Origin of the sequence: Sphingomonas floccifaciens (assembly GCF_042681125.1) — a bacterium.
GTDB classification, from domain to species: domain Bacteria; phylum Pseudomonadota; class Alphaproteobacteria; order Sphingomonadales; family Sphingomonadaceae; genus Sphingomonas; species Sphingomonas floccifaciens.
In genome coordinates, this window is sequence record NZ_JBHUFC010000002.1 from 439,131 (window position 1) to 669,816 (window position 230,686).

At 65.9% G+C, this 230,686-nt stretch carries 208 protein-coding genes, 8 tRNA genes and 1 pseudogene (2 of these 217 only partly in view); 110 read left to right on the forward strand and 107 right to left on the reverse strand.

Annotated features, from left to right (window positions below):
- The 7 genes from ACFSC3_RS04930 to purL all read right to left on the reverse strand — a co-directional run.
- Positions 1-1,060: the 5' portion of a hypothetical protein gene (locus tag ACFSC3_RS04930; protein ID WP_380939287.1), read on the reverse strand. 335 nt of this gene lie to the left of the window's left edge; the window shows 1,060 of its 1,395 coding nt (coding positions 1-1,060); the start codon lies at positions 1,058-1,060; its stop codon lies off the left edge, out of view.
- A 90-nt stretch (positions 1,061-1,150) separates the two neighbouring features.
- A complete protein-coding gene (locus ACFSC3_RS04935; protein ID WP_380939288.1) occupies positions 1,151-2,134 on the reverse strand; it encodes a helix-turn-helix domain-containing protein in 984 nt (327 codons plus the stop codon).
- 126 nt (positions 2,135-2,260) lie between these two features.
- A complete protein-coding gene (locus ACFSC3_RS04940) occupies positions 2,261-2,500 on the reverse strand; it encodes a KTSC domain-containing protein (RefSeq protein ID WP_380939289.1) in 240 nt (79 codons plus the stop codon).
- 240 nt (positions 2,501-2,740) lie between these two features.
- Positions 2,741-3,238, reverse strand: a complete 498-nt coding sequence (gene bfr / locus ACFSC3_RS04945; RefSeq protein ID WP_380939290.1) for a bacterioferritin — start codon at positions 3,236-3,238, stop codon at positions 2,741-2,743.
- 111 nt (positions 3,239-3,349) lie between these two features.
- Positions 3,350-3,520, reverse strand: coding sequence for a (2Fe-2S)-binding protein (locus tag ACFSC3_RS04950; protein WP_294293294.1), 171 nt, complete (start codon positions 3,518-3,520; stop codon positions 3,350-3,352).
- 73 nt (positions 3,521-3,593) lie between these two features.
- Positions 3,594-4,844 (reverse strand): DUF418 domain-containing protein, encoded by a 1,251-nt coding sequence (locus ACFSC3_RS04955; protein WP_380939291.1) that lies wholly within the window; start codon positions 4,842-4,844, stop codon positions 3,594-3,596.
- 200 nt (positions 4,845-5,044) lie between these two features.
- Entirely contained in the window at positions 5,045-7,264 is a 2,220-nt protein-coding gene (purL, locus tag ACFSC3_RS04960; protein ID WP_380939292.1) for a phosphoribosylformylglycinamidine synthase subunit PurL, read from the reverse strand.
- 85 nt (positions 7,265-7,349) lie between these two features.
- On the opposite strand from purL, the gene ACFSC3_RS04965 reads away from it, so the two are divergent.
- Entirely contained in the window at positions 7,350-7,760 is a 411-nt protein-coding gene (locus ACFSC3_RS04965) for a PAS domain-containing protein (protein WP_380939293.1), read from the forward strand.
- 23 nt (positions 7,761-7,783) lie between these two features.
- Here ACFSC3_RS04965 and ACFSC3_RS04970 read toward each other — a convergent pair whose 3' ends face one another.
- The 6 genes from ACFSC3_RS04970 to aroQ form a co-directional block, all read right to left on the reverse strand.
- Complete coding sequence (locus ACFSC3_RS04970; protein WP_380939294.1) at positions 7,784-9,271, reverse strand: phospholipase D-like domain-containing protein; 1,488 nt, start codon at positions 9,269-9,271, stop codon at positions 7,784-7,786.
- Positions 9,235-9,579, reverse strand: a complete 345-nt coding sequence (gene arsC / locus ACFSC3_RS04975) for an arsenate reductase (glutaredoxin) (protein WP_380939295.1) — start codon at positions 9,577-9,579, stop codon at positions 9,235-9,237. The genes ACFSC3_RS04970 and arsC overlap by 37 nt, the downstream gene beginning before the upstream one ends.
- Entirely contained in the window at positions 9,576-11,507 is a 1,932-nt protein-coding gene (locus tag ACFSC3_RS04980) for a S9 family peptidase (protein WP_380939296.1), read from the reverse strand. Before ACFSC3_RS04980 ends, arsC begins: the two co-directional genes overlap by 4 nt.
- 42 nt (positions 11,508-11,549) lie before the next feature.
- Positions 11,550-12,902 carry an acetyl-CoA carboxylase biotin carboxylase subunit gene (accC, locus tag ACFSC3_RS04985; protein WP_380939297.1) on the reverse strand — a complete coding sequence of 451 codons (1,353 nt, stop codon included), beginning with the start codon at positions 12,900-12,902 and terminating at the stop codon, positions 11,550-11,552.
- 148 nt (positions 12,903-13,050) lie between these two features.
- Complete coding sequence (accB, locus tag ACFSC3_RS04990) at positions 13,051-13,542, reverse strand: acetyl-CoA carboxylase biotin carboxyl carrier protein (RefSeq protein ID WP_380939298.1); 492 nt, start codon at positions 13,540-13,542, stop codon at positions 13,051-13,053.
- A 50-nt stretch (positions 13,543-13,592) separates the two neighbouring features.
- Complete coding sequence (gene aroQ / locus ACFSC3_RS04995; RefSeq protein ID WP_380939299.1) at positions 13,593-14,027, reverse strand: type II 3-dehydroquinate dehydratase; 435 nt, start codon at positions 14,025-14,027, stop codon at positions 13,593-13,595.
- Between the two features lie 173 nt (positions 14,028-14,200).
- Between aroQ and thiS the strand changes: the two genes are divergently transcribed.
- The 11 genes from thiS (at position 14,201) to ACFSC3_RS05050 (ending at position 24,021) form a co-directional block, all read left to right on the forward strand.
- Positions 14,201-15,208, forward strand: coding sequence for a sulfur carrier protein ThiS (gene thiS, locus ACFSC3_RS05000; RefSeq protein ID WP_380939300.1), 1,008 nt, complete (start codon positions 14,201-14,203; stop codon positions 15,206-15,208).
- A gap of 75 nt (positions 15,209-15,283) precedes the next feature.
- On the forward strand, positions 15,284-15,472 hold the full coding sequence (locus ACFSC3_RS05005) for a CsbD family protein (protein WP_380939301.1): 189 nt from the start codon (positions 15,284-15,286) through the stop codon (positions 15,470-15,472).
- 208 nt (positions 15,473-15,680) lie between these two features.
- Positions 15,681-16,388, forward strand: coding sequence for a CoA transferase subunit A (locus ACFSC3_RS05010; RefSeq protein ID WP_380939302.1), 708 nt, complete (start codon positions 15,681-15,683; stop codon positions 16,386-16,388).
- Positions 16,385-16,975 (forward strand): Cif family virulence factor, encoded by a 591-nt coding sequence (locus tag ACFSC3_RS05015; RefSeq protein WP_380939303.1) that lies wholly within the window; start codon positions 16,385-16,387, stop codon positions 16,973-16,975. Before ACFSC3_RS05010 ends, ACFSC3_RS05015 begins: the two co-directional genes overlap by 4 nt.
- Positions 16,976-16,989: 14 nt before the next feature.
- A complete protein-coding gene (locus tag ACFSC3_RS05020; protein WP_380939304.1) occupies positions 16,990-18,123 on the forward strand; it encodes an HAD family acid phosphatase in 1,134 nt (377 codons plus the stop codon).
- The gene (locus ACFSC3_RS05025; RefSeq protein WP_380939305.1) at positions 18,123-18,758 is read left to right on the forward strand and encodes a 3-oxoacid CoA-transferase subunit B; all 636 of its coding nucleotides are present in this window, start codon (positions 18,123-18,125) and stop codon (positions 18,756-18,758) included. The genes ACFSC3_RS05020 and ACFSC3_RS05025 overlap by 1 nt, the downstream gene beginning before the upstream one ends.
- Entirely contained in the window at positions 18,755-20,236 is a 1,482-nt protein-coding gene (locus ACFSC3_RS05030; protein WP_380939306.1) for a S41 family peptidase, read from the forward strand. The genes ACFSC3_RS05025 and ACFSC3_RS05030 overlap by 4 nt, the downstream gene beginning before the upstream one ends.
- Positions 20,221-20,913, forward strand: a complete 693-nt coding sequence (locus tag ACFSC3_RS05035) for a glutathione S-transferase family protein (RefSeq protein ID WP_380939307.1) — start codon at positions 20,221-20,223, stop codon at positions 20,911-20,913. Before ACFSC3_RS05030 ends, ACFSC3_RS05035 begins: the two co-directional genes overlap by 16 nt.
- 76 nt (positions 20,914-20,989) lie before the next feature.
- Complete coding sequence (gene leuC, locus ACFSC3_RS05040; RefSeq protein WP_380939308.1) at positions 20,990-22,432, forward strand: 3-isopropylmalate dehydratase large subunit; 1,443 nt, start codon at positions 20,990-20,992, stop codon at positions 22,430-22,432.
- Positions 22,425-23,039: a 3-isopropylmalate dehydratase small subunit gene (gene leuD, locus ACFSC3_RS05045; RefSeq protein WP_380939309.1), complete on the forward strand. Its 615-nt coding sequence runs from the start codon at positions 22,425-22,427 to the stop codon at positions 23,037-23,039. The genes leuC and leuD overlap by 8 nt, the downstream gene beginning before the upstream one ends.
- Complete coding sequence (locus tag ACFSC3_RS05050; RefSeq protein ID WP_380939310.1) at positions 23,020-24,021, forward strand: NADPH:quinone oxidoreductase family protein; 1,002 nt, start codon at positions 23,020-23,022, stop codon at positions 24,019-24,021. Before leuD ends, ACFSC3_RS05050 begins: the two co-directional genes overlap by 20 nt.
- A 161-nt stretch (positions 24,022-24,182) precedes the next feature.
- On the opposite strand, the gene ACFSC3_RS05055 is transcribed toward ACFSC3_RS05050, so the two are convergent.
- On the reverse strand, positions 24,183-24,566 hold the full coding sequence (locus ACFSC3_RS05055) for a hypothetical protein (RefSeq protein ID WP_380939311.1): 384 nt from the start codon (positions 24,564-24,566) through the stop codon (positions 24,183-24,185).
- Positions 24,567-24,687: 121 nt separating this feature from the next.
- Here ACFSC3_RS05055 and ACFSC3_RS05060 point away from each other — a divergent pair, with 121 nt between their 5' ends.
- From ACFSC3_RS05060 to ACFSC3_RS05110, 11 genes are all read left to right on the forward strand, one after another.
- Positions 24,688-25,014: a DUF1476 domain-containing protein gene (locus tag ACFSC3_RS05060; protein ID WP_380939312.1), complete on the forward strand. Its 327-nt coding sequence runs from the start codon at positions 24,688-24,690 to the stop codon at positions 25,012-25,014.
- A 4-nt stretch (positions 25,015-25,018) separates the two neighbouring features.
- Positions 25,019-25,255 (forward strand): BolA/IbaG family iron-sulfur metabolism protein, encoded by a 237-nt coding sequence (locus ACFSC3_RS05065; protein WP_380939313.1) that lies wholly within the window; start codon positions 25,019-25,021, stop codon positions 25,253-25,255.
- 5 nt (positions 25,256-25,260) lie between these two features.
- Complete coding sequence (gene grxD / locus ACFSC3_RS05070) at positions 25,261-25,593, forward strand: Grx4 family monothiol glutaredoxin (protein ID WP_380939314.1); 333 nt, start codon at positions 25,261-25,263, stop codon at positions 25,591-25,593.
- Positions 25,594-26,374: 781 nt separating this feature from the next.
- Positions 26,375-26,743: a BlaI/MecI/CopY family transcriptional regulator gene (locus ACFSC3_RS05075; protein ID WP_380939315.1), complete on the forward strand. Its 369-nt coding sequence runs from the start codon at positions 26,375-26,377 to the stop codon at positions 26,741-26,743.
- On the forward strand, positions 26,740-28,428 hold the full coding sequence (locus ACFSC3_RS05080) for a M56 family metallopeptidase (protein WP_380939316.1): 1,689 nt from the start codon (positions 26,740-26,742) through the stop codon (positions 28,426-28,428). The genes ACFSC3_RS05075 and ACFSC3_RS05080 overlap by 4 nt, the downstream gene beginning before the upstream one ends.
- Positions 28,429-28,817: 389 nt before the next feature.
- Positions 28,818-29,669 (forward strand): MBL fold metallo-hydrolase, encoded by an 852-nt coding sequence (locus ACFSC3_RS05085; protein ID WP_380939317.1) that lies wholly within the window; start codon positions 28,818-28,820, stop codon positions 29,667-29,669.
- Positions 29,654-30,367: a DUF4230 domain-containing protein gene (locus tag ACFSC3_RS05090; RefSeq protein WP_380939318.1), complete on the forward strand. Its 714-nt coding sequence runs from the start codon at positions 29,654-29,656 to the stop codon at positions 30,365-30,367. Before ACFSC3_RS05085 ends, ACFSC3_RS05090 begins: the two co-directional genes overlap by 16 nt.
- A gap of 66 nt (positions 30,368-30,433) precedes the next feature.
- Complete coding sequence (gene nadA, locus ACFSC3_RS05095) at positions 30,434-31,441, forward strand: quinolinate synthase NadA (protein WP_380939319.1); 1,008 nt, start codon at positions 30,434-30,436, stop codon at positions 31,439-31,441.
- Positions 31,442-31,576: 135 nt separating this feature from the next.
- On the forward strand, positions 31,577-32,419 hold the full coding sequence (gene nadC / locus ACFSC3_RS05100) for a carboxylating nicotinate-nucleotide diphosphorylase (RefSeq protein ID WP_380939320.1): 843 nt from the start codon (positions 31,577-31,579) through the stop codon (positions 32,417-32,419).
- Between the two features lie 65 nt (positions 32,420-32,484).
- On the forward strand, positions 32,485-32,913 hold the full coding sequence (locus tag ACFSC3_RS05105; RefSeq protein ID WP_380939321.1) for a hypothetical protein: 429 nt from the start codon (positions 32,485-32,487) through the stop codon (positions 32,911-32,913).
- The gene (locus ACFSC3_RS05110) at positions 32,913-33,626 is read left to right on the forward strand and encodes a ribonuclease T2 family protein (RefSeq protein ID WP_380939322.1); all 714 of its coding nucleotides are present in this window, start codon (positions 32,913-32,915) and stop codon (positions 33,624-33,626) included. The genes ACFSC3_RS05105 and ACFSC3_RS05110 overlap by 1 nt, the downstream gene beginning before the upstream one ends.
- On the opposite strand, the gene ACFSC3_RS05115 is transcribed toward ACFSC3_RS05110, so the two are convergent.
- The 7 genes from ACFSC3_RS05115 to aroA all read right to left on the reverse strand — a co-directional run bounded on the left by ACFSC3_RS05115 (position 33,623) and on the right by aroA (position 40,309).
- Positions 33,623-34,036: a DUF4112 domain-containing protein gene (locus ACFSC3_RS05115; protein ID WP_380939323.1), complete on the reverse strand. Its 414-nt coding sequence runs from the start codon at positions 34,034-34,036 to the stop codon at positions 33,623-33,625. The two genes, ACFSC3_RS05110 and ACFSC3_RS05115, sit on opposite strands and share 4 nt — an antisense overlap.
- Before the next feature lie 6 nt (positions 34,037-34,042).
- On the reverse strand, positions 34,043-35,350 hold the full coding sequence (locus ACFSC3_RS05120; RefSeq protein ID WP_380939324.1) for an ABC transporter substrate-binding protein: 1,308 nt from the start codon (positions 35,348-35,350) through the stop codon (positions 34,043-34,045).
- 143 nt (positions 35,351-35,493) lie between these two features.
- Positions 35,494-35,580, reverse strand: a tRNA-Leu gene (locus ACFSC3_RS05125).
- A gap of 362 nt (positions 35,581-35,942) precedes the next feature.
- Positions 35,943-36,221, reverse strand: a complete 279-nt coding sequence (locus tag ACFSC3_RS05130; protein WP_380939325.1) for an integration host factor subunit beta — start codon at positions 36,219-36,221, stop codon at positions 35,943-35,945.
- A 153-nt stretch (positions 36,222-36,374) separates the two neighbouring features.
- Positions 36,375-38,081, reverse strand: a complete 1,707-nt coding sequence (rpsA, locus tag ACFSC3_RS05135; protein ID WP_380939326.1) for a 30S ribosomal protein S1 — start codon at positions 38,079-38,081, stop codon at positions 36,375-36,377.
- Between the two features lie 258 nt (positions 38,082-38,339).
- Positions 38,340-38,972: a (d)CMP kinase gene (gene cmk, locus ACFSC3_RS05140; RefSeq protein WP_380939327.1), complete on the reverse strand. Its 633-nt coding sequence runs from the start codon at positions 38,970-38,972 to the stop codon at positions 38,340-38,342.
- Positions 38,969-40,309, reverse strand: coding sequence for a 3-phosphoshikimate 1-carboxyvinyltransferase (gene aroA / locus ACFSC3_RS05145; RefSeq protein WP_380939328.1), 1,341 nt, complete (start codon positions 40,307-40,309; stop codon positions 38,969-38,971). Before aroA ends, cmk begins: the two co-directional genes overlap by 4 nt.
- A gap of 105 nt (positions 40,310-40,414) precedes the next feature.
- On the opposite strand from aroA, the gene ACFSC3_RS05150 reads away from it, so the two are divergent.
- Both ACFSC3_RS05150 and ACFSC3_RS05155 read left to right on the forward strand, forming a co-directional pair.
- On the forward strand, positions 40,415-40,735 hold the full coding sequence (locus ACFSC3_RS05150; protein WP_380939329.1) for a TIGR02300 family protein: 321 nt from the start codon (positions 40,415-40,417) through the stop codon (positions 40,733-40,735).
- Between the two features lie 98 nt (positions 40,736-40,833).
- A tRNA-Ala gene (locus tag ACFSC3_RS05155) sits at positions 40,834-40,909 on the forward strand.
- 29 nt (positions 40,910-40,938) lie between these two features.
- Here ACFSC3_RS05155 and ACFSC3_RS05160 read toward each other — a convergent pair.
- Positions 40,939-41,847: a tyrosine-type recombinase/integrase gene (locus ACFSC3_RS05160; protein ID WP_380939330.1), complete on the reverse strand. Its 909-nt coding sequence runs from the start codon at positions 41,845-41,847 to the stop codon at positions 40,939-40,941.
- Here ACFSC3_RS05160 and ACFSC3_RS05165 point away from each other — a divergent pair.
- The 3 genes from ACFSC3_RS05165 to ACFSC3_RS05175 all read left to right on the forward strand — a co-directional run bounded on the left by ACFSC3_RS05165 (position 41,840) and on the right by ACFSC3_RS05175 (position 45,520).
- Positions 41,840-42,031: a hypothetical protein gene (locus tag ACFSC3_RS05165; protein WP_380939331.1), complete on the forward strand. Its 192-nt coding sequence runs from the start codon at positions 41,840-41,842 to the stop codon at positions 42,029-42,031. The two genes, ACFSC3_RS05160 and ACFSC3_RS05165, sit on opposite strands and share 8 nt — an antisense overlap.
- Positions 42,032-42,170: 139 nt before the next feature.
- Positions 42,171-43,628 carry a hypothetical protein gene (locus ACFSC3_RS05170; protein WP_380939332.1) on the forward strand — a complete coding sequence of 486 codons (1,458 nt, stop codon included), beginning with the start codon at positions 42,171-42,173 and terminating at the stop codon, positions 43,626-43,628.
- The gene (locus ACFSC3_RS05175) at positions 43,625-45,520 is read left to right on the forward strand and encodes a DUF1996 domain-containing protein (protein WP_380939333.1); all 1,896 of its coding nucleotides are present in this window, start codon (positions 43,625-43,627) and stop codon (positions 45,518-45,520) included. The genes ACFSC3_RS05170 and ACFSC3_RS05175 overlap by 4 nt, the downstream gene beginning before the upstream one ends.
- Before the next feature lie 65 nt (positions 45,521-45,585).
- Here ACFSC3_RS05175 and ACFSC3_RS05180 read toward each other — a convergent pair whose 3' ends face one another.
- The 5 genes from ACFSC3_RS05180 to ACFSC3_RS05200 all read right to left on the reverse strand — a co-directional run bounded on the left by ACFSC3_RS05180 (position 45,586) and on the right by ACFSC3_RS05200 (position 48,289).
- On the reverse strand, positions 45,586-46,092 hold the full coding sequence (locus ACFSC3_RS05180; protein WP_380939334.1) for an FxDxF family PEP-CTERM protein: 507 nt from the start codon (positions 46,090-46,092) through the stop codon (positions 45,586-45,588).
- 856 nt (positions 46,093-46,948) lie between these two features.
- On the reverse strand, positions 46,949-47,359 hold the full coding sequence (locus ACFSC3_RS05185) for a hypothetical protein (RefSeq protein WP_380939335.1): 411 nt from the start codon (positions 47,357-47,359) through the stop codon (positions 46,949-46,951).
- The gene (locus ACFSC3_RS05190) at positions 47,343-47,792 is read right to left on the reverse strand and encodes a Panacea domain-containing protein (RefSeq protein WP_380939336.1); all 450 of its coding nucleotides are present in this window, start codon (positions 47,790-47,792) and stop codon (positions 47,343-47,345) included. The genes ACFSC3_RS05185 and ACFSC3_RS05190 overlap by 17 nt, the downstream gene beginning before the upstream one ends.
- A gap of 81 nt (positions 47,793-47,873) precedes the next feature.
- Positions 47,874-48,086: a hypothetical protein gene (locus ACFSC3_RS05195; protein WP_380939337.1), complete on the reverse strand. Its 213-nt coding sequence runs from the start codon at positions 48,084-48,086 to the stop codon at positions 47,874-47,876.
- A 5-nt stretch (positions 48,087-48,091) separates the two neighbouring features.
- On the reverse strand, positions 48,092-48,289 hold the full coding sequence (locus ACFSC3_RS05200) for a hypothetical protein (RefSeq protein WP_380939338.1): 198 nt from the start codon (positions 48,287-48,289) through the stop codon (positions 48,092-48,094).
- Positions 48,290-48,674: 385 nt separating this feature from the next.
- On the opposite strand from ACFSC3_RS05200, the gene ACFSC3_RS05205 reads away from it, so the two are divergent.
- A complete protein-coding gene (locus ACFSC3_RS05205) occupies positions 48,675-50,879 on the forward strand; it encodes a TonB-dependent receptor (protein WP_380939339.1) in 2,205 nt (734 codons plus the stop codon).
- A gap of 9 nt (positions 50,880-50,888) precedes the next feature.
- Here the strand turns inward: ACFSC3_RS05205 and ACFSC3_RS05210 are convergent.
- The 4 genes from ACFSC3_RS05210 to ACFSC3_RS05225 form a co-directional block, all read right to left on the reverse strand.
- Positions 50,889-50,964, reverse strand: a tRNA-Thr gene (locus tag ACFSC3_RS05210).
- 18 nt (positions 50,965-50,982) lie between these two features.
- Positions 50,983-51,858 (reverse strand): hypothetical protein, encoded by an 876-nt coding sequence (locus tag ACFSC3_RS05215; RefSeq protein ID WP_380939340.1) that lies wholly within the window; start codon positions 51,856-51,858, stop codon positions 50,983-50,985.
- Positions 51,859-51,956: 98 nt separating this feature from the next.
- Entirely contained in the window at positions 51,957-52,301 is a 345-nt protein-coding gene (locus tag ACFSC3_RS05220) for an MmcQ/YjbR family DNA-binding protein (protein WP_380939341.1), read from the reverse strand.
- Positions 52,298-53,608, reverse strand: coding sequence for a replication-associated recombination protein A (locus ACFSC3_RS05225; protein WP_380939342.1), 1,311 nt, complete (start codon positions 53,606-53,608; stop codon positions 52,298-52,300). Before ACFSC3_RS05225 ends, ACFSC3_RS05220 begins: the two co-directional genes overlap by 4 nt.
- Before the next feature lie 111 nt (positions 53,609-53,719).
- Here ACFSC3_RS05225 and ACFSC3_RS05230 point away from each other — a divergent pair, with 111 nt between their 5' ends.
- Together ACFSC3_RS05230 and ACFSC3_RS05235 are read left to right on the forward strand one after the other, a co-directional pair.
- A complete protein-coding gene (locus ACFSC3_RS05230) occupies positions 53,720-54,400 on the forward strand; it encodes a PadR family transcriptional regulator (RefSeq protein ID WP_380939343.1) in 681 nt (226 codons plus the stop codon).
- Entirely contained in the window at positions 54,397-54,711 is a 315-nt protein-coding gene (locus ACFSC3_RS05235; RefSeq protein WP_380939344.1) for a DUF2218 domain-containing protein, read from the forward strand. The genes ACFSC3_RS05230 and ACFSC3_RS05235 overlap by 4 nt, the downstream gene beginning before the upstream one ends.
- Positions 54,712-54,825: 114 nt before the next feature.
- On the opposite strand, the gene ACFSC3_RS05240 is transcribed toward ACFSC3_RS05235, so the two are convergent.
- Complete coding sequence (locus ACFSC3_RS05240) at positions 54,826-55,980, reverse strand: glycosyltransferase family 4 protein (RefSeq protein WP_380939345.1); 1,155 nt, start codon at positions 55,978-55,980, stop codon at positions 54,826-54,828.
- 925 nt (positions 55,981-56,905) lie between these two features.
- Between ACFSC3_RS05240 and radA the strand changes: the two genes are divergently transcribed.
- From radA to ACFSC3_RS05270, 6 genes are all read left to right on the forward strand, one after another.
- Positions 56,906-58,279, forward strand: a complete 1,374-nt coding sequence (radA, locus tag ACFSC3_RS05245) for a DNA repair protein RadA (protein ID WP_380939346.1) — start codon at positions 56,906-56,908, stop codon at positions 58,277-58,279.
- A gap of 151 nt (positions 58,280-58,430) precedes the next feature.
- Positions 58,431-58,994: a CvpA family protein gene (locus tag ACFSC3_RS05250; RefSeq protein WP_380939347.1), complete on the forward strand. Its 564-nt coding sequence runs from the start codon at positions 58,431-58,433 to the stop codon at positions 58,992-58,994.
- Positions 58,995-59,246: 252 nt separating this feature from the next.
- Complete coding sequence (locus tag ACFSC3_RS05255) at positions 59,247-59,684, forward strand: iron-sulfur cluster assembly scaffold protein (RefSeq protein ID WP_380939348.1); 438 nt, start codon at positions 59,247-59,249, stop codon at positions 59,682-59,684.
- Positions 59,681-61,507 (forward strand): cation:proton antiporter domain-containing protein, encoded by a 1,827-nt coding sequence (locus ACFSC3_RS05260; protein WP_380939349.1) that lies wholly within the window; start codon positions 59,681-59,683, stop codon positions 61,505-61,507. The genes ACFSC3_RS05255 and ACFSC3_RS05260 overlap by 4 nt, the downstream gene beginning before the upstream one ends.
- Complete coding sequence (locus ACFSC3_RS05265) at positions 61,504-61,881, forward strand: diacylglycerol kinase (protein ID WP_380939350.1); 378 nt, start codon at positions 61,504-61,506, stop codon at positions 61,879-61,881. Before ACFSC3_RS05260 ends, ACFSC3_RS05265 begins: the two co-directional genes overlap by 4 nt.
- The gene (locus ACFSC3_RS05270; RefSeq protein ID WP_380939351.1) at positions 61,878-62,207 is read left to right on the forward strand and encodes a DUF423 domain-containing protein; all 330 of its coding nucleotides are present in this window, start codon (positions 61,878-61,880) and stop codon (positions 62,205-62,207) included. The genes ACFSC3_RS05265 and ACFSC3_RS05270 overlap by 4 nt, the downstream gene beginning before the upstream one ends.
- Positions 62,208-62,210: 3 nt before the next feature.
- Here the strand turns inward: ACFSC3_RS05270 and ACFSC3_RS05275 are convergent, their stop codons facing one another.
- Both ACFSC3_RS05275 and ACFSC3_RS05280 read right to left on the reverse strand, forming a co-directional pair.
- Positions 62,211-63,788, reverse strand: coding sequence for a sensor histidine kinase (locus ACFSC3_RS05275; RefSeq protein ID WP_380939352.1), 1,578 nt, complete (start codon positions 63,786-63,788; stop codon positions 62,211-62,213).
- A gap of 10 nt (positions 63,789-63,798) precedes the next feature.
- Complete coding sequence (locus tag ACFSC3_RS05280) at positions 63,799-63,963, reverse strand: NepR family anti-sigma factor (RefSeq protein ID WP_380939353.1); 165 nt, start codon at positions 63,961-63,963, stop codon at positions 63,799-63,801.
- A 256-nt stretch (positions 63,964-64,219) separates the two neighbouring features.
- Between ACFSC3_RS05280 and ACFSC3_RS05285 the strand changes: the two genes are divergently transcribed.
- From ACFSC3_RS05285 to ACFSC3_RS05330, 10 genes are all read left to right on the forward strand, one after another.
- Positions 64,220-65,023, forward strand: coding sequence for a response regulator (locus ACFSC3_RS05285; protein WP_380939354.1), 804 nt, complete (start codon positions 64,220-64,222; stop codon positions 65,021-65,023).
- Between the two features lie 63 nt (positions 65,024-65,086).
- Complete coding sequence (locus ACFSC3_RS05290; protein ID WP_380939355.1) at positions 65,087-65,236, forward strand: hypothetical protein; 150 nt, start codon at positions 65,087-65,089, stop codon at positions 65,234-65,236.
- A 79-nt stretch (positions 65,237-65,315) separates the two neighbouring features.
- Positions 65,316-65,972, forward strand: coding sequence for a sigma-70 family RNA polymerase sigma factor (locus tag ACFSC3_RS05295; protein WP_380939356.1), 657 nt, complete (start codon positions 65,316-65,318; stop codon positions 65,970-65,972).
- Positions 65,973-66,567: 595 nt separating this feature from the next.
- Complete coding sequence (gene glnE, locus ACFSC3_RS05300; protein WP_380939357.1) at positions 66,568-69,243, forward strand: bifunctional [glutamate--ammonia ligase]-adenylyl-L-tyrosine phosphorylase/[glutamate--ammonia-ligase] adenylyltransferase; 2,676 nt, start codon at positions 66,568-66,570, stop codon at positions 69,241-69,243.
- On the forward strand, positions 69,240-69,698 hold the full coding sequence (locus tag ACFSC3_RS05305; protein ID WP_380939358.1) for a peroxiredoxin: 459 nt from the start codon (positions 69,240-69,242) through the stop codon (positions 69,696-69,698). Before glnE ends, ACFSC3_RS05305 begins: the two co-directional genes overlap by 4 nt.
- Entirely contained in the window at positions 69,695-70,489 is a 795-nt protein-coding gene (locus ACFSC3_RS05310) for a ferritin-like domain-containing protein (protein WP_380939359.1), read from the forward strand. Before ACFSC3_RS05305 ends, ACFSC3_RS05310 begins: the two co-directional genes overlap by 4 nt.
- Positions 70,490-70,602: 113 nt before the next feature.
- The gene (locus ACFSC3_RS05315; protein WP_380939360.1) at positions 70,603-71,304 is read left to right on the forward strand and encodes a M23 family metallopeptidase; all 702 of its coding nucleotides are present in this window, start codon (positions 70,603-70,605) and stop codon (positions 71,302-71,304) included.
- A 38-nt stretch (positions 71,305-71,342) separates the two neighbouring features.
- Positions 71,343-71,681 (forward strand): iron-sulfur cluster insertion protein ErpA, encoded by a 339-nt coding sequence (gene erpA / locus ACFSC3_RS05320; protein WP_380939361.1) that lies wholly within the window; start codon positions 71,343-71,345, stop codon positions 71,679-71,681.
- Entirely contained in the window at positions 71,681-72,451 is a 771-nt protein-coding gene (gene xth / locus ACFSC3_RS05325; RefSeq protein ID WP_380939362.1) for an exodeoxyribonuclease III, read from the forward strand. The genes erpA and xth overlap by 1 nt, the downstream gene beginning before the upstream one ends.
- A 448-nt stretch (positions 72,452-72,899) precedes the next feature.
- Positions 72,900-73,154 (forward strand): hypothetical protein, encoded by a 255-nt coding sequence (locus tag ACFSC3_RS05330; RefSeq protein WP_380939363.1) that lies wholly within the window; start codon positions 72,900-72,902, stop codon positions 73,152-73,154.
- Positions 73,155-73,202: 48 nt separating this feature from the next.
- On the opposite strand, the gene ACFSC3_RS05335 is transcribed toward ACFSC3_RS05330, so the two are convergent.
- Entirely contained in the window at positions 73,203-74,354 is a 1,152-nt protein-coding gene (locus tag ACFSC3_RS05335) for an N-acetyltransferase (protein ID WP_380939668.1), read from the reverse strand.
- Between the two features lie 134 nt (positions 74,355-74,488).
- On the opposite strand from ACFSC3_RS05335, the gene ACFSC3_RS05340 reads away from it, so the two are divergent.
- Positions 74,489-75,589 carry a fatty acid desaturase family protein gene (locus tag ACFSC3_RS05340; RefSeq protein WP_380939364.1) on the forward strand — a complete coding sequence of 367 codons (1,101 nt, stop codon included), beginning with the start codon at positions 74,489-74,491 and terminating at the stop codon, positions 75,587-75,589.
- Positions 75,590-75,596: 7 nt separating this feature from the next.
- Here the strand turns inward: ACFSC3_RS05340 and lptG are convergent, their stop codons facing one another.
- The 10 genes from lptG to ACFSC3_RS05390 form a co-directional block, all read right to left on the reverse strand.
- Positions 75,597-76,697, reverse strand: coding sequence for an LPS export ABC transporter permease LptG (gene lptG / locus ACFSC3_RS05345; protein ID WP_380939365.1), 1,101 nt, complete (start codon positions 76,695-76,697; stop codon positions 75,597-75,599).
- Positions 76,694-77,896: an LPS export ABC transporter permease LptF gene (lptF, locus tag ACFSC3_RS05350; RefSeq protein WP_380939366.1), complete on the reverse strand. Its 1,203-nt coding sequence runs from the start codon at positions 77,894-77,896 to the stop codon at positions 76,694-76,696. Before lptF ends, lptG begins: the two co-directional genes overlap by 4 nt.
- A 74-nt stretch (positions 77,897-77,970) precedes the next feature.
- Positions 77,971-79,941: an ATP-binding protein gene (locus ACFSC3_RS05355; protein ID WP_380939367.1), complete on the reverse strand. Its 1,971-nt coding sequence runs from the start codon at positions 79,939-79,941 to the stop codon at positions 77,971-77,973.
- Between the two features lie 318 nt (positions 79,942-80,259).
- Positions 80,260-81,522 carry a serine palmitoyltransferase gene (gene spt / locus ACFSC3_RS05360; RefSeq protein WP_380939368.1) on the reverse strand — a complete coding sequence of 421 codons (1,263 nt, stop codon included), beginning with the start codon at positions 81,520-81,522 and terminating at the stop codon, positions 80,260-80,262.
- A 123-nt stretch (positions 81,523-81,645) separates the two neighbouring features.
- Entirely contained in the window at positions 81,646-81,891 is a 246-nt protein-coding gene (locus tag ACFSC3_RS05365; RefSeq protein WP_380939369.1) for an acyl carrier protein, read from the reverse strand.
- Positions 81,892-81,933: 42 nt separating this feature from the next.
- Entirely contained in the window at positions 81,934-82,836 is a 903-nt protein-coding gene (locus ACFSC3_RS05370; RefSeq protein ID WP_380939370.1) for an NAD-dependent epimerase/dehydratase family protein, read from the reverse strand.
- Positions 82,833-83,936, reverse strand: coding sequence for a glutamate 5-kinase (gene proB, locus ACFSC3_RS05375; RefSeq protein WP_380939371.1), 1,104 nt, complete (start codon positions 83,934-83,936; stop codon positions 82,833-82,835). Before proB ends, ACFSC3_RS05370 begins: the two co-directional genes overlap by 4 nt.
- A 43-nt stretch (positions 83,937-83,979) precedes the next feature.
- Positions 83,980-84,537, reverse strand: a complete 558-nt coding sequence (locus ACFSC3_RS05380) for a Uma2 family endonuclease (protein ID WP_380939372.1) — start codon at positions 84,535-84,537, stop codon at positions 83,980-83,982.
- 30 nt (positions 84,538-84,567) lie between these two features.
- A complete protein-coding gene (obgE, locus tag ACFSC3_RS05385; RefSeq protein WP_380939373.1) occupies positions 84,568-85,614 on the reverse strand; it encodes a GTPase ObgE in 1,047 nt (348 codons plus the stop codon).
- Between the two features lie 147 nt (positions 85,615-85,761).
- Positions 85,762-86,349, reverse strand: coding sequence for a TetR/AcrR family transcriptional regulator (locus tag ACFSC3_RS05390; RefSeq protein WP_380939374.1), 588 nt, complete (start codon positions 86,347-86,349; stop codon positions 85,762-85,764).
- A gap of 93 nt (positions 86,350-86,442) precedes the next feature.
- Here ACFSC3_RS05390 and ACFSC3_RS05395 point away from each other — a divergent pair, with 93 nt between their 5' ends.
- Positions 86,443-87,243 (forward strand): metal-dependent hydrolase, encoded by an 801-nt coding sequence (locus ACFSC3_RS05395; RefSeq protein ID WP_380939669.1) that lies wholly within the window; start codon positions 86,443-86,445, stop codon positions 87,241-87,243.
- 176 nt (positions 87,244-87,419) lie between these two features.
- Here the strand turns inward: ACFSC3_RS05395 and ACFSC3_RS05400 are convergent, their stop codons facing one another.
- From ACFSC3_RS05400 to rplU, 3 genes are all read right to left on the reverse strand, one after another.
- Entirely contained in the window at positions 87,420-87,968 is a 549-nt protein-coding gene (locus ACFSC3_RS05400) for a GNAT family N-acetyltransferase (RefSeq protein ID WP_380939375.1), read from the reverse strand.
- A 178-nt stretch (positions 87,969-88,146) separates the two neighbouring features.
- The gene (rpmA, locus tag ACFSC3_RS05405; protein ID WP_380939376.1) at positions 88,147-88,416 is read right to left on the reverse strand and encodes a 50S ribosomal protein L27; all 270 of its coding nucleotides are present in this window, start codon (positions 88,414-88,416) and stop codon (positions 88,147-88,149) included.
- A 38-nt stretch (positions 88,417-88,454) separates the two neighbouring features.
- Complete coding sequence (gene rplU / locus ACFSC3_RS05410; protein ID WP_380939377.1) at positions 88,455-88,826, reverse strand: 50S ribosomal protein L21; 372 nt, start codon at positions 88,824-88,826, stop codon at positions 88,455-88,457.
- Between the two features lie 282 nt (positions 88,827-89,108).
- Between rplU and ACFSC3_RS05415 the strand changes: the two genes are divergently transcribed.
- From ACFSC3_RS05415 to ACFSC3_RS05425, 3 genes are all read left to right on the forward strand, one after another.
- Complete coding sequence (locus ACFSC3_RS05415) at positions 89,109-91,703, forward strand: TonB-dependent receptor plug domain-containing protein (protein WP_380939378.1); 2,595 nt, start codon at positions 89,109-89,111, stop codon at positions 91,701-91,703.
- A 193-nt stretch (positions 91,704-91,896) separates the two neighbouring features.
- On the forward strand, positions 91,897-92,730 hold the full coding sequence (locus ACFSC3_RS05420; RefSeq protein WP_380939379.1) for a hypothetical protein: 834 nt from the start codon (positions 91,897-91,899) through the stop codon (positions 92,728-92,730).
- Entirely contained in the window at positions 92,727-93,500 is a 774-nt protein-coding gene (locus tag ACFSC3_RS05425; protein ID WP_380939380.1) for a metallophosphoesterase, read from the forward strand. Before ACFSC3_RS05420 ends, ACFSC3_RS05425 begins: the two co-directional genes overlap by 4 nt.
- 9 nt (positions 93,501-93,509) lie before the next feature.
- Here ACFSC3_RS05425 and ACFSC3_RS05430 read toward each other — a convergent pair whose 3' ends face one another.
- Entirely contained in the window at positions 93,510-93,992 is a 483-nt protein-coding gene (locus ACFSC3_RS05430; RefSeq protein WP_380939381.1) for a GDSL-type esterase/lipase family protein, read from the reverse strand.
- A gap of 34 nt (positions 93,993-94,026) precedes the next feature.
- On the opposite strand from ACFSC3_RS05430, the gene ACFSC3_RS05435 reads away from it, so the two are divergent.
- Positions 94,027-94,224 (forward strand): hypothetical protein, encoded by a 198-nt coding sequence (locus ACFSC3_RS05435; protein WP_380939382.1) that lies wholly within the window; start codon positions 94,027-94,029, stop codon positions 94,222-94,224.
- 350 nt (positions 94,225-94,574) lie between these two features.
- Here ACFSC3_RS05435 and ACFSC3_RS05440 read toward each other — a convergent pair whose 3' ends face one another.
- From ACFSC3_RS05440 to ACFSC3_RS05450, 3 genes are all read right to left on the reverse strand, one after another.
- On the reverse strand, positions 94,575-95,348 hold the full coding sequence (locus ACFSC3_RS05440; RefSeq protein ID WP_380939383.1) for a GDSL-type esterase/lipase family protein: 774 nt from the start codon (positions 95,346-95,348) through the stop codon (positions 94,575-94,577).
- Positions 95,349-95,509: 161 nt separating this feature from the next.
- Complete coding sequence (locus tag ACFSC3_RS05445) at positions 95,510-96,577, reverse strand: acyltransferase family protein (protein WP_380939384.1); 1,068 nt, start codon at positions 96,575-96,577, stop codon at positions 95,510-95,512.
- 194 nt (positions 96,578-96,771) lie between these two features.
- Positions 96,772-96,861 (reverse strand) — tRNA-Ser (locus tag ACFSC3_RS05450).
- Between the two features lie 134 nt (positions 96,862-96,995).
- On the opposite strand from ACFSC3_RS05450, the gene hspQ reads away from it, so the two are divergent.
- From hspQ to ACFSC3_RS05470, 4 genes are all read left to right on the forward strand, one after another.
- Positions 96,996-97,376 carry a heat shock protein HspQ gene (hspQ, locus tag ACFSC3_RS05455; protein WP_380939385.1) on the forward strand — a complete coding sequence of 127 codons (381 nt, stop codon included), beginning with the start codon at positions 96,996-96,998 and terminating at the stop codon, positions 97,374-97,376.
- A 709-nt stretch (positions 97,377-98,085) separates the two neighbouring features.
- On the forward strand, positions 98,086-100,026 hold the full coding sequence (locus ACFSC3_RS05460) for a M66 family metalloprotease (RefSeq protein WP_380939386.1): 1,941 nt from the start codon (positions 98,086-98,088) through the stop codon (positions 100,024-100,026).
- 258 nt (positions 100,027-100,284) lie between these two features.
- Positions 100,285-100,923, forward strand: coding sequence for a PilZ domain-containing protein (locus tag ACFSC3_RS05465; RefSeq protein WP_380939387.1), 639 nt, complete (start codon positions 100,285-100,287; stop codon positions 100,921-100,923).
- Complete coding sequence (locus tag ACFSC3_RS05470; protein ID WP_380939388.1) at positions 100,917-101,600, forward strand: PilZ domain-containing protein; 684 nt, start codon at positions 100,917-100,919, stop codon at positions 101,598-101,600. The genes ACFSC3_RS05465 and ACFSC3_RS05470 overlap by 7 nt, the downstream gene beginning before the upstream one ends.
- Before the next feature lie 27 nt (positions 101,601-101,627).
- Here the strand turns inward: ACFSC3_RS05470 and ACFSC3_RS05475 are convergent, their stop codons facing one another.
- Positions 101,628-102,224, reverse strand: a complete 597-nt coding sequence (locus ACFSC3_RS05475; RefSeq protein ID WP_380939389.1) for a response regulator transcription factor — start codon at positions 102,222-102,224, stop codon at positions 101,628-101,630.
- Between the two features lie 343 nt (positions 102,225-102,567).
- On the opposite strand from ACFSC3_RS05475, the gene ACFSC3_RS05480 reads away from it, so the two are divergent.
- Entirely contained in the window at positions 102,568-105,660 is a 3,093-nt protein-coding gene (locus ACFSC3_RS05480) for a PAS domain S-box protein (protein ID WP_380939390.1), read from the forward strand.
- A gap of 135 nt (positions 105,661-105,795) precedes the next feature.
- Here the strand turns inward: ACFSC3_RS05480 and ACFSC3_RS05485 are convergent, their stop codons facing one another.
- On the reverse strand, positions 105,796-108,213 hold the full coding sequence (locus ACFSC3_RS05485; RefSeq protein ID WP_380939391.1) for a TonB-dependent receptor: 2,418 nt from the start codon (positions 108,211-108,213) through the stop codon (positions 105,796-105,798).
- A 2-nt stretch (positions 108,214-108,215) separates the two neighbouring features.
- Positions 108,216-108,587, reverse strand: a complete 372-nt coding sequence (locus tag ACFSC3_RS05490; protein ID WP_380939392.1) for a hypothetical protein — start codon at positions 108,585-108,587, stop codon at positions 108,216-108,218.
- Positions 108,588-108,704: 117 nt separating this feature from the next.
- Between ACFSC3_RS05490 and ACFSC3_RS05495 the strand changes: the two genes are divergently transcribed.
- Both ACFSC3_RS05495 and ACFSC3_RS05500 read left to right on the forward strand, forming a co-directional pair.
- On the forward strand, positions 108,705-109,421 hold the full coding sequence (locus tag ACFSC3_RS05495; protein WP_380939393.1) for a response regulator: 717 nt from the start codon (positions 108,705-108,707) through the stop codon (positions 109,419-109,421).
- Positions 109,418-110,812 (forward strand): sensor histidine kinase, encoded by a 1,395-nt coding sequence (locus ACFSC3_RS05500; RefSeq protein ID WP_380939394.1) that lies wholly within the window; start codon positions 109,418-109,420, stop codon positions 110,810-110,812. The genes ACFSC3_RS05495 and ACFSC3_RS05500 overlap by 4 nt, the downstream gene beginning before the upstream one ends.
- A 119-nt stretch (positions 110,813-110,931) precedes the next feature.
- Here ACFSC3_RS05500 and ACFSC3_RS05505 read toward each other — a convergent pair whose 3' ends face one another.
- Entirely contained in the window at positions 110,932-112,557 is a 1,626-nt protein-coding gene (locus ACFSC3_RS05505; RefSeq protein ID WP_380939395.1) for a M28 family peptidase, read from the reverse strand.
- Positions 112,558-112,966: 409 nt separating this feature from the next.
- Between ACFSC3_RS05505 and ACFSC3_RS05510 the strand changes: the two genes are divergently transcribed.
- A complete protein-coding gene (locus ACFSC3_RS05510; protein WP_380939396.1) occupies positions 112,967-114,244 on the forward strand; it encodes a serine hydrolase domain-containing protein in 1,278 nt (425 codons plus the stop codon).
- 18 nt (positions 114,245-114,262) lie between these two features.
- Here ACFSC3_RS05510 and ACFSC3_RS05515 read toward each other — a convergent pair whose 3' ends face one another.
- The 4 genes from ACFSC3_RS05515 to ACFSC3_RS05530 are packed head-to-tail and all read right to left on the reverse strand — an operon-like array spanning position 114,263 to position 119,023.
- Positions 114,263-116,779 carry an FtsX-like permease family protein gene (locus tag ACFSC3_RS05515; RefSeq protein WP_380939397.1) on the reverse strand — a complete coding sequence of 839 codons (2,517 nt, stop codon included), beginning with the start codon at positions 116,777-116,779 and terminating at the stop codon, positions 114,263-114,265.
- A gap of 32 nt (positions 116,780-116,811) precedes the next feature.
- Positions 116,812-117,492 (reverse strand): ABC transporter ATP-binding protein, encoded by a 681-nt coding sequence (locus ACFSC3_RS05520; protein WP_380939670.1) that lies wholly within the window; start codon positions 117,490-117,492, stop codon positions 116,812-116,814.
- A gap of 2 nt (positions 117,493-117,494) precedes the next feature.
- On the reverse strand, positions 117,495-118,817 hold the full coding sequence (locus ACFSC3_RS05525; protein WP_380939398.1) for an efflux RND transporter periplasmic adaptor subunit: 1,323 nt from the start codon (positions 118,815-118,817) through the stop codon (positions 117,495-117,497).
- Complete coding sequence (locus ACFSC3_RS05530) at positions 118,814-119,023, reverse strand: hypothetical protein (RefSeq protein ID WP_380939399.1); 210 nt, start codon at positions 119,021-119,023, stop codon at positions 118,814-118,816. Before ACFSC3_RS05530 ends, ACFSC3_RS05525 begins: the two co-directional genes overlap by 4 nt.
- 171 nt (positions 119,024-119,194) lie before the next feature.
- Here ACFSC3_RS05530 and ACFSC3_RS05535 point away from each other — a divergent pair, with 171 nt between their 5' ends.
- Both ACFSC3_RS05535 and ACFSC3_RS05540 read left to right on the forward strand, forming a co-directional pair.
- Positions 119,195-120,580 (forward strand): sigma-54-dependent transcriptional regulator, encoded by a 1,386-nt coding sequence (locus tag ACFSC3_RS05535; RefSeq protein WP_380939400.1) that lies wholly within the window; start codon positions 119,195-119,197, stop codon positions 120,578-120,580.
- The gene (locus ACFSC3_RS05540; protein WP_380939401.1) at positions 120,570-121,904 is read left to right on the forward strand and encodes a sensor histidine kinase; all 1,335 of its coding nucleotides are present in this window, start codon (positions 120,570-120,572) and stop codon (positions 121,902-121,904) included. Before ACFSC3_RS05535 ends, ACFSC3_RS05540 begins: the two co-directional genes overlap by 11 nt.
- A gap of 73 nt (positions 121,905-121,977) precedes the next feature.
- Here the strand turns inward: ACFSC3_RS05540 and ACFSC3_RS05545 are convergent, their stop codons facing one another.
- Entirely contained in the window at positions 121,978-122,364 is a 387-nt protein-coding gene (locus ACFSC3_RS05545) for a tetratricopeptide repeat protein (RefSeq protein ID WP_380939402.1), read from the reverse strand.
- 92 nt (positions 122,365-122,456) lie between these two features.
- Between ACFSC3_RS05545 and ACFSC3_RS05550 the strand changes: the two genes are divergently transcribed.
- On the forward strand, positions 122,457-122,690 hold the full coding sequence (locus ACFSC3_RS05550) for a hypothetical protein (protein ID WP_380939403.1): 234 nt from the start codon (positions 122,457-122,459) through the stop codon (positions 122,688-122,690).
- 483 nt (positions 122,691-123,173) lie between these two features.
- On the opposite strand, the gene ACFSC3_RS05555 is transcribed toward ACFSC3_RS05550, so the two are convergent.
- Both ACFSC3_RS05555 and ACFSC3_RS05560 read right to left on the reverse strand, forming a co-directional pair.
- Positions 123,174-124,883, reverse strand: coding sequence for a vWA domain-containing protein (locus tag ACFSC3_RS05555; RefSeq protein ID WP_380939404.1), 1,710 nt, complete (start codon positions 124,881-124,883; stop codon positions 123,174-123,176).
- Positions 124,884-124,983: 100 nt separating this feature from the next.
- Positions 124,984-125,520: an RNA polymerase sigma factor gene (locus ACFSC3_RS05560; protein ID WP_380939405.1), complete on the reverse strand. Its 537-nt coding sequence runs from the start codon at positions 125,518-125,520 to the stop codon at positions 124,984-124,986.
- Positions 125,521-125,971: 451 nt separating this feature from the next.
- On the opposite strand from ACFSC3_RS05560, the gene ACFSC3_RS05565 reads away from it, so the two are divergent.
- From ACFSC3_RS05565 to ACFSC3_RS05605, 9 genes are all read left to right on the forward strand, one after another.
- Positions 125,972-127,099, forward strand: a complete 1,128-nt coding sequence (locus ACFSC3_RS05565) for a helix-turn-helix transcriptional regulator (protein WP_380939406.1) — start codon at positions 125,972-125,974, stop codon at positions 127,097-127,099.
- Positions 127,100-127,275: 176 nt separating this feature from the next.
- Positions 127,276-128,760 (forward strand): hypothetical protein, encoded by a 1,485-nt coding sequence (locus ACFSC3_RS05570; RefSeq protein ID WP_380939407.1) that lies wholly within the window; start codon positions 127,276-127,278, stop codon positions 128,758-128,760.
- An 84-nt stretch (positions 128,761-128,844) separates the two neighbouring features.
- On the forward strand, positions 128,845-129,216 hold the full coding sequence (locus ACFSC3_RS05575; protein WP_380939408.1) for a hypothetical protein: 372 nt from the start codon (positions 128,845-128,847) through the stop codon (positions 129,214-129,216).
- The gene (locus ACFSC3_RS05580; protein WP_380939409.1) at positions 129,213-129,914 is read left to right on the forward strand and encodes a C39 family peptidase; all 702 of its coding nucleotides are present in this window, start codon (positions 129,213-129,215) and stop codon (positions 129,912-129,914) included. The genes ACFSC3_RS05575 and ACFSC3_RS05580 overlap by 4 nt, the downstream gene beginning before the upstream one ends.
- On the forward strand, positions 129,914-130,582 hold the full coding sequence (locus ACFSC3_RS05585) for a hypothetical protein (protein ID WP_380939410.1): 669 nt from the start codon (positions 129,914-129,916) through the stop codon (positions 130,580-130,582). The genes ACFSC3_RS05580 and ACFSC3_RS05585 overlap by 1 nt, the downstream gene beginning before the upstream one ends.
- On the forward strand, positions 130,582-131,922 hold the full coding sequence (locus ACFSC3_RS05590) for a transporter (protein ID WP_380939411.1): 1,341 nt from the start codon (positions 130,582-130,584) through the stop codon (positions 131,920-131,922). Before ACFSC3_RS05585 ends, ACFSC3_RS05590 begins: the two co-directional genes overlap by 1 nt.
- Positions 131,923-131,990: 68 nt before the next feature.
- A complete protein-coding gene (locus tag ACFSC3_RS05595; RefSeq protein ID WP_380939412.1) occupies positions 131,991-133,202 on the forward strand; it encodes a hypothetical protein in 1,212 nt (403 codons plus the stop codon).
- Positions 133,203-133,227: 25 nt separating this feature from the next.
- Positions 133,228-133,794 (forward strand): fasciclin domain-containing protein, encoded by a 567-nt coding sequence (locus tag ACFSC3_RS05600; RefSeq protein ID WP_380939413.1) that lies wholly within the window; start codon positions 133,228-133,230, stop codon positions 133,792-133,794.
- A 252-nt stretch (positions 133,795-134,046) separates the two neighbouring features.
- Positions 134,047-136,257 carry a DUF305 domain-containing protein gene (locus ACFSC3_RS05605; RefSeq protein ID WP_380939414.1) on the forward strand — a complete coding sequence of 737 codons (2,211 nt, stop codon included), beginning with the start codon at positions 134,047-134,049 and terminating at the stop codon, positions 136,255-136,257.
- A 26-nt stretch (positions 136,258-136,283) separates the two neighbouring features.
- Here ACFSC3_RS05605 and ACFSC3_RS05610 read toward each other — a convergent pair whose 3' ends face one another.
- Both ACFSC3_RS05610 and ACFSC3_RS05615 read right to left on the reverse strand, forming a co-directional pair.
- Entirely contained in the window at positions 136,284-137,609 is a 1,326-nt protein-coding gene (locus ACFSC3_RS05610) for a sensor histidine kinase (protein WP_380939415.1), read from the reverse strand.
- A complete protein-coding gene (locus ACFSC3_RS05615) occupies positions 137,606-138,274 on the reverse strand; it encodes a response regulator (protein WP_380939416.1) in 669 nt (222 codons plus the stop codon). The genes ACFSC3_RS05610 and ACFSC3_RS05615 overlap by 4 nt, the downstream gene beginning before the upstream one ends.
- A 109-nt stretch (positions 138,275-138,383) precedes the next feature.
- On the opposite strand from ACFSC3_RS05615, the gene ACFSC3_RS05620 reads away from it, so the two are divergent.
- Positions 138,384-139,025 (forward strand): hypothetical protein, encoded by a 642-nt coding sequence (locus tag ACFSC3_RS05620; protein ID WP_380939417.1) that lies wholly within the window; start codon positions 138,384-138,386, stop codon positions 139,023-139,025.
- A gap of 71 nt (positions 139,026-139,096) precedes the next feature.
- On the opposite strand, the gene ACFSC3_RS05625 is transcribed toward ACFSC3_RS05620, so the two are convergent.
- Positions 139,097-140,026: a DUF1996 domain-containing protein gene (locus ACFSC3_RS05625; RefSeq protein WP_380939418.1), complete on the reverse strand. Its 930-nt coding sequence runs from the start codon at positions 140,024-140,026 to the stop codon at positions 139,097-139,099.
- 43 nt (positions 140,027-140,069) lie between these two features.
- Between ACFSC3_RS05625 and ACFSC3_RS05630 the strand changes: the two genes are divergently transcribed.
- The 13 genes from ACFSC3_RS05630 to ACFSC3_RS05690 all read left to right on the forward strand — a co-directional run bounded on the left by ACFSC3_RS05630 (position 140,070) and on the right by ACFSC3_RS05690 (position 156,757).
- Entirely contained in the window at positions 140,070-140,525 is a 456-nt protein-coding gene (locus ACFSC3_RS05630; RefSeq protein ID WP_380939419.1) for a hypothetical protein, read from the forward strand.
- Between the two features lie 122 nt (positions 140,526-140,647).
- A complete protein-coding gene (locus ACFSC3_RS05635; RefSeq protein WP_380939420.1) occupies positions 140,648-142,960 on the forward strand; it encodes a TonB-dependent receptor in 2,313 nt (770 codons plus the stop codon).
- Between the two features lie 4 nt (positions 142,961-142,964).
- The gene (locus ACFSC3_RS05640; protein WP_380939421.1) at positions 142,965-144,233 is read left to right on the forward strand and encodes a spinster family MFS transporter; all 1,269 of its coding nucleotides are present in this window, start codon (positions 142,965-142,967) and stop codon (positions 144,231-144,233) included.
- Positions 144,230-145,834, forward strand: coding sequence for a carboxylesterase/lipase family protein (locus ACFSC3_RS05645; RefSeq protein ID WP_380939422.1), 1,605 nt, complete (start codon positions 144,230-144,232; stop codon positions 145,832-145,834). The genes ACFSC3_RS05640 and ACFSC3_RS05645 overlap by 4 nt, the downstream gene beginning before the upstream one ends.
- Entirely contained in the window at positions 145,831-147,387 is a 1,557-nt protein-coding gene (locus tag ACFSC3_RS05650) for an AMP-binding protein (RefSeq protein WP_380939423.1), read from the forward strand. The genes ACFSC3_RS05645 and ACFSC3_RS05650 overlap by 4 nt, the downstream gene beginning before the upstream one ends.
- A gap of 32 nt (positions 147,388-147,419) precedes the next feature.
- Positions 147,420-148,100, forward strand: a complete 681-nt coding sequence (locus tag ACFSC3_RS05655) for a TetR/AcrR family transcriptional regulator (protein ID WP_380939424.1) — start codon at positions 147,420-147,422, stop codon at positions 148,098-148,100.
- A gap of 87 nt (positions 148,101-148,187) precedes the next feature.
- Positions 148,188-149,078, forward strand: coding sequence for an SDR family NAD(P)-dependent oxidoreductase (locus ACFSC3_RS05660; protein ID WP_380939425.1), 891 nt, complete (start codon positions 148,188-148,190; stop codon positions 149,076-149,078).
- A 126-nt stretch (positions 149,079-149,204) separates the two neighbouring features.
- Positions 149,205-151,271 carry a TonB-dependent siderophore receptor gene (locus ACFSC3_RS05665; RefSeq protein ID WP_380939426.1) on the forward strand — a complete coding sequence of 689 codons (2,067 nt, stop codon included), beginning with the start codon at positions 149,205-149,207 and terminating at the stop codon, positions 151,269-151,271.
- Positions 151,271-151,816 (forward strand): hypothetical protein, encoded by a 546-nt coding sequence (locus ACFSC3_RS05670; protein ID WP_380939427.1) that lies wholly within the window; start codon positions 151,271-151,273, stop codon positions 151,814-151,816. Before ACFSC3_RS05665 ends, ACFSC3_RS05670 begins: the two co-directional genes overlap by 1 nt.
- Complete coding sequence (locus ACFSC3_RS05675) at positions 151,813-153,273, forward strand: PepSY-associated TM helix domain-containing protein (RefSeq protein WP_380939428.1); 1,461 nt, start codon at positions 151,813-151,815, stop codon at positions 153,271-153,273. The genes ACFSC3_RS05670 and ACFSC3_RS05675 overlap by 4 nt, the downstream gene beginning before the upstream one ends.
- Before the next feature lie 57 nt (positions 153,274-153,330).
- Complete coding sequence (locus tag ACFSC3_RS05680) at positions 153,331-154,077, forward strand: ABC transporter ATP-binding protein (protein WP_380939429.1); 747 nt, start codon at positions 153,331-153,333, stop codon at positions 154,075-154,077.
- Entirely contained in the window at positions 154,074-155,510 is a 1,437-nt protein-coding gene (locus ACFSC3_RS05685) for an ABC transporter permease (RefSeq protein ID WP_380939430.1), read from the forward strand. Before ACFSC3_RS05680 ends, ACFSC3_RS05685 begins: the two co-directional genes overlap by 4 nt.
- Entirely contained in the window at positions 155,510-156,757 is a 1,248-nt protein-coding gene (locus tag ACFSC3_RS05690) for a DUF3526 domain-containing protein (RefSeq protein WP_380939431.1), read from the forward strand. Before ACFSC3_RS05685 ends, ACFSC3_RS05690 begins: the two co-directional genes overlap by 1 nt.
- On the opposite strand, the gene ACFSC3_RS05695 is transcribed toward ACFSC3_RS05690, so the two are convergent.
- Genes ACFSC3_RS05695 through ACFSC3_RS05705 form a run of 3 tightly spaced genes read right to left on the reverse strand, consistent with a single transcriptional unit; the run spans position 156,745 to position 161,357 of the window.
- On the reverse strand, positions 156,745-158,085 hold the full coding sequence (locus ACFSC3_RS05695; protein ID WP_380939432.1) for an ABC1 kinase family protein: 1,341 nt from the start codon (positions 158,083-158,085) through the stop codon (positions 156,745-156,747). The two genes, ACFSC3_RS05690 and ACFSC3_RS05695, sit on opposite strands and share 13 nt — an antisense overlap.
- 57 nt (positions 158,086-158,142) lie before the next feature.
- On the reverse strand, positions 158,143-160,665 hold the full coding sequence (locus ACFSC3_RS05700; RefSeq protein ID WP_380939433.1) for an ABC transporter permease: 2,523 nt from the start codon (positions 160,663-160,665) through the stop codon (positions 158,143-158,145).
- On the reverse strand, positions 160,662-161,357 hold the full coding sequence (locus ACFSC3_RS05705; RefSeq protein WP_380939434.1) for an ABC transporter ATP-binding protein: 696 nt from the start codon (positions 161,355-161,357) through the stop codon (positions 160,662-160,664). Before ACFSC3_RS05705 ends, ACFSC3_RS05700 begins: the two co-directional genes overlap by 4 nt.
- Before the next feature lie 18 nt (positions 161,358-161,375).
- Here ACFSC3_RS05705 and ACFSC3_RS05710 point away from each other — a divergent pair, with 18 nt between their 5' ends.
- The 5 genes from ACFSC3_RS05710 to ACFSC3_RS05730 all read left to right on the forward strand — a co-directional run bounded on the left by ACFSC3_RS05710 (position 161,376) and on the right by ACFSC3_RS05730 (position 166,067).
- Positions 161,376-162,083, forward strand: a complete 708-nt coding sequence (locus tag ACFSC3_RS05710; RefSeq protein WP_380939435.1) for an arylesterase — start codon at positions 161,376-161,378, stop codon at positions 162,081-162,083.
- A 123-nt stretch (positions 162,084-162,206) separates the two neighbouring features.
- Positions 162,207-163,520: an Hsp70 family protein gene (locus tag ACFSC3_RS05715; RefSeq protein ID WP_380939436.1), complete on the forward strand. Its 1,314-nt coding sequence runs from the start codon at positions 162,207-162,209 to the stop codon at positions 163,518-163,520.
- 43 nt (positions 163,521-163,563) lie between these two features.
- On the forward strand, positions 163,564-165,177 hold the full coding sequence (locus ACFSC3_RS05720; protein ID WP_380939437.1) for an NAD(P)/FAD-dependent oxidoreductase: 1,614 nt from the start codon (positions 163,564-163,566) through the stop codon (positions 165,175-165,177).
- Positions 165,174-165,551, forward strand: coding sequence for a hypothetical protein (locus ACFSC3_RS05725; RefSeq protein ID WP_380939438.1), 378 nt, complete (start codon positions 165,174-165,176; stop codon positions 165,549-165,551). Before ACFSC3_RS05720 ends, ACFSC3_RS05725 begins: the two co-directional genes overlap by 4 nt.
- A 105-nt stretch (positions 165,552-165,656) precedes the next feature.
- A complete protein-coding gene (locus tag ACFSC3_RS05730) occupies positions 165,657-166,067 on the forward strand; it encodes a DUF2147 domain-containing protein (RefSeq protein ID WP_380939439.1) in 411 nt (136 codons plus the stop codon).
- A gap of 56 nt (positions 166,068-166,123) precedes the next feature.
- Here the strand turns inward: ACFSC3_RS05730 and ACFSC3_RS05735 are convergent, their stop codons facing one another.
- The 9 genes from ACFSC3_RS05735 to ACFSC3_RS05775 form a co-directional block, all read right to left on the reverse strand.
- Positions 166,124-166,870, reverse strand: a complete 747-nt coding sequence (locus tag ACFSC3_RS05735) for a MauE/DoxX family redox-associated membrane protein (RefSeq protein WP_380939440.1) — start codon at positions 166,868-166,870, stop codon at positions 166,124-166,126.
- A gap of 119 nt (positions 166,871-166,989) precedes the next feature.
- On the reverse strand, positions 166,990-167,607 hold the full coding sequence (locus ACFSC3_RS05740) for a carbonic anhydrase (RefSeq protein ID WP_380939441.1): 618 nt from the start codon (positions 167,605-167,607) through the stop codon (positions 166,990-166,992).
- Complete coding sequence (locus ACFSC3_RS05745) at positions 167,604-169,178, reverse strand: SulP family inorganic anion transporter (RefSeq protein WP_380939442.1); 1,575 nt, start codon at positions 169,176-169,178, stop codon at positions 167,604-167,606. The genes ACFSC3_RS05740 and ACFSC3_RS05745 overlap by 4 nt, the downstream gene beginning before the upstream one ends.
- Before the next feature lie 90 nt (positions 169,179-169,268).
- A complete protein-coding gene (locus ACFSC3_RS05750) occupies positions 169,269-169,961 on the reverse strand; it encodes a carbonic anhydrase (RefSeq protein WP_380939671.1) in 693 nt (230 codons plus the stop codon).
- Between the two features lie 103 nt (positions 169,962-170,064).
- A complete protein-coding gene (locus ACFSC3_RS05755) occupies positions 170,065-171,408 on the reverse strand; it encodes an ATP-binding protein (protein WP_380939443.1) in 1,344 nt (447 codons plus the stop codon).
- Positions 171,405-172,100: a response regulator transcription factor gene (locus ACFSC3_RS05760; RefSeq protein WP_380939444.1), complete on the reverse strand. Its 696-nt coding sequence runs from the start codon at positions 172,098-172,100 to the stop codon at positions 171,405-171,407. The genes ACFSC3_RS05755 and ACFSC3_RS05760 overlap by 4 nt, the downstream gene beginning before the upstream one ends.
- 220 nt (positions 172,101-172,320) lie before the next feature.
- Complete coding sequence (locus ACFSC3_RS05765; RefSeq protein WP_380939445.1) at positions 172,321-173,802, reverse strand: hypothetical protein; 1,482 nt, start codon at positions 173,800-173,802, stop codon at positions 172,321-172,323.
- Positions 173,803-173,911: 109 nt separating this feature from the next.
- Positions 173,912-175,783, reverse strand: coding sequence for a hypothetical protein (locus ACFSC3_RS05770; protein WP_380939446.1), 1,872 nt, complete (start codon positions 175,781-175,783; stop codon positions 173,912-173,914).
- Positions 175,725-176,453 (reverse strand): hypothetical protein, encoded by a 729-nt coding sequence (locus ACFSC3_RS05775; RefSeq protein WP_380939447.1) that lies wholly within the window; start codon positions 176,451-176,453, stop codon positions 175,725-175,727. Before ACFSC3_RS05775 ends, ACFSC3_RS05770 begins: the two co-directional genes overlap by 59 nt.
- Here ACFSC3_RS05775 and ACFSC3_RS05780 point away from each other — a divergent pair.
- The 3 genes from ACFSC3_RS05780 (at position 176,434) to ACFSC3_RS05790 (ending at position 178,410) form a co-directional block, all read left to right on the forward strand.
- On the forward strand, positions 176,434-176,640 hold the full coding sequence (locus ACFSC3_RS05780; protein WP_380939448.1) for a hypothetical protein: 207 nt from the start codon (positions 176,434-176,436) through the stop codon (positions 176,638-176,640). The two genes, ACFSC3_RS05775 and ACFSC3_RS05780, sit on opposite strands and share 20 nt — an antisense overlap.
- Before the next feature lie 181 nt (positions 176,641-176,821).
- A complete protein-coding gene (locus tag ACFSC3_RS05785) occupies positions 176,822-177,634 on the forward strand; it encodes a hypothetical protein (RefSeq protein WP_380939449.1) in 813 nt (270 codons plus the stop codon).
- A complete protein-coding gene (locus ACFSC3_RS05790) occupies positions 177,631-178,410 on the forward strand; it encodes a hypothetical protein (RefSeq protein WP_380939450.1) in 780 nt (259 codons plus the stop codon). Before ACFSC3_RS05785 ends, ACFSC3_RS05790 begins: the two co-directional genes overlap by 4 nt.
- 100 nt (positions 178,411-178,510) lie before the next feature.
- Here ACFSC3_RS05790 and ACFSC3_RS05795 read toward each other — a convergent pair whose 3' ends face one another.
- On the reverse strand, positions 178,511-178,816 hold the full coding sequence (locus ACFSC3_RS05795; RefSeq protein ID WP_380939451.1) for a CHC2 zinc finger domain-containing protein: 306 nt from the start codon (positions 178,814-178,816) through the stop codon (positions 178,511-178,513).
- Positions 178,817-179,027: 211 nt separating this feature from the next.
- Positions 179,028-179,104: transfer RNA gene (locus ACFSC3_RS05800), tRNA-Arg, on the reverse strand.
- A gap of 58 nt (positions 179,105-179,162) precedes the next feature.
- Between ACFSC3_RS05800 and ACFSC3_RS05805 the strand changes: the two genes are divergently transcribed.
- Positions 179,163-179,909 (forward strand): queuosine precursor transporter, encoded by a 747-nt coding sequence (locus ACFSC3_RS05805; protein ID WP_380939452.1) that lies wholly within the window; start codon positions 179,163-179,165, stop codon positions 179,907-179,909.
- Between the two features lie 44 nt (positions 179,910-179,953).
- Here the strand turns inward: ACFSC3_RS05805 and purQ are convergent, their stop codons facing one another.
- Complete coding sequence (gene purQ / locus ACFSC3_RS05810; RefSeq protein ID WP_380939453.1) at positions 179,954-180,619, reverse strand: phosphoribosylformylglycinamidine synthase subunit PurQ; 666 nt, start codon at positions 180,617-180,619, stop codon at positions 179,954-179,956.
- Complete coding sequence (purS, locus tag ACFSC3_RS05815; protein ID WP_380939454.1) at positions 180,616-180,849, reverse strand: phosphoribosylformylglycinamidine synthase subunit PurS; 234 nt, start codon at positions 180,847-180,849, stop codon at positions 180,616-180,618. Before purS ends, purQ begins: the two co-directional genes overlap by 4 nt.
- Positions 180,850-181,008: 159 nt before the next feature.
- Between purS and ACFSC3_RS05820 the strand changes: the two genes are divergently transcribed.
- The gene (locus tag ACFSC3_RS05820; protein WP_380939455.1) at positions 181,009-181,152 is read left to right on the forward strand and encodes a hypothetical protein; all 144 of its coding nucleotides are present in this window, start codon (positions 181,009-181,011) and stop codon (positions 181,150-181,152) included.
- Positions 181,153-181,265: 113 nt separating this feature from the next.
- On the opposite strand, the gene purC is transcribed toward ACFSC3_RS05820, so the two are convergent.
- Positions 181,266-182,048 (reverse strand): phosphoribosylaminoimidazolesuccinocarboxamide synthase, encoded by a 783-nt coding sequence (gene purC, locus ACFSC3_RS05825; RefSeq protein ID WP_056425279.1) that lies wholly within the window; start codon positions 182,046-182,048, stop codon positions 181,266-181,268.
- A gap of 234 nt (positions 182,049-182,282) precedes the next feature.
- Here purC and ACFSC3_RS05830 point away from each other — a divergent pair, with 234 nt between their 5' ends.
- Positions 182,283-183,281 carry an SDR family oxidoreductase gene (locus ACFSC3_RS05830; RefSeq protein ID WP_380939456.1) on the forward strand — a complete coding sequence of 333 codons (999 nt, stop codon included), beginning with the start codon at positions 182,283-182,285 and terminating at the stop codon, positions 183,279-183,281.
- Here the strand turns inward: ACFSC3_RS05830 and ACFSC3_RS05835 are convergent.
- The 8 genes from ACFSC3_RS05835 to ACFSC3_RS05870 form a co-directional block, all read right to left on the reverse strand.
- On the reverse strand, positions 183,241-183,828 hold the full coding sequence (locus ACFSC3_RS05835; RefSeq protein WP_380939457.1) for an alpha-ketoglutarate-dependent dioxygenase AlkB: 588 nt from the start codon (positions 183,826-183,828) through the stop codon (positions 183,241-183,243). The two genes, ACFSC3_RS05830 and ACFSC3_RS05835, sit on opposite strands and share 41 nt — an antisense overlap.
- Before the next feature lie 130 nt (positions 183,829-183,958).
- On the reverse strand, positions 183,959-184,723 hold the full coding sequence (locus ACFSC3_RS05840; RefSeq protein WP_380939458.1) for a phosphoadenylyl-sulfate reductase: 765 nt from the start codon (positions 184,721-184,723) through the stop codon (positions 183,959-183,961).
- On the reverse strand, positions 184,716-185,141 hold the full coding sequence (locus ACFSC3_RS05845; RefSeq protein ID WP_380939459.1) for a DUF934 domain-containing protein: 426 nt from the start codon (positions 185,139-185,141) through the stop codon (positions 184,716-184,718). The genes ACFSC3_RS05840 and ACFSC3_RS05845 overlap by 8 nt, the downstream gene beginning before the upstream one ends.
- Entirely contained in the window at positions 185,134-186,765 is a 1,632-nt protein-coding gene (locus ACFSC3_RS05850) for a nitrite/sulfite reductase (protein WP_380939672.1), read from the reverse strand. Before ACFSC3_RS05850 ends, ACFSC3_RS05845 begins: the two co-directional genes overlap by 8 nt.
- 115 nt (positions 186,766-186,880) lie before the next feature.
- Complete coding sequence (locus ACFSC3_RS05855; protein WP_380939460.1) at positions 186,881-187,177, reverse strand: DUF2849 domain-containing protein; 297 nt, start codon at positions 187,175-187,177, stop codon at positions 186,881-186,883.
- Positions 187,174-187,962, reverse strand: a complete 789-nt coding sequence (gene cobA, locus ACFSC3_RS05860) for a uroporphyrinogen-III C-methyltransferase (protein WP_380939461.1) — start codon at positions 187,960-187,962, stop codon at positions 187,174-187,176. Before cobA ends, ACFSC3_RS05855 begins: the two co-directional genes overlap by 4 nt.
- 289 nt (positions 187,963-188,251) lie before the next feature.
- Positions 188,252-189,679 carry a succinylglutamate-semialdehyde dehydrogenase gene (gene astD, locus ACFSC3_RS05865; RefSeq protein ID WP_380939462.1) on the reverse strand — a complete coding sequence of 476 codons (1,428 nt, stop codon included), beginning with the start codon at positions 189,677-189,679 and terminating at the stop codon, positions 188,252-188,254.
- A gap of 40 nt (positions 189,680-189,719) precedes the next feature.
- The gene (locus ACFSC3_RS05870; RefSeq protein ID WP_380939463.1) at positions 189,720-191,069 is read right to left on the reverse strand and encodes a protein adenylyltransferase SelO; all 1,350 of its coding nucleotides are present in this window, start codon (positions 191,067-191,069) and stop codon (positions 189,720-189,722) included.
- Positions 191,070-191,087: 18 nt separating this feature from the next.
- On the opposite strand from ACFSC3_RS05870, the gene ACFSC3_RS05875 reads away from it, so the two are divergent.
- The 6 genes and pseudogenes from ACFSC3_RS05875 (at position 191,088) to ACFSC3_RS05905 (ending at position 194,857) form a co-directional block, all read left to right on the forward strand.
- Complete coding sequence (locus ACFSC3_RS05875; RefSeq protein ID WP_380939464.1) at positions 191,088-191,981, forward strand: alpha/beta fold hydrolase; 894 nt, start codon at positions 191,088-191,090, stop codon at positions 191,979-191,981.
- Positions 191,982-192,015: 34 nt separating this feature from the next.
- Positions 192,016-192,767: pseudogene (locus ACFSC3_RS05880) on the forward strand (SDR family oxidoreductase).
- Complete coding sequence (locus ACFSC3_RS05890; RefSeq protein WP_465270252.1) at positions 192,764-193,879, forward strand: glycoside hydrolase family 130 protein; 1,116 nt, start codon at positions 192,764-192,766, stop codon at positions 193,877-193,879. The pseudogene ACFSC3_RS05880 and the gene ACFSC3_RS05890 overlap by 4 nt, the downstream one beginning before the upstream one ends.
- A gap of 130 nt (positions 193,880-194,009) precedes the next feature.
- Entirely contained in the window at positions 194,010-194,513 is a 504-nt protein-coding gene (locus tag ACFSC3_RS05895) for a 2'-5' RNA ligase family protein (protein ID WP_380939465.1), read from the forward strand.
- Between the two features lie 43 nt (positions 194,514-194,556).
- Positions 194,557-194,633 (forward strand) — tRNA-Met (locus ACFSC3_RS05900).
- Between the two features lie 8 nt (positions 194,634-194,641).
- Positions 194,642-194,857, forward strand: a complete 216-nt coding sequence (locus tag ACFSC3_RS05905; protein WP_380939466.1) for a hypothetical protein — start codon at positions 194,642-194,644, stop codon at positions 194,855-194,857.
- Positions 194,858-194,884: 27 nt separating this feature from the next.
- Here the strand turns inward: ACFSC3_RS05905 and ACFSC3_RS05910 are convergent, their stop codons facing one another.
- Positions 194,885-197,722, reverse strand: a complete 2,838-nt coding sequence (locus ACFSC3_RS05910; RefSeq protein WP_380939467.1) for a M16 family metallopeptidase — start codon at positions 197,720-197,722, stop codon at positions 194,885-194,887.
- 203 nt (positions 197,723-197,925) lie between these two features.
- Positions 197,926-198,387 (reverse strand): Lrp/AsnC family transcriptional regulator, encoded by a 462-nt coding sequence (locus ACFSC3_RS05915; protein ID WP_380939468.1) that lies wholly within the window; start codon positions 198,385-198,387, stop codon positions 197,926-197,928.
- A gap of 162 nt (positions 198,388-198,549) precedes the next feature.
- Here ACFSC3_RS05915 and ACFSC3_RS05920 point away from each other — a divergent pair, with 162 nt between their 5' ends.
- Positions 198,550-200,286 carry a sensor histidine kinase gene (locus tag ACFSC3_RS05920; protein WP_417774577.1) on the forward strand — a complete coding sequence of 579 codons (1,737 nt, stop codon included), beginning with the start codon at positions 198,550-198,552 and terminating at the stop codon, positions 200,284-200,286.
- Between the two features lie 311 nt (positions 200,287-200,597).
- Here the strand turns inward: ACFSC3_RS05920 and ACFSC3_RS05925 are convergent.
- Both ACFSC3_RS05925 and ACFSC3_RS05930 read right to left on the reverse strand, forming a co-directional pair.
- Positions 200,598-200,673, reverse strand: a tRNA-Ile gene (locus ACFSC3_RS05925).
- Between the two features lie 241 nt (positions 200,674-200,914).
- Positions 200,915-201,484, reverse strand: coding sequence for a glutathione S-transferase family protein (locus ACFSC3_RS05930; protein WP_380939470.1), 570 nt, complete (start codon positions 201,482-201,484; stop codon positions 200,915-200,917).
- 70 nt (positions 201,485-201,554) lie between these two features.
- Between ACFSC3_RS05930 and ACFSC3_RS05935 the strand changes: the two genes are divergently transcribed.
- The gene (locus ACFSC3_RS05935) at positions 201,555-202,277 is read left to right on the forward strand and encodes a helix-turn-helix transcriptional regulator (RefSeq protein WP_380939471.1); all 723 of its coding nucleotides are present in this window, start codon (positions 201,555-201,557) and stop codon (positions 202,275-202,277) included.
- Between the two features lie 372 nt (positions 202,278-202,649).
- Here the strand turns inward: ACFSC3_RS05935 and ACFSC3_RS05940 are convergent, their stop codons facing one another.
- On the reverse strand, positions 202,650-202,817 hold the full coding sequence (locus ACFSC3_RS05940; protein ID WP_380939472.1) for a hypothetical protein: 168 nt from the start codon (positions 202,815-202,817) through the stop codon (positions 202,650-202,652).
- A 983-nt stretch (positions 202,818-203,800) separates the two neighbouring features.
- Here ACFSC3_RS05940 and ACFSC3_RS05945 point away from each other — a divergent pair.
- The 4 genes from ACFSC3_RS05945 to ACFSC3_RS05960 all read left to right on the forward strand — a co-directional run bounded on the left by ACFSC3_RS05945 (position 203,801) and on the right by ACFSC3_RS05960 (position 211,259).
- Positions 203,801-205,495 carry a ShlB/FhaC/HecB family hemolysin secretion/activation protein gene (locus tag ACFSC3_RS05945; RefSeq protein ID WP_380939473.1) on the forward strand — a complete coding sequence of 565 codons (1,695 nt, stop codon included), beginning with the start codon at positions 203,801-203,803 and terminating at the stop codon, positions 205,493-205,495.
- Between the two features lie 63 nt (positions 205,496-205,558).
- Positions 205,559-209,974: a beta strand repeat-containing protein gene (locus ACFSC3_RS05950; RefSeq protein WP_380939474.1), complete on the forward strand. Its 4,416-nt coding sequence runs from the start codon at positions 205,559-205,561 to the stop codon at positions 209,972-209,974.
- Between the two features lie 97 nt (positions 209,975-210,071).
- The gene (locus tag ACFSC3_RS05955; RefSeq protein WP_380939475.1) at positions 210,072-210,692 is read left to right on the forward strand and encodes a hypothetical protein; all 621 of its coding nucleotides are present in this window, start codon (positions 210,072-210,074) and stop codon (positions 210,690-210,692) included.
- A gap of 246 nt (positions 210,693-210,938) precedes the next feature.
- Entirely contained in the window at positions 210,939-211,259 is a 321-nt protein-coding gene (locus ACFSC3_RS05960; RefSeq protein ID WP_380939476.1) for a hypothetical protein, read from the forward strand.
- Positions 211,260-211,517: 258 nt separating this feature from the next.
- On the opposite strand, the gene ACFSC3_RS05965 is transcribed toward ACFSC3_RS05960, so the two are convergent.
- From ACFSC3_RS05965 to ACFSC3_RS06015, 11 genes are all read right to left on the reverse strand, one after another.
- Positions 211,518-213,494, reverse strand: coding sequence for a UvrD-helicase domain-containing protein (locus ACFSC3_RS05965; protein ID WP_380939477.1), 1,977 nt, complete (start codon positions 213,492-213,494; stop codon positions 211,518-211,520).
- Positions 213,495-213,589: 95 nt separating this feature from the next.
- Positions 213,590-214,834, reverse strand: a complete 1,245-nt coding sequence (locus tag ACFSC3_RS05970; RefSeq protein ID WP_380939478.1) for a PDDEXK-like family protein — start codon at positions 214,832-214,834, stop codon at positions 213,590-213,592.
- Entirely contained in the window at positions 214,835-217,030 is a 2,196-nt protein-coding gene (locus ACFSC3_RS05975; protein WP_380939479.1) for a site-specific DNA-methyltransferase, read from the reverse strand.
- 3 nt (positions 217,031-217,033) lie between these two features.
- Positions 217,034-217,747 (reverse strand): hypothetical protein, encoded by a 714-nt coding sequence (locus ACFSC3_RS05980; protein ID WP_380939480.1) that lies wholly within the window; start codon positions 217,745-217,747, stop codon positions 217,034-217,036.
- Positions 217,747-219,624: a GmrSD restriction endonuclease domain-containing protein gene (locus tag ACFSC3_RS05985; RefSeq protein WP_380939481.1), complete on the reverse strand. Its 1,878-nt coding sequence runs from the start codon at positions 219,622-219,624 to the stop codon at positions 217,747-217,749. The genes ACFSC3_RS05980 and ACFSC3_RS05985 overlap by 1 nt, the downstream gene beginning before the upstream one ends.
- On the reverse strand, positions 219,621-222,674 hold the full coding sequence (locus ACFSC3_RS05990; RefSeq protein WP_380939482.1) for a BPTD_3080 family restriction endonuclease: 3,054 nt from the start codon (positions 222,672-222,674) through the stop codon (positions 219,621-219,623). The genes ACFSC3_RS05985 and ACFSC3_RS05990 overlap by 4 nt, the downstream gene beginning before the upstream one ends.
- Before the next feature lie 200 nt (positions 222,675-222,874).
- Positions 222,875-222,951 (reverse strand) — tRNA-Pro (locus ACFSC3_RS05995).
- Positions 222,952-222,998: 47 nt separating this feature from the next.
- Positions 222,999-226,583: an ABC transporter permease/M1 family aminopeptidase gene (locus ACFSC3_RS06000; protein ID WP_380939483.1), complete on the reverse strand. Its 3,585-nt coding sequence runs from the start codon at positions 226,581-226,583 to the stop codon at positions 222,999-223,001.
- Between the two features lie 11 nt (positions 226,584-226,594).
- Positions 226,595-227,488, reverse strand: a complete 894-nt coding sequence (locus ACFSC3_RS06005; protein WP_380939484.1) for an ABC transporter ATP-binding protein — start codon at positions 227,486-227,488, stop codon at positions 226,595-226,597.
- 166 nt (positions 227,489-227,654) lie between these two features.
- The gene (locus tag ACFSC3_RS06010; RefSeq protein ID WP_380939485.1) at positions 227,655-230,072 is read right to left on the reverse strand and encodes a zinc-dependent metalloprotease; all 2,418 of its coding nucleotides are present in this window, start codon (positions 230,070-230,072) and stop codon (positions 227,655-227,657) included.
- A gap of 299 nt (positions 230,073-230,371) precedes the next feature.
- Positions 230,372-230,686: the final stretch of a LacI family DNA-binding transcriptional regulator gene (locus ACFSC3_RS06015; protein WP_380939486.1), read on the reverse strand. It continues 708 nt past the right edge of the window; only the last 315 of its 1,023 coding nucleotides appear in the window; the start codon falls outside the window, past its right edge; its stop codon occupies positions 230,372-230,374.

Genomic DNA, 230,686 nt, shown 5'->3' on the forward strand with positions numbered 1-230,686 from the left:
CGCGCATTTGGCTCGAAGCGCCCCAGTCATCGTCATATATGTGATTGTAATTGCCTGTTTCTACGCCGACGTCCGCGAGGAATTGCATCGCCAGATAGGGTGACCAACCCTCTTTCGGCGGCACCGTAGGAGGACTCGCTTCCCGTTCCTTGAGTGCCAGCAGCGCCGTCAGAGTGTGCTTCAATTCGGCTCTCTTCGCCGGGCGTGCCGACTGGATCGACTTCCGCCAGCGTTCCAGCAGATCGAGGTCGGTTCGAATGCGAGTGATCGACAGCCACCGTGCGTAGGGAATCAGCGCCTTGTCGACTCCGAAGGTCGATATGGTCGTAAATACCCCGTCGTAAGCGACGTAGATTCGCCACGCGTACAGGAACGGCAGAAAGGCGACTGACAAAATGACTGGGATGACTAGTTCGAGCCAGTTCTCCCATGTGAATGTGTCGCGCCATAGTTCGATAGACTTGATTAAACTGAAGCCAAGATAGAAAAATCCGATGACGCCGGAGAGGTAACTCAAAAGTTTCGCGACGGACGCGTGCTCTGGCCTGTGCTTCGCGTATTCTGCTGTCACGAAGACGATGGTGACAAATGGTAGGGCGATCAGCTCCACGATCAGCGGGAAGCTGTAGAGTTCCGCAATGAAGGTGACAAATACCGCCACGCTGAGGATTTCCCTCGTAATCTTTCCGAGTCCCGCCTTGCGATTCTTGGCCGTCGCCACCTCAAACATAGTGACGAACGCGAATGTCACGAGCCAAAGAATGGTGGTTTTCAGGTTTGCGACTGACCACCAACCCACATAGCTGAGCAAAAAAATCTCGCCGTATGCGTAAAGTGCGGCGATCCCAAGTGGTATATAAATCGCAGGCTGGAACAGCGTTCTTATCACCGCGCCCAAGCTGTCGCGCGTATATTTATTAACGAATAAAAAGGCCGCAAAGAAGGCCAACCAAATTGCCGATGCTAGCTCGCGGTCGCTTACGGAATTTATGATGGCGATCATCACAGCACAGGACACAATTTCGACGATGTATGCAATGGTGCGGCGCAGCTTCGACACATTACGGCGGAAGTACCTCGCGGCGCAAAATTTTCACTGCTCGTCCTCCTTCTACCGGTAGCTGGTGAAAGCAGTGACGCACCTAATGCCCTAGCAGCCGTCGTCCATCTCCTCACCCCCACACCACTTCGCCCACTTCTCCTCCGTCGCCGTCGCCTCCCACAACGCCTGCGCCTCCGCCATCATCTGCGTCGCGCGCTGTTGCGCCAACGCCCGGTCGCTCTTGCCGTAGAGTTCGGTGTGAGGCCCCGGGTCCTTGCGCGGCAGCCACACCGGCGGGCGGGGTGGGTCGCCGATCTTGTCCCACACTTTCTGCCGGATTTCGGCCAAGAGATCGCTCATCGGGTCGGAATAGGGGCGGTCGGGCAGGGGCATCCCGCGTTTGTCGACGCCGGTGCAACGGTCGATCAGTGCGGCGCTTTCGCCGCCGACGACCATTACCAGTTCGAGGAAGGCCAGAGTGCGCAGCGCTTGATCGGCGGCGACGAACTTGCCCTCCAGACGGTAGCGGCGTTCCTGAATGACCTTCGCCTCATATTGCTTCAGCAGTTCGCCGAGCAGGCGCTTGTTCTCCGCCTCGTCATTCTGGCGGGCGAGGCGTTCGGCCTTTTCGGCCTCCTTCTTCTCGCGCGCGATGGTGTCGGGGTGTTTGGTGCCGGTCGGCAGAGCGGCAAGCGCTCCATATTTGCCGGGCATGTGGTGGCGCAGGATGAACATCAGCAGCCGGTCGTTGTAGCGCCGCTTCTCGCCGATCTGCTCGCCCTTCCAGAACACCGGCACGGGGGTGCCTTCGCGAGCGCGGTCGATGGCGATGTCGGCCAGGGACTGGACGCCGTGGTCGAGCGCGTCGGCCCAGGCGGCGGCGAATTCCTCGGCGCCGGGCTGGCGGCGGAGGTAGTAGGCACCCTCAGTACTCATGTTGATGCGGCGGGCGGCCGCCGTGACCGATCCGGTCTCCGCCAGTGCGGCAACGAAGGCGCGTTGGCGGTCCGCGGTCCAGCCGTCGTAGCGGTATTTGCGGGGGACGGGCGTGAAGTCACGCACCGGGCGTTGCGATGGGACCATGTTTTGCATGGCGCGATCATATAACCAAATAGGTTCGTGTAGGAAAATGGTTTTAGCGTCATCTTGCCACGAAGGGTGACACCCCTCCGTCAGGCCTGCGGCCTGCCACCTCCCCTTGCAGGGGAGGAAGGATGATCAGTCGGGGCGGTGGCGCCGGCGGGCCGGGTCGGGCTCGCATGGATAGCGGCCCTTGATCTGGTCGTTGAACAGCTTGCCGGCGGATTCCGCGGTCTTCAGCGCGTCGTACAGGGCGCGGGGGACGGCGTGGTAGAGGTATTTGCCGCGACCCTTGAACCAGACGGTCAGCGTGTCGCTGGCGTCGTCATGCGCGATGCGGTCGATGAGCGACGAGTGCAGGCGGCGGGCGCGGAGCATGGCGAAAGGAAAGCGCGGGCGAGGCGGGCTTTCCGTCGCGTGCGATGGGGCGAATCGGATTTGCGGTGAGGGGAGTCTTGGGCCGGGAGCCCACCCCGCACCATTCGTGCCGAGCGTGTCTAAGCACCGCGCTCTATGCCGCGAGCGAGATGCGAGCGTATCGAAGTACGGTGCTTCGACAGGCTCAGCACGAAAGGCAGGGGGGGCGTCGCCGCGCGGGGCCGCGACGCCCGTTCCCGCTTACTTCTTCTCGCCGTGGGTGTCGTATTCCGACGCCGAGTTCAGCTGGATATAGTTCTGCAGGCCCATGCGCTCGATCATCTCGAACTGGCGCTCCAGCGTGTCGACATGCTCTTCCTCGCTGTCGAGGATGCGGCGGAACAGGTCGCGGCTGACGTAGTCGCGGACCTTTTCGCAATGTTCGATCGCGTTGCGCAGCTGGGCGCAGGCCTCGATCTCCATGTCGAGATCGGCCTTCAGCACCTCTTCCACCGTCTCGCCGATCTTCAGGCGGCCGAGCAGCTGGAAATTGGGCAAGCCATCGAGAAACAGGATGCGCTCCGCCAGCCAGTCGGCGTGCTTCATCTCGTCGATCGATTCGTCGCGCTCGAACTTGGCGAGCTTGTGGACGCCCCAGTGGTCGAGCAGGCGATAGTGCAACCAGTACTGGTTGATCGCGGTCAGCTCGTTCTTGAGTGATTCGTTCAGGAATTCGATGACTTGCGCGTCGCCCTTCATGGCGTGACCCCCGGAATTTCGTAAAGAAGACCGGGCGGCATTAGCCGTAAATCACGCGGGCGAACAGCCAAAAAATGGCGGATTTCTGCGGTTTCTTCGCGAATGCGAATGCTATGCAGCCGCACGCTCGGCATCGATAATCGCTCGCGCGAACGGGACACATTGTCCGCATTTCGCCTGCTTGCCGCACAGCGCATAGGCCTGGCAGGCGCTGGCGGCGCCGTTGCGCGCAGCCTCACGTACCTCGCGTTCCCGGATGGCATTGCAAACGCATACAACCATGACGAACCCTCTCGCTCGCACATCCTGTAGCGCGCATGAGAATGATTCGCAAGTTAGTTGCGCATGCGTCGCATTAAGAGGTCAGCGCGCCGCCCCGCATCGGCTGAAAGGAGAGGCGCGAGAGACTGCGCCAGAGCCATTCGAACGGCCCATAAGCGAAATGTTTGAGCCAAGGCTTCGACCAGAGCAACATGCCGGCCCATACGGCGAGGACGATCAGATAGAGTTCGGCACGGGGCAGGCGACCGTAGAGGCCAAGCCCGTAGCCGTAGAAGATCGTCGTGCAGATGAGGCTGGTGAGCAGGTAGTTGGTGAACGCCATCCGCCCCGCCGCAGAGATGCGGGTAGTCAACGCACCGCCGGGCCGCATCAGCAGGACTATCAGGCTGGCCCAGCCGATGATCATCGCCGGACGGATGATGGTGGCTGCGGCCATCGCTGCGGTGACGACCGCGACGAGCGAGAAGTCGCGCGCCACCGTCCAGGCGGCGAGCGCTGCATAGCCTGGGATGCCGATGCCGAAGCCGATCGCGAGCCATTTGACGTAGCGCCGTCGCTCCCACACGCCGGTCAGCATGCCCGACCGCAGGCCCGCCATGCCGAAGAGCATATAGGCGAGCGTTTCGAAGCCGTAGATGGGCAAGAAGGTGATCGGCCACCACGCCGTTTCGGCGAAGCGGGCGCGGACGATCTCGGGGTAGCTGCCGCTATAGGCCGCCATGTCCCGCGCCACCTGCGCCGGAGCGGGCACGCCGAAGCCGTTGGTGAACTCGGTCAGCGACTTGGCATGGTCGGCGGCGGACTGGCCAGGGAGGGGCCCGGCGGCAATCATTGCAACAGACGTCGCCAAGCCGGCCATCATGACGAGTTGCACCACCAGCAGCACGATACCGATCGCGACGAGCCCGGATGTCGGACGGTTGCGGAAGGCGAAGGCGATCATGCCGACCATCGCGTAATGCGCGAGGATATCGCCGCGCCAGACGAGCCAGAGATGGGCGAGGCCGAAGGCCAGCAGCCAGATCATGCGGCTGTAGTGGACCTTCGCCGGGTTCTCGCCCTTGGCGGTCGCGCGGTCGATGACGAGCAGGGTCGAAGCGCCGAACAGGAAGCTGAACAGCCCGCGCATCTTGCCGTCGAACAGGACGAAATTGACCAGCCAGGCGGCAAGGTCGAGCCCGGTCGCGCCTCCCTGCGCGCGCGGGTTCATATACGCCGCTTCGATCAGGCCGAAGTTGACGATGTTCATGAGCAGGATGCCCATGACCGCGACCCCGCGAATGGTATCGAGCGTCAGGTAACGGTCGGTCGCTGTCGTCGCCATGATGTCCCCCCGGACGTGCGTTTCGCGGGGTGTGTATCGACTTCTGCCAGCGAGCACTAACTAATCCGTTCGCCCTGAGCCTGTCGAAGGGCCGTACTTCGATACGCCGGCATGTCGCTCGCGGGGGGAAGTACGGTGCTTCGGGAAGCTCAGCACGAACGGTTTTGGGGCGGCGAGTTTTGCTACGCTCCGGCCGAGGATCAGGCCGTCACGACCGCCTCGCCCATCAGCGCCGGAAAGAACGCCTCGTGTCGCGCATGCAGGTCGTCGAGCTTTACGCAGAAATCCTCGTCGCGAGTCTCGAAGACCAGGCGGCCGGCGATGGTGCGGCCGATGCGTTCGACCGCAACGCCCGCCGCGGTCGACGCGTGGAGGAAGTCGTTGAGGTGCGCGTCGTCGACGGTCGCCAGGTACAGGCCCTGATCCTCGGCGAAGAAGGTCGCCGCGACACCGCGCGGGGTGGGCATGGAGATCATCGCACCGATGCCGCTCGCCAGCGCCATTTCGGCGACCGCGACGGCGATGCCCCCATCGGACACGTCGTGGACCGCGGTCAGCGCGCCGCGGGTGATCTGGTTGCGGACGAAGTCGCCGGTGCGGCGTTCGGCGGCCAGGTCGACGCGCGGCGGCGGGCCGTCCTCGCGGCCCTTCACTTCGCGCAGCCACAGCGACTGGCCGAGATCACCCTTGGGCTCGCCGATCAGGACGAGGACGTCGCCGGTGCCCTTGAACGCGATCGTCGCGGACTTCGACCAGTCGGCCAGCAGACCGACGCCGCCGATCGCGGGGGTGGGGAGGATCGCCGAGCCGCCACCCGTCGCCTTGGATTCGTTGTAGAGCGACACGTTGCCGCTGACGATCGGATAGTCGAGCGCGCGGCACGCCTCCGCCATGCCCTCGATGCACCCGACGAACTGCCCCATGATCTCGGGCCGCTGGGGGTTGGCGAAGTTCATGCAGTCGGTCGCGGCGAGCGGCGTCGCGCCGACCGCGGTCAGGTTGCGCCACGTCTCCGCGATCGCCTGCTTGCCGCCCTCGACCGGGTCGGCGAAGCAATAGCGCGGCGTGCAGTCGGTGGTGATCGCCAGACCCTTCTGCGTGCCGTGCACACGCACGACCGCGGCGTCGCCGCCGGGGCGCTGGACGGTGTCGGCGCCGACCATGTGGTCGTACTGCTCCCAGATCCAGCGGCGGCTGGCGAGGTCCGGGCAGCCGACGAGCGTCAGCAGGTCGGCGGCGAGGTCGTCGGTTTCCGGCGCGTCGGTGATGGCTGCGCGCGGCGGCGTCGGGACATGCGGGCGATCGTAAGCCGGCGCCTCGTCGGCCAGCGGCCCGAGCGGGATATCGGCAACGACGTCCCCCTTCCAGCGCAGCACCATGCGCCCCGTATCGGTCACGCGGCCGATGACGGCGAAGTCGAGTTCCCACTTGCGGAAGATCGCCTCGGCGAAATCTTCGCGGCCCGGCTTCAGCACCATGAGCATCCGCTCCTGGCTCTCCGACAGCATCATCTCGTACGGCGTCATGCCGGTTTCGCGCTGGGGGACGTCGTCCATCACCAGCTCGATGCCGACGCCGCCCTTCGACGCCATCTCGACCGACGAGGAGGTGAGGCCGGCGGCGCCCATGTCCTGGATCGCGACGATGGCGTCGGACGCCATCAGCTCCAGGCACGCCTCGATCAGCAGCTTTTCGGTGAAGGGATCCCCGACCTGCACGGTCGGGCGCTTGGCGTCGGCATCCTCGCCGAAGTCCGCGCTCGCCATCGTCGCGCCGTGGATGCCGTCGCGGCCGGTCTTCGAGCCGACATAGACGATCGGGTTGCCGATGCCGCTGGCGGCCGAATAGAACACCTTGTCGGTCTGGGCGACGCCGACCGTCATCGCGTTGACCAGTATGTTGCCGTCATAGGCCGAATGGAAATTCGTCTCGCCGCCGACGGTCGGCACGCCGACGCAATTGCCATAGCCGCCGATGCCGTGGACGACGCCGGAGATGAGGTGCTTCATCTTCGGATGGTCGGGCCGGCCGAAGCGAAGGGCGTTCATGTTCGCGACCGGCCGCGCGCCCATCGTGAACACATCGCGCAGGATGCCGCCGACTCCGGTCGCCGCGCCCTGATAGGGTTCGATGTACGACGGGTGGTTGTGCGACTCCATCTTGAACACCGCGCACTGGCCGTCGCCGATGTCGACGATGCCGGCGTTCTCGCCGGGGCCGCAGATGACCTGGGGGCCGGTGGTCGGCAGCTTCTTCAGGTGGATGCGGCTGGATTTGTAGCTGCAATGTTCCGACCACATGACGGAAAAGATGCCGAGTTCGGTCAGGTTCGGCTCTCGCCCCATCGCGTGCAGGACGCGTGCATATTCGTCTTCGGACAGGCCGTGGTCGGCGACGATCTGGGGCGTGATCTCGGTCATGGGCGGAGCCCTTAGCGACGGCAGGTAGATTCGTCACGTCTTCGGGCATCGCAATTTAACACAGTGGTGTTACGATAACGGAACAATGCGCGGGAAGGTCTTCTCTACGCCGGCTATTTTGAGGCCTGAGCCGATCGTGACCGCGACGGGCACGGGCGTCGTGCCGATGTTGCCGGCGAGTTGGGCTTGCCGCCTGTCGGATAACGAGCTGCGATGGGATGCCGGCGTGTTCGAGCTGTTCGGTCTGTCCCCAGGCGCGCTGTTGGACCGCCGCGCTATCGTCGAAATGTATACCGAAGAGTCGCGCGAGACGCTCGAACGGCTGCGGAGCGCTGCGCTGAGGATGCGCGGCAGCTTCACGTTCGAAGCGCAGATTCGGCGTGCCGACGGCGCGTTGCGGTGGATGCGGGTGGTGGCGGATACGGCCGTCATCAACGGCAAGATCACCCACCTCTACGGAACGAAACGCGATATCACGGATGAGATGCAAGGCTGATATTTCCTCGGTGAGAGGAGATTTCAGCCTTTGATCTTGCGCATCAGCGACGCGACCATCCCGCCGGTCAGGTTCTCGAAGATGTCTTCGGGATCGACCGGATCGAGCACTTCGTTCTCGGCGATCCATTCCTCGACTTCGTTCAGGTCGGGAATGACATAATCGCGCAGCGTCCGGCCGGGGCCGCGTAGGCCCTCGATCGTGGCGATCAGCGAGCCCGACTCGTCGAGCCGACCTGCGACATCCTCGGGCGTGACGCCCAGATGCTCGGCGATCAGGCCGTCGCGGATGCGGGCGATCGACGCCGCGGTCTGGGGATGCACGGCGGCGATCGCCACGTCGCATTCGGTATCCAGCCGCATCGATCGGTTGTTGAAATTCGACGATCCGACGCGCAGCAGCACCCCGTCGACCACCAGCACCTTGGCATGGACATAGATCGCCTCGCCGCCCGCGGTAAAGGGGTGGTAGAGGCGGAAGCGATGATGGCGATCACGGCGCCGGATCGCCTCGACGAGGCGGGCGCGAGCGGTATCCATCGCCAGCGGCTCCAGCCATCCTTCGGCATTTTCGGGATTGATGACGACGACCTCTGGCCCATCGTCCTCCGCCAGTCGCTTGGCGATCGCCGACGCGACCTTGCGGGAGGCGAAATACTGGCTTTCGGCATAGATGTGGCGCTTCGCCGACGCGATGGCGGCGAGGTAGAGCGACTCGATCTCGTGCACCAGCGGCTCGTCGTCGCCCATCTCGGGTTCGGTCCGGGCGATGGCGACGGGGATGTCGGTGAAGTCGGTCGCAAGCCCATCGGGCCAGCAGCCTTCGCGTGGCGGCGGGGGATCGAGCGGTTCGCCGCCGGCGCGGCTCCAGCGTTCGCGGGCGAGTTCCCCCAATGCGCGGGCAGCCGGCCCTTGGAGCGCGGTCGTCGCGTCGTGCCACGGGCCATAGGGTTCGCCACCGGGAAGCAGACGGAGCGCGTCGCCATCGGCATGCGCCCGCGTGTCCCAGCGGCCGGCGGTCATGTCGATCCCGCCGCAGAATGCCAGGCAATCGTCGATCACGACGATCTTCTGGTGATGCGACGCGCCGGTCGGGTGGTGGCCATCGAGCTTGGTATGGATCTGCTTGTGGCGCATCCAGTCGACGACGGTCAGCAAAGTCGATCCGCGCGTCAGCGTCTTCAGCGCGCCGACGTCCCAGCGCAGGATGTGCACGTTGAGGCTGGGGCGACGCTCGACCAGCCAGGTGATGAAGTCGCCGACCGTCTCCGGCCCGCCGTCCTCGGGCGGTTCGTCACCGCCCAGGCGAATGCGCGCGTCGAAGTCCCAGCCGACCAGCAGGATCTGATGCTGGGCGGCGACCATCGCCTTGCGGGCGTTGCGGAAATAATCGTCGGCGTCGACGATCACGGTCGCGCGCGTCGCCTGCTCGATCCGCCAGCACGTCTCGCCGGGGGTCAGCAGATCGGTGGCTGTCAGAGGATGTCCCTGACCAGATCCTGAGGTCGACATAGGCGAACACCTTTCTCGGTTTCGACCAGCGGCCGGTTGATGAGGATCGGATGCGCCATCATCGCATCGAGGATGGTCGCATCGTCGGCGTCGCACAAACCCAGTTCCGCCGCCAGCGGTTCCTTAGCGCGCAAACCATCGCGTGGCGTCATGCCCGCGCGCGCATAGAGCGCCGCGAGCCGGTCCCGGGCGGGTGGGGCCTTCAGATACTCGACCACCTCGACCTCGACGCCGGGCGTCTCCTCCAGAATGGCGAGCGTCTTGCGCGACGTGCCGCAGCGCGGGTTGTGCCAGATGGTGGCCTTCATTGTGCGGGCTTCAGATAGCGGTCGAACCATTCGACCGTGCGCTTCAGCGAATCGATCTGGTTCTCGCGGCGCTGGAAGCCATGACCTTCGGCCGGGTAATAGACGGTTTCGACGATATTGCCCTTGGCCTTCAGGATGTCCGCGACCTCCTGCGCCTGGCCGCGGGGCACGCGGATGTCGTTCTCGCCTTGCAGGGTCAGCAATGGCGCCTTCGCCTGACGGATGTAGGTCAGGGGGGAGGCGGCGTCATACACCGCCGCGTCGGCATCGGGCGTGCCGATCAGCGAGCGCTGATATGCCTTTAACTGCTCATCCTGGTCGCGATACATCGTGCGCCAGTTGATGATGCCGAACATCTGGACGCCGGCGGCAAATGCGTCGGGGGTGCGGCCGAGCGCCATCAGCGTCATGAACCCGCCATAGCTGCCGCCGGTGATGCCGACCCGCCGGGGATCGACATAGCCGGTCGCGACCATGAAATCCTTTGCCGCCACAGTGTCCTTCAGATCGCCGCCACCCAGATCCTTGTGATTGGCGGCCTGGAAGGCGGCGCCATAGCCGGTCGAGCCGCGGAAATTGGGCTGGATCACGACATAGCCGCGGCTGGCGAGCGCGGTCGCGGTGCGGTTGAAGCCGTCCAGCGCCTGCGACGTCGGCCCGCCGTGGGGCAGGACGATGCCCGGCGCGCGGCTGTCGCGCTTCAGATTGAACGGCATCGTCACGATCGCGCTGACCGGCGTGCCGTCGAAGCTGCGATAGGTGACGACCTGCGACTTGGGCAGGCCGGCGCTGGCAAGCGCAGGGCCAGCGAAGCGAGTCAGCGCCGTCACGCGATTGGCGGGCAGGTCGACCTGCATCAGTTCGGTCACCGAATCGGCGCCCGAATGCGTCGCTATCAGGCGGGTGCCATCGCTCGAGAACGGCTGCTGGCCGGTCGCCGCATTGACGCCGGGATCGAGTGCGATTGGCGTTTCCGCAAGGGTTGCGGTGTCGACGGTCGCGAGGCCCGCGCGCGCGTCGAGACTGGTGCGCACGATCATCCGCCGGCCATCGGGCGAGATCGCGTTCGCATTCTGCTCCCACGGGGTCGGCTTCAGCCACGACCAGCGCCCGCTGGCGACGTCGTAGAGACCGGCGTGGCGCTGGCCGGTGCCCTCGGTGGTGGTGACCGACAGGCGCTTTCCATCGGCGGTGGCGCCGCCGGCTTCGTAGATCGTGTCCGCCTTGCCGAGCAACTTCGTCGCGGCGCCGTCGGCAACCGCGATCCGCCAGACCTCGATAACGCGCGAATCGGTGCGCCGGCGGTTGGCGATCAGCGCGCGGTCGCCGTCGACCCAGGCGACCGGCGACCAGCCGAACTGCGGGTCGGTTTCCTTCGTCAGCACGCGCACGGTGCCGTCCGGCGCGAGCACGGCGACATTGGACTGCCCCTCGCTCTTCGCCTTGTGGACGAGCGCGATCGGGCCGCTGCGCGAGGCAAGCAGATTGCCTTCGCGGATGTCGGGCGTGCGCGTGATCTGCTCGACCGCGCCGCCGGCCACCGGCACGCGATAGACGTCGGGATACTCGTTGCCGCCGACATCCTGCTGGAAATAGATCCAATTGCCGTCGCCCGCCGCCACCGGCAGCGACTGCGCCTCGTCCGACTGGGTCAGGCGAACGGGCGCGGCGCCGGGCGAGTCGATCCGCCACAGATTGGCGCGGCCCGAGATGTTGGCGGCGATCACCACCGCGCGGCCATCGGCGGTCCAGGTCGCACCGCTGATCGACGGCGTGGTCGCCAGTGCCTCGATCGGGATCGGCTTAGCGGCGGGATTGGCGGGGGAGACGAGCGACTTGGGATTAGTCGCCGGACGATCCGGGGTCTTCACCTGGGCGTGCAGCGGAACGCTCATGATGAGCGCGGCGGTCGTCAGCAGGTAACGCATCGTCCTGGTCTCCCCCTTCGGTCTAAGACATCTCCCGACCGGTCAGGCGTCCTGCCTGGCCAGCCATTCCTCGAGCCATTTGATCGTATAGTCGCCTTCCTGGAACTGCGGATCGTCCAGCAGTGCCTGGTGGAGCGGGATCGTCGTCGTCACGCCGTCGATCACGAATTCCTCCAGCGCGCGACGCAGGCGGCGCAATGCACCGGCGCGGGTCGTGCCGTAGACGATCAGCTTGGCGATCATCGAGTCGTAATAGGGCGGGATCTTGTAGCCGGCATACAGACCACTATCGACGCGGACGTGCATGCCGCCCGGCGCGTGATAGCCCTTCACCAGCCCCGGCGAGGGCGCGAAGGTGCGCGGGTTCTCGGCATTGATGCGGCATTCGATCGCATGACCGCGAAAGACGATCTCGTCCTGCTTGAACGTCAGCGGCTCGCCCTCGGCGATGCGGATCTGTTCGCGCACGAGATCGAGACCGGTGATCGCCTCCGTCACCGGATGCTCGACCTGAAGCCGGGTGTTCATCTCGATGAAGTAGAATTCGCCGTTTTCCCACAGGAATTCGATCGTGCCCGCGCCGCGATAGCCCATGTCGGCCATCGCCTTGGCGCAGACGGCGCCGATGCGCATCCGGTCCTCGGTCGACAGGACGGGGGAGGGGGCCTCCTCCAGCACCTTCTGGTGGCGGCGCTGGAGCGAACAGTCGCGCTCGCCCAGATGGATCGCGTTGCCGAGACCGTCGCCGAACACCTGGATCTCGATGTGGCGCGGATTGCCGAGATATTTCTCGATATAGACGGTGGCGTCGCCGAACGCGGCCTTCGCTTCGCTGCCCGCCTGCTGCATCAAGGTTTCGAGCTGGTCGGGCGAGGTGCAGACCTTCATGCCGCGTCCGCCGCCGCCCGAAGCGGCCTTGATGATGACGGGGTAGCCGACGGCTTCCGCGATCCGCGCCGCTTCGTCGACGTCGCTAATCGCGCCGTCGGAGCCGGGAACGAGCGGCAGGCCAAGCGCGCCGGCGGTGCGCTTCGCCTCCACCTTGTCGCCCATCGTGCGGATATGCTCGGGCTTGGGGCCGACGAAGATCAGGCCGTGGCTCTCGACGATCTCGGCGAAGCGCGCGTTCTCGGACAGGAAGCCGTAGCCCGGGTGGATCGCATCGGCGCCAGAAATTTCGGCCGCGGAAATGATGTTGGGGATGTTGAGGTAGCTGTCGGTCGCCGCCGGCGGCCCGATGCAGATCGCCTCGTCCGCCAGGCGCACGTGCATCGCTTCGGCGTCGGCGGTGGAGTGTACCGCGACCGTCTTGATGCCCATTTCATGGCACGCACGGTGGATGCGGAGCGCGATCTCGCCGCGGTTCGCGATCAGGAGTTTCTGGATTTTTGGCATGCGGGATTAGCGCCTGTCTCTCCCCGTTCGCCCTGAGCCTGTCGAAGGGCTGCCCTTCTCTTCGTGCCGCAAGCTGCGCGTCGAAGAAGAAGGGCAGGGCTTCGACAAGCTCAGCCCGAACGGGTGGTGGGGGTGCATCGTTACGCGATCACTCGACGACGACGAGCGGCTGGTCGAATTCGACCGGCTGGCCGCTTTCGACCAGGATCGCCTTGACGGTGCCGGCGCTGGGCGCGGTGATCGGGTTCATGACCTTCATCGCCTCCACGATCAGCAGCGTGTCGCCGGCGGCGACCGACTGGCCGACCGAAACGAAGGGCTTCGCCTCGGGGTTGGGTGCGAGATAGGCGGTGCCGACCATCGGCGACTTGACCGCATTGGCGGTGCTGGCCGGCGCGGAGGCGCCGACTTCAGCCGCAGCCGGGGCGGGGGGTGCGAAGACGGGAGCAGCGGGCGGCGGAGGCGCATAGGCCATCGGCGCGGCGGCAGCGGCCGTCACGGTGCGCGCGACGCGGACCTTGCGGTCGCCGTCCTCGACCTCGATCTCGGTCAGTTGGGTGTCGTCCAGCACCTGCGCCAACTGGCGGACCAGCTCGATATCGACGTGCATGCCGCCGTTGCTATTGGGTGTTTCGCTCATGGTCCCCTGAACTTTCCTGGCGAATTTCGTGATTAAAGCGCGGCGCTTTGTCAGAAGCGTGCCGCGGCGTCCAGCGCGAGCATATAGGAGGTCGCGCCGAAACCTGCGACCGTTCCTTTCGCGGCGCGGCCGACGAAGCTGACGTGGCGGAAGTCCTCGCGGGTGTGCGGGTTCGACAGATGCACCTCGATCACCGGCGTGCGGATCGCCTTGATCGCGTCGTGCAACGCGATGGAGGTGTGGGTGAAGGCGCCCGCGTTCAGCAGCACCGCCTTCGCCCCGCGCGCCTGCGCCTCGTGCAGCCAGTCGACCAGATGCCCCTCGTGGTTCGACTGACGCAGGTCGATCTCCAGATCGAGATCGCGGGCGCGGTCCTCCAGCATGCCCGCGATGTCGTCGAGCGTGTCCGCGCCATAGATTGCCGGCTCTCGCGTGCCGAGCAGGTTCAGATTGGGGCCGTTGAGGACGTAGATGAGGTCGGCCAAGCTTTGACCCTTTCGGTGGCGTTGTGTGTGTCAGTCACTATATGCCGCGTCGTCTAGGCTCAAATTGTGCGCTTGCCTAATACCGTTCGCCCTGAGCTTGTCGAAGGGCCGCTCTTCCGAGCGAAGAAGGACGGTGCTTCGACAAGCTCAGCACGAACGGAAGTGGAGTTCCCTTGGCTCATACCGACGGCACCGTCTCGATCACCCTGAACGGCGAGCACAAGCGCGTCGCTGCGGGGCTTACCATCGCCGAACTGGCCGAGAGCCTGGGGCTCGTGCCCGCCAAGCTGGCGGTGGAGCGCAATCTGGAAGTCGTGCCGCGCTCGACGCTGGGCGAGGTCATGGTCGAGGATGGCGACGAGCTGGAGATCGTGCATTTCGTCGGCGGTGGCGATCACGGCGCACCGATCACCGGCGATAGCTGGTCGGTCGCCGGGCGCAGCTTTCGCTCGCGGCTGATCGTCGGGACGGGCAAGTACAAGGATTTCGAGCAGAACGCCGCCGCGGTCGAGGCGTCGGGGGCAGAGATCGTCACTGTCGCCGTGCGGCGGGTCAACGTCAGCGACCCGAATGCGCCGATGCTGACCGACTATATCGACCCCAAGAAGATCACCTACCTGCCCAACACCGCAGGCTGTTTCGACGCGGAGAGCGCGATCCGCACGCTCAGGCTGGCGCGTGAGGCGGGTGGCTGGGACCTGGTAAAGCTGGAGGTGCTGGGCGAGGCGCGGACGCTGTATCCGGACATGGTCGAGACGCTGCGCGCGACCGAAGTTCTCGCCAAGGAAGGCTTCCTGCCGATGGTCTACTGCGCCGACGATCCGATCGCGGCGAAGCGTCTGGAGGATGTCGGCGCGGTCGCGATCATGCCGCTGGGCGCGCCGATCGGATCGGGGTTGGGCATCCAGAACCAGGTGACGATCCGCCTCATCGTCGAGGGGGCCAAGGTGCCGGTCCTGGTCGATGCCGGCGTCGGCACCGCCTCCGACGCGGCGGCGGCCATGGAGCTTGGCTGTGACGGCGTGCTGATGAACACCGCGATCGCCGAGGCGAAGGACCCGATTCTGATGGCCGCGGCGATGAAGTCGGCGGTCGAGAGCGGGCGGCTAGCCTATCGCGCCGGACGCATGGCGAAGCGCCGCTATGCCGACCCGTCGAGCCCGCTCGCCGGATTGATTTAGATCGAAAGTTTCGGAACGCCCACGATACCAGTGCGTTGAGCGGGATAACTACCAACGCTTACAGGAGTGACCGACATGGGCGAGATGATGGACAAGGTAAAGGGTACCGTCAACGAGGCCATCGGCAACGCGAAGCAGGCCGTCGCCGGCGACGGTGCGGACCGCAACGAGCGGCTGCACGCCGAAGGCGCGGCGCAGGAAGCCAAGGGTGAAGCGCAAAAGGGCATGGGCTCGGTCAAGGGTGCGCTCGGCGACAAAATCTGAGCCTTCCGGCTTGTGGAAGCCGACTGGGCCGTCCGGGAAACCGGGCGGCCCTTTCGTTTTCCGGGTAATGGTGAGCGGTTTCAGTTTCGAGCCTCGATCCGCTGCACATCGGGTCTCCAGGTCGTGAAGTTGAACCGCCATTCAACTCGGCTTGACCGAATCCCTCGCTTCCCCCTAACGCTCCGACGAAACGTCAGGAGGGATGTCGATGAACAAGCTCTATCCGGATGCGGCGACCGCACTCGACGGGCTGCTCCACGACGGGATGGTGATCTGCGCCGGTGGCTTCGGCTTGTGCGGGATTCCCGAACGGTTGATCGACGCGATCCAGGCATCGGGGGTCAAGGACCTGACGATCGCCAGCAACAATGCCGGCATCGATAACGAAGGGCTCGGCAAGCTGCTGCGCAGCCGGCAGGTCCGGAAGATGATCTCGTCCTACGTTGGCGAGAACAAGGAGTTCGAGCGCCAGTATCTGTCCGGCGAGCTGGAGGTCGAGTTCTGCCCGCAAGGGACGCTCGCCGAACGCTGCCGCGCGGGCGGGGCGGGCATTCCGGGCTTCTACACGAAGACCGGCGTCGGCACGCTGGTGGCCGAGGGCAAGGAAGTGAAGACGTTCGACGGCGAGGATTACATCCTCGAGCGCGGCATCCGCGCCGATCTGTCGATCATCAAGGGTTGGAAGGCGGACGAGGCCGGCAACCTGATCTTCCGCAAGACCGCGCGCAACTTCAACCAGCCGATGGCCACCGCCGGGCGCATGTGCGTGGCGGAGGTCGAGGAAGTGGTGCCGGTCGGCAGCATCGACCCCGACCACATCCATTTGCCGGGCATCTATGTGAAGCGCATGATCATCGGCGCACCGTATGACAAGAAGATTGAGTTCGTGACGACCCGCGCGCGGGAGGCTGCGTGATCTGGCTGGTCGCGGTTGCGGTGCTGTTCGCGCCGGCGGCTGACGGGGCTGCGGCGCAATCGCGCTCGACACTGGTGTACGGTGCGAACGGCAAGCCGCATGCGCACCCAAATCTGGATCGGCCTCCGCTACCGCCGCTTCGGACCGAAGCGACCGACCAGGCGGCGATCGATGCGCTGATCGGCAAGGTGTATGCCGCCATCTCGGGCCCCGCCGGCCCGCGCGACTGGGACGCGTTCCGCAAGCTGTTCGTGCCGGAGGCGCGGCTGGTCCCGGTCGGCGCCAAGGGGCCGCTGGTGCTCGACATCCAGGGCTATATCGACCGCGCCGGGCCGGCGATGGCGAAGGAAGGCTTCTACGAGAGCGAAATCGCGCGCCGGATGGAGCGCTATGGCAACATCGCGCATGTCTTCTCGACCTACGAAAGCCGCCACGCGCCGAATGAAAAGCCGTTTGCGCGCGGGATCAATTCGATCCAGCTGGTTTTCACCACCAGCGGCTGGCGCGTGCTGCACATCGTCTGGCAGGGCGAGACACCGACGCTGCCGATCCCGGCCGGCTATCTGACCGCGCCCGGCAAGCGATGACGGCGGGACACGTCTTGCGCGCCGCCACTTTCCTGTCGCTGCCCATCGTGCTGAGCGGATGCCTGGCCGCGGCGATCGTGCCGGTGGCCGCGTCATCGTCGATGATCGTCAAGAGCCGGATGGATGGCCAGCGCGCGACGCGCAAGGCCAAGCAGGCCGAGGAGGCCCCGCCGCCGCCGCTCAAGACCGAAGCCGCCAGGCGCTGGCAGGCGGAGCTGGAGGGCGCGAAGATCGTCCCCGGCGCGACCGCCCTGCCGCCCCCCGACGGATCGCAGCCTTCCCCCGCCGCCGCCGCGGTCGTTGCACAGCGCACCGGCGTGCCGGAGGGGATGCAGTATCTCTACGGATCGGGCGAGGCGGCGGCGGGGTCGATCCAGGCCTATCGCGCGCTGCAACGCTATCTGACCGACTGGAAGGCCTACGCCAAGCCGGGCAAGGCGCGTCAGGTCGTGCTGGCCGACAGCGCGTCGCTCAACGCGCCGCAGTTCGAGCCGTGCGGGCCGAAGCCGCCGGCGGTGGTGCTGGACATCGATGAAACCGCGCTGCTGAACCTTGGCTACGAGGCCGATGCCGCGCGCAGGGGCGAAAGCTATGATGCGGCGCGTTGGACGCGGTGGGAGGAAAGCGGCGCGGACAAGGTCGTGGCCGTGCCCGGCGCGAAGATGGTGCTCGACGCCGCCCGTGCGGCCGGAATCACCGTGATCTTCAATTCCAATCGCGGGCGCGAAACCGCCGCGCAAACCGAGGCCGCGCTGGCGCATGCCGGGCTGGGCCCCGCCAAACATGGTACGACGCTGTGGTTGAAGGGCGATGACGGCGGCGGATCGGGCAAGGACGACCGGCGCTGGGCGATCGCCAGCGGCTATTGCGTCATCGCGCTGGTCGGCGACCAGCTGGGCGACTTCAGCGACCTGTTCAACGATCCCAAGCTGACGCCCTCCACCCGCCGCGCGCTGACCGCCTCGCCCGAGCTGGCGCAGCTGTGGGGCAATGGCTGGTTCGTGCTCCCAAACCCTGTCTACGGCACCGCGCTGAAGGGCGGGTTCGACGAGATCTTCCCCTACGACACCCGATGGATCGATCCGGGGGCTGCCCCGGGACCTGCCACGCCTCCCGCCCCAACCCCCACCGAAGGAAAGCCGAACTGATGCCTTGGGATCGCAACCAGATGGCCGCACGCGCGGCGAAGGAACTGCGCGACGGCTTTTACGTCAACCTCGGCATCGGCATTCCGACGCTGGTCGCGAACAATATCCCGGAAGGCATGACCGTCACGCTGCAGAGCGAGAACGGGATGCTGGGCATCGGGCCGTTTCCCTATGAGGGGGAAGAGGACGCCGACCTGATCAACGCCGGCAAGCAGACGATCAGCGAGCTGCCCTCGTCGGTCTATTTCTCGAGCGCGGACAGCTTCGCGATGATTCGCGGCGGTCACATCGACCTGACCGTGCTGGGCGCGATGGAAGTCGCGGAGAATGGCGACATCGCCAACTGGATGATCCCGGGCAAGATGATCAAGGGCATGGGCGGCGCGATGGACCTGGTCGCCGGCGTCAAGAAAATCATCGTGGTGATGGAGCACACCTCCAAGAACGGCGACCCCAAATTCATCCCGTCCTGTACCCTGCCGCTGACCGGCAAGAATGTCGTCGACATGATCGTGACCGATCTGGCGGTGTTCCAGCGGCCCGATCATGACAGCCCGTTCAAGCTGATCGAGCTGGCGCCGGGCGTGACGGCGGATGAAGTCGCGGCGAAGACGACCGCCACCTATACCGCATGATCCTGCTCCTGGCGCTCGCGGCGCAGGCGGTCGCACCGCCGGACGTAGCCAGACCGCGCGACTGGGCGGCGACGACGCGCGCCGACGCGGAGGCGTTCCATGCACGCATCCTTGCCGATCATCCGGGACCGGTGAACCGGGCCGATCCGGGCTTTCGCGCACGCGAGGCAAAGGCCTATGCGACATTGCTCGCTCGCGCGGCAAAGGTGCGGGACTTCGCGGGCTATCACTGGGCGATGCGCGGCTATGTCGCCAGCTTCGACGATGGGCATGTCCAGTTCGGCACGCTGAAGGGCTCTCCGCTGCTGACCGCGCGGTGGCCGGGGTTTCTTACCGGGCTCGATCCGCGCGGGAAGCAAGTGGTGATGACCCGCGCAGACGACGCGCCCGTGCCGCTCGGAGCGGAGCTGGTCGCTTGCGATGGCCTCGCGGCCGATCCGCTGCTGGCGCGCAACGTCGGGGCGTTTGCGGGGCGCTGGACCATGCTGGCGACGCGTCGATCGCGCGCGGGGCGGCTGTTCGTCGATACGGGCAATCCGTTCATCACGCGCCCCGCGACCTGCCGTTTCACGGTTCAGGGCAAGCCACAAACCGTTACGCTGACATGGGGGCCGCTCGCCGATCCCGAATGGACCCAGCGGCTGGCAGACACGACGCGTGCCGCGCCGATCCAGACCGGGGCGCGGGTGCTGGCGGACGGGACGCGCTGGTTTTCGATTGCCTCGTTTGACAGCAATCCCGAAGGGCCGGTGGCCAAGGCGCTGAACCCGATGATCGCCGGCATGCGCGCGGATCGCGCCGCGCTGCTGGCCGCCCCTCGGATCGTGTTCGACCTGCGCGGCAACGGTGGCGGGTCGTCGCAATGGTCGCATGACATGGCGACGATCCTGTGGGGCGAGGCGGCGGTCGCGAAGGTCGATGCCGTGCCGACCTATGTCGAATGGCGCGCGTCGGCGAACAACGTCGCGACGATGCGCGGCTATGTTACTCAGTGGGAAGCGTCGAAGGACGTCTCGCCCGACGCGCTCGCCTGGGCACGGCGCAATGCCGACGGGCTTGCGGCGGCGCAGGCGAAGGGGCAGGCGCTGTGGCGCGGTGACGACGGGTCGGACGACGCGCCCAAGACCGCGCCCGCGCCGGTCACCGGGCCGACGCGGCCGGTCTATGTGCTGACCGATGGCTCTTGCGCTTCGGCCTGTCTCGACGCGGTCGACCTGTGGACGGCGCTCGGTGCCATTCCGATCGGGCAGGAGACGAGCGGCGACACGCTGTACATGGAGGTCGGCGGCGGTCCGCTACCGAGCGGCCTTGCCAGCGTCGGCGTGCCGATGAAGGTCTATCGCGGCCGGGCGCGAGGCAGCAACCAGCCGGTTCGGCCGCGCCACCCCTACACCGGGGACATGCGCGACACTGCGGCGCTGGAGCGCTGGGTAGCGGCGCTGCCGGAGGGGGAGGCGCGACGGTGGCCTATCGACTGATCACCGCAAACCGCAATTATTCGAGCTGGTCGCTCCGGCCGTGGCTGCTGATGACGGCGCTCGGTCTTCCGTTCGACGACCGGATCGAAACGTTCGTCACGCTGAACAATTACGACGCCTTCCGCGCGTTCTCGCCGACAGGGCAGGTGCCGGTGCTGATCGACGGCGACCGGACGGTGTGGGATTCGCTCGGCATCGTCATGTACCTGGCCGATCGGCACGACGGCGTCTGGCCGACCGACCCCGATGCGCGCGCTTGGGCGATGTGCGCGGTGGCGGAAATGCACGGCGGCTTTTCTGCGTTGCGGAACGAACGGACGATGACCGTCGGCCAGCGGGTGGCGCCACATGGCGTGTCGCCCGCGCTGACGAAGGACGTGGCGCGCCTGACGGAGCTTTGGGCCGAGGGGCTGGAGCGGTTCGGCGGGCCTTGGCTCGCTGGCCGGGAATTTACGGCAGTCGATGCCTTCTACGCCCCCGTGGCGTTCCGCGTCCGCACCTATGGTATCGACGTCGGGCGGGCAGGCGGTCGCTGGGTGGAGGCGATGCTTGCGCATCCCGCGATGCAGGCGTGGGAACAGGCTGCGCTCGCCGAAACGTTTCGCGAAGAGGGGCACGAGGCTGAGGTTGCCGCTACCGGCATAGTCACCGCGGATCATCGCGCGGCGCCGGTGTGAGCTGAAGTCAGGCTATCCGACACAAAATTGCGCGCGGACTTGCATCCGCACATCTTTCGGCTAACCCGCGCGCATCATGGCCAGCCGACCCCTCACGCTTTACGAAAAGATCTGGGCCGACCACGTCGTCGAACGTCGCGACGATGGGACGTGCCTCATCTACATCGACCGCCACCTCGTCCATGAAGTGACGAGCCCTCAGGCATTTGCCGGGCTGAAGGCGGCGGGGCGTCCCGTCCGCCGGCCCGATCTGACGCTGGCGGTGCCCGACCATAATTTGCCGACCAGCCCGCGCGTCGATGCCGCCGGTCGCGCGCTGCCGATCGCCGACCCGGAGAGCGCGAAGCAACTTGCCGCGCTGCGTGCCAACGTCGCCGAGTTCGGCGTGCCCTATATCGACGCGCTCGCGGCCGAACAGGGCATCGTCCATGTCGTCGGGCCGGAGCAGGGCTTCACGCTGCCGGGCACGACTTTGGTCTGCGGTGACAGCCACACCTCCGCGCATGGGGCGCTGGGTGCGCTGGCGTTTGGGATCGGCACCAGCGAGGTCGAGCATGTGCTCGCCACTCAGACGCTGCTGCTGAAGCAGTCGAAGACGATGGAAATCCGCGTCGACGGGTCGCTTGGCTTCGGGGTCAGTCCGAAGGACGTGGTGCTGGCGATCATCGGTAAGATCGGCGCAGCGGGCGGGACAGGCTATGTCGTCGAATATACCGGCGAAGTCATCCGCGCGATGTCGGTCGAGGGGCGGCTGACCGTCAGCAACATGTCGATCGAGGGCGGCGCACGGGCCGGGCTGATCGCCCCCGACGACACGACCTTCGCGTACCTGAAGGGCCGGCCGATGGCCCCGACCGGCGAGACGTGGGACAAGGCGGTCGCCTATTGGCGCACACTGCCGAGCGATCCGGCCGCGGTGTACGATGCCGTCGTAAAGCTCGACGCGACCGATGTCGCGCCGTCGCTGACCTGGGGGACGAGCCCCGAAGACGTGGTGCCGATCACCGGCATCGTCCCCGATCCCGACAGCTTCGCCGACCCGTCGAAGCGCGTCGCCGCGCGCAAGTCGCTCGATTACATGGGGCTGGAGCCGGGCACGCGGATGCAGGACGTTGCCGTGCAGAACGTCTTCATCGGCAGCTGCACGAACAGCCGGATCGAGGACCTGCGCGCCGCCGCTGCGGTCGCCAACGGTCGCCACGTGGCCGACGGCGTGCGGGCGATGGTCGTGCCCGGATCGGGGCTGGTCAAGCGTCAAGCCGAGCGTGAGGGACTGGACCGCATCTTCACCGAAGCCGGCTTCGAATGGCGCGAGCCCGGCTGCTCGATGTGCCTGGCGATGAACCCGGACAAGGTGCCGCCGGGCGAGCGCTGCGCCTCGACCAGCAACCGCAACTTCGTCGGTCGCCAGGGACCGGGCGCGCGGACGCATCTGCTGAGCCCCGCGATGGCGGCGGCGGCGGCGGTGACCGGGCGTCTGGCCGACGTCCGCGACCTGATGGGGGCGCACAATGGCTGATCCGATCACCCGGGTTTCGGGCCGCGCCTATCCGTGGGGCGCGAAGAACATCGACACCGACATCATCATCCCGGCGCACTGGCTGAAGACGACGACGCGCGAGGGGCTGGGCAAGGGCGCGTTCGAAACGGTGCGCGCGGTCGAGGGCAATGTGTTCGACGACCCGCGCTATACCGGCGCGCCGATACTGATCGCGGGCGACAATTTCGGCTGCGGATCGAGCCGCGAGCATGCCGCCTGGGCGATCGCCGATCTGGGCATCAAGGCGGTGATCGCACCGAGCTTCTCCGACATTTTCTCCGGCAACGCGTTTAAAAACGGCATCGTGCCGGTGGTGCTGCCCCAAGCGGCGGTGGACCGGTTGGTCGAGGCCGCGCAGGACGGCGACGTCACCGTCGATCTGGAAACGATGACCGTCACCACCAGCTATCAGGACCGCTTCGAATTCCAGCTCGACGCCTTCCGCCGCGATTGCCTGATGCAAGGGCTGGACGAGATCGGCCTGACGCTGGCACAAGATACCGCGATTTCGAAATTCGAATCCGCGGACGCAATGCATCGCCCGTGGATCAGCGGGAGAGGCTTAGATGCGAGCGTTGCTGTCTGAAGTCGTCGGCGGACCCGAAACACTGAAATTGTCGGACCTGCCCGACCCGCAGGCCGGGGCGGGGCAGGTCGTGGTCGCCGTGCGGGCGTGCGCGATCAACTATCCCGACGTCCTCATCATCGAGGACAAATATCAGTTCAAGCCGCAGCGGCCGTTTGCGCCGGGCGGTGAGATCGCCGGCGTGATCGAAAGCGTCGGCGACAGCGTGACCGGCTGGGCGGTCGGGGACCGGGTGGTTGCGGTGATCGGCCACGGCGGGCTCGCCGAGAAGGTCGCGGTGCCGGCGGGTGCGCTCTATCGCCTGCCCGAGGGGCGAGATTTCGCTGAGGGCGCGGCGCTGCTGTTGACCTATGCGACGACGATCCACGCGCTGCTCGACCGCGGGCGGTTGCAGGCCGGCCAGTCGCTGCTCGTGCTGGGCGCGGCGGGTGGCGTCGGCCTCGCCGCGATCGAGCTCGGCAAGGCTTACGGTGCGCGCGTCGTCGCGGCGGTGTCGTCGGAGGAGAAGGCCGAAGCCGCGCGTGCGGCGGGCGCGGACGAGACGATCGTCTATGGTCACGCGCCGTTCGACAAGGACCAGTCGAAGGCATTGGCGGAGCAGTTCAAGGCCGCTGGCGGAAAGCCCGGCTTCGACGTGATCTACGACCCGGTCGGTGGCGACTATGCCGAGCCGGCGCTGCGGTCGATCGCGTGGGAGGGGCGGTATCTGGTCGTCGGCTTCCCGGCCGGTATCCCGAAGCTTCCGCTCAATCTGACATTGCTGAAAAGTTGCGATGTCTGCGGCGTGTTCTGGGGCGCTTTCGCCGCGCGCGATCCGCAGGCGAATGCGGCGCATGTCGACACGCTGTTCGGTCTGTGGGCGGAGGGAAAGATCGCCCCGCGGGTGACCGAGCGGTTCGCCTTTGCCGATGGCGGGAAGGCGATCACCAAGATGGCGGCGCGTGGTGCGATCGGGAAACTGGTCGTCAAGGTGGCGGGCTGACGGCAACCGCCTGTGCTCCTGTCTGCGCCGGAGCAAAGGCCCCTCATTCCGTTCGCCCTGAGCTTGTCGATTGGCCGTTCTATGATCCGCGCACGTGTCGATCGCGGCACGAAGAACGGTGCTTCGACAGGCTCAGCACGAACGGAATGGGGGTGCCGGTCTTACTTAGCCGGAGCAGACGGAGTCGCGGGAGCCGCACGCTTCTGGCGGATCGAGTCGGCGATCTGCGTCCGCGCCTGCGCCATGCCCTGGTCGACCTGGGTGCGCGCCATCGCCTGCTGTTCGGCGGGGGCGGCGGCGATCACCGTCTCGACGGCCGCGCGCAGCGCGTCCTGCTGGGTCTTGCAGCCGGCGAGCGCGCTGTCGGCGCCCTGTTCCGGCGTCATCGATGCCGGCACCGCCGCGACCTTCGGGCCAAGGCAGGCGGAGAAGGCCATCGCCGCGCTCTGGATCGGATTCTGGGCAGCCGGGGCGGGCGGGGTCGCCGGGGCGGCGGGGGCGGTCGCCTGCGCGAGGACGAGGGCGAGAATCGATGCAACGGCCATGATGGTGTCTCCAATGGAAATGCCCACCTATCAGCCGGCGCATGCGCTGTCATCGGCGGAACCGTTGCGTAGCTTGGCGCGCCGCCCTATCTCGGCGGCAAGAGACAGCTAGGGGCCTCGCATGACGACTTTCGACGACCGTGAACGCGCATTCGAGACCAAGTTCGCCCGTGACGAGGAAATGGCGTTCCGCGTCACCGCGCGCCGCAACCGCCTGGTCGGTCAGTGGGCGGCGGAGAAGATGGGCCTGACCCCGGAAGAAACCGACGCCTATGCCAAGGCGGTGGTCCAGGCCGATTTCGAGGAAGCCGGCGACGAGGACGTCGTCCGCAAGATCGTCGGCGACCTCACCGCCGCCGCCGTCGAGGATGCCGATGAAGCTGCCGTGCGCCGCGCGCTCGACGAGGCGATGATCGAGGCGCGCCGCCAGCTATTGGGATCGATCTGATCCCATGCCGATGGCTGCAGACGATATCGAGGCGCTGATCCGCGCCGGCATCCCAGACGCGACGGTCGAGATCACCGACCTGGCCGGCGACGGCGATCACTATGCCGCGCGCGTGACGGCGGAGAGTTTCCGGGGCAAGTCCCGGCTTCAGCAACAGCGCGCCGTGTATGCCGCGCTCGGCGAGCGGATGGGGGGCGTGCTCCACGCGCTTCAGCTCACCACCGCCGTCCCTCAGGAGTAATGACGATGACCGACCAGACCCAGGCCCGTATCGGCGATCTCGTTAACGGATCGGACGTGCTGCTGTTCATGAAGGGCACGCCGATGTTCCCGCAATGCGGCTTTTCCAGCCGGGCGATCGCGATCCTCCAGCATCTGGGCGTCGAGTTCGATTCGGTCGACGTGCTGCAGGATCAGGAGGTCCGTCAGGGCATCAAGCAGTTCAGCGACTGGCCGACCATCCCGCAGCTCTATGTGAAGGGCGAATTCGTCGGCGGTTCGGACATCATGATGGAGATGTACGAATCGGGCGAGCTGAAGGGGCTACTGGAAGAAAAGGGGATCGCGCACGCCGCGTAAGGCCGGCGATCTTTGATAAGACCTTGGCGGGCTCGGTATCTTGGACGGTACCGAGCCCGTCGTCGTTTCGAGGTGCCGATCACCCGAAGCCGATCGTGCTGCGCTTGCCGAAGCACCGTGATTCGTGCCGGCGGACGTATTGAAGAGCGGCCTTTCGACACGCTCAAGGCGAACGAAAGCGTAGGCTCGTCATCCGTCGAGCGGGCACCTGTTCGATCTAAAAAAAGCCGGGTGCGGGCGGGTCGTCGTGGTGGACACTCTCGGGGAAGAGCTGACGACCCGCCCTGCTGAAGCGTCAAACGCTCTGCTGCGTATCAGGATGCAGTGCGCGTGCCAGATCATGCCAGTGCCGGATTTGCGCGGGTTTCGGTGGTGGGCGAGTATTAACTATGGTGGGCGGTTGTAAAAACTTCCGACGGTTTGCTCACCAGCTCTGAACGCCGTCCCGACTTCGCGCCCATCTGGGCATCAGATAAAACAGGCGTAGGCCGGGTTGTTAATTAGCGTCGATCCTCCCCTGCAAGGGGAGGTGGCAGCGCACAGCGCTGACGGAGGGGTGTCGCGCTCTCGATAGCGAGACACCCCTCCACCACCGCTTCGCGGCGGTCCCCCTCCCCTTGCAGGGGAGGACAGATAATTTCGATCCACCACGGCGCGCATGGAGCAGTGCCGACCTGCTCACTCGTTTCGCATCGACAACCATTCATCCGTCATTCAGGCTATTGACTACAGACGTAATCGAGTTGATTACATACGTAGTCGGTTGAGGGAGCGACAGGCCATGACAGAACGTATCAGCGATGCCGAACATGCCGTGATGGAGGTGCTGTGGGACGAAGCGCCCCTCAGTGCGCAGGACGTTGCCGAACGCGTCGCGCCCGATCGCGGCTGGAGTGCGAACACGGTCAAGACCCTGCTGGGTCGCCTGCTCGCCAAGAACGTCGTCAGCCATGAGGAGGACGGTCGCCGCTACCTCTATCGTCCCGCCGTCGCGCGCGACGATTATGTCGAGGGCGAGTCGCGCCGGCTGATGGACCGGCTGTTCGGCGGCCGGCTGACGCCGCTGGTGGCGCATATGGCGGAGCGCGACGCACTGACCGCGCAGGACATCGCCGAGATCGAGGCTCTGTTGAAGGAGCTGAAGGCATGATTGTCTGGGCTGTAGAAACGCTGGTCGCGACGACGCTCCTGATGCTGCTCGTCCTCGCGATCCGTACGCCCGTCCGCCGCAGCTTCGGCCCCGGCGTCGCCTATGCGCTGTGGGCGATTCCCGTCCTGCGCATGATCCTGCCGCCACTGCCCGCCGCGTGGCGCGGCGGGGCGCTGCCGACGATGCCGGTGCCGGAGGATATCACCATCTACCTCGGCGATCCGGTCGCGACGCTGCCGGCGGAGCCGGCGAGCGGTATCGGCTGGCCGACGGTGTTGCTGGGCTTGTGGATCGCGGGTGCGCTGGGCTTTGCGCTCTATCATCTTGTCGCGCACAGCCGCTTCTGCGCGCGGGTCCAGCGGACCGCTCGTCGTAGCGAGATCGTCGCTAGCGGGAATGTCCGGGTGATCGAGACCGATGCAGCGGCCGGCCCGCTCGCGTTCGGGGTGCTGCGCAAGTTCGTGGCTTTCCCGCGCGACTTCGCCGAGCGGTACGACCCGCTGGAGCGCGATCTGGCGCTGGCGCATGAGCTTGGCCACCACGCGCGCGGCGACCTGATCGCCAACTGGGTCGCACTGGCGATGCTGGCGATCCACTGGTTCAATCCGGTCGCCTGGCGAGCGTTCCGCGCCTTTCGTGCGGACCAGGAAATGGCCTGCGACGCCCTTGTCCTGGCGGGCCGCGCCCGCGAACTGCGCGCCGCCTATGGTCGCGCCATCGTTAAGTCCGCCCATGGCGGCGCGGTGTCCGCTGCCTGCCACCTCCACACGATCAACGAACTCAAAGGGAGATTGAAGATGTTGACCAAGCACGAGAAGATCACCCGTCGCAAGCGATTGGCCGGGGGCAGCGCGATCGGCGCGATCCTGTTGACCGGCATGGCGATGACCGCATCGGGCACGCACGCCAGCGAGACGGTGCGCACCCGCGTCGAGACGGTGACCGGCGTCGACCTGGCCAGCATCGAATTGCCCGAATTGCCAGCGATGCCCGCAGGCCAGGCCGCTCCCGCCGCGCCGCCCGCCGTCGACGCACCGCCCGCGCCGCCGCTGCCGCCGGCCAAGCTCGCGGGAGACAAGAAGCGCGTACACATCGTCATGCGCGACAAGGACGGCAAGACGCAGGAATATACCGGCGACGGCGACGATTCGATCGTCTTTGCCGAGCGCGGCGAGCCCAGGGGCAGCTTCACCTTCCGCGACAAGGACGGCAAGGTCACGACCTTCAAGGGCGACGGAATGCCGATGTCGCCCGAGATGATGGAACGGCTGTCGAAGATGCGCCTCGAACTGAAGAACATGCCGCAAGTCCAGTCGCGCAAGTGTGAGGATAGCGAAGGCCCGGGTTCGACCGTCATCAACCGCAAGGACGGCGACCGGAAGGTCACGATCATCTGCACCAACCGCATCGAGCGGCTGACGATGGATGCCCAGCGGGACGCGATGAAGGCGCAACGCACAGCCATGCTCAAGCACAGCGAGGCGATGCGGGCGCAGGGGCTGGCGATGCGTGAGCATGGCAACGCGCTGTTCATCCAGCGCAAGGCTGAAGCCTCGGCACTCGATGGCCTGCGCTCGGCGCGACGCAGCATCGTCGGCAACACGTCGATGTCGGCAGAAGCCAAGGCCGGCGCGCTTCAGGGGATCGATGACGCGATCCGTGAGCTCGAGGCCAAGAAGGACTGACCGCGGGCATCGCCGCCGCCGGGCCGGATCAGGCCCCTGATCGGGACACGCAGCTTGGGAGGGCTGTTTCCCGGCGGCAGCGACGCGGACAGGGCGGGGCCGGCGTACCGCATCGCCGGCCCCGTTTTTTGTCAGATCACGCAAAGGCGCAAAGGCGCGAAGATGCTTCCCCTTCTGGACGGCGTCGCCCGCATCATCGATCCTTTTGGACAGCTATTCAGCTCCGGCGCACGCCGGAGCACAGCAAAACCGGACGGGCCGGGAAACCTGTGGGTTGAATTGCAGACGCTTCGCGCAATCGCCTTTCTTCTCTTCGCGCCTTCGCGCCTTTGCGTGAACGCATTTTCTTCCTCCTTGCCCCGCCCCCGTGGACACGCCATCTGCAAATCATGATCGCAGTGCCAGACGAGCTCGAACCCGGCATCCTGCGCCTGACCGCCAACAATCCGTCCGCTTTCACCAAGGATGGCACGCAGAGTTATGTCGTCGGGACGACCGACGTAGCGGTGATCGATCCCGGCCCGGCGGGCGATGGAGACCACCTGTCCGCGCTGCTGGCGGCGATCGGCGATAGGCTGCTCCGGGCAATCCTGATCACCCACACTCACCGCGATCACAGTCCGCTCGCCCGCGATCTCAAGGCGGCGACCGGGGCGCCGATCGTCGGCTGCGCTCCGTTGGTGCTCGCCGACGACGGTACGCCGCGCGCCGATGCGTCGTTCGACCATGACTATGTCGCCGACCGCGTACTGTCCGATGGCGATACCGTTTCGGGTGACGGCTGGTCGCTGCAGGCGATCGCGACGCCGGGGCACACGTCCAATCACCTCTGCTTCGCCATGCCGGAGACGAAGGCGCTGTTCAGCGGCGACCATGTCATGGGCTGGTCGACCAGCATCGTCTCACCGCCTGATGGCGATATGGGCGACTACATGGCGAGCCTCGACAAGCTGCTGGGGCGCGACGACCGGATCTATTACCCGGGTCACGGCGATCCCGTGACCAACCCGCAGCGATTGGTCCGGGGCATGATGGGGCATCGCAAGAGCCGTGAAGGCGCAATCCTGCGCCTGCTCGGTCGTGGGGCGAGCGATACGCGGGCGATGGTGCTGGCGATGTATTCCGGCGTCGACCCGCGGCTCCACCCGGCCGCCGAGCGCTCGGTGCTGGCGCATCTGTTCGACCTGCGCCGCCGCGGTCTGGTGACGGGAGAGGAGGGGGGCGTATGGGTGACCGCCTGAACCCGAAACAGCTGATCGGGGCCGCGGTCGCTCTGTCGCTGCTGATCGTCGCAGCCTTCGTCGGCAAGGCGCTCTACGACCGCGTGTCCGACAGCTATGTCGTTGAACGCAAGGACGACGGCAGCGCGGTGACGAAGGTCGTTCGCGCGACCTTCACGCGCGCGGCGAGCCTGAAGGTCGGCTCGCTCAGCGGGAATGTCCAGGCAACCGCCTCCGACACGCGGCTGGCGGGGATGCTGACCAGCGACCGCGTGATCAAGGCACCGTTCTCGGTCGACTATTTCGTGGACGTCTCGCGGTTGCGGGAGGGCGATTATCGCTACGATCCCGACACGCGGACGTTGATAATCGATGCGCCCGACGTGACGATCGGCGCGGTCAACGTCGATGAAGCGCGGCGCACGCTTGCCGAAACCCGCGGCCTGTTCGTGACGCGCGATGCGATGGACAAGCTTACCCAGCGCGTCTCGGCAGCGGCACAGGCGTCGGCGGATGCGGAGGCGAAGAAGCCCGAGCGCATCGCCCAGGCCCGCGACAATGCGCGGCGGGCGCTGGCTCAGCTTTTGACGGGGCCGCTGGAGGCGGCGGGTGTGGCCGATCCGCGGGTCCTCGTGACCTTCCCCTACGAGCGTCGCGAGAGCGAACAGGATTGGGACCGCACGAAGACCGTCGAACAGGTGCTGGGCAATCGCCGATAGCTCTCGGCACGCGCCGGGAGGGAAAGCCCCTTGATCCCCGCCCGCCACGCGTCCATCTGCTCCCGCATGGACGCACGTAACGGCATCGGCGGCTCGCTCACGGGCCTGGACCTCCGCGCAGAGATCGATCGGCTGCGCAAGGAGCGCAACGCGGTCATCCTGGCGCATTATTACCAGAAGCCCGAAATCCAGGACATCGCGGACTTCGTCGGCGACAGCCTGGACCTCAGTCGCAAGGCCGCGGCGACCGATGCCGACGTCATCGCCTTTTGCGGCGTAAAGTTCATGGCCGACACCGCCAAGATCCTGTCGCCGGACAAGATCGTCGTGCTGCCCGACCTGGCCGCCGGGTGCAGCCTGGAGGACAGCTGTCCGCCCGACCGCTTCGCCGCCTTCCGCGCCGAACATCCCGACCATATCGCGCTGACGTACATCAACTGCTCGACCGAAGTGAAGGCGCTCTCCGACGTCATCGTCACCTCGTCGTCGGCGGAAAAGATTCTCGCGCAGATCCCGGCGGACCAGAAGATCATCTTCGGCCCCGACAAGCATCTGGGCGGATATTTGAAGCGCAAGACCGGCCGCGACATGCTGCTGTGGCCGGGCGTGTGCATCGTGCACGAGGCGTTCAGCGAGACCGAGCTGCTGAAGCTGAAGGCGCAGCATCCGGACGCCCCCGTCGCCGCGCATCCGGAATGCCCGCCGCATGTGCTCGACCATGCCGATTACGTCGGTTCGACCAGCGGCATCCTGGAATTCGCCAAGACCTTCCCCGGGACCACGCTGATCGTCGCCACCGAACCGCATATCATCCACCAGATGGAAAAGGCGGTGCCCGAGAAGACCTTCATCGGTGCGCCCGGTGCGGACGGGAACTGCAACTGCAATATCTGCCCGTATATGGCGCTGAACACGATGGAAAAGCTCTACGGCGCGCTGCGCGATCTGGAACCGCGGATCGAGATCGAGGAGGGGCTTCGCCTGCGTGCGAAGAAGAGCCTCGATGCGATGCTGGAAATGGCCGGCGCGACGGTCGGGCAGGGGGATTTGGGCCCGGCGGTAAAGGGGGACTGAACCTGAGCTTCGTGACGTATCGCCCTCACCCTTCCGCGGTTTCGCAGCTCCCTCCCTCTCCCGATGGGAGAGGGAAGGGGCCCGCGCCGCGAAGCGGCGTGGGAAGGGTGAGGGTGAACTGACGTGACGAGACAAATGATGATCCCTGACTTCGACCTCGACGCCTTCGTTGCCGCCACTCTCGCCGAGGACCTGGGCACCGTCGGCGACATCACCTCCACCGCGGTGATCCCCGAAGGCGCGCGGTTCGAAGGCGTGATGGACAGCCGCGACGCGATCACCGTCGCCGGACTGGAGATCGCCGAAGCTTTCTTCCGCACGCTCGACCCTGACGTGCAGATCGAACGATTGGTCGAGGATGGCACGAAGGTCCCCGCCGGTTCCGACCTGATGCGCCTGTCGGGAACCGCCCGCGCGATGCTGACGGCCGAGCGATCGGCGCTCAATACCGTCCAGCACTTGTCCGGCATCGCCACGCTGACCCGCGCCTACATCGACGCGATCGCGGGCACCGGGGCGACCTTGCTCGACACGCGCAAGACGATCCCCGGCCTGCGCGTCCTGGAGAAATACGCGACCCGCATGGGCGGCGCGACCAACCACCGCATGGGGTTGTGGGACGCGGCGATGATCAAGGACAATCATGTCGCCGTCGCCGGGTCGATCGAGGCGGCAGTCGGTCGCGCGGTCGCAGCCGGCATCGCGCGCATCATCGTCGAGGTCGACCGCGTCGATCAGATCGAGCCCGCCATTGGCGCCGGGGCGACGCATCTGCTGCTCGACAATATGGATGTGCCGACGCTGCGCGGCGCGGTCACGCTGGTCGGCGGGCGCGTACCGACAGAGGCGTCGGGCGGTGTCCGTCTCGACACGATCCGCGCGATCGCCGAAACCGGGGTGACCTATGTCAGCGTCGGCCGGCTGACCCAGTCCGCCCCGGCCGCCGATATCGGACTCGACTTCACCGCTGTCGCCTGAGGCGCGGTATTGCGGCGGCCGGGCTATTCGCTAGTCTGGGCGGCGAAGTGGGGAAGGGAACCGACATGCTGCGGCCGAAATCGATCGATCTGTTCGAACGCTGTTACCTGGGCGGCTGGGCCGTCGGGCTGATCAACACGCTGATCAGTTGGACAAACGTCCGCCAGGACCCGCGGATCATCGCCGCCGCCGAGCAGGTCGGCAGCTGGTATCTGTCGACGATCACCGCGATCGGCCTGGCGATCCCGCTGATCCTATGGTTCTTCATCGCGCGCAAGGGCAGTGTCGTCGCCAAGTGGATCATGGTCGGCCTGACTGCGCTCGGCGTAGCCGGGCTCGCGCTGTCGTTCGCGCGCGGCCAATATCCGGCCGGGATCGCCGGTATTCTCGGTCTCGCCGGCGTCGTGCTGAACATCGCCGCTGCCGCGATGCTGTTCCGTCCCGATGCGAAGCCGTGGTTCGGCGAAGACAGCCCGCGCGAGCCGGTCGCATAATGCTGCGCGCCGTCCTGACTTTCGCCGCCATCGCTACCCCGGCCGTGGCGTCCGCGCAGGCCTATGTCTGCCGCGTTCCCGACAGCATCGCCGCGCCGCGCGCCGACCTGCCAACGTTGCAGCAGCCCAGGCGCGTGCTGCCGATCGGCGGCTACACGCTCGCTCTCACTTGGGCGCCGCAATATTGCCGCGACAGCGGGGATCGCGACTCATCCGCCTTCCAGTGCGGCAGCGGTAACCGCTTCGGCTTCACGCTGCATGGCCTATGGCCGGACGGCGAGGGCAAGGACTGGCCGCAATATTGCACCTCGTCGCCCATCCTCGATGCCGCCGAAATCCGCCGCAACCTGTGCGCTACGCCATCAGCGCAACTGCTCCAGCACGAATATGCCAAGCATGGGACCTGCATGGGTGTGTCCCCGCGCGAGTATTTCCGCCGCTCGACGGCGCTCTACGGCCGGCTTCGCTATCCCGACATGATGGCCTTGTCGCGCCGTCCGCGACTGACCGCGGGCCAGGTGGCCACCGCGATCGCGCGCGCGAACCGCGGTCTTACGGCGAACATGATGCGGATCACCGCTACGCGTCAGGGCTGGCTGGACGAGGTGTGGATCTGCCTCGACAAGCGCTTCGCCTATGCGGCGTGCCCAGCGCACCAGGGCGGGTTGAAGCCATCGCAGCCCGTGAAGATCTGGCGGGGCGGACGCGCCTAACCCTGGAGCGTCGCCCCGGCCGGGTGGTGCTTGTCGAGGTGCTTACGAATGATCCGCAGGTTGCGGGTGTTCGAGCGGAAGAAAAAGTCGGCCGCGTCGCCGATCACCGGCACCGCGCCGATGACGGTGTCGAACCCGACGTTTGCCGCCATCCGGGCCAGCTGCCATTTCGACAGGCCGAGGTTGCGCGCTTCCCAGACGATCCATACGCCCATCGCGGTCGCGATCAGGTCGCCTGCGACGGGCATCAGCCCCAGGATCGCGTCCAGACCAACCGGGCGATTGATGCCCGGCACGACGAAGCTGCGCTCCAGCAGCCGCTCCATCGTTTCGATGCGTGTCCGAACGGCGGCGATGTCGGTGCCGAGCGACAGGCGGGGGGCGGCGGCCATCGGGATAGGGCGGGTCATGCCCGGTTATTTGGGATCGGGGCGCAACCGGTTCAACGGGTGGAAGGCGCGGGTGTTCGGCGTCCATTGGCTGAGCCGTTGCGCGACAAGCGACCAGCGCAATGGCCGGGCAAGCGGAATATAGGCGACATCCGCGGTCAGCGCCGAGTCGGCCTGCGCAAGCATGCTTGCCCGCGTTGCGACGTCGGGCGCCACGCGGATGCCGGCGATCAGCTGGGCGATCGGCAGCGCACAGGGCTGGCACGCCGCGCGCAGATACCAGCGCGCACTGTCATAGGGCGCGACTCGATCGATCAGGCGCAGGTGCGCCGTCGGATCGTCGATCGCGACCCGCTCCGCTCCGATGCCGAGCCGCGCGATGCCGGCTGCGATCTGGCCGTAGAGCAATGTCGCGCCCGGCCCTGAGGGCAGAGCGATGCGCAGGACCAGCGGCTCGGGCGCGGTGCGGCGATAGGTGACCACCCGCGCCTGCGCCATCGCCAGCCGCTCGCTGTCGGGCACGCTCGACCAGTCGGGCTGCGCCGGGGGCGACGCCGAATCGAGCGTTTCCGGCAGGATCGTATCGGTCGGCGCCCATCCGTCGGAAAAGGCTGAGGTGACCAGCGCCCGGTCGATCGCCAGCGCGATGGCGGAGCGGTTGTCGCGGGTCGACAGGAAACCGTCACGGCGCGACACGAGCAGGCCGAACAGCCCGGCGGCGGGGTCGAGGCGGATATTGGCAGGCGGAACCTCGCTCACGCCGATCAGCGGCCAGTCGAGGAACGTGCCGCCTTCGACGAGATCCGACCGCCTCTGGGCAAAGCGGAGGATGGCGACGCTCGCGCGTTCGGCGCGCAGCCGGACCAGTTCCTGCGGCTTGGGGCCTTCCGGGCGGGCGTCATCCTCGTCTGCGGGATCGGCCACCGGGCGCAGCAACACGCTCGACGCCGTCGCTTCGTCGATGCGGAACGGCCCGCTGCCTTCGCCGCTGCCCGGCGCGGTGATGCCGAGTTCGGGCTGAGCGAACAATTTCAACAGGTCGGGACGCGGGCGCGACAGTCGCACCTCGATGACCTGCGGCGTCATCGCGACGATTTCGTCGATCGCGGTGAGATAGGGGAGGAGGGCGTTGCGCGAGTCGCTGCCGACTGCGCGCTTGAGTTGGCGGACGACGTCGGCGGCGACGACCGGGCGTCCGTCGCTCCACACCGTGTCCCGCAGGCGAAAGATCAGGCTGCGGCCATCGTCGATGACGATCCAGCGTTCGGCCAGCCCCGGCTCGATCCCGCCCGATGCATCGAAGCGGACCAGACCCTGCGCAACCGAATCACGCAAGACGCGCGCGCCCGCGGGCATCGGCCCGCGACGCGGATCGGCGGCCAGGGGGGCAGGCCCGATGATGCTGACATCGACAGGAATATCGTCGGGCCGCTTTTCGCAGCCGGTAAGCGCCAGCGTGGCCGACAGCGCTGCAATGATGGTGCGGACGGCGGGACTCGAACCCGCACACCCAAACGGGCGAGGGATTTTAAGTCCCGTGCGTCTACCAATTTCGCCACGTCCGCGCGCTGACGGAGCGAGAAGCAAGCGGAGCTTGGTTCCGACACCGTCGAGCCGGCCGGCAGGCGAAAGCCTGTCCGACGTCATGCGATTTAGCGCTGACAGAGCCAGACACAAGCGTAGCTTGTTTCGGACTCCGTCGAGCCGGCCGGCGGGCTTTAGCCCGACCGACGTCATGCGATTTACTCGCATGACGGCTCTGCGCGCTTTGGTCTTCATAGGGGAAAGCTTTGGCTGAAAAACCCGCCGCGGCAAAGCCGCGTCGTGACGTCAGTCCTTGCCTTCAGCAAGGCTGGCCGCAGTTCGGCGAGTCAGTAGGTAACGGTCGCTCGCTGCGCTCTACTCTCGTTACCCACTGCCGCCTCACTCACACATTCAACCGCGCGCGCATTTCCTTGCCTGGCTTGAAATACGGCACCCGCTTCGCGTCGACGTCGACCGATTCGCCGGTTCGTGGGTTGCGCCCCGTCCGCGCATTGCGCGCCCGCGTCGAAAATGCCCCGAAGCCGCGCAGTTCGACGCGACCGTCCTTGATAAGTTGCGACACGATGCGTTCGAAAAAGACGTCGACGATCTTCTCGATATCGCGCGTCGTCAGATCGGCGTGATCATGCGCCAGCAGTTGCACTAATTCAGACCGGATCATTCCGCCCCCCAAGAGCGTCCCCGTTTGGATGGCCGTCGTTGGCCGTCCTTGCGTAGGCCCTCTTACGCCGACGATATGATCTTCATCAATCCCGGAAACGAAAAAAGGGCGGTGAATTTCTTCACCGCCCCGTTTTTAACCAATAACTTGGCGTTACTTGGTCTCGGCGTTCCGAGCCTTCAGCGCTTCGCCCAGGATGTCGCCCAGCGACGCACCCGAATCGGACGAACCATACTGCTGAACGGCCTGCTTCTCTTCGGCGATCTGCATCGCCTTGATCGAGAAGGTCGGCTTCTTCGAACGATCGAAGCCGGTGACCATCGCGTCGAACTTCTGGCCAACCTGGAAACGCTCCGGACGCTGCTCGTCGCGGTCGCGACCGAGATCGGTGCGCTTGATGAAGCCGGTCGCGCCATCGTCGCCCTGCTGCACTTCGAGGCCCGCATCGCGAACTTCGAGGACGGTCACGGTGACGATCGCATTCTTGTTCAGCTTGTCGCCAGCGCCGGCCGCAACCGGGCCACCACGCTCGAGCTGCTTCATGCCGAGCGAGATACGCTCCTTGTCCGGCTCAATCGCGAGCACGACGGCCTGAACCGTCTCGCCCTTGCGGTGCAGATTGAGCGCGTCTTCACCCGAGATGCCCCAGGCGATGTCGGACATGTGGACCATGCCGTCGACATCGTTGTCCAGGCCGATGAACAGACCGAATTCGGTCGCGTTCTTGACTTCGCCCTCGACGGTCGAACCGACCGGGTGCGCAGCCTCGAAGGCTTCCCACGGGTTGTTCTGCGCCTGCTTCAGGCCGAGCGAGATGCGACGCTTCTCGGCATCGACTTCCAGGACGACGACTTCGACTTCCTGGCTGGTCGAGACGATCTTGCCCGGGTGAACGTTCTTCTTGGTCCAGGACATTTCGGACACGTGGACCAGGCCCTCGATGCCGGCTTCCAGCTCGACGAACGCACCATATTCGGTGATGTTCGTGACGCGGCCCGACAGCTTGGCGCCGACCGGATACTTGCTCGACGCGCCATCCCACGGATCGCTCTCGAGCTGCTTCATGCCCAGCGAGATGCGCTGCGTGTCCTTGTTGATGCGGATGATCTGCACCTTCACGGTGTCGCCGATGTTCAGCACCTCGTTCGGGTGGCCGACGCGCTTGTACGACAGGTCGGTGACGTGCAGCAGGCCGTCGATGCCGCCCAGGTCGACGAACGCACCGTAATCGGTGATGTTCTTGACGACGCCGTCGATGATCTGGCCTTCATGCAGCGACTGGATCAGGCCCGAACGCTGCTCGGCGCGGGTCTCTTCCAGGACCGCGCGGCGGCTGACGACGATGTTGCCGCGCTTGCGGTCCATCTTCAGGATCTGGAACGGCTGCGGGATGTCCATCAGCGGAGTCACGTCGCGGACCGGACGGATGTCGACCTGCGAGCCCGGCAGGAAGGCCACGGCGCCGGCGAGGTCGACGGTGAAGCCGCCCTTCACGCGGCCGAAGATCACGCCTTCGACGCGGTTGTTCTGGGCGAATTCGCCTTCTAGCTTGTCCCAGGCGGCTTCGCGGCGGGCGCGGTCGCGCGACAGCATCGCTTCGCCGTTCGCGTTCTCGACGCGGTCGACATAGACATGGACTTCGTCACCGACCTTCAGTTCGGCCTTCTGGCCCGGAGCGGCGAATTCGCGCAGCGGCACGCGGCCTTCGCTCTTGAGGCCGACGTCGATGACGGCCAGGTCGTTCTCGATCGCGGTGACGGTACCGACGACGACACGGCCTTCGAAGCTGTCGGCGGCGCCGAACGTCTCGTCGAGCAGCGCGGCGAAATCGTCGCGGGTAGGATTGGCGGCAGTTGCCATAAGTGGGTTAGTCCTCAGTCATTTTTCCGGCCGGCCGGTTGTATCCGGCGGTCTTCTAGCCGATCCGCCGCGGCGACCGTGTGTCGGACGCGGCATCCGGGCGGGCGGCAGGCACGCGGGGGACAGCTTGACGCGGATATGCGAAAAGGGCGCTCAGCCGTGGCCGGCGCCGTCCTCCGCGAACGCATGACGCTCGTCGGACCGCGCGCCGTTAGTAGAAAAGAGGCCGGATGGCAAGGTCCTTGCCGTTACGGCGGCTTACAACCGATGCCGCGCCACCGCTGCGTCGACGATTCCCACGGCGCGCTGGATCGACGCTTCGATCGAGAGGAAGCTTGTATCGAGCACCACGGCATCCTCGGCGGCCTTGAGCGGGGCCTGGCTGCGGGTGCTGTCGCGTTCGTCGCGGGCGCGGATGTCGGCCAGCACGCGGTCGAAGCTCGCGTTCGACCCGCGCCCACGCAGTTCGGCGTGGCGGCGCTGGGCGCGGATCATCGGGGTCGCCTTGACGAACAGCTTGGCCACCGCATTCGGAGCGATGACGGTGCCGATGTCGCGGCCGTCGAGCACCGCGCCGCCGGGCTGGGCCGCGAAGCGCTTCTGGCGTTGGAGGAGCGCGGCGCGGACCAGCGGGTGGGCGCTGACGATCGACGCAGTCTTGCCGATCAGGTCGTCTTTCAGCCGGTCGTCGGCCAGCAGCGCCTCGTCGAAGTCGCAACTGGCGACGGCATCAGCCTCTGCCTCGGGGTCGAGTGCCTGGTCGAGCACGGTCGCGGCGACCGCCCGGTAGAGCAGGCCCGTGTCGAGATGCGGCAGCTTGTAGTGGCGTGCCAGCGCCTTGGCGATCGTGCCCTTGCCGGATGCGGCGGGACCATCGACGGCGATGATCATGCGGCTTGCTCGATCGGGGCCAGCGCATCGAGCGTGGCGAAGAAGGTCGGATAGCTGGTCGCGACCGGGCCGGCGTCGTCGAGCGTGATCGGTGCCCGCGCATTAAGGGCGGCCACAGCCATGCTCATCGCGATGCGGTGATCGAGATGGGTCTCGACCCGCCCGCCGCCGGGGATCGGGTCGCCGCCGGTACCGGTGACGGCCAGCCCGTCCTCATATTCGCTGCACGTCACGCCGCATGCCGTCAGAGCGGTCGCCATGGCGGTGATGCGGTCGGATTCCTTGACGCGCAGTTCCTCCGCACCGCGGGCGATCGTCGTTCCCTGTGCGTACGCCGCGGCGACGAACAGCGCGGGATATTCGTCGATCATGCTCGGGGCGAGTTCGGCCGGCACTTCGATCGCCGACAGGGCGGCGTGGCGGACGCGCAGGTCGGCGACCGGTTCGCCGCCGACGGTGCGGGCGTCCTGTTCGGTGATGTCGGCGCCCATCAGGCGCAACGCGGTGACGAGACCGGCGCGGGTCGGGTTCAGGCCGACATTCTCGATCACGATGTCGGACCCCGGAACGATCGACGCGGCGACCATCCAGAAGGCCGCCGAGGACGGGTCGCCGGGAACGGTGATCGCCTGGGGCTTCAGTTCCGCCTCGCCGTGGATCGAGATGACGCGACCTTCGGCCGACTCCTCGACGGTCAGTTGCGCGCCGAAGCCCGCCAGCATCCGCTCGCTATGGTCGCGGGTGGGGACGGGCTCGATCACGCGGGTGATGCCCGGCGTGTTGAGGCCGGCGAGCAGGATCGCCGACTTCACCTGCGCCGAGGCGACCGGCAGCGTATAGGTGATCGGCACCGCCGGCACGATTCCGCGCAGCATCAGCGGCAGGCGACCACCGGGGCTCGCCGTGATGTCCGCCCCCATCGTCGACAGCGGATCGATGACGCGTCCCATCGGCCGCTTGCTGAGCGACGCGTCACCGATGAAGGTCGCGGTGATCGCGTGGCTGGTGACTAGGCCCATCAGCAGCCGCGTCGAGGTGCCGGAATTGCCCATGTCGAGCGCCGTCGCGGGCTGGAGCAGTCCGCCGACGCCGACGCCGTGGATGCGCCACACGCCATCGGAACCGCGTTCGATCTGTGCACCCATCGCCCGCATTGCGGCGGCGGTGGCGAGCACGTCCTCGCCCTCCAGCAGCCCCTCGACCATGCTTTCGCCGACGGCGAGCGCGGACAGCATCAGCGAGCGGTGGCTGATCGACTTGTCACCGGGGACGCGGACGTGCCCGGTGAGGGGACCGCGTGCGGCCATCGTGAGCGGGGAGGGGGTGGCATGGCTCATCGCGGCGGGTCTTTGACAGTGCGCTTGCGCTATGGCAAGGCGCGCCCCACTTTGCGGCTCCACGGTCGCCGAGACCCCTTTCCTATACAGGATGCGAGAGCAGCCATGATCAAGCCCGAATGGGGCACGAAGCGTACGTGCCCGAAGTGCGGTACGCGTTTCTATGACCTCGGTAACGAAGAGCCCGTCACCTGCATCGCATGCGGCGTGAACTGGGAACCGGAACCGATCCTGAAGTCGAAGCAGCCGCTGCCGTTCGAACAGGTCAAGACCGAGAAGAAGGAAGACGCCGACAGCGATCTGGGCGGCGACGATCTGGAACTGGACGTCGACGAGGAGGAAGAACCCTCGGCCGACGACGACGTCGATCTGGGTGGCGACGACGATCTGGGCGTCAAGACCGCGGACGAAGACGAAGAGAATTGATCAAATTCGCGACCGGGTTTCGGGCTTTCGATAAAATCGCCAGAAACCCGGTTGCAATCGGCGCGCCACCCCTTTAGAGGCGCGCTTCCCAACGGTTCGGGGCCGTAGCTCAGCTGGGAGAGCGCTGCAATGGCATTGCAGAGGTCAGGGGTTCGATCCCCCTCGGCTCCACCACCGAAAAGGCCGCAGAAATGCGGCCTTTTTCATTTTCGGCCAGCGCGCTTCGCGGCCAAATCTATGACGTTGGTATCGCGCTGGTATCGCAGATGCGCGGTCGTGAACTGCCCGATCTCCAGCCAGTAGTCCTCCACGCCCTCGATGAACTCGCCGAGGTAGTCAGGGCGCAGGTGGCGGTAGTTCTTCTTGTTCGTGCCGACGCCGGCGTGACCGGCCGCTGCGTCGATCTGCGCTTCCGGCACGCCGCGCTTGTGAAGCTCGGTCGACACCGTGTGACGCAGCGTGTTCGGGCTGCCGATGCCACGTAGCTTCGGCCGGCGATGCGACTCGCCCAGGCGGCGACGCGGCTCGTGCCACACGGCGTTGCCGTCAGCGTCGACCTCCTGCTCGCAAATGCCAGCTTCGATCAGGCAGGCCTCGAACGCCGTCTTGATGCTCGCTGTCGGTTTGACGATCGTGTTGCCGTCCCGGTCGGTGGTCCGATACTGGATAACCTTGCCGGTCACATCGGCCAGCCAAGGCGCCAGCGTCGGCGCGATCGGCACGATCGAGCGCCGCTTCTTCGTTTGCGCGCGGCCTGCCGCATTAAAGTAGATCAGCCCGCCTCGAACCTGCGACTCGGCATCCAGTTCGAGGATCGCTTCGCCGCGACCGTGGGTCGACAGCATAATCATCACGAATAGGTGGACGTGCCACCGCTCCGGGATGCGGATCGCTGCTTCGAGGATGCGCGCGATCTGCTCCGGCGTGTAGACCAGATCCTTCGGGCCGGGCTTATCCTTCTCTGAAATGTCGGGGATGAACGGCGCCGACGGGATAACCTCGTTCTCCCAAGCATGACGAAGCGACACGGGCGGCTCGCTGCCCGTCATCACCTCCGTTCCCACGCTGGCGAAGACCGCAACCACCACCAGCACCTCGGCGCCCGTGGCCATCGTCGCGGCGAAGGCTGACGGGCTGGTCTGGAGCATCACAGCGACCGGCAACGTCTGGGCGAAGTTCGGAACCGGCACGCCGGTCGCAGTCGAAGGGGAGGGGCATCTGATCCTCGCCGGGCAGACTCGTGACTTCACCGTCACCGATGCCGGCGAAACCATCGCATTGAAGGACGCCGTCTGATGCTCGGCCTCCGCCTTGGCCTCGGGCTGACCGCGCCAGCGCTGCCGCCCAGCGCGCCCGCCCCGGCACCTTCGCCCTTCTTCGGATCATCCACCGCCACCTGGGGCTCGAATAGCCCGCAACTCGGAGCGACATCGTAATGCGCACTATCATCGACACGACCGCTGGCGCTGGGGACACCGGCAAGGCCGGCGGCGACAAGATCAACGGCATGACGGCGGAGCTTTATCCCGGCCGCGCGCTGGCGATGGGAGCGGCCGGGATGTTTGCGGGCGCCATGACGGTCTGTTCCTTCGGCACCAGCCACATGACGGGTAGTCAGGGCTTCGGTCAGACGCTCGCCTACACACTCCAGCGTCATCACGACGCCTATCTGACGTTCGATCATCGTGACGTCTTGACCAACGTAAGCAACTCGACTGTAGTTGCGAACCGAGGCGCTTCCTACGCGACCGGTCAGGCTAGCTCTGCCCACATGGTCGGCCCCCAGTTGACGCAGTTCAACGCAGACGTCGCTGCCGGCTACCGCTACGACCTGATGTTCACCGACGGCGGGCTGTACAACGACACCCCCGGAGACCAAGCCGCTCTCGATCTGGCAATGACGCGGACGTTGCAGGTGATCACCGCGTTCTTCAACCCGGACGCGAACGCAGGCACTGCCGCTGTAGTGTGGGGATTGTTCGGCATGAACCCGACGCTCTGCCAAAGCTGGGCCGCGATGTGGCGCCGACAGGAGAAGCTCAGCGGTGGCCGCATCCGGTTCGTCGATACAACGCGTGTTTTGATCGATCCGCAAAGCAGCACACCGACCACCTGGGCTTGGCGTGGCGGGTCGGCCAACGTCCTTGGCTCTGTGACTTCTGACGGCACGCACCTGTCGCATACCGGTTGCCGTGCGGTAGCGGCGATCCTTGCGCCGGTCCTTCTCGACCTGTGCCCTCGTCGTTTCCCGCGTGGCGGCTCGTACGTGAACTCGCTCTACAACCCCGCCACGCTGCCCTACGCGGACGTGTTGGGTTCGGGTGCGGCGATGCTCGGCACTCAGGGCCTCGACTACGTGACCGGAGGCGGTGCGTTCCCCGGTACGATTGTCGGTGCCGGCGGACAGAGCAGCAACAACAACACTTGGGGGCTAAGCTGGAATGGCGGTCTGAATGTCACGCCCAGCATCACCACCACGGCGGACGGGCGGCGACAGCAGACGCTAACTGTCTCGGGCAGCCCCACCGATGGCGCCTCGATCACGTTCTCCTACAAGCCTGTCGTCTCCGATGTCAGTAACGGGGACGCTACCCGTCGCTTCATGGCGGGGATGGACCTCGACATCGTTGGGCTGACTGGCCTGTCCATGCCGTCGCTGTATTTCGGCAGCCCCTCGTTCCAATCCATGCCGGGGCCTGGGACCAGCGCGCAGAACGAGGGGTTCCCTGACAACACGACGGAAACGCTGCGCCTGCGGCTGATGCGACCGATCCCGTTGTCGGGCGCCAATCCGCTCATGGGTGTCTACATCCCATTCCGCGCGGCCTCCAATATCTCCGGCGTCATCAACATCCACGATCCGTTCTGGCAGCTGATGGAGCGCGCAGCATGATCCGCTATATCCTCGCCGCCCTGGCGTTGCTGGGCGCGGCTCCGGCGGCGGCGCAGACGATCAGCGGCTGTTCTTCGGTCGCCTCGAACCGCATTGCCGCGTCGAAGGACATTCCAAAGCTGACGGCCGATGCTGACTGTGCCGACCGCGCGCGGGATATGGCGGTCGCGATGGCGAAGGTCCGGCGCGACCGTATTGCCGTGCTGACGCCTCCGGTGATGGCGCCGCCTGTGGTGAAGGTCGATCCGAACACGCTGCTCCAGGTCGGTGACAGCATCACGGCGTGGGGCGGCAGCTATGCCGACCTCTATGCCGCTGCCCGCCCGAAGCTGACCCGCTACAAGTCGGCGGTCGGTGGCGACGGCATCGCGCAGATGGTCGTTCGCCAGGCGGTAGACCGCGCGCGCCATGCGGGAACGGTCACGATCTTCGGCGGGGCGAACGATCTGTCGAACGTCAGCCTGTATCCGAAGGTGTCGGACTGGTTCGCCGCGCTGATGGCCTATGCAGCACCGTTCCGCGCGGATGGGGCGAAGGTCGTCGTCGCGACGATCCTGCCGCAGGCGAACAACGCGATCCACACCGCGCGCAGGGGCGAGGCGAACGCGCTGATCCGGGCTGAAGTCGGCAAGCGGATCGATGGCGTGGCGGACTTCGCCGCGACGGCGATGGGCACGGACGCAGCGCCGGTCGACAAGACGATGTATGTCGACGGCCTTCACCCCACCGACGGGACGGTCAATCCGGCATGGTACGGGCACAAGGCTTATCTGCTGCCCGCCTATGCCGCCGCGGTGGACAAGGCTCTGGGGCTGGCCCCGCCGGTCGTAACGACGCCGGTCCCGGCATCTTCGTCTGTCGAACTGCCGAAGATCGCGACCAACGTCGACACGAAGGGCTTGCAGGTCCCGTCGTGGGGCGACGGCTCGATCCCGCCGTCCGGTAAGCCGGATGTGGTCGGAGCGTTCCGCTTCATCTGCGAAGCGGGACAGGTCAGCGCCGACGACCCGGTCGTTTATCCAGGCCAGCCCGGCAAGTCGCATCTGCATCAGTTCTTCGGCAACACCGGTGCGAACGCCTACTCGACCTATGAGAGCCTCCGCACCACCGGCGACAGCACCTGCGGCAACATCCTAAACCGGTCGGCCTACTGGATGCCGGCGATGATCAACGGCGATGGGATGGTGGTCCGCCCGGACTACGTCAGCATCTATTACAAGCGCCGGCCCGCGACCGACCCCTATTGCAAGGTGCAAGGCATCGCCTGCGTGCCGATCCCGCGCGGCCTGCGGTACGTCTTCGGCCACAATGTCTACGGCCCAAACAGTACGCCGGGCTATCTGCTGTGGTTCAACTGCGACGGTCCGACCGCGAAGTCGGGGCACTATCCGGACATCGTGGCCGCCGCGGCGAACTGTCCCGCCGGCAACCGTTTGGGCGCGTCGATCAACGCCCCCGACTGCTGGAACGGCAAAGACCTCGATAGCGCCGACCATCGCAGCCACATGGCCTATGCGATGTACGACCCGAACGACGGCCAGCTGAAGTGCCCGTCGACCCACCGGTACGTCATCCCCACCTTCACGATGGGGGTCTGGTATTCGGTCGACGACACGCTCGACCGATCGGGAACGTGGACGCCCCAGACGCGCACTTGGTATCTGTCGTCGGACAAGATGCCGGGCATGGCACCGATGCGGCCGGGCTCGACGTTCCATTCCGACTGGTTCGGCGCGTGGGATGACGACACGATGGCCGCGTGGACGGCGAACTGCATCGACAAGCTGTTGAACTGTTCGGGCGGCGACCTGGGCAACGGCAAGCAGATCGCGGACGCATGGCTGCGCAGCGATCGAGCCAACCCTCGGTTGGTGCCGGTGCCGGCACGCTGAAAAGGAAAAGCCGCCAGCCTCTCGGCTGGCGGCTCTCCACCGTAATCCGGGAGTTGCAGACCCGATTAGGCGAAGTTGACCCTCGCAGCCTGCTTGCGGCGACGCATGGACGCGCCGACACCGCCGAAGCCGATCAGCATCATGGCCCAGGTGGCCGGTTCCGGCACGGCCGAGGTGCCGGCGAAGCTGAGCGTGCCGGCGAAGGCCGCGTTGCCGCCCGACGTGCCACTGACGAACAGTGTGTTGGTGCCGCCGGCAGTCAAAGCCTGGTTCAGAAGGTTCCGGAACTCCTGCTGACCGGTCGCGAGCGTGGTAAAGTTCACGCCGTTCAGCGTCACGCGCGTGAAATCGATGTTCGCCGCCAGATTGTTACCGGTGTAGTTCGAGCCGATATCAGCACTGGCGAGCGTGAAGCCCGACGGGGTGGTGAAGGTGAAGGTGCGCTCGAAGGTGCACGACGTCACGCCAGATGCGCAGGTGACTTCGTCGTCACCGAACGTGCCGCTCGGGCCGCTGATGGCGATCGTCTGAGCTGCGTTTGCGGACGAAGCGGCACCGACAGCCGCGGCCACGGCGACAAGCGCTATCGAAACTTTCTTCATGGAGATCTCCCTGCAACGCGCCAAAGCCACTCGGGCGCGAAGTCGCTCAGACGCGCGTTGGGCCCGTAAGTTTCATGGTTACAAAAAATTAACCATATAGTTACGCGATAACCGGCTGCCCGAAAAAATTAGCAGCCAGGCGAGAAACAGCTTCAGTAAAGACCCGCCGCCGACCGGTATGGCCGGCGGCGTAATCTAATCCAGCAGGGAGGATCGGACCGCGTAACGCGACCAGCGGTGAATGGTTGCATCTTCAGACCCTACCCATACGGTATGCGCAGTGTACCGCAGGGCGGGGCCCGTCGGCCGAGCGTTTCGCTACCCCGACCCGCCCCGGGTCCTGCCAATCTCTCATTAACTTGATCATCCGCGTGAAACTGGTTCGCGAGTTAGGTACCGAGCCGGCTTGAGCGACTTTAGCGCAGGATTTCTGCGCCGCTGTTACTGGGCATTGTGCCGGCATACACGTTCAAACCCAGAGCATCCTTCGCTTCCAGTCACGCCTTCCATTTGGACATGTGCGCGGACGACGAGGCGGCTTTCAGTCTTGCCACAGCTCTGCTCACGATTTGGAAGAACGCCGATAGCGTACTGGTCAAGCAAGGCACTCGAGAGTTCGAGGTGCGGCGGTCCTAAGAAAGACGCAGAGCGGCTGGCCGACCAGTTGGCCTAGATCAGCGGGCAGTTCATCCTATCGATCAATGCGACGGCTGGCGCGCGCGAGGTCTTCGGACGCTTCGATGTCGAGGAAGTCGAGACGACCTACACGATCGGCACGAACGCGGGTGGCGGGAAGCGGGTCGGCGAACTGATCGTGCGAGGCTGATCAGGCCTCGTCGCCATCGTCGCTGTTCAAGGCGAGGTACTTTTTTGCCAAGCCCGAAGCCCCTGCGCCTACGGCACCGCTGAAGAGCAACTGCTTCAAATCTGCTAGCTGCGCCTCAGTTAACACCCGCCACGGCGTGATGAGGTGCCATATCAGCATCAAAAACATCAGGGCGGCGGACCCAGCAAGTAGATAGAGCCCAGCAACAACAATCCGATGCAGATGCGACTGCACCTGATCTTCGCGCAAAATCCGGTTCAGCTTGCGTCGGGTGCGGCGTTCGCGAAGGTTCATCCCTTTCGCAAACGCTAACTCCTCCGCCATGCCGTCCCGGCTTTCGACGCGATCTGCATCATCCGGCGGCGGAACGGCAGTTGGCGCGGCGATTGCCGCGTCAGATCGGGTCGCCATTCCGTTCTGCGTGAATGCGCCGATAATGTTCCGCGATCATTTCATCGGTGATCTGCGAGTTCCGTCCCCGCTTCCAGGCGATGTCCCACGGGGTCCCATCCCTATGGGTCATCGTCGAAAGCTGGCCGCCAGAAAAGCCGCCATACACCTTGTAAACTTCTTCGACGTGCGCAGCCTCAAAGGGACCAAGCTCGTCAGAGTGGTGAATAGGTATCGTCACGGCGTCCGAGCGGAACGCTTTCAGCTTATGATACAGATCCGGGAAGACGGGGCCGTACTGCCACGCCTCCACTCGGTCCCGCACCAAACCGTCGCCGCGCAGTGGAAAGCTCCATCCGTGCGCGATGTACGTCAATTTAATCAATTGGAGCGGTGTCAGTGTATTGCCGGAAATCATCCGGAACCGATCTGCAACCGCCGCTGCGCTAGCCATTTGACCCTCGCTGAAACGCGGAATTGCGTTGTCTCATATAGTCTCAATCAGACCCAACGTCCACCACAAGGCTTAGTGCCTTCATCCGCCAAGTTCCCGAGCCTGCACGCCGAAGAACCCCGCCAGCCGGTCGATCTCGTCGATCGGCAGGTCGAGCAGGTAGGTGTCCGCCTTCAGCCGCCGCCGCAGGTACGTCTCGCTCCGGCCGATGATCTTCGCGGTCGTCTTGGTGGTTGCGCCCTGCTCGCGCATCAGCTGGAGCAGGCGGGGTAGGGGGCGGATCGGGGCGGACATTAGGTCTATGCCATTGGCATCGGACCGGTCACCTCTTCGATGTGCCGCACCAAATGCGCGACGTGCTCGTAGTTGATCACGAACGGCTCGCCATTCGTCATCGTCACTTCGACTCCGATAGCGGCTTTACGGGCAGAGACGATGTGGTCGGTGTTGACCAGAATTTTTCCGCCCGCGCGGAGGTCGAGAACAATCAGGGCCACAAGCTTCTCCTTCAGTGTGGGGGTGAGACTAGCCCAGGCCGCCGAGTCGCACCTAAATGAAATCGTGGGTTATAGGCTGCGCCTTGGTATCGCGCTGGTATCACGGATTGCTGCTTGTTCACGCCGCGTTCCGCTGCTTTCGATGTTGACCGAGGGGGCTTTCTCTCCGAAACCTAAGCAATCCTCGCAATGGCATTGCAGAGGTCAGGGGTTCGATCCCCCTCGGCTCCACCATTCCGAAAAGCCCGCAGCGATGCGGGCTTTTTCTTTTGGCGGCCGGTGCGCCGCCGTTGTCGCCAACGACTTGACCCGATTTTGTCCGGCCTCTAGCGCCGCGCCGATTTTTTAGCGGCGTTGTTGCGCCCGGGTGACGAAGGGGCGGGACATGCGGGGGATGATGATCGCGGGGGTCGCGGTGGCGATGCCGCTGGCCGCGCACGCGCAAGACGCGGCTGCGATCGACGACGTCGTCGTTACCGCCCAGCGCCGCGAAGAGCGTGCTCAGACCGTCGCGGTCGCCATCACGGCGATTTCGGGCGAGCGACTGATGGAAGAGGGCGTCGCCAACCTCGACAGGATCGGGCCGGACGTTCCCAACCTCTATCTGGCGCGCAATTTCGGAACCTCGTCCGGCGCACTCGTCTTTCTGCGTGGCGTGGGGGAAGGTGATTCGATCTTCACCAACGATCCGCCGGTCGGCATCTACATCGACGACGTAATCCTGCCGCGCTCGACCGGGGCGCTGGTCGACCTGATCGATATCGAGCGGATCGAGGTTCTGCGCGGACCGCAGGGGACCTTGTACGGCCGCAATACCAGCGGCGGCGCGATCAAGCTGGTGACGCAGCGGCCGACGTTCGACCGGATCGGCGGGGCGGCAGACGTGAGCGTCGGCAGCTATCGGCGGGTTGATGCGCGCGGGACGCTGAACCTGCCGCTGGCGTCGACGCTGGCGCTGCGGGTGTCGGGGCTGTCGCGCAACCAGCGGGGGTGGGGGCGCAACCTGACCGACGGCGCGTACGTCAACGGGCAGGATGTCCAGGCCGGGCGGGGCGCGCTGCTATGGGCGCCCGATGCGCAGCTCAGCGTCTTTGCGACCGGCGACCTGACGCTCGACCGGTCGGGTCCGCGTTTTCCACAGCGGTTCGTCGCCGACCCCGATCGCGCGGGGCGGTATCTCAACCGCTTCGTTGCGCCGACGGGGAGCATCGATCGGTTCGAATCGGCCGATACCGATCCGCTCGGGACGACCGATACCGGCGGCGCATCGCTGCGTATCGACTATCGCACGGGCGGTGCGACCCTGTCGTCGATCACCGGCTGGCGCATGCTGCGATCGCGGATCGGGTTCGATCAGACCGCCAACCCGCCGGGCGTCGGGGCGAACGTCATCCTGTTGCAGGACCAGCGTCAGCGGAGTGTCAGCCAGGAATTTCAGGCGACCGGCGCAGCGTTCGGTGGCGCCGTGGAGTGGCTCGCGGGGCTCTACGCTTTTCACGAGCATAATGATCAGTTGACCGCCGTGAGCTTCGCCTCACCGGCCGGGAGCGGCGCGCGGTTCCGGACGGGGGATTTCTTCAATGCCCCGTCGCGCGTGGCAACGGTGGGCGGCAACTGGTCGCCCTATGAGCCAAGTCTCGACACGACGAGCTGGTCGACGTTCGGCTCGACGACCCTGTCGCTCGGCGATCGGACACGCGTTACGGCGGGCCTGCGCTACACCGATGAGCGCAAGCGCTACGACGTCCGCTTCCTTACCGCGCCGGACAGCGTCCTGGTCCTGCCTGACGGTCGTGTCGCGCAGCGGCGTATCCGCGGGCGCTGGACAGACGTGTCTCCGCGGGCGGCGATCGAGTATCGGGCCACGGACGACGTGTTGCTCTATGCCTCCGCTGCCAAAGGCTTCCGCAGCGGCAGCTTCGATGGTCGAGCGCGAAACATCGGCTTCGTCCTCGACCGGCAGGGTGCGATCGCACCGGAGACGGTGTGGAGTTACGAGGCGGGAATCAAGTCGGACTGGTTTTCTCGACGCTTGCGGGTGAACGCCGACGTGTTCGTCAACCGCTACACCGACATCGCCTTCTCCGCCGCGCGCGCCAATTCGACGCCGCCGGAGATTTTCCGCCAGAACGTCGGCGACGCGCGCATCCAGGGGGTGGAGGTCGAATGGACCGCGCGTCCCGTCGCGGGCGTGGAGCTCGGCGGCTGGCTGGCGACGCTTGACGATCGCTTTACCAGGCTCGCGTCCAGTCCGGGCTGCACGATCGTGCCGGAGGATCAGCTCGACCTGCGGTTCACGCCCTCACTGCGATATCAGCTTCGCGGCAGCTACACGCGGGGCGGTATCCGGATCGGTGCCGATTATTCGGCGGCGTCGCCGTACAATATCGCGCTGTGCAACGAACCGCAGCAGGGCGTGACGAACAATGCCGCGATCAACGCACAGATCGGTTGGGAGCGGGGCGATTGGGGCGTGCTGCTGTCGGCGACCAATCTGGCCGATCGCCGCTATAACAGCGGCAGCGTCGGGACCATCGGCTATCCCGTCGCGCCACGCGAAGTGACGGTGCGGTTGCGTCGGACGTTCTGACTGGGGGGATGGTGCCGGTTGCAGGAATCGAACCCGCGACCTTCGGTTTACAAAACCGCTGCTCTACCAGCTGAGCTAAACCGGCGTCTGCGGTCCCCATGCGTCAGACGACGCCGAAGGTCCAGCCTTCGGTGCGAGCAATTTCATCGGTCAGACCGCCCGGTTGCCAGAAATCTTGCCTGCTCGCCTCTTTCCGCATCCAGGCGGCGGTCAGGATCGCGTCGCTGGCGTGGTCGCTGATGGAGCCGTCGCCACCGCCGGGCGCGCTGCCAAGTGCGAGTAGAGCGGCGTCCAACTCGGCGTGGGTGCGCATCTTGCTGCGCGACCGGGCGCGACCCGCGGCAATCGCGGCCAAGGTCGTGTAGAGTTCGACGACCACCGGCCCCGCCTCCGGAACCGGATCGAACGGCCAGATCGCGACGCGGCCGCTCAGCCGGTGTAGCAGGCGCATGCCCGTCAGGCTGGACTTGCCGACCTGCGCCGCGCCGACAAGGTTGAGATTACTGTAGGGGCTAAGACCCATGCGCTGCTGTGCGCGCTCGGTGGCGCGAAGGCGGCCGCGGCCGGGCTCGAACAGGTCACCGGTGCGGCCGCCGTGACGGCGGAAGTGGCGGGCCGCTTCCGGGTGATCGACGAAGCTGGAGGCCGCGAAATGCGGATCGTCTAAGCAGATGCGCTCGACCAGCGCCCAGAGGCCACGGGCATCGGCCGGGCTTTCGTCCCAGCCGGGAAAATAGGCGCCGCGGTCGACGAAGGGCAGCGAGGGGCCGAGGTCGAGGCCGATCAGCGTGTCGGTTTCGGTGGCGAGGATGAGGTCAAGGACTTCGGCGCGCGACCAGATGTGGCCGGGGCGGATGAGCGTCGGGGCGCCGCCGCCGGGGCGGCATTCAGCTACGGCGATGCCCTTCTGACGTGGCCCGACTGCGCCCGACCAGTCGATCGCGATGAATTGCGTGAAGCGGGCTTTGCGCTTGGTCAAATCCTGTCATCCCCGCGAAGGCGGCTCCATCTCCAGTGCTCGCCAAGTCGATGGTCCGGGAGATGGGTTGCAGCCTGCGCGGGAACGAGGGAAGGTGCTCACGGGCGCTCTCCGTAAGCCATACGCTGTGCCTTCGATGCGCGGTCCCACCACGCTCTTTCGATCAGCAGAACGATTCGCCCTACCGCATCGGAGCCATAGCGGACCAGCACGACCGGCCACCCGTCGTAGTGCGTGGTTTGCCAGAAGGTGGCGGGATCGGTTTCCAGCAGCACCGTCTTTTCATCTGCCGTCGTATGAAGGACGAAACTGCCGGGATCGGGCGACGTCGTGCCCGCGATCGTCTTGCCGCGGACCTTGAGCGCAGGCCTGCCATAGGCGGTGCCGACCTCGACGCCGGGCAGCGTCAGCGCGTGGGCGACGACCGCATCCCAATCCTTCACTCGCGCCCCTTCCGCCGTTCGTCCCACCACGCCAGCCGCTCGGCGAGGCGCTTTTCGAACCCGCGGTCGGTCGGCTGGTAGAACGCCTGCGGCTCCATCGCGTCCGGCCAATAGTTCGCGCCGGAGAAGCCGTCTGCTGCATCATGGTCGTAGGCATAGTCCGCGCCATAGCCGATCTGCTTCATCAGCTTCGTCGGCGCGTTGAGGATGTTGGCGGGCGGCATCAGGCTACCCGTCTCCTTGGCTGAGCGCCACGCCGCTTTCTGCGCCTTGTACACCGCGTTCGATTTGGGCGCGGTCGCGAGATACAGGCAGGCCTGGACGATCGCCAATTCGCCCTCGGGCGAGCCGAGGAAGTCGTAGGTGTCCTTGGCTGCCACGCACTGGACGACCGCGTTGGGATCGGCGAGGCCGATGTCCTCCACCGCCGCGCGGATCAGGCGACGGAGCACGAACAGCGGGTCTTCGCCCGCGGTCAGCATCCGCGCGAGATAGTAGAGCGCCGCCTGCGGGTCGCTGCCGCGGATCGATTTATGCAGCGCGCTGATGAGGTTGTAATGCCCCTCGCGGTCCTTGTCGTACACGGCGACGCGGCGCTGGAGGAAGGCGCCGAGGCCTGCCGGATCGAGCGGTTCAGCGATGTCGACCGACCAGAGCGTCTCCGCCTGGTTGAGCAGGAAGCGGCCGTCGCCGTCGGCACTGGCGACCAGCGCGTCGCGCGCGGCCGGGGTGACGGGCAGCGCGCGTTCCATCAACGCTTCGGCGCGGTCGAGCAGCTTGCCCAGCGCCGTCGCGTCGAGGCGGTGGAGGATCAGCACCTGCGCGCGGCTGAGCAGTGCGGCATTAAGCTCGAACGAGGGATTCTCGGTCGTCGCGCCCACCAGCGTGACGGTGCCGTCCTCGACATATGGCAGGAAACCGTCCTGCTGCGCGCGGTTGAAGCGATGGATCTCGTCCACGAACAGGAGCGTGCGCTGACCGGCGCGCATCGCGACCTTGGCTTCGGCGAAGACCTTCTTCAGGTCGGCGACGCCGGAGAAGACGGCACTGATCGGCGCAAACCGAAGCCCTACCGCGTCGGCGAGCAGCCGCGCGATCGTCGTCTTGCCGGTGCCCGGCGGCCCCCACAGGATCAGCGACGACAGCCGCCCCGCGGCGACCATCCGCCCGATCGCGCCATCGGAGCCGGTGACATGCTCCTGCCCGACGACGTCCTCCAGCGCGCGCGGGCGCAAGCGGTCGGCGAGCGGCGCGGTGTCGGGGAGGGGGTCGGCGAGCGGTTCGAGCCCGGCGAGGAGGTCGGCCATCGGTACAATATAGGGAGCGGAATGGAGATGGCGAATGGCGCTAAAGATATATCTTGACAGTTTTTAGCTAAGATATATCTTGAGTGCATCACGACACAGTAAGAGTGACATATGTACGGACATCATCATCACCCGAACCGCCACGGCCGCGGTTCGGCACCGCGCGGCGGTTGGGATCAGCGGAGCCGGCGGCTGGAACAGCGCTTCGCCGAAATCTTCGGTGACGGCAGTCGCTGTGCGCCGCAGGGCGGATGGGAGCGCTGGGGCGAGCGGATTGATCACCGCTTCGCCGAGAAATTCGGGAACGGACGCGGTGGCGGCGGCGGCGGACGGCGGCGGATGTTTTCCGGTGACGAGCTGCGGCTGGTGCTGCTGAAGCTCATCTCGGACTCGCCGCGCCACGGCTACGACCTGATCCGCGAGATCGAGGCGCTTACCGGTGGGGCCTACGCGCCGAGCCCGGGCGTGGTCTATCCGACCGTGACCCTGCTCGCCGACATGGACCTGATCGCCGAACAGCCAGGCGAGGGTGCCAAGAAAGTGTTCGCGATCACGCCGGCGGGCGAGGCGCATCTGGCCGAGCGGGCAGAGGAGGTCGCGGCGTTATTCGAGCGGCTTGCAGCGGTCGGAGCGGAACGCGAAAAGCGGGAGCCTGCCCCCGTTGCTCGTGCGATGATGAACCTGCGCGAAGCCTTGCGAAATCGTATCGGCGCGGGTGATCTGGCGGACGATGGGCGGCATATGATTGCCGACATCCTGGACGACGCCGCACGCCGGATCGAACGGCTGTGAGCGCGTCGGCGACGGCGCGCACGCCGACGACCCATGCCAGCAAATATCTCCAGCAGCTGTGCAAACACTGGCAGCATAATCTGGCGGTCGAATTCGACGCGCAGCAGGGGCGGGTGACTTTCCCCAAGGATGCGCGCGGGGCGGAGTGGCCGGGGGACGCGGTGGTGACCTTCACCGCCGAATCCGACGCGCTCGTCACCCGGATCGACGCGAGTGTCGAGGGGCAACTGGAGGGGTTGAAGGGCGCGGTCGCCCGGCACCTCGATCGCTTCGCGTTCAGGGAAGCGCCGCTCAGGTTCGAGTGGGGCTAAAGTCCCGTTCGCCCTGAGCTTGTCGAAGGGCCGTTCTGCGATACTTTCGCGGTGTCCGTGCGGCACGAAGTACGGTGCTTCGACAAGCTCAGCACGAACGGATTTCAACTAGGCTTAGCGCGCCAACTCCAGATACGTATCCAGCACCGCCTGGTTCGCCGTGTCCCAGCGATAACCGAGCGCCGCCGCGTGCCCGGCATCGCCCATCGATCGCCGGAGCGCGGGGTCGGTGACGATCCGCTGGATCGCATCGGCATAGGCACCGACGTCACGCGGGGGCACGAGAAAGCCTGTCCGCCCTTCCTCGACCAGATCGACCGCGCCGGTCGCTCGCGCGGCGACCACCGGAACCGCGCTCGCCATCGCTTCGGTCGTCACGTTGCCGAACGTCTCGGTCACGCTGGGGTTGAAGAATACGTCCATCGAAGCGACTGCGCGGCCGAGCGCATCGCCCGACTGGAAGCCGGTGAAGATCGCGCCGGGCACGCGCTCGGCGAACCAGTCCCGCGCCGGGCCGTCGCCAACTACCAGCACCTTGAGCGCCACGCCACGCCGCGTCAGTTCGCGCGCGACGTCGGCGAAGATGTCGAGGCCCTTTTCCTTCACCAGCCGGCCGAGGAAGCCGATCGCCATGTCGTTGTCGGCGATACCGAGCCCGCGCCGCCACGCCAGATCGCGGCGGTCGGGGCGGAAACGGTCATGATCGATCCCGCGCGACCAGATGCCGATCGGGGTCGAGACGCCCCAGTCCTTCAGGATGTCAATGATGCTGGGGCTCGGCACGACCACGCGGTCGGCGCGATCGTAGAAGCGCTTCAGCATCCAGATCAGCGGGGACTCGATAAAGCCAAGGCGATAATAGCGCGGGTAGGTCTCGAACCTAGTGTGGAGCGACGCGACCGTGCGGATGTCGCGCTTGCGCGCCCAGCTGAGCGCCGCGTGGCCGAGCAAATCGGGGGCCGAGACATGGACGATATTCGGCGCGAACGCCTCCAGGTCGGCGCGGGGGCCGGCGGGCAGGCTGCGCGCGATTTTGTATTCCCCGCGGCCGCCGACGGGGACCGGGATGGCCGGGACGCTGACAAGGTCGCCGGTGGGCGGGAAGGCCGGCTTGTCCACGGTGGGGGAATAGACCCGCACCGAGACGCCCGCGTCGAGCAGATGGCCGACGAGGCGGTTCAGCGCCTGGTTCGCGCCATCTCGGACGTAATTATAATTGCCGCTGAACAGGGCGACGCGAAGGTCGCGGGGGGATTTTGGCGGCTGCATGGGGGTGGGGCTTTAGCGGGGCGTGCCGCGTTTGACTATCTCGCTGCCACCGGCGCTGCTTTGCTTACGGCGCCCAAGTTACCGAAAGGATAGCATAGCCCGACGCCGCACGGCCCATGATATCCATGGCGGACTTAACAGTGACCCGCTGCAAAGCGATCTGACACATTCGCTCGCCGATTGCCGGATGTGGCGCTGCGATCGATTGGCACGTAACGACCTTACCGTCAGCACTTGTCGCAAGTAACGCGGTCGCCACACCGGACGGCCTTCCTGGAACGCCCGCAGGATAATCCCCTGCACCGAAGAAACGTCCCGGATTGAGAGGCTTTGCGACCCGGTTTTCGAACCAAGCCGCTGGATCGACGCCCAGCTTGACGAGGGTATCGCGGTGACACGCCTTCAAAGCTACGACGGCATTTCCGATCCCTGCCGCTGGAAAGGCGAAGTTCTTTCGGCCGAGAGAAAGCGACAGATCAGAGACATCGGGTGGAATCGCATCGGCATTCGATGCCGGTAGCGTCGAGCGAACGATACGCCGGCCGTCACCGCATCTCGCGTATAGCCCGGAATATCTTGCGAGTTTGACACCAGGGAAACGGCGACCGCGGTGTCCCCACCTTTGATACTGGGGATAACACTCGCCGGACCGATGACATTTAGTTCGTACGCAGTCTGAAAAGTCGAAGGTGCGAGACGGAGGATCAGGCGTTCGTCATTGACCGCAAATTGCCGAGCGATGCTGCAAGGAAAGGGCGTTTGAGAAAGCTGCCAAGGACCGACAGGCGTTGCGGTTCCGTTCGCGGTAGCCAAGAGAAGGGCGACAGATAACGCGGCTGGCATCGTGTAATCATCGGGAATTTTTCACGCAGTCGCAAGATTTGTCGTGTTCCCCAATCGTTCTGCACGCGCTATCGTAGATCGTATGGCCAAACCCCAGAAACGCTACGTCTGCCACTCCTGCGGCTCGGTGTCGCACCGGTGGGCGGGGCAGTGCGGCGATTGCCAGGAATGGAACACGCTGGTCGAGGACGCGGGCGGCAACGTCACGCCCTTCTCGGCCAAGCATAATCTGCAATCCGGCGGACGCGCGATCCTGATGTCGGGGCTTGATACCGACATCGCGCTGCCCGACCGGATGGAAACCGGCATCGCCGAACTCGACCGCGCGCTGGGCGGCGGGTTCGTCGAGGGGTCGGCGACGCTGATCGGCGGCGATCCGGGGATCGGCAAGTCGACCCTGCTGCTCCAGGCGGCGGCTAAGCTGGCGCTGGCGGGCAAGTCGGTCGCCTATGTCTCGGGCGAAGAGGCGGCGGATCAGGTGCGGTTGCGCGCGCGGCGCCTGGGCCTCGGCAATGCGCCGGTTCAGCTGGCGGCGGCGACCAGCGTGCGCGATATTCTGACGACGGTCGGGCAGGGGAACGTGCCCGACCTGCTGATCATCGATTCGATCCAGACGATGCATTCCGACCTGATCGAAGGCGCGCCGGGGACGGTCAGTCAGGTCCGCGCGTCCTCGGGCGAGCTGATCCGCTTCGCCAAGGAACGCGGGACCGCCGTCGTACTGGTCGGCCATGTGACCAAGGACGGGGCGATCGCCGGCCCGCGCGTGCTGGAGCATATGGTCGACACGGTGCTGGCGTTCGAGGGTGAGCGGAGTCACCTTTACCGCATCCTGCGCGCGACCAAGAACCGCTTCGGCGGCACGGACGAGATCGGCGTGTTCGCGATGGATACGGCTGGCTTGAGCGAAGTCAGCAATCCTTCGTCGCTGTTCCTGACCAGCCGGGACGAGAATGTCACCGGCACCGTCGTCTTCCCGGCGCTGGAGGGCACGCGACCGGTGCTGGTCGAGGTGCAGGCGCTGACCGTGCGGCTGGCGTCGGGCGCGACGCCGCGGCGCGCGGTGGTCGGTTGGGATAGCGGGCGGCTCGCGATGATCCTGGCGGTGCTGGAGGCGCGGTGTGGCCTCAGTTTCTCGTCGGCGGAAGTCTATCTAAACATCGCCGGCGGCTACCGGGTGCAGGACCCGGCGGCCGATCTCGCGGTGGCGGCGGCGCTCGTCTCGGCGCTCAGCGAGCGGCCGGTTCCGGCAGATGCGGTCGCGTTCGGGGAGATCGCGTTGTCGGGCGAAGTGCGCCCTGTCGCACATGGGCCGCTGCGGCTGAAGGAAGCGGCGAAGCTCGGCTTCGGGCGGGCGCTCGTGCCGGCCAAGCAGGGGGGCGAGGGGGCGGCCATGACACTGTCGAGCTTCGCCAATCTGACGCGGTTCGTTGACCATATGCTGGGGCGGGGATAATCTGGCTGCCAATAATCCCGACGTTCGTCCCGAGTAGCGATCGAGCTTGTCGAGAGCGCGTATCGAGGGATGGGTTGTCTCGATACGCCGTCTCGGCAAGCTCGACGGCTACTCGACACGAACGGTTCGGGGGTGGGGCGGGAAGAATGATATGGGCCTGACGGCGCTCGACATATTGGTGCTAATTACGGTCGGCGGCGCCGCGATCCTGGGGCTGATGCGCGGTTTCGTGACCGAAGTGCTGAGCCTGATGGCGTGGATCTTCGTCGTGTTCGCACTGAAGCTGTTCCACACGCCGCTGACCGCGATGCTGACCGATGCGGTGGGGACTGCGGCAGGGGCGGCGACTTTGGCCTTTGCGGTGATCGGCGGCATCACCTGGTTCGGCGGGCGGCTGGTCGCGAACGCGATCGGGGCGCGGACGCGGACGTCGATCCTGGGGCCGGTCGATCGGGGGCTGGGCTTCGGCTTCGGGGCGCTGAAGGGTTTGATCCTCGCGAGCCTGGCGTTCCTGATGATCGTGCTGGTGATCGACACGTTGGGCGGCGGTCCGCGGCAGCGACCGGTGTGGATCAAATCGTCGCGAACCTATCCCTTGCTGAATGCTACGTCGGCGTCGATCGCGGATTTCGTCGACCGGCGACGTAAGGGGCAGCCGGTGTTCGGGCCGGATAATGCTTCGGCGCCTGCTCCGAGGGTTTCGGAAGAGAAGTGATTTTCACGCAAAGGCGCAAAGGCGCTAAGAGGTTTCGCGCAGAGGCGCAGAGGGCGCTGAAATGGTTTGAGTGTGTTAATGACATCGTGAAAGCATCCGGAGACTTGCAGCGCGCTTCCGCGCGGAAGTCGCCTCGGCGTTCTCTGCCCCTATGCGCGCATTATCCTTTCATCTTCGCGCCTTTGCGCCTTTGCGTGATCAAACCTTCTTCTTCCTGATGCACAGCCGAAGCATCTGCCCTACATGAGCTCCGTGACCGCGCCTCTCTACAACGCCACCATCCTGCGCCTTGCCGCGTCGATCCCGCATCACGAACGTTTGCTCGAGCCGATGGCGACGGTCGAGAAGCGCTCGCCGATCTGTGGCAGTCGTGTCACCGTCGACGTCACTGTCGATGGCCAAGGCCGGATCGAAACGCTGGGAATGCTGGTCCGGGCCTGTGCGCTCGGCCAGGCGTCGGCCTCGCTGTTTGGCACAGTGGCGATCGGCAAGTCGCCCACTGAACTCGCCGCCGCGCGCGATGCGCTGACGGCGTGGCTGGCGGGAGAGCGCGATGTGCCGCCTGACTGGCCGGGGCTCGACATCTTCACTCCCGCGCTGCCGCATAGCGCGCGGCATCCGTCGATCCGCCTCGTGTTCGAGGCTGCAGCCGAAGCCGCCGATCTCGCCAACAAGGCGACCGCGCGATGAACGAAGCGGCTCACGCCAGCGGCAGCCTGTTGCACGATGCCGTCCCGCTGCTCGGCTTCGCGCTGGTCTTCGTCCTGATCTTCCGCCGCCTCGGGCTCGGTGCCACGCTCGGCTACCTCGTCGCCGGCGCCGTCGTGGGGCCGCAGCTGCTCGGCCTCGTCGGCGGGGCGGAATCCAAGATGCACATCGCCGAGCTCGGCATCGTGCTGCTGCTGTTCCTCGTCGGGCTGGAGTTGAACCCGTCGCGGCTGTGGCGGATGCGGCAGGATATCTTTGCCGTGGGCGGCTTGCAGGTCGTGCTCTGCGGCCTCGCGATCGGCGCCATCCTGCTGGTCGTCGCGAAGTTCAGTCCGGAAGCGGCGTTGGCGCTCGGCCTGCCGCTGGCGTTGTCGTCGACGGCGCAGGTGTTGCCGATGCTGCAATCGGCCGGCCGGCTGCGCACGCCCTTCGGCGAGCGGGCCTTCGCCATCCTGCTGTTCCAGGATCTGTCGATCGTGCCGATGATCACGATCGTCGCCGCGATGAGCCGCAATCCGGCCGACGCCGCGGGACCGCCCGGGTGGCTGCTCGCGGTCTACACGCTCGCCGCGATTGTCGGATTGATTGCCGCGGGCCGCTATCTCCTGCGTCCGCTGTTCCGGCTGATCGGCAATCTGGGCGAGCGCGAGATGTTCGTCTTCGCCGGGCTGTTCACCGTCATCGCCAGTGCGGCGGTCATGGAGGCGCTGGGCCTGTCGGCGGCGCTCGGCGCGTTCATCGCCGGCATGATGCTGGCCGACTCGCCCTATCGCCACGAGCTGGAGGCCGACGTCGAGCCGTTCCGCTCGATCCTGCTCGGCCTGTTCTTCCTTGCGGTCGGGATGATGCTCGACCTGAACGCCATCGCCGAACGGCCGGTGTTTGTGCTGACGATGGCGGTGACCCTGGTCGCGGTGAAGGCGGCGTTGATTTGCGGCATCGGCCTCGCCTTCAGGATGAAGTGGCGACAGGCTCTCGCGCTGGGATTGCTGCTGAGCCAGGGTGGCGAATTCGGCTTCGTCTTGTTCGCGCAGGCGCAGAATGCGCTGCTGATCGCGCCCGAGGCGGCAAGCCTGTTCGGCGCGATCGTCACGCTCAGCATGGCGACGACGCCGTTCCTGATGATGGCCACGCGCCGTTTCCGCTCGGCGCCGGTCGACGAGCAGGAGCGCGATGGGCCGAAGGCGGACGGATCGAACGCGATCATCGTCGGCTATGGCCGGTTCGGCCAAACGGTCGGCCAGATGCTGAACGCGCAGGGCATCGCGGTGACGTTGATCGATACCGATATCGAGATGATTGACATCGCCGGGCAGTTCGGCGCGAAGGTCTATTACGGCGACGGCCTGCGGCTCGACATGCTGCGCCAGGCAGGCGCGGCGGATGCGGAACTGATCCTATTCTGCAATGACGGCGACGGGATCGATGCCGAATTCGTAGGATCCGTTCACAAGGCGTTCCCGGACGCGGCGATCTTCGTCCGTGCCTATGACCGCCGCGCGCTGCTGAAACTCAAGGGCTCGCCGGTCGCGGGCGTGGTGCGCGAGCTGCTCGATTCCGCCGTACACATGGCGCGCGAAGCGATGGCGGCGGTGGGCGTGGACGCATCCGAGATCGACCGCACCGAGGAATTCTACCGCGGCCGCGACCGCGAGCGGCTGAAGATACAGTTCGAGGCCGGCGACCTGCGCGCCGCGCGCGAGGCGGTGATCGCCGATGGTGGCTGGGCACCCGAACGACGCGCCGACCGCGAGCGGCCCGACCCCTTGCCCGGGCCAAAGCCGGCGCCAGGAGAATGCGGATGAAGGGTCGGCCATTTCACGAAAGGCTGAGTTTCGCGCTGGCCGGCTTGAAGGCAGCGTGGGTGCGCGAGGTGAGCTTCCGTACGCAGACGATGTTCGTTGGGGCGGTCGGCATCGGGTTGCTCATCCTCAAGCCCGCCCCGATCTGGTGGGCCGTCGTCGCACTGGTCTGTGCGATCGTACTCGCGCTCGAACTTCTGAACTCGGCGATCGAGGGCGTCATCGATCTGCTGCATCCCGGGCTCCACCCGGAGATCAAGGTCGTCAAGGACATGGTGGCCGGTGCCGTGCTGGCGATCAGCCTGGCCGCGGTCGCAATCGCTGTCGCAATGGTCGTCGAAACCGGTCCGTCCGCCTGGAGTCGCTGGGTATCATGACTGTCATTTCGATCCTCGCCGCGCTGTCGGGTGCGATCGCTGTCGCGGCCGGAGCGTTCGGTGCGCATGGGGCGGAGGGGAAGGCGGCGGAGTGGTTGCGTACGGGCGGCGAGTATCAGCTTATCCACGCGGTCGCGGCGCTGGTCGCGTTGCGGATGGAGGCGCGGGGGCCGGCGGCGCTGTTCGTGGCGGGCGGGGCGGTGTTTGCGCTGACGCTCTATGCGATGGCGTTCGGCGCGCCGCGGTGGCTGGGCGCGATCACGCCGATCGGTGGGACGCTGTTGATCGCCGGATGGTTGTGGCTCGCGTGGCAGGCGCGGGGCTGACGCTCAGTCCCGGCCGACCACCGCGATGATCACCTCGAACGCACCGACCAGCGGATCATGGTGCAGCTTCGTGCGCAACTGGCGTGACAGGCCCTCGATCACGCGGCCGTAGCGCGTGGCAAGCAGGTCGCGCAGCGTATCGCCTTCGATCAGTGCCGGCGAATTGATCCGCAATATGGCGCGATCGTCCGACTCCGGGTCGGCCTTCAGCGAGATCCGCACCTGCGACGCGGGTGCGATCGTCATTGCCAGTTCGACGAGTTCGGTGGTCAGGAAGGCGACGGCGACGGCGACGTCCTGGGACACGTAAAAGGGTTCGATGTCGAGCACGAGCGACAGGCGGCCGGTGCCTTCCGGCGCGGTCGCCCGCAGGTTCGCCGACAGCTCGCCGATCACCGAGCGCAGGCCGAGGCCGCGGTTGATCTCCATCTCCGCGAAGTGATGGCGGTGGACCACCGCGAGCGCATCGACGCGCCGTTGGATCGAGGCATAGGCGGCCGATGCCTCCGGCGATGCGGCGCCGCGGGCGTGGAAATTGATCAGGCTGGCAATGACTTGCAGGTTGTTCTTGACGCGGTGATGCACCTCGCGAGTCAATCGCGTCTGGCGCACCAGCCCCTCGGCCAGATCGCTTTCGTGCGCCTGCACGGTCCGGCCGAGGCCAAGAAATGCCTGGTCGAGTTCGCGAATTTCGTGCGCGGGAACGGCGCCGATCGAGATCGCCTCGAACGGACCGTCCGGGCGATATTTCACGACGCTGGTGCTCAGCCGGCGCAGCGGCCGGATCAGCGTCCGATCGACGACGAACCAGCCGACACCGGCGGCGACCGCCCACATCAAGAGCGGCAGCAGCATCGCGATCAGCACAGGCGACGTGATCGGCGTGCTCGCCATCGTCATCACGAGTTCGAGATCGGCGACGCCGACCGGCACCGTCAGCGCATCGCGGCGCGCCAGCATCGGCCCGTCCAATTCGCGCAGCGTCAGACTGTCGTCGCCGGCGCGCAGCACCGCGCCATATTCGGGCACGAACCCGCTCGGTCGGCTGACGCTGGCGAGGAACTTCGTTGGGAAAAAGGCGGTGGCGCGGGCGACGCCGTTGGTGCCGCGGATCGTCAGCGTCAGGCCGCGCTCCGGCGCGATCCCGGTCGCGATGCCCATGCCGATCGCCCCTTCGGCCTGGGGCACATCGCGGCCGCAGCGCAGCCGCCCGGCCGCGTCGTGGATACTGAAGTTTCCGCCCGCGCTCATATCGGGCGCGAACACACCGGTAACCCGCGCGCAACTCAGCGCATCGGCCGGGTCACGTTCTATCGCATCGAGCGCAGAGCGAAGCGCGTTCATGTCGCCGATCAATTCGATCGTCATGGTGCGGGCGGCTTCGGTCGCGGCGACGCGCAATCGTGCCTGGTTCTCGCTGTCCGATACACGCGTCGTCTGATAGGCGGCGAAGGTGATGATCAGCGCGAACGGCAGCAGCGCGGCGCTTAGGATCAGGAAGAGTTTGGCGCCCGTCGGCAGGCGCGCGAAACTGCCCGCCGGGGTCGCGGCCGGCTGTTCGGTCGTCGGAGTGTCCGTCATCTGTGGCGGACTATCCCAGCTTCTTCAGCAGTTCCAGCATCTCGTCGGGCACGGCTTCGGAAGCGGCATCATGGTACACCGCGCGCAACGCCGCACCGACGTCGCGCTCGCCACCATTCGCTGACTTTTCGTCCTTACGCCGAAGCGCTTTTTCGTCACCCGTCTTGGAAACCACCTCGTCCCCCTGAGCGTCCCATACCGCGGGACGGATACACGAATCGTTAAAATCGGCACGGCACGATCGCGCCAGCCATCCCCCTTCCGAATGTGCACTTACCCGGATTGGAACGGCGATGAAACCAAAGACCTCCTCGTTTGTTCCAGACCGTGCGAAATATCGGGGAGGGGGCGGGCTAGCGCTTTCCGAACGATTGCATTTGACCGGGGGCTGCCACACAGGTTGTCGCCCATATCAGGAGTTTCAGTCGAACATGTCGCTTGGACAGCAGCTTTCGCCGCATCTTCCTTTCCTGCGGCGCTACGGCCGTGCGTTGACCGGTAGCCAGTCCGAGGGCGATCAGTATGTTCGTGCGACGCTGGAAGCGATCGTCGCCGCGCCGGAGGAGTTTCCGAAGGACGTCGATCCGCGTCTGGGTCTGTACCGCACGTTCCAGGCGATCTGGTCCTCGACGCATACCGACAACCGCGCGCTGCCCGAGGATGACGGCACCAGCGGTCACGAAGCGATCGCCCGCCGCCGTCTGGCCCGCGTCGCGCCACTGTCGCGTCAGGCACTGTTGTTGACGGCGATGGAAGGTTTCTCGACCGAGGATACCGCCTATCTGATCGACGCGACGCCCGAAGAGGTCGACGATCTGGTGTCGGATGCCCTGTCGGAGATCGACAAGCAGACCCGCGCGCGCGTCCTGATCATCGAGGACGAGCCGATCATCGCGATGGACATCGAATCGATCGTCCGCGACCAGGGCCATGAAGTCACCGGCGTCGCCGTCACCCGTGACGAAGCGGTCGCGCTGGCGATGGAAGACCGTCCGGGTTTGGTGCTCGCCGACATCCAGCTGGCCGACGACAGCTCGGGCATCGACGCGGTGAAGGACATCTTGGCCGAATTCGACGTGCCGGTTATCTTCATCACCGCCTTCCCGGAGCGTTTGCTGACCGGCGAGCGGCCGGAGCCGACCTTCCTCATCACCAAGCCGTTCCAGCGGTCGACGGTGAAGGCGGCGATCAGCCAGGCGTTGTTCTTCGACGAGGCGACGGTGCCGGCGGCCTAATCGCCAGCCTGCGTCAGGTCAGAAAATTACGGACCCAAAACGGTTCTGGGGGGTTGATCGGTCATGTCGAACAAAATCGATTCCGAAGGTCGCCAGCATATCGATACCGATCGCGCCCGTGCCGGCGCGACGCCGGGGATGACCCGCTACATCCTCGGCATATCGCTGGTGCTGGTCGTCGTGATCTTCGCCCTCATCTACTTTCTGACCTGACGGACGGGATATCGTGCTTGCTCGCTCGCAATCGTGCGCGAACACACTATCTGTAAGACCCGTTCCCGATCGGACACTTATGATTCACACTGCGCACGATCATGACGAGGACGGCTCGCCGGTAACGGCTGAGCCGGTGCCGCACGTCGCGCTCAGCGATCCCGAGTTCAAGGCGCAGTTGGCGCTGGTCATCCCGCATCTGCGCGCCTTCGGGCGGTCGTTGTCGGGCAGCCGCGATCTGGCCGATGATCTGGTGCAGGAAACGCTGTTGAAGGCTTGGGCTGCGCGCCAGCGGTTCCAGGCAGGCACGAACATGCGTGCCTGGACCTTCATCATCCTACGTAACCTGTACTTGTCGCAGATGCGTCGCGCGCGGTTCAAGGGCGAATGGGACGATCTGGTCGCCGACCGGCTGCTGGCCGCACCGGCGAGCCAGGATCGACACGTCGAACTGACCGATATGCAGCGCGCGTTGCTCCATCTGCCTCAACCGCAGCGGGAGGCGCTGATTCTCGTGGGTGCGGGCGGATTTGCCTATGAGGAAGCGGCCGACATCTGCGGCGTCGCGGTCGGCACGATCAAGAGCCGGGTCGCGCGTGGACGTGTCGCGTTGGAAAGCATCCTGACCGAAGGCCGTCTGCCGTCGCGTCGGGAGCATGATGACGGCGAAAAGAGCGCGCTGGATGCGATCATGGACGAGGTCGACGATCTCAGCCGGGATACGACGCGGAACTGAGCGTTCGCATCCCCGTGGTTTGGCCGTTTAGCCTGTTCCGTAGAGTTTGAGCTTGCCGCGCTCCGGCGGAGGCCGGTGCGTTGGCGATTGATCGGCTCCGAGCTCAGACCTGCGCCGGAGCACTATAGGTAACGGGCCGTCAAAAATTTCTAGCCCGGATCGACTTTCGACGCCGATCCTCCCCTGCAAGGGGAGGTGGCAGCGCGCAGCGCTGACGGAGGGGTGTCGCGCTCTCGATAGCGGGACACCCCTCCACCCCGCGCTGCGCGCGCGGTCCCCCTCCCCTTGCAGGGGAGGAAGGTTTGAATGTCTATTCGCCCTAGATTTCAAATGTCTGCCGCCACGCGTCGCTAATCGTCAGTGACGACTGGACGTTCGCGCGTCGATCCGTTCCAGTAAGGCTGCCATATCCCGCGGCAAGATCGGGTCGCGATACGCGATCCGCAACGCAGCGCCAATTGCGTCTCCGTCCCGCGGACGGGCGACGACATAGGCATATTGCGAAGGTGCGTGCGCGTTGACCATCCGTCTAAAACACATCAGCTTTAGCTTTGTTGCTATCTTATGCGCGGATTGACCAAAGTGTTGCTCGTCGATGACAGATGAACTGGGTTACGGTCGCTCGGTCGCCGAGGCGCTCGCGACCGCCGACCGGGAATCGGACTTCCTCTCGAACCTCATCGCGCGCGAGCCGGCAGTCGTCGACGGGATCGAGGACTGGCTGGCCGATCCGCTGGCGGTGCTGAATCTCGATGCCGACCTGCCGCCACCCCGCGCACTCCGTCTCGCGCGGCGGCGGTTGGCGCTGGTCGTCGCGATCGGCGATTTGTCGGGGCGCTACGATCTCACGCGAACGACCCAGACGTTGAGCGACTTCGCGGACCGCGTGCTCGATCGCGCGATCTGGGTTGCGGTGGCGGAGCGTGTCCCCGGCGCTTCGGCGGACGGGTTCGCCGCGATCGCGCTTGGCAAGCAGGGTAGCCGCGAACTGAATTACTCGTCCGACATCGACCCCATACTGATCTTCGACCCCACGCGTTTCGCGCATCGCGAGCGGGACGAGGTTGACGAGGCGGCGGTTCGGGTCGGGCGTCGGGTGGTCGAACTGCTCCAGGCGCGCGATGGGGACGGCTATGTCCTGCGCGTCGACTTGAGATTGCGGCCTTCGCCGGAAGTGACGCCGATCGTCCTGCCGATCGAGGCGGCAATCGGCTATTATGAATCGGCAGCGCTGCCGTGGGAGCGGGCGGCATTCATCCGCGCGCGCGCCTGCGCAGGGGACATGGCGCTCGGTAGCGGGTTCTTGACCACGATCCGGCCGTTCGTCTGGCGGCGGGCGCTGGACTTCGGGACGATCGGCGAGATCCGCGGCATATCGCGCCGTATTCGCGATCATCACGCACAAGGGCAGGCGTTCGGTCCGGGCTATGATCTGAAGCGGGGGCGGGGCGGTATTCGCGAGGTCGAATTCTTCGCGCAGATCCACCAACTGATTCACGGCGGGCGCGAGCCGGCGCTGCGCACGCCCGCGACGCGTGACGCACTGGCGGCGCTCGCGGCGGCGGGGCGGATCGATCCGGATGACGCAGCCGCGCTGGCCGACGCCTATACGCTGTTCCGCACGATCGAGCACCGGGTGCAGATGATCGACGATCGGCAGACCCATGCGCTGCCGGTGCAGAGCGATTCGCTCGACCGGGTTGCGCGGCTGCATGGGCTGGCAAACGGCGCCGCGCTGCTCGACCTGCTCCGCCCGCATGTCGAACGGGTCGGGCGGGTCTATGACGCGCTGGATGGGGAGCCACCGACGCAGGTTCCGGTCGCGACCGTCGCGGCATCGAGCCGCTTCGCCGATCCCGACGCTGCCGAGGCGCGGATCGCGAGCTGGCGGGAGGGGCGCTATCCCGCCCTGCGCAGCCAGGCCGCGAACGAAGCGCTGACGGCGGTGCTGCCCGCGCTGATCGCGGCGATCGGCGAAGCCCCCGATCCCGACCGCGCGCTGTTGAGACTCGATGCGATCTTCGCGCGGCTGCCGACCGCGATCAACGTCCTGCGACTGATCGCGGCGCGTCCGGCGCTGATCGCGCTGCTGGAGACGATCCTTGCCCATGCGCCGACGCTGGCGGATCAGCTGGGGCGGCGATCCGAGTTGCTTGACGGGCTGATCGATGCATCCGCGCTCGACCTGCCGGGCGATGTCGCGACGCTGGCCGCGCAGATGCGCGCGGGCGAGCGCGGTGACGATTACGAACGCGTCCTCGATCGCGTCCGTAAGGTCGTGAATGAAAAGCGGTTCGCACTCGGTGTGCAGATCCTTGCAGGCGCCAGCGATCCGTTGGACGTGTCGGCCGGCTATGCCCGCGTGGCAGAGGCGGCGGTGGAGGTGCTGGCCGGTACGGCGGTCGAGGCGTTCGTCGCCACGCAGGGTCGGGTGCCGGATAGCGAACTCGTCATCCTGGCGCTCGGGCGGATGGGCGGCGCGCAGCTGACCCATGCGTCGGACCTCGACCTGATCTACCTCTTCACCGGCGATTTCGCCGCGGAGTCGGATGGCCCCAAGCCGCTCGGCGCGGTGCTTTATTACAACCGCCTCGCGCAGCGCGTGTCGGCTGCGCTGTCCGTGCCTACGGCGTCCGGGCCTCTGTATGAGATCGACACGCGCCTCCGGCCATCGGGTGCATCGGGGCCGCTGGTGGTCTCCCTCGACGGGTTCGAACGCTACCAGCGCGAGAGTGCCTGGACATGGGAGCATATGGCGCTGACCCGGGCACGCGCGATCTTCGGATCTGCGGATGCACGGGCAGCGGTAGACGCGATTATCGGCCGGGTTCTCCACGGTGACCGACCCGAACGCGACATCCGCGCCGACGCGACGAAGATGCGTGCCGACATGGCCGCGCATAAGCCGCCTTCCGGTCCGTTGGACGCCAAGCTGCTGGACGGTGGGCTGGTCGATCTGGAATTCGCGGTGCACACGCTGCAACTCGTCCACCGCACGGGCTTCGACTCGCACCTCGGGCGCGCGATCGATGCGTTGGCGGCGGAGGGGCGGATCGATCCCGCAATGCGCGCGGCGCATGATTTCCTGACGCGGTTGCTGGTCACCGCGCGGCTCGTCGCGCCGGACGGGCAACCGCCGTCGGAAGCGACCCGCGCGTTGCTCGCCCGCGCGCTGCGACTGGAGGATTTCGACGCGGTGCTTGCCCGGCTGGATGCGACGCGCCAAGGCGTGCGCGCCGCGTGGGCCGCAGCGCAGGGAGATCAGGCGTGACCGAAGGCGATACCATTCCCGACCTGACGCTGGCCGGCGTCGATGGCCCGATCCGGCTGGCCGATTTCGTCGGCAGGCCGCTGGTCCTCTATTTCTATCCGAAGGACGACACGCCGGGGTGCACGCGGGAAGCGCAGGATTTCTCCGCGCTTGCAGATGATTTCGCCGCCGCCGGCGTCGCCCTGCTCGGCGTGTCAAAGGACAGCCCGGCGAAGCACGCCAAATTCGCCGCCAAACATGCGCTGTCGGTCCCGCTCGCCAGCGACGATGCGGATGGCACGGTGTTGCAGGCGTTCGGCGCCTGGGTCGAGAAGAGCCTGTACGGCAAAAAATATATGGGCATCGACCGCTCGACATTCCTGTTCGGCGCCGATGGCCGGCTGGTTCGCGCGTGGCGCAAGGTCAAGGTGCCCGGCCATGCCGAGGCCGTATTGGCGGCTGCCAAGGCGCTGTGACGAGTATTGCTGCCGCGGTCAGCGCAGTCTTGCTGGCTGGTGAGCCGCGCGAGAAGATTCGGCTGGCCCGGGCGGCGGCGCGGGACTGGCGGCTGGGACGGCTCGACCATCGCTTCGACGTCTTCATGCCCGATCGCCCGGCCCGGCCGGACTTGCCCGAACTGCTGCCGCCGAGCCAGATGCCCAAGCGCGGGAAGGGCGGGTCGGAGAAGGGGCGTGTCGCGCTGATCCACGCGCTGGCGCACATCGAGTTCGGCGCGATCGATCTGGCGTTCGATGTCGTCGGGCGGTTCGGCCATGAGTTTCCCCGCGCCTTCGTCGATGAATGGATGGCGGTCGGCGCCGATGAAGCGATGCACTTCGCGCTGCTCGACCGGCGGCTGGGCGCGCTTGGCAGCTTCTACGGCGCGATGCCGGCGCACGACGGGTTATGGGAAGCGGCGACCGACACCGCGCAGGACTCGCTTGCCCGGCTGGCGGTCGTGCCGATGGTGCTAGAGGCGCGTGGGCTGGACGTGACACCGGCCACCCGCGACCGTTTTGCAGCCGCAGGCGACGCGGCGACAGCGGCGATCCTAAATCGCATCCTGAACGACGAGGTACGCCATGTCGCCGCCGGATCGCGCTGGTTCGGATTCGGCTGTGCCGCGCGCGGTCTGGAGCCGATCGCGACGTGGCAGGCGTGCGTCCGGCAGCACTTTCACGGAGTGCTTAAGCCTCCGTTCAACGACTCGGCGCGCGAAGCTGCCGGTCTGACCCGCGATTACTACGCGCCTATTGCCCGAGGCTGACGTTAACCGCATCACGGCGTCGTCAGGAAGCGGAGGGGGCTCCAACTCTCGACACGGTATCTTCCGTTCGCGCTTGTTCAGGGCGCGCGGGCGCCTTGGAATTGTGGGGATCGATGACTTTTTCGACGTTCACCGGCCAGATCGCACGAGCCTGCCTGATTGCCGCCGCAGCAGTTGTTCCGACCCTCGCGCAAGCCGAGACCAAGCCGGCGACCGGCGGACCGTTTGAAGCGGTGGCCGCGACGGAAACCGGCACCACCGCCGCCACCGGCGATGAACAGTTCCGCGCCCTCTTCCAGACCTGGAAGAAACTCGACACCACCGAATCCACCGTTATTTCGATCCCCTCTACCCACCCGGTCGCCAACCTCAGCTTCACCAGCAACTTCGGCGTCCGCTCCGATCCGTTCCGCGGGACTGCCGCGATGCATGCCGGCGTCGACATCCCAGGCCCGGTCGGTACGCCGGTCTATGCGACCGCCGATGGCGTCATCAACCGCGCGGAGCGGGCCGGCGGCTACGGCAACCTCGTCGAGATCAACCATGGCAAGGGTATCGAGACGCGCTACGGCCATCTGTCGAAAATCCTCGTCGCGCCGAACAGCCGCGTGTCGCGCGGTCAGCTGATCGGCCTGATGGGGTCGACCGGCCGTTCGACCGGCAGCCACCTTCACTATGAAGTCCGCATCGACGGTCATGCCGTGAACCCGGCGCCCTATCTGCAGGTCGCCGACATGAAGATGCTGCCGGGCGCACCGATGTCGATGGATACCGCCGCTGTCGGCGGTCCGGCGATCCCGGTTTCCGACCACTGAGGTTGCCTGGGGAGCGGGGCCGTCCTATCTCCTCGCTTATGGCCACCGCCGCTCCTGACATCTCACTGACCCCGTCCGCCGCGGCGCGGGTCGCCGCGATCGCATCGCGCCAGAACAAGCCCGCCATCCTGCGCCTCGCGGTCGACGGCGGAGGCTGTTCGGGGTTCCAGTACAAGTTCGAACTGGCCGACACGCCGGCCGCGGACGACATCGCGGTCGAAACCGATGGTGTTCGTCTGGTCGTCGACTCGGTCAGCCTCGACCTCGTCCGCGGGGCGAGCGTCGATTATGTCGAGAGCTTAGGGGGAGCGGCGTTCCGCGTGACGAACCCGCAAGCCGCGTCGGGGTGCGGCTGCGGCTCCAGCTTCTCGATCTGATGAAGATCGTCAGTTACAATGTGAACGGGATCAAGGCCCGTCTGCCGCGGCTGATCGAATATCTCGATGAGGCCAAGCCCGACGTCGTCTGCCTCCAGGAATTGAAATCGTCGGACGACACGCTGCCGGTCAAGGATATCGAGGCGGCGGGTTACGGTGCGGTGTGGCACGGGCAGAAGGGCTTCAACGGCGTCGCCATCCTCGCCCGTGACGCGCAACCGATCGAGCGGCAGAAGGGGCTGGTCGGCGAGCCCGAGGACGAACACAGTCGCTACATTGAGGCGGAGGTGAACGGCGTTGTCGTCGCGTCTATCTATCTCCCCAATGGCAATCCCCAGCCGGGACCGAAATTCGACTATAAGCTGCGCTGGATTGATCGCCTCGCCACCCGTGCGCGTGCGCTGCTGGCGGAGGAAGTGCCGGTCGTGCTGGCGGGCGACTATAACGTCATTCCGAATGACGACGATACCTTCTCCGTCCGCGCGATGCAGGACGACGCGCTGATGCAGCCGGAAAGCCGGCAAGGCTATCGCGGGTTGCTCTCACAGGGCTGGACCGACGCGCTCCGCACGCAATTCCCGCGCGGCGGCGTGTGGACGTTCTGGGACTATCAGGCGGGCGCCTGGCAGCGCGATGCCGGGTTCCGGATCGACCATCTGCTGCTTAGCCCGCTGGCTGCCGATCGCTTTGCCGGGGCGGGGGTCGACAAGGAGTATCGCGGCCGGGAAAAGGCCAGCGATCACGCGCCGACGTGGGTGCGGTTACGATAAGCTGGGCCTCCGGATCACGGAGCGGCAGTCTCGCGCGTTCCTCATTGGCGTAGTCGAACGGCACGGAGCGCACGTGCCTCAACGTCGCTTTGTATGAACACGCGCGGGGTACGATCGAACGGCGTGTTTTCTAGCCAATCGATACCGTTCAGTTGTCCCGCGAAGGCCGGAGCGTTGATAGTCGAGGCTCCGATGCATGCCGCCACTCCGGCTTTCGTCGGAGCACACCCATGCATCTCATGAGTGCATCCCACTACAAGTCTTCGGGCCTCCAAACGGTAAGGTCGGCGTCCAAAAATTTGGCGCCACTCGCCAAAAAGCAGTAAAAACCACAAGTGTAGTCGATGCTAAGTCGTTGAATTTACAAAGTCATAGTGTTTGGCATGGCTAGTGCACTGGCGTCTTCCGCCGGGCTGCCCCCTTTGTCCGGCGATACGGGAGACACATTATGTTCACGAGCATGCTCATCGCCCTTTCCATTGCTACCGGCGGCTTGTCCGTACCGGTGCGGAGTCCGGTCGACATCGCCGGGCTATCCTTGCTGTCGACGGCAAAGCCGCTCCCCGCCGCGCCCGCCAAGGCCGGCAAGCCGACGCAATATTGCGTCCGCAGCACCATCACGGGCAGCCGCATACAGCGCCTCGAATGCCAGACGCGGGACCAGTGGCTGGCACAGGGCTTCGATCCGCTCGCCGCGAAATAAGTTTTGTGGTTTCGAACGAACGGGCGGGGTGGAGCCCCGCCCGGGCGCTCACAGGTCCTTGCCGTAGACCTGATAGACCTTGTTCACCTTGCTATCGATCGTTTCGGCGATCGAGCGCATGCCCTGATTGTCGTCGAGGATCCATCCGATCTCGCCACGGGTCGCGCCGTAGCGTTGGATCGAGGCGCGGCGGATATATTCGATCATCATGAAGGCGAGCTGGCTCGCCATCCGCGACGACTGGAGCTCCTTGACCACGCCCATCAGCGGCACCCGCATCGTCCGCACCTTCGGCTTGCGCAGCCACAGCAGCAGCTTGGCCCAACCGAACGGGAGCAGGCTGCCCTTCAATGGCTTAATCGCCTCGTTCAGGTCGGGGAGGGTGATCATGAACGCGACCGGCTTGCCGTCCAGCTCGGCAATGCGGATCAGGTCGTTGAACACGATCGGCTTCAGCTTGACGCCGACGTCCTTGATCTCCGGCGGCGTGAGGGGGACGAAGCCCCAATTGTCCGACCACGCATCGTTCAGGATGTGGAGGATGATGGCGGCCTCTTCCTCGAACTTAGACTTGTCGACCTCGCGCACGCGGATGCGCTCGTTGCGTTCGCCCGACTGGATGATGCGGCGGACGATCGGCGGAAATTCCTGGGTGATGTCCAGGTCGTAGGTCATCAGCTGCTTGACGCCGCTATAGCCCGCCGCCTCGATCCAGCCGCGATATTTGGGCTTGGCGTGGCCCATCATGATCGTCGGCGGATGATCGAAGCCTTCGATCAGCAAGCCCGGCTCTTCCCAGATCGACATGGAGATGGGGCCGAGGGCGCGGGTCATTCCCTGGTCGCGCAGCCAGTTTTCCGCGGTCGCGATCAGCTTCGCCGCAACCTCGCCATCGACCGCGTCGAACAGGCCCCATTGCCCGACACCGGGGCCGAAGCCCTGGTCCGCCGGCATGGTCAGCGCCAGCGTGTCGATATGCGCCGAGATACGCCCGACCAGTTCACCGCCGCGCTCCGCCAGGAAAAGCTGAGCGTTGGCATGGCTGAACCAGCCGTTCTTCTCCGGCAGCAGCAGCCCCAGCGCCTCGCCCTTCAGCGGGGGAACCCAGTTGGGATCGTCGGCGTAGAGCCGGAACGGCAGATCGACGAACCGCTTGTAATCGGCCTTGGAGGAAATCGGGCGGATGGTGATGTCGGCCATAGGGGCGCTTTCCGGCAGGATCGTTTCGAGCGCGGTGTGACTTGCCGAATCGATCATAGCAAGCGGCTTTTCCGTGGACGCTCCCCCTCGTATCGCCACCATACAGCCACTATTTCGGGGCAATGGATCAGGTGATGACTACGACCGCAACCCTCGATCGCCGCCCGGCGGGCAGCTGGGCCGGCGTGACGCCGCGCGCGGCGGCGGAAAAGATCGTTGACGACAAGGCTCTGCTGCGGACCGCGGCGGAACTGTCGCGCGATCTCCACGCGGCCAATCCGAAAATCTACTGGGCCGACATGCTCGCGTCGGTGCTGCTCGGCTATGCGGGGCTTGCGGGCGCCATTCTGCTTCCCTCGCTGGGGCTTGCGATCGCGAGCGGTATCGTTGCGATATTCGCGCTCTATCGGGCCGGCAGCTTCATCCATGAAGTCAGCCATATGAAGCATGCGTCGGTGCCGGGGTTCCGGCTCGGCTGGAACATGCTGGTCGGCGTGCCGCTGATGATCCCGTCGTTCATGTACGAGGGGGTGCATACGCTGCACCATGCCAAGACGCGCTACGGCACCGTCGACGACCCCGAGTATCTGCCGCTCGCGCTGATGAAGCCGTGGTCGGTGCCGCTGTTCGTCGTCGCCTCCGCGCTCGCGCCGATCGCACTGCTGTTCCGCTTTGCCGTGCTGTCGCCGCTGTCGCTGGCGATCCCGCCGCTTCGCCGGACGATCGCCGCCCGCTTCTCGGCACTGGCGATCAACCCGGCCTTCCGTCGGCGCGACATGAAGGACGATTACCGCAAGCTGTGGGTGCGGCTGGAGGTGGCGACGAGCCTTTGGGCGATCGCGCTGCTGGCGCTGGTCGCGACGGGCGTCGTGCCGCTGCGGGTCCTGGCGATCTACCTCGGCATCCTTTCGGCGACGATGGTGCTCAACCAGGTGCGGACCCTCGTCGCGCATCTGTGGGAGAATGACGGCGAGCAGATGAGCGTGACCGCGCAATATCTCGACTCGGTCAACGTCCCGCCGCCGGCGCTGCTGCCGATGCTGTGGGCGCCGGTCGGCCTGCGCTATCATGCGCTCCACCACCTGCTGCCGGGCGTGCCCTATCATGCACTGGGCGAAGCGCATCGGCGGCTGACGGCGGCGGTCGAGGCGGGGTCGCTGTACCACAAGGCGAGCTATGCCGGATTGCCGGGGCTGCTGGACCGGCTGGTGCGGTCGACCTTCGGACAGCGCTGAGGCTTTCCTACTCTTCCGTCCGAACCAGCACCGCTTCGCCGACCATCAGGAACAGCAGGAACGGTGCCCAGGCGGCAAGGAAGGGCGGATAGGCGCCCAGATTGCCCATCGCCAACGCGAAATTGTCGGCGACGAAATAGGCGAAGCCGAGCGCCATGCCGATCACCGCGCGAACGAACAGCTTGCCCGATCGCGCGACGCCGAACGCGGCGACGGCGGCCAGCAGCGGCATCAGCACCGACGACAGCGGCCCGGACAATTTGTGCCACAGCGAGCCTTCGAGCGCCTTGGTCGGACGGCCGGCAGCTTCCAGATCGTCGATCGCACTCTTGAGCGCACCGAAGGACATGCCGTCGGGGTCTACGCTCGACAGGGTGAACTGGTCCGGCCGCACGCCGCGCGCGACGACCGTATTGCCGAGCGGCGTGAGCGTCCCGGTCGCCACGTCGAAGCGCTTGGCGCCGTCGATTCGCCAGCCGTTACCGTCCCGACGACCGGTGGTGCCTGACGTGACGGAGATCAGCCGCCCGCCATCGCGTTCGAACACGCTGACGCCGCCGAGGATGGCCGCATCGCCGCGCCCGCGGATCTGCTTGGCCTGGATCAGGTCGTCGCCCTCGCGCACCCAGACGTTCGAACGATCGCCGCGGTCGATCGGCAAGGTGCCGTAGTCGACCTTCTGCCATTGATCGAGCGTCGAGGTCGCGCGCGACACGATGCGGTCGTTGAATGCGAACGAGACGCCCGCGACACCCAGGCTGGCGACGATCAGCGGTGCCAGCACCTGGTGCGCCGACAGACCGGCCGCCTTCATCGAGATGACTTCGCTGTTCTGGTTGAGCGTCGTCAGCGTGATGATCGTGCCGAGAAGGACGGAAAAGGGCAGGAACCGCGCGATGATCTGCGGCGTGCGCAGCCCGACGTAGCGCCAGATTTCGGGCTCGCCATTGCCGGCATGCGCCAGGATGCGGCCGCTTTCGCTCAACAGGTCGAGCGCCTGGAGCACGATGACGAGGGCAAGCAGGATCGCAAAGGTCCGGGTCAGGAACAGCCGCGCCATGTAGAAGGTGATGGTCCGCGACGGAAAGAAGGATGCAGCGCCGCTCATGCCCGTACCTCCCGTCGGCGTTTCAGGCCGGGGATCAACCGGACGATGGATTTCAGTGCCTTGCCGAACACACGTTCCAGCGCGCCGATTGGTTGGCCGCCCGGAACATAGGCGGTCTGATAATACATCCAGACGATCAGCGCCGTCAGCAGCAGGAACGGTCCCCAGAGCGCGATGATCGGATCGACACGTCCGAGGCCGCCGATGCTTTCGGCATATTGGTTGACCTTGTGATAGGTCACGATGATCACGATCGACAGGAATACGCCCAGCGCCGATGTCGATCGCTTCGGCGGCACGCCCAGCGCGATCGCGAGCAGGGGCAGCAGGAACATCGTCGCCACTTCCACCACACGGAAATGGAAGGCGGAGCGGCTGGTGTCGCGCAGCTGTTCGCTCGCCGACGGATCGCGGCCGATGCGGGCGAGCTCGATCAGGTTGCGCTCGATATTCTCTTCGCCGCGCGGGCGGAACTGCTCGAAACGCGGCAGGTCGATCGGCAAGTCGTGCGCGGTGAAGGTCAGAACGCGGGGCGTGCGATAGCCGGGCGCGTTATGGATCAGCGTGCCGTTGGTCAGGCGGAAGATGATGACGTCGGGATCGTCGGTACGCAGGAACTGGCCGCTTTCCGCCGTCACCGACACGTCCTGGCCATTGCCCGGCGTCGCGTGGACGAAGATGCCGTTCAGCCGCCGCCCGTCGTCGAGGCTCTGTTCGATGCGCAGCGTCATCTTGTCGCCGAGATTGGTGAATTCACCGACCTTGATCGAGGCGCCCAGCGCCCCCGAACGCAGCTCGAAGCGGAGGCCCTCATAGGCGTAGCGCGCGTAGGGCTGGACGAAGCCGACGATCGCCAGGTTCGCGGCCGCCAGGACGATCGTGTAGCAATAGGGGACGCGCAGCAGCCGGCCGTAGCTCATGCCCACGCCGCGCAGCACGTCGAGTTCGGACGACGTCGCCAGCCGGCGGAAGGCGAGCAGGATGCCGAGCATCAGGCCGATCGGAATGCCGAGACCCAGATATTCGGGCAGCAGGTTCGCCAGCATCTTCCACACGACGCTGACCGGGCCGCCTTCGGTCGCCACGAAGTCGAACAGGCGCAACATGCGGTCGAGGATCAGCAGCATCGCCGCGATGACGAGCGTCGAGAACAGCGGCACGGCGATCAGGCGCGCGAAATAGCGATCGATCGACTTCATGACGGCCGGCTATATCGGGGCGGGCGGCGCGCGCCAGTTTTAAATGCGGGGCAGGGCCTTACACCGGATCGGTGTCACGCCGCGCTGCGCACCGGTTCCGGTGTCGGTCGTGCGGCGATCGCGGTATCGATCGCGCCCGACAGTGCGGCCATGGTGAAGGGCTTGCGCAACACCTGCCGCCCGGCAAGGCCGCCTTGCTCGCCCGCTTCGCCGGCATAGCCCGTGACGAACAGCACGGCGGCATCGGGCAGCCGCGGCGCAAGGTCGGCGACCAGTTCGGGTCCGGTCCGGCCGGGCATCAGCACGTCGGACAGGATCAGGTCGAAACGACGGTCGTGCGCATCGACGACCGACTCGACGCGCAAGGGATCGCCGCAGGCAACCGGACGGTGGCCGAGCGCCTGGAGCGCGCCGACCGTCGCCGCCAGCACGCGCGGGTCGTCCTCGACGACCAGAATGTCGAGATTCGCCGCATGGTGGGCATCGCTAACGGCGGCCGGGTCGGCCTCCGCCGCTTGCGACGTGACGACGCCGGTATGCCGTGGCAGGTACAAGGTCACGGTACAGCCCGCACCGGGTTCGGAGTCGATCCCGACGACGCCACCGGATTGCTGGACGAAGCCGAAGATCTGGCTGAGGCCAAGTCCGGTCCCCTTGCCGATCGGCTTGGTCGTGAAGAAGGGCTCGAAGACCCGGGCGATCACCGCCGCGCTCATCCCGCACCCGGTATCGCTGACCGCGATCGTCGCATAGTCGCCAGCGGAACAGTGATCGACCTCATGTTCGGCCAGGGTGGTGTGGCCGGTCGTGATCATCAGCAGGCCGCGCCCGTCCATCGCGTCGCGCGCATTGACCGCCAGGTTCAGCACCGCATTTTCCAGCCCGTGTCGGTCGACGAACACCCGCCAGCCGTCGCTGACGTCACGAACGTCGACGGTCACCAGGTCGCCGAGCGTCCGGTCGATCAGGTCCGTCATGTCGGCGATGATCGACGCCGCTTCGACCGCCTCGGGCTGAAGTGCCTCGGCACGGGCGAAGCTCAGCAGGCGGCGGGTGAGGGCGGCGGCACGCTCGGCGCCTTCGCTGGCGCTGTCGAGATGGCGGGCGACTTCTGCCGGTTCGCCGCTGTGCCGTCGCGCGAGTTCGATCCCACCGATAACGACGGCCAGCATGTTGTTGAAATCATGGGCGATGCCACCGGTCAACTGGCCGACGGCATCCAGCGTCTGCATATGGCGCAGCTTGGCCTCGGCAGCGGCGCGCTCGCGCGCTTCCGCCTCCAGATCCTCGGTGGTGGTCCGCACGGCCTCTTGCAGCAATTCGGCGCGCTCGCGTTCGTCCTCGGCGTCGGCCGCCGCGATCGCGCGGGCGGTCTGGGCGCGGACGGTCAACCAGCCCAGCAGGATCGCGCCCAGCACGATCGCCGCGCCGAACCCTGCCAGCACCGCGGCGGCCCGGTTCGAACTCGTTACCGTCGCCTGCGCTTCGGCGGCCCGCCGCTCAAGCAAGGTGCGTTCGCTTTCAAGGAAGCTTTCGAGCAATGCGCTGGTGCGGCGCAGCGCCGCGGCATCGCGCGCTGCATAATAACGCGACAGCGCCTGTCCGTTCTTCTTGTACCGCGTGCTCAGCGCGATCACCGACAATTCCGCGCCGCGGCTCTGATAGGCGGCACGCAGCGCATCGACGCGCCGGTTCTGCTGCGGCGTGTCGCGGGTCAGCGTGGCCAGCCGTTCGATCTGCTGCCCGGCCTGAAGCCATTCGTCGGAATATTGCTGGCCGATCCGCTTGTCTGCGCTGATGACGTAGCGACCGAGTGTCGCTTCGGCACGTGCCATCGTCTCGGCGAGCGCGCGGGTGCGCAGCATTACCTCGAAGCTGTGCGATTGCAGGTCGAGCGCGCGGTCACGCTGGCGATTGGCGTTGCCCAGGGTCACGATGACGGCAACGAAGACGCCCGCACCCAGGGTCGCCACGACCACGAGCATGATCGCGCGCCAATGCGCGTGCAGCAACTGCGCGATTCTGGACCCACCCCGGTCGCTCATGCCGCGGGCAATTCTATAGTAGGCTCAGCGTCTTGGGAAGCGGTGTGTAGAGCGGGTTGTGACCATACGGAGGCATCGTGACGGAGCCGATTTTGGTTCAGGGCAAGAAGCGAGGAGCGGAGCGATGCTACTGCATCGTGACCGACGAGCGACACAGCCTTGGGCCAAAATCGGCCCGCCGCCTTGGCGGTTGCCCTGTCGCGCCCGCCGGTCTGCGTCGCGAGCCTTGCAGGTAGCGCCGCTACCTGCTGCATCTCGCTTCTTGCCGGACGAACACGACAGGGCAATCACGACGCCTCCGTATGGTCACAACCCGCTCTAGCCGATGACGCCTACGGCCCGCCCCGCGGCGCGGAACATGGCGATGACGCGTGCGATCTGCTCGGGCGTATGTTCGGCGCATAGCGAGCAGCGCAGCAGGAAGGTGCCGGCCGGAGTCGCCGGCGGACGAGCCATGTTGACGTAGAGACCACCGTCGAGCAGCGCCTGCCACATCGCGACCGCCTGGGTCTGATCCTCCAGGATCACGGCGATGATCGCCGATTCCGGCGTTTCGGTGCCCAGTCTGAAGCCCATGTCCTTCAGCCCGGCGTGCAGCGTGCGCGCATTGTCCCACAGGCGGGCGCGCTTCTCGTGCGCGGTCATCAGCTTGCGGATCGACGCAGCCGCGGTCGCGACGACCGACGGCGGCAGGCTGGCGGTGAAGATATAGGGGCGACAGGCGAGACGGATCGCCTCGAACTTCGGATGGTCGGAAATGCAGAAGCCGCCGACCGTGCCGACCGACTTGGAGAAGGTGCCGACGACGAAATCGACCTGCCCCTCCAGCCCCAGCTCCTCGTACACGCCGCGGCCATTGGGGCCGTAGAAGCCCATCGAGTGCGCCTCGTCGGACAGCACCATCGCGCCATGCTTCTTCGCGACCGCGACCATCTCCCGGAGCGGGGCGATGTCACCGAGCATCGAATAGACGCCCTCCAGCACGACCAGCTTGCCGGCCTCCGCGGGCAAGCGGCCGAGGCGCTTGTCGAGATCGGCGACGTCGTTGTGGCGGAAGCGGACGATCTCCGCCACGCCCTGTTTGCAGCCGTCATAGATCGAAGCGTGGCTGTCGGCGTCGAGGATGACATAGTCGCCCTTGCCGGCGAGCGTCGAGATCATGCCGAGATTGGCCATATAGCCGGTCGAGAACACGATCGCCCCCGACACGCCGTAGAAGTCGCGCAGAGCCTGCTCGACCTCCATATGGTCGCGGAAGGTGCCGTTGAGCATGCGGCTGCCGTTAGTGCCCGATCCGAACTGGTCGAGCGCGGCATGGCCGGCGGCGATGACGTCCGGGTCGAACGTCATGCCCATGTAATTGTACGTGCCGAGCAGGATCGTCTCGCGGCCCTTGATCACCGCCTCGGTCGGCGAGCGTACCTCGTCCATCACGATCGCGAAGGGATCGGTGACGCCGGTGTCGATCAGCGCCTGACGCTCCGCGATGATCGCGTCGAACTTCGACATCAGGTCACGGTTCGCGGGCGCGGGCGCGGGGTTGAGGTCGAGGGCTTCGGGCTGGAGGCCGGTTTCGGTCATCGTCTTAATCCGTTCGTCCTGAGTAGACGCTGAGCTTGTCGAAGCGACATATCGAAGGATCTTTCGATACGAGCCTTCGCCTCCGCTCAGTCTCTACTCAGGACGAGCGGAGAAACGAAAGGGTCAGTCGTTCTTCAGCTTCGCGACGGCGTCGACCAGTTGGCCGACCGTCTCGATCTCGGCCTGCATGTTCATCGTGATGATGATATCGAATTCGTCCTCGATCGCCGCGACGAAATCCATGACGGTCAGCGAATCCCATTCGAGATCGCCTTGAAAGGTCGTGGCTTCGCTGAGCGCCACACCCTTCTTGTTGAACGGTTCGATCTGGGCGGCGACGGTGTCGAAAATCTGGGCGCGGTCGGTCATGCGGGTCCTCTGATCGGCAAATGCGGCCGGGATTGGGCGTCGCTATAGCAGGCGTTCGGCACGATACCATGCCGCGGTTTGCGCCAGGCCTTCGGGCGTCGGGATTTCGGGGCGCCACAGCGCAGGCGGTGCGGCGCGACGCGGGTCGGACACCCAGTCGGGGTGGCACATGTAGGAGACGCGGTCCGGCGTCAGCCGGGCGCCGCCCTTGCGCACCAGTCCGTCGATCCAGGCGCCGATCGCCATCATCCGGCGCGGCAGCGCGATCGGCCGCACCCGCTTGCCGACCGCATCGCCGACAGCCTGCGCGAAGGCTTCGTGGCTCCACCCGCCGGGGCGGCCGTCGTCAGGCTCCAGGATCGCGCGGGTAGCGGGCGCGTCGGCAAGCGCGAGGAGCAGGCGCGCGAGGTCGTCGACATGGATCGCCGACATGCGACCGCCCGGCGGCAGCAGCGCGATCCCGCGCTTCGCCATGCGGAAGATCTCCAGCATGTCCATGTCGCCGGGGCCGTAGACGGCGGGCGGGCGGACCATGTCCCAGTCGGTATCGGACCCCTCGACCAGACCCTCGGCGGACGCTTTCGACCAGCCATAGTTGGACAGGCTAGGCTCACGCGCGGCGAGGGAGGAAACATGGACGAAGCGGCGCACCCCCTCCTGCTGCGCGGCGGCCAACACGCTGCGTGTGCCGTCGATATTGCCGACCGCGAAGCCCGCACGATCCGCGGCGTTGACCACGCCGGCGACGTGGATGACGGCATCGGCGCCGCGCATCAGGCTGGCGAGCGCATTGGGTGCCTCCAGCGATCCGAACACCCAGTTGACGCCGTCGCCGCCGGAGCGCGGGCGGCGGGTGAGCGCGTTGATGCCATATCCCCGCTCCAGCGCGAGCGCGACCAGCCGCTTGCCGACGAAGCCCGTCGCGCCGGTGATCGCCAGCCTCACAGCAGCGCCATGTGATTGCGGTGGACGAGCGCGGCGCGGGGCGCATAGCCCAGGATCGCGGCATGATCGTCGCGCTTATGGCCGATCAGCCGGCGGGCCTCGTCCGCGTCATATTCGCTCAGTCCCCGCGCGATTCCACCGTCCGGTCCGACGATCGCGACCAGATCGCCGCGCGCGAAGTCGCCATCGACCGCCGTCGTGCCCGCGGCCAGCAGGCTGGCCCCACCGGCGAGGGCGGCGGCAGCGCCGGCATCGACGTGCAGCGTGCCCTTTGCCGTCAGTCCGCCTGCCAGCCACGCCTTGCGCGCGGGGGCCGCCTTTTCCGCGACGAAGATCGTGTGTCGCGCCGCGGTCGACAACGGCCGCTCGACCCGTCCCGAGGCGATGGCGAGATGCGCGCCCGCCGCAGCGGCGATCCGCGCCGCGGCGATCTTCGACACCATCCCGCCCGATCCCATGCCGGATGCGGAGCCGGCGTCGGCCATGCCGGCAATACGGGCGTCGATCCGCTCGACCCGCGGGACATGGACGGCGCCGGGCAGGGCGGGGTTGCGGTCGTAGAGTCCGTCGATGTCGCTCAGAAGGACGACGCCCTGCGCGCCCGCGGCCTGCGCCACGCGCGCGGCAAGGCGGTCGTTGTCGCCGAAGCGGATCTCCGCGGTCGCGACGCTGTCGTTCTCGTTGAGCACCGGCACGACGTTCAGGCTGAGCAGCCGGTCGAGCGTCGCCGCGGCGTTAAGGTAGCGGCGGCGATCCTCCAGATCGTCGAGCGTCACCAGCATCTGCGCAGCGGTCAGTCCCTCGGCACCGAGAACTTCGGCCCAAGTCTGGCTGAGCGCGATCTGCCCGGTGGCGGCGGCGGCTTGGGCATCCTCCAGGGACGCGCGACCGCCTTTCGCCAGCCCCAGTCGCCGCGCCCCGAGCGCGATCGCGCCCGAGGAGACAACGGCGACCTGCTGCCCCGCGCGAACCCGCTCGGCAATGTCCGCGGCGATGCCCGCCAGCCAGTCGCGCCGCACGCTGCCGTCGGGGTCGACGAGCAGCGCAGAACCGATCTTCACGACCAGGCGCGGGCAGGAGGCGGGCGGGAACAGGCTCATGACGCGGGCTCGTTAGCGCGCCGTCCGCCGTCCGCCAATCCGCTCAATCGCGCGCGAAGATTTCGTCGTGGGGGATAACGAGATCGAGGGCGGGGAGGGGCAGGTCGGTCGGCTGGTTGAACTGCACTTCATTCCAACCACCTGGCCCGGTACGTTGCACGATGCGCAAGCGTTCGGTCGCAATGTCGACAAAAACGATCGTGTCGACACTCGACAGAGCCTTATACTCGTCCAGTTTTATGCGAAGGTCCGTTCGGGCTGTGCCGGCTGACAAGACCTCGATCAGGACGCGCGGATCGTCGAAAGCCTTTGCATCGTCGTCCTCGGGCCCGTCATGGCCGCAGAAAACGCTGACGTCCGGATAACGGACTGACAAGTCGTGCGTCCGCGTCGCCATATCGGCATTGTAGGGCGTGCAACCGGTGCCACGAAGGCGGTTGCTCAGCGCAACAAGCAAATTGGTTTGCACACGCGAATGGCGGGCTGTGCCGCCCGCCATCATCCTGATGACCCCATTGTCCAATTCCGCTTTCCGCTCCCCGAAATCGATTTCGAGGAACTCGTCGGCCGTGAGCAGCGGATAAACGGGTTGGGTCACCATGCCGACTATATAGCGGTCTCAGCAGGGCCTTTAAACCGGCGACCACTCCACCGCATCCTCGCCTTCGTCGTCGTCCGGCACGACATCGGCCGCATCGCTCATCTTCGCCAGCAGTTCGTCGAGCACCCAGTCGACGCCGATCTGCGCGGCGCCGGAGATGGGGATGACCTGCGCGCCGCTGGCCTCCTCCAGTTCTTCGGACAGGGCCTTGATCAGTTCCTCGTCCAGCGTGTCGATCTTGTTGAGCGCGACGACGACCGGCTTGTCGGTCAGGCCGGCGCCATAGTTCTCCAGCTCTTCGCGGACGATGCGATAGCTGGTGGCGACGTCCTCGTCATTAGCGTCAACCAGATGGAGCAGCACCTGGCAGCGTTCGATGTGACCCAGGAAGCGGTCGCCGATGCCGGCTCCCTCGGCCGCGCCCTCGATCAGGCCGGGGATGTCGGCGATCACGAATTCGCGGTCGTGGTGGCGGACGACGCCCAACTGGGGACGGGTGGTGGTGAAGGCATAGGCGCCGACCTTGGCCTGTGCATTGGTCACGGCGTTGATGAAGGTCGATTTGCCCGCGTTGGGCAGGCCGACCAGGCCGGCGTCGGCGAGCAGCTTGAGGCGCAGCCAGACCCACGCCTCTTCGCTCGGCCAGCCGGTGCCGTGCTGGCGGGGCGCGCGGTTGGTGGAGGTCTTGTAGCTCAAGTTGCCGCGCCCGCCGTCGCCACCGCGGAGGAACACCTCACGCTGGCCGACGCGGGTGAAGTCGAGCAACACCTCTTCCTTGTCCTCGCTCAACACCTGGGTGCCGACCGGGACCTTGATGACGAGATCCTCACCACCCGCGCCGGTCATGTTCGATCCGGCGCCGCCCTTGCCGCGGGGCGCGCGGAAATGCTGGGTGTAGCGGAAGTCGATCAGGGTGTTCAGGCCGGCGACCGCCTCGAACACGATATCGCCGCCCTTGCCGCCGTTGCCGCCGTCGGGGCCGCCATATTCGATGAATTTTTCACGGCGGAACGAAACGGCTCCGCCACCGCCGGCGCCGGAACGGACGAAGATCTTTGCTTGGTCGAGAAAGTGCATGGCGAGCGCTGTAGCGATTTAGCGCAGCTAAATCGACACCGGAGCGCGAGGCCCGGCCGGCGCAGGCACTGCGGCCGACGACATGGGCTTTGCCCATGTCCGAAGGAAAGGCAGGGCCTCGACAAGCTCAGCCCGAACGGGGAGTGCTTATTCGCTCTTCCGCCCCGCCATCAAACCCCGCGCCGCCAGCGCCCGCGCCCGTTCGCGCGGCAGACCCAGTGCCTTCGCCATCGCGCCGCCCAGCAACGCATCGCCGAGGGCCATCAGCACCAGCTGCAACGTCTCGTCATGGATCGACAGGTCGTCGCTGTCATGGCCCTCGGCCAGCCGGTCGACCAGATCGTGGATCGCGTTCAGGATCGGGTCGAGCGCGTCCTCGTTCCCCGACAGGATCATCCAGCTGGCCAGCGCACCGGCCCCACCGCGGTCGAAGGCGTCGAAGGTCAGGTCGACGACCTCCTGCGGGCCCTGATCGCCGGTGCGGGCGCGCACGACCGCTTCGCCGATCTCGCCGACGATCCGGCCGGCCATCGTCGCGATCAGCGCCTTTTGCAGGCCGGCGGCCGAGCCGAAATGATGAAGGAGATTGGCGTGCGTCCGCCCGATCCGCGCCGCGACCGCCTTCAGCGTCACGGCTTGCGGACCGAATTCGACGAGCAGGTCGCGCGCCGCCTCCAGCGCGGCGTCGCGGGACTCGGCGGGGCTCAGCCGCTTGCGGATGGGAGTTATTGACATTGGTGTAAGTAATCGCCAGTTGAGCGACCTGATTGGAGGAATTCCGCTGTGAACGCAAAGACTCCTGCCGACCTGACGATTACGCCGCGCGACATGCGCTTCGGTCGCGGCGCGACCTACCGCCGCTGGTGGCTGAACGATGATCCGGTCGCGACCGCCTTTTACAACGCCCTGTCGGTGACCTTTCCCAAGGGGGAGGGGTTCTTCATCGATTCGGTGCGCAAGTTCCGCGATGACGCGCCGCCGCGCCTGGCGGCGGAGATCGCGGCCTTCACCAAGCAGGAAGTGATCCACACCCGCGAGCATGTCGCGTTCAACCGCCATGTGACCGACCAGGGCTATGACATCCGCCCGCTCGATGCCGAAGTCGATCGGGTGCTGGCGCTGACCAAGGGGCGCCCGCCGATCGCGAGCCTCGCGGCGACGATGTGCCTGGAACATTTCACCGCGATCCTGGCGCATCAGCTGATCGCCGACCCCTCGCATCTCGCGGGCGGCGACGCCGACGCCGTGGCACTTTGGAAATGGCACGCGGTGGAGGAGATCGAGCACAAGGGTGTCGCCTATGACACTTGGCTCCACGCGACGCGCGACTGGCCGCGGTTCAAGCGGTGGCGGATCAAGGCGCTGGTCATGATGATCGTCACGGCGCGGTTCTTCGCTGGGCGTACCAAGGGGATGCTGGAATTGCTGCGGCAGGACGGGCTGACCGGCGCGGGCGTGAAGTGGCGGTTGTTCAAATATGCGTTCGGTCGGCCCGGCATGGCGCGCAAGGTGCTCGGCCAATATGTCGCCTTCTTCCTGCCGGGCTTCCATCCGTGGAACCATGATGATCGCAAGCTGATCGGGTTGGTCGACAGCGAGTTCGAGGCGGCGCGGCTGGCGGCTGTTTGAAGGGTAGGTAAGAAGAAGACCCTCACCCAACCCTCTCCCGCGAAAGCGGGAGAGGGCTATCGGGTTAAGCACCCTCCCGCCCGTCAAAACCTCTCTCCCGCGTTCGCGGGAGAGGGAGGGGCCCGCCCGCGGAGCCGGTGGGAGGGTGAGGATCTTCTTTTTTTTCTTTTCGAACCTCACGCCGCCATGCGCGGCGCTTCGATCTCAGCATCCTCCAGTGACAGCGCATAGCTGACGCTCGGCACCGCCTTGGCCCGTGCCCGGCTGGGCCGCGGTTCTCGGACGCCGGTGGGGACGAACCCGAGCTTGCGCAGCACGCGACCGGAGGCGGGGTTGTCGAGGTGGTGGTGCGCGGCAAGGTGCCGGTGCCCGAGGCTCCAGCGTGCAATCCCCAGCATCGCGCGGCCGGCTTCGGTCGCATAGCCGCGGCCCCAGGCGTCCGGGGTCAGCCAATAGCCGAGGTTCGGCTGCCCATCGTCACGACTGATACCGCACCCGCCGATCAACTGCGGTTCGGCGCCCATATCGTGCGCGAAGATCAGGCAGCGCGTCTCGTCGCGCGCGACCGGCATCGTCAGGAAAGTTTCGGCATCGACCAGGTCATACGGCCAGGGCAGGCGGGCGAGTTTCGCCACCACGCACTCATGCGCGACGGCGCGGGTGAGGGCGGGGGCGTCCTCGATCCAGCCGGGCCGGAGCGTCAGACGGGGTGTGCGTGCGAACATGTCCACTCTCCTCGTGTCGCGCGAGCGCCCAACCACGACAATATGACGTGGTCGCGACAGTCGCGAAGTGAGGGGAGCAGTAAAAAAGGGAGTCCGGGGCGACCCGTCCTCCCTTGTTTGGCTGGTTCCTTGCGGAACGCCGGGTCGCCCTGGTGGGCAACCCGTCATCGGTTGCCCGTTATTCGGCCGCTTCGGCCATAATTTCCACGGTCGCGAATTTGCGGCCGAGCTTGCCGTCCTTGAACAGCACGCGGCCGTCGGTCAGCGCGAACAGGGTGTGATCCTTGCCCATGCCGACGTTGGCGCCCGGGTACACGCGGGTACCGCGCTGACGGATGATGATGTTGCCGGCGATGACCTGCTCACCACCGAACTTCTTCACGCCAAGGCGACGGCCGGCCGAATCACGACCGTTACGCGACGAACCGCCTGCTTTCTTATGTGCCATGACCTAGACTCTCTTCTTCGTATCGTTCGTAGACGCGCTTACGCTTCGGCGGCAGCGGCGGTTTCGGCCGGAGCGGCATCGGCCTTCTTGGCCTTCGCCTTCTGCTCGTTCGACCCGCCGATCGACACGATCTTCAGGATCGTGTGGTTCTGGCGATGGCCGTTCTTGCGGCGATAGTTGTGACGGCGGCGCTTCTTGAAGACGATGACCTTCTCGCCCTTCGCCTGCGCGACGATTTCGGCAGCGACCGTCAGGCCGGCGACCGACTTGAGGTCCGAACCCTCGCCCGCAAGCAGCACGTCACCCAGGGTGATCGACGAACCGGCCTCACCGTCGATCTTCTCGACAACGATCTTGTCTCCGGCGGCAACGCGATACTGCTTGCCGCCCGTGCGCACGACTGCGAACATGGCGTTTCAAACTCTCATCAGTAAATCGGGCCCGCGCTGGCGTACCAGGCGGGATGAAGGCGCGCTGCTACCGAATAGGTCGCGGGGTGTCAACCATGCGAATCCTGTTGTGCCGATTGTGGCACTCTCGCAACAGCCTGTGATCGAAGTGCTCGAATTGCCTGTCATGGCCTTGTCGGCGCCGCGATGCCCTATCAGATATTGCGACATTCAGCCTGCAACGGGCGAAACATTTCAACTGGGGGGAAGGTCATGCGCCTTAAATTGCTTAGCGTGCTCGCTATGTCCGTGTCATCGGTCGCTCTCGCGACGCCCGCGCTCGCGCAGGACGTGCCGGCGCCGGCCGCTGCCGAGGACGCGCCGATCACTGAGGATACGGTCGTCGTGACCGGCAGCCGTATCGGTGGCCGCACCATCGCGGACAGCCCGGTGCCGATCGACGTCATCGGCGGCGACCAGCTGGCCAACAGCGGCCAGACCGAGACGAACAAGGTGCTGAACCAGCTCGTTCCATCGTTCAACTTCCCGCAGCCATCGCTGACCGACGGCACCGATTCGCTGCGCCCGGCGACGCTGCGCGGTCTGGCACCGGATCAGACGCTGGTCCTGTTGAATGGCAAGCGTCGTCACCAGGCCGCGCTGCTCAACCTCAACGGTTCGGTCGGCCGTGGGTCAGGCGCCGTCGATCTCAATGAGATTCCGCCGATCGCGATCGACCGTATCGAAGTGCTGCGCGACGGTGCGTCGTCGCAATATGGTTCGGATGCGATCGCCGGCGTCATCAACATCCAGCTGTCGAAGCGCGAGGGCGTGTCGGGCTCGGTCACCTTCGGCCAGTATCGCACCACGCAGAGCGGCGTGAACGAAGTGCTGGGCGTCGCTGCGACCGGCGGCGTGCCGAACGTGCTGACCAACAACGGCGGCGCGAACGACATCCTCCAGCTGAACTACGGCGAAGAGGTGAAGCGTCATGACGGCGACACGCTGACGCTGGCGACGCGGCTGGGTCTGCCGATCGGCGATGCCGGTTACTTTACCTTCTCCGCGCAGTTCCGCGATCGCGACCCGACCCAGCGCTCGGGCGCCGACCCGCGTCGCCAGTATCAGAACACCACGGCCGATTACGCCAAGGAACTGAACGCCAACCGCTTCAACCACGGCTATGGCGACGGCAAGACGGTCGATTATAACGTCATCGTCAACGCTGGCTATGACATCGGCGCCAATGCCGAGCTCTACGCCTTTGGTACCTACGGCATCCGTGACGGCATCGGTGCGGGCTTCTTCCGCCGTCCGAACGACGCACGCAACCGCAATTTCGCGGCGTCGACGACGACGTTCGTGCCTTATTATGCCGATGGCTTCCTGCCGAAGATTCAGAGCCAGATCGAGGACGTGTCGGGCGCGGTCGGCGTTCGCACCGACGTCGCCGGGTTCAAGGCGGACCTGTCGGTCGTCTATGGCTCCAACCAGCTCGATTACCAGACGATCGACAGCTTCAACGTGTCGCTGGGCGGAAATGCGTCGCCGCAGCGCTTCGACGCCGGTGGCATCGCGTTCGGCCAGACCGTCGTTAACCTCGACCTCAGCCGCAAAATCGATGTCGGCTTCCTGTCCAGCCTCGGCTTCGCGGTCGGCGGCGAATATCGCAACGAGAACTTCAAGATCCGCCCGGGCAACGTCGCCAGCTATATCGGCGGCCAGTACACCGCAAACGGCGCGGCGCCGGGCGCGCAGGTGTTCCCGGGCTTCCAGCCGTCGAACGCGACCGACGTCTCGCGCAACAGCTACGCCGGCTATGTCGAGCTCGACGCCGAAGTGAACGACATGCTGACCGTTCAGGCCGCCGGCCGCTTCGAACATTATTCGGACTTCGGCGACACGGTGAACGGCAAGGTCGCGGCCCGCTTCGAGCCGATCGACGGCATCGCCGTCCGCGGGTCGGTGTCGACCGGCTTCCGCGCGCCTAGCCTGGCGCAGCAGTTCTTCACCACCACGTCGACCAACAACACCGTGATCAACAGCGTGCCGACGCTGATCGACATCGTGACGGTGCCGGCCACCAGCCGGATCGGCACGGCGCTCGGCGGCAAGCAGTTGACCCCGGAAAAGGCGCTGAACCTCGCGGGCGGTATCGCGCTCAACCCGTTCCGCGGGTTCAGTCTGACCGCGGACTATTACAACATCCGACTGCGCGACCGGGTGACGCTGACCGAGAATTTGGCGGGTACGGCGGTCGTCAACCTGCTGGTGGCGGCCGGCGTCAATGGCGTCACCTCCGCTCGCTTCTTCGTCAACGGCGTCGACACGCGCACGCAGGGCGTCGACGTCATCGGCACCTATCGTGTGCCGGAGCTGGGCTTCGGTCGCGTCGTGCTGACCGCGGGCTACAACTACAACGAGACGAAAATCATCCGTCGCGCGGTTCTGCCCAATCCGCTGCTTCAGGGATCGCCGCTGTTCGGCCGGCAGGAGAGCTTCCGCCTGACCGACTCTCAGCCGCGGACCAAACTCAACCTGTCGGCCGACTGGGATCTGGGTCCGGTCGGGGCGACCGTCCGGGCGAATCGGTTCGGTTCGGTCTGGACGGCCGTCAACGGAAGCCTGGCCGCACCGCTCGGCACGGTCGCGGGCGATTTCAAGCTGACGCCGAAGTGGGTGACCGACGTCGAGGTGCGCGTCCATCCGATCGAGCAGGTTACGCTGGCGATCGGTGCGGACAACGTGTTCGACACCTATCCGGATCGCCTGCCGACCGGCGGCGCGACCGGCGCACCCGGTTTCACGCCGAACAGCTACTTCCTGCCGTACAGCCAGTTGTCGCCGTTCGGCTTCAACGGGCGGTTCCTGTACGGCCGCGTGGCGTTCCAGTTCTGATGCGGGCGGCCTGCGCCGGGGTTTTCCCCCGGGCGCAGGCATCGCTACGTCGAGCAGCGGGGTCGGCATCGCCGGCCCCGTCTGACGTTGTGGCGCCAATGTTGATAAACCCCAACGTTACCCTGAATCGCTCAACACCCTAGACAGCGCGTCATCAGTCCCTATCATCCACTTGGGCGGGGATTGTGAGTTTATGACCATGACCGATCTCGACCCTGCGCGCTCTGCGTGCGCATCCTCCGCCGTCAATCGCGCCGTTCGCGATGACATGGTGGCGATCTTCGGTTCCGACGTACGCCTGTCGACGAAACCCATGCCGACACCAATCTCGGCCCATTCCGCTCTGGTTCCGGTCCAGCTTCCGTCCCGCCCGCGCGGCCGCGGGTATGCGGTCGCCTCGACCATGTTCGCGACGGCGATCGCGGCCGGTCTGTACCTAGGCAGCAATGTCGTCGGCGCATCGGCACCCGTCGCTGCGATCGAACACCCGTCGCTCCCGATGGTCACGACGCGGCCCGTCCCGGCGAGCGCGCCGGCTGAGGTGGTCACGCCTGATCCGGTGGCCGTCGAGACGCCGATTACGGTCGAGGAAGCACCCACGGTGATCGCCGCGCCTGCTGCCGCGCCTGCCACCGCTTCCGCTGCGAAGGAGGACAGCGTTCGTCCCCGCGTAACACCCTCCGTCGTGCGCGCGCAGCGCCCTGCGGTCGTGACGTCCGCCACGGTTCGACGACCGGCCGCGACGGTTGTGAATGCCGCGCCCGCGCCGGCCCGCGAGGCGGCCGTCGAAACCTCCGCCACGCCCCCGCTCATCGAGGCCGAGCGGCGCGTCGCCGATGCGTTGCGAAGTGCCGAGCAGGCCGGCGTCCGCCCGGGGCTGCTGCGCGACTATCGCCGCGAATTCACGCTGGCGCGTGCCGATGTGTTCCAGCAACCGGATCGCGCCGGGCGTGTCTATGCGATGATCAGCGCCGACCTGACCCGGTTGACGAGCGAGGCTGAGGATCGCCGTAGCGCCCGACGATGATCGCGATCCGCCGTCAGACCTATACCCCGCCCGAAAACGTCCGCACCGCAGCGCAGCCGCTGTACGCTGTGGGCGACGTTCATGGCTGCTACGACCTGTTCCGCGCGCTGTTGCAGGAGATTTCGCGCGATGCAGGCGCGCGGTCGCCCGACGCGGTGCCGCTGATCATCCTGTGCGGCGACTATATCGACCGCGGGCCGGATTCCGCGAAGGTGATGTCCGCGATCGTCTGGCTGCTGCGGTCGACAGCGGTCGACGTGCGCGCGCTGGAGGGGAATCATGAGGCGATCCTGCGCCTGTTCCTCGACGATCCTGCTGGTCATGGTGACTGGTTGCGGTTCGGTGGACGCGAGACGCTCGAGTCCTACGGAGTGACGGTGCCCGCGGATGCCGAATTGTCCGCCGCGACCCTCGTCACCCTGCGCGATGCGCTACTGGATGCCATGCCGCTTTCGCACGACCTCGTGCTGCGCGGCCTGGAGCCCTATGTCCAACTCGGCGACTATCTGTTCGTCCATGCCGGCGTCCGACCGGGTGTCCCGCTAGATCGGCAGGTCCGCGATGACCTGCTGTGGATCCGCGAGGACTTTCTGGACGACGCAGCCCCCGCCGACGCGATCGTTGTCCACGGGCACACGTGGGAGGACGATTTGCCCGTCCTGCTGCCGCATCGTCTGGGGATCGACACCGGCGCCTATGAAACCGGCGTGCTGACCGCGGTGCGGATCGACAATGGGCAGGTCGACGTGATCCAGGCCGTTCGGCGTTGACCGGCCCTCCTAGCGGGTGATGAGCGTTTCGACCGCGGCGGTGTAGACCAGCGACAGCTTTCCCTGACCGTTCGCATCCCCGGCCGTCCCGTCGGTGGGATGCAGGCCGTCGCCGTACAGGCTGCGATCGCAGGCGGCGGAATCTGGCCCCATCACCGGATCGGCGGCAAAGTCGATCACGCCATCGATCTTTCCGCCCACCGCCGCACGGATCGCCGCGTTGACGATCGTGCGCCGGGCGGCGTGCTCGGCGGTGACTGTGGGGTTTTGCGTCAGGCACTGGGGAAGGACCGTTCCGACCGCAACCTTGGCCCCGGTCGCCTTCCACTTGGCGACATAGGTCCATAGAGCGTTCAGCCAGGCGTCGGCGCTGGGATAGCCGGTCAGGTCGTTCGCCCCGATCAAGACGGTGACGTAGCGGGGGGCAAGCGCCGCATCGGCCGCGAAGCGCGCCTCCAGGCTGTTCCCGCCGTCGATGCCAGAACCACCCACGGCCTTCCCATAGAATTCGACACTGGGATTGGCCTTGGCGAACAGGCCGGTGTGGTTGCCTGCCCAGAAGACGGAGATACTGTCGCCCTCCGACAGGACGACCGGCTTCTGGATGGCGGCCGTGGTCGGCGTCGGAGCCGGCGCCGATGTCGGACTGGGCGAGGGGCTCGGACTGGGGCTGGGGCTGGGGCTGGGGGAAGGGCTTGGCGTCGGCGCTGCGGCGATGACCTGAACGGTCCCGGCCGTCGCGGGCGACCCGTCGCCTCCGCAAGCGGACGTCAGCAACGGCAAAAGCGATAGGGCTGCACCGCGCAAGAGGGTGCGGGCGGCGAGCGAACGACGCATCATTTCCATCCGATGTTCTGTGAGATTCTGCTTGTCTTTGGCCGCGAGCGTCCGGTCGGATCGCGCCCGCGGTTGCCGCCATCGCCATGCGATTGCAGTGTGGGGTCGGCCAGCGTCGTGCGACCAGCCGCCCATCGTACACGTCGTAGCGGTACGCATAACCCTGCGATCCCTAAATGACGATGCGCCAATCCCAGCGGACCGGGACTGACGCATCGACTAGACCGACAGGGTAAATTATCGATTAATCATACCGTTGACCGCGGCTGTATACACGACGGCCAGCTTGCCTTGGCCGTTTGCATCGCCGGCGGTGCCGTCCGTCGGGTGGAGGCCGTCAGAATAGAGCATGCGATTGCAGGCTGCGGAGTCGGGACCCATGACCGGATCGGCGGCGTAATCGATCACCGCGTCGATCTTGCCGCTGACCGCCGCACGAATCGCGGCGTTGGCTATCCGGCGCCGGGTTGCATGTTCGGCGGTGGCAGCAGGAAATTGCGGCAGACACGTCGGCAGCACGGTAGCGACCGCGACCTTCGCACCGGTTTCCTTCCATTTTGCGACATAGGCCCAAAGCGTGTCCAGCCAATCGTCCGCACTCGGATATCCGGTCAGGTCGTTGGCACCGATCAGGATGGTGACGTAGTTCGGCTTAAGAGCGACATCGGCGGCAAAGCGCGCTTCCAGGCTGTTACCGCCTTTGATGCCGGAACCGCCTACCGCCTTGCCGAAAAACGTCACGCCAGGCGTATTACGCGCGTAGATACCGGTGTGATTGCCCGCCCAGAAGACCGAAATACTATCACCCTCGGACAGAACGATCGGCTTTTGCGACGGAGCGGGCGCAGGGGCGGGGGTCGGCGTCGGGCTCACGGTAGGGGTCGGCGTGGTCGTCGACGGGCGCGACACCGATTTGAGGACGACGACCGATCCCGGCTTCGCGGCCTGGGCGCCGAATGCGCCGGGCAGGGCGTATATGCTGGCCGCCCACGCGCTCGTCCCCAGCGCCAATGCCGCGGCCCCGACCAACATCCGCGTCGCCAAGGAATTCGTTCGCTTCGACGTCATGCACCTGATCCCCGCTCTTCGATCTTCAGGCTGTCATACGGGTGAGATTGTAACGCTATGTGTCGAACCATCCTTAATCGCCACGCAAGCCTTGCTCCGTCGATCTACGGGGCGGACGATGCTTCGCGCAATGGGGCATCCGGGTGCCGGTTGCGCGGCCGATCCTTTTCCAGGCGCCGACGAAGATTGCCGCATGGCTTTTCGACCAGCCGATACATTACCGCGGAATAGGCGACCGCGGCGGCGATCCCCAGCAGTTCGGGTGCAGGAAGCCTCGCCTCTTCGAACATCCGGATCAGAGGCACATGCGCCAGGTACAGGGTATAGGACAGCAACGCGATGATCCGGGTGAGGCCGTTGTTCATCAGTCGTGCGACGACGCCCTCAGCCTGGATCGCGGCCGAGAAGACCACGAACAACGCGCCACCCTGCAAGGTATATCGCAGGGTTTCGCGGAACACGTCGTTTCGGATGCCCAGGCACGCCAGCAGCACAAGCGCCGCGAGTGCGACATGGCCCATCTTCGGCCGCCACGCCTTCTCCTCCAGGACCGGATTCTGGAAGAAGGCCAGGCACGAACCGAACAGGATCGAATCGATCCGCGTATGCGACCAGTAATAGTTGTTCGAATAGTCGGGCAGCAGCGCGACATTGGCGATACGGACCAGCAATGTCGCGGCGCACAGGGCAAGACAGATCTTCGCGGCCTTCCGCGGATCGATGCGGGCGAGCACGAAGGCGAACAGCGCCGAAAAGGCGATGTAGAAATGTTCCTCGACGTTCAGCGACCAGAGCGGGATCGGGATCATGCTGCTGGCGTCGATCTGCCAGCTGTAGTTGCTGAGGAACAGCAGGTCCCACCCGATGTACCGCAGGTTCACCGATCCATTGAACGCGCCGAGCATGGCCGCGAGCGCCACCAGGGCGATGGTGATGTAGAAGGGCGGAAAGATGCGGAGCGATCGCCGGAGGTAAAAGGCCTTCAGATCGACACGGCCGGTGGTCGCATGTTCGACCCGCAGCAGCGTCGTGATCAGGAACCCGCTGAGGAAGAAGAAGATCGTGACGCCGAAGCCGCCAGGGACCAGCGCTCCCAGACCGGCATGCGAGGCGATCACGATCGAAATGGCGATCGCGCGAAAACCGTCAAGCGCAGGAATCTGCTTCGTCATCGTCGCCCCAATATCCGAGGCGCCGGCGGGTAGCACGGAATTGCCTACCGACAAATTGACACGTCTTCCAGAGCGATAGGGTCAGTTGCGAATGTCGCTGTGCAACGTGACGATCTTTTGCGCGCATGTTGGGAAGAAGCCGCGATCCGGACGTGGGGTCGCCGCTCGCGATGTTGACACATACGACGGGTAAGTGGCGGAGAGGGAGGGATTCGAACCCTCGGTACCGTTGCCGGCACGCCGCATTTCGAGTGCGGTGCATTCGACCACTCTGCCACCTCTCCGCGAGGGGTTTGCGCCGGGCATCACCTTTCGTGAAAGGCCCCGGGGCGGGTCGTGAGGGGCGCGCTTAGCGAAGGTTTTCGGTGCGTGCAAGCGTCCTGCTTGTGCAATGCGAAAAGCTGCCTAACTTGGAGTCATGAATCGCGGCACTCCCATCGACAACATCCTCGACGCCGGCGTTCCTATGCCCAGCATATCGTCGGCCCGGTTCGGGATCGGCGAGATCGTACGGCACCGGATGTTCGATTTTCGCGGCGTCATCTTCGACGTCGATCCGGTCTTCGCCAATAGCGAGGAATGGTATCAGGCGATCCCGGAGGGCATCCGTCCGCGAAAGGACCAGCCTTTCTATCATCTGCTCGCCGAAAACGACGAGTCGACCTACACCGCCTATGTCAGCCAGCAGAACCTGATGCACGACGACAGCGACGAGCCCGTCGATCATCCCGCGGTCGGCGACCTGTTCGGTGACATGACGGATGGGCGGTACGAACTGAAGGCCGGGCTGAAGCACTGAGGCGGACCATTGTCGTTCGTCCGCTGAGCCTGCCCCAGGCATAGCTGTGTTCCTGGACTGATGCCCGCAAGTCGTCGACGTCGGCCGAGATACGTGCCGGCGGTTTCCCGTCGCACCCCGGCAGGATCGTTATCGACGAGATGCCGTTAAGCGAGTCGCGTTCTGGCGGTGCTTGATGTGGTCGGCACGCCATCGTCGAGTTGAATATCCCGGTGATGACGAGGCGGCGCAGGGAATTGTCGGCCGTTTCGGTTGCGATGCGTCGCGGGCCGACTGCTTGCGACCTTCGTGTACCAGCTGACCGTGGTCGTTGATTCTGTCCGGCGCAGCGGCTTGCGCGGCAGCCGTCTTTCATGTGGTCGTGAAGTGCCTTTGCTCGGGTCGAAATGATCTTCACAGCCCTGCGCAATTTTCGGTCAATCACGTCTGATCGATCTCGCGCAACTTGCTATTCTGCTTGAATTATCAGCCCGTCGAAGCGTGAACGCAGCTGGACCATCAACGCACAAATGCTCGGTCGAGGTCTATGTCAATTCAACTTGATAAAAGCATGAACAAAAACACGTTTCCGCCGGCACGCAAGAAAAATATATATTTTCGCGAAGCATAATATTTAAAATAGAACTAAATAGCGATATAGTATGCAAACTATCTAGGTGGCGTGACATGTTATGACGTAATTACACAGCGGGAACGAGCGGAGGATTTAATGGCTAACCTGAAGTTAACTGGTTTTTCCAGCGTGAAAGTCATTGCGGCATCCTCAGTTGCAATTCTGAGTGGCGGCACTGCTTATCTAGCGCTGTCCAACGACCAGGGGTCGACGACTGCCAATGGCGTTTTCGGATCTATCCGCATCGTGGCGCGAGCATCCTCAGATTCATCTCCAGATGTCGCGATGCCGATGGCGCCCCTGAACGCCATCATAGATTTCGCGCAGACGCATGTCGTGCCGGCGCAAGGCATCAGCTTCGCATCGGACGAGAAGGACAGGGACCTCCATCTTATCGGAAATCGCGCTGCATTGGCGATCGTTCGACTGGGCGCCGCCGACGCCGTGTCGCCTTCGATCGAGGCGTCGCGTGACGGTAAGGTCCTTGGCTCGGTCGCACTTGCCCCACCGACGGCCCTGCCGGCGACCGAGGGCGGCGGCCCGGCGTTCGCAACGGATGCGTGGACCGCCGATCTGCCGCGACAGTGGATCGTCCCGGGTACGCAATTCATCGTGAAGGCGGTGAATTATGCTCCGTCCGATCCCGTCAGCCCCCTGATCGGCGCCGACAGCGCTATGTCATTGCGAGTGTTGCCCTTCTATCTGTTCGGGGCGACGGAGGCGAATACCCAGCCGCTCTCGGTCGTGCAACGGCCCGACCCGGCAGTCGAACGCGAGATCGTCGCCAAATGGCCGGTTGCCGATCTGGATGTCGCGCCCCATCCTGCGGGCTATGTGAAGTGGGATCACCTCGTCATTTCGCCAAACGGGGGCCGGCCCGCCTATGTGATGACGAACTCCGATCAGGAGCAGGGCGGCTCGGAACTGCTTGGCGGTGTGCTGGGCATTCTCAACGCCCTGCAAAGGGCGAACGGCGACAGCCGGACGAATAATGCATATTACGCCTCCCTGCTCCCACTGGGCGCGAAGGGGACCTATCGCTGGTCGGGCGGCGGGCTGGGCACCATCGCTGGAGGCGTCGGTGCGGGTCCATTCTATTTTGGCGGCACGTTCATCCACGAGCTAGGCCATGGACTAGGTCTCGGACATGCGGGTCATGAGAGCAATTATCCCTATCCGGCCGGTAGTCTGAAGGGGTCCGCATGGGGGTTCGACCCCGATCGGCGACAGTTTCTCTCGCCCCTGGTGCCGACGACGGCGTCGAACTACAAGGGCTGCGCACGCAAGCATCAACTCGATGAAGCCGGTCGCTGCTTCAAGCAGGATCCGATGCAGAACGGGATCGGCGATCAGGACCCTTCCTATCGCTTCACGATGTTCTCCGATTTCAATGTGGCGCGGATGCAGCGATGGCTGGAGGGGGTGACCACGGTCGGCTCGAACGGGCAACCTGTATTTTCCGGTGGTCGAGTCTTTGTGCAACCTGATGGCTATAAGCGCTGGAACAGCGTGAGCCGGACATGGTCGACCTTGCCGGACGACAATACCAGAGACTGGGGGCTTTACGGAGTCAACCTCGACCTTCCTGTGCAGCGGAACGTGCCCGTCTACGCTGTCGTCATCACGTACAGCCTGGCGGGGACGCCCGGTGTATCACAAATCTACCCGACGCTGCGTTTTACGGGCAATACCATCCGGACCTTTGACCCGACCAATGCTCAGGATCGGGCGGACATTGATATCCGGACGGGCAAGTACCGGCAATATTGCCAGAACAGCGGCTGTGACTACACGCTGCGGGTGACCTTTTCCGACGGCTCGGTCATTCACCGAATATTGAAGGATGGTTTCCGCAGCTTCATCGGCGCCGATCGCGCTTTGCCGGCCAGAGCAACTGATCCGACAAGCGACGGAAGCTTCAATACCTGGGCGATCAACGTTCCCGCGACCGGTACCATCAGCCGGATCGAGCTCCTTGAAACGCCGACGGCATGGCGCGGTATGCCCGCCGAACCGCGTGTCGTCCTGCGGCAGTAGGCGTCACGCTCGGTGTTACGCGCTATCAGGATTTGTAGAGATCGCAAATCATTGCGCGAATGTTTCACGCCATGAATAAACTGTACGATCGCCGAAGGTAAGGGGATCGTACAGTATCTTATCCATAGGATTAGTTAATCCGTAGGTGGAACTGCGATGTAGAAGCCGATGAAGCGGTGATCATACGCATACGCCACTTAAGTGGCTGGGTGTCGCACCAGTGATATCTATCGTTCTATCCAGGAATGGGTGGGGCCAATGCATAATGTATTCGAAAAATCGATATTAGCCGACAAAGCACGGCGACGGTATCTGCGGGTCGCGCAGATCGGCCGGAGAATTGCGGTGATCGTCGATGGTGAAAAGGTCGACTTCCTGCTGACGAATGTGTCGGCCCGCGGTGCGGCCGGGCGTTGTCGGCTCGAGTTGCCCTGCGGCAAGTTCTTCACGTTCATCTTCGAGAACGGCGCAACATTTCGTGGCGAAGTGCGGTGGTCGAGCAGCGGTACGACGGGCGTTTACTTTGGCGTATCCCTTCCATCCGATGTGCTGAACCCACCGCCGAGCGTGCGCGAATTGGTGTCCCGGGCACCGCGATATTCGGTAGCCCGGCGCGCGGTCCTGTTGGTCCGCGGGGCGCGGCGGGCGTGCGTTGTCCGCAACGTGTCTACTACCGGCATGATGCTGGAAACCGTCATGCCGCCGCCGCCTGGCCAGACGATAAGTCTTATCTGCGGGGCGTTCGCGGCTGAAGGGGAAGTTCGGTGGGTGCGGCAGAACCTTGTCGGAATCCGCTTCCTCGCGCCAATCGACCTTGATGAATTTGAGGAGCAGGGGATGGCCCCGCCGATCGAACCTGAGGAGAACGCTCCGGCCGCGAGTGACGGGCCGTGTTGAGCTTGTTGCGCCGCCGCCGTGTCGCCGCAACCGACGACGATGATACGCGTGGCGATCACCGGGTTCCAGTGCGGATCCCGGTTACGATCGAAAAGGGCGCCGATTGCCGGAAGGCCGAGATCGTTGATCTGACGATGTACGGTGCGAAAATCTACTTCGCGGACATCGGGCCGCGCGAGCCGCTGTGCCTCAACCAGTTGCTCTCGGTTAGGCCGAACGGCGGACGCTCGATCACCGCACGGTTGCGGTGGATGAACGACCGGCACTGCGGCGTGCAGTTCATCGTGCCAATGCAGGCCGAAATGGTGATGCGGTTCGAGGCGGACTCGCGCCTGTGGCTTCGCTCGCGGCCCAGTCGCGCGCAAGTCGACCTGCGCGCGGAGGTCATCGTCGCCAACAAGAGGCATGTCTTTCGCGCGCTCGATATTTCGATCGGTGGCGCGCGGCTGCGTCATTACGGTAAATTGCAGGCCGGCACGCCGTTGATGATGAGCCTGGACGGCATGATGCCGCTGGCCGGCTATGTCCGGTGGAGCGACCAGAGCGAGGCGGGTATGATATTCAACCGGCTGTTGTCGGTCGAGAGCGCCCGACATATCGCCAATATCAGCGACATCAGCCCGATCTGGACCCGCGAAGTGACGGAGCGGCACACTGCCGCCGACATCCTGTCGTAACGGCGACGCCTGCTCTCGCGACGCGCGTCAGATCCGATGCGCGTCGCGGGCGAGCATAAGGGCGGCGGTCATGTTGCTGACGCCCAGTTTGCGGATGATGTTCGCGCGGTGCATGTCCACCGTCCGCACGCTGATATTGAGCAGATTCGCCACCGTCTTGCTTGGCCTGCCGTTGCGCAGCGCCTCCAGCACTTCGCATTCGCGGGTCGACAGGTCGTCGAGCCGGCGGAAGGTCAGCGACTTGCTGCGGCTTTCCATGCGGGTGCGCACCGTTTCCGCGGCGCGTTCGATCACTTCGAACAGTTCCGCCCGGCGGTGGGGCTTGCGCAGGAAGTCGATCGCGCCACTGCGCATCGCCTGCACGGCATCCGGAATGTCGCCGACGCCGCTTACCGTCACGACCGCGTGACCGTGATCGAGCGTCGCGAGCTGTGCCTGCACTTCCAGCCCGCTCTGATCCAGCAGGCACAGGTCGAGCAGGACGCACCCGGGCGCCAGATCCACTGCGACGTTCAGGAATGCCTGCCCGCTCAGGAAGCAGCTGGCCATGTGACCGGACTTGTTGAGCATCGTCGCCAGTGAGGCGCCGACTTCACGTTCGTCGTCCACAATATAAACGTACACGATAGGCTCCTACATTTTGAAGGACGTAGCACTCGCGCACTCTAAATTCGCGAAACCCCCAAAAAAGCGGGGCGCTGGCGTCGCGGCAGAAACGCTGGATCTTAATATTTATCCTTGCGTTTCTACGACAGTAGTCGATTATAACCAAGGTTATAACCTGTAGAAACTACCATGTCGACGTACAGTTTCGCCGATTAATCTGGATCAATTTCGCTCATTTATAGGCCTATCTGGAATGGTCGTGAAGTAGTATCATGTCGCTAGGCCGGGACCTGATAGTTAGCGTCTTGTCAATAAGTCCCGTGCGTTCATCCTCTGCTGTCAACGGAGAGAATTCGGTCCGATGCTGGAATTGAACGATGCCCGGTGCGAGATTCAAGCTAACGAGAGTCGTACCCCGAATCTGGCTCGGACTCTTGGTGCGCTATACGAAAATATCGATAGCGTCGTGTTCGTTTATGACGGAGCAAACGTACTTATTTATGCGAACCGGCTGGCGTGGGAATCCCTAGGAAAAGATAACGTTTCTGACGGAAAGATTCTCCGCGACATCATAACGATGTCCAATGGTGCGGGGCGAATTCTGTCGAAGGACGAATGGCCTGTCGCCCGGGCGTTGCGGGGCGAGCGTGTCGTTAGCGAAGAGTTTACCATTACATCGACGACGATGCGCCAAATGGTCCGATATCGTGTGTCGGCGCGAGTAACGGACTTCAATGGACTTAGCCCGCGACCGATGGTCGTCGTGAGTGGACAGGACATCACCGACGAGGTGCGCGCACATCGAAAGATCGTCGAGGGGCATCGCCTGCTGGATATCGTGACGCGCTCGGTCGACGTGGGGCTCGCGATCGTCGATCAGGACATGGTTTTCCGTTTCGCCAATCGTCGCTTCGCAAATGCGATGGGCTCTGAACCGCGCCATCTGATCAAGAAGACGATATGTGGAATCGGATCCGCCAACGCGCAGACGCTTCTCGAAGCGGCTCGGATCGGCCTGAACCGCCCCCATGTCGTCCCGGAGGTCGAGTGGATCGAGTCCGCCTCACCAGGCGGGCTGTGGTATCGCATCGCCATCAATCCGCATGCTGATGAAACCGACGGAGGCAATCTGGCGGTTATCGTGCTGGAGGATATCACCAGCCGCAAGATCGACGAGATGGAGATCCGCCGCAGCGAAATGGCTGCGCGCGAGAGCGAGACGCGTTTGCGGGCTCTCATGGAAGCTCTGCCGACCCCGGTCGTTATCGCCGATCGCGATGGTGCATTCACTCTCGTCAACGCCGCCTATCGCCGGGTCTGCCGCCCGATCGGGGTTCCTTCATCCACATCCGACTATGCGATGTTTCACGGCAGGTACCCGGATGGTCGCATGCTCTCGCTCGATGACTGGCCGATGACGCGTGCCCTGAAGAAGGGCGAGGTCGTCGTTGCGGAGCGGATCGACATGCAGCGGTCCGACGACGGGACGTACCGGCGCTTCGCGATTTCCGCCGCGCCGGTCCATGACAACAAAGGAAACATCACCGGAGCCATCGCCGCTGCCGAGGATCTGACCGAACTGCTCGATGCGGAAGAAGCCGCGGGAGAAACCGAAGCGTTGCTGCGAATGCTGGTCGACAGCACGCGAGACCATGCCGTGTACATGCTGAATGAAGAGGGGAGTATCGTCATATGGGGCGGCGGTGCTCGACGTCTCAAACAGTATGACAGCGCCGAAGTACTGGGCCGGAACTGGTCGATGTTCTTCGGACTGGCTGATGTCGCGGACAAATTGCCTGAGCGTCTGCTCGAAAGGGCGCGCGCAGAGGGCGTCGCGTATCATCGCGGATGGCGCTATCGCAAGGACGGATCACGCTTCTGGGCGGATACCGTGCTCAATACGATCGAAAACGGCGGCACGATCGTCGGCTTTGCCGAAGTCGCCCGCGATCTGACCGACGAACGCTATGCGGAGGCTGAGATTCGCCTGCGTAACAGCGCCCTGCGTGCCGTGTCTCAGGGCATTTTGGTGACCGACGCGCGCAACGATAACAGGATCATTCTCGCCAGCGGCGGATTCACGCAATTGACCGGCTATGAATGCGACGCGGTGATCGGCCAGAATTGTCGATTTCTTCAGGGCCCTGAAACCGATCCGGCGGGTTTGGACGCGATCCGCAAGGCGGTCGCAGCCGGCCGGGAGTGTTCGGTCGAGCTGATCAATTATCGGGAAGACGGCTCGAAATTCTGGAACGCGCTGTATCTCAGCCCGATCTTCGACGAAGCGGGCGACCTCGATAAATATATCGGCGTCATGGCCGACGTGACGCCACGTCGCGACATGGAAACGCAACTGCGCGAAGGGCAAAAGATGGACGCGCTCGGTCGCCTGGCCGGCGGGATCGCGCACGACTTCAACAACATCCTGACCGTCATCAACGGCAACGCGGAAGATTTGCTCTATTACGCGGAGAAGGGCGATCCGACACGCGACCAGTTGGAGCTCATTCTGGGCGCGGGCGAACGTGCGGAAGCGCTGACGCGGCAGCTGCTGACATTCAGCCGGCGGGACGTTTCGCCGGCGAGCACGGTCGATGTTCCGGCGACGCTCAACGGCATGAAGGCCCTGTTGCGCAGTCTGGTCGGGGATAGCGTTACCTTGACCGTCGACGTGAGCGACGACCTTTGGCCCGCGCTCGGCGAGCCCGGGAAGGTCGAACAGGTCATCATGAACCTGGTGATCAACGCCCGCGATGCCCTGGAGGACGATCGCCGTATCGAAGTGCGCGCGCGGAACGTCCGCTTGCCCAAGGACAAGGCGCGCAATCAGGCCGCCGGCGACTATGTCCAGATCACGGTATCCGACAGCGGATGCGGAATGTCTCCGGACGTGGTGGGCAGAGCCTTTGAGCCGTTCTTCACGACCAAGGGCGTACTTGGTTCGGGTCTCGGTCTGGCGACTGTCTTCGGCATCGTCACCCAGAGCGGCGGTCGCGTATCGTTGGAAAGCGTGCCGGGCGTGGGAACCAGCGTGACGGTCGCCTTCCCGCGGGGCGAGCAGCAGCGGCGGAATGTGCCGGCCGATCGTGCGAATATCGCGACCCTGCCATCGGCGCGCATCCTGCTCGTCGAAGACGAGGATGAGGTCCGCCGCTATGTGCGCCGTGTGCTCGAACGGCTCGGGCACGACGTCATCGAGGCGCGGAGCGGGGCGGAGGCTCTGGAGATCGAGCGCAGCACCGAGGGTTCCATCGACATCCTCCTGTCGGACATCGTCATGCCGGGCATAAGCGGCGTCGTGGTCGCCGATGCCTTCCGCAAGGCGCGCCCGCAGACGCGGATCGTCCTGATGTCGGGCTACACCGAAGATGCGCTCGACCCGGACAACCACGACGCCTTCCTGCAGAAGCCGCCGACCGTCGAAAAAATGATCCTGGCCCTGCAAGGCGATTAGGGTCCGGATATAACCCTCGGCGAACCGATCGCTCAGCCTGTGTGCAGGTCGGCTCCCCCATATTGCCGTGCAGCGTCGGTCGTCACCCTGGTCGATGCGGGGTGCGTTCTCTTACCAAGGACGCACCCCAAAATGTCACAGCACCTTGCGCAGGCTGATCGCGACGGTTCGTCCGGTCGGATTAAGATAGGCGCCCTGATAGCCGATCGGCGTCGCGCCCGATCCGTCTCGTACCGACCGTCGGGTGTTGAACAGATTTGTGACGCCGAACGTCAGCCGCGTGCCCTTGAGCCAGGCCGGGGCCTTGCTTCGCCCGATATAGTCGGCCGGGTTGGCGAAGAGATTGAGGTTGACCGTCGCCAGATCGCCGAAGCGCAGGTCGCCGGCGCTTCCCCCCGCCGCCTGGACCGTCGTGCCGCTTTGCCAGTTGGCGGTGATCCGCGCCCCGAGCCCGCGCTTGAACGCGCCCGCCTGCACCTCGATTTCGTGCCGCGAGCGTCCGCCGCGGATATCGAGAGCACCACCATCGAGCAGGTCAAGCGTCGGGCCGCCGTCACGAAGCAACACGCTGTCCTGCAACCGCCAGCTGTGCCGGACCGAAAGCATCAGGCGGCTGGTCATATTCTCGTATCGCCGCGCGCCCGGGCTCCCAGCTTCGACACGCATGATCTGCGCCCCCGGTGGGAGCCGGCGTCGCATCTCCTCCTCACTCGAAAAGGTACGGACATTCGCGTTCGCGGCACCGGGCGGTAATGGGCCGAGCGGCTTCATGAAGCTCAGCCCCCAGCGCAGCTGCTGCTGGTCGGAGCGCGCGAAGTTGAGCGGGGTCGCGTCGATCCGCTGGAGCCGTCCATTCGTGTCGCGGATCACTCGCTCCGGAAACGCCGCCTCGACCAGCGGTGAAACGAGCGGGAAGGCCGCGATCGGGTCGTCGATCCGCGTACGAATATAGTCGAGCGACAGGGTGAGGTCGGTCTTGGCGATCGGTCGGTATGTCGCGCCCAGGCTGAGGACGTGGCGATCGTCGGGGCGGAGGGCGGCGTTGCCGCCAAGACTTTGGGGGACGTCGACCGTTTCGCCGCGCCGAAGATCGAAGGTTCGTATGTTCGGGACGACGACCGGCGGGTTTCCGAGCTGCTCGAGGGTCGGGGCGGTTTCTGCGTCGCTGAGCGATACGAGCAGAGAGAGGGCTGGCGCCGGCGTCCAGTTCAGCCCGTAGCCGAGCGTGCGCAGCGTGCCGACGTCCGATACACGCTCGACCGCGGCGTTGACGCTGGCGGACAGTGTGCCGAGCCAGGCAAGCGCCGGTGTCGTCGTCCCCGCGATCGGCAGGTCGAGGTTCGCCTGGATGCTGCCGGTGTCGCGCGCCAGTTCGTTCGTACGGGTGACTCCGCCGACATCCGAGCGGCCTTCAAAGTCGCGCGTTGCGAAGCCCGATCGCAGGCTGAGAGTCGCACGGCCGGCCGGCAGCGTGAAGGCTGTGCCCGCGACCAGTAGATCGGCGTTGGCGACCAGATTGACCGACCGCGCGGTGGTGCCGGGGGTCGTCCGGCCAAGGTCGATGACCGTCTGGGTTGCCGTCCGGTCCAGATTGCCGGTCGCGGTCCATTGCCACGACCCGGCCCGGCCGCTGACCGTCGAGCCGAGATGGGCGGTGCCGGTTTCCCCGTCGCGCCGCAGCGGACCGTCTCCGCCCAGGCCGATAAGCGCGCGTGTGCGCGTGGCGTCGAAGCGGGCATTCAGCGTCGCCGCGACATCCTTCAACGGCGTACCAGCGATCGTGCCTCCGAGGCCGAAGCGCGTGGTTGCCGGGATCAGCGTGCGATAGTCGGCGAGCAGCGGCGTGCCGGATGGCTGAATCACGTCGCGTTCGCTTTCCAGCAGCGCGCTGGTCCGGCTGATGTCGGCGTCGACCATCGTGCGCGTGTCGCCGCGCAGGCGCAGATAGCTCGCGGAACCGCCGGTCGTCGTCATGCCGCCCTCGGTCGGCGCGGCGAGCGACAATTGGCCGATGCGCGAGCTGTAGCGTTCGAAGGCGACGACGTTCACGACCTTGCGATCGGCGGGATAGCCGTATTTCAGCGCGACCTCTTCGGGCAGGATTTCGGTCCGCTCGATCGCTTCGGTCGGCAGGCGCGCTATCTCGGCGAAGCTCGACACGCGCCGGCCGTTCAGCAGCACGATCGGATCGCTGTCCTCGCGGCTGCGTCCGCTCGCCACCTGCGCGCCGAGCGTCTGAATCAGTTCCGCGACGGTGCCGGCACCATAGGAACGGATGTCGACGGCGGACAAGGTGCGCTCGGGCGGAATGTCCCCGATCACCGAACCGCGCGGACGCTGGCCAGTGACGACGACCTCACCCTCGGCGCGCGGTGGACGGGGCGGCGGGGGCGCGTCCTTATATCGCTCCCGCAGCTGCCGCTGGATGTCCTCGGGCAGCGGTTTGCCATCCGGGCCGTTGAACTGCAGGGTCGGAGGCGCGGCGGGCGGAGGCACGGTCGGCGCCGTCTGGATTGCCGCCAGCACGCTCGCGCCGAAAAGCGATACCGCCATCGTTACGATACCCGCTTCGCCGCGAAGGGCAGGGTGGCGCGGCCGGCGAATTTCAGGTCGCCCGCCAGCGTTGCCCCGTCGCCACCGAGCGCGAGGACGAAGGTCAGCCGCGGTTCCGACTTCAGGCTGAACGTCGCACATCCGCCGTTGACCGACACGTCCTCCAGCGGATGCCACGCGGGCGACCGCGACGACTGATAACGCCCGGACCATCTAGTCCCTTCGCGCTTCAGCTCGAACGTCCACTCCGCGCCGGCGAACGGTCCGACCCATCGCCCGGTCAAGCGATCCGCCGGGAGTGACGGTGCGCAGGGCGTCGGCGGCGGGGGTGTGGCGCCCGAAGCAGACAGGGCAAGTAGCAGCGGAACGATCATCGAAAGTCTCCTTCATCGAATGATGCAGAAGACAGCAGACCGGCGTAGCGCGGTGATGACGCGTTCGTAACGATCGCCGATACGAAGATGCTACAAAGCCATGCTATCCGACCCGCGATGGACACGGGTACACAGTTTGCCGAGCGGATCGTCGTGGTCGACGACGACACCAGTATCCGGGAGGCTCTGGCCGAATATCTCGGCAACCACGGCTATGCGGTGCGCACCGCGGCAGGAGCGGCAGCCTGCGACCGCCTGCTCGCCGAGGCACCGGCGGACCTGCTGATCATCGACGTGATGATGCCCGGCGAGGACGGCCTGTCGCTCTGCCGTCGCCTGGCGCCGGCCGGTACGCCGATCCTGATGCTCAGCGCGCTCGATGCGGTGACCGACCGTGTCGTCGGGCTTGAGGTCGGGGCATGGGATTATCTGGCGAAACCCTTCGAGCCGCGCGAATTGCTGGCACGGGTGCGGGCGCTGTTGCGGCGGCCGCGATCGGTGGAGGCGGGAGGGGGCGGCGATGCGATCACCTTCGCCGGATGGTGGTTCAGTCCGATCGAGCGCCGCCTGCGCGATCCGCAGGGGCGGGCGGTGCTTCTGAGCGAGGGCGAGCATGCCCTGCTGGCGGCCTTCGCAACCCGGCCGGGGCGGGTGCTCAGCCGCGACATGCTGCTCGACATCGCGCGGGGGCTGGATGCCGCGTCCTATGACCGGGCGATCGATATTGCCGTCAGCCGATTGCGGCGCAAGCTGGCGGAGGCGGACCCCGCGCAGCTGATCGAGACGGTGCGCGGTGCCGGCTATCGCTTCCTGCCGGCGGTGCGCGGCGCATGATCCGCGCGATCTGGCGGCGACCGAGCGCGCTGACCGCGATCGGCGGGTTCAGCGTCGCGATCGCGGTGCTGAGCGTGTTGATCACCGCGGGCATCGTCCTGCTGATGCCCGACCCGCCGGCGGTGCGCATGTCCGTGGCGGAAGCGGTTGCCGCGCTGCGAGGTGATAGCGACGCCCTCGACCGCCGGGTCGGTGCGCCACCCGAGGGTGCGACCGCGGCGCTGCTTCAGCCGATCCTGGCGCAGGCGCTGCGGCGCCCCTTGTCGGAAGTGCGGGTGTCGTGGCTGGATCGGCCGAAGACGAAGCCGAGCGACGGCGTGGTCGTCTTCACCAGCGCCCGCGGCAAGCTGGATAGCGCAACAGCCAAGATGCTGTGGCCGAACGGCAAGCCGCCGGCGGGGCCGATCGTCATCCGCCGGGGTGAAGCGCTGCCGGTCCGCGTGGTGCCGAGAACGATGCCGGACGGCCTGGTTGGGCAGGTTTTGCTGAAGCTGCCGCAGCCGGCGTTCGCCGCCAGCGTGCGGCTGCCAGACGGGCGATGGCTGACGGTCGCACCGCGATCGCCCCGATTCGGCGGCTGGCGGTTGAAGGTGCTGATCGCGCTGGTCGCGAGCCTGGCGGTGCTGGCGCCGCTCGTATGGCTGTTCGCGCGGCGGCTGACGCGGCCGTTCCGGACGCTTGCGACCGCGATCGACGCCGGGCGCGATCCGCCGCAGTCCGAGGGGCCGAGCGAGTTGCAGGACGCCGCGCGCGCGATCCTGCACCTGCGCGCGCGACTGGCCGCGGAGACGGACGAACGGATGCGGATGCTGACCGCAGTGGCCCATGACCTGCGCACGCCGCTGACCAGCCTGAAGCTGCGGATCGAGACGGTGCCGGAGCCGCAACGGGCTCGGATGATCGCCGATGCCGACCGTATGGGTGCGATGATCGCCGACGTGCTCGACTTCGCCCGCGCGGCGGATGCCCAACGCGGTCCGGTGCTGGTGCGCAGGATCGTGGCTGAGGTCGTCGCTGACCATCCGGGCATGACACTCGACGATGGTCCGGACCCGACCATCGTCGCGGTCGAGCCCGCGTTCCGGCGCGCGATCGAAAATTTGGTGCGCAATGCGGTCGATTATGCCGATGGTGGCCGGGTTTCGATCGGTGTGACGGGCGACAGCGCCGTCATCCGAGTGATCGATGCCGGCCCCGGTATTCCGGACGAGGATCGCGCGCGGGTGCTGCGCCCGTTCGAACGCGGGGACGCTTCGCGTAACCGCGACACCGGCGGGGTCGGGCTGGGGCTGAGTATCGTCAAGAGCTTCGCCAACCTGCACGGCGGCACGCTGACGCTGGACGCCGCCGACGGCGGCGGGACGGTCGCGACGCTGACGATGCCGCTTTAGAGCGTGATCGACCTGTGCTCCGGCGCAGGCCGGAGCCTTGGCGATCGAAGCCCTGACGCCCTCCAACGCTCCGGCCTTCGCCGGAGCACAGCTGCGCACCAAATCAGATCAATCATACTCTAGCGCCGCTGCGTCGCCGTCTCCGCGCGGATCGCCTTGAACTCCGACCCGTCGCGCCAGTCCGGCCAGTTGCTGCCGTTTGCCAGGTCGAAGCCGATGCGGCGCACCAGGTCGACGTCGGCCGCCGCCCCGCGCAGATCCCAGTCCGCGGACCAGGCATCGCAGGTCTGGTGGTAGCAGCGCATATAGCCGTCGAGCCACGCCTGACCGCCGGCACGGCCGCCGGTGACGAGATCGGGGGCGCCGCTGATCGCCATCAGCAGCAGCGTCGGCACGCCGCGGCGGGCGAGCGAGAAATGATCGGCGCGGTAGAACAGGCCGCGTTCGGGCAGTGCTTCCGGCGTGACGACCCGCCCCTGTGCGCGGGCGGCCGATGCCAGAGCGTCCTCCAGCGCGTTCTGGCCCGCCCCGACCAGCAGCACGTCGCGTGCCGGACCGGCTGTCTGGAGGATGTCGAGCGTAAGGTTGGCGACGGTCTTGGCCGCCGGATAGACCGGGTTGGCGGCATAGGTCTCCGAGCCCAGCAACCCGCGTTCCTCGCCGGTCCACAGCGCGAAGACCTGTGTGCGAGCTGCCGGCTTCGCCTTTGCTGCAGCGCGCGCGATGGCGAGGACGCCGGCGGTGCCCAGCGCATCGTCGTTGGCGCCGGGACGGATGCGGCGGCCCTGTGCGTCGGGCGCGCCTTCGCCATATGCGTCCCAATGCGCGCCATACATCACGACTTCAACAGGGCGGCTGCGACCGGGCAGCTTGGCGAGCACATTGCGGCTCTCGGCACGCACGACGGTGACGGGCAGGTCGGCGGAGAAGCCGGCGCCGGTCAGAGCGACGGGCTTGAAACCGGATCGGCGCGCAGCGGCCCGCTGCTGCGCGAGATCGAGTCCCGATGCGGCGAACAGGCGGGTGGCGGCGTCCCCGGCGATCCAACCCTGTAGCAGCACCCGCGGCGCGGGTGGCCGTGCAACGTCGTAATTCTCACCGCCCGGTGCGGTCACCGTCGACCAGCCATAGCCGGCCCCGGGTGTATCATGGACGATCAGCGCGGCGATCGCGCCGCGACGGGCGGCTTCCTCGAACTTGTAGGTCCAGCGGCCGTAATAGGTCATGCGGCGGTCGCCGAACCGCCCCTTGGCATCGTCGGCTGCGGTCGCCTCGAAATCCGGATCGTTGACCAGGAACACCGCGACCTTGCCCTTCAGGTCGACGCCCTTGAAGTCGTCCCACTGCCGTTCGGGCGCGTTGACGCCGTAGCCGACGAACACCATCGGCGCGCGGGCGATCGCTGCGCGGTCGACCGGGCGGACGGTGGAGAGGTACACGTCCTTGCCCACGCTCCAGCCGACGCCGTTCGCGCTGACCGTGCCTGCACCGAGTTGCGTGCGGATCAGCGGCACGGGTTGCGTCCAGCCGCCGTTCGGGCCGCCGGGCTTCAGCCCCGCCGCCTTGAACTGCGCGACCAGCCACGCGATCGTCTTGTCCTCGCCGGGCGTGCCGGGCGCGCGGCCACCGAAATCGTCGCTGGCGAGGATCTTCACGTCCGCCGACAGCGCAGCCGGCGTGATCGGGTCGGGCGCCTGCATGGCGGTCAGGAGCGGCAGGGCGGCGAGGGCAAGCAGGCGGGGCATGGGTGTCTCCGGTCGGCGGGTGGGCAATCCTAGGGTCCAAGCCCAATCAGGACGGGGATCGTGATCGCTCAAAGGAAGGCGCTGGCAAGGAGCACAGCGCAGCAGGTAGCGACGCTACCTGCAAGCAAGCGACGCCGTCCAGCGCCTTCTTTTGAGCGACGGCTCCGCCGCGGGCCGATTTTGCCCCAGGGCTGCGTCGCTCGTCGGTCACGATGCATCAGCATCGCTCCGCTCCTCGCTTCTTGCCCTGAACCAAAATCGGCTCCGTCACGACCCCATCCTGATTGGGTTTGGACCCTAAACGCCACGCACGGGAACGCCATGGCGGAAAATGGCGGGCGGCGTCTTTTCAGCGCCGCGGTATCTGCCATGATCGGCGACGATTATCGTTGCTGGGGAGTTGTCCGCCGTGAAGTTCCTGATCCGTATCGTCGCGTCCGGCGCGCTGCTGGCCGTCGCGCCGCTCAATCTGGTCGCGGTCGCGCAGGCCCAGGCGACGCAGGTGGCGCCGGGTGTATCCCCCGAGCGGCTGGCGCGACTGACGCAGGTTTTCCAGGATTATGTCGATCAGGGCCGGCTGGCCGGCGGGGTGTTGCAGGTGCAGCAGGACGGGCGGACCGTCTATGCCAAGGCGTTCGGCTGGCGCGACCGGGAAGCGCGCGATCCGATGCGACAGGATACGATCTTCCGCATCGCCTCGCAGACCAAGGCGCTGACCAGCGTCGCAGCGATGATGCTTATGGAGGAGGGCAAGCTTGTCCTGTCCGATCCGGTCGGCAAATACTTGCCCGAATGGGCGCGGACCACGGTCGCAGTGGCGAAGCCGGACGGTGGCTATGCGGTCGTGCCGGCGAAGCGGCCGATCACCATCCGCGATCTGATGACCCACACCGCCGGCATCTCCTATGGCAACGGGCCGGCGGAGAAGGCGTGGCGTGATGCCGGCATCTTCGGCTGGTATTTCGCCAACCGGTCGGAACCGGTGTCAGCGGTTGTAGCGCGGATGGCGGCCTTGCCGATGGCCGCGCAGCCGGGCGAGAAGTTCGTCTACGGCTACAACACCGACATATTGGGCGTGATCGTCGAGAAGGTCAGCGGCCGGACACTCGACCAGTTCCTGACCGAACGGCTGATCACGCCGCTGAAGATGATCGACACATCCTTCTATCTGCCCGAGCAGAAGGCGGGTCGGCTGGCGACTGTCTATGGTGCGGGGGCGAGCGGACTGCAACGCGCGGCGGACGCGGCGCAATCGGACGGCGTGCCCTATGGGCAGGGCCATTATCTGCGCGGGCCGCGGGTGGCATTCTCCGGCGGGGCGGGGCTGTTGTCGACCGCGGCGGACTATAGCCGGTTCCTCGAAATGCTGCGCCGGGGCGGCGAGTTGGACGGCCGGCGCTATCTGTCGCGCAATTCGGTTGATCTGATGATCGCCGACCAGCTGGTCGACGCGACCTACCAGCCCGGCATGGGCTTCGGCCTCGGCTTCGCGGTCCGCACCGATCTCGGCAAGGCGGGCGAACCGGGGGCGGTCGGCGACTATGGCTGGGGCGGCGCCTATCACAGCAAATATTGGGTCGATCCGAAGCTGCGACTGACGGTCGTCTACATGACCCAGTTGCTGCCCGCCGGCGACATCGACGATCATGGCAAGCTGCGCGCGCTGGTCTATCAGGCCCTGAACTGACCGGCGCGCGCGTCCTTCCTATTCGTAGCGCAGCGCCCGTACCGGACTGGTCTGTGCCACGCGGTAAGCATGGCCGGCGACAGTGACCACCGCGATCACCACGGCCAGCAGCCCGGCGGCCACGAACGGTACCGGCGTCAGCGCGACGCGGACGTCGAAGCCGTTCAGCCAGTCGCGCATCAGCCACCACGCGATCGGCCAGGCGATGACGTTGGCGATCAGCACGGGCCGGCTGAACTGCCAGACCAGCAGGCGGACGATATCGCGGGTGCGCGCGCCAAGCACCTTGCGGATACCGATCTCCTTCGTGCGGCGCTCCGCGGTGAAGGCCGCCAGGCCGAACAGGCCCAGGCAACCGATCACCACCGCCAGCACCGAAAAGGCGGCGAACAGCTGGCCGCGGGCCGCCTCGCGATCATATTGATCGCGCACGATGTCGTCGGCGAAGCGGCCACGGAACGGCACGTTCGGGATGTTGCGGTTCCACACCGCCTCCACCTGTTCGCGGATCGTCGCCGGATTGCCGTTGAAGCGGACGACGATGTCGGAGAAGTCGGTGCGCTGCGAATAATAGAGGATGGGTTGCAGCGGATCGCGGATCGAGCGGAAGCGCGCGTCCTCGACCACACCGACGACGGTGATCGGCACCATGCCATATTCGATCGGCAGCAGGCCGGCGGTCAGTTGGGCGCCGAGCGCGGACGCGGGCGATGCGAAGCCGAGCCGGCGGGCGGCGTCCGCGGTGATGACGACGTTCGCCCCGCGCTGTACCAGTGTCCTGGCGGCCGCGGCGAAGCCGGGATCGGCCGGCGACGGCGTGGTGGTGTCGTCGCGCCCCTGCGCTTCCGAGAAGTCGCGCCCGGCGATCAGCTTCATGCCCATCGCCTTGAAGAAGCCGCTCTCCACAGCATAGTTGCCGAGGTTGAAGGCGGTGTCGGTGCCGACGCGTTCGACCGTACCGACCGAGTTGCTGCCGGGATCGATAGCGATTTGGGTTCGCGCGGCAGCGATGACACCGGGGATGCGGCGGATCTGCTCGACCACCTGCGCATCACGGCCGTCGACACCGCGGTAGCCGAGGTTGCTCACCTGAAGCAGCCCGTCGCGGACATAACCGGCATCCGCGTTCCGGGCATAGACGGTCTGGCCATAGATGACGGCGGTGCAGATCGTCAGCCCGATCGAAACCGCGAACTGGACGACGACCAGCGCGCTGCGCAGTCGCCCCGATCCTTGCGCATCGGCGGCGGACTTGTTCGCCTTCAGGATGCGCGCGGGCTCGAACCGGGCGAGATAGACCGCCGGATACAGGCCGGCGAGCACACCGACGATCAGCACCAGCGCGATGGCGGGCAGCAGTACCCCGTCCGCACCGACATAATGCATCACGATGCCCGCCCCGAGGAAGTCGTTGAAGGCGGGCAGGAGCAGCTCGACCGCGGCCAGCGCGATCAGCATCGCGATGGCGGCTACCAGCACCGATTCCCCCAGAAACTGTGCGATCAGCTGGCGACGCGACGCGCCCAGCACCTTGCGCAGCGCCACTTCACGCGCGCGGCTTGATGCGCGGGCCGTCGCCAGGTTGGTGAAGTTGACGCAGGCCATGCCGAGCACCAGCAGCGCGATCACGGCGAAGGTCAGGACGGTCGCCCGGTCGTTGCCCGCGACCGGCGCGGCGTTCTGCGCATCGCTCAGGTGATTGGCGCGGATATTCTCCAGCCGATAGTCCTGGTACAGCCCCGGATTGTCGCCGTCCTGCGATCCCGGCGTGTCGGGGATATTGCGCTTCTCCCATGCGGCCATGTTGGCGTTGATCGTGTCCGCGTCATCGGCCCGGCGCAGCTTCAGATAATTCCAGCCGCCCTGGTTGGTATAGCTGGTCAGCGCACCCGGCCGATCGGCAAACTGGGTTGCGAGGTCGAAGCGCGCGACCGCATTTGCCGTAAAACTCGAATCCTTCGGCCAGTCCTTGAAGACGCCGGTCACGCGGTAATCGATGTCGCCGCTGTTATCGACGATCGTCAGCGTCTTGCCGACCGCATCGAGTGTGCCGAAGCGGCGCATGGCCTCGCTTTCCGACAGCGCGATCGAATGGGTGTCGGGGAGAGCGGTCGCCGCGCTGCCGCGCACGAACGGTATGTCGAACACGCCGAAGAAATCGCCATCGACCATCCGCAGCTTGTCGATCTTGGTCGGGCGACCGTCCTGGATGACGATCGGCGAGAAGCTGCGGATATAGACCGACGCGACGATCTGCTGCGGAAAGTCCTTCAGCAGCGCGCGTGCCGGCGCAATCGCCGACATCTGCATCTTGTCCTCTTCGTTGCCCTGGGCATTCGGCAGGAACAAGGTCTGGAGCTGGAAGACGCGGTCGCCGTCCTTCAGCCATGCGTCATGGTTCGTCTCGTAGCGGACGTAGAGCAGGATCATCAGGCAAGCGGCGAGGCCGAGCGCTAGGCCGACGATGTTGATCGCGGCATAGGCCCGGCTCTTGGCGAGCGCGCGGAGGCCGACGGTCAGGTAATTGCGCCACATGGGGCTGTGCTCCGGAACGGGAGGAAAAGGGGTCAGGCGGCGCGCAGGCGTTCCTGGAGGATGCGGCCATCGAGCATGTTGACGACGCGGCTGGCGAAGTCGGCATGGGCCGGCGAGTGGGTGACCATGACGATGGTCGAGCCCTGCGCGTTCAGCGTCTGGAGCATCCGCATCACCTCCTCCCCGTGGTTGGTGTCGAGGTTGCCGGTCGGCTCGTCGGCGAGGATCAGCTTGGGTTCGGCCACCAGCGCGCGGGCGACGGCGACGCGCTGCTGCTGCCCGCCCGACAGCTGGCTGGGGCGGTGCTTGGCGCGATGGGCGATGCCGACGCGGTCCATGACGTCGTCGGTGCGGCGGCGGCGCTCGGCGGCGGGGACGTCGTGGTAGAGGAGCGCAAGCTCGATATTCTCGCGCACCGTCAGTTCGTCGACGAGGTTGAAGCTCTGAAAGATGAAGCCGATGCTCGCCTTGCGCACCGCGGCCAGTTTTGCCTCGGGAAGATTGGCGACTTCCTGCCCGGCGAAGACGTAGGATCCGCTGCTTGGGGTATCGAGCATCCCCATCAGGTTCAGCAAAGTCGACTTGCCGCAACCCGATGGCCCCATGATCGCGACGAATTCACCATCGGCGATGTCGAGGTCGATCGCGTCGAGCGCGGTCGTCTCGACCATGTCGGTGCGATAGACGCGGGATAGGGCGCGCATGTGAAGCATGGTCATTCCTTTGCCGATGAGAGGTCGAGCCGATCCTTGTCGGCGAACCCGGTGTAGGGGGACGTGATGACGCGTTCGCCGGGATCGAGCCCGTCGAGCACTTCGATCGCGGCATCGTTGCGGCGGCCGAGGCGAACCGCACGCTTGACCGCCGAGCGGCCGTCAGGTGCGACGACGAAGACGAATGCGCCGCCGGTTTCGTTGTAGAAGGCGCCGTTCGGGATCATCTTCGCCGGCGTCGGATCGCCCAGCGTCAGCTTCGCCTGGAGCGTCTGGCCGCGCTGGATGTCGGCGGGTTCGGCGCCGGTGAAGACCAGATCGACCTGGAACTGGCCGTTCTGCACCTGCGGATAGATTTTCGCGATCCGCGCGTCGTAGCGCTTGCCGCCGCGCTCGACGGTCGCGCGCTGGTTCAGCTGGACGCGGCCGAGATAGAATTCGTCGACGCCCGCCTTCAGCTTGTTGCGGCCCGGGCTGTCGATCTGACCGATCCGCTGTCCGCGGGCCAGCGATTCGCCGACTTGCAGGTTGAAGCCCGACAATTGCCCCGCGACAGGCGCGCGCAGGTTGAGCGCGTCGAGATTGGCTCGGGCGATGGACAGGCCCGAGCGCATCGATCCCATCGACGCGCGCTGCTGGCTTAGCTGGCTCGACTGGAGCCGCTCGTCGTTCGACTGTCCCCGGCGAAGGGCGGCGAGGCGGCGTTCCTCGTAGCGGAGCTGCGCGGCCGTATCGGCGAACTGCTTGGCCGTCAAGAAGCCCCGCTCGGCAAGCGGGCGCTCGCGATTGTACTGCAACTGCGTCTTTTGCAGCGCGAGGCCCGCTTCTAGGATCGCGCGTTCGTTCGACAGGCGGGTCTGCGCCAGCGCCAGCTCCTGCGAGCGCATGTTGTTGATCTGCTGCTCGACTTCGGTCTGACGGGCGAGGGTGGAGAGTTGCAGCTCGGCGTTCGACAGCTCGACGATCGGCTGGCCCGCCGCCAGCATCGTGCCGTCTTCGACTAGGATGCGCTCGACCCGACCGCCCTCGATCGCGTCGAGATAGACGGTCAACAGCGGCGTCACGCGGGCGCGCAGGGGAATGAAGTCTTCGAAATTGCCGTTGGTGACGGTCGAGATCGTCAGGCGATCGGTCGCGACGGTCTGTGTGGTGCCGCGTGGGGCATAGGTCCAGAACAGCCCGACGAGCGCGAGCAGTACGATCGCGCCCGCCGCCCACGGCAGCCACTTGGGCAGCCGCCGGGTCGAAACCACCCGGTCCATCCCGCTGCCGCTCACCGCCCCGCTCGCGCGCGCGGTATCGGTCGATGCCAGATGCACCGTCATCGCGCGGGCCCGGTCAGGCGGACCTGTCCGATTTCGGACACTGCTGTCCGGATACGGACGGTGCCGATCGTGGTGTCGAGCGAGGCAAGCTCGACGCTGACCTGCCAGCCCGGGAGCAGGGAGAGCGGCGACCAAGCCAGCGTCAGGCGGCAAAGCAGCACCAGTGCCGCGAGCAGCAGGATCTGGCCTTTCGGACTATGTGCCATGTCGGTCCTCGGTGTGGCGTGTTGCATGGCCGAGGCTTTGCAGGAGGTGTGCCAGTTCAAGTGCGTGGCAAGGGTGGGATGATCTTCTCCTTGCAGGGGAGGATTCCAATCATGTTTGGCACAAGAATTGATTGTCCGGTTTCGAATACAGGCTGTACGGAATCGAACGGGATGAAGCAGGGGGCGGAGCACGAGCTGGCGGTGGTCGTCGATGACGACGAGGATATCCTCGTCGCCGCGCGTCTCGTGCTGCGCGGACTGTTCCGCGAGGTCGTGACGCTCAGCCGGCCCGAAGAGGCGGTGGCGCTGGTCGCGGCGCGGGCGCCGGACGTGGTGCTGCTCGATGCCAATTTCGCCCGGGGTGCGACCGACGCGGCGGAGGGGTTGGCGCTGCTCGACCGGCTGCTCGCGACCGATCCGCAGCTGATCGTCGTGATGATCACCGCCCACGCAGGGGTGAATGTAGCGGTCGAAGCGATGAAGCGCGGTGCGACCGATTTCGTGTCCAAGCCGTGGAGCAACGACCGTCTGGCCTCGACCGTCCGCACGGCTGCCGCGCTCAGCCGTTCGCGACGATCCGCGGCCTCCCCGGGGGCGGGATCGGTACCGCGTCCGGCAGGCGAAACGCCGTTGATCGGCCAGGCTCCGGCGATGGCACGCGTCCATTCGCTGATCGCACGCGCCGCGCCGACCGATGCGAATGTGCTGGTGCTGGGCGAGAACGGCACCGGCAAAGAACTGGTCGCGCGCGAACTCCACCGCCAGTCGCTCCGCGCCGCCAAGCCGATGGTCACGGTCGATCTGGGCGCGGTCGCCTCCAATCTGATCGATTCCGAACTGTTCGGCCATGTGAAGGGCGCCTTCACCGATGCGCGAACCGACCGGGTCGGGCGCATCCAGGCGGCCGACGGGGGCACGTTGTTTCTCGACGAAATCGGCAACCTGCCGCTCGCGCTTCAGCCCAAGCTGCTGACGGCGCTGGAGCAGCGGGTGGTGACACCGGTCGGATCGAACCGCCCGGTGCCGGTCGATATCCGTGTGATCGCCGCAACCAACCTGACGCCGGAGATGCTGCGCGACCCGCGCCAGTTTCGGCAGGACCTGCTGTTCCGGCTGAATACGGTCGAGATCGACCTGCCGCCCTTGCGCGAGCGTCGCGCCGATATCCCCGCGCTGATCGACCATTATCTCGCGCTCTATGCGGAGCGCTATCGTCGACCCCCGCCGGGTCTGACCCCCGCGGCGCTCGACGCGCTGGTCGCGCATGACTGGCCCGGCAACGTGCGAGCGTTGCGCCACGCGATCGAGCGCGCAGTCATTCTGGCTCGCGATGCCGCGCTGACGCCGGACGACTTCGCGCTCACGCCGCCGGCGCGCGTCATCGCGCCCGAAGCCGTGGTGCCTGCGGCCAGTGCCGACCTGAACCTCGACCGCGTCGAGCGGCGGCTGGTCGAGGAAGCACTGCGCAAACATGGCTACAATATCTCGGGCGCTGCCGCCGAGCTCGGGCTGTCGCGTGCGGCGCTCTATCGGCGGATGGAGAAGCATGGCCTTTGACCGTCGCTTCGCCGGCGTGCTCGCCGGATTGGTCGTGGCGTTGCTCGCCACGCTCGTCGCACTGGCGTGGGCGGTGGGGCGGGGTGACCTCCACGCCGTGACGCTGCTGATCGCGCTGGCCGCTGTCGGTGCGTTCGTAGGACTTGTCCGACATGTCGAGCGGACGAACCGGCTGATCGCGCATTTCGTCGAGGGGCTGCGCCACGGCGATGTCGCGATGCGCTTCGATACGCGGTCCGGCGGCAGTTTCGGCCTGCTGGCGGAAGCGATGAACGATGCACTGCGCGATCTGGGCGCGGAGCGGGGGCGCGTGGCGGACGAGCTGCGCTTTCTCGAAGCGATGATCGATGACCTGCCGGTCGCGTTGCTGACGGTCGATGCGCGCCGGAGCGTGACCCTGGCGAACAAGGCGGCGCGCCGCTTGTTCGATCGTCATGACGGCGCGGATGTGACAGCGTTCGGGGTCTATGGCGACGCGTTGCTCGACTGCCTGTCGCGATCGGGTGCGGTGGCCCAGGCGATCGTCCCACTCCAACTGGCCGGGGGCACGCAGCGCGCGATCGTCCGAGCGGGGCTTGTCGCGCGGCTCGGCCATCCGGTCCGCGTCGTCGCGGTTGAGCCCGTGCAGGGCGCACTGGATGCGGTCGAGATGGGGACGCAGGTCGACCTCGTCCGCGTGCTCAGCCACGAGATCCTGAATTCACTGACCCCAGTGACCTCGCTTGCCGGTACGACGGCCGTGCTGCTGGGTGAGGAAACGCCCGATCTGGAGGAAGCGCGGCTGGCCGTGATGACCCTCGCGCGGCGGGCGGAGGGCATGCGGCGGTTCATCGACAGCTACCGGACGCTTGCCCGCCTGCCCGAACCGCGCGGTCGGGAGTTTGCCGCTGGTCCTTTTGTGGCCGAACTGGAGCGGCTGTTCCGGGTCGAGTGGCTCGACCACCGGCTCGACGTCGTAGCCGACCCGGGGCTGACGCTGGCGTCCGACCCCGACCTGCTGGCCCAGTTGCTGATCAACCTGCTGCGCAACGCCGCGCAGGCGAGCGGCGAGCGGCCGGCTCCGCACGTCCGCCTGTCAATCCGCAACGATCCCGCTGACGGTCCGGTCGCGGCGGTCGAGGATAATGGGCCGGGCGTGCCGATAGCGGTGCGGCGCGATGTCTTCCTGCCGTTCTTCACGACCCGGGCGAGCGGGACGGGCATCGGGCTGAACATCGCGCGACAGATCGCGGTCGCTCATGGCTGGCGGATCGAGATCGGCGACAGCGAGCTGGGCGGCGCTGCGGTGCGTGTGTTCATGGCTCCGGGCGGCGGGCGCGTCTGAAGCGCTGCGTCCGCGGCTGTGGCTACCGCGCACGCGGCCGCGAGCATCGGCGCGACCGTCCGTTACATGAAGGTCAGCGCGGGGAATCGGCGTCGAGCGCAGCCGCACGGGCCGCGTCGGCCTTCGCGCGTGCGGTCTTGCCCAGGCGGGACAGGACCTCGCTGCGGTAGTAGTATCCGCGGGCGTCTTTCGGCGCGCGGCGGACGGTGCGATCGAGATCGGCAACCGCCCCGGCATCGTCGCCGCGCCGCAGCTTCAGGAGCGCGCGGTTGAGGAAAGCGTCGGAGATCGGCGCCACGTCGACCGCGCGATCGAGCGTGGCGAGTGCGGCGTCGTCATTCCCCTGCCAGGCCTGCGTCACCGCATCGGCGACCAGCGCCTGCGCACGGCCGGCTGCGCCCGGCGCGGACCCGCCGAACGCGGCGCTGCAGGCAGCGAGACTGCGGCGCGGGTCGTCCACGGTGCAATGGCTCCACGTTCGATCGCTTGTTGCTGAGCGGGCGCTGTGGGCCGGCGGGCGCGCGACCACGCGACTGCCGGTCACGACGATCGATGAGTCCGAGTCGTCGAGTGCCGCCGGCGGGGGTGGCGGCGGAGGGGGGGGCGGAGGCGGCGGAGGCGGGGGAGGCGGAGGAGGAGGGGGAGGGGGCGGAGGCGCAGCGGGCGCGGGTGGCGGCGGTGCTTCGATGGCAGCCATCGGTGCAGCCGCGGGGGCGGCCTGTGTCGGTACGGGCGTCGTTCCGACCTCGGCACGTGCGGTTGCTGTGCTCTCCGGGCGTGGCGTGATGAGGGGAGCTGGCTTGGCAGGTTGCGTCGCCGGCTGCGACCGTACCGATGGGGCCGCCTGTTCCGTGCGCGGGGGCGCGGGCGGGGTCTGGATATCGCCCGACAGCCAGACCGGCACGCCGATGGTGACCACCAGCGCTGCCGTCACCAACGCGCCGATCTGCGGCCGCCCGAGCGACCAGCGTCGCGGGGGCGCGGCTACCGGGGGCGGCTCGGGCAACGCCGCTCCGCTGAAGCGCGCGGTGGCCTCGGCGATCGTCCGCTCGCGCCGATCCGGGCGCGGGGGCGGGGCGGGGGGCAGGAGCCGTGAGAGATCCCGGTCGTCGTCCATCACCGCCCCCGACGCGGCGCCGGCGCGCGGACACCGTGCGTCGCTCGGCGGGGAAGGGGGCGGCAGTGGGGCATCGTCCTCGTCTATACCTCCATTCACGGGCGGGTCGATTGCGGGCGGCCTGTGCTGCCGCTCTCGACCCGCCGGGTCACTTATCGCTCCAGCGGCGGCAGCGCGGGCGCGATCTTGGCCGCCCGCACCAGCTGGACTAGTTCCGAGCGATAGCCATAGGGATCGTCGCCGCGGGCGGCAGACACGATGCTCAGCACGCGGTCGTAGTTCATGTCGCCGCTATATTTGCCGCCGCGCAGCAGTTCCGCGAACGCGGCGACGCCGGTCGCGAAGCGGGCATCACGCGGGGCGTCGGCGAAGCGCACGACTTCGCGCGACCGGTTGATCGGGGTCGAGATCAGCCGGCTGGTCGTCGACTTCGGCAGCTTGTAGCGGATCTTGACGAAGCCATATTCGCTTGCCCCCGCCTTCGCCGGAGCCGCGACCGCCTTAGCGTAGCGCAGGTCGCCCGAGGTGCGCGTGCCGCCGACCGGAACGATCTCGTAGAGGGCGGTGACCGACTGCCCCGATCCGACGTCGCCGGCATCGACGCGGTCGTTGTCGAAATCCTCGCGCGCCAGCATCCGGGTCTCATAGCCGATCAGGCGATATTCGGCGACGGTCGCAGGGTTGAACTCGACCTGGATCTTTACGTCCTTGGCGATCGGGATCAGCGTCGACGTCGCCTCGTCGACCAGGGTCTTCCGCGCCTCTGCGATGGTGTCGATATAGGCAGCGGCGCCATTGCCATTCTGCGCCAGCGTCTGCATCAGCGCATCATTGTAATTGCCCATGCCGAAGCCGAGCACGGATAGGAACACGCCCTTCTCCCGCTCCCGCTCGACGAAGCCCTTCAGCTCGTCCTGGCTGGTGATGCCGACGTTGAAGTCGCCATCGGTCGCCAGCATCACGCGGTTGACGCCGTTCGGATCGAAACTAGCACTCGCCAGCGCATAGGCCTGCCGGATGCCTTCCGCGCCCGCCGTGCTGCCGCCGGCTGACAGGCGTTCGAGCGCACCGAGGATGCGGCCCTTCTCGCTTGCCGGCGTCGGCTCCAGCACGGTGCCGGCCGAGCCCGCATAGGCGACGATCGCCACACGGTCGCGCGCGTCGAGCCGGTCGACCAGCATCCCCAGCGACTGCTTGAGCAGCGGCAGCTTGTTCGGCGACTGCATTGATCCCGACGTATCGATCAGGAAGACCAGGTTCGCGCGCGGGCGCTGGGCCGGCTGGACGGCATAGCCCTTGATCCCGATCCGCACGACCTTGCGGCCCGCGGTCCAGGGACTGGGGAACACCGCGACATCCGATGTGAAGGGGCGGTCGGCCGACTTTGCGGGGGCATAGTCGTAAGGGAAATAGTTGATCATCTCCTCACTTCGGACCGTGGCCGGCTGGGGCAGCACGTTCTGCGTCAGCGCGGCGCGGACGAAGGAATAGGAGGCGGTGTCGACGTCGATCGAGAAGGTCGACACCGGTTCGGCGGCGACCTGTTTGAACGGGTTCGGCGTGGTTGCGGTGAATTTGTCGCGGCCGATGGGCGCGGGCAGGCGGGGCATCACGTTGCGGCCGTCGATGCGACTTCCGGTCACGACGATCGCGGACGGGGCCATGAGCGAGGGCGGTGCCATCGCGGCCGGCGGTGGCGGCGGTGGCGGCGGTGGCGGCGGAGGCGGCGGGGGAGGTGGCGGCGCACTCGGGTCGGCGGCCGACGCTTGCCCGGCGACGGCTGTCGGCACCCCCGGATTGGCGCAGGAGGCGAGCAGCAGCGCGGTCAGTCCGATGGCGATCGCGGGGCGGTATCGGGACATGGCAGGATCCTTGGCTAGGGCGGCGCGACATTGCCCGCCCGATCCTTGGACGCCGCTTGGGCGGATATCCTTTGATCGCCCCGAAAAATAATTCGCGCGCTCACGCATCGGCATCGCCCCCGAGCAGGCGGCGGGCCTCGTGCAGGCGCCAGGACACGGTCGCCTCCGCGATGCCCAGGATTGCTGCGGCCTCTGCGTGGGTCAGCTGCTGTCCTGCGACCAGCACGACGACGTCGCGATAGGCGGGCTTCAGTCGCGCGACCGCACTGCGCATCCAGACCGCATCGTGCAGGTCGCGACCGTCCGGCGCGCGCGACAGGCCTGCGAGGACACCGAGCCGCTCGGTCAGCCCCTTGAACGATCGCCGGCGGCGGCGATGGTCGTGGCAGGCGTTGACCACGATGCGGCAGATCCAGGTCGTGACTTTGGCCTCGCCCCGGAACTCGCCGATCCGCGTCGCGAGCGTGCAGCAGACATCCTGCGCGATGTCGTCGGCATCGGCGCGCGATCCGATCATCTGCCATGCCAGACCGTGAATGCGGTCATAGTGGCGGCGCAGCAGGGCGTCGAATGCCGCCCGGTCGCCGGCTTGCGCTGCGGCGACCAGCGCCGGATCGGAGCCGTCGGCGTCAGCCACGCGATCGTGCCCCGCAACGGTTGCCCGCGCGGATGCCTGTCATAGCGAAGCGATCAAGCCGAACCCCTGTCACCGCAAGCATGATGCCGCAAAGACCGGCGCGACACCATGGCCCCGCCGAGGCGCCGGTAACGTACGGTCAATGTAAGCAGCGCGACCCGAGTGGAACTTTTGCGCAAGTAAAGTGTGTGGTCGGCACGTTCTTCGAAACAACAAAAGTCGGCGCTTTTTATTACAAAAACACAACTCAAGTTAAGGTAAATTCGGGTTTGTATTGATGTGCGTCGGCAATGGTGCATGATTAAACGGTTACGGTTAATCCCTCGTCAATCTTTGGCGACGCGCGGTTGCCTTGGTTTTGTGGTCGAAGGACCGGTTTGGGTAATCGCGGGTCGCACTGAAGTTGCCGTCTTCGAAGTCTCGCAGCTCTTGAGCAAAAGGTGCCGATCCGATGTCCGTCACGCCGATCGACCACAGTTCGCGACCGCAGCTGATCTGGACTGTTCCAGCCGCCGAACCTGAGGCGCCGCCGGTCGCGCCGAGCGATGGGTTGATCGAGGATCTGGCGCGGGTGGTCGCGCAGGAATGCGAGGCTGACGACATATTGGTCGCGCTGCATGAACCCGACCGCGACACCGCCGCCTTGTTCTTCATGGGGCGTCACGCCGGATGCAGCGCGACGCAGCGGAGCCTGCTGGCGGTGGCGGACGACGCCCTGCTCGACACTGGCGCCGGGGCGGCGTGGACGACGATCGCACTCGAGGATGATGAGACCGCGGGCGTCCTGACGACCCGCGTCGTCGGCGAGGCATCGGCGACCGGGCGCATCACCATCACCACGCTGTTCGGAACGATCGGCGAAGCGACGCGCGGGCGGGCGCGCAAGGTGGCGCAGCGGCTTGCCCCGCTGGTCTCCGCCTTCTTCCGCCTGTGGCAACAGCGGCTGCGGGTGGCGGCCCAGCTCGAAGGACTGACGGCGGCGGTCAATCACAGCGACGTCGGCGTGGTGATCGTCGACGAAACCGCCTCGATCCTGTTCGGCAATGCCGCGGCACAGGCGATGCTCGGCCAGCGTGACGGCGTGCGAACGACCGGCGGGCGGCTGGCGGCGGGGCGGCTCGGCGATACGCTGCGGCTTCAGGCTGCGATCGCGCATGTCGCCGCGGCTGACGGTGTAGACGCAGGCCATGCGGAGGCGCCGGTCATTGCGCTCCCGCGACCGGGGCGCCGTGCGCTGATGGCAGCGCTGGTGGCGGCAGGGACGGCGGGCGGGGGGAGCGTCATCGTCCACCTGTTCGATCCAGACACCGACCTTGCCGCGCTCGTCGATCCGGTGTGCAAGCATTACGGCCTGTCCCCGGTCGAGACGCGACTGGCGCGGCTGATCGCCGGCGGCGCCAGCCTGTCGGAAGCGGCCGAAGCGATGCGCGTCCGCGAACAGAGCGCGCGGTCCTATCTCAAGCATATCTTCCTGAAGACCGAGACGAAGCGCCAGGGCGAACTCGTCGGGTTGCTGCTGCGCAGTTCGGTGCGGACGACGCCTGCCTGCCAGACGAATTTCATCCTTACCCTCAAATAGGGGTGGGTGGTTATGCCATCCGGGGGCGGCGGCAAGTCGCGTTCCGGGGCAGCTTTGCGCAGGCGAAGCGGGTGACAAGGCAAGGGTGCCAAACCGGCGCCGCTCCGTCTCGATCCCGGCCGACCCCGCCCGAGAGCGTGACGTGGCGAACCTGATCAGGAAGGATGCCCCACGCCATGAAATCCCATCTTCTCGAATCCTGCTCCGTCGCCGCCCTGCTGATCGTCGCGCCGGCAACCGCAATGGCGCAATCGACCACTCCCACGCCGACCACCACCACCTCCGCAGGTGCCGGCCAGAATGCCGCAGCCGGTGGCTCCAGCGCGACCAGCAACGCGTCCGTGACCGACAGCTATAACGACGCGTCGACGCGCAACAGCTCGACGATGACCGACAACAGCGACAATTCCGATCGGTCGGACAATTCCACGGTGACGCGCACCATCTCCGACAGCGGCAACACCGCGACCGATAACAGCGACAATTCGGACCGCTCCGACAATTCGACCACCACGTCGACGTTGACCACGACGTCCACCGCCGACAGCGGGAATGACAATAGCGACAACTCGGACCGGTCGGACAACAGCGTCCGCACGACGACCACGACGTCGGACAGTGGCAACGACAACAGCGACAACAGCGACCGCTCGGACAACTCGACGCGCACCCGCACCACGACCAATACGTCGGACAGCAACAACGACAATTCGGTGACGACCGACGCCAGCGATAACAGCGATCGTTCGGACAATTCGACGACCACGACGACGCGCACGTCGGACAGCAACAACGATAATTCGGTGATGACCGACGCCAGCGACAACAGCGACCGGTCGGATAATTCGACGACCACGACGACCACCACGCGCACGGCGGACAGCAACAACGACAACAGCGACAATTCCGACCGGTCGAACAACTCGACGAATGCGAGCAACAACGACAGCAGCGACAATTCGGATCGATCGAACAATTCTACCAACGCGAGCAACAACGACAGCAGCGACAATTCTGATCGCTCGAACAGCTCGACGAACGCCAGCAACAACGACAATTCGGTGACGCGCAACAGCGGCAACGACAACAGCGACAGCAGCGATCGTTCGGACAATTCGACGACCACGACGAACAATGCGACCGACAGCTACAACGACAACAGCGACAATTCGGATCGCTCGTCGACCGACAGCCGCGATCAGTCGGACAACAGCTCGGCATCGGGCGGGCGCTTCGCCGCTAACAACGGCAGCCGCGTGACCGATAACTCGGACAACAGCGACAATAGCGACAATTCGGACCGGTCGGACAATTCGACCAATACCGACAACTCGGTCACGACTCGCGACAGCGGCAACGACAACTCGACCAACAGCTGGTCGGACACGTCGAGCAAGACCGGCACCGCATCCACGTCGAACGTGTTCGGTGACGGAGCGATCGTCGCATCGTCGACACTGTCCAGCTATGTCACCGGCGTCAGCGTTACCTTCCAGGGCTCGAACGGTGACGGTACGTCGACCGACAACAGCCTGCGCAACGGCGGTAGTGCCTTCCAAAACTTCGCCGGCATGCAGGCACTCAACCAGAACACCGGCGTCGGCGCATCGCAGAACGCCAGCGTCAGCGTCGCCGTACGGACCCGGGACGTCGCTTTCTAAGGGCTGCCCCTGTTGCCCTTGGAACCGGCTGGCGACGGGGCTCCGTCGCCAGCCACCTTTTCTCCGATGCGAAAGGACCGTGAAATGACCCTCGTCCAGTCCCCGCTTCGCTCCACGCTGATCCTGTCGGCACTGCTGCTGCCGGTGGCGGCCGTCGCCCAAGACGCGCCGCCGGTCACGCCGCCGGTCTTCGCCGCGGTCGAGACCATCGCCGATGCCGAACTGCGCACGATCGCAGGGCGCGAGGATATCGCGCAGCACGCGATGGCCGATCAGGTCGCGGGCGTCTCGCACAACAGCGTCGGCGACAATGTCCGCACCGGCGACGCGCGGATCGCCGACAATGCACTGCAAAACCTGTCCGGCCTGTCGATCCTGAACGTCAACACCGGCAACAATGTCGCGATCAACGCGGCGATGAACGTCAACATCGCGATCATGCCGCCGCGTCCATGAGGCGAGCGGGGCTTTTGTTGCCGCTGGCGCTGGTTGTCGGGGGATGCACGGGCTCGGTCGCCGAGGGGCCGCGCTTCGTCGCCGCCGGTTCGCCGGTCGGCGATGTCGTGCTGCCGGTGGGGACGGTCGAGGAGCGCAAGTTCATCGGCGTGATCCGCCAGCAATATGACTTCAGCTGTGGATCGGCAGCGCTCGCGACCCTGTTGCGGCACCACTACGATTTTGCCGTAACCGAGGCGGTGGCGTTCCGCGGCATGTGGGCACGCGGCGACCGCGAGCAGATCCGCCGCGTCGGCTTCTCCCTCCTCGACATGAAGCGCTGGCTGGCGAGCCGGGGGCTGGAAGCGGATGGCTATAAGGTGCCGCTCGAACAGATCGCGACAACCGGAATTCCCGGCATCGCGCTCATCGCGGTCAAGAACTACCGCCATTTCGTCGTCGTGAAGGGCGTGACGAAGCACGAGGTGCTGCTGGGCGATCCGTCCTTCGGCCTGACCGTCATGCCGCGCGACCAGTTCCAGGCGGCTTGGAACGGCATCTATTTCGTCATCGGTCAGGATCAGGCGCTGGCGAAGGCGCGGTTCAACCGCCCCGGCCAGTGGCTCGCCTATGGCCGCGCGCCGATCGGCGGTCCCTTCACCGATCCGGTCAGCCAGCAGGCGCTGATGCTGACCGCCCCCAGCTACGGAGACATCTGATGAGCCTGCCGGCGGCGTTGCTGTTCTGGGGGGTGGGGGCGGTATTCACCGCGCCCGTGGCCTCGGATGACGAACTGGCCGGCATGCGCGGCGGGTTTCGCCTGCCCAGCGGGATCGACATCGCGATGACCGTCCAGACCCAGACCGCGATCGACGGCCAGATCGCGCTGCGCACCGTCTTCAAGATCGATCAGGGCGCCCCGACGTTGGTCGCCTATGTCCCGCGCGCCGGAACCAGCGTGGCGATCGAACGGACCGCCGCCGATCCGCGCGCCGCCGCCGCCAATCCCACGATCACTTATGACAACCGCACCGGCATTCGCGTGACGCCGGGCCTGGCGAACAGCGTCGGGGTCGGCAGCGGCGGCGTGCAGGATCTCGGGGACATACCGGCCGGGCTGGTCGAGGCCGGCGCGGGATCGGGCGTTGCCATCGATGCGCGCGGCGGGGTGAAGACGGCGCGGATCGACAGCGCCGACCTGATGATCGTGCATGTCGCCGGTCAAGCGTTCGGCTCGGCGATCGCCAACACCGCCAACGACCGCGCGATCGATACGCAGACCAGCGTCGCGATCCAGGTCGGCAATGCTGCGCCCGACGTCATCGGGTCCAGTCTGTTCCGAACGCAGGGCGTCGCGCTCGACGCGCTTGCCGGGCGGCTGCGGTGATGCGCGCCCGGTTCGCCGCAAGCGCGCTGCTCGCCACCACCGCATTGTCGCTTGCCGTGCCCGCGGCGGCTCAGCGTCGTGCCGCGCCGGCCCGGTCGGGCGTCCAGGCACAGCTCGACCAGGCGATGGCGTTGCTGCGCCAGCAATCCGCGCAGATCGAAGCGCAGGCAGCGCAGATCGCGGAACTGCGCGCGCGGCTCGACAGCAACGAGCGTGCCGTCGCCGACGCACGATCGCTGCCGTCGATCCCTCCCGGCCGCGCGATCCAGGCGGCGCAAGGGGCGTCGGGCGCCAGTCCAGGCGACCCGGTGGCGGCGCAGCAGGTTCCTCTCGAACGTGTCGGGCAGGCGCCGGAGGATGTCGAGCAGCCGATCCAGCTTGCCGTGCTCGACAATGCCGCCAGCGTCGTCACCCGCCGCAACCAGATCACGGCCGAAGTGCAGTTCGACTATGCCCGTGCCGACCGCAATCGCGCGATCTTCCGCGGGATCGAACTGGTCGAGGCGGTGCTGGTCGGCGTGTTCGACATCAACGAGAATCGCCAGGACGTGCTGACCGCCTCCGCGTCGGTGCGCGGCGGCGTGACCGACCGGCTGGAGGTCGGCATCCGCCTGCCCTATATCTATCGCGCGGACACGTCGATCATCGCGCCGATCGCCAATTCGACGATGAACGATTCCGCGGCGACCATCGACAATTCGGTGAAGGGCCAGGGGATCGGCGACCTGGAATTGAGCGCGCGGTACCAGCTGCTCGATGGCGGGCGCGGGCGGCCCTATGTCATCGCCAACCTGCAAGGCGTCGTCCCGACCGGCAGCGACCCGTTCGCCATTCCGCGCGACGGGGTCGGCCGTGCGATCCGGGCAGCGACGGGAGCGGGGTTCTACGGCATCTCGGCGGGGGCGACCGCGATCCTGCCGACCGATCCGGTCGTGCTGTTCGGGACGCTCGGCTACACCTACAATATCGGCAAGTCGGTCGACACGCGCATCCCGCCGATCGCGATCACCTATGTCGACCCCGGCGACTCGATTTCCGCCAGCGCGGGCATCGGCATCGCGTTCAACCAGCGCACGACGCTGAACCTCGGCTACGCGCACAGCTGGGCATTCGGCACCCGCACCCGCACGCGTCTGCTGGAGCCGAGTGCGGCATGGCCCGGCGAGCGCGAGACGCGGTCGCGGGACTTGCAGGTCGGGCGGTTCCTGTTCGGCGTGACCTATCGCGCGACCGATCGTGCCAGCATCAACTGGGCGGTGGAGGTCGGCGCGACCGAGGACGCGACCGACGTGCGCACCACCCTGCGTGTACCGATCGTCCTGCTGCTGGGCGGGTCCTGAGCCAGACCTCGCGGGGAACAGCAGCGTAACGACCGCGTTCCATTGATCCGTATCGATGGAGAGCGTGTATGCGTACCCTGTGTCTCGCAGCTGGCGTAGCGGCGCTGGCGTTGGTTGCTCCGGCAATGAGCCAGGAAGGAAAGGGCGGCGGTCCGCCCGGCGGCAAGGGCGGCGGTCCCGGTGGGCAGGGTGGAGCACCGAAGGGCGGTCCGGGCGGCGGTCCTGGCGGCCAATCGAAGGGCGGCCCCGGCGGTCCGGACCGGGTAAGAGGCGAGTGGAAAAACGGTCCGGATGTCGCGCGAAAGGGTGGCGATGGCGGGCCGGATGGGCCGCAGGGCGGTCGCGGCGGGCCGGATCGAGCAAAGGGCGAATGGAAACGCGGTCCCGATGTCGCGCGGAACGGCGGCGACTGGGGCCCCGGAGCGGCGCCGCAAGACGGTCCGGACTGGAAAAGCGGTCCGGCCGGAAAAGGCGGCCCCGACCGGAAAGGCGATCGTGAATGGAAGGGCGAAGGCCCGCGCGGCAAGGGGCCGGATGATCGCGGCCCTGCATTCGACGCCGGAGCGCCTGCCGCCCGTTTCGCCTCGCGTCGTTGGGAGGGCGACGGCTATCGTTGGAACCAGCGCGACCATGCCATTCCCGTCAGCTACGGTTGCCCACCCGGCCTGACCCCGCGCGGTGACGCCTGTGTCGCGCCGCGCGATCTGCGTCGGCTCCAGCCTGGTACCGGTTGGGCCGACTGGTATCCGGTGCAGTATCAGAACGACGATTATGAATGGGGCTATGGCGACGGTTACCTCTACCGCTACGCCGACGGCAGTGATGGCGGCGGCCTCGGCGGTTTGGGCGGTCTGGGCAGTGGCCTCGGGGGCGGACTGGGCAGCCTGATCTCGGCGTTTATCCCCCTGCTCGGCGGCGGGCTGTTCAACGGCAACAGCTGGCCGCAGCAGTATAAAGACTATCAGGTGCCGGACTATTACGACCGGTTCTACGGGTCGGGGTATGATGGCAACTACGACTATCGCTACGCCGACGACGCGATCTTCGCGGTCAATCCGGGATCGAACCGGATCGATTCGATCGCTGGCCTGCTGACCGGCGATGCCTGGGGCGTCGGGCAGCGGATGCCGGTCGGCTACGACCTGTACAACGTACCGCTCCAGTACCGCGACCGCTTCGCCGACGATGCCGACCATATGTACCGATACAGCGACGGTTACGTCTACGACGTCGACCCCAGCACCCAGTTGGTGCGCGCCGTAAGCGAACTGTTGGGCTGACATGGCAAGCGAGAAGGGGACGCGCATGACGCGGGCGAAAATGGCGGCCACGCTGGCCGCGATGGGATTGGCGACGCTTGGACTGGCGGCGTGCAAGGACAAGGTGCCGGACGGCAACACGTCCGTCGCCGCCGCCGATCAGCCGAGCATGCTCGACGCGCTGGGCGATGCCAAGGGTGTCGGTGCGACCAGCCGGATGGTCAAGCAGGCCGGCCTCGACCGGATGTTCGGCGGAGCGGGCAGTTACACGCTGTTCGCGCCGACCGACGCGGCGGTCGCGGCACTGCCGGAGGCGGATCGCCAGCGGCTGGAAAGCGCGGACGGTCGGCCGCAACTGGTTGCACTGCTGCGCCAGCATATAGCGCCGGGCTATATCGGCCTCGCCGACATCAACCAGGGCCTGGCGCGCAAGGACGGGACCGTTCAGCTGGCGACGGTCGGCGGCCAGCCGCTGACACTGCGCAAACAGGGTGAGGCGATCGTCGTCGGCTCTGGTGCAGACGCCCCGCGCCTGGTCGGCCAGCCGGTGGCGACGCGCAATGGCGTGATCTTCCCGATCGACCGCGTGCTCCCACCGCCGAGCGTGAAGTAAAGCGATGGCGAATCGACAGTCGAACTTTCCTCCCCTGCAAGGGGAGGGGGACCGCCGCGAAGCGGTGGTAGAGGGGTGTCCCGCTATCGAGAGCGCGACACCCCTCCGTCAGCGCTGCGCGCTGCCACCTCCCCTTGCAGGGGAGGATCGGCGCTGATTGTCGATTCGGCCTAGCTACAGCCGGCGCATTCGGCCCTTTCCAATCGACCGCCACGCGGTACTATCGACCCCGACAACGATCAGGGGGTGGATATGCGGAACGGACGGACGCGCTGGCTGGCTTGCGGCAGCCTCGTCGCTGTGACGATGATCGGGGTGGCGAGCGCGCAACAGGCGCCCATCGTTCAGCCCGGTGCTCCGGGCGGTGCGCCACGCACGCTGAATGCGGCGGATGCGAGCAAGATCGCCGCCACCCGCTATTCCCCCGAAGACGTCGCCTTCATGCGCAACATGATCGCCCATCACGCCCAGGCACTGGAGATGGTCGGGCTCGTCAAGACGCGCACCAACACGCCCGACATCGTGAAGGTCGCCGACCGCATCCAGGCGTCGCAAGGCGACGAGATGACGTTCATGCGAGAATGGCTGACCAGCCGCGGCCAGGCCGTGCCGACGGCCGCGAGCGCATCGGGCGATCATGCGGGCCATATGATGGCAGGCGGCATGGGCGGCACCATCGCGATGAAGGGCATGGCGACGCCGGAACAGCTTGCCGCGCTTGCCGCCGCGAAGGGCACCGAGTTCGACCGCCAGTTCCTGACGCTGATGATCGCGCATCATCAAGGCGCCCTGACGATGGTCCGTGATCTGCTGTCGCATCCCGGATCGGCCTATGACCCGGTGATGGCGCAGTTCGCCAACGACGTGCGAACCGAGCAGCAGGCGGAGATCAACCGCATGGGCGCGCTGCTCGGCGGGCTGTCCAGCGATCCGCGCGCGACACTTGCCGCCGGGCTGACCAAGCCGGGCATCGCACAGTGGAACATGCGGCTGGTCGCCTCGCTGCCAAAGCCGCCAGGCTTCTTCGACCCCGCCAACCCCGGCGGGCTCCAGCCGCGCGTGCCGCCGAAGGACGGTGCCCCGCCGCCCAAGCCGGGTGCCGAGGCCGCGCCGCCGGAGTTCGGCCAGCGCGGGTCGCTGCTCAGCTTCTGGAATACTGACATGGCCTTCTCGGGCGACATGCTGGTGACCGGCAGCTACCACGGCTTCAACATCTACAAGCTGGGCGCGAATGGGACGCCCGCTCTGATGAGTTCGGTGGTGTGCCCGGGCGGGCAGGGCGACATTTCGATCGCCGGCAAGCTGCTCGTCATGTCGGTGGAGGAAACCCGCGGCCGCGTCGATTGCGGGCTGCAGGGCGTCGCGGCGGAGGCGAGCCCGGACCGGTTCCGCGGCTTGCGCATCTTCGACATCTCCGATCCAACGCGACCCGTTCAGGTCGGCCAGGTCCAGACCTGCCGCGGCAGCCACACCCACTCGATCGTCTCGTCCGACGACCGGCGGATCGTCATCTATAATTCGGGAACGGCGGAGGTTCGTGACGAAAAGGAACTGGCCGGTTGCATCGGCGACGTGCCGGGCGATGCGCGCACCGCGCTATTCAGCATCGACGTGATCGAGATCCCGGTCGCCAACCCGTCCGCCGCCCGCATCGTCGACCGGCCGCGCGTGTTCGCCGACGAAGGCACCGGCCAGATCGCTGGCCTGTGGCGCGGAGGCGATCACGGGGAGGGGACGCAGGACACCTATCGCACCGATCAGTGTCACGACATCACCGTCTTCCCATCGAAGAAGATCGCGGCGGGCGCCTGTTCGGGCAACGGCATCTTGCTCGACATTTCCGACCCGCTGAAGCCGAAGCGGATCGATGCCGTCAACGATCCCGGCTTCGCCTATTGGCACTCGGCGACGTTCAACAACGACGGGACGAAGGTGATCTTCACCGACGAATGGGGCGGCGGCGCGCGCCCGCGGTGCCGTGCCTATGATCCGAAGGGCTATGGCGCCGACGCGATCTACGACATCGTCGATCGCAAGCTGGTGCGGCGCGGATCGTACAAGCTGCCGGCGCCACAGGGCGACAAGGAAAATTGCGTCGCCCACAACGGATCGATCGTGCCGGTCCCCGGTCGCGACCTGTTCGTCCAGGCCTGGTATCAGGGCGGCATCTCGGTCGTCGACTTCACCGACAGCGCCAACCCGCGCGAAATCGCCTATTTCGACCGCGGCCCGATCGACGCAGAGCAGATGGTGCTGGGCGGCTTCTGGTCGGCCTATTATTATCGCGGCAAGATCTACGGCACCGAAATCTCGCGAGGACTCGACGTGCTGGCGCTGGAGCCGAGCCAGTTCCTGACCCAGAAGGACCTGACCGCGGCGGCCTCGGCGCGCTATCCGGGCGGTGTTTTCAATCCGCAGACGCAGCAGCCGGTGACTTGGCCGGCTAAGGTCGCGGAGCGGTAACGGGCAGGGGGGCGGCTGGGCAGGTCCTAGCTTGCCCGCGGTAAGGTGACCCGCGCCAGCAGGCCACCTCCCGGCGCATCATCGAGCGTCAGGGCGCCGCCGTGCAGTTCGGCCAGTTCGCGCGCGATGGTCAGGCCGAAGCCGTGCCCGTCGCCCCGCTCGTCCAGCCGCGTGCCCGGTGCGGTCGCGCGCAGCCGGTCGGCGGCGGGGATGCCGGGGCCATCGTCGGCAATGCTTAGGTGGATGACCCGATCCTCGGCCTGCGCCATCACGGTGACGCGCGTCACGGCGTGGCGGGCGGCATTGTCGATCAGGTTGCCGGCGAGTTCGTCCAGATCCTGCGCGCCGATCGATGCGGATAGGTCGTCAGGCGCGTCGACCTCGATCGCGATGCGACCGCCATGCAGTCGCGCCACCGTCGCCGCCAGATCGTTCAGCGCCGGTGCCAGCAGCGTCGCCGCGCGCCGGTCGGTCGCCGCTGTACGCGCACGTCCGAGATGATGCCGCAACGTCGCGTCGATCCGTGACAGCTGCGCCTGCGCCATCGCATCGCCGGCGAGGTGCAGGCCGAGCGTAGCCACCGGCGTCTTCAACGCGTGCGCAAGATTGGCCGCGGACGCACGCGCGTTCGCCAGCGCTGTGTCGGTATCGGCGGCCAGAGCGTTCAATTCGCGCGCGAGGGGGGCCAGTTCGTCGGGTACGTCCTCCGGGACGCGTGTCGCCTGGCCGCGACGGATCGCCTCGACCGCGGCCTGGAGCTTCGCCAGAGGTCGCAGGCCCAACCGCAACTGGACGACCGCCGCACTGCCGAGCGCCAGCCCGAGGACCAGCAGCGATATCGCGAGCGGCATCAGGGCTGCGAAGACCGGCCGGTCGATTCGATCGCGCGGGACCGCGACCGCAACGCGTGCCTCGCCGGCTGCGGTCACGACGACGGCGGTCAGGCCATGCACCCTTCGGCCATCAGCCAGTCGCGCCTCGAATGGGCGGGCATCGTTGGATGTGAGCAGAGGCGGTCCGAGGGGCAGGGGCGGGCCGAGGCGATGATCGTCGCGAGCTATCAGGTCTTGCGCGCCGATCGTCTGCCCACCGGGAAGATCGACCCGCCACGGCTCTTCGGGCGCGATGCGCGTCGTCAACCGCGTGAGTTGCGCACTGTCGATTCCCCCATCGGGCCGGACCGCGCTCTCCAGTGCCGTCAGTCGGTCGCCCAGCCGCGCGTCGACGCCTTCGATCACGAATCGCTGCATGATGCCGCCGATCGCGATCCCCGCGATTGCCAGGGCCGCCAGCGTCGCGAGCAGCGACAGCACGAACATTCGCCCGAACAGCGATGTCGGCAGCAGCTTCACGCCAGCGCGCTCGCGGTCAAACGGTAGCCGCGGCCGCGCACCGTCTCGATCAACGTCGCGCCGATCTTCTTGCGCAGCCGCCCGACGATGACCTCCAGGCTGTTCGAGTCGACGTCGGCATCCCCTTCGTACACGCGCTCCATCAATTCCAGGCGATCAATCACCGCTTCCCTGCGCAGCATCAGCGCCGACAACACGCGCCATTCCAGCGCGGTCAGCTTCAGCGGAAGGCCGTCGAGTTCGAACTGCCCGGTCTGCGCCTCGAAGGCGAGGGGGCCGCAGTCGATTCGGCTGGCGGCATGGCCCGCAGCGCGACGGACCAGCGCACGCAGCCGCATGACCAGCTCCTCGACGCGGAAGGGTTTCACCAGATAATCGTCAGCCCCCGCCTTGAACCCGGCGACCTTGTCCGACCAGGCTTCGCGCGCGGTCAGGATCAGCACGGGCAGATCGCGTCCGTCTGTCCGCCAGTCACGCAGGACGTGTATGCCGTCCTTCTCCGGCAGGCCGATGTCGAGCACCGCGGCGTCATAGGCTTCGGTCGCGCCGGCATGGCCGCCGTCGATGCCGTCGGCGAACAGGTCGACCGCACAATGCTCGGCACGCAGCGCGCGGGCGATGGCGGGGCCGAGATCCGGGTCGTCCTCGATCAGCAGGATGCGCATGGCGGGCGGCTACCTCCCTCTCTTAAACCGAACCTGAACGTCCGGGTTCAGTCGGGCGGTGGCAGGGTGGGCGTACAAACCGGTCTATCGACAAGCAAGGAGCAGATCGATGGTCGACTTTCGAACGATGAAGAACAGCCGCGCGGCCTTGGCCGCCGGTGCCGCGGTGTTGGTCGCGCTGGGCGCAGCCGGCGGGGCGGGGGCGGTCCAGGCGACGCGTCCCAATGTGGAAATGGCGCCGACGGTGGCGACGCCTGCTGCCAAATTGGCGGCATCGAGCGGCGTGGTGACGGTGAAGGGGCGGGTTGCCGAAGTCTATGGCGACCGTTTCGTCCTCCAGGACGGCAGCGGGCGCGCGATGGTCGCCGCGGGTCGCGAGGCGCGCGGGACGGTCAGCGTCGGACAGTCGGTGATGGTGCAGGGCCGATACGACGAGGGACAGTTGCGTGCCAGCTATCTGGTCGACCAGAACGGGCGCGTCGCTGCTGTGGGGCCGCGCGCGCTCGGTCCGCGCGGTCCGGGTCCGCACGGCGGCCCCGGTCGCGATGGTCCCCCGCCGCCGCCGCCGGCCGGATGCGCGCCGATGCCGGGAGGTCCAGGCGGTGCGGGTGCCGTGCCGCCTCCGCCGCCCCCGCCGGTTGGTGAAGCCGCTGGCGTGCCGGGCATCGCCCCTCCGCCGCCGCCCCCTGCGAGTGCCGCAAAAGCCGCTCCCCTGCTGCCACCAACGCCGCCCACGGCGCCGCAGCGCTAAGCCGCAGACAAAGACGATGCCGCGGGTGTGCCATCACGCCCGCGGCATCGCGTTTTAAACAAAATCGGGGTTTATTTTACCGGCATGCCGACCAGCGAAATCGCGTTCGGGAAAGTATAGCCAGCAATAGTCGCCAGCTGCTTGCCGTTGCCAAGGTCGCCACCGGAGCAACTGAGCGCCTTGTCGATGCAATTGGCGGTCCAGAGGCTCTGCACCTCGTCTTCCCACGCGCCGAACCAATCGGCGTGCGCGCTGGCACCGCCTTCCATGTTCATCGCGATGTCGGACGACAGCTTCCAATCCGCGGCAGTACCGTCATTGGTGTACCACGTACCGGCCTCGAAGAACGGCAGGAGATAGGGGTGGGTCGACGGGCAGACCGGAGCGCCATGAATTCCGTCATAATATTGATAGGCCATGTGCGACCGGTGATCCGGGGTATCGAGTTCGGTCCCGTTCCAGCAGTTGGGGCCGACCAGCAACATGCCGATCTTCGCACCGGTCGGACACCCCTTTGCAGCTTCCTTGATGCTCTTGAAATGGCCGCTGACCGCACCGACGCCGTCGCAGTTGAACCAGCCCATGCGTTCCGGGCTGCTCTTCGACGGATCGTTCATGTTGTAGCCGAAGACGTAGCGCAGACCACGCGGCAGAGGCAGGCATGCCTTTGCGTAGGGCTCGCTGCAATATTGCGACCCTTGCGGTGCCCGCTTGTAATAGATGCTGATCCAGTTCGGCATCACCACCCGCCCCGATGGATGCATCATCGACGGTACCCAATAGGCCGACCGGTTCAGCAGGTTGTTGCAGGTGCTCTCGCCGGTCGTGCGTAGCGAAGTATAGGTCGAATTCGCATCCGTACCTGTGTTGCCGAAGAACGTATGCAGATGCGACTTTCCCGGCTGTCCGGGGAAGACGATCGGATCGTCATAGGCGTTGTGCGAGGGCGCACATATGAAGCGGAAGGCGCCTTCGACGCCGGGTGCTTCATTCCCCGGCACTGCGCCCGTTCCCCATGACGCGGTCAGAAAGCGCGAGACATCGATGTTCGACCGCACCGGTTCCAACCCGGTGAGGGACGGCGATGCGACGGTCCCGGACGTAGCTGTCGCGGGGCTCGTCGTCGCGGGTGCGGATGTCGTGGTGCCGGTCGACGGGGTGGTCGCAGTGGAGTTGCTGGCCGATCCGACGACAGAGACACTGCCGCCGGAACCCGAACCGGAACCATCGCCGCCACAGGCGACAAGAGCGAGTGCGGCGAGCATGGGTGCGCGCCGCATTAGGGAGCCTAATGCTGTGAACATGGGATGTGGCCGTTGCCTGGAGGGGACTGAAAAGGTGGTTTTCACGGTGTTAACCACATCGCATCAAAGGGTTAAGAAACCGTTCTGCGACCTCGGCGCAGCATTGTTTCGTCTCATCGCTAGTTTGATGGAATCCTGCGCCGAAACGATCGGAGTCGACGTGCGCCGATTTCAGATAGGCAACCGGTTTTCATAACCCAGTTAGGTTGTGACATTCATTCACGCGCGTGATAGTGAATGTTGACACGTGAATTTCGGCCTGCGATTGAACGGACAACAGCCGAATCAAGAAATCGGCGGGCAAGTGGGAGAGAGATCATGCGGGCAAAGTACCTGGCATCGGCGTGCGCCGTTGCGACCCTGTTCGGCACCACCGCGGCCATGGCACAGGCTGTCGTCACCCCGGCCACTCCGACTACATCGACCAAGCCGCCGCTGATCGGCCAGGAGTCGACCGACGATGCTCCGGGCAACGACGATGTCATCGTGACGGCCACCCGCCGCGCCGAACGCATCCAGGACGTGCCGCTCAGCATCACCGCCTTCCAGCAGGAAGAGCTGACGACGAAGGGCATCGTCGGCTTCGAGGGCATCGCGCGCGAGACGCCGGGCGTGATCCTCAATCGCCCGACCCAGAATTTCAACAACTTCACCGCCCGCGGCATCGCGACCAACGGCTACAATGCCAATCTGCAGAGCTCGGTCGCGGTCTATATCGACGAACTGCCCGTCTCGACCATTGGCAACACCACGGTCGTCGACCCGAACCTGTTCGACGTCGAACGCGTCGAGTTTCTGCGTGGACCGCAGGGGACGCTGTTCGGTTCAGGATCGCTGTCGGGCGCGATGCGCATCCTGACCAAGAGTCCGGACCTCAACAACTTCGATCGATCGGCGCTGGTCGACCTGGGGCTGACCGGCAGTGACAGCTTCCGCCAGCGCTATAATGCGATGATCAACGTGCCGATCATCGATGACAGGTTCGCCGTCCGCGCGGTCGGCTTCTATCGCAACGAAGAGGGCTATCTCGACAACGTCGGGACCGGCGTCCACAATTCCAATACGCTGATCGACTATGGCGGACGCGTCATCGCGCTGATCAAGCCGACCGACAGTTTCTCGATCCGCCTGCTCGCTTCCTACGAGAACAGCGACCCGAAAGACTCATCGCTGACCAGCCCGTCGCTGGGCCGTGAAAAGCGGATTTCGGATCGCCCGGACCGCTTCACAGGCGAACAGACGATCCTCAATGCGACGATCGACTGGGACCTGGGTGCAGGCAAGCTGACCAGCAGCAGCACCTTCTCCGACTTCAACCAGCGCTTCTACGTCGACCTGGCGAACACCTTCGGCTTCGCGATCCCGTTCGCGCTCGACGCCGACGCGCGCGACAAGGTGTTCGTGGAGGAAGCGCGGTTCGTGTCGGACTTCTCAGGCCCGCTCAACTTCGTGGTCGGTGGCTTCTACCTTCACCGCCGGCGCGACACCGACTTCAACTATCGCTCGTCGATCGCCTTCCTGCGCGCGCGTAATCTGACCGGGCTGCCGGACGAATATTACATCCGCCAGATGACCTACCAGAACTCGAACGAACTGGCCGGGTTCGGCGAATTGACCTACCGTTTCAGCCCGCGCTTCTGGCTGACCGGCGGCGTCCGTTACGGTCGTCTCGATGCGCAGGCCTTCACCGAGGCGGGCGGTATCGGCAGCGGGTCCAACTATTATGCGCTGGCGCTCGGCGGCGTCCGCAACGCCGTTATCACCACGGCGCCGTTCGCGGCTGTTACGGGTATCAAGGCGGAGGCGAAGAAGCCGTCGTGGAAGGCGAGCGCGTCGTTTAAGCCCGCCGACAACATCACGACCTATGCGACCTTCTCGACCGGCTTCCGCGCGCCGATCGTCAATGCGTTCGCCGGCCGCCCCAGCCTCGTCACGCCGAACGACATCATCATCCCGGCCGGCGCGTCGTCGGACGATCTCAAGAGCTACGAGATCGGCACCAAGACGCAGTTCCTGAACGGCCTGGTGACGATCAACGCCGCGGCCTATCTGATCGACTGGTCGAACATTCAGGCGCAGGCCAACCGCGTGTCGGATTCGGTCCAGTTCGCGACCAACATCGGCGCAGCGCGCAGCAAGGGCGTGGAGCTGGAGATGGGCGTCGTCCCGGCCAAGGACGTCTTCATCGGCCTGAACGCCGCGTATAACGATGCGAAGATCACCCGCCTGTCGGCCGCCGAAGCGGCCATTTCGGGCGCGGTGCTTGGCCACCGGCTGTCGGCCCCGCGTCTGCAGGGGGCGCTGTTCACTTCGATCGGGTTCGACCTGGGCGACACGACCAAGGGCACGCTGGCGATCAACGCGCAATATGTGGGGTCGTACAACAGCTCGTTCCCGAACACGCCGGGCCGTCCGGGCGTCCGCATCGCGACGTTCGGCAAGACCGACGAATATGTGAACACGAACATCAGCTTCGGCATCAAGCGCGGACCTGTCTCCGCCCAAGCCTATGTCGAGAACCTGTTCGACGATCATTCGGTGGTCTACATCCACCCGGAGGCGTTCCTAGCGAGCCGATCCGGCACGCTGCGGCCGCGGACGGTCGGCCTGCGCCTCGGCTACGGGCTCTAAGACAGTGGCAAGCGCCGCCGCCACGATCGCCCCGGCCCGACGCCCCGGCGTCGTGCTGGCGGTGCTGACCTTCGTCTACATCCTCAATTTCCTGGATCGGCAGCTGATCGGCATCCTCGCCAAGCCGATCCAGGATGCGCTTCAGATTACCGACGGACAGCTCGGCCTGATCGGCGGCCTGTATTTTGCGATGTTCTACTGCTTCATCGCGATCCCGGTCGGATATCTGGCGGACAAGACAAATCGCGTCGGGGTGCTGTCGCTGGCCTGTGCGATCTGGAGCGGCGCGACGGTCGCGTGCGGGCTGGCCAACAATTATGCGCAACTGGTCGTTGCGCGGATGCTGGTCGGGTTCGGCGAGGCGGGTGGCGTGCCGCCATCCTACGCGATCATCACCGACACCTATCCGCCGGGCAGGCGCGGGGCCGCGTTCGGCATCTTCAACATGGGTCCGGCGATCGGCGCCGCGGCCGGCGTCGCCTTTGGCGCGGCCATCGCACAGCGGTTCGGCTGGCGGATGCCGTTCATCGTCGTCGGGGTGATCGGCATCGTCACCGCGCTGCTCGTTCGCCTGATGGTGCGCGAGCCGGCGCGGGGCACTTTCGATGCGGTGCAGCTGGAGGACAAGGCGCGCTTCTGGCCGACGCTGCGCATGTTCTTCTCGAATCCGACATTGATGCTGGCGGCGCTCGGCAGCGGGGCGACGCAGTTCGTCACCTATGGCCTCGGCAACTTCGCGGTCCTGTTCCTGATGCGCGACAAAGGCATGGTGCTGGGCGAAGTGGCGGTCTGGTACGCGCTCGTCCTGGTCGTCGGCATGGCCGGGGGCATGATGCTGTCGGGGCGAATCATTGATCGCATGACGCGCACCTCGCGCACCGGATATGCCGTCGCGCCGGCCGCGTCGCTCGCCATCGCCATGCCATTCTACCTCGCCTTCGTCTGGGCGCCGACCTGGCCGCTGGCGTTGATGCTGCTGACGGTGGTGATGGTGTTTAACTATTTCTACCTCTCCGCCTCGGTCGCTCTGGTGCAGGAAGAGGTGCGGCCCGACCAGCGGGTGCTGTCAGGGGCGCTGCTGCTGCTCGTCATGAACTTCATCGGCCTGGGTCTCGGGCCGACCTGGGTCGGCTTCGCCAGCGACTGGTTCAAGGCGCAGGGCGCGACGCTCTACCTCCAGTCGGCGCTTTATACGCTCACGCCCTTCTACCTGATCGCCATCGGTCTGTTCGTCACACTGGCACGGCGGCTCGGCCGCGAGGTTCGCGCATGAAAATCCTGATCACCGCCGCGCTGCTCGCAAGCGCCGCTCCCGCTGTCGCACAGACCGTTTTCGCGCCCGCAGGGGCCGTCGAGGGCACGACCGAGCACGGCCTGAGCGTCTTCCGCGGCATCCCTTACGCCCAGCTGCCCGGGCGCTGGCAGCCCCCGGTCGCGCTGGAGCAGTGGACCGGTGTGCGCAAAGCGACGCGCTTCGGCCCGGCCTGCGTCCAGCCACGCCCGACCAATGCGGGCATCTATACCAACCCTCCCGCGGCGATGAGCGAGGATTGCCTGACGCTCAACATCTGGAAGCCGAAGCAGGCGAAGTCGCTGCCCGTCCTCGTCTGGATCCACGGCGGCGCGCTGGTGTCGGGCTACAGCCATGAGCCGATGTACGACGGCGCGAAGATGGCGGCGCAGGGCGTCGTCGTCGTGTCGATCAACTATCGCCTCGGCATCCTCGGCTATCTCGCGCATCCGGCGTTGAGCGCGGAGAGCCCGGACGGTGTGTCGGGCAACTACGGCCTGCGAGACCAGATCGCGGCGTTGCACTGGGTCAAGCGCAACATCGCCGCGTTCGGCGGCGATCCGGCGAACGTCACAATCGCCGGCGAGTCCGCCGGTGGTCTGAGTGTCATGTATTTGATGGCCAGTCCTCAGGCGCGCGGACTCTTCGGCAAGGCGATCGCGCAGAGCGCCTATATGATCTCGACACCCGAACTGAAGGCGAGTGCCCATGGCATGCCCTCGGCGGAAAGCGCTGGCACAGCCATACAGGGCGCACTCGGCGTGGCGGACCTCGCGGCGATGAGGGCGATGGATGCCGAGAAGCTGACCATGACGGCCGCCGCGAAGGGCTACGGCCCTTGGGGCACCGTCGACGGCAAGTATCTGACCCGTCAGCTGGCCCAGACATGGGACCGCGGCGAGCAGGCGCCGGTACCGCTGATCGCCGGATTCAACGCCGGGGAGACACGGTCGCTGAGGATGCTGGTCCCGCCCGCACCGGCAAACGCGGCGGCCTATGAGGCGACGATCCGCGCCAGATACGGCGACCTCGCCGACGCCTTCCTGCGCCAATATCCGGCCGCCAGCATGGGCGAGTCGATGCTCGCGACGACGCGTGACGCGCTCTACGGCTGGACGGCGCAGCGGCTGGCGATCGGCCAGACCGCGATCGGGCAGCGCGGGTATTTCTACTTCTTCGATCATGGCTATCCGGCGTCCGACGACGCCGGGCTCCACGCATTTCATGCCGCCGAAATTCCCTATGTCTTCGGCACGCCCGACAAGACGCCGGCGCTGTGGCCGAAGGTGCCCGACACGCTGAAGGACCGGCGGATGTCGCAGGCGATGCTAGGATACTGGACGTCGTTCGTGAAAACGGGCGTGCCTGCCGCCGCCGGCCAGCCCGTTTGGCAGCCCTACGGAGCGTCGGGCAACTATATGGCGTTCGCGGTCGCGCCCGAGCCCCGGCAAAAGCTGCTGCCCGGTATGTTCGCGCTGCACGAGGCGGCGGTGTGCCGCAGGCGGGCGGCGGGGGACCAGCCGTGGAACTGGAATACCGGCATCCTGTCGCCGGTCCTCGTAAAGTCGGCGGGCTGCAAATGATCGATGGCAGCATGCAGGATTTTCCGCTGACGCTCGATCGTTTCCTCGATCACGCAGCGAAATGGCATCCCGACGTCGCGGTTGTAACCGCGGGGGAGGGCGGTGAGGTCGCGCGGGTCGGCTATGCCGCGCTGAGGGACCGCGCGCTTGGCGTGTCGTCGGTGCTGGCCAGGCTGGGCGTCCGTACCGGCGACCGCGTCGCGACGCTTGCCTGGAACAGCGCCGCGCATGTCGAGGCGTGGTATGGCGTGATGGGGATGGGCGCGGTGTGCCACACGCTCAATCCACGCCTTACCGCCGACCAGCTGGCCGCGATGGTCCGCCAGTCGGAGGCGCGCGTGCTGATCGTCAGCGCCGACCTGCTGCCCCTCGCGCGTGCGGTTGCGGAGGCGGCGCCGACCAATGCGCATGTTCTGACGATCGACGGCGACGAAGGCACGCCGCTCGAACCGCTGATCGCGGCTGCGTCGCGGGACGCAGTGTGGGGCGACGTCCCGGAGACCGCGCCGTGCGGCCTCTGCTTCACATCCGGAACCACCGGCGCACCGAAGGGCGTGACCTACACCCACCGGTCGAGCTTCCTCCATACGCTGCGGCTGTTGCAGGTCGATACGATGGCGATCTCTGCGGCCGATACGGTGCTGGCGGTCGTGCCGATGTTCCATGCCAATGCCTGGGGCCTCCCTTTCGCGGCGCCCGCAGCGGGGGCGACATTGGTCCTGCCGGGGCGGAAGACCGATGGGGCGAGTCTTGCCAAGCTGATCGCGAGCGAGAGCGTGACGGTGGCGGTCGGCGTGCCGACGGTGTGGCTCGGGCTCGTCGAACATCTCGATGCGACCGGCGGCGAGTTGCCATCGCTCAAGCGCATTATCGTCGGCGGCGCGCCCTTGCCACCGGCGTTGATGGAGCGGATCGAGGCGCGGCTGGGCGTCGAGGTGCAGACGAGCTGGGGGATGACCGAATTGTCGCCGTCCGGCACCGTCGCACGGTTCGGCGACCCGGATCGCTCCGCCGCGCATTCGGGCAAGCCCGCGATCGGCGTCGACTTGTTGCTGACCGACGCGAACGGCACGCCGCTGCCCGACCAGCGCGATGGCGAGGGGCATCTCCATGTCCGCGGGGCGGCGGTGGTCGATCGCTACTTCGGCCAGGCCGATAGCGCCTGCACCGCCGACGGCTGGTTCACGACCGGCGACCTCGCGCGGATCGACCGGGCCGGGAACCTCACCATTACCGGCCGCGCCAAGGATCTGATCAAATCGGGCGGCGAGTGGATCAACCCCGCCGAGATCGAAGCCGTCGTCGGCGCGCTGCCACAGGTGTCGCTGGCCGCGGTTATCGGGCGGCCCGACATGAAATGGGGCGAGCGCCCGATCCTGCTGGTCGAGATGCGCGAGGACGGGGTCAGCGATACCGACCTGCTCGGCGCCTTGAAGGGGCGCGTCGCGTCGTGGTGGATTCCCGACACGGTCGTGCGGCTCGACGCGATGCCGCTCGCACCGACCGGCAAGATCGACAAGCTGCGCCTGCGGTCCGAATTCGGCACGACTTGACGGCGGTGGTCGCGCATCCGACAGACATAGGTGTGTCCGACACCGTGAAAGCCCCCCGCCGGTCGAAAAAGGCCGAACAGCGCGCCGAGACGATGGAGCAGATCCTCGATGCGGCCGAATATCTGTTTTCCAAGCATGGTCTGCACGGCGTCACGCTGAAGGATGTCGCCAAGCGGGTCGGCGTCCACCACACGCTGCTCAACTATTATTTCTCCGACAAGACGACGCTGTTCGACGCCGTCTTCTCCCGCCGCGCGGTCGTCACCAGCGAACGGCGGATGCAGGCGCTCGACGCCTATGAGGCGGCGTGCGGTGACACGCCGACCGTGGAGGGCGCGTTGCGCGCGTTCCTCGACACCGACCTCGACCTTTATATCGAGGGCGGGGAGGGGTGGAAGAACTACGCCGCACTCGGCGCGCAGGTCGCCAATACGCCCGAATGGGGGGCGGAATTGATGGACGAGCATTTCGATCCCGTCGTCCTGCGCCTGATCGACCTGCTGAAGCGCGCGCTGCCGAACTGCGCCGAGGCCGATATCTTCTGGGGCTATCACTTCGTCACCGGCGCGCTGATGCTGACGCTGGCGCGGACGGGGCGTATCGACAAATTGTCGCACGGACTGTGCAAGTCCGACGATTTCGTGGCGGTGAAGGACCGGATGGCGTCGTTCATGGCCGCCGGCTTCCTGCAAATCTGCGAGACGAAGAGGTAGCGCCCTATCGCGGCAATTCATTCACTCTCTTGATAGCGAATAATTGCCAGTGTAGCGTCTGGCGATAATTTTCAGAGAGGATTCCTTATGAAGCTCGCAAATCGTGTCGCGATCGTAACCGGAGCCGGCGGCGGGCTGGGCCGGGCCCATGCCCTTTATCTCGCCGGGCAGGGCGCACGTCTGGTGATCAACGATGTTTCGGCCGACAACGCCGCCTCGGTGGCCGCCGAGATTTCCGCCGCCGGTGGTGATGCGATCGTCGCCGCCGGTTCGGTCACCGACGAGCCGGCCGTCGCAGCGATGGTCGAACAGGCGCTGAGCCGCTTCGGTCAGGTCGACATCCTCATCAACAACGCCGGCATTCTGCGCGACAAGAGCTTCGCAAAGATGACGATGGACGAGTTCCGCCAGGTAGTCGACGTCCACCTGATGGGCGCCGCGATCTGTTCGAAGGCGGTGTGGGAGGCGATGCGCGAGCGCCGCTATGGCCGTATCGTCATGACGACGTCTTCGTCGGGCCTCTACGGCAATTTCGGGCAGGCCAATTACGGCGCGGCCAAGATGGCGCTGGTCGGCCTCGCCCAGACGCTGGCGATCGAGGGCGAAAAATATAACATCCGGGTCAACTGCCTCGCGCCAACGGCGGCGACGCAGATGACGCATGGCGTGCTGTCCGACGAGAGCCTGCGGATGCTCGACCCGGCGCTCGTCAGTCCCGGTCTGCTGCCGCTCGTCGCCGAAGACGCGCCGACGCGCGCGATCCTGTGCGCGGGCGCCGGGCATTTCGCCGCCGCGCATGTCACGCTGACCGAAGGGGTCCAGATCGGTGGTGGCGCCGATGCCGGAGAGGCGGCGCAGCGTCGGTGGTCAGAGATCACGGATCGCACGGGTGAGATCGTGCCCGGTTACGGCTTTACCCAGGCCGAGCGCGAAGTCGCGGCTGCCGGCCGACCGGGTCTGCTGTCAGCCACCGCATGACGTGCGCTATTGCGAGGCGGTTGCATTAGGAGATTTGTGGGGCTAGGGGGTCGCAACACCTTGAGTCGAGACCAAAATGACCCCTGCGATTTCCTTCTGCTTGCCACCACCGCCGTGACTGATCCGGTGACGAACGACACCGACCCGCAGACACGGGGTGATGTCGTCGTCACGGGTACGCGCGACGAGGCGAGCGAAGGCACGGGCGATTATGCGACCGCGACCAGCCGCACCGCGACGCGGCTCGGCCTCAGCCAGAAGGACACGCCGCAGTCGATCAGCGTCGTCACCCGTACCCAGATCGACGACTTCCGCCTGACCGACGTCAATACGCTGCTCCAGACCACGACCGGTGTGAACGTCCAGGCGGTGGAGACGGACCGCAGCTATTATTCTGCGCGCGGGTTCGAGATTTCGAACTTCCAGCTCGACGGCATCGGCCTGCCGTTCGCCTTCAACGTCCAGAGCGGCGCGCTTGATACTGCGACCTATGACCGGGTCGAAGTGCTGCGCGGCGCGAACGGGCTGTTGTCGTCGACTGGCAACCCATCGGCGACGATCAATTTCGTCCGCAAGCGTCCGGGCACGCAGTTTGCCGGCAGCGCGAGCGCACTCTACGGATCGTTCGATCAGAAGCGCATCGATGGCGATCTGACGGTGCCGGTGACGGCGAACGGTCGTGTTCGTGCGCGGCTGGTCGGCGCCTATCTCGACAGCGACGGCTATCTCGATCGCTATTCGGTCAAGCGTTCGATCCTGTACGGCATCACCGAGGCCGACCTAGGCGCGAACACCACGGTCGCGGTCGGTTACCAGCGGCAGGACCACCGGACCCGCGGCGGCCTGTGGGGCGCGTTGCCGCTCTATTATACCGATGGCTCCCCGACGAACTACGCCCGCTCGACCAGCACCTCGGCCGATTGGACGCGCTGGAACGTCCTCGATCAGCAGATCTTCGGCGATGTCACGCATGACTTCGGCAACGGCTGGAACGGAAAAATCTCGGTCATGCGCCGCGCGATCGACGAGGACGAAGAGCTGTTCTACGTCTATGGGGCGCCCGATCGGACGACGGGCCTGGGGCTATTCTCCTATGTCGGTGCGTTCAACGGCCCGACGCGCGAGCTGACGACCGACGCCTATCTGTCGGGTCCGCTGACCGTCTTCGGGCGCAAGCATGACGTCGTGTTCGGCGTGAACCGCGGCGTGTCGCTGCTGAAGCAATATTCGAGCTATCCGGCGGGCACCGGCATCTCGCTGTCCGGGAACACCGCCTTCGAGGGGCAATTCCCCAAGCCGTCCTTCGGTCCGTTCACCCTCAGCGCCGATACCAAGAATGTGCGTGAGAGCGTCTATGGCCTGATCCGGCTGAACCCGGCCGATGCGCTCAAGGTCATGGTCGGTGGCAACGTGACCCGTGCGGTCGCCCGCGGCGTCAGCTACGGGGTTGCCAACAGCTTCGAGCGGACCCGCGTGCTGCCCTTCGCCGGTGCGACGCTGGCGCTGAGCCAGCAGGTCAACGCCTATGTCAGCTACGCCACGATCTTCAATCCGCAGCGCGAACTCGATGCGAACTTTCGGACGCTCGACCCGATCGAGGGCGATAACATCGAGGCCGGGGTGAAGGGCGAGTGGTTCGCCGGGCGACTGAATGCCAGCGCGTCCGTTTTCCGCGCGCGCCAGAACAATACCGCCGAAAGCCTGCGGTTCGATACGGTGTCCGGCCAGCAACTCTACACGACGATCGATGCCAAGTCGGAAGGCGTCGAATTCGACGTCGGCGGGCAGGTGCTTCCTGGCCTGCAACTGACCGGCGGCTATACCGCGCTGCGCATCCGCAATCCGGCCGGCGCGTCCGTCCGGACCTATGTTCCGCGCAACACCGGCCGCCTGAACGCGGTGTGGACGCCCGAGGCGCTGCCGGCGCTGAAGCTGGGTGCGGCGCTGCAATATCAGAGCCGCATCACCCGCGACCAGCAGAGCACGACGCCGGCCGGCGCGCCGATCTTCACCACGCAGGGCGCCTATGCGACCGTCGATGCGATGGCGCGATACGACTTCAGCGACGCGGTGTCGGTGACGGCGAACGTCCGCAACATCACCAATGCGAAATATCTGACCAGCCTCTTCTGGGCGCAGAGCTTCTATGGCGCTCCGCGAGCCGGCACGGTGACGCTCGGGCTGAAGTTCTGATGAGCCTGCCCGCGGCCCTGCTGCTCGTCGTCATCGGCATCGTCCTCGTGCGGGCCGGTTGGGGCGGGCGGCGGGGGCTGGCGTGGGTTGGTTGGGCGATCATCGCCATCGCCACGACGATCCTGATGATGCGCGATGGCGCATGGGGAGCCGCCATCGCGGCGACGGCCATGATGATCGCAGCACTGGTGGTGCTGGCGCGGGAGGGGCTCCGCACGGCGCCAACCCGATCGGTGCCGCCGCGCGCGCCCGCCAGCGTCACGCTGCCGCAGCGTGCGCTCGGCGTCGGGCGACGTCTGCTCGTGTTCGTCCTCGTCGTGCCGATCGGGGCGGGCGCGGCCTATCTGTTCGCGATGGGGGCAGAGGGGGCCGCCGCGCGTCTTGGCTGGCAACCCGCCGACCGGACCGCACTAGCCTTCTTCGTCGCGCCGATCGCCTGGACGATCCTGGCGAGCATCCAGATGATCCAGCCGGGTCCGGCCCGTATGATCCTTCCCCCCGTGGTCTGTGCGCTGGCCGGACTGCTGCTATGGTGGCCGCTATGAAGCATGATCCGATCGCGGTGCCGCAAGCGACGCTGGTCCAGCGCGCGCTCGGGGGGCATGCGGCGCTGGGGCTGCTGGCGGGCGGGTTGCTCTATCTCATCGCGCTGTCCGGGATGCTGGTCGTCATCGGCGAGCGCTGGCAACGCTGGGAACAGCCGAGCATCGCAGAGACGCCGGTCATGACGCCAGATGCGGTCCAGGCCGCCGTCGCGACCAAGGCGGCGATCGATGCGAAGGCCGGCAAAGGTCCGAGCACGCATCTGTACGTGAAGATGCCGACCGCCGACCTGCCGCGTACCGTCGTGACCAGCGATCACGGCGCGATCTATGTCGACCGCGACGGACGCGACGCCGGGGCGGAGGCGCATGCCTGGACCGAGTTCCTCATCAACCTGCACACCTACCTCCACCTGCCGACGACGATCGGCATCATCCTGGTCGGCGCGCTGGGCGTGATGCTGGCGGCGTTGGCGATCACCGGGGTTGTCGCGCACCCGCGGATACTGCGCGACGCCTTTCGCTTGCGCGCGCGTGGTAACCGCCAACTCGCACAGGCCGATTGGCACAACCGCCTGGGCGTCTGGACGCTGCCGTTCGTCGTCGCGCTGGCGGTGACGGGCGCGGTCATCGGCTTGTCGAGCGTCGGTGCCGATCTGCTTGGAAAGCGCTACTATGGAGGCGACACGCTTGCCGCCTATGCGCCGATCTTCGGCGCGGAGCATCCGGTCGACAAGCGCCCTGCGCCGCTGCCCGACGTGGCCGGGCCGCTACGCCACATGGCCGCCGCCTATCCGGAGGCGACCCCGACCTATGTTACGATCCACGATCCGGGGACGCGCGGGCAGAACATCCAGTTGCTGGCCGAACATGAGCGTCGCCTGATCTATGGCGAGGCCTATCACTTCGATGCCGCCGGCCGATATCAGGACCGGCTCGGGCTGTCCGACGGCCCGCTCGGGCGACAGGCCGCGGCGTCGCTCTACAATCTTCATTTCGGCAAGTTCGGCGGGCTGATCGTCCAGATCGCCTGGCTGGTGATGGGACTCGCGCTGTGCGTCGTCACCGCGACCGGCATGTCGCTCTGGCTGCAGAAACGTCGGCGGCGTGGCTTGCCGAGCCCGCGGCTGGAGGGGTTCTGGACGATGGTCGTCTGGGGCACGCCGGTCCTGATCGTCGCCACGCTTTGGCTGCGCGCGGCGGGCGGGGCGGAGATGCCGATCGTCGGGGCCTTCTGGATCGGTCTGACTATGCTGACGGCGGCTGGCATGGTCGTGCCGGCTCTGGCCGATGCGCGTGCGCTCCGAGTGGCCCTCGCGGCTATGATCGCGGTTACCGCAGTGGTTCATTTCACGCTGACGCCGCTCGATCTTGTCAGCGTCTGGGCGATCGATGCGGTGCTTTTGGCGGTCGCTTCCGGATTAGTTGCTGTCGAGATGCTCAGGCGCAAGGTAGCTTAGTGAAATGATACAACATCACGGTTGACGTCCGCGGTTCGGGCAAGGCAGAGGGACCGGATGCAACCCGCCAGTTCATCCGACGCCTCGCCTGAAATCGCCATCGACGATGTGACGCTGTCCTACGGCAGCCACCGCGTACTCGACGGACTGTCGCTGAAGATTCCCGGCGGCGAAATCTACGCACTGCTCGGCGGCAACGGCGCGGGCAAGTCGACGACCTTGTCGGCGCTGCTTGGTTTCGTTCGGGTCGACACGGGCACGGTGCGCGTCGGCGGGGTCGATCCGGCCGACGAGTCAGATGCGGCCCGCCGGCGGATCGCCTATCTGCCCGAGAATGTGGCGCTCTACGAACATTTGAGCGCCATCGAGAACGCAGATTATCTGCTGTCACTGTCCGGAACGCCCCGTTCGCGGAATCAGATCGTCGAGGCGCTGGCGGCGGCGGGATTGCAGGACCGTGCGTTCGACCAGCGGCTGGGCGGCTTTTCCAAAGGCATGCGGCAGAAGGTCGCGATTGCGGTTGCCCTCCTGCGTGAGGTGCCGGTCCTGTTGCTCGACGAGCCGACATCCGGGCTCGATCCGCGCGCGACCGCCGACTTCAACACACTGCTCCACGACGTGCGCCGGCGGGGGACGGCGGTGCTGATGGTCACCCACGACCTGCTCTCCGCCGCAGACGTCGCCGACCGCATCGGCTTCCTCGAACGCGGGCGGATCACCGACGAAGTCGCGGCCGAGGGCGAAGCGCGGTTCGACGTCCGTGCGCTACACGATCGTTTCGGTCGACAGGCGCTGGCGGCATGAGTGCGATTTCGCTGATCGCGCGCGACGAACTTCGACTGATGCGGCGCAACCGCGTTGCGGTGACCGCGGTCGTGCTGCTGCTGGTCCTGACCCTAGTCGCCGTCGTCACGTCCTGGACCCATCAGCAGGGCATCGCCGAAACGCGGGCAAAGCATCAGAGCGAGGCGAACCATGCGTTCGAGGCGCAGCCCGACCGGCACCCTCACCGTGTCGTCCACTATGGTCATTTCATCTTCCGCCCGCTGGGGCCGCTCGCCGCGTTCGATCCGGGCGTCGACGCGTTCACCGGCAACAACATGTTCCTCGAAGGTCACCGCCAGAACACGGCGAACTTCGGCGACGTGCGGCAAAGCTCGCTGCTGGTGCGCTTCGGCCAGTTGACGCCGGCCTTCGTGCTTCAGTCGGTGGCGCCGTTGCTGCTCATCTTCCTCGGCTATGGCGCCGTCGCGCGTGAGACCGAGCGGGGGACATTGCGGCCGTTGATGGTGCAGGGGGCGTCTGCGCGCGATATCGTGTTGGGCAAGCTCGGCGCGCTATGGCTCGTCGCCGTGTTGGTTGGTCTGCCGGCGATGATCGGGTTCGTCCTGATCTCGGGCCAGCCGGGGGCGCTCGCGGGACCGATGGCGATCATCGCGCTGGCCTATGCCGCCTATCTGCTGCTGTGGGTGGTCGTCATTACGCTGGTGTCGATGCTGGTTCGCCGCCGGCGTGATGCGTTGCTCGCCTTGCTGGCGATCTGGGCGGTGACGGTCGTGCTGTTGCCGCGCGTCGCCCCGGACATCGCGGCGCGGGCCTATCCGCTGAGCAACCGCCTGCAGACCGACGTCGCGATCGCCCGCGATCTGCGCCGGATCGGTGACAGCCACAACCCCGACGACCCGCACTTCGCGGCGTTCAAGGCGGCGGTGCTCAAGCGCTACGGCGTCACGCGGGTCGAGGATCTGCCGGTGAACTACAAGGGCCTGCTGGCGCTGGAGGGGGAGGCGATGACCAGCCGGTTGTTCGACAGCTATGCGAAGCGCGACTTCGCCGCACAGGCCTCGCAGAACGCACTCGTTGCCGGCGTCGGCTTGTTGAGCCCGACCATCGCCCTTCGCCAGGCATCGATGGCGGCGGCCGGAACGGACTTCGCGGGGCACCGCCGGTTCCTCGAACAGGCCGAGCGCTATCGCTACGACCTCGTTCAACGGCTCAACCGCTTGCAGGCGGACGCCGTCAGCTATGCCGACGATACCGCCAAGGATGCCGGTGCCGACCGGCGCAAGCGGATCGGCGCGGCCAACTGGCAGCGGATGCCCGAATTCGCGTTCCGCCAGCCGGACGCAGAGACTTTGGTGGGTGCCAGCCTGCCTGGACTTGCCGTCGTGTTCGGCTGGCTGGCGGCAGCCGGACTGGCGCTCGTCGTCGCCACCCGCCGGCTGGGGGCGAAGTGATGTCCCTCTGGAGGCACGAGACTCGCCTGCTGCTGCGTTCGCGTCTGGCGAGTGTCGCGCTGATCCTGCTGGCCGTGCTCAGCGCGGCGGCGGTGACCGCCGGCATGGCGGAGGTCGCGCGCCAGCGCGCCGCCATCGCCGCGATCGCGCCCGCCCAGGCCGAGGATATCGGCGCGGTCGCCGACTATATCGATCGCGAGAAGGATGCCGGCAGCGCCGCCTATTACAGCTTCCATCCGACCTGGGACGCGCCGTCACCGCTCGCCTTCGCGGCGATCGGCATGCGCGACGTCGCGCCCTATATCCTTCGCGTGCGCGCGCTCGGGCTGGAGGCGCAAATCTACGACGGCGACACCTACAACCCTGAACTCGCGCTTCCGGGGCGGTTCGACTTCGCCTTCGTTCTCGTCTTCCTGGCACCGCTGTTCACGATCGCACTGTTCCACGACCTGAAGTCGGGGGAGCGCGAAGCGGGGCGGGCGCGGATGCTCGACGCCATGCCGAATGCCCGGCGCTTGTGGTTGCGACGGTCGGGGGTGCGGCTTGCCTTGCTGCTGGCGGCGCTAGTCGTGCCGTTCGTTGTCGGCGCTCTGATATCGGGCGTCGCGCTGCCGACTATCCTGCTGATCGTTGCGGTCGCCGCCCTGTACCTGCTGTTCTGGGTCGGTCTGGCTGCCCTCGTATCGCGGTTGGGGCGAGGATCGACCGCCAATGCGGCGACGCTGGCGGCGTTGTGGCTGGTGCTCGTGCTGGTCGTGCCGACGCTCGGCAATGTGCTCATCAACCGCGCGATTCCGGTGGACGAGGGGGCCGAGATCGCTCTGGCACAGCGCGAGATGGTGCATCACGCCTGGGAAATTCCGCGCGAGGAGACGATGCGCCGCTTCTACGCCAATCATCCGGAATGGGCGTCATCCGCGCCGCTGCCGGTGACCTTCCACTACAAATGGTATTTCGCTTTCCACCAGAACGGGGACGAGAGCGTGGCGAAGCGTGTCGCCGCCTATCGGGCCGGACTGGTGCAGCGGGCGGAAACCGCGAACGCGTTCGGCTGGGTCCTGCCGTCGGTAGGCGTCCAGGCTCTGTTGACGCGGCTGGCACGCACCGACCTTGCCGCGCAACTCGCCTATCAGGACCGCATCCGCGCCTTCCATCGTCGGCTGCGCGAATTCTACTATGGCTATATGTTCTACGATCGGCCGTTCGGTAAGGCGGACTTCGCCAAGGCGCCGCGCTACGACGGCTGATCAGCGCCGATCGCTGCCGCTGCCAGCCCGCGTACGTCAGCGTGCGCCTTAAGGCGCGCCGCAAGCAGCGCGGTGCCGCTGACCTTGCGCTGGACGAACAGGGTCTCGACATTGGGGACATGCCATGTGTCGCGGTCGGCGATCATCGCCTTCGCCTCCTCGCGGACGACGGGCACGAACGCGCGGTCGCCGAAGTCGAAGGCGCCGGGGCGGTTGAGCGCGTCGTCGATTGCTTTGATGATACGGTCGACCGACGCGCGGTGCGCCTCTGCCGCTGCGGCTCCAAGGAAGCCGGTTTCGACCGCAATTTCGCGAATCCGGTCGCGATCACGTGCCAGCCCGGCCTGGATCAGCCGTCGATAGGCGTCGGCGGTGTCCGGTGGCACGGCACGGGTGGCACCGAAGTCGAGCAGGACCAGTGCGCCCGTCTCCGGCTGCCAGCGATAATTGGCGAAGTTGGGATCGGTCTGCATCACGCCGAAGTCGAACAGTTCGCGCAGGACGAGAGACAGGAGCGCGGTAATCGCTGCATCGCGCGCGGCTTGCGGCGCGTCGGCCAGCGCCTCGATCGATCGGCCCTCGATGAAGTCCATCGCCAGCACCTGACGCGTGGTCAGTGTCGGTTCGAGCTGCGGCACGACATAGCGCGCGTCGCCGGCAAGACGCTCGCGGTACGCCTGCATCTGCCGACCCTCGCGCACATAATCCGCCTCTTCGGCCAGCTGGCGCTTCGCCTCGCCCAGCAGCGGGCTGAGATCGAGTTGGGCCGGCAACAGCCCCGATACCCGAAGCAGGGTCGCGACATTGTCGACGTCGGAATCGATGCTGTCGGAGACGCCGGGATATTGCACCTTGATCGCCAGAACCCGGCCATCCGGCAGGGTCGCGCGGTGGACCTGACCGATCGATGCCGCCGCGATCGGCGACGCGTCGAAGTGGCGGAAGCGGCGCCGCCAATCCTGACCCCATTCCTGTCGCAGCACGCGATCGAGCTGTGCGGGCGGCATGCGATAGGCCTGATTGCGGAGACGGGCGAGTATCGTGGATAGCTCGGCTGGCAATACGTCGCCAGCGTCCATCGAGATCATCTGCCCCAGCTTCATCGCCGCCCCGCGCAGATGCGACAGCCGGTCGGCGACGCGCGCGGCGTTGCCGGGGGTGAGGACGAGGTCGCCCATGCGCGGCCGCTCACCCTTGGCCAGCCGCCGCGCGCCCTCCGCCAGCATCCCGCCGGCGACACCGCCCGCCAGTCGCCCGAACCCGCCGAGTCGGGCCAGTCGGCCGCTCGGCACCGCGCGGTGGCGCGTCGTGTGATCGTCATCGTCCATTGCCGTTCCCAACGTCGCGAGGGGCGGGTGGTGTCCCTGTGTGCTCGGTACGCTGCCCTACAGTCGACGCAGCGCGGCAGCGGGCGATGCGGTAAGAACCGGTACCGAACTCGCCAGGCCGATGCCGAGCGTCGCGAACGTGCCGGTCGCCAGCGTGGCCGCGATTACCCGCCAGTCCGGCGCCCAGCGGAAGTCGAAAACTCCGGTGATGACGTACCACGCCGCCGCTGTTCCCAGCCCGAGAGCCAAAATCGCAAGAACGAGGGCCAGAAGCGCATACTCGATCGCCTGTGCCGCGAGAATCTGCCGCCGCGTCGCGCCCAGCGTCTTCAGAATGACGCTGTCGTAGATCCGCGCCTGTCGGGCCGCGGCGATCGCGCCGACCAGCACCGCTATACCGGCAAGGATCGCGACGGACGCGGCGAGCAGGATCGCAGTCGCCATCTGGTCGAGAATCGTGCCGACCTGCCCCAGGATCTCGCTGACCGCGATGATCGAGGCGGACGGAAAGGCGGCGAGCAGAGCGCGCGATACCGCGCCCTCGTGACGGTCGTCGATCTCGATCGTGGAGGTCAGGCTATGCGGCGCGGTGATGAGAGTGTTGGGCGAGAAGACCAGGACATAGTTGAACCCCATCGTGTCCCAATTGACCTGACGCAGCGATGCGATCCGCGCGGTGATTTCACGGCCGAGAATGCTGACGGTCAACGTATCGCCGACGCCGATGCCCAGGATCTTGGCCGCGTTCTGATCGAGCGACACGAGCGGTGGACCGGCATAGTCGCGCGGCCACCACGCGCCGGCGACGAGATCGCTGCCGGTCGGGAGCGTATCGGCATAGGTCACGCCGCGTTCGCCGCGCAGGAACCAGGCGCCTTCCGGCAGGCGCGGCAGGTCGGCGACGCGCTGCGTGCCATAGGCGGTGATCGTGCCGCGCAGCGAGGGCACGATGTTAAGCTTCGCCTCTGGCGCGACCCCGCGCACCACGGCCGCGAAGCGGTCGCGGCTTTCGGACGGGATATCGAGCACGAACTGGTTCGGCGCGCGCTCCGGGACCACGCGGCGGATTTCGCTGTTCAGGCTGGTCTGGATGCCGGCCAGTGCAACGAACAGGGTCAGTGCCAGCCCCAGCGCGATCACCAGCGCCACGGTCTGCGCGCCCGGCCTGTGCAGGTTGGCGAGCGCGAGCCGGAGGAGCGGGCGGCGCGGTCGCGGTACCCGCGCGGCGATCCGGCGGATCAGCGCGCCGAGCGCCAGCAGAAGGAGAAGCACGACGCCGACCGCAGTCAGCACCGCTGCGGCGAACAGCGGCTCCCGCGCGGTGGCAAGGGCGAGCGACACGACCAGCGTGCCCGCCGCGGCGACCGACAGGATCGTCCGAAGATCGGTCCGACCGCGTGTCTCGACGCGGCTTCGCAACTGCGCCGCCGCTGGATGCGTCCGGGCACGCGCGAGCGGCGGGAGCGCGAAGGCAAGCGCGATGAGGATGCCGTAGGCGGCGCTGGTCGCCAGCGGTAGCGGATAGAGGCCAAGGCCGGGCGTGACCGGTAGCAGGTCGCCGGCCACGCTGACGAAGACCATCGGCAGCAGCGCACCAACTACCAAACCTGCCGCCACCGCAGCCGCTGTCGCCGCAGCGATTTGCAGCAGATAGATCCGGTTGATGTCGCCGGACGTCGCGCCCAGGATTTTGAAGGTCGCGATGCTCGCGCGCTTGGTCGCCAGATAGGACGCGACACCGTTGCTGACGCCGATTCCGGCGATGGCGAGTGCGGCGAGGCCGATCAGCGACAGGAACTGACCCATCCGTTCGAAGAAGCGAACGGCACCGGGGGCGGCGCGGTCGCGATCCTTATATTCCCATCCGGAGCTCGGGAATTCCGCCTTCAGCCGGTCGATGGCGGCCGTGGGTGTTACAGTCGCGGGCAGGCGGATACGATACTTCGCCTCGTACAACGCGCCGGGTTGCAACAGGCTGGCGCGACGCAGGCCGTCGAGCGAAACGATCGCGACCGGGCCGAGCGTGAAGCCTTCGCCAACGCGATCGGGTTCGTCGGCGATGATCCCGGCGACACGAAACTCCGCCTCGCCGTATCGCAGCCGGTCACCAAGCTTCAGCAACAGCCGGTCTGCCAGCGGTCGCCCGACCAGGACCGAGTCCGTCGAGAGCGGACTATACGTCCCGTCTGCGACCGTCAGGCCACCGTACAGCGGATAGCGCGGATCGACGCCCTTAAGTTCGGTCAGCACCGCATCGGGAGTTCCCGCAACCGGCACCGCTCGCCGTGCCATCGCGCGTGTGCGGATGGTGTCGCTTACTATGCCCAGGCGGGCGAACGCGGCATGCTCCGTCGCCGACGCCTGGCGCTGCGTCATCGCGATTTCGATATCGCCGCCGAGCAGTACCTGCCCGCGCGATTGCAGTTCGCTGGTGATCGAGGCGGTCAGGCTGCCGATCGTGGCCAGGGTGGCGACGCCGAGGAACAGGCAGATCAGCAACAGCCTCAGGCCGCCGAAGCCGGCTTGCAGGTCCCGCCGCGCGACTCGCCAGCAGCGCGCCCAAGCGAGCCGGTCGGTCATTGGCTATCGGACACGATCAGGCCGTCGCGCATCGTCAGTACCCGGTCGCAGCGTGACGCCAGCGCCGGATCATGGGTGATGATGACCAAGGTCGCACCGGCCGCGCGCTGCCGCTCGAACAACAGGTCGACGATCGCCCCGCTCGTCGCGCCGTCCAAATTGCCGGTCGGTTCGTCGGCGAAGAGGATGCCCGGCCGCCCCGCGACCGCACGCGCGATGGCTACGCGCTGTTGCTCGCCGCCGGACAACTGGACCGGATAATGAGTTGTACGATGCGCAAGGCCGACCGCCGCCAGCTCCTCCGCGGCGCGTGCGAAGGCGTCTTCCGCACCGGCAAGTTCCAGCGGAACCGCGACATTCTCCAGCGCGGTCATCGTCGGCAACAGATGGAACGCCTGAAGCACGATGCCGACCCGCCCGCGCCGCGCGCGTGCCAGGCCATCTTCGTCGAGATTGGTGTAGCGCACGCCTGCGACCGTGACGTCGCCGCCGCTCGCACGCTCCAGCCCCGACAGGATCGCCATCAGCGACGACTTGCCCGAACCCGACGGGCCGAGGATCGCGATACTCTGGCCCGCGGCGATCTCCAGATCGATGCCCCTCAGGATATCGGTCGGCGCCTCGCGGCTGCCGAGTGTCAGCGTGACATTGCGTGCGCGGATTGCAATATCCGCCACCGGATCATTCGACATGTGCGAAAGGGAACGTCCTTGTCCAACAGGCTAGTCCCATATGCGGGCGCGCTGCTGCTTCTCCAAGGGCTTGCCGCCTGTTCTGGGGAGAATTCGACCGCTAACCAGGTGATGCCGCCGGCGGCCGAGGTGAATGTGTCGCGACAGGCAGCGCCGGCCGCCGACACGCGGCTGGTCGTCGCGTTCGGCGACAGCCTGTACGCCGGCTATGGCGTGCTGCCGCAGCAGAGCTTTCCGGCGCAATTAGAGGCGGCGTTGAAGGCGCGGGGGATCGCGGTGACGGTGCGAAACGCGGGCGTATCGGGCGACACGACCGCCGCTGGGCGACGGCGACTGGCGTTCACGCTCGACGGGCTGGACCGCAAGCCGGACCTCGTGCTGGTCAATCTGGGCGGCAACGACATGCTGCGCGGGATCGATCCGGAAGAAACCCAAGCGAACCTGACCGCGATCTGCGAGGAACTGAAGCGGCGCGGCATTCCCATTTTCCTGACCGGAATGATCGCGGCGCCCAACCTGGGAAGCGACTATGCGCGCCGCTTCAACGCGATCTACGGCGATCTGGCCAAACGCTATGATGCGGGGCTTTACCCGTTCTTTCTCGATGGTGTCGTGACCGACAGGACCCTGATGCTGCCGGATCGCATCCACCCCAACCCCCGCGGCATCGACCGCATAGTCGCGAAAGTCGCGCCGCAGGTCGCCGGGGTCTTGGAAGGGGCGTGATCCCACGCTTCATGGAAGCGAGCCGAAGCGTGCAGCGACGCTGCCGCCTGCGCGATTGCCTAATCCTCGTCCCGGCGTCACAGGGGCGGCTCGACGCCAGCCGTAGTGAGAAGGATAGCCGCCATGTCAGCCGTCGATCACCGCGGGGTTCGCGAGGCCGCGCTTGGTCTGGATTTCGGCACGACCAATACGGTCGTCGCGCGGAGCGACGGGCAGGGTGCGTCCCGGCTGATCGACTTCGTCGGCACGGAAGCGACAGGAGCGATCTTTCGATCGGCGTTGTGCTTCTGGGAAGAGGAAGGCGGGTGGAACGGCATCGCGCATGATGCCGGGCCGTGGGCGATCGCCGAATATCTCCAGTCGCCGCTCGACAGCCGTTTCGTCCAGTCATTCAAGACGGTCGCGGCCAGCCCCTCGTTCGAACGGGCGCTGATCTTCAACAAGCCGTATCGGTTCGAGGATTTGGGACGGCTATTCCTGCAATCGCTGGTCAAGCACGCCGGCGGTGCCCTCGACGACAGGCCGCGGCGCGTCGTGGTGGGGCGGCCGGTCGAATATGCCGGCGCCCGGCCCGATCCGGCGCTGGCCCGAGAGCGCTATGATCTGATGCTCGCCGCCTTCGGCGTCGAGCTTCATTATGTCTACGAGCCGCTGGGTGCCGCCTACAGCTATGCCGAGCGGCTGGATCAACCCGCGACGATCCTGATCGCCGATTTCGGCGGCGGGACCACGGACTTCTCGGTCGTGCGGGTGGCGGAGCCTGGATCTGCGCGGCGCTGCACCCCGCTCGCCGCGGCCGGCGTCGGCATCGCCGGCGATCGGTTCGACCAGCGGATCGTGACCCAACTGGTGCTGCCGCTGCTGGGGAAGGGCGGACAATATCGCTCGTTCGGCAAGCTGCTGGACATTCCGGGCGGCTATTTCACCGATTTCGCGGACTGGTCGCGGCTGGCGATGATGCGGACGCGCAAGACGCTGGAGGAACTGCGCCGGCTCCAGCGCGACGCGGTCGACCCGGCACCGATCGGCCGGATGATCGCGCTGATCGAGCATGAGCAGGGCTTCCCGCTATATGACGCGGTCGGCCGCGTGAAGCGGGCGTTGTCGGACGCCGAGCACGCCGAGTTCCGCTTCTCCGGCGGTGGCGTCGATGTCGAGGCTGAAGTGACTCGCGCGCAGTTCGAGGGCTGGATCGCCGACGACCTGATGCGGATTGAGGCGGCGATGGATGCCGCGTTGGTGAAGGCGGGACTGGAAGCGGAGGCGATCGACCGCGTATTCCTGACCGGCGGGTCGTCGCTGATCCCCGCCATCCGCAGACTGTTCGAGCGGCGCTTCGGCGCGGAGCGGATTGCGACCGGCGGCGAGTTGACCTCGATCGCGCATGGTCTCGCGCTGATCGGAGAAACGCCGGACATCGCGCAATGGACCGATTGATACCAATGGCGGCGGCAAGGCGGGAGCGATAAGGGATGTCGCGATGATCCGCGTCACCGAACTCAAGCTACCGCTGCACCATGCCGACGAAGCCCTGCCCGCCTCGATCTGCAAGCGGCTGCGGATCACGCCGCGCGAGTTGATCCGCTACACGATCGCGCGCCGTGGCAACGATGCGCGCGACAAGGCGAACATCGCACTGGTCTATTCGGTGGATGTCGCGGTGAAGAACGAAGGCGCGGTGCTCGCCCGTTTCAAACGCGACCGCGATATCGGACTGACACCGAACACCCAGTACCGCCCGCCGGTGCTCGCGCCAGCCGGGGTGCGGCGCCCGGTCGTGATTGGTGCCGGTCCCTGCGGCCTCTTCGCCGCGCTGATCCTGGCGCAGGCCGGCTTCCGCCCGATCCTGCTCGAACGCGGCAAGGTGGTGCGCGAGCGGACGAAGGACACTTGGGGGCTGTGGCGCAAGAGCGTGCTCAACCCGGAATCGAACGTCCAGTTCGGCGAGGGCGGGGCGGGAACCTTCTCCGACGGAAAGCTCTACAGCCGGATCAAGGACCCCCGGCACCTGAACCGCAAGGTGCTGACCGAGTTCGTGAAGGCGGGTGCACCGCCCGAGATTCTTACCGAAGCGCATCCGCATATCGGCACCTTCCGTCTGGTCACGATGGTCGAGAGCATGCGCGCCTCGATCGAGGAACTGGGCGGCGAATATCGCTTCGGCACGCGGGTCGACGGGATCGATATCCAGACCAGTGCGGGCGGAGAGCGGCATGTTCGCGGCCTGCATCTGCACGACGGGTCGTATCTGGAGGCCGATCACGTCGTCCTCGCCATCGGCCACAGCGCGCGCGATACGTTCGAGATGCTCCAGGCGGCGGGCGTGTTCGTCGAGGCCAAGCCGTTTTCGATCGGCGTGCGCATCGAGCATCCGCAATCCTGGATCGACCGCTCGCGCTTCGGGCATGAGGCTGGCAACCCGATCCTGGGCGCGGCAGAATATCACATCTCGCATCACTGTTCGAACGGGCGAACCGTCTACAGCTTCTGCATGTGCCCCGGTGGTACCGTCGTTGCCGCGACGTCGGAGGAGGGGCGCGTCGCCACGAACGGTATGAGCCAATATTCGCGCAACGAGCGCAATGCCAATTCCGGCTTCGTCGTAGCGATCGACCCGGCGCAGGATTATCCGGACGACCCGCTGGCGGGCATTGCGCTTCAGCGCGCGCTTGAGGAGCGGGCGTTCGTCGCCGGCGGTTCGAACTATCATGCGCCGGCGCAGAGGGTCGGGGATTTCCTCGCGGGGCGGGCGTCGACCTCGCTCGGGTCGGTCGTCCCCTCCTATCGCCCTGGTGTCACGCCCACCGACCTCGCCGATGTCCTGCCCGACTTCGCGGTCGCAGCGATGCGCGAGGCGATCCCGGTGTTCGGTCGGCAGATCGCGGGCTATGACCATCCCGACGTGGTGATGACCGGGGTCGAGACGCGGACATCGTCGCCGGTGCGCTTCACCCGCGGCGAGGACGGCCACAGCCTGAATACGCGCGGATTATATCCGGCGGGCGAGGGGGCGGGGTACGCCGGGGGCATCCTCTCCGCAGCGGTCGATGGGATCAAGGCGGCGGAGGCCGTGGCGCGCAGCATCGTCGCATGACGAAGCTGTTCTTCGACGGCGGCCTTCGACCAGCGGGGATGGAACTGGCGGTCGTCGTCGGTGGACGCCTGCATGTCGAAAGCGACCTCGGACCCGGCACGAGCATGGAGGCGGAATGGCGCGCGTTGATCGCCGCCGCTCGTCTGGCACTGCGACTGGAGATCACGGACCCGGTGCTGCTGGGCGACGCGGCGGCGGTGATCGCGCAAGCAAGCGGTCGCGTTCGGGTCCCGCCGGCGTATCGTACGCTGGCCGGAACCTATACCGGATTGCCGCGGATGCGCCTGCGCTACATTCGTCGCGCGCAGAATCTCGCCGGGATCGCTCTGGAACGTCGGCACGGTGGCCGACAGCCGTTCGCTCTGCTCGACTGATTGCAGGCTATCGAAAGCCGGTCGTCACATTCCGGCCACGCCTCGCCCTTTTCTCGACCGGATCGACCACCACATCGGATGTCAAAGCTGATCCGGAGATCCATCATGCGCGTATCCTTGCGCACCGCGGCACTGCTCGCCGCCCTCATTCTGTCGCCGCTGGCGGCGCATGCCGCCCCCGCCCAGTCGCTGGCGGGCGATTGGCGCAACGCGAAGAATACCGTCCACATCCGCGCCTATCCATGCGGCGATGCGGTCTGCGGCACGGTCATCTGGGCCAGTCCATCCGCCGAGGCGAAGGCGCGGGACAAGGGTGCCGACAAGCTGGCCGGCACCCAGATTTTCCGCGAGTTCCGTCCGACCGGCGATGGCGGCTATACCGGCAAGCTGTTCGTGCCGACCGTCGGCCGGACCTTCTCGGGCAGGCTGAAGATCACGCCGGACGACAAGCTGGTCGGCAAGGGCTGCGTGATCGGCGGATTGTTCTGCAAGTCGACGACGTGGGTGCGGCTCTGAGTTGACGCTTTCCGGCCCCTTTTGCCCTGTGCCCGCTCGGCACGAACGGGCGGGGGCTAGCCCGCCATCCTGATCCACATCCATAGCGCCATCGCGATCATCATCAGGTTTTCGGTGAACGACAGGAAGCCAAGCGGCACGTTGCTGGCGCCGCCGACGCAGGCGCATTTCAGCGTCCGCCGGTCGATATAGACCGCCTTTACCACGGACACGGCCCCGATCCCGCCGATGAAAAGTGCGATGGGAATCGACAGCCAGCTCAGCACGCCCGCGATCATCAGGATGCCCGCCAGTCCTTCCGCGAACGGATAGATATAGGAATAGGGCACCCATCGCTTGGCGAGCAGGTCGTAATTCAGAAACATCGTCGCGAAGGTCTCGACGTTCTGGAGCTTCAGCAGCGCGAGCACCGCCATACTGAAGCCGATGAACCATTCGCCGGCGCGGACCGTCAGTGGCGTGCCATAGGCGGCGGTGCTGGCGGCCAGCGCCATCAGCGCGGTCATGGCGAACAGTGTGATGACGGGCGTGTAGGTCGTCGCCTTCGGGTCGCGGACGGGCTTGCCGAAATAGCGCCGCAGGTCGTCATAGCCGCCGACGCGTGCGCCTCCGATGAAGATCTGCGGCGTCGTCTTCACGTCGTACTCGGCCTTGAACGCGTCGGTTTCGGCCCGTGTCGTCAGCCAGCGATCCTCCACCGCGAAACCCTGGCGCTGCAACAGATACTCGGCCTTCAGGCCATAGGGGCAGACGTGGTCGGGCATGACCATGCGGTACAGCGTAGCATGTTTGTCGGCAGGCATTGGTCGAGCCTTCGGGGTCGGACGGTCCAGACCAATATAGGAGCGCCGCCTGCCGGAGCGAAGATTGGTCCCCGCGGTTTCGAGGGAAGGGAGGGGGAGCGAAACCGCGGGGTAGGAGCTCAGGCGGCTGCCCGGCTCCGTATCTGGTCGGCCCCGATCGTCTCGGCAGGGCGCAGGATTCCGTCTGTCAGGCTGTAGATCCAGCCATGAAGGGTCAGGCTCTGGCCGCGGTCGACGGCGGCCTGGACGATCGGCAAATTGGCAAGGCGATGGAGCTGCTCTCGGACATTCAGCTCGACCAGCCGGTCGACCCGTTCCTTCTCGCCCAGCGCATCGAGTTCCGCCTTGTGCCGCTCTGCCAGGTCGCCGACGCCGCGGACCCAGTGTGCGACATGGCCGGTCGCGTCGCGGTGCAGGCCGTGGGCGACGCCGCCGCAGCCTTCATGGCCGCACAGGATGATGTGATCGACCTTGGTCTTTTCCAGCGCGATCTGGAGCACCGCCATTAGATTGGCATCGTCCTCATAGACCAGGTTGGCGACGTTCCGGTGGATCGACATCACGCCCGGCGGCGAGTTGGTGATCTGGTCCGGTGCGACGCGGCTGTCGGAACAGCCGATCCACAGGAAGTTGGGGTTCTGGGCGGCGGCCCGACGCTCGAAATAGTCGGGCCGCTCGTCCTTCAACTGGGCTGCCCACGCCTTGTTGGACAGCAGCAACAGGGATTCGTCGTTCATGCGTGTACCAGCTCCCGGCGCGGCGCATTGATCAGCGGCGCGCTGCGTTCAGCGATGTCGCCGCGGACCATGACGCGGATGTTCTTAAACTCCGCGCCGCGGACGAACGCGTTGATCATGTCGATGTTGTCGAGGTCGACGTAGGATGTCGACGACAGGTCGATCAGCAGGTTCGAACCCTCCGGCACTGTGTTGAGGCACTTCTGCAATTCATACTTGTGGATGAAGTACAGATTGCGGCGGGCGCGGATCATCACATTGCCCTGGCCATCGTCGACCAGCACCAGCGCCGAGCGGAAGTTGCGGGCGATGACGAACACGAAGCCGATGGCCAGGCCGATGCCGATCCCTCTCAGCAAGTCGGTGAACAGGATCGCGGCGATCGTCGCCACGAACGGCACGAACTGGGTCATGCCCTGCTTCCACCGCTTGGCGAACAGCGACGGCTTGGTCAGCTTGTAGCCGGTCTGGATCAGGACGGCGGCGAGGGCTGCCAGCGGGATCAGGTTCAGCAGGAACGGGATCAGCAGCACCGACAGCAGCAACCACAGGCCGTGCAGCATCGTCGAAAGCTTGCTGTCCGCGCCAGCATCGACGTTGGCGGACGAACGGACGATCACCGAGGTGACGGGCAGGCCGCCGATCAGGCCGGACACCAGATTGCCGCCACCCTGGGCGAACAGCTCGCGATTCTTGTCGGTCGTGCGGCGCTTGGAGTCGAGCTCGTCGACCGCCTTGACGCTCAACAGCGATTCGAGGCTGGCGACGATCGCGAGCGTGAGCGCGACGGTCCACACCGTGCCGTTGCCGATCTGGCCGAAGTCGGGGAGGGTGAACAGGTTGACGAACCCGCCGAGGCCGTCTGCGATTGGCACCTGAACCAGATGCGTCGTCTGAAGCTGAAGCGTCGGCGCAACGACACCGAACAGTGCGTTCATCGCGACCGCGCCGACCACAACGACCAGCGGACCGGGAATGAGCTTGAACGGCCCGTCCTTCGGCCGGTTCGCATCCCACCAGAACAGGAAGGCGATCGACACGACTGAGATGATCAGCGCCCCCGCCGTCAGCTGGTTGGCGAAGCTGTAGAAGACGGCGGAAATGGTGTTCATCCCGTCGCCCTGCGAAAAGCTGAAATCGCCGCCCGGATCGCCGTCGTAGCCGACCGCGTGCGGAATTTGCTTCAGGATGAGGATCAGGCCGATCGCCGCCAGCATGCCGGTGATGACCGACGAGGGTACGAATTCGGCCAGAACACCGCCGCGCGACAGCGAGAAGATCATCTGCATCGCGCCCGCCAGCGTGACCGCAAGCAGGAACGCCTGAAACGTCGGCAGGCTCTCGATCGCGGCGAAGACGATGGTCGTCAGGCCCGCAGCCGGACCGCTGACCGACAGCGGCGACTTCGACAGCGCACCGACGACGAGACCGCCGACGATGCCGGCGATCAGACCAGAGAACAGCGGCGCGCCCGACGCGAGCGCGACGCCGAGACAGAGCGGAAGCGCGACGAGCGCGACGACGATCGACGCCGGAACATCCTGCTTCCAACTGGAGAACGGCAGGGCCATGAATTCAATATCCCTGAAAAAAAGGAAGCGGTCGCCACGGCTTGGGGGGCGAGGCGACCGCTCCAGGGGAGGGAAGGTGAGGGCGGACCCTTATGCCGCTTCGTGCTGGACGAAGTCGGCGGCCAGGCGACGTTCGGGGTGGAGCGCAACAGGCAGATCCTCCCCGTCGCGGACCGGCTGGAACCGGCCCTTGTCGCCGTCATAGGCAAGGATGCCACCCGAATGGATGTCGACGAACCAGCCGTGCAGCGTCAGCTCGCCCTTGGCGATGCGGCTGGCCACGGCCGGGTGGGTGCGAAGGTGCTGAAGCTGGACGACCACATTCTCCAGGCTGGCGGCACGGATCGCGGCCTGACCGTCGAGCTCGGGATAGCTGTGATCGACGACCGACTTGGCCGCGTGGCTGTGCTTCAGCCACGCCTTGACGCTGGGCAATTCGTCCAACCCTTCCGGATTGGTCAGCGCACCCATCGCGCCGCAGCCCGAATGGCCGCAGATGACGACGTCGGTGACGCCCAGCGCGGCGACGGCATATTCGATCGTCGCGGTCACGCCGCCGTTCTGCTGCGCGAAAGGAGGCACGATGTTGCCGGCGTTGCGGATCACGAACAGCTCGCCGGGGCGTGCCTGCATGATCTGTTCGGGCACGACGCGCGAATCGGAGCAGGAGATGATCAGGACCTTCGGCGCCTGGCCCTCGTGCGCCAGCTTGCCGTAGAGGTCCGCTTCGTCCGCGAAGACCTTGCTTTCGAACTTGAAAACGCGGCCGACGACGTCGTTGATGTCCGGCATAAAAATTCACCTCGTCTGTTGCGGCGCGTCGGCGCCGTTCGAGACAGTATGTAGCTAGCGTGATCTTTCCGGACCCGCACGGGTGTGTAACGAATTATTGCTCGGACAAATTGGTCGCGCTGGGCAGGCGGATGGCCGCGATCAACCCGCCCTCGGCGCGGTTAGTCAGCGTGAAATCACCGCCGTGCTCGGCGACCGCGCGGTCGACGATCAACAGGCCGAGCCCGAACCCGCTGGTGTCGCGCTGGCGCGCGTGATCGAGGCGGACGAAGGGTTCGCGAACCAGCATCATCGCCTCGTCCGGGATGCCGGGGCCGTCGTCCGTGACCGTCACCGTCACCGCATCGGGAGCGGTGGTCAGGGACACGACGACGCTGCTGCCATAGCGAACGGCATTCTCCACCAGATTGACGATCGCGCGACGGATGGCGATCGATCGCAGCTGCATCTCCAGGTGCGAGGGGCCGTCGTACTGGACATCGTGCCCGTGATCGGCGGCGTCGTCGACGATGCTGGCGCACAGTACCGCCAGGTCGATCAGGCGCGGCGCCTCTGCCTCGCCGTCCCCGCCCAGGAAGGTGAGAAGGGAGGTGACCATCGCCTCCATCCCTTCGAGGTCATCCTCGACTTCGCGGCGAAGGACCTTGTCGTCGACCGCCTCGACGCGCAGGCGCAGGCGGGCAAGCGGCGTGCGAAGGTCGTGGCTGACCGCGGCCAGCGCGCGGGTGCGTTCGTCGATCAGGCGGCGGATACGCGACTGCATCGCCCCGAACGCCTCGACCAGCCGCTGGACGTCGCCGGTGCCGACCGGAAGGTCGGGGGTCGGATCGGTCTGATCGAGACCGGGCCCGAAGCGCTCGACCGCATCGGTCAACTGGCGAATGGGCTTCAGCGTCTGGCGGATGAAAAGCCCGCCCAGCAGCATCAGCGCGAGCAGGGTGACGACGCTCGACACCACGCGGCCATAGGTCGCGCCGGTCGTCTGGAGCGGCTCAATCGTGCGGAAGAACAGCCAGTCGCCCTCCGGCAGTCGCAGCGATCCGACAGCGATCGTCGATCCGGCACGCGGCAGCGTCTGCGCCTGGAGTCCGGTGCGAGCAAGCGCGGGTTCCCAGGTAACGATCTGCTCGCGCATCCGTGTCTGATTGTCGCCGGCGCCCGGCAGCACCGGCGCCGCAGCGCTCCAGCGAACGAAATAGCGGTCGGTCGTCAGCTCGTCGGCCATCGCGTGCCGCCGTTCGCGCGGCTGCTCGGAAATCAGGCGGCGGGCGATGACCAGATGTTCGGCCAGCCGCCGCGCCTCGTCCTCGCGCACCGCGAATTCGCTGGCCTGTTCGTAGATCGCGGTGCTGATCGCGAATTCGACGACCAGCGTCACCAGCAGGATCGCGACCAGCCGGGCGATGATGCCTTGCGGGATCAGGCGGAGGCGGGTCACTCGCGTTCGACGGGGGCGTTCAGCATATAGCCGACGCCGCGGACGGTGACGATCGGCGCGGGCTTGTCCGCGGTCGACAGCTTGCGACGCAGCCGGCTGATGAGGACATCAATGCTGCGATCGGTCGAATCGCCCTGGCGCGTGCGCGACAGCTCGATCAGCCGCTCGCGCGCGATGACGCGCCCGGCATGGTCGAGCAATGTCGTCAGCAGGTCGAATTCGGCACCGGTCAGCTCCACCACCGCCCCGCTCGGCGACCGAAGTTCATGGCGCGGCGTGTCGGCGACCCAGCCGTCGAAGCGATATAGGCCGCGGCTGGTATCGCCCGCACCCTTCGCCTCGAACCGGCGTAGCACCGCACGGACGCGCGCGACCAGTTCGCGCGTGCCGAACGGCTTGGAGATATAGTCGTCCGCGCCCAGCTCCAGCCCGATCACCCGGTCGGTTTCGCTGCCCTTGGCGCTGGCGAAGATGATCGGCACGTCGCTGTCGCGGCGGATGCGGCGGCACAGGTCGATGCCGCTGGTGCCCGGCAGCATGATGTCTAGGATCACCAGCTCGACCCCGCCTTCCTCCATCGCCTGCCACATCTCGGGCGCGGCGGCGCAGGGGCGGACGTCGAAGCCGTTTTCCTTCAGCGCCCGCGCGGTCAGGACACGCAGCGCGGGATCGTCTTCGACCAGCACAATCATGTCAGCGTCGGTACCGGCAGCAGGGGGCCGCACGCAAGGGCGATGTCGGGCATGGGGCGGGAAGGAGTGTCCGTCTCCATCGTCCCTGGGCCGAAGCCTTGAGGACAAGGGCAGATATCCACGTGGACCGTGTTCAACCTGTGGACCTACCTATCGCCCAATTTTCCACCCTCTGGACCGATCCGTCAACCGAACTAGGTTGCAGGCGCCCCGGTCAACTTCAGGCCGGCGGTTTTGGAAGGAGTGATCGCCGCTCTTCGGGGAACAGCGGGACAACGGACTGCAATTCCTTCGAGAAGCTCTGACGCAGATGGCCTGAAAAAAGCCACCCGACCTTTTCGCCTTGGGAGAGCGGCTCCATCACCGGCTGTATGCCGATTTGGTGCATGACCTGGATGGCCACCTCGAATTCGTTTGCCGAGCAGACGACATATTGGTGGTCCTTGATGATCGATCGGTCGATCTTTCGACGGTCGAGTTCGCCAAGAACGAGGGCGTTGAGATCGCCGTGGGTGGTGTGGGTGAACAGGTTCCAGTTGTCCATGGTCACGAGGACGGGATGAACAGGTTTCCCGTTCGGCTTCCAATGTGGATATTGGCCTGCAAGGGCGTCGGACAGCGTTGCGTAAACCTGGCCGATCGCCTTCGCCAGCTTGGCGAGCTGCGTGGTCACCGCGGCGTCGGGAGCGAGGTATTCCTTGGCCGCGCGGCCCATCTTCAGGAGTTTGGTCTCAACGAAGAGCGATGCGGTATCGTCGACGACGATGAAGTCGACGGCGTCCTTCGGCTGCTTCTTCGATCCATAGGGTTGCTCCGGCAGGACTGAGAAACGCCCTTTGTTGGCGCGGTCCAAGGCCTCACCGATATAGGCCTGATATGCTGGGCCCATGTGTGCGCTGAGCACGTCGACGTCGTGGCCGGCGATATCGAAATAGAGGCCGTCGGTCATGCGGCGTGCGAGGAGGCCCGGGATCGGACAGATGATTCTTCCGCTATCCTCGATCCGAATGAGCGGATGTAGCCACAGTGGATTGAAGGCGTAGGCCCAGTCCCCGTTCAGCGATCGCGCATCGTGGGTGCTCTTGCGGATGGTGGCCAGATCGACGGTCAGGTTCTCGGTGACCGGTCGGGGATTGAAGCCTAGCATGGGAACGACATTCTCGCACCAGTCGGCGGTCATGGCGAAATGTTCGATGTATGTCGCGAGTGCTGCGAAGCCGGACAGGGCGACCTCCTCTGCGGATAGGCCGTAGACGGTCCGGACGACGTCGTTCATCGCTTCGCTCCGGTAGATTTTTCTGGTCCGGATTAGGTCGTTGTGGCTGACGCCTTGCTGCCAGTGGAACTGACGGTGAGCGATGCGGGTCATCTCGGACATGACGTTGTGCTCGTCGATGATCGAGCCTTCCTCCTCTGCACGCTTGAGAAGATTCAGCGCTTTCGCGACCTGACCCCATTCGGTGATCTGCCTTCCCACTCGGGGGTCGCAATGGAGAATGACCTCACGTGCAAGCGTGTCGAGTTCCCAGAGGAAGAAGCCCAGTGCCAGATTGTTCCTGAGTCCATTCGGGTTGGCCCCAGCAAGGTACCGGGGCAGGTTCATCCCGAATTCGAGGTGGTTGCTCAAGTACCAGATCGCCTGGAGAAACGAGACCGTGTTGTACGGTCGAAGGTAATTCCGGAGCGGCTTGATGATTTCCATCGTCAATACCTAATGTTGGCGGCGGAGTGATTCCATGGTGCGAGCCGTGTCTCAATCAGAGGCGGCGGCATGGCTGATGATTGTGACCCGTTTGATGTTGTGCAAATTCTCAAAGCCCGAACTCCGCCTCGGCTGCGACGCGGCAGAAGCCAGCCAAGCCATGCCTTTCGATACCGGAGCGCACGGCATCTGCATACGCGATCTGGGTCGCGACACCTCGCCTCGCGGCAAGCTCGGCCGACGAGATGCTGCGGCGAGCCATGGCGAGGACGTCGACGACAGCAAGAGTCTTCTTGCGTCCGCCCTTCATCGTCGGGACGTCTGCGAAGAGTTCGGTCACCTGTTTCGAGGCGATGTTGAGCACTTCCATTGCATCCGCTTTCGACATCATAGTGGCAGGCGCCAGACGTTGCGGCTTGGGGGCACTGTAGACCAGCGACGCGACACGGCGTGCGTCCTTGACGCGAATGCGGATGTGGTCGACGAACTGGCCCCGGACGTCATCGACGGCGTATGCGATGTCACCGTTGAGGAACGCTTGCAAGGCAGGCCCCCATGGCTTGAAGCGACCGCCGACAGCCTTCATCGCCTGCGCGACACGGATGCACTCGTCCTTCGGGATAGACGACCGATTAGCCAGGACGTCCGCGGTCAGCCGCGCGAACGACGCCTGGGTCGTCTGATGGACGTTATAGCGCATGAAGTGAGAGGGATGCTCCAGCACGTCGAGAAGCCCCATCTCGGCAAGCTGCGAGACGCCGTCGTGGGAGATGCCGAGGTCGGAACTCACGCTGTCGAACCCCTTGCGTCCGGAAACCTCCTGCCTGATCCGATCAACTTCCGCGCGGTCGAACAGCAGCTCGCACCGTTCCGCGCGGAGTGCAGGAATGGTAGCGAATCCCTTGCCACGGCGGAGTTCGGCAAGCTGCTGGGTCCCGAGCCCCAGTAGGCGCGCGGCCTCCTTGATGCCAATGGTTCGCGCTTCGATGACTGCACCACTTGGACCAGCGAGATCTAGGCTGCTGCGTACGTCGGCGATCAAGGCGCTCAGGGCAGCTGAGCCGCTGGCGTTGGGTACGCGAAGGAAGTACGTCGTGCGGCCGCCGTTTCCATCGCCATGCCTTTTGGAGCGCGCCTCCATGCGGCAGCAGATCAGGTCGATGAAGCGTTGAGGCCAGCCCTCCATCAGCCTCCAGGCTTGGGTGGTCGCCATGCAGACGCGCTCCGGATCCATCAAATGCAATCGCTGTATGTCACGGCTCAGACCCGGGTCGACGACCGGGACTAGGGCCACGAGCAGATCGGCGGCGAGTTGCCCGTCGTCGATGGACAACCTGCCTGGAAGGCGTTCGAGCGCCGCCGAGCGTCGATCCTCCTTGAAAAGGTCTGCCACAGGCTGCAGAGCAGCCAACAGCTCCGGCGCCACGGTCGTACTCTGGCTGCGGCGGAGATCAGCCATGCAATGCTCGCAGTGGGCGATGCCGGAAGTGATGATCCAGCCGACGCGACCGCCCTCGCAGATGGGGTTCTGGCAGCGGTCGAGCAGCATCTGGCCCGTCTCGGTGCAGACCGGGAGCAGGCGCAGGTCCCACAGCGCACGGTGATAAGCGCCATCGGGGCGCTGCAGAGCGGCCGGGGCGTAACGGCGGATGCCGCTTTCGATGAGGAAAGTCGGCAGGGCGAGGCCGTTGAACAACCGATGGCCGCCACCCCCAGCCTTCTCCACGAGATACGGACGCGAGCGGGAACTGAGTTCGGCCGCCTCCACACCCATGAAATTGGCCAGGGAGATAAGCCGCTCGGGCTCGACAGCCGACGCGGACGGCCTGTGTCCAAACTCCAGGCCGGCCACGCTGGTAACCTCGATCATTCGTTCATGCCAGTTGTCGGATGCGAAGCGCGCGACCCCGCCGTTGAAGGACTCACCGTCGCGCAACAAGAACGGGGGGCTGACTTGGGTGGCGGGGAGGAGGCCGCTCATGCGGCCTTCTCCTGCGCAAACGGTTGACCTTGGTGTGGATGGCGGCGTCGACCCGGGCCTGTCGACGCGGTTCGAAGCGCAGGCAGTTGTCGATGAGACGCTTCACACCCTCCTGATCGTAGTAGCGCAGCCCGCCGAAGATGCGCACGCCGCTCTTGCTGACGGTAACGTTCTGCCTGGTCTCCATCGTCTCGAGACGCCAACGCCAGACGTCCGCCATGACGTCGATGCCGTGGCGGTTGGCCGACTTCTGGAAGACGAGCGCGGGCTGCAGGTTGTTGAGGCCGTCGTGCAGGTCGGTGTGGTAGTCGGCGATCGCCTTGTTCGCGATCGCCTCGATCTCGTTCATCGTGGCGACGGCGAGATCCTCGGCGTCGTGCTCCGAGCGCCGGGTATAGGCGATCGGCATGGTCGCGCCTGGCAGATGCTCTAGCATGAGACGTGGGATGGTGCCCATGGCCCGCTCGCCGATCGCTCGGTAGCGGGGCGCCTTGATCGGACAGAAACGAACCGAGAAGGATCCCGAGCGGGCGGCGTCCTCAAGCCCGTGGCCAGTGAATTCGGCCGCATTGTCGAGAATCAGCTCGTTCGGCTTGCCGCAGATTCGGACGAGGATCGGATAGCGCGCGGCGTCCTGGGGAGGCGGGCGCTTGGGCAGCTTTGACGCCAAGGATGCACTGAAGGCGCGGGGCTATAGGTGGGATCCGGAGCGCCGGACGTGGTGGACCGAGGTCGCGGATGACGCGCGCACGGCGGAAGAATTCTGGCTGGCGACGAACGTCTACGCCGCGGGGCACGGTGCCAGAGCCATGGCGCCCCGCTTCGAGATGGTCACGGCCGCGGACCGCTTCCTGTGAGCGCCTTCGTCAGTGCCGGTAGGCGCGCGCTTCATCTCGACCGTCAGCGAAGGACCATCCGCAGGCTGCGCAGGTGCTGTGGGCGGGCGGCCAGGGACGATCCGATAGGCGTAGGCGCCGAAGGGCGGCGCTGCCCCTCGACCAACTGATCGATCGAACCACAGCAGGAAAGGTGAAAGTCATGGCCACGAAGAAGAGCAGGTCGACGGCCGTCGCGGTGCAGAAGCCGCTGCCGCTCGCGAAGGTAGGGAAGGGCGCATTGGCGGATGCGGTCGGGTCGGGCGTCGATCTGGCCAAGGTGTCGGGGACGGGCGGCGAGTTCGTCAGCCAGGACGGCGTGGTCCGCATCACCGGCCGCGCCTATGCGACGAGCGGTGACGTGGTGCCGGAAGCCGAGATCTTCTATGCGAAGCGGGAGATGCCGCGCTCTCATGGTCCATGGCTCGGCGAGGCAGACAAGGTCTCGTGGGTCGACGAGGCGACCGGCCTGGAGTGCATCATGATGCGCGGGCATCCCGAGGGCTACCTGAGCGGCTTCGTCGGGGTGCCGTCCAACCATCCCCTCTTCGGCTGGGACCATGACGCGGTGCCAGCGAGCCTCGGGATCGAGGTGCACGGTGGCCTGACCTACTCGCGCATCTGCGACGACGGCCCAAACCCTAAGCGGCGCCTGATCACCGAATACCGCCGCATCTGCCACGTCGTCGTTGGCGAGGTGCCTCTGCAGCATGCGACCGATCATCGCGCCAGCCCGCACCAGTGGTGGTTCGGCTTCGACTGCAACCATGTCTACGACGTCGTGCCCGGCGAACTGCGCGATCGCCAGAGCTCGGCAGGCACCGGGATCGAGGCAAGGTATCGTGACGACGGCTATGTCGTGCGTGAGATCCGCAACCTGGCTGCGCAGCTCGCCGCGATCCGCGACGGTCGTCCAGTCCCGGCCCGCGACGGGCCGCCGCTCCCGCCCATCGGCCTCGAGCCGAGTGTCGGATGATGGCGACGGCTAGGGAGCGGCATCGACCGGGCGATCTGCCGTGGGGCTGGTGGCTGCGAGCCAACGGCGCTCATTTTGAGGACGAGGATGGCCGCAAGTGGACGTCGGTGCGCGATGCCTTTTGGCGGGACGAGTTGGGCCTTCCCGAAACGCACGCCGTACGGGAGCAGCTCGAGTTCCTCCTCCGGGTCCTTCTGTCGGTCGATATGGCAGAACGTGGTGAGAGCGAACGCCGATTTGATCTCTTCCGCGGCAACCTGGTTCTCTGGACTTTCTATATGTGCTGGCTCGGTACCGTCGGTCTGCTGCAGCGTGGGTCGACGGACGATCTAAGTCCCGAGGGTCGGTCGGTGCTGATGATGCTGGTGGCTACCCGCGATCCAGAGTGGGAGGATCTGCCTATCGCGGACGTCATGGCAGCGGTGGTCGCGGCCGTCCGGAATCCATCCGATCGGGACCGCAAGCGGGCGCTGCAGGATTTCGAACGCGCGGTTGGCTTTCGGCGTCACGTCTTCGCGCGCGAGACGGTTGGGCAGTCGCACGCGATCACCCTGACCTCGATGGCGAACGGAAGTCCCGTCAGGATGCCGGTGAGGCGAGTGACTTGGTCCCTGGCGTTCGATGACCAGAGCGTACGCGACGATCTGTTCGCGTGGATCGCGGCCAGGGTCGACAATTGGGATCACTGGGGACGCATGGCCTACAGCAAGGGAGGCGATGCATTCACGCAGCACCTGCTCGGGCTGGTTGTAGCATCCAGGTCACCGCAGACTTAGGCGACGCTTGTGCCAGGCGGCGACGAAGCCTCGACGTACTTGAGACACGCCAAGGGTATTTGCGTCATCCGAAGCCTTGCTGAGCGGCCGTCCGGTCCGATCAGCAAGGCTTTTTATCGTGATCTGCGCCGTCACCGGATGCGCCTCGCGTGAGATATGCTGCAGCAGTCTCTTCGTCGGCTCGATGGAGCCGCATCCACCAATCGACCACGTCCCCGCCCGCGCCGCACGAAAAACAGTGAAAGCGGCTGTTGTGAACGTAGAGGCCACGGGTCGCATCCGGGTGGAAAGGGCATGACCCTCGAAGCCCTGACTGCGTCGTCTCCAATTCGACAGTTTTTGCCACCAATTGCACCAAGGGGCTTTGCGCTCGGGCTAATCGCCGATGGTCAGAAAGGTGCGACATGACGGTATGATCGTCGATCGCTGGCCTTCGTCAAGTGGTCATCCTCGTACAAAAGGTTCGGGGATGTTCGGCCTTTCGAGTGTCTAGGCAACAACGCGATATCGCGTAGAGCGTCACGACCTATTTGCGTCTTATGTGCAACGCTGGCTAGCGCCTCGCGGTCGGGAGATTTGAACCAAAAGTCCATCCTCCAAGGAAATGGACAAGGAGTTGGCGCGCCCGGAGGGATTCGAACCCCCGACCGAGGAGGTAGAAGCTCCTTGCTCTATCCAGCTGAGCTACGGGCGCGCACGAGGGTGCGATAGCGCGGATTGATCGGTTGCGAAACGGCGATCATAAGGCGCGGATGATCGAAGGGGACGGCGAACCGCGGCGCATCAGCGCGCGTGAGGTGGCGAGCGGGCATTTCCGCTATTTCGATATCGTCATGGTCGCGTTCGTCGTGATCCTGCTGCTGTCGAATCTGATCGGCGCGTCGAAGCGGGCGGAGCTCGACCTGCCGGTCATCGGCCTGTGGTCGTTCGGGGCAGGCGTGTTCTTCTTTCCTGTCAGCTACATCGTCGGCGACGTGCTGACCGAGGTCTATGGCTATGCCCGCGCGCGGCGCGTGATCTGGATGGGGTTCGGCGCGCTGGTGTTCATGGCGTTCATGGCCTGGGTCATCGTCTCGCTGCCCCCGGCGCGCAGCTGGCCCGGGCAGGCTTCGTATGAGGCGGTGTTCGGCAATACGTGGCGCATCGTGTTCGCATCGATGACCGCCTTCTGGGCGGGCGAATTCGCCAACAGCGTGGTCCTCGCGCGGATGAAGCTGCTGACCAAGGGGCGGTATCTGTGGATGCGTACCATCGGCTCGACGATCGTCGGGCAGGGTCTCGACAGCCTGTTGTTCTATCCGCTTGCTTTCGCGGGCACGGCCGGATGGACGACAGACGCGATCGTCCAGGTCGTGCTCAGCCAATTCGTTCTGAAGACCCTGTGGGAAGCGCTGCTGACGCCCTTCACCTACATGGTCGTCAATTTCCTGAAGCGGCGCGAGGGGATCGACGTGTTCGATGACACGACGAACTTCACGCCGTTCAAGGCGAAGGTGTGATCTGACCCAGCTTATGCTCCGGCGTGGGCTGGAGAATGGGGCGTCTACAAAACCGCCGCCAGCAGCCCTTCGAACATCCGGCGTCCATCGGTGCCGCCGTGCGCGGCTTCGATCTTGCGTTCCGGGTGCGGCATCATGCCGAGTACGTTGCCGGCTGCATTAAGGATGCCGGCGATGTTGCGGGCCGATCCGTTGACGCTCTCGCCGTAGCGGAACGCCACGCGCCCTTCGCCTTCGAGACGGTCGAGCGTCTCGGTGTCGGCGAAGTAATTACCGTCGTGATGCGCGACGGGGACCGACAGCGTCTCGCCGTTCCGATACTGGCTGGTGAAGATGCTCTGGCTGTTCTCCACCGTCAGCGCGACGTCGCGGCAGACGAAGTCGAGGCCGGCGTTGCGCATCAGCGCGCCGGGCAACAGACCGCTTTCGGTCAGCACCTGGAAACCATTGCAGACGCCCAGCACCGGCACGCCGCGCTCTGCTGCAGCGATCACGGCGCCCATGACCGGGGAGCGAGCGGCGATCGCGCCGCAGCGCAGGTAATCGCCGTAGGAGAAGCCGCCGGGGATGGCGATCAGGTCGAGGCCGTCGGGCAATTCGCTGTCGCCGTGCCACACCATGTGTGGGGCGCGGCCGGTGACGTGCGCAATCGCGGTCGCCAGGTCGCGGTCGCAGTTGGAGCCTGGGAAGACGACGACCGCGGCGCTCATGCGGCGCGCTCGATGCGGTAGTTTTCGATCACCGTATTCGCCAGCAGCTTGCGGCACATCTCGTCGATCGCCGCGTCGCTGGTGTCGTCGGCGACGTCCAGCTCGAAGATCTTGCCGGCGCGAACCTCTCCCACGCCGCCGAAGCCGAGGCTGCCTAGCGCATGTTCGATCGCCTTGCCCTGCGGATCGAGAACGCCGGGCTTGAGCGTCACGACGATGCGAAGTTTCATGGAAATCAGTCCCCGGCCGGTTAGGAAAGGTGGATGGCCGCGCCTATGCCCCCGCCGGTGCGGTGGAGCAAGGGCGAACGGGCTTTACGCCTCCTTTACCTAGATCAGCTACGGCAGAGGCGGGGCGACAGGTGCCCAGCGGGTTCGAAAGGATGAGACGTGGCCTATCTGGCGATGGTGATGTTCGTCGCGCTGATGGCGTTCGGACGCGATTATTTCCACTGGTCGGGCAACCAGGTGGAACTGGCGTTGTTCGCGACGTTCGTGTTCGGGATCATCTGCGGGTACCGTGTGAAGGGCTGAGGCCCGTCACCGTTACCGTCTAGCGCCACGCCGTCAGCCGAAGCCGGCCCTGCCGGCATCGCTGCCCGACGTGGCGAGTCCGCGATTTGCTGACGAAAATCGCCGGCCGCCCGCTACTTCCCGCGACGCTTGCGGTGGCTTTCCAGATCGAGAACGGCCGAGTCGCCTTCGCCCTCCGGCAACAGCCCGAGCCGGCGCGCGACTTCCTGATAGGCTTCGACTTCGCCGCCCAGATCGCGGCGGAAGCGGTCCTTGTCGAGCTTTTCGCCCGAGGCCATGTCCCACAGGCGGCAGCCGTCCGGGCTGATCTCGTCGGCCAGGATGATCCGGCCGAAATCATTATCCCAGATCCGCCCGAATTCCAGCTTGAAGTCGACGAGGCGGATGCCGATCCCGGCGAACAGGCCGGTCAGGAAGTCGTTCACCCGGATCGCCATGTCGGCCATGTCGTGCAGTTCGTCTTGGCTCGCCCAGCCGAAGCACAGCACATGCTCCTCTGAGATCATCGGATCGCCGAGCGCATCGTCCTTGTAATAATATTCGACGATCGTGCGGGGCAGGGGCGTGCCCTCCTCGATCCCCAGCCGCTTGCTGAGCGAACCGGCGGCGACGTTGCGCACCACGACCTCGATCGGCACGATCTCGACCTGGCGGATGAGCTGTTCGCGCATGTTGAGGCGGCGGATGAAGTGCGTCGGGATGCCGATCGCGCCGAGCAGGGTGAAGACATGCTCGGAAATGCGGTTGTTCAGCACGCCCTTGCCGCTGATCGTGCCCTTCTTCTGGGCGTTGAAGGCGGTCGCGTCATCCTTGAAATACTGGATGAGCGTGCCGGGCTCCGGACCCTCGTAGAGGATTTTTGCCTTGCCTTCGTAGATCTGGCGGCGACGGGCCATCGACAGTCCTTCAAAATGCGAGCGCCCCGGCGGCAGGACCGGCCGGGGCGGGGATCGCCGCGCCTATATCGGACGCGAGGGGCGGGTGCAATCGGCGGGCATGCCCAGGCGTTGGGGAACCGGGCCTGAGTCAGGGCTGTTCTGGCCTAAGTCACGGACGTTGCGGGCAAACTTCCCGCTGTTTGGAAGGATGCCGCCGATGAAGTTTACCGACCCGCATTGCGAGCGCCCGGCGTGAGCCGCGTTCGACTCAAGCCGATCGACGGGCAGGTGATCGTCATCACCGGGGCGAGTTCCGGGATCGGTCTGGTCACCGCCCGGCTGGCGATCGAACGCGGCGCGAAGGTGATGCTCGTGTCGCGGGACGCGGCGGCGCTTCAGAGCATCGTGACGGCCCTCGGTGAGAACGCGGATTTCGCGGCGGCCGACGTCGGCGATGCCGGCGCGGTAGAAGCCGTCGCACAGGCGACGATCGACCGGTTCGGCCGGATCGATAGCTGGATCAACGTCGCCGGGGTCGCGATCTACGCCAAGCTGCTCGATACGCCGATGGATGAGCATGAGCGCCTGTTCCGCACCAATTATTTTGGCGTCGTCCATAGTGCGCTGGCGGCGATCCCGCGACTGCGACAGACGGGCGGGGCGTTCATCACCGTGGCATCGATCGTGTCGGACCTGCCGGCCCCGGTGATGGGCGCCTATGCGGCGTCGAAGCATGCGGTGAAGGGCTATATCGACTCGCTGCGGATCGAGGTGACCGGCGACGCGCTGCCGATCGCGATCACGCTCATCAAACCATCGGGTACGGACACGCCGATCGCCGACCACGCCGCCAATCACTTGGATGGCGCGGCGCTGTTGCCGCCACCGGTCTATGATCCGGCGGTGGTGGCGGAGGCGATTCTCGACGCCACCGTCCATCCTCGCCGCGAAGTGACGGTGGGCGGGATTGGGCGGGCGCAGGTGCTGGCAGCGACGCATTTCCCGCAAGCGCTCGACTGGATGGGGGGCGTGTTCGCGCGTTTACTGCGCGATCCGTCGCGGCCGCCGTCATCGGGCGACAATCTCGGCGCGCCCGTCCGCAACGGTCGCGAGCGGTCGCGCGACCAGACGGGGCGTAGTTTCAGCCTCTATACGGCCGCTGAACGTAACAAGGGCGCGCTGGCGGGCGGCCTGCTGCTCGCCGGCGTCGCTATCGCCGCCGGCCGCCGCCTGCGAGCGAGCGGAAAGTAATCGACCAGCGCGGCTCGTCGATCGGAGCGATGCTATGCTCCCACGCGTGACGCGCCTCACCGGAAAGATGGTAGATCGATCGCGGCGCAAGCGGACGGGCAGCGCGCCGAAAGCTTGCGCCATTGCGGACGCGCAGCCGTAGTGTCGCGAGTGCGCCGAGCGACACGCCGACGACATGTTCGAACACCGGCCGGTCCCGGTGCCAGCCGATGCCGGCGCCGGGATCATAGCGGATCAGCAAGACTTGGGCGAGGTCATCGGCGGGAAGGTTTGCAATCGCGGCGGCGCGAGCACGGATCGGGTGAAGCCAGTCCGGTATCGCCTCGGCGGCCGCAAAGGCTCCGGTCGCGAAATCATAGGACCAGCCATAGGATGCGGTCAGGCGCTTGCCGAGCCATTGCTGGAAACGGAACGGTGTGAGTGGGGCAGCGTCGATATGGGCTATGAGCGCGGCTTCTTCGCCCGTGTCGATGATATTGTCCGTGTACGTCAGCCCCGGCACGAGGGGCGGGGCGAACAGATCGCCTTGATCCAAAAGTCCCGACATTCGAATGATATAGGTGCGGGTCGGTCGATCCGAAGCCAATCCCTTATCAGCGATGCGAACATGTCACGCTTCGCTCGTGCCCCGGCACAGCCCAGAGCACGACACTGATTTCGAACGGATGCGTCCGACGTCAGAAGCTCGGCTGATTCGCGTCTCCATCGCCGACCGGCGAATGGATGCCGCATTCAGTCTTGTCCCATCCGCGCCAGCGTCCGGCGCGTGGGTCTTCGCCTGGCTTCACCTTGCTCGTGCAGGGTGAGCAGCCGATCGACGCATAGCCCTCTGCATCCAGCGGGTGGCGGGGCAGGTCGTGCGCGGCGAAATAGGCGTCGAGCGCGGCCTTGTCCCAGTCGGCCAGGGGGTTGAGCTTCAGCCGGCCCTCATCTTCCTCGAACCGCGGCAGGGCACGGCGGGTGCCTGACTGGAAGCCTTTCCGACCGGAAATCCACGCGTCGAACGGCGCAAGCGCGCGGCGCAGTGGCTCGACCTTGCGGATTTCGCAACACCCATCGGGGTCGTAGGACCAGCGCAGGCCCGTCGCATCCTTCGCCGCCAGCACATGCGGATCGGGGCGATAGACGCGCAGATCGGTGAAACCCAATTGCTCGGCGAGTTCATCCCGGTACTGAAGCGTCGCACCGAACATCTTCTGCGTATTAGTGAAAATCACCGGCACCGACCGGTCGACCTGCGCGATCATGTGCAACAGCACCGCCGATTCGGTTCCGAAGGACGACACGGCGGCGATGCGCCCCTTCAGCTCGCCGGCGATCAGCTCGGCGAGCAGGTCCTGCGTCGGCACGCCGGTGAAGCGCGCTTCGTAGGCGGCAGCATCGGCGGCAGTGAAGGCTGGGGTGACGTCGATCGTATCGATCACTCGGGCGGCACTAGCCATGACGAAGCCTCCAGACCGGCGTGCGGTCGTCCGCAGCACGCTGATAGACAGCAGAATAGCGGTCGAGTGCGCGTTGAAGCGCGGCATCGTCGACCGGCGCTTCGGGTGCGAAGCTGTCGAAGCCGCAGCGGCGCATCAGCGGAATCTGGTCGACCAGCACATCGCCCTGGGCGCGCAACTCGCCGGTATAGCCAGCCTCACGCAGCGTGCGCGCGGTCGAATAGCCGCGACCGTCGCGGTAGCCGGGGAAAGCGACCTCGACCAGTTTCAACCGGGCAAGATAGGGGAGCAGCACGCGCACGTCGTCGCCCGATTCCACCCGCACGGCATGCGCATCGGCCTGATCGACGAAGGCATCGAGCGTCACCGCGGGCTCCTCATGCGCCACGTCGTCGCGATAGCGGAGCAACTCAGCCATAGATCGCCTCCTTGAACGGCCCCATGCCGAGGCGACGATAGGTGTCGAGGAACCGTTCGCCGCCCTCGCGCTGGGCGAGATAGACGTCGGTCACCTTCTCGATCGCGTCGACCACGCCGTCCTCGTCGAAGCCGGGGCCGGTGATCTTGGCGAGACTCACATCCTCCGCGCCTGAACCGCCGAGCAGCAGCTGGTAATTCTCGGTGCCTTTCTTATCGACGCCCAGGACGCCGATGTGGCCGGCGTGGTGGTGGCCACAGGCGTTGATGCAGCCCGAAATCTTGAGCTTCAATTCGCCCAGTTCGCGCTGCCGTCCGAGATCGCCGAACCGCGTCGCGATCTTCTGCGCAAGCGGGATCGACCGGGCGTTGGCGAGTGCGCAATAGTCGAGGCCGGGGCAGGCGATGATATCGCTGATCAGGTCGAGGTTCGCCTCCGCCAGCCCGGCCTCGGTCAGCGCGGTCCAGACCGCATATAGGTCGCGCGTCGCGACGTGCGGCAGGACGATGTTCTGGGCATGGGTGACGCGCAGTTCGTCGAAGCCGTAGCGCTCGGCGAGGTCTGCCATCACGTCGATCTGATCGGCCGACGCGTCACCGGGGATGCCGCCGACCGGCTTCAGGCTGATCGTGACGATGCTGTAGCCCGGCTGCTTGTGCGCCGACACATTCTGGTCGAGCCAGACGGCGAAGTCGGGATCGCTGCGGTCGAGGGCGCTCGATGCGTCCTCGGCGAAGGCGGGGGGCGCGAACATCGCGGTGATCCGCTCCAGCTCGGCCACGGGCGGATCGAGGCCAAGCGTCTTCAGGCCGGCATGCTCCTCCGCGACCTGGCGGGCATATTCCGCCGCGCCCAGATCGTGGACCAGGATCTTGATCCGCGCCTTGTAGATATTGTCGCGACGGCCGTGGCGATTGTACACGCGCAGCGCCGCTTCGAGATACGACAAAATCTCCGCTGCGGGCACGAAGCTGTTGATTTCCGGCGCGATCATCGGCGTGCGCCCCATGCCGCCGCCGGCGAAGACGCGGGCACCGATCTGCCCGTCGCGTTCGACCAGCTGGATGCCGATGTCGTGCAGCCGCATCGCCGCGCGATCTGTATCGCTGGCGATCACCGCGATCTTGAACTTGCGCGGCAAATAGCTGAATTCAGGGTGGAAGGTGCTCCACTGCCGGATCAGCTCCGCCCACGGGCGCGGGTCCGTCACCTCGTCTGCGGCGGCACCGGCGAACTGGTCGGACGAGATGTTGCGGATGCAATTGCCCGACGTCTGGATCGCATGCATCTGCACGGTTGCCAATTCGGCCAGGATATCAGGGGCTTCGTCGAGCTTTATCCAGTTGAACTGGATGTTCTGGCGCGTCGTGAAGTGCCCGTATCCGCGGTCGTACTTGCGCGCGATATGGCCGAGCATCCGCATCTGGCGGCTGTCGAGCGTGCCATAGGGCACCGCGACGCGCAGCATATAGGCGTGCAGCTGAAGGTAGAGGCCGTTCATCAGCCGCAGCGGCTTGAACTGGTCCTCGCTCAGCGCGCCAGACAGGCGGCGCTGCACCTGGTCGCGGAATTCCTCGACGCGTGTGTCGACGATGGCCTGGTCATATTGGTCGTAGCGGTACATCAGATTTGCCAACCAAAAGCCGTTCGCCCTGAGCTTGTCGAAGGGCTGTCCTTCTTCAGCGCGACGGAAAAGAAAAAGGGCAGGGCTTCGACAAGCTCAGCCCGAACGGAAGACATCATATCACCCAATCCCCGGCGGTCGGGTCTGCGGGCTTGAGCGTCAGGTCAGGCCGCACGGTCGGGCCGAGCGCGCGGATGCGGTCCTTGATGTGGGCGGGGCGGGGACCATCGGGCGTCGCGGTCGCGTCGATCACATAGGGACCGGTGACGCGCCGGGCACCGTCCTCGGCACGCGCGATGCTCTCGCCACTCTCGGCGACGTCGACCGCGTCCTCGACGTGGCGCGACCAGGCGCTGCCGGACCACCAGACGACGTCACCCGACGCAAGATCGTTTCCGGTCAATATCTTCACGCCATCAGCTCCGCCTGCGTGGCAAGTTTGCCCAGCCGATCGTCGGCGTCGGCCAGCAGCACGACTTCACCGACGACGATGATCGCGGGACTGCCGACCTTTTCACGAACCACCATATCGCCTAGGTCGGCAAGTAGGGTGCGCAGGGCGCGGTGACCGGTCAACGTACCCTTCTCGAGCACCGCGACAGGCATATCGGGCGTCACGCCATCGGCCATCAGCTTGTCGGCGATGTCGGTGCAGGTCGCGACGCCCATGTAGATGACGAGCGTGCGGCCCTTGCCGGCAAGGCCCGACCAGTCTTGGTCCTTCAGTCCCTTGCATTGACCCGCGACGAAGCTGACCGCCGACGACCAGTCGCGATGCGTGAGCGGAAGCATCGCCTCCGCCGCGCAGCCCAGTGCGGCCGACACGCCGGGAATGACTTCGACGGGCAGGCCGGCTTCGCGCACCGCCTCCACCTCTTCGCCGCCGCGGCCGAAGATGAAGGGGTCGCCGCCCTTCAACCGCACGACGACTTGACCCAGGCGGACATGGGCGATGATGAGGGCGTTGATGCCCTCCTGCGGCAGGGTGTGGCGGTTGCGCTGCTTGGCGACCGAGATGCGGTGTGCCTCGCGAGGAGCGATGTCGAGCACGCGCGGGTCGATCAGGCCGTCGTGGACGACGACGTCAGCCGCCTTCAGCGCCTCGACGGCGCGGACGGTCAGCAAGCCGGGGTCGCCCGGGCCGGCACCGACGAGAATGACCCGCCCGCGGGCGGTGGGATCGAGAAGGGTCGCCATGATGGCAAGCGAAATGGGCTTGATGGGCTTTCGCGGCAAACCAGCGATGCTTGGGGGCGGGGTAGAGGAAGTTTTTGACTCACATGAAGGCACGACGACACGAAGGGGGTACAGGCGATCCTCGCTAAGGTTGGAACCGCCTATCGATGCGATGGCAGCTTTAAAGAACGGGCAGTCCGATAAGCGGATTGATCGCGAGAGTGATGCGCTTCGCGCATCGAGGCTCCTCCGTATCTCAGCTAAAAATATATCTTCTTAGTGCTTTCGTGCCTTCGTGTGAGAAACAATCTCACCGATCCCCATCGATATCCCGCAACCCCACCCCAATGAACGCCCGCGCCTGCTCGGCCTCATTGCTCGCCACCGGATAGGCACAATAATCCGCCGCGTAATAGGCCGCGGGCCGATGATTGCCCGACCAGCCGATCCCGCCAAACGGCGCATTCGACGCCGCGCCGTTGGTCGGGCGATTCCAGTTGATGATCCCCGCGCGGACGTTGGCCCAGAAGGCGTCGTATAGCTTCGGATCCTGGCTGATGAGTGACGCCGATAGGCCGTAGCGGGTGGCGTTGGCCTCGTGCAGTGCTTCCTCGAATGTCCTGACCCGCTGGATTTGCAGGATCGGGCCGAACAGTTCGACATCGGGCCGTTCGCGGGCGTCGGTCATGTCGATCAGCGACGGAGTGAGGAACGGCCGGTCCGCTTGTGAACGTTCGAGGTGTTTCAACGGGCGGCCGCCCATCGTCATCAGCGCCAGGAAGCTTTCGGTCAGCATGTCGGCGGTGTCGTTGTCGATCACCGGCCCCATGAACGGCTGTGGGTCGGCATGGGGTTCGCCGACGATGATGCGGCGGCACAGCTTGTCGATCTCGGCGATCAGCGGGTCGGCCAGCGCCTCGTCCACGATCAGGCGGCGCGCGGCGGTACAGCGCTGGCCCGACGTGGTGAAGGCCGATTGCACGACCAGCACCGCGGCCGAATAGAGGTCCGGCTGATCCCAGACGACGATCGGGTTATTGCCGCCCATCTCCAGCGCCAGGATCTTTTCCGGCCGATCGGCATAAAGGCGGTTGAGCGCAAGCCCGGTGCGGGCCGATCCGGTGAACAGCAATCCGTCGATGCCGTCATGCGCGGCGAGCGCCTTGCCCTCGTCAGCGCCGCCGACGACCAGTCGCACGCACCCCTCGGGTACGCCGGCGGCGTGATAGCATTGGACCAGCATGTCGGCGGTCGCCGGGGTCTTTTCCGACGGCTTGAACACGACCGCATTGCCGGCGAGCAGCGCGGGGACGATGTGGCCGTTCGGCAGGTGCGCCGGGAAGTTGTACGGCCCCAGCACCGCGAGCACGCCGTGCGGCTTGTGCCGGAGCGCCATACGCGCGTTCATCGGGGTTTCGCTGCGGCGCTGGCCGGTGCGTTCGGAGTAGGCGGTGACCGAGATGTCGACCTTGGCGATCACCGCCTCGACTTCCGTCCGCGCGTCCCATAGCGGCTTGCCGGTTTCGCGCGCGATCATGTCGCTCAGCGCATCGGCGCGCTGGCGCACGACATTGGCGAAACGGCGCAGGGTCTCGATACGGTAGGCGAGCGGTTGCGAGGCCCAGGCGGGCCAGCTTTCACGCGCGCGGGCGACCTCGGTATCGACGTCGTCGGGCATGCGTTGCCAGAGGAGCGCCCCGGTTGCCGGTTCGGTCGAGATGATTTCTTGGCCCGCCATCCCTGCGTCCTGCCGGGAAAGTCCCGGATTGCCAAGGGGGTCAGGCGAGAGCCTCCCCCATCTGGCGGATTGCCGCGATCTTGGCATCGAACGGCGCCCAGTCGTCGCGCTCGTCGATGGCCGACCAGATGGTCTCGACCTCGTCGATCAGCATCGAGCAGGGCTCGCCGGACCAATAAGGGTGGCGGCGGTCCTTGCGCGCCGAGTAATTGGCGAGCGCGGCGCGGGCTTCGGCGAAAGGCTCCCCATAGCGTTCGGGGATGGTGCCGCCGAATGCGTCGAAGAAGAAGCGGTCGATCGGCGTTTCAGTCGCGCGCATAGCCGGCTCGATCGTTTGAACGAGTGCGCGGTCTTGTGCCGATCCGCGGGGGGTGACGCCAAGCCGCCACAACAACGCATCCGTGACGGCAGACTGATAAAGGTCGGGAAACGTATCGAGCGCCGCAATCAGCGGCTCGGCATCGACCAGGGTTCGCAGGCTGACCGCCAGCTGCATCGCGTTCCAGTGGATCGCTTCTGGTTGACGACCAAAGGCGTAGAGGCCGGCGTGATCGAAATAGGCGGCGACATGGCCGGGGTCCCAGGTCGGCGTGAAGCGCCATGGGCCGTAATCGAAACTTTCGCCGGTGACGTTGATATTGTCGGTATTGAGCACGCCGTGGACGAAACCGGCCGCCATGTAGCTCGCCGCTAGCCGCGCGGTTTTCGCGACGACGTTCTGAAGCAGGCGTACCGGATCGCCGGGCGCATCGTCGTGGAGGTTGACGAGCACATAGTCGACCAGCCGCGCCATCGCCTCGGCATCGCGCAGATAGGCGAGCCGCTGGAACGTCCCGATGCGGATGTGCCCGTGGCTCAGCCGAACGAGCACGGCCGACCGGGTCGGGGAAGGCTCGTCCCCGCGTTCCAGCGCCTCGCCGGTTTCGATCAGGGAGAAGCTGCGCGACGTGTTCACGCCAAGCGCCTGCAACATTTCGGTGGCCAGCACCTCGCGGACGCCGCCTTTCAGGGTCAGCCGGCCATCGCCGAACCGGCTCCAAGGCGTCTGGCCGGAACCCTTGGTGCCGAGATCCAGCAACCGGCCGTCACCATCCTGCACCTGCGCGAACAGGAAACCGCGACCATCGCCGATGTCGGGGTTGTAGTTGCGGAACTGGTGGCCGTGATAGCGAAGGGCCAGCGGCTGATCGAGGCTGCCGGGCAAGGGGGCGAACCGCCCGAAATGGCGCACCCAGTCATCGTCGCTCAATCCGTTCAGCCCGACCTCCGCCGCCGCGCGGTCGTTGCGGAAGCGCAGGATGGTCTGCGGAAAGTCCGCCGCCGCGACGGGATCGTAAAAGGCGTCGCCCAGATCGAGGATCGCGCGAGACGGTTGCAGGATGGTGGCCATGCGGCGATATGGGTGGGCATGGCCGACCAGCGCAACCGCCCCTATGCCGATGCCTATTGGGAATCGCGTGATGGCCTGCGGTTACATGCCCGCGATTATGCCGGCGGCGAGGACGGGCGGCCGCCGATCCTCTGCCTGCCCGGGCTGACCCGTAACGCGCGCGACTATGCGAGCCTGGCCGAACGGCTGGCGCCCGAATGGCGCGTCATCGCGATCGATTTCCGCGGGCGGGGCGAGAGCCAGTACGCCAAGGACCCGATGAGCTATTTCCCGCTCACCTATCTCCAGGACGTCGAGGCGTTGCTGGAAGAGCGCGGCATCGACCGGTTCGTCGCCTTCGGCACCTCGCTCGGCGGCATCGTCACGATGCTGCTCGCCTCGGTCGATCGCCATCGCATCGCCGGGGCGCTGCTGAACGACGTCGGACCGGAGATCGAAGCGGCGGGCCTGTCGCGCATTCGCGGCTACGTCGGCAAGAACAGCTGGCATCCGACCTGGCTGCACGCCGCGCGCGCGTTGGCGGAGGCGAATTCGGACGTCTATGCCGACTATACGATCGAGGCATGGCTCGCGATGGCGAAGCGCCTGTATCGGCTGAATTCCGCCGGGCGCATCGTGCTCGATTACGACATGCGCATCGCCGAACCCTTCCGCGTGCCGGGTAACGAGGCGGGGCCGGATATGTGGCGCACGCTCGATGCGCTGGCCGGACGGCCGGTGCTGGTGCTGCGCGGCGAGCGATCGGACATCCTGTCGGCCAAGACAGCCGAGGCGATGGAGGTTCGGCTCGGTCAGCGCGCGGAAGTGGTGACGGTGCCGGCGGTCGGTCATGCGCCGACGCTCGACGAGCCAACTTCGATCAGGGCGATCGGGCGATTGCTCGATAAAGTGCGGGAACCCGTGACGGCCTGATTCTTTCTTTCCCGACATCCGGGAGAAGAAATTCATGACCGACGTGTCCGACGCGCATACCGCGACCACGCCGCTTGCCGGACGACGCGTCGTCGTCACCGGCGGCACCACCGGCATCGGCCGCGCGATCGCGGTGCTGCTGGCATCCGAAGGTGCCAGACTGCACATTTGCGGCCGTGATCCGGAGCATCTGCAGGACGCGTTGACCCGCATCGCCGAAGTCGGTGAGGGGCAGGGGACGACCGTCGACCTGGGCAAGGAGGGCGCCGTGTCGCGCTACTTCGACGACGCTGCACGTGCGCTCGGCGGGATCGATGTCGCGGTGATCAACGCCGCGATCGCAGCCGAGGGCTGACCGACATGAGCGCGGAGGACTTGCGCTATGCCATCGCCACCGATTTCACCGCCTATCTGACCAGTGCGCATGCCGCGATCGAAAAGGGGGCGACCGACCTGGTCCTGATCGGATCGATGTCGGCGCATGTGCTCGGGCCGGGATCGACCGTCTACGCCGGCATCAAGGCGGGGATCGCCGGCTTCGCCGAAGCGTTGCGCCGTGAGGTCGGGCCAAAAGGCGTCCGGGTCTCGCTGGTCGAGCCGGGCAAGACCGGTGCCGACATGCAGCTGCCCGATATCTCGCCCGAGAAGCAGCGCGAGATGATTCGTGACCAGACCATGCTGCGCGCCGAGGACATCGCCGTCGGCGTCCATTATATTCTCACCCAACCGCAGCGCACCGTCGTCCAGCAGCTGACGATCGTGCCCCGCGATCAGGAGGGCGAATGAGCTTTACCACCGACCGGTTGGTCTTCACGCCGCACGATGTCGACCTGACGCGCTCGCCGTTGCGCGGGCATTTCGATGCCGAAACCTATGTGCTGGGCGCGTTCAACCCCGGCATGACGCGTCTGGCGAACGGTAATCTGCTGCTGATGGTTCGTGTCGCGGAGGCGCTGCGCAAACCGATCTACGATGGACACATCCATGCGATCCGTTGGATCGACGGCAGCTATGTGCTCGACGCCTGGCCGCTGGAGCATGTCGATACCAAGGACCCGCGCAAGTTCATGATGCGCGCGGCGGGCTGGAAGGTGATGGCGCTGACGTCGCTCAGCTGGCTGCTGCCGGTGGAAATGTCGTCCGATGGATTGGAGGTCGTCGCGGTCCACTACGACCGGGCGATCGTGCCGCGAACCGATTACCAATGCTATGGCGTCGAGGATGCGCGGATCAGCCGCGTCGGCGACCGCTATCTGATGACGACCTGCTCGGTCAGCCCGGAGCGGCATTCGACGACGCTCTACACGTCCGACGACGCGCTGGACTGGCGGCTGGAGGGCATCGTCCTCGACCATCAGAACAAGGACATGCTGATTTTCGAAGGGCAGCCCGGCGGCAAATATTGGGCGCAGACCCGGCCGCTCGGCGACCTGTACTTCGCCTATCCGCCCGGCAGCGACTGGCGCGCGGGGCCATCGATCAACCTCGCGACATCCCCCGATGCGCTGCATTGGAAGCCCTATGACGCGCCCGGCATCCGGCCGCACGCAGCCACGCTGGCGACGGCGCGCATGGGGGGCGGTACGCCGCCGATCCTGACCGATCGCGGCTGGCTGACCCTTTGGCATGGGGTCGAGCCGTCGGGCGTCGTCGGCATCTACCGCACCTATTGGTCGATCCTAGACCGCGACGACCCGTCGAAGACCTTGGCAACCGAGCACACCCCGCTGCTCGAACCCGCGCCCGAGCTGACCGATCCGATCCGCGACCTGATGTACCTCGACAACGTCGTCTTCACGACCGGGATCGCGAACGGCGGCGACCATTTTGTCGTGGCGAGCGGGGAGGCCGACCTCGCCTGCCGGATCACGCATGTGCCGAAGGCGGTGTTCGCGTGAGTCTCTCTCCCTTGGGAGAGGGAGGGAGCCGACGCAGTCGGCGGAAGGGTGAGGGCAGGGACGGTGCGCGTCGCCCTCACCCTTTCCGCGCCTACGGCGCTCCCTTCCCTCTCCCGAAGGGAGAGGAAGTTTGAGTGATCCCCTGATCGTCAGTGCCGTGTTCGGCTCCGATGACGCCGCCGCTCTCGATGGCCTGCGGCGCGCGCACTTCCCACCGGAGCGTAACCAGCTTGCCGCGCATCTGACACTGTTCCACCATTTGCCGCCTTCGGTCGCGAACGAGCTGAAACACCGCCTCTCGCAGCTGACGCGCGGGGTGCCCGCTCCGCAGGCGTGGCTGGGCGGGGTCATGTCGCTCGGTCGCGGTACGGCGTTTCGCGTCGAATCGCCCGAGCTGGAGGCGATCCGCGGCGACCTGGCGGCTGCCTTTGCCTCGCTGCTTACACCCCAGGATCGCGCAGGGTGGCGACCGCATGTGACGATCCAGAACAAGGTCACGCCCGCCGAAGCCAAGACCCTTCAGGCGCAGCTTTCCGCCAGTTTTGCCCGTCGCCCGCTCGTGATCCGCGGCCTGGCGAGTTGGTGGTATCGCGGCGGACCGTGGGAAAAACATTCCTCGCACAACTTCGCTTGACCGCCGCGCGCGCCCGACCTATTTGGCGCGCCTCACGGGGTTGGGCGAAGTAGCTCAGCTGGTTAGAGCAGCGGAATCATAATCCGCGTGTCGGGGGTTCAAGTCCCTCCTTCGCTACCACCGACCCCGTGATTTCCCCCCTTTCGGTTTCCCTCTTTCGCCCTGAGCTTGTCGAAGGGCTGCCCGTCTTTGTGCCTTTTGCTCGTTGGCACGAAGAGGGCGGACAGAGCGTCGACAAGCTGGAGCCGGTTTCGATCAGCTTTGTTCCACCGTTCGTGCTGAGCGTAGTCGAAGCAGCTGGTGGAGGGCTGCCCTTCGACTTCGCTCAGGGCGAACGAGAGTGATCAAAGGCGAACGGTGGAATCGGGTCGTCAATCGATCAGCGGTTTCGCCGGCACCGGCTTGCCCGCCCCCAGCGCATCCAGCCGCTCCATCTGGCTCGCCGCATCGCCGACGATGACGTAGGTCATGCGGTCGACCGGCCAGTAGCGTTGCGCGAGACCGCGGATGCGGTCTACCGTCATGCTATCGAGCACCGCGGCTTCGCGCTTCGGATAGTCTACGGGCAGGCCGTAGTCGCCGATCAGGGCCAGCATATCGAGCTTGTCAATCAGCTGTTCGAACTGGAACGCTCGGGCTTTCGACAGTGAGGTCTTGGTCAGTGCCAGGTCGTCGGCGGTGAAAGTCGTCGGATAGTCGGCGACGATCGTGCGGGCCAGGGCTGCGGCCTCAAGCGTGACGTTGGCGCGAACCGGGCTCGACAGCGTCCAGCGACCCTCGGTGCGCCAGCCCTGCATGCCGGAGCGGATGCCGTAGGTGTAGCCTTTGCCCTCGCGTACTTCCTGCGTCAGCCGCGAGGCAAAGCCGCCGCCGCCCAGAATGTAATTGGCGACGTGAAGCGGATAATAATCCGGGTCTGCGCGGCGGACGGTAGGGGCCGAGAACATCAGCAGCGACTGTTTCGCGTCGGGCACGTCGTAGAAGAACAGCCGCGCCGCATCGGGCTTCGTCGCTTCCGGCAGCGCGGCCAGCGCGGTCGAGGCAGTCGTCCACGACGTGGCGAGCGGCGCAAGGGCCGCGGTCGCCTGCCCCTGCGTGACGGCACCGGCGACGCGGAAGCGGGCGAGGCGGGGCGACAGGCGGGCATAGGCGGCCTTCAGGTCGTCGATCGTCAGCGCCGCGACCGACTCGGGCGTCCCGAGGATATCCTGTGCCAGCAGCGAGCCCTGCGGATAGCTGACGACATTCGTCACCCGCGTCGCGAGTGCCTGCGGGTCCGACGTGTTGTCGGCGATCCGAGCCGTCACCGCGGCCTTCGCCAGCGCGAGCTCGGCCGCGTCCCAGCGCGGCTCCAGCAGGATTTCACCGAAGAGCGCCATCGTGGCGTCGTAATTGCGCGCCAGCGTCGTGCCCGACACGATCAGCCGCTCGCGATCGACACTCGCGTCGATCCGCGCGCCGAGCGCCTGTAGCGCCTTTTCGAGCTCAGCCGGGGTGCGCCGCGCGGTGCCGCGGGTCAGCATGCGCGCGAGCAGCGTCGCCGTGCCCGGTTTGGCTCCGGCATCGAGCCGCTGGCCGCCATCGACCGACAGGGTAAAGCGCACGACCGGCAGTTCGCGGTCCTCGATTCCCGATACCGCAATGCCGTTGGTGGCGGTCGCCTGCCACGGTGTCAGCGGGGTCACGGTGGGGGTGGGGCCGAACGGCGGCTCCTTGGTACGGTCGATCTTCGACGGCGTGCGCGTGTAGGCGGTTCGGCCGGCGTTCTGGTCGACCGCAGCTTCGGCGCCCTGCACGATCGGTTCGGTGACGGGTGTGACCATCGTCGCGCCCGTCAAGCCCAGCTGTGGCATGGCCTTGGGCACCGCGCTCACCGACACGCTCGGGCGGTTGAACATGTAGCGGCGGAAGACACGATCGATATCGGCGGGCGTCAGCGCACGCAGGCGGGCGAGATAGGTATCGAGGAAATCGGCGTCGCCGGTCTGCGCTTCGTAACGGGCGATCGTCGTCGCCTTGCCCTCGACGTCGCCCAGCTGGTTGTAGATCGCCGCCTCGCGCAGCGTCTTCACCCGCTGGAGCGCGGCCGGATCGACGCGGAAGCCGGCAAGTCCCTGGTCGATCGCGGCCTTCACCCGGTCGAGCGTGACGTTGGGGAAGGCGCGGACGGCCAACACCGTCTCCCCGGCGATCTCGCTATCCCAATTGCCGATATCGACCTTGTCGGTCAGCTTCTGCTGCTCGACCAACAGCTTGGTCAGCGGCGCGTCGCGGCCCTCGGTCAGCAGATCGCCCAGCACTTCGACCGCCACGGCATCGGGGTCGGCGACCCCGACGGTCGGCCACGCGATGCTCAGTTGCGGCAGCTTGGCGTAGCTGTCGAGATAGGCGATCGACTTCGACCCGGTGAGTGTCACCGGCCGTGGCGTGGGCCGGGCGGCGGGGGCGCCGCGGGGGATCTCACCGAAATATTTCACCACCCACGCCCTTGCCTGCACGGGATCAAAGTCGCCCGCGATCGTCAGCGTCGAGTTGTTGGGCGTATACCAGCGGCGGTAGAAGTCTTGAACGTCGGCCACCTGTGCCGCATCCAGGTCCTTCATCGACCCGATGACCATCCAGCTGTACGGATGATCCTGCGGGTACATCGCCGCCGCCATCAGTTCGTTGACATGGCCATAGGGGCGATTGTCGACCGACTGGCGCTTCTCGTTCTTGACGACCTGCTTCTCCTTTTCGAGCACGGCCGGCGTCACCGTCTTAATGAAGAAGCCGAGCTTGTCGGCTTCCGCCCAGATCATCTTCTCCAGCGCGTCCTTCGGGACTTCTTGGTTGTAGACGGTCCAGTCGCGGCTGGTGCTGCCGTTGGCGCCGGTGCCGCCGACGCGGGTCGACAGCTTGTCGAGACCGCCGGGACCTAGATTCTCCGAGTTGAGGAAGAACAGATGCTCGAACATGTGCGCGAAGCCGGTCCGGCCCGAAACTTCGCGCGAGGAGCCGACATGCGCTGCAAGAACGACGGCAACGACCGGATCGGACCGGTCGATGTGGAAGGTGACTTTCAGCCCATTAGGCAGCGTGTAGCTGCTCGTCGGCAGCACCTTCTGAACCGCCGGGCGGGGCGCGCGGGCGGTCTGGGCGAGCGCGGGCTGGGTCAGCGCGCTAGTGAGTGCGAGTGCGGCGAGCAGGCCCGTGCGTGCGATCGGCATAAATCCCCCGAGATGGTTTTGCGGGGAGGTTAGGCAGACACGGCGGCAAGGACAATCGTCATCGCCGCGGGAGTGCGGGCGGCTTTCGAGAAATCCGTCATCCTGACGAAAGTCAGGATCCAGGGCCAAGCAGATCGGAGGTTCGGGCAAAGCAACTCTGGATTCCGGCTTTCGCCGGAATCACGACAGGGAAGGCGGCTGGATTACCCCACCGGTATCCCCGGCAGCGACTTCGACGTGCGGATGGTCAGCGACGTCTTCACATGGCTCACATTCGGCGCCGGGGTCAGCTGCGTCGTCAGCAGTTCCTGGAAGCTGCGCAGATCGGTCGCGACGATTTTCAGGATGAAGTCGATTTCGCCGTTCAACATATGGCATTCGCGAACCTCGGGGATCGAGGCGACATGCTGTTCGAACGCGGTCAGGTCCGCCTCCGCCTGGCTCTTCAGACTGACCATCGCGAAGACGGTAATGGTGTAGCCGAGACTCGCCGGGTCGAGGCTGGCGTGATAGCCCTGGATCGCGCCAGCTTCCTCCAGCGCGCGGACGCGGCGCAGGCAGGGCGGGGCGGTCAGCCCGACGCGTTCGGCCAGGTCGACGTTCGTCATCCGGCCGTCTTCCTGCAACAGCCCCAAAATCTGCCGATCAATCCGATCGAACGCCATAATCCGCCCCGTTTATTCTACCTTTGTCGATAACCACGATAAGAATATTGCGCAGGAACGCAATTGTCTCACATTCGGACGGGCGCATTTTCGCTATATCCACGGGCATCGTCCGCCGGTTAAGGATTCCTTATCGCCGGCGATCGGGCCGCGTTCTCTAGGGTGTGTATTTTGCGTTTCGACGACGTTCTGGGAACGGTACGGACCATCGACCTGTCGACTCCGGCAGCGGCGCAAGCCGCCTGGCGGCAGATCGTCGACCTGGTCGGGCGCCGCCGCGCGCCGGCCGACGCCTGGGCCTTGTCGACGCTGGAAACCATCCGTGCCAGCGTGCCGGTCGCGGCGCGGGCTGCGAGTGCGCGCGCGTTGTTCGGCGCGACGCCGCCGGCGGCACTGGTCCGCGTGCTCGCGGCCGATGACATCGCGGTCGGCGCGCCCGTTCTGCGCACGGCACAGTTGGACGACGCCGACTGGATCGAACTGCTACCGGCGCTGACGCCTGCCGCCCGCGCGGTCCTGCGCCATCGCCGCGACCTGAGCGCCGGCACGCTGCGCGCGCTCGAAAGCTTCGGGTCGGTCGACTTCGTGCTGTCGGGGGAGGTCGCAGAAGCAGCCGACGTGACGACGGACGTGATGGCCGAGCCAGAGCCCGAGCCAGCCGTGCCGTCCGTTCCGGTCGAGAGCGGCCCCTTCCAGTCGCTCGGTTCGATCGCCAAAACCTTGCCTGTCGTTTCCGAAGCGCTGCGTCGCGAGAACGACAATGAAGCCCCCGCCGCGGAGGGAGAGGTGTTCCGCATCGCCGATGTGGTGGCGCGGATCGAGGCGTTTCAGAAGCGTCGTGACGATGAGCCGAAGGGGCGAGCACCGCGCCCCGATCAGCAGCGCGAAAGTTTCCGCTTCGAAACCGATGCCGCCGGCGTCCTGCGCTGGGCAGAGGGTATGCCGCGCGAGGCTATTCTGGGAACGACGCTCGCCCGCCAGGCCAGTCCTGCGCAATCGGGCGTGGACGGAACCGCGGCCGGTGCGTTCCGGCGTCGCGCGCGGTTCGATGCCGCGCATCTGGTCATCGGCGGCGCTGGTCCCGCGGCTGGCCGCTGGCTGATGTCGGCAGTGCCGATCTTCGACGCAGCGACGGGCCGCTTCGCCGGCTATCGCGGCAGCGCGCGACGGCCCCTGTCGCACGAAGCGCCGACGCGCGCGCCGGCTGCCGCCGGCCCGTCGCCGGACTCCTTGCGCCAACTCGTCCACGAACTGCGCACGCCGACCAACGCCATCGCCGGCTTCTCCGAGATGATCGAGTGCCAGATGCTCGGTCCCGTCGACGAGGTCTACCGCGAGCAGGCAGCGACGATGCGTGACGACGCGCACCGGCTGCTCTCCGCGATCGACGATGTGGACGTCGCCGCGCGTGTCGCAGGCGGAGCGCTGCCCCTGTCGCCGCAAGCGGTAGAGATCGCGCCGCTGGTCGCGCGACTGGCGGGGGATCTGCACCTGCTCGCCGAATCGCGCGGCGCGCTGGTCGAAATCGGCGCCTCCTCGCTGGTGGCGCTGGCCGATCCGGCTGCGCTCGATCGTATCGTGTCGCGCCTGTTGGGCGCGGCGATCGGTGCCGCGGCGATGGGTGAGACGGTGGCGGTTCGGACGCTGCCCGCCGGAACCGGACGCATCGCGCTCGCCCTCACCCGGCCGCGAGCGTTCGACGCGCATCCGGGCGAAGCGATCCTGTCGGTCGACGACGAGGACAGTCCTGCCAGCCTGCTGGGCGTCGGCTTCTCCCTGCGCCTCGTCCGCAACCTGGCGCGCGCGGTCGGCGGGGCGCTCGACATCGGCGATAGCGAACTGACTTTGCACCTGCCGGCCGTGGTCGACGGTGAAATGGGGCACACCGCGTCGTCCTGAGGTTGGGTCAGGCGGAGAGGTACGCTTTCGCTTGGGCGGGTCGCGTCAGGATCAGGTACGCTGGCCATTGTTTAGAGCGTGATCCAGCCAAGTTGAATCTACCCGTGCCGGAGCACGGGGAGTTCAGCTTGGCTGGACGCCGTATGAAGACGGGCGATCGAAGACGACCGCGGTCGTCTACTGGGCGTGCGGGAAAGGTCTGACATTGATCGAATTGGTGAAGGGGGTGGGGACAGTATCCCGTCAGCGCCGAAGTTGAACCCCCCCCCGCGTCTCTTTAGCGCGCTCAACCTTCGCAATTCGCGCGGCGCTGGTGGGCCCGGCAGGACTCGAACCCGCAACCTAGCCGTTATGAGCGGCCAGCTCTAACCGTTGAGCTACAGGCCCCCAGCAAGCTGTGGTCGGGGAGACAGGATTCCTCCAAATTTTCCCAACCCGCTAAGTCGTTGATTTCACGTCAACGAACAACTCGTCTGTCTGCGAGGTGCACAGCGATGGGTACAAAAGGGTGCGCAAAATGGCAAGCGGCCGATGATCGGCCGGCGGTATTTTTCAGCCGCCGATCGATGGCGGATTCCGGTCGTAGATCTTGCCCGGCACCGTCACAGAACTGTAAGACGACGTGGTCCTACTTCCCGTCGCCCATCCGTTCGGCGCACCGCGCCACCCAGTCGCGGATCGCCGGATCGGCGGGCATCATGTCGGTGAACCAGAAGAATGGCGAACTGCACAGCATGTCGGCGGCGGAGAAGCGCTCGCCAAGCAGCCATCGCCCTCGGCGGAGCGGCTCGGCCAGTCGCTCGATCATCGTGTCGAAATCGCGCAGACCGGCGGTGATCGCGGGATGGCTGATATTCGCCCATTTCAGGATGCCGAGCGGTTCGATGACGCCCTGGTAATAGGACAGCCACGACAGATAGGCACCGCGCTTCGCCTCTCCCGGCAACGGCCCCAGACCCGCGGCGGGGTATGCATCGGTCAAATAGAGCATGATCGCCCCGCGCTCGCGCACCGCGTCGTCGCCGTCCGTCAGATAGGGCACCTTGCCCTCCGGGTGCGGGTTGGCGGGATCACGGCCGCCCGATCCGTCCTGCCGCGCGATGGTCACCTCGCGCATGTCGATGTCGGCACCAAGCATCCGAACGAGCGCGACGACCGTGTCGGACCGGGAATTGGGGGAATAATAAAGGGTGCGCATCGGCTTGCTCCTTGCGTTGAATGACGCCGTCACCCTACGAAGGTGCTCCCGACATTTTCGGGCAGTAGGAATGGCACGATCCGATCGGCTGATGCGGTTGCTCGACGCGTTGCGGCGGCTTCCCAAGCCGGTCACGGCGACGCGCCTCGCCACGGAAACGGAGATTTCGACGCGGCAGCTCTACCGCGACATCGCCACGCTGCGCGCCGGCGGTGTGCTGATCGACGGCACCGCGGGCTATGGCTACACGCTGACCGAGGACCCCGCGCTGCCGCCGCAGAGCTTCTCGCGGCTGGAGATCGAAGCGCTGATGCTCGGGGTCGCGAGCCTCGGCGATCTCGGCGACGACACGCTGACGACGGCGGGACGCAATGCGCTCGCGCGGATCGTCGCCACCTTGCCCGACCGGCAAGCGCGGCAGGCGGCCCACGCCACGATGCGATCCTGGCGCCCGCCGGAGCCGCGCGCCGCGGTCACGATCGACCTCGATCTCCTGCGCGAAGCCTGCTGGGACGAGTTCAGCGTCCGGATCGCCTATCGCGACCAGAACGGGCGGCGGACCGAGCGCGAGATCCTGCCGCTGGGTATGTCCTACAGCCCGAAGACGCTGATGCTGGTGGGCTGGTGCCTATTGCGCGAGGCCCATCGCACGTCCGAGGTGGCGCGGATCGAAGTATTGGAGCAGGGCGGACACAGCTTTCGGCCCCGCCGGGTGCAACTGCTTCGGGAATATGTCGCCCTGCGAACCGCGGAGTGGAAACGGAAGGAGCACGAAGCGCGCGGTTCGTCGTGACAGTTTCGCCAGCAATATGAGTGTAGCGTCGAACGCGCACGGTATTGAAACTAGCTTCAGTGCTGTATCAATGAGTGAAGGATAAAGTTTTACCTCTGCAAAAACAGAAAGAGCAACTTTATTTGATAATAAGATGATCTACAATCTGGGTACTATTGAATAAATGCTAAGTGTAGAATATCTAACTAAAATTACGCAAGATTAATTGTCTGCGTCGCAACTTGTGCGCCGGCGGCGCTGTATTGCCCCTGCTCTGCCTGCCGAAAAGGTAGCGATAGTTCGCAGGCTCTTGTATTCGCTCGGGCATTCAGACATCCGTAACGCCAGCCGACGGCTAAAAGGCGGCCTTTTCTGAAAGCGCGCTTGTTGCTGTTACGGCCCGGACGTCATCGCCGCTGCGCCAGACACTGGTGGTAAAGTTGTCGTGTTCGCGCCCACCACCGACACGGCATGGTCCACGAACCGGCGCTTTTCTCCGACCAGCGCGACATAGTGCAGCGCCTCACGCGCCAAGTCGGGCGAGCCGCCACGTGTGATCATTCAGGCGGCCAGATACGGCGCCGCGAGGCAGCCACGGGCGGTGGTGATGTTGACGTGCGCGGCGAACGGCGCGTTCGGTGACGGTAACGCCGGCGTTTACAACCCACGGCTTGGTGGTGATGTCAGTGCAGGCCGGCAGGTCGCCGATCAGGCCGGGTTTCGCTAGCAGCAGCGTCCCGGAGCACTGTGCCGCGACTGATTATCGCGTCGGGTCGAGGCGCGAGCGCGCCAGCGTCGACCCATCCGTGGCGATCTCGCGCGTGATGGCGCCGCTGCTGACGCAGACCGCGTCTGCCTCTTCGAGGAACGAGAGATCGCGCTGCCGGTGGACGACGATGCCGTTCAGAGACGTAACCCTGTCGGTCGTCCGAACGCAGCCTCGCCTCCGGAAGCGTGCGGGCCGGCGATGTCGATGTCGATATGCTGCGGATGATGACGCGCGGGTTCGACCGGTCGGACGCGATCATAGCTTGCGATGGACTTCCTGGAGCTCCGGCGGGCTGGTTCGGGAGAGACCCGCACGCGATGAAGAGACGGGCTGACGGCGGCTCAGGCCTTCCAATCGACCAAAATGCTTCTCTGCCGTTGCGGTGCCATGCTTCACTGATGCGCGGCTTTCTATGAGGTGGCGAGGATAAGGCTCTGGTATAACCCAATTAATTATCGCACAAGTTTTGTGATTGGCCGCAACATATTCTGCGTTTATATTGACAAGAAACGTAGATAAAACTTTCAATACTATAGCTAAAGATTTTACCGTTCACGCATTAAGTCTTACGTAACTAACAATCGACATAGGAAATCGCCCTCATCTTTTGTTAGGATTTCCTGTGCGGTCTCGATTGATTGCGCCGTCGCAAGTTTTTACTCCGGAAACGAGCGCTTTACGTCCGGTTGTTTGTATTGGGGGCGCGTCGGGCTCAGGAATCATGCCGTGCCTGACGACGGTCGCTCGCCCCTCCGCCAGTTCGATTCGGCTGGCCGTGACTACGGCACTGTCGGGCCTCGGCTTGATGCTGGGGATGGCGCCGGGGCGGGCGGTGGCGCAGACGGTGCCGCCGACGCTCGACCCCAATCGCGCCGACGAGAATCTGGCGCCGCCGCCCGAAGTGCCGACCGCCCGCGCCCCGCTGATCGGGGCGGCGCCGGAGCAGACCGCGCCGGAGAACGCAGCGTCGCTCCGGTTCACCTTGCGCGAGCTGAGGGTCGAGGGGGCGTCCGCCATCCCGACCGGCACGCTGCTGAAGGCCTGGAAGCATCGGCCGGGCGACGAGATCAGCGTGGCCGATGTCTTCGCCTTCGCCAATGCGATCACGCGCATCTACGGCCGCGCGGGCTATGCGCTGTCCTTCGGCGTCGTGCCGCAGCAACAGATCGACAGCGGCGTCGTGACGGTCAAGGTCGTCGAAGGCTTCGTCGACAAGATCGCGTTCACCGGCGCGCCGCTCCCGCGCGGGGTGCTGGGCGGGGCGGGACCGGTGGCCGAGCTGGCGGAGAAGATCCGCGCCTCGCGACCGCTGCGCACCGCTGACCTCGAGCGCTATCTGCTGCTGATCAACGACCTGCCGGGCGTTTCCGCGCGGGTGACCCTGTCGCCGTCGCCGACAACCGTCGGCGGCTCGGTCATGACGATCGATGTCACGCGAAGCCGGACGGCGGCGGAATATGGGTACAACAGCTATCTGCCCGCGTCGCTCGACACCCATGTCGTCGGTGGCTGGGCGGATGTGAACGGCCTTGTGTCGGGAGGCGACCGGCTTCGGCTGGGGGCGTTCCGTAGCATCGGCCAGGGCGCGTACTGGAACGTGTCGGGCGACTATCAGTCGGTGGTCGGCACCGAGGGGCTGACACTGGGCGTGTCGCTCGGCTATTCCGCGACGCGACCGAACACGCCGTTGCTGCGCCTGCTCGACTATCGGGGCAGCGTCTTCAGCGAGCGCGTGTTCGCCCGCTACCCCGTCCTGCGATCGCGCGGCGAGAATCTGGCGGTCGAGGCGGGCGGATCGATCGTGGAGACGCGCTCCACACTGCTGGGGCAGCGGGAATTGGACGACCGGATTCGCTCCACCCAAATGGCGCTGGTCTATGACGTAACGGACGCGACGCGGGCCGTCACGCAGATGCGGGTCGGGGTCGAGCAGGGGATCAACGCGCTCGGCGCACGCGGCAACAGCCGCGCCGACGGGCGTCCCGACTATACCCTGGTCACCCTGGATACCCAGCGCCTGCAGCCACTCGGCCAACTCGGCGGGGGGCAGGCCTCGATCCTGCTGGCGGCGCAGGGACAGATGGCGTCCCGTCCGCTGCTGAGTTCGGCGGAGTGCAGCTATGGCGGGCGACGATTCGGTCGTCGCTTCGATGCGGGCGAACTGACCGGCGAGCATTGCGTGCTGGCCAGCGTCGAGGCGCGCTGGACCATGCCGTTCGTGTTCGACCAGCGAGGCGCAAGCGCGCAATTCTATTATTTCGCCGATGGCGGGCGGGTCTGGCAGCAGGGCGCCCTGCTGCGGGGCGAACTGCGCACGCGCAGCGCCATGTCGTTCGGCTGCGGCCTGCGCGCCGATCGGCTCGGGCACATCAGTGCGGGGATCGAGGCAAGCGGGGTGCTGCGACAGGCGACCGGCGCGTCCGGACCGCGCGATCGCCGCATCGTCGGCAACATCAACTTTCGATTTTGACGGGCGCGCGCCGGCAAGGGGCCGGCGCACCCATGACATGACTTCAGACCAGGGCGGGCAGAGATGACGAAGGCAAGCAAGCGGCTGTGCGGAACCAGCGTGTTGGCGCTGATCACGGCGACGACGATGATGGCGTCGACTTCGGCCCGGGCGCAGACCAGCGGCGGCATCGTCGTGGCCGGCCAAGCGCAGATCGACGGCCAAGGCACATCGCAGACCATTGTCACGCAGACGAGCGACCGCGCGATCGTCAACTGGGACGCCTTCTCGCTGGGCAAGGGCGACAGCGCGATCTTCCGCCAGCCCGGCAACCAATCGATCACCGTCAACCGCGTGACGGGGCAGAACCCGTCCGCGATCCTGGGGTCGATCCAGGCCAATGGCCAGGTCGTGCTGATCAACCGCAACGGCATCCTGTTCGGCAAGGATTCGACCGTCGATGCGTCGGGCCTGATCGCCACCACGCATGACATCGATGCGGGCAGCTTCATGGCCGGCGCGCGCGACCTGCGCTTCGTCGACGGCGGCGACGACCAGGCCGAAGTGGTGGTGCAGGGGCGGATCACCATCCGCGACGCGGGCATCGCCGCCTTCGTCGCGCCGCATGTCCGCAACGACGGGCTGATCGTCGCGAAGATGGGCCGGGTCGCGCTGGGCGCGGGCAAGGGCTTCGGCATCGACCTGTATGGTGACGGGCTGATCAGCTTCGCGCCCGATGCCGCGCTGACCAAGACGGTGACCGACGCATCGGGCCAGACGGTCGCGGCGCTGGTCGAGAACGCCGGCACGATCGAGGCGCAGGGCGGGCGCATCCTGCTGACGGCCAGCGCCGCGCGCGACGTGGTCAACGCATCGGTCAATGTCGGCGGACTGCTGCGCGCGGACTCCGCGACCGGGCAGGGCGGCGTGATCACGCTGGGCGGATCAGGCGCCGTGATAACCCAGACGGAATCGGCGATCACCGTCGCAGGTGCGCAGGGCGGCAGCGTCAGCGTCAGCGGCGGGGAAGTCGGCATCGGCGGGCTGATCGACGCATCGTCGAGCGGACTGCGCGCGACCGGCGGCGCGGTGTCGGTGGCGGCGACGGGATCGCTGTCGCTGGCCGGCACGACGCGCGCGGCCAGCGCCTATGGCGCGGGCGGGACGCTCAGCTACAGCGGCGGCGGCGTCATCGAGAATAGCGAAAGCCGGTCCGATGCCTCGGGCCTGATCGGCGGTGGCACGATCCGGTTGACGGCTGACGGCACGGTCATGACGTCGGGCCAGTATCGTGCCGATGGCGGCTATGCCGGGGGCGGGCGCATCGACCTCACCGCACCCGACATCCGCACGCTGGGCGCGACGCTGAGCGCGACCGGGCGCCAGCAGGGCGGGCTGGTGCGGATCGGCGGCGCGTTCCAGGGCGGCAAGACGCCCGACGCTAGCCAGCCCTATTTCGACAGCTTCGCGGGCCGCTGGGGCGATGTGCCCGTGCTGGCATCGGCGCAGAAGGTGCTGGTCAACGATTCCACTGCGATCGACGTATCGTCGACCCACGGCGCGGGCGGCACTGCGGTGGTGTGGTCTGACGTGCAGACCACCTTCCTGGGCGCGGTCGACGCGCGCGGCGGCGCGGGCGCGCAGGGTGGATCGGTCGAGCTGTCTTCGGCGGGCGACCTGCGTCAGGCGGCGCTCGGCGGCGTGCAGACCGGCGGGGGGAATCTGCTGCTCGATCCGAAGAACATCGTCATCGGGGATAGTTCCGACATTTCGGGTTGGGTTTATCAGGGTTTGGTTGGTTACGGATACACCGGGTCCAAAGACTATAATACCGGCGGAACACTTGACTCCAATGGTAGCTTTGGAAAGTCGGTGGCTCTTAATGCCACGGGAAACCTGCTGGCGGCAGCGGCAGACAAGAAGATCATACTGATAAAATTTTCCGACGGAAATTTTAGTGGCGCTTCTTTGAAGGGATATATTGCAAAATCGGCTAGCGGTTCCAACAATCTTGCACTTGGAGATGATTTGCAGGCGGAAAACCTGCTCGGCTCCGGTATGTCGATGAACGCCGATGGTGACCGGCTTGTTTTTAGTGATACCAGTGATAATTCAAAAGGTGCAGTATTTCTAGTAAAGTTTACAGATACAAGCTTTTCAAACGCCAGTTTGGCAGGAAAAATTGGTTATGGATATTATACGCGCCCGTCTGACTTTAACATGGGCACGTTAATCAAGGATCGAGACTATTTCGGGGCAGGAGTATCGTTGTCTGGAGATGGTCTGACCTTGGCAATTGGTGCTCCCTATGATGCAAGTCAGATGGGTGGTAACGTATCTGGCGCTGTTTATATCATCTCATTTTCTGATCGAAATTTTAACAGTCCGTCGCTTAAGCTTCGGCTTGGATACGGTTATACAGATACTAAAGATTATAATACGGGCGGCGAGTCCGGTACTGGATCTTTTTATGGTTCGTCCGTGGCGTTGAATCGTGACGGAACTTCCCTCGCCGTGGGTGCGACGAATCTTTCGGATGCTGTTGGTTCCAGTGCCCGCGGGGGCGTCCTCCTGTATAAAGTGTTTAATGGCGGAGGATCTGTATCGTACAAGGGAACCGTTGGCTACGGATTTAGCACAGGAAGTTCGGTAAATATTGGTAATGATAATCAGTACGCTTCCAGTTTTGGTAGGGCTGTATCATTTAATAGTGCCGGAGATAGACTGGCAATTGGCGGTTCCGACTCTAGCGCCTCAGGTGGAAGATTTAGTTATGGTGCAGCTTATATTGTAAAGTTCAGTGATATGAACTTTTCAGGTGGATCAATTGCCACTATTGGGAGAGGGTACACTGGGGGTAATAATTACGACTTAAGCTCTCTTTGGCCCAATGATAATTTTGCTGCTTCAGTTGCCTTGAGTGGTTCCGGAAATCGTCTAGTCGTAGGGGCTCCCGGCGATGACGGAAGCGGCACTATCAAGCCCGGTGCAGGAGCAGTCTATCTGTTCTCCGCCATCGGTCCGTCGGTAACGGGACAAACCTACAGCACCAGTTCCAGCGCCACCGTAAAGCTCGCCGCCAGCGACATCGTCTCACAACTCGCGGCCGGAACTTCTGTCACGTTGGAGGCGTCGAACGACATTACCGTGTCGAGTCCGATCAAGGTGACGGGTAACCCGAGCCGCGTCGGCGATCTGAACTTGCAAGCGGGACGGTCGATATTGATCGGGTCCGATATTCAGACGCAAGGCGGACGGATCTATCTCTATGCCAACCAACCTTCCGCAGGCGGGGTCATCGATGCACAGCGCGATTCCGGCAATGCCGTTATCTCGATGGCACCCGGAACTACGATCGAAGCGGGCAGCGGCAGCGTTAATTTCGTAATGGGTAACGGTGGAAGCCGAGCCTATTCGGGCAACGGCGATATTTCGCTCTACCGCGTCTATGGCGCGAGCATCGTAGCCACAAATCGCGGTACCACGGCGGACACCGGCGTCGTATTGAATGCCGGCGGCGGACTGACGGCCACCGGGGTCGGTACGGCGATCAATCTGGCGGGCAAGAAATTCACCAACTCCGCCGGGTCGGGGGCGCTGTCGGCGGCGAACGGATACTGGCGGGTCTGGACGGCCGACCCCGACGCCGACACGGTCGGGGGACTCGACTATGCGTTCAAGCAATATGGCCTAAGCTACGGCGCGGCGCTGTCGAGGACCGGCAACGCGCTGATCTACAGCCGCGCGCCCGTGGTCGGCGCGACGCTGTCCGGGTACAGCAAGGTGTACGACAGGACGACCGATGCGCCGGGGACAGTACCGGTCGCGACGAATGTCGTGGGCAGCGATATCGTCAGGCTGACCGGCACGGTGACCTTCGCCGACAAGAATGTCGGCACGAACAAGCAAATATCCGGCGCTGCGACCGGTATCGCCAGCGCGACGACCTCTGACGGCAAGCCGATCTATGGCTATACGCTGAGTTCGACCGACCGGAACTTCACGGTCAGCGACGGCACGATCACGGCCGCGGCGCTGACGCTGACCGGCGCGGCGGTCACCACGCGTGCCTATGACCGGACGGACACCGCCAGCGTCACGGGCACGCTGAACGGGGTGTTTTCGGGCGACACCGTGACCCTCCAGTCGCTCACCGGCACGTTCAACAACCGCAACGTGGGCACCAACAAGTCGGTGACGTTGTCCGGCTATACGCTGGCTGGCACCGACGCGGGCAACTATACGCTGACGCTGCCGACCGGGCTGACCGGAGCGATCACCCGTGCCACGCTGGCGGTGACCGGGGTGACGGCGACGAACAAGGTCTATGACGGCGGGCTCACCGCGACCATCTCCGGGGGGACGGTCACGCCGTTCAGCGGCGATACGGTGACGCTCGATCGCAGTGCGGTGACCGCCGCGTTCGGGACGAAGGCCGTCGGGACCGGCAAGCTCGTCATGGTCAACGGCTTCGCGATTTCGGGTACCGTCGCAGCATGACGAACGTGATCTTACATTCTCATGCGCCGATATCGAAAAATTCGGACAAGAATGTCCGCAAATCCTCGAAATGGCGCATGAGGGTGTAGGAACAGTCATGTCCGCACCTGTGACGCCGCCGCAAGGCGTTCGAGAGCTTCGCCGCAGCGAGGTCGAGGCAGAAATGCTTAGGGTTGATATGACACCGGGGAGCGCGATTTTGCGCCGGGCCGACCAGCTTGCCGGCGACTATCACGGCGAGGGGCGCGACCTCCTTCAGAGTGCAATTATCGGCGCGCTGACGTCGAGATCGTGCAGCGCTGGAATATCGGGTGAGCAATTTCTTTCCGGGATCATGCGCAGCATCGCATCAACTGCTCGCCGTGCCCGTGAGCGACGTGGTGAAAAGGCCGCTTCACTTCCCGTCGATGTACTGGCCGAGCAGATGGGCGTCGGCGGCTACACCGTCGTCGCGGCCGATGAGGTCATCGAGATTGAGCGTGTCCGCCGGCTATGCGAGTCAATAATCGAGACGCTCTCAAGTGCGTCGCCGAAGCAGGCGGAGCTCATCGATGGCATCGGCCTTGGACTTCGTGGACGGGCCCTCGCCACGCATCTTGGTATCTCGCTCGATGACCTCGCGACCATCCGGCGCGGCCTGAAGCGACAGGCGTTGCGGCTATGGCCGAATTTCGAACTCGGGCTTTTGGATGTTGAGCCGGGTGATCGGAATGCATGAGTGTGATGGACGACCGTTGAATTCGCGATCGTCCTCGCCGATATGCCTTTTACGGTAGAACCGTTGAGTTGAGATGCCTGTCGTCGGCAGCGACCGGAGGGCTGAGTCAGCGAGAAAGCGCATTCCCACTGCGCGTTGGCCGGAAGCGTCGACAGCTTCGGCTAGCCTCAATGAGGCGATGACCCCGGTGACGGGGTAGACCGGCTTTTGGGTCAGCACGGTTCATCATCTTAACCGGAGGCTTTCGTGCACACACACAAGTTTTGCGGCGGCAAGGTGCTGCTCGACGAATATGCGATCGATAGCATCGAAAAGGCTTCTCTTCGCCTCGATCAAGAGGGGCGGAGCGGTCGTGGTCTTTCGACGCACGAGTACAACGCGGCTGCGATCGTTAATGGACACGTGGACTGGATTGACGGGGATTTTCGGGCGGCCTTGGTCGCGATGGGAGCGGATTGGGCGTACGGGCTAGTTGCAGTGATCCTCGATCACTGGGAGCGGGAAATGACGCTACCTGCCGATCATCCGAATGCGCCCAAGGGCGATCAGTGTGTGCTGAAGGGCTGACCGGTGAGGGCACGCCGATATCACGTGGTACGTCGCGTCTTCCCGGTCGGTTAGCCATACCGACCCGGCGCAGGTTAGGTGCGAGCTCGATAGGATTATCGCGCTCGTACCTGTCTTAGGAGAAGGAAGCCGGCGTTCAGGGTTCAAGAAGGATACCGCTCTCGCAACGGCGCGAACACGCTGTGTGCACGTCCTGGAGTGGCACCGACTTCAGCCACAGTCTGTTAGCCGGCAGCCTAGGAAGCGTGAGAGGTTCGGTCAGGAACCTGACACCGATGGCGGTGATTCAAAGTCGTTGAGGTATTCCGAAGCGGGACGCACTGCCGTCAGTAGCAGATGCTCACGCGCCCGGGTGCATGCGACATACAGCAGACGACGCTCGGTCTCGTAAATTTCGTCGAGTTCTGCTTCGTCAGCGGCATCCGCCACACGCTCGTCGAGCGGCAGGACGCCCTCATCGCACGCCATCACGATAACGGCTCGAAATTCTAGCCCCTTGGCCAAATTCATCGGCGCCGTTGTGACGGCTTGGGCTCTAAAGATCCCTGCCAACGCAGCGCGAGCGCGCGATACCAACTCCGGCGTGCGGACGAAGATGCCGATTTCGTGCGGTTCGACGCCGTCCTCGATCCACATCAACACCGCCCGTTGAACGTGTGCCGCTTCTTCCTCCGCCGAGGCGAAGGTTTCGACTTGCGGCGCAGGGCCATCGAACACTGACACAATCCCGCGTCGCTCGTCTTCGAGCCCGTCTACGTCGCGCAGCACGAGGGGCAGAAGGTGATCCGCTGCCTGCCGGATCTGCTGGGAAGTGCGATAGCATACCTTTAGCGTTTGGGATCGTCCGCGCACATCCACGCCCAGGCTCGCCCACGAATAGGGATGCTGGAAGATGCGCTGACCCATATCACCAGCCAGGAACAGCGCATCGAGGCCAGAGGGCGCGAGCGCGGCGAAAAATCGCAGTTCGGCGGGGGCGAGATCCTGGGCCTCATCAAGGATGACGTGGTCGAACGGCTTGCGCGACCTCTCCGCGAGAGCTGCGGCGAGGTCAGTGAACACCTGCGCCCAGGTCGTGTAACGCTCCGCCGTCAGCGCTGATCGCACGGCCTCGAACACCGGCCACAGCCGTTCCCGCTGGTTAGGGCCTAGCCGCCTCTTGCGGCCCATGCGCTGCACGGACGCATAGGCGTCGAAGGTGGTGATGCCCCACGCATCGATGACATTGGCCCACTCGGAAAGCAGGAAGCGATCCGAAAAGCCGCGAAGCTGGACCGCCGCCGCTGCCTCGACCAGCCGCTCGCGCAGAAGGGTGTCCGACGCGATGCGCGGTCGCACGCCATGTTCTAGCTGATACATCTGCTCCGCGATGCCGCGGAACGAGGCCGTGATGATCCGCGGGACGACGCCGCCCGTCTCGGGCGCGAGCACCAGCAGCTTCCTGGCCATCGCGTCGGCGAGTGGCTGCGAGAAGCTGGCGAGGAGGATGCGCGCGTCGGGGTTCTCGCGGGCCAGCCGCACCGCCCGGTGAATCGCGACGATCGTCTTGCCCGTGCCGGCCGAGCCCGCGACGCGCGCCGGCCCGGCGAAGGCGCGGTCGGTCAGGTCGCGCTGCGATGGGTGGAGGAAGACGCCCCACTTCTCCCACGGGAACGCCAGCGCCTGTTCCAGTTCGTCCTGGTCCGCGATCGGGCGGATTCGGCGGAGCGCATCGGGATGGGTGAACGGGTCGGCCACCGGTGCGGTCGTGGGCGGAGGCAGTGCGCCGGTCGCGGCATATTCCAGCAGCGCCTCGCTCGCCTCGGCAGGCAGGTGCTCTGCCAGCGCAAAGAACCCTTCCTCGGTGGCGGCGCGTACGTCGGCCAGCCAGTCTGTCGGGACGCCAACCGACAGCAGTGCCTCGTCGTCCAGCCTCGCGAACAGCTGCGGCTGCGGCGCGGCCGGAGCGCTCGCGGCGAGCAGGACGAAGTCGAACTGCTCGGGTGGAGCGACGTCCTCGACCCGCTCGCGCACCTCGACGATCTGGACGGCACCGGTGCGGGGGTGAGCCTCGATCCGGCGGCGCTCCGCCCAGGCGTAGGCGTCGTCATGGTGGTCGACATAGGCCACCAGCATCGACTCGCCGGTTTTGTGGACGATGAGCCGGACGTCGCGGTTGACGCGCGCGGACCAGAAGTTCGGGTCCTTGCTCTTATCAATCCGATGCAGCTGAAGGCCGTTGCCGGTCGGATCCATTTGCAGGTCGAAGACGCTGGCCTTAACCGCCTTCTGATCCTGGCCGGACAGCCGGTTGAAGGCGGCGGTGAAGGTGTCGGCGATAAGGAAGTTCATCAGCTATCGCTCACCGCTTCGTCCACAGCGCGCATGAGCGCGAGCATCTTCTGTGCGAGTTCAACGAAGCGCGGGTGATCGGCAACTTGTCCCGTCGGCGACTGGAGTATCAGCGAGGCCATCGCTTGCGGTCCCCAGGAAGCCGGATCTGCCGTCTTCCACCATGGCCACCATGCGTCCGACCTGCCGCCCTCAACATTCTTCACCGCCGCTGAAATAGGCTTCCTCAACGCGCAAACGTCGTCCTCGTCAACAGTTCCTTTCTTCTTCTCGGGAGCTCTAACTCCGAAATATATTTGATCGAAGTTGGTCCGTTCCGCCGCTATGCCTATGGCGCAATTCTCTGGCCAAGATGATCGGCGGACGCTCCAACAATTGTGCTTTTCGCCAATTGCGTCGTAGAGCGACCAGTCATCGTATTGTTCTGTGACGTCTGGAAATTCTTTCTTGAGAGCTGCTACGAGGCGCTCAGATATCTCTGTGGTGATCCGCTCATGCAGCGATTCTCCTGCGAGCATCGTCATGGCCAAGGCGCGTCGACCATCCGCGTCCCGCTCGTATTCGCCAGTAACCGCTTCAACGAATGGCAAATCAGACTTTTCGATCATTGGAGTATCACCGAATTCAAGGGCGAGATAATCGAGCATTTCATGGATATGGGTCGACGTCCGTTGAGCCCTGATCTGGTCCCGGCTGTCCGATAGCACCCCGTGCAACGACACTTCGTCGTCCTCATCAGAATAGAGATGGACTATACGAACATCATCCTTCGCTGTCTCTGGCTTCTTGTTGGACAGGAAGATCAGCACTGGCTTTCTACCGCGAGACCACAACTGCAAAGCAGAAAGATAATCAGCAAGCTGATTATGCTGCTGAGTCGCCCACGGCTTATTCTCGATACCAAGGATCAGGCCGGGAATCTCGATCACTAGATCGATCTGACGCCCCGCACGCGTGACCATTTCACGTCGGACAGAAACAGGATCCGTGACACCAACTCGCGGTAAGTCCAGCGCACTGAGCAAATTGTTTAGGAACAGTGTATCTTGTCCGTGCGATCCCGCGGGGTCGAATAGATCGGCTATTACTCTACTGAGTGTCACCTCATTTGGCTGGAACAGCATGAATGAGTTAAGGCGAGGGGCGCCGAACATCTCCGCACCTTCCCGCTTGGCACTGAGCCTAGGATACTGGTGCGCGAGCCGGATTAGCGTCGGGCGAAGAATATCGAGCGCCTTCGCCACCTATACCCCCAGCACCTTCATCACCTCGTCGCCGAAGTGGTTGATGACCTTAACCGCCACCTTGCGGCCACCGGTCGGGCGGTCGAAGGGGCGGGAGGTGTCGGAATATAGCGTCGCCCAGGCGTCCTCGTCGATTTCGGCCTGGAGGGCGGTCTTGAGGCTCTTGTAGGGGTCGTTCGCGCCCAAGAAATAGGCGTGGCGGACGAAGAAGCTCTCTTCGTCATAGTCGGTGTCGATGAACCAGGCGGCGATACCCTTGGTGTCGCTGGAGCGGATGTCGCCGGTGTTGGGGTCGAACACGTCAACGCCGTTCACCTTCACGCGGATGCAGGGGCCGCCGTCGTCCAACACCTCGACGTCGGGTTCGCCGAACACGACGAACATGTTGCCGCGGCCGGTGTTCTTCAGCTCATCCGACATATGCATGTCGGGGTTGATGCGAGCCTTGAGGATGGTGAGACTGCCGAGCTTGTCGAGCTCGGACGAATGCGCGTCGAAGTTGAAGGCGCAGGCGATCAGCACGTCAAAGCGGTTGTCCACCGCCTCGCGCGCGGCGGCGACCAGGTCTTGCCGGCCCACGGTGCCATATTCGGGGCCGATCAGGATGGCGGCGCGGCGCTCGGGACCGTCCTGGCCCTCGATAAAGGTTGCAGCGGCGCCGATGAAGTTGCCGGGCCAAGGCACGATGCTTTCGAAGGTGATGCGGTCACCCTTGGCCTGCTGCTTGACGCCCTCCGCCTTTAGATAGTCGATGACGATCGCGGCGAAGTCGCCGCCCGCGAGATCGGCGTCGGCGGGTGAGCGCGCGCCGTCGGCGGCGTCGAGCGTCTCGATCAGCTCCTCCTCGCTGGCGGGGAGGACGCGGTGCGGCGACAGGCTCTCGACCGTGAACGGCCCGGCGACGCGGACGCGGGCGGGATCGGTGTAGGGCTTGTCGTAGAGATATTCGACGTCGGCGCGCGCGGCGATGCTAGCGTCGATCTCGCGCTGGCGAGCGATGCGAGCCTCCCACCATTTGGCGTGTGGCTCGGCGGCGGCGGGCGGCGCGGTGGCGGGCAGTTCGCGCGGAATCTGCCATTCCTCCCACGCCTCGCCGGCCGCAGCGTTAAGCTCGGCGCGCAGCGGTTCGAGCACCGCCTGCCACTTCTCCCACATATCGTCGATGAGCGGGTTGTTGGCGATCGACTTGAGCGTGATGTGCGGCACGCGCTCATAGACGAAGCCCTGACGGATATCGTCATGAACCGGCGTCTCGGGCGGCAGCGTCCGCGTGAGCGCGGCTTCCTTGGCGCGGCCCTCGCGGCTGTCGGCGAGCAGATACCAGGAATAGCGCGCCGCCATCAGTCGCGTGCGTGCGAGCGCCAGCGCGACGCGGCTTGTATCCATAGTGATCCACCGCCGCCCCCATTGCTCGGCAACATAGGCGGTGGTTCCGGAGCCGCAGGTCGGATCCAGGACCAGGTCACCTGGATCAGTGGTCATCAACATACAGCGCTGGATTACGGTCGCGTTCGTCTCGACTATATAGACCTTATCGGACGCAAAGCCCGCAATACCAGTATCGTCCCAGAAATTTCGAAGAGACGTTGTTGGGCTGTCCTTCAAGAAACGAATAAATCGAAGATTATTGCCAACAGCTGATATGCGTCCGGCTTTCTGGATACGCTGCATTGAATCAGGAGTAGTGCCCCACCAACGCTTCCCGCTTGTATAGCGCCTTCCGTTGAATGTGAGTTCATACTTCGACCCGGGGCCAGGCTTAGTCAGATCGGAGCGCGTGTATATGTCACCTCGCTGCAACTCCGACGCGCTACACGAACTGATCGCCCGTTCCTGACCGTCGATCAAACAATGCGTATAGCCGCTCTTCTCCAAGTTTTCTTTTCGCAAAAAGATTGGCCGATACTTCAGAGCCTTTAAACTTTTCGAATACCACAAGAGGTAATCGAAAGTAGCTGGCATTCTGAATGCGGATTCTAACCCAGACGTCTTGGAAAAGCCAATCTGACTAACAAAGTTTTCGGGACCGAACACCTCGTCGAGCACTGCGCGCACGCGATGGGCATTCTCGTCGCTGATCTGGACGAAGACCGAGCCGCTCTCGGTCAGCAGATCGTGCATCGCGGTAAGACGGTCGCGCAGATAGGTCAGATAGCTATGGATGCCGTCCTTCCAGGTGTCGCGAAACGCCTTCACCTGCTAGGGTTCGCGGCTGATGTCAGTCTGCTTGCCGTCCTTCACGTCGCGCGACTGGGTGCTGACCTGCCAGTTTGAGTTGAACTTGATGCCATAGGGCGGGTCGAAATAGATGCACTGCACCTTACCTTTCAGGCTCTCGCGCTCGGACAGGCTGGCCATCACCTGCAGGCTGTCGCCCAGGATCATGCGGTTCGACCAATGCTGATCGTGCTGGTAAAACTCGGCGCGCTGGTCGGGCTCGATGCCATTGAAGTCGGCGAACAGGTCGGGCGCGTCGGTGGTCGCCTCGCGCTTCTCGGCCGTCCGGCGCTTCAGGTCGTCGATGATCGCCTTGGGGTGGATCTTCTCCTGGATGTAGAGCGGGGGCACGTTGACGACGAGGTCGGACCAGTCCTGCCGGTCCTTGCCGCGCCAGACGAGCTGCGCGTCGGACAGCGTCAGCGTGCCGGTCTCGGCCAGCTCGGCCTGTTGCGCCTCGGTGATCGTGATCCGCGCCCCGTTCCAAATGATCTCGGGCACGCTGACTTCCTCTTCGGTTCGTGTCTCGCCCTCAGCCAGCGGCCGGGCGCGGGGATAGTGTTTGGGCGGCAGCGGGTGCGTGTCCTCCTCGCGCAGGAAGAAGGACTGCAGCTCCGCCGTCGGGATGTTCCGCCGCGACGCGTCGCCGTGGCGCAGCGTGTCGACCTGCTTGGGGGTGCCGGGCTTGCGGGCCATCAGGCGGCCTGTGCCTGAGGCGCAAACATCGCGGCATCCTGCGCCTCGATCTCCGCCTCTTCCTCGGTGAAGGCGTCGTCGGGATCAGGTGGCGCCACGTCCTCGCGGACCGCCGCCTTGCCCATCGCCGCTTCGATCAGCTTGAGCAGCGCCTCGCGGCGAGCGGCCATGAAGCCATCGAAGTCGTCCGCCCGCAATAGCGCCGGCTCGATCTCGTGGCTGACGAGGACCTGGTCCAGATCGTCGCCGGCGATCGGCTGGTGCCGCTCGCCGCCCTTCTCGAGACGCGCGAGATAGGCCGACGGGGCTGACCCGCCGATGATGCGATTGGTGCGGGCGGACAGCGGGGTCTTGTTGACGATCGAGTTGTAGACCTCGGGCTTAATCCCGTTGGTCTTGCACCACGCTTCGGGAAAGATGTGGTGGATGTCCACGCTTTCGTCGAAGAACACCGTGTGGTCGTAGGGCTGGCCGGACCGGAGATCGCGCGCACCGGATCGCATCAGCAGGGCGTGAAAACCCTTGTAGGCGGCGGACAGGCGCGTTCGCAGCGTGCGCAACCGCTCCTCGCGGAAGTCCGACCGCTGAATGGTCTGCGGCAGTGGACCGCCGCCCAGCCACGCGCTGAAGTCACGGACGTCGAGGGCGAAGCGAGACTCGACCGCCGAACCATACAGTTCGCCGAACACGCCGCACCAATACCATTGCGCCAGTTTCTTGCGGACGGCGACGTTCTCCCAAGCCGAACCGAGCTCTCCGAGGATCGCGGCGAGCGGCACGAGCTGTGTCTGGTACGGCAGGTCGCGGGCCTTGAAGATGTTCAGCCCGTGCAGGAACTTGGCCGCGTTGAGATAGCCCTGCTCGACGAGCGGCGCGTATGCCTGATAGGCCGACAGCGGCAGCTGCAGCAGGCTGTTGCGCGTCGCGCTGATCGCCGGCGGCTCCTTTCCGGCGGCGACGGCGTCGGCCCTCACAGCCTTCGTGTGGAGCAGCGAAATCGCCTGTAGAAACTCCACGGGCTCGACGTTTGCCAGCACCGGGAGCTTGGCGAACTTCTCCTTGCGCGCCTTCCAGTCGTCGCGCAGCTGGAAATCCTGCGCTGCGTACATCGCGGTCACCAGTTCGAACGCATCGAGCGCCTTGCCGCCGGTGTTCACCTTTTCGAACACCAGGCAGACGGCGGCGCGGGTCGTGTCCTTGCCCAGCGTGATGAGCGGCACGTGATATTCGGTGAAGTTGTTGATGACGAGGCGCGAGAAGTCGTTGATCAGCGCCATGTGATCCTTGCGCGTCTCCATGTCGGCGATGACCCAGGTAAGCGCGTCCTGGATCCATAGCTGCGCCTCGAACACCTGGTCGATCGGGAAGTGCAGCGCGGCGAACTCGTTCTCGCGGGTCGACAGATCGAGCGCGATATCGCGGCCGAAATTCTCGCGAAGCACTCGGTCCTCAGGGACGGCGAGGATCGCATCGCGGCGGGCGGTATCGGGGTCGAGGGCGGCGCGGATGTCGAAGTAGAAGTGCAGCTTCACCGGGCGCTTCTTCGCCGTCTGGGTCGCCACCGGAAGCGTGGTGGCGGTCGACTGGTAGAGCGAGGTCATCCGCTGCTGTCCGTCGAGGAGATATCCTTCCAGCGGCTTGATCGGGGGCGGCGCGCCTTCGACCGGCCGGACGGCAAACTGGACCGCGCCGCTAGCGTCCAGCGTCATCAACGCTCCGACCGGAAAGCCTTCCGAAATCGAGGCGAGCAGATCGATGATGCGGTCCTGATCCCAAACCCAGCCGCGCTGAAAATCGGGCAGCTGAAGCCGACCCTCATGGCATTCGCGCATCAGGTCCTTCAGCGAGACGGGATGGGTCTTGAAAGAGGTCGTCATGCCTGGGTCCTCGTCGACGCGGCACTGGCCTGGTCGATCAGCGTCGCGACGAGCGCCCTGAACTCGTCTTCGGTGGTATAGGGATCGGTGAACTCGGCGAATGCCCAGCGCCCATAGCCGCCAAGCGCATTGACTCCGGGCACCCACATGTCGCGCGCGGTTTGCGCCTTGGCCTTGTCGCTCTCGTCGCGCTGACCCTTCATCTCCAACACGAGGTGCAGCGGCTCGGTACCTCCGCCGGCATCCAGGCGCACAAGGAAATCGGGCAGGTACCTCCGCATGGCCCCGCCATCGAGATAAGGAATTTCGAAGCCGAGCGCCTGGTTCTTGGCGTAGGCCAGAACGCGGGGGTGCCCCTCCAGCGCCTGTGCCAGCGCAATCTCCCAGCTAGAGTCCTTCACCACATGGCTGATCTGCGACCGCGGCGGCTGCGCGCCTGTCTTCCAGCATTCCTTGGAGGTGATGAAGTTGACGTGCCGGGTCGAGCCGCTCGGGTTGTATGGATCGAGCACCGCGACGACGTGTCCGCCGCCGCCTCGGGTGCAGGCGATGTCGATCTTCTCGGCGGCACGGGCGAGCTGTTCCTGATAGAGGATCGCGCCGATCGGCACGCCCTTCGTGACAAGATAGCCCTCGTCGATCCACCGCCGGGCGATCCGCTGGATCTGCGGGAAGAGGTGCTGCTTGGGGAAGCCGTCCTCGTCGCGGAAGTGGGTGTAGAGCAGGTGCTTGGCGAGGTTGAAGCTGATCTCCGACGGACGCAGCCGCGCCAGCACCTCGGGCGTGATAGTGACGCCGGCACCAACGATCCCCTCCATCGTCACCGAGGTCGGGCCGATATCCTCGGGCGTGATGACAAGTTCACTGTCCTCGCCGAACTCTGCGTTCAATCGCTCGGACGGCAACTCGCGGCGATAGCCGCTGACGCGCGGGAATCGGATCTCCAAGTCGGCGCGCTCGGCGATGGCATGGACGCGTGTGATCGGCTTGGGCGGCTTGGGATCAACCTTCTGCGGCGAGCGCGCGAAATCGAACGGGATGCCCATGATGTCGGCATATTCGACGTCGAACAGGCCCTGAGCATTAAGCTCGTAGGATTGGCGCCGAAGCCCGCGGCCCACCACCTGTTCACACAGCAGCTGTGTGCCAAACGCGCGGACGCCCAAGATGTGTGTAACGGTGTTTGTGTCCCAGCCTTCGGTGAGCATGGAGACCGACACGACGCAGCGGATCTGCTCGCCCAACCGACCGGGGCGACCGACCGTGTTCATCACCTCGCGTAGCAGGTCGCCTTCATTGACGTCGCCCTTGACCGCGCCAGCGCCCTCGCGGGCGGCGAGTTCGCGCTTGAATTGATCGATCTCGGCCGCGGCTGCATCCTTGAAGCCCTTGTCGAGGGCCTCGCCGGCCTCGAGCTGGCGAGAGTCGATGAGGAGAGTGCGCGGACGCGGCAGGCGACCGCCATGCTCATCGTAGTTGCGGAAGAGTTCGAGGTGGCCAGCGTGAAAGGCCGCACGCTCGCCAGCCTCGGCATTGCCGCGCTCGAAGCCGGCGATCCACTCGAACACCAGCTTCGAGATAGCTGTGTTCTGGCAGACGACGATGAACACCGGCGGCACACCGATGCCGGCTCTCTGCCAGCGATCGAACTCGCTGGCATAGTGGCTGTAGAGCGAGTTCAGCGCGGTCAGCAGAAGTGGCGGCAGATCGAAAGGACTGAGCTTGCCCGCCGCCGATGTGCTCTTGGGTAGCTGCTTCGGTCCCTTTTTGATGTTGTCCCACAGGTTGCGGTAGACGACGGTGTCGGTCTGGACGAGATTATCCGTCACCGGCACGCGCGGCAGTTTGACGATGCCGCTCTCGATCGCGTCCATCAGGCTGAAGTCGGACACAACCCACGGGAACAGCGTGCCCTCCTGATAGCCGGAGCCGCGCAGGAAAAAGGGGGTGGCCGAGAGGTCATAGACCGCACGGACACCGCCGGTGCGCTTACCCCTCCTGAGCTGGCGGTCGAGCGCCTCGATGCCGTTGATCCAGAGCCGAGCGGCTTCCTCGTTCTGCTCGGCCTCCTTCTTTTCTTCACCCGTCAGCGCGCCCTCGGCATCGCCACCGACTTTGTGCCGGTAGCAGTGGTGCGCTTCGTCGTTGATGACGTTGACGCGCTCGAAGCGCAGCAGCTTTCCGCAAGCGCGATCGAGCATCTGCGCGTCGCTTTCGACCGTACGGATCGGCTCCGGGTCGTTGCCCTGAAGGAAGCTGCGGGCAGCCTTCGGCATCGCCAGCGTCTCGCGATGCTGGAAACTGTGATAGTTGGTAATGACGATTTCGGCCCGGCGGATCTCCGGCAGCATCTCGGGCGGCACGATCTCGCGAGTGTCGTAGTAGTTGCCCGGTTCCGACGGCTGCAGCACCCGCAGCCGGTCCTTGATCGTGATGCCCGGCGCGACGATCAGGAACGCGCGCGAGAAGTCCTTGGTCTCCCTGCGTGCCGCGTTGATCGCCTGCCAGGCGATCAGCATGGCCATGACCGTGGTCTTGCCGCTGCCGGTCGCCATCTTCATCGCGAGCCGGAACAGCGCGGGATTGGCCTCCTCGTTGTCCTTGGCGATCTGATCGAGCAGCCCTCGCGTCGCCGCCCTACGGGGTGCGACCTCGGTCAGCCAGATCATCGTCTCGACGGCCTCGATCTGGCAGAAGAAGGGGCGGGGCCCGGCCCACTGCTCCTTCGGCCGTCGCCAATGTTCCAGCAGCCGCTGCGTCGCCGGGGTCACGCCCCAGTCGGCAGGGTTGGGAACGCTACGCCACGCATCCACATAGCCGCGGATCTCGTTGATCTTCGCGTTTTCGGTGTACGTCTCGAGGTCGAGAGAGGCCTGTGTGGCGGCGGCCTTCTTCCGCGAGGCTGGTACAGGCACAATGAACTTGGACGGGCGCCGCCCCTTGATCGGCTCGCCTTCGATCGGCTGCCCTGTGTCGTCGAGCCGATGATAGAGTGACGGCGGCGCGTAGGGCGAGTTGAGAATCGGTTGTTCGTAGAAACTGTTAGCCACAATGCTCCCCCAACATCTCCTTAGTGGCTGAGGCCTAAGCGTCCTGTCAAAACAAGAATCATAGATCGTCGGGCGCGAGACTCGCTGAGCCTGCCGCCACCCCTCGAGGTCGCACTAGACTATCGCACAAACGTATGGCACAGCATCAGTCAGGCCGCAGAAAACCGTGGTTTTTCAGCCGGCTACGAGCGCTAGAAAAGTGGTCGGGGAGACAGGATTCGAACCTGCGACATCCTGCTCCCAAAGCAGGCGCGCTACCAGACTGCGCCACTCCCCGACGCGTGCGCGGCCTAGCGAAGGCCGGCGCCGCGCGCAACCACTGGATCAGTCGACCGCCACGACGTTGTCGTCGCCGTTGCGGTCGATGTAGAAATTATAGGGGTCTATGCCGGCAAACGCGGGGCGGCGGGTGGAGAGGATGCGGACCTGTTGCTTGCCCGAGCGGATCGGGCGGCGTTCGACCAGAATGACGTCCTTTGCCGCGAAGGCGCCCAGGCCGGGCCGCGCGTCGAACAGGCCGATGTTGATCTGGTCGTCGAGCGCCGCGGCGCGCTCCTTGCCGGTACCGTCGGCGTAATATTTGGTCGCATCGACGGTCAGCACCGTCTCGTACCGGCCATCGGGCAGCTTGCGGGTCTTCGCATCCGTCGCCTTCAGGTCGTAGACGGTGATCCGCGTCAGCAGGTCGATGACCAACGCACGCTCGGCCGGCGTCCGTGCGATCGAGAGGAAGCCGTCGACCAGGTCGGTCGAGCGGGCATAGGGCGCGCCCTTGAACCGATAGCGGTTCAGCAACTGGCGGAGCATCGCATTCACGCGATCCTCGCCGAGCCGGTCCTGGAGCAGGTACATCACCAGCGCACCCTTGCGATAATGGATGTAGGGCTGGTTCTCGACGCGGTTGAGGGGCAGCTCCTCCAGCTTCTCGCCGCCGCGGCTGCGCAGATAGCTGTCGAGTTCGTATTTCAGGAAGCGGCGGATCTTATCCTCGCCGTAGGTGTGCTTCATCACCATCAGCGCGCCGTACTGGGCCATCGTTTCGACCAGCAATGTGCCCCCCTGCATGTCGGCGGAAATCAGCTGGTGCGCCCAATATTGGTGCGCGAGTTCGTGCGCGGTGATGTAGCCGACATAGTCGATCGCGTCCTTGTCGCGCGTGTCGGCGACGAAGCCGATCCGCTCCGAATAGGGCACGGTGCCGGCGAAGGCCTGGGCGAAACTGGCGTATCCCGGGAATTCCGAGATGCGGGCATAGTCGAACTGATACGGCCCGAACGCGCGCCGGTAATAGCCGAGCGAGTCGCGCATCGCCGTCAACATGCGATCGACGTTGTAGCCGTGCTTGCGGTCGTAGAAGACGGTCATCGTCACGCCGTCCGCGGCCAGTGTCTTTTCGGCATAGTCGGCCGACTGGACCGAGAAGAAGGCGAGGATCGGTGCGCCGGACACGAAATGCGCGGTGCGACGGCCGCCTGCGACGCTGTCCGCGACCTTGCGACCCGGTGCGATCGGGGTCTGGCCGGCGTCTGTCGTGACGGTGATGTCGGAGCGGACCCAGCTGATGTTGCCGACATAGTTGCGGCGGGTCGCCGACAGATCCTCCAGCTTCGCCGGGCGGACTTCGGGCGTGAGGCCGTATTTGCGGCGGGTGACGCGGTCGCTCAGCAGGTTCTGCCGGTCCATACCGATTTGCGGCGCGATGGCGAAATTGTTGAGGAAGGTTCCGTTGGCGACGAGCTGCGTGTCATCCTGGTTCGCGCGCAGGCCGTTCTGCCGGCGCTCGGTCGCGAAGGCGATGGTGCCAGTTGCACCCGGCGCGAGGGGCCGGTCGAAGCGGTAGATGCGGTATTGGGCATCGGTGTCGTTCGACACCAGTCGCGCGCCGGGGATTGCGACGTCGCCCAGCCGGGTCCGCTCATTGAACAGGCGCAAGTGCAGGTCACGCAGAGGGGCGCCGGTGTCGTTGACGAAGCGATAGGTGCCGCGTGTCTCTGCCCGGCGTTCCTTCGGGTAGAGCTGCACCGCGAGCGTGATGTCGGTCAGCGATGGCTGGCGCAGCGTTTCGTATTTCAGATACTTCTTCTCATACGCCGCCAGCCGCGCCTCCTGCCCTTCGCTGGTGCGATAGGTGTTGAGGACGTTCATGTTCCAGAACAGCCAACCGCCGACACCGGCGAAGACGGCCAGCGCGAGGCCGAGGATTGCCCCCGCCGGGCTGGCGAGACGATGCGGCAAGCGACGCACGCGCGGCATCAGCCGCGTTTCGGTTCCGCGGCGCCACAACAGATGCGCCAACGTCGCCAACACGATCGCGAAGGCGCCCCAATAGAGCCGCAGCCACCAGCCGATCGTGCCGCCGATCTGGCCGCCGTTCATGTCGGAAAGCTGCTGCCGGCCGGTCGCGCCGTAATTGTACAGCGGATGTTCGAAGCCGATGTTGCTCAGCGTGATCGACGCGACGAGGTAGACCGTCATGATCCCCCAGCCGACATATTTGTTTGGGCTGAGGGCTTGGACGAACACCGCCAGCACGGCGAGGATCGCCATGTCCACGCCCAGCGGCAGCAGATACCAGGCGACATATTGGCCGAACGCGATGTCGGTCTGGCCGCGCGACAGCTGGATCAGGATCGCGGCGACGACCGATACGGCAATCGTCGCGAACAGCACGCCGGTCACCGCGATCGTCTTGGGCAGCATGTACGCCCAATTCGGCAGCGAGGTCGCATCGATGATCTCGTGCATCTTGCGTTCGCGGTCGCGCCAGACGAGTTCGCCCGAGTAATAGATCGCGATGATCAGCGGGATCAGGCTGAAGGCACCTTGCAGCGTCTGGATCAGCATGAAGGTCAGCGGTCGCGCCTGCGTGCCGTAGATTTCGTTGGCGAACAGCAGCCCGCCGGCCGCGTTGAACAGTCCGACGATCAGCAAAACGATGAACGCCGGGCTGCGGAAGACCAACCGCATTTCGAAGGCGGTCCGCGCTGCGAAGCGCGTCCAGCTCGCCGCCGCGGGGCGCGGGGCGGGAAGGGTGTCGACGAGCTGCGGTGTCGTCGCGGCGAGCTTCGCTTCGCGCCTGGCCTGCTTGCGAAGTTTCCGCTTCGACGCGCCCCGTTCGGAGAAGGTGAAGCGGGCGTAGGCGACGCCGAGCGCGACGAAGCCGATGGCGATCCAGAGCGCGCGGTTGCCGATCAGCATCGCGGTCAGCGTAGGCGGCGCGCTGTTCGCCTCGGTCGCGGTCCAGTATCGCGTGACGTTGGCGATGGCCGCCGCGCCGAACGGTTCGAACCAGCCGGCCGTCTCGCGCAGCTCGGGCTTCGAGCGGATGAAGGTGTTGGCGACGACCCACAGCACCAGCAGCACGACGACGCCCAGATAGCTGTACATCATCGACCGCGTCATCGTCGCGACCGCGAAGAACAGGGCCGACGTGATGAACAGGTTGGGCACGGCGATGACGAAATAGGCGAAGGCATAGGCGCCCAGCCTGTTCGGCCCCAATGTCTCGGCATCGACCCACGGCATGAACGAACCGAGCCAGATCGCCAGCGGCACGACGAGGAACGCGATCGCCGCGGCGACGAACGCGCCCAGGAAACGCGCCATCAGATAGTCGAACTTGGCGACGCGGGTCGATCGCACCATCGGCCCGAACCCGCTGTCGTCGTCGCGCACGATGACGTTCGCGACGAACGCGGTCGTCACGAACATGAAGAACAGCGAGAGGATCAGGTGCGTCTGGACGATCGCCAGCGGCGCGTTCTTGTGGACGTTGCCACCCGCGCCGATCTGGATCTGTTCGATCGTCGCCGCGCCGAAGGTCAGCAGGAAGAACAGAATGGACACGACCCAGAACACCGGGTTGCGCAGCTGGTAGCGGAGCTCGAAGGCCGCGATCTTGCCGAACATCTGGACGACCCTCAGGCGGCTTGAGCGACGGGCGCGCGGCGCGAATGGGCGAGGGTGGAGAAATACACGTCCTCCAGCCCACCATCGACGAGCGTGAAGCCGTCGCCGGGGTCGCCCTGCGACAGGATGTGGACGATCGTCCGTCCGGCGAATAGGCGGGTCGAGATGACTTCGTGGCGTTCGCGCGTCGCGTCGAGGTCGTCGCGCGCGATCGTCTTGGCCCACACCGTCCCGCGCGACCGCTGGATCAGGTCGAGCGGAGCGCCTTCGAGCTGGATGCGCCCGGCCGCCAGCACCGCCATCCGCGGGCACAGGTCGGCGACGTCCTCGACGATGTGGGTCGACAGGATGACGACGACATTCTCGCCGATCTCGGCCAGCAGATTGAGGAAGCGGTTGCGCTCCTCGGGATCGAGGCCGGCGGTCGGTTCGTCGACGATGATGAGTTCGGGGTTGCCGATCAGCGCCTGCGCGATGCCGAAGCGCTGGCGCATGCCGCCGGAGAAACCCGCGATCGCCTTCTTACGGACGGACCAGAGATTGACCTGGTTCAGCAGCGTCTCGACCGTCGCCTTGCGCTCGGATGCGGAAGCGATGCCCTTCAGCACGGCCATATGGTCGAGCATGTCGTAGGCGGAGACGCGCGGATAGACGCCGAAATCCTGCGGCAGATAGCCCAGGCGCTCGCGAAGGCGTTCGGGGTTGGCGATGATGTCGATCTCGCCGAAGCTGATCCGCCCCGACGTCGGTGTCTGGAGCGTTGCGATCGTCCGCATCAACGTCGACTTGCCAGCGCCGTTGGGACCGAGCAGCCCGTACATCCCCTTAGGGATGCTGAGCGTCACGTCATCCAGCGCGCGCGTGCCGTTGCCATAGATATGGGTGACCGACGTCAGTTCCAACACGTATGATTCTCCCCCCGAGATGGACGGAGTGTAGCGGGCGTGTTGGGATTGTAAAACACCTTCCTTCCCATCACGCCGGACGTGATCCGGCATTCAGAACCGCAAGCAATGGCCCCTGTGACTCTGGATGCCGGATCAAGTCCGGCATGACGGTGAATGGATAGACTTACCGTCCTCCCGGTCCCATCCAGTCGGTGTCGCCGATGGGGTCGCCCGGGGGGACGTCCGGCGTACGGGGGCGTTCGGCGATCAGGGTGGCGAGCGTCTGCGGGTTGAGCAACTGGCGCGACAGGCCGGCCGCCCATGTGCCTTCATCGCCGGTCGCGGTCAGCTTCGACAGCCGGGTCGCGATCCGGGTGACGCGCTCGTTGAGCAATGCGGAAGCCTCCGGCGGGGTGGCGTTCGCACGTCCGGCCTGCGCCATCGCGACGATCGCGCGGGTTGCGACCCGGCGGGTCAGGGAGTCGGCGAAGCGCGTCACCGCCGCTGCCTCGACCGCGTCGAGCAACGCGGTGACGCCCGGCATCGCGGGATCGATCGCATGCTGCGCCTCCAGCCGCTGCAATCGCCGCGGGGCGAGCAGCGTGCCGAGTGCAAGCTGCGTTGCGGTGTCGGCGGCGACCAAGGGATCGAACACCGGTCCGCCCGCAGTTTCGAACAGCTCGATGTCGAACTGGCGGTTGCCCGTCCCGTTGCGTGGGGCGGACAGCAGCAGCGGCAGGGCGGGTGGCAGGCGCAGGGCTTCGGGGGAGATCGTGCGCAGGATGGCGGCGATGGCGGCGCGCTGGCTGGTGGCGGGAACGGCCTTTGGGGCGCCCCGCGGATCGCCCTTCACCGTGTAGGCGAAGTCGACCCCGCCTACCGACTTGGCCGCGGCGACCAGTTGGTAGCGATGCAGCAGGTAGATCGGCACGAAGCGGCGGCGCAGCGTCGACATCGGCTCGCCGGGCAGCAGATTGCGTTCGCCGAACTGCGCGATGGCGGCGCGGCGGACGGTCATCAGCCGATCGAGCTCGGCGACCGGGTCGGCGCCGTCGTCCCACAGCCCGCCCCAGGGCTGCGCGGTATCGGGTCGCCTTGCATTGTCGTCGGGGACGTAACGCCAGCCCTTGGCGGCGACCGCGTTGGCCTTTACGTCCGCAGTCGCATCGTCGCCGTACAGCCAGTCGACCGTCGCGATATCCCACGCGCCGAGGCCGACCCCATAAGCGTCCGACAAGTCCGGCTTGCCGCCGACCAGCGTGATCCGCGGGGGCGGATAGTCCATGACCGACGCGCGGTTCTGCGTGCTCGCGGCGAAATTGTGCGCGAAGCCGATCGAATGACCGACCTCATGCGCGGCAAGCTGACGCAGGCGGGCGATGGCGACTTGAGCGGGGTCATTCGGCTCGCCGGTGCCGGTCAGGCTGGCGTCGACCAACCCCTGGAAAATCTGGATATCCTGCCGCGCCCGTTCCGAGCCGAGCACGACCATGCCGCGCAGGATTTCGCCGGTTCGCGGGTCGGCGACCTGCTGGCCATAGGCCCAGCCGCGCGTCGCACGGTCGACCCAGGTGATCAGGCTGTACCGCGCATCCAGCGGGTCTGCGCCGGCGGGGAGCGGGCGGACGTCGAAGGCGTCGATATAGCCCGCCGCCTCGAACCCCGCCTTCCACCAGCTCGCACCCTCGATCAGCGCGGTGCGGATCGGCTCGGGCGCGGCGGGGTCGACATACCAGATGATCGGTTGCTTGACCCGCGAGCGCGCCGCGCGGGGATCGGTCTTCTCCAGCCGGAAACGGTTGGCGAAATCGAACACGACGTCCTGCCCCAGCGGCACGCCATAATCGACCGCCTGCGTCGCAAAGCCGGTCACTCGCGGATCGGCGCGACGCGGGACATAGCCGGGGGCGGGGAGCGCCATGAAGCTGTGATGGATGGAAAGCGTGACGCGGCGCGGTTCGGGCGCGATGTTGCTGACCTCCGCGCCCGGCGTGTCCGAGGCGAAGGTCTGGAGCGAGTCGATCTCGACGTTCCGCGGAAAGACTTTCACCGACGCCGGGTCGGCGGCGGACAGCGCCGCGTCGAGCTTGAAGCCGCGACCCGCACCCTGCGCATCGCCCCCGCCCAGGCTGCCGCCCTCCTGCCCCAGCGCCGCGGCGATTCCGGCGGTGTCGGTCGCCAGGAACGGCGCGAGGTCGACGACGATCGTTCCGTCCGGATTGGTGCGGGCGATCTCGCCCATCCAGACGACCGACGTCGCGAAGTCCGGCGAGCGTGCGTCGGGCTGACCGGGGACGCGGAAGCGGGGGTTCTCGTACTGGACCGCGACCTTTCGGCCGACGCGGCGGAACGCGATTAATTGCGTCTCGCCGAGCTTGCCCCTGTCGAGCGACGTCGGCGCGGCACCGAGACCGCTGCGCAGGCCGGGGGTGTAGAGGTAGCGCCCGGAGACGCCATCGGCGTCTGGGCGGGGCAGGGTGACGAGGATCTTGCCGGTGGCCTGATCGGCCTCGACGCGCAGCAGGGGCGCTTCGGCGCGGTCCTCCGCAATGGCGGGGGCGGCGACGGTCGCGAGCAGGACGGCGGCGTAGAGTGGTCGCATTGTAAATTCCCCCAACCGTTCGTGCCGAGCCTGTCGAAGCGTCGCTCTTTTTGCCGCACGGTCAGCCTATTTGTATCGGAGAACGGTGCTTCGACAAGCTCGGCATGAAGGGGGAGGGGTAGGGGAAACCCATCCTTCGTCATCCCCGCGGAGGCGGGGATCAATTCTGGCTGAATGTGGTGAGACTCACACCCTTCAGCGACTATTGATCCCCGCCTTCGCGAGGATGACGGCGGGGGCGCCGAAATGTCGGTGGAGGGGCTGGAGATCGAATTGCTGAGGTTTGAGGCTGAACCGCCTCACCCCGCCGACCGCCGCTCGATCAGCCGCGTCGGCAGCACCGAGCCCTCGACCGGCTTTCCCGCGATCGAGGCGATCAGCGTGTCGACCAGCACTTCGCCAGCGCGCGCATAGTCCTGGGCGATCGTAGTCAGCGGTGGTTGGGCGTTGGCGGCGGCGGGCAGGTCGTCGAAGCCGATGACGGCGACGTCCTGCGGCACCCGGCGTCCGGCCTCGGTCAACGCGCGCATCGCGCCGATCGCGATCAGGTCGGAAGCGGCGAAGATGCCGTCGAAGGGGATGTCGCGCATCATTAGCCGCCGCGCGGCGTCCTC

Coding starts and splice junctions, on each gene's coding strand:
- ACFSC3_RS04935 (WP_380939288.1), bottom strand. CDS start 2,134: ATGCAAAACATGGTCCCATCGCAACGCCCGGTGCGTGACTTCACGCCC.
- ACFSC3_RS04940 (WP_380939289.1), bottom strand. CDS start 2,500: ATGCTCCGCGCCCGCCGCCTGCACTCGTCGCTCATCGACCGCATCGCG.
- bfr (WP_380939290.1), bottom strand. CDS start 3,238: ATGAAGGGCGACGCGCAAGTCATCGAATTCCTGAACGAATCACTCAAG.
- ACFSC3_RS04950 (WP_294293294.1), bottom strand. CDS start 3,520: ATGGTTGTATGCGTTTGCAATGCCATCCGGGAACGCGAGGTACGTGAG.
- ACFSC3_RS04955 (WP_380939291.1), bottom strand. CDS start 4,844: ATGGCGACGACAGCGACCGACCGTTACCTGACGCTCGATACCATTCGC.
- purL (WP_380939292.1), bottom strand. CDS start 7,264: ATGACCGAGATCACGCCCCAGATCGTCGCCGACCACGGCCTGTCCGAA.
- ACFSC3_RS04965 (WP_380939293.1), top strand. CDS start 7,350: ATGCGCGGGAAGGTCTTCTCTACGCCGGCTATTTTGAGGCCTGAGCCG.
- ACFSC3_RS04970 (WP_380939294.1), bottom strand. CDS start 9,271: ATGTCGACCTCAGGATCTGGTCAGGGACATCCTCTGACAGCCACCGAT.
- arsC (WP_380939295.1), bottom strand. CDS start 9,579: ATGAAGGCCACCATCTGGCACAACCCGCGCTGCGGCACGTCGCGCAAG.
- ACFSC3_RS04980 (WP_380939296.1), bottom strand. CDS start 11,507: ATGCGTTACCTGCTGACGACCGCCGCGCTCATCATGAGCGTTCCGCTG.
- accC (WP_380939297.1), bottom strand. CDS start 12,902: ATGCCAAAAATCCAGAAACTCCTGATCGCGAACCGCGGCGAGATCGCG.
- accB (WP_380939298.1), bottom strand. CDS start 13,542: ATGAGCGAAACACCCAATAGCAACGGCGGCATGCACGTCGATATCGAG.
- ACFSC3_RS05005 (WP_380939301.1), top strand. CDS start 15,284: ATGGGCGAGATGATGGACAAGGTAAAGGGTACCGTCAACGAGGCCATC.
- ACFSC3_RS05010 (WP_380939302.1), top strand. CDS start 15,681: ATGAACAAGCTCTATCCGGATGCGGCGACCGCACTCGACGGGCTGCTC.
- ACFSC3_RS05025 (WP_380939305.1), top strand. CDS start 18,123: ATGCCTTGGGATCGCAACCAGATGGCCGCACGCGCGGCGAAGGAACTG.
- ACFSC3_RS05030 (WP_380939306.1), top strand. CDS start 18,755: ATGATCCTGCTCCTGGCGCTCGCGGCGCAGGCGGTCGCACCGCCGGAC.
- leuC (WP_380939308.1), top strand. CDS start 20,990: ATGGCCAGCCGACCCCTCACGCTTTACGAAAAGATCTGGGCCGACCAC.
- leuD (WP_380939309.1), top strand. CDS start 22,425: ATGGCTGATCCGATCACCCGGGTTTCGGGCCGCGCCTATCCGTGGGGC.
- ACFSC3_RS05050 (WP_380939310.1), top strand. CDS start 23,020: ATGCGAGCGTTGCTGTCTGAAGTCGTCGGCGGACCCGAAACACTGAAA.
- ACFSC3_RS05055 (WP_380939311.1), bottom strand. CDS start 24,566: ATGGCCGTTGCATCGATTCTCGCCCTCGTCCTCGCGCAGGCGACCGCC.
- ACFSC3_RS05060 (WP_380939312.1), top strand. CDS start 24,688: ATGACGACTTTCGACGACCGTGAACGCGCATTCGAGACCAAGTTCGCC.
- ACFSC3_RS05065 (WP_380939313.1), top strand. CDS start 25,019: ATGCCGATGGCTGCAGACGATATCGAGGCGCTGATCCGCGCCGGCATC.
- grxD (WP_380939314.1), top strand. CDS start 25,261: ATGACCGACCAGACCCAGGCCCGTATCGGCGATCTCGTTAACGGATCG.
- ACFSC3_RS05075 (WP_380939315.1), top strand. CDS start 26,375: ATGACAGAACGTATCAGCGATGCCGAACATGCCGTGATGGAGGTGCTG.
- ACFSC3_RS05080 (WP_380939316.1), top strand. CDS start 26,740: ATGATTGTCTGGGCTGTAGAAACGCTGGTCGCGACGACGCTCCTGATG.
- ACFSC3_RS05085 (WP_380939317.1), top strand. CDS start 28,818: ATGATCGCAGTGCCAGACGAGCTCGAACCCGGCATCCTGCGCCTGACC.
- ACFSC3_RS05090 (WP_380939318.1), top strand. CDS start 29,654: ATGGGTGACCGCCTGAACCCGAAACAGCTGATCGGGGCCGCGGTCGCT.
- nadA (WP_380939319.1), top strand. CDS start 30,434: ATGGACGCACGTAACGGCATCGGCGGCTCGCTCACGGGCCTGGACCTC.
- nadC (WP_380939320.1), top strand. CDS start 31,577: ATGATGATCCCTGACTTCGACCTCGACGCCTTCGTTGCCGCCACTCTC.
- ACFSC3_RS05105 (WP_380939321.1), top strand. CDS start 32,485: ATGCTGCGGCCGAAATCGATCGATCTGTTCGAACGCTGTTACCTGGGC.
- ACFSC3_RS05110 (WP_380939322.1), top strand. CDS start 32,913: ATGCTGCGCGCCGTCCTGACTTTCGCCGCCATCGCTACCCCGGCCGTG.
- ACFSC3_RS05115 (WP_380939323.1), bottom strand. CDS start 34,036: ATGACCCGCCCTATCCCGATGGCCGCCGCCCCCCGCCTGTCGCTCGGC.
- ACFSC3_RS05130 (WP_380939325.1), bottom strand. CDS start 36,221: ATGATCCGGTCTGAATTAGTGCAACTGCTGGCGCATGATCACGCCGAT.
- rpsA (WP_380939326.1), bottom strand. CDS start 38,081: ATGGCAACTGCCGCCAATCCTACCCGCGACGATTTCGCCGCGCTGCTC.
- cmk (WP_380939327.1), bottom strand. CDS start 38,972: ATGATCATCGCCGTCGATGGTCCCGCCGCATCCGGCAAGGGCACGATC.
- aroA (WP_380939328.1), bottom strand. CDS start 40,309: ATGAGCCATGCCACCCCCTCCCCGCTCACGATGGCCGCACGCGGTCCC.
- ACFSC3_RS05150 (WP_380939329.1), top strand. CDS start 40,415: ATGATCAAGCCCGAATGGGGCACGAAGCGTACGTGCCCGAAGTGCGGT.
- ACFSC3_RS05160 (WP_380939330.1), bottom strand. CDS start 41,847: ATGGCCACGGGCGCCGAGGTGCTGGTGGTGGTTGCGGTCTTCGCCAGC.
- ACFSC3_RS05170 (WP_380939332.1), top strand. CDS start 42,171: ATGCGCACTATCATCGACACGACCGCTGGCGCTGGGGACACCGGCAAG.
- ACFSC3_RS05175 (WP_380939333.1), top strand. CDS start 43,625: ATGATCCGCTATATCCTCGCCGCCCTGGCGTTGCTGGGCGCGGCTCCG.
- ACFSC3_RS05185 (WP_380939335.1), bottom strand. CDS start 47,359: ATGGCGACCCGATCTGACGCGGCAATCGCCGCGCCAACTGCCGTTCCG.
- ACFSC3_RS05190 (WP_380939336.1), bottom strand. CDS start 47,792: ATGGCTAGCGCAGCGGCGGTTGCAGATCGGTTCCGGATGATTTCCGGC.
- ACFSC3_RS05195 (WP_380939337.1), bottom strand. CDS start 48,086: ATGTCCGCCCCGATCCGCCCCCTACCCCGCCTGCTCCAGCTGATGCGC.
- ACFSC3_RS05205 (WP_380939339.1), top strand. CDS start 48,675: ATGCGGGGGATGATGATCGCGGGGGTCGCGGTGGCGATGCCGCTGGCC.
- ACFSC3_RS05225 (WP_380939342.1), bottom strand. CDS start 53,608: ATGGCCGACCTCCTCGCCGGGCTCGAACCGCTCGCCGACCCCCTCCCC.
- ACFSC3_RS05230 (WP_380939343.1), top strand. CDS start 53,720: ATGTACGGACATCATCATCACCCGAACCGCCACGGCCGCGGTTCGGCA.
- ACFSC3_RS05240 (WP_380939345.1), bottom strand. CDS start 55,980: ATGCAGCCGCCAAAATCCCCCCGCGACCTTCGCGTCGCCCTGTTCAGC.
- radA (WP_380939346.1), top strand. CDS start 56,906: ATGGCCAAACCCCAGAAACGCTACGTCTGCCACTCCTGCGGCTCGGTG.
- ACFSC3_RS05250 (WP_380939347.1), top strand. CDS start 58,431: ATGGGCCTGACGGCGCTCGACATATTGGTGCTAATTACGGTCGGCGGC.
- ACFSC3_RS05260 (WP_380939349.1), top strand. CDS start 59,681: ATGAACGAAGCGGCTCACGCCAGCGGCAGCCTGTTGCACGATGCCGTC.
- ACFSC3_RS05265 (WP_380939350.1), top strand. CDS start 61,504: ATGAAGGGTCGGCCATTTCACGAAAGGCTGAGTTTCGCGCTGGCCGGC.
- ACFSC3_RS05270 (WP_380939351.1), top strand. CDS start 61,878: ATGACTGTCATTTCGATCCTCGCCGCGCTGTCGGGTGCGATCGCTGTC.
- ACFSC3_RS05275 (WP_380939352.1), bottom strand. CDS start 63,788: ATGACGGACACTCCGACGACCGAACAGCCGGCCGCGACCCCGGCGGGC.
- ACFSC3_RS05285 (WP_380939354.1), top strand. CDS start 64,220: ATGTCGCTTGGACAGCAGCTTTCGCCGCATCTTCCTTTCCTGCGGCGC.
- ACFSC3_RS05290 (WP_380939355.1), top strand. CDS start 65,087: ATGTCGAACAAAATCGATTCCGAAGGTCGCCAGCATATCGATACCGAT.
- ACFSC3_RS05295 (WP_380939356.1), top strand. CDS start 65,316: ATGATTCACACTGCGCACGATCATGACGAGGACGGCTCGCCGGTAACG.
- glnE (WP_380939357.1), top strand. CDS start 66,568: ATGACAGATGAACTGGGTTACGGTCGCTCGGTCGCCGAGGCGCTCGCG.
- ACFSC3_RS05315 (WP_380939360.1), top strand. CDS start 70,603: ATGACTTTTTCGACGTTCACCGGCCAGATCGCACGAGCCTGCCTGATT.
- erpA (WP_380939361.1), top strand. CDS start 71,343: ATGGCCACCGCCGCTCCTGACATCTCACTGACCCCGTCCGCCGCGGCG.
- xth (WP_380939362.1), top strand. CDS start 71,681: ATGAAGATCGTCAGTTACAATGTGAACGGGATCAAGGCCCGTCTGCCG.
- ACFSC3_RS05330 (WP_380939363.1), top strand. CDS start 72,900: ATGTTCACGAGCATGCTCATCGCCCTTTCCATTGCTACCGGCGGCTTG.
- ACFSC3_RS05335 (WP_380939668.1), bottom strand. CDS start 74,354: ATGGCCGACATCACCATCCGCCCGATTTCCTCCAAGGCCGATTACAAG.
- ACFSC3_RS05340 (WP_380939364.1), top strand. CDS start 74,489: ATGACTACGACCGCAACCCTCGATCGCCGCCCGGCGGGCAGCTGGGCC.
- lptG (WP_380939365.1), bottom strand. CDS start 76,697: ATGAGCGGCGCTGCATCCTTCTTTCCGTCGCGGACCATCACCTTCTAC.
- lptF (WP_380939366.1), bottom strand. CDS start 77,896: ATGAAGTCGATCGATCGCTATTTCGCGCGCCTGATCGCCGTGCCGCTG.
- ACFSC3_RS05355 (WP_380939367.1), bottom strand. CDS start 79,941: ATGAGCGACCGGGGTGGGTCCAGAATCGCGCAGTTGCTGCACGCGCAT.
- spt (WP_380939368.1), bottom strand. CDS start 81,522: ATGACCGAAACCGGCCTCCAGCCCGAAGCCCTCGACCTCAACCCCGCG.
- ACFSC3_RS05365 (WP_380939369.1), bottom strand. CDS start 81,891: ATGACCGACCGCGCCCAGATTTTCGACACCGTCGCCGCCCAGATCGAA.
- proB (WP_380939371.1), bottom strand. CDS start 83,936: ATGAGCCTGTTCCCGCCCGCCTCCTGCCCGCGCCTGGTCGTGAAGATC.
- ACFSC3_RS05380 (WP_380939372.1), bottom strand. CDS start 84,537: ATGGTGACCCAACCCGTTTATCCGCTGCTCACGGCCGACGAGTTCCTC.
- obgE (WP_380939373.1), bottom strand. CDS start 85,614: ATGCACTTTCTCGACCAAGCAAAGATCTTCGTCCGTTCCGGCGCCGGC.
- ACFSC3_RS05390 (WP_380939374.1), bottom strand. CDS start 86,349: ATGTCAATAACTCCCATCCGCAAGCGGCTGAGCCCCGCCGAGTCCCGC.
- ACFSC3_RS05395 (WP_380939669.1), top strand. CDS start 86,443: ATGCGCTTCGGTCGCGGCGCGACCTACCGCCGCTGGTGGCTGAACGAT.
- ACFSC3_RS05400 (WP_380939375.1), bottom strand. CDS start 87,968: ATGTTCGCACGCACACCCCGTCTGACGCTCCGGCCCGGCTGGATCGAG.
- rpmA (WP_380939376.1), bottom strand. CDS start 88,416: ATGGCACATAAGAAAGCAGGCGGTTCGTCGCGTAACGGTCGTGATTCG.
- rplU (WP_380939377.1), bottom strand. CDS start 88,826: ATGTTCGCAGTCGTGCGCACGGGCGGCAAGCAGTATCGCGTTGCCGCC.
- ACFSC3_RS05415 (WP_380939378.1), top strand. CDS start 89,109: ATGTCCGTGTCATCGGTCGCTCTCGCGACGCCCGCGCTCGCGCAGGAC.
- ACFSC3_RS05420 (WP_380939379.1), top strand. CDS start 91,897: ATGACCATGACCGATCTCGACCCTGCGCGCTCTGCGTGCGCATCCTCC.
- ACFSC3_RS05425 (WP_380939380.1), top strand. CDS start 92,727: ATGATCGCGATCCGCCGTCAGACCTATACCCCGCCCGAAAACGTCCGC.
- ACFSC3_RS05445 (WP_380939384.1), bottom strand. CDS start 96,577: ATGACGAAGCAGATTCCTGCGCTTGACGGTTTTCGCGCGATCGCCATT.
- hspQ (WP_380939385.1), top strand. CDS start 96,996: ATGAATCGCGGCACTCCCATCGACAACATCCTCGACGCCGGCGTTCCT.
- ACFSC3_RS05460 (WP_380939386.1), top strand. CDS start 98,086: ATGGCTAACCTGAAGTTAACTGGTTTTTCCAGCGTGAAAGTCATTGCG.
- ACFSC3_RS05465 (WP_380939387.1), top strand. CDS start 100,285: ATGCATAATGTATTCGAAAAATCGATATTAGCCGACAAAGCACGGCGA.
- ACFSC3_RS05480 (WP_380939390.1), top strand. CDS start 102,568: ATGCTGGAATTGAACGATGCCCGGTGCGAGATTCAAGCTAACGAGAGT.
- ACFSC3_RS05485 (WP_380939391.1), bottom strand. CDS start 108,213: ATGGCGGTATCGCTTTTCGGCGCGAGCGTGCTGGCGGCAATCCAGACG.
- ACFSC3_RS05490 (WP_380939392.1), bottom strand. CDS start 108,587: ATGATCGTTCCGCTGCTACTTGCCCTGTCTGCTTCGGGCGCCACACCC.
- ACFSC3_RS05495 (WP_380939393.1), top strand. CDS start 108,705: ATGGACACGGGTACACAGTTTGCCGAGCGGATCGTCGTGGTCGACGAC.
- ACFSC3_RS05500 (WP_380939394.1), top strand. CDS start 109,418: ATGATCCGCGCGATCTGGCGGCGACCGAGCGCGCTGACCGCGATCGGC.
- ACFSC3_RS05505 (WP_380939395.1), bottom strand. CDS start 112,557: ATGCCCCGCCTGCTTGCCCTCGCCGCCCTGCCGCTCCTGACCGCCATG.
- ACFSC3_RS05515 (WP_380939397.1), bottom strand. CDS start 116,779: ATGTGGCGCAATTACCTGACCGTCGGCCTCCGCGCGCTCGCCAAGAGC.
- ACFSC3_RS05520 (WP_380939670.1), bottom strand. CDS start 117,492: ATGCTTCACATGCGCGCCCTATCCCGCGTCTATCGCACCGACATGGTC.
- ACFSC3_RS05525 (WP_380939398.1), bottom strand. CDS start 118,817: ATGACGGTGCATCTGGCATCGACCGATACCGCGCGCGCGAGCGGGGCG.
- ACFSC3_RS05530 (WP_380939399.1), bottom strand. CDS start 119,023: ATGGCACATAGTCCGAAAGGCCAGATCCTGCTGCTCGCGGCACTGGTG.
- ACFSC3_RS05535 (WP_380939400.1), top strand. CDS start 119,195: ATGAAGCAGGGGGCGGAGCACGAGCTGGCGGTGGTCGTCGATGACGAC.
- ACFSC3_RS05540 (WP_380939401.1), top strand. CDS start 120,570: ATGGCCTTTGACCGTCGCTTCGCCGGCGTGCTCGCCGGATTGGTCGTG.
- ACFSC3_RS05550 (WP_380939403.1), top strand. CDS start 122,457: ATGAGTCCGAGTCGTCGAGTGCCGCCGGCGGGGGTGGCGGCGGAGGGG.
- ACFSC3_RS05555 (WP_380939404.1), bottom strand. CDS start 124,883: ATGTCCCGATACCGCCCCGCGATCGCCATCGGACTGACCGCGCTGCTG.
- ACFSC3_RS05565 (WP_380939406.1), top strand. CDS start 125,972: ATGTCCGTCACGCCGATCGACCACAGTTCGCGACCGCAGCTGATCTGG.
- ACFSC3_RS05570 (WP_380939407.1), top strand. CDS start 127,276: ATGAAATCCCATCTTCTCGAATCCTGCTCCGTCGCCGCCCTGCTGATC.
- ACFSC3_RS05575 (WP_380939408.1), top strand. CDS start 128,845: ATGACCCTCGTCCAGTCCCCGCTTCGCTCCACGCTGATCCTGTCGGCA.
- ACFSC3_RS05580 (WP_380939409.1), top strand. CDS start 129,213: ATGAGGCGAGCGGGGCTTTTGTTGCCGCTGGCGCTGGTTGTCGGGGGA.
- ACFSC3_RS05585 (WP_380939410.1), top strand. CDS start 129,914: ATGAGCCTGCCGGCGGCGTTGCTGTTCTGGGGGGTGGGGGCGGTATTC.
- ACFSC3_RS05590 (WP_380939411.1), top strand. CDS start 130,582: ATGCGCGCCCGGTTCGCCGCAAGCGCGCTGCTCGCCACCACCGCATTG.
- ACFSC3_RS05595 (WP_380939412.1), top strand. CDS start 131,991: ATGCGTACCCTGTGTCTCGCAGCTGGCGTAGCGGCGCTGGCGTTGGTT.
- ACFSC3_RS05600 (WP_380939413.1), top strand. CDS start 133,228: ATGACGCGGGCGAAAATGGCGGCCACGCTGGCCGCGATGGGATTGGCG.
- ACFSC3_RS05605 (WP_380939414.1), top strand. CDS start 134,047: ATGCGGAACGGACGGACGCGCTGGCTGGCTTGCGGCAGCCTCGTCGCT.
- ACFSC3_RS05615 (WP_380939416.1), bottom strand. CDS start 138,274: ATGCGCATCCTGCTGATCGAGGACGACCCGGATCTCGGCCCCGCCATC.
- ACFSC3_RS05620 (WP_380939417.1), top strand. CDS start 138,384: ATGGTCGACTTTCGAACGATGAAGAACAGCCGCGCGGCCTTGGCCGCC.
- ACFSC3_RS05630 (WP_380939419.1), top strand. CDS start 140,070: ATGTTCGACCGCACCGGTTCCAACCCGGTGAGGGACGGCGATGCGACG.
- ACFSC3_RS05635 (WP_380939420.1), top strand. CDS start 140,648: ATGCGGGCAAAGTACCTGGCATCGGCGTGCGCCGTTGCGACCCTGTTC.
- ACFSC3_RS05645 (WP_380939422.1), top strand. CDS start 144,230: ATGAAAATCCTGATCACCGCCGCGCTGCTCGCAAGCGCCGCTCCCGCT.
- ACFSC3_RS05650 (WP_380939423.1), top strand. CDS start 145,831: ATGATCGATGGCAGCATGCAGGATTTTCCGCTGACGCTCGATCGTTTC.
- ACFSC3_RS05660 (WP_380939425.1), top strand. CDS start 148,188: ATGAAGCTCGCAAATCGTGTCGCGATCGTAACCGGAGCCGGCGGCGGG.
- ACFSC3_RS05670 (WP_380939427.1), top strand. CDS start 151,271: ATGAGCCTGCCCGCGGCCCTGCTGCTCGTCGTCATCGGCATCGTCCTC.
- ACFSC3_RS05675 (WP_380939428.1), top strand. CDS start 151,813: ATGAAGCATGATCCGATCGCGGTGCCGCAAGCGACGCTGGTCCAGCGC.
- ACFSC3_RS05680 (WP_380939429.1), top strand. CDS start 153,331: ATGCAACCCGCCAGTTCATCCGACGCCTCGCCTGAAATCGCCATCGAC.
- ACFSC3_RS05685 (WP_380939430.1), top strand. CDS start 154,074: ATGAGTGCGATTTCGCTGATCGCGCGCGACGAACTTCGACTGATGCGG.
- ACFSC3_RS05690 (WP_380939431.1), top strand. CDS start 155,510: ATGTCCCTCTGGAGGCACGAGACTCGCCTGCTGCTGCGTTCGCGTCTG.
- ACFSC3_RS05695 (WP_380939432.1), bottom strand. CDS start 158,085: ATGGACGATGACGATCACACGACGCGCCACCGCGCGGTGCCGAGCGGC.
- ACFSC3_RS05700 (WP_380939433.1), bottom strand. CDS start 160,665: ATGACCGACCGGCTCGCTTGGGCGCGCTGCTGGCGAGTCGCGCGGCGG.
- ACFSC3_RS05705 (WP_380939434.1), bottom strand. CDS start 161,357: ATGTCGAATGATCCGGTGGCGGATATTGCAATCCGCGCACGCAATGTC.
- ACFSC3_RS05715 (WP_380939436.1), top strand. CDS start 162,207: ATGTCAGCCGTCGATCACCGCGGGGTTCGCGAGGCCGCGCTTGGTCTG.
- ACFSC3_RS05720 (WP_380939437.1), top strand. CDS start 163,564: ATGATCCGCGTCACCGAACTCAAGCTACCGCTGCACCATGCCGACGAA.
- ACFSC3_RS05725 (WP_380939438.1), top strand. CDS start 165,174: ATGACGAAGCTGTTCTTCGACGGCGGCCTTCGACCAGCGGGGATGGAA.
- ACFSC3_RS05730 (WP_380939439.1), top strand. CDS start 165,657: ATGCGCGTATCCTTGCGCACCGCGGCACTGCTCGCCGCCCTCATTCTG.
- ACFSC3_RS05735 (WP_380939440.1), bottom strand. CDS start 166,870: ATGCCTGCCGACAAACATGCTACGCTGTACCGCATGGTCATGCCCGAC.
- ACFSC3_RS05740 (WP_380939441.1), bottom strand. CDS start 167,607: ATGAACGACGAATCCCTGTTGCTGCTGTCCAACAAGGCGTGGGCAGCC.
- ACFSC3_RS05745 (WP_380939442.1), bottom strand. CDS start 169,178: ATGGCCCTGCCGTTCTCCAGTTGGAAGCAGGATGTTCCGGCGTCGATC.
- ACFSC3_RS05760 (WP_380939444.1), bottom strand. CDS start 172,100: ATGATTGTGCTGGTCGAAGACGATCCCGCGCTGCGTGTCCTGACCGCG.
- ACFSC3_RS05765 (WP_380939445.1), bottom strand. CDS start 173,802: ATGGAAATCATCAAGCCGCTCCGGAATTACCTTCGACCGTACAACACG.
- ACFSC3_RS05770 (WP_380939446.1), bottom strand. CDS start 175,783: ATGAGCGGCCTCCTCCCCGCCACCCAAGTCAGCCCCCCGTTCTTGTTG.
- ACFSC3_RS05785 (WP_380939449.1), top strand. CDS start 176,822: ATGGCCACGAAGAAGAGCAGGTCGACGGCCGTCGCGGTGCAGAAGCCG.
- ACFSC3_RS05790 (WP_380939450.1), top strand. CDS start 177,631: ATGATGGCGACGGCTAGGGAGCGGCATCGACCGGGCGATCTGCCGTGG.
- ACFSC3_RS05795 (WP_380939451.1), bottom strand. CDS start 178,816: ATGTCGCACCTTTCTGACCATCGGCGATTAGCCCGAGCGCAAAGCCCC.
- ACFSC3_RS05805 (WP_380939452.1), top strand. CDS start 179,163: ATGATCGAAGGGGACGGCGAACCGCGGCGCATCAGCGCGCGTGAGGTG.
- purQ (WP_380939453.1), bottom strand. CDS start 180,619: ATGAGCGCCGCGGTCGTCGTCTTCCCAGGCTCCAACTGCGACCGCGAC.
- purS (WP_380939454.1), bottom strand. CDS start 180,849: ATGAAACTTCGCATCGTCGTGACGCTCAAGCCCGGCGTTCTCGATCCG.
- purC (WP_056425279.1), bottom strand. CDS start 182,048: ATGGCCCGTCGCCGCCAGATCTACGAAGGCAAGGCAAAAATCCTCTAC.
- ACFSC3_RS05835 (WP_380939457.1), bottom strand. CDS start 183,828: ATGTCGGGACTTTTGGATCAAGGCGATCTGTTCGCCCCGCCCCTCGTG.
- ACFSC3_RS05840 (WP_380939458.1), bottom strand. CDS start 184,723: ATGGCTAGTGCCGCCCGAGTGATCGATACGATCGACGTCACCCCAGCC.
- ACFSC3_RS05845 (WP_380939459.1), bottom strand. CDS start 185,141: ATGGCTGAGTTGCTCCGCTATCGCGACGACGTGGCGCATGAGGAGCCC.
- ACFSC3_RS05850 (WP_380939672.1), bottom strand. CDS start 186,765: ATGTACCGCTACGACCAATATGACCAGGCCATCGTCGACACACGCGTC.
- cobA (WP_380939461.1), bottom strand. CDS start 187,962: ATGGCGACCCTTCTCGATCCCACCGCCCGCGGGCGGGTCATTCTCGTC.
- astD (WP_380939462.1), bottom strand. CDS start 189,679: ATGGCGGGCCAAGAAATCATCTCGACCGAACCGGCAACCGGGGCGCTC.
- ACFSC3_RS05870 (WP_380939463.1), bottom strand. CDS start 191,069: ATGGCCACCATCCTGCAACCGTCTCGCGCGATCCTCGATCTGGGCGAC.
- ACFSC3_RS05875 (WP_380939464.1), top strand. CDS start 191,088: ATGGCCGACCAGCGCAACCGCCCCTATGCCGATGCCTATTGGGAATCG.
- ACFSC3_RS05890 (WP_465270252.1), top strand. CDS start 192,764: ATGAGCTTTACCACCGACCGGTTGGTCTTCACGCCGCACGATGTCGAC.
- ACFSC3_RS05910 (WP_380939467.1), bottom strand. CDS start 197,722: ATGCCGATCGCACGCACGGGCCTGCTCGCCGCACTCGCACTCACTAGC.
- ACFSC3_RS05915 (WP_380939468.1), bottom strand. CDS start 198,387: ATGGCGTTCGATCGGATTGATCGGCAGATTTTGGGGCTGTTGCAGGAA.
- ACFSC3_RS05930 (WP_380939470.1), bottom strand. CDS start 201,484: ATGCGCACCCTTTATTATTCCCCCAATTCCCGGTCCGACACGGTCGTC.
- ACFSC3_RS05935 (WP_380939471.1), top strand. CDS start 201,555: ATGGCACGATCCGATCGGCTGATGCGGTTGCTCGACGCGTTGCGGCGG.
- ACFSC3_RS05940 (WP_380939472.1), bottom strand. CDS start 202,817: ATGATCACACGTGGCGGCTCGCCCGACTTGGCGCGTGAGGCGCTGCAC.
- ACFSC3_RS05950 (WP_380939474.1), top strand. CDS start 205,559: ATGACGAAGGCAAGCAAGCGGCTGTGCGGAACCAGCGTGTTGGCGCTG.
- ACFSC3_RS05955 (WP_380939475.1), top strand. CDS start 210,072: ATGTCCGCACCTGTGACGCCGCCGCAAGGCGTTCGAGAGCTTCGCCGC.
- ACFSC3_RS05965 (WP_380939477.1), bottom strand. CDS start 213,494: ATGGATCCGACCGGCAACGGCCTTCAGCTGCATCGGATTGATAAGAGC.
- ACFSC3_RS05980 (WP_380939480.1), bottom strand. CDS start 217,747: ATGGCCCGCAAGCCCGGCACCCCCAAGCAGGTCGACACGCTGCGCCAC.
- ACFSC3_RS05985 (WP_380939481.1), bottom strand. CDS start 219,624: ATGACGACCTCTTTCAAGACCCATCCCGTCTCGCTGAAGGACCTGATG.
- ACFSC3_RS06000 (WP_380939483.1), bottom strand. CDS start 226,583: ATGTTCGGCAAGATCGCGGCCTTCGAGCTCCGCTACCAGCTGCGCAAC.
- ACFSC3_RS06010 (WP_380939485.1), bottom strand. CDS start 230,072: ATGCGACCACTCTACGCCGCCGTCCTGCTCGCGACCGTCGCCGCCCCC.